This window comes from Paraburkholderia sp. GAS82, from assembly GCF_050436285.1.
In the GTDB taxonomy this organism is placed as follows: Bacteria; Pseudomonadota; Gammaproteobacteria; order Burkholderiales; family Burkholderiaceae; genus Paraburkholderia; species Paraburkholderia phenazinium_B.
Window position 1 is genome coordinate 286,294 of the sequence record NZ_JBNDLX010000005.1, and the last position, 230,686, is coordinate 516,979.

Annotated in this window: 209 protein-coding genes and 3 pseudogenes (2 of these 212 running past the window's edge); 74 read left to right on the forward strand and 138 right to left on the reverse strand. The window is 61.3% G+C overall.

The features are described 5' to 3' along the window. Positions 1-658 carry the 3' portion of a sialidase family protein gene (locus P3T17_RS17730; RefSeq protein WP_429408529.1) on the forward strand. 509 nt of this gene lie to the left of the window's left edge, so only the last 658 of its 1,167 coding nucleotides appear in the window; its start codon lies off the left edge, out of view; its stop codon occupies positions 656-658. 61 nt (positions 659-719) lie between these two features. Here the strand turns inward: P3T17_RS17730 and kdsA are convergent, their stop codons facing one another. The 9 genes and pseudogenes from kdsA to P3T17_RS17775 all read right to left on the reverse strand — a co-directional run. After that, a complete protein-coding gene (kdsA, locus tag P3T17_RS17735; RefSeq protein WP_429408223.1) occupies positions 720-1,565 on the reverse strand; it encodes a 3-deoxy-8-phosphooctulonate synthase in 846 nt (281 codons plus the stop codon). Positions 1,566-1,590: 25 nt separating this feature from the next. Further along, positions 1,591-2,766 (reverse strand): glycosyltransferase, encoded by a 1,176-nt coding sequence (locus tag P3T17_RS17740; RefSeq protein WP_429408225.1) that lies wholly within the window; start codon positions 2,764-2,766, stop codon positions 1,591-1,593. Positions 2,767-2,943: 177 nt separating this feature from the next. Further along, positions 2,944-3,774, reverse strand: coding sequence for a glycosyltransferase (locus tag P3T17_RS17745; protein WP_429408227.1), 831 nt, complete (start codon positions 3,772-3,774; stop codon positions 2,944-2,946). A gap of 2 nt (positions 3,775-3,776) precedes the next feature. After that, entirely contained in the window at positions 3,777-4,976 is a 1,200-nt protein-coding gene (locus P3T17_RS17750) for a capsular biosynthesis protein (RefSeq protein WP_429408530.1), read from the reverse strand. Positions 4,977-5,005: 29 nt separating this feature from the next. Beyond that, the gene (locus P3T17_RS17755; protein WP_429408229.1) at positions 5,006-6,238 is read right to left on the reverse strand and encodes a lipopolysaccharide biosynthesis protein; all 1,233 of its coding nucleotides are present in this window, start codon (positions 6,236-6,238) and stop codon (positions 5,006-5,008) included. Between the two features lie 15 nt (positions 6,239-6,253). Continuing rightward, on the reverse strand, positions 6,254-8,494 hold the full coding sequence (locus P3T17_RS17760; protein ID WP_429408231.1) for a polysaccharide biosynthesis tyrosine autokinase: 2,241 nt from the start codon (positions 8,492-8,494) through the stop codon (positions 6,254-6,256). Positions 8,495-8,503: 9 nt separating this feature from the next. Next, a complete protein-coding gene (locus P3T17_RS17765; RefSeq protein WP_429408233.1) occupies positions 8,504-8,980 on the reverse strand; it encodes a low molecular weight protein-tyrosine-phosphatase in 477 nt (158 codons plus the stop codon). Continuing rightward, entirely contained in the window at positions 8,977-10,158 is a 1,182-nt protein-coding gene (locus P3T17_RS17770) for a polysaccharide biosynthesis/export family protein (RefSeq protein WP_429408235.1), read from the reverse strand. Before P3T17_RS17770 ends, P3T17_RS17765 begins: the two co-directional genes overlap by 4 nt. 19 nt (positions 10,159-10,177) lie before the next feature. Next, a pseudogene (locus P3T17_RS17775) lies at positions 10,178-10,852 on the reverse strand (sugar transferase); the annotation flags it as partial. A 461-nt stretch (positions 10,853-11,313) separates the two neighbouring features. Between P3T17_RS17775 and P3T17_RS17780 the strand changes: the two are divergent. Next, positions 11,314-12,291 (forward strand): 2-dehydropantoate 2-reductase, encoded by a 978-nt coding sequence (locus tag P3T17_RS17780; RefSeq protein WP_429408236.1) that lies wholly within the window; start codon positions 11,314-11,316, stop codon positions 12,289-12,291. A gap of 96 nt (positions 12,292-12,387) precedes the next feature. On the opposite strand, the gene P3T17_RS17785 is transcribed toward P3T17_RS17780, so the two are convergent. Next, complete coding sequence (locus tag P3T17_RS17785) at positions 12,388-13,839, reverse strand: aldehyde dehydrogenase family protein (RefSeq protein ID WP_429408238.1); 1,452 nt, start codon at positions 13,837-13,839, stop codon at positions 12,388-12,390. Positions 13,840-13,887: 48 nt separating this feature from the next. Then, a complete protein-coding gene (gene oxlT / locus P3T17_RS17790) occupies positions 13,888-15,216 on the reverse strand; it encodes an oxalate/formate MFS antiporter (protein WP_429408240.1) in 1,329 nt (442 codons plus the stop codon). A 357-nt stretch (positions 15,217-15,573) separates the two neighbouring features. Here oxlT and P3T17_RS17795 point away from each other — a divergent pair, with 357 nt between their 5' ends. Together P3T17_RS17795 and P3T17_RS17800 are read left to right on the forward strand one after the other, a co-directional pair. Then, positions 15,574-16,515: a LysR family transcriptional regulator gene (locus P3T17_RS17795; RefSeq protein ID WP_074269121.1), complete on the forward strand. Its 942-nt coding sequence runs from the start codon at positions 15,574-15,576 to the stop codon at positions 16,513-16,515. Between the two features lie 96 nt (positions 16,516-16,611). Next, complete coding sequence (locus tag P3T17_RS17800; protein WP_074269122.1) at positions 16,612-16,926, forward strand: hypothetical protein; 315 nt, start codon at positions 16,612-16,614, stop codon at positions 16,924-16,926. A 67-nt stretch (positions 16,927-16,993) separates the two neighbouring features. Here the strand turns inward: P3T17_RS17800 and P3T17_RS17805 are convergent, their stop codons facing one another. From P3T17_RS17805 to P3T17_RS17830, 6 genes are all read right to left on the reverse strand, one after another. Continuing rightward, the gene (locus P3T17_RS17805) at positions 16,994-17,713 is read right to left on the reverse strand and encodes an NAD(P)(+) transhydrogenase (Re/Si-specific) subunit beta (RefSeq protein WP_429408242.1); all 720 of its coding nucleotides are present in this window, start codon (positions 17,711-17,713) and stop codon (positions 16,994-16,996) included. A 37-nt stretch (positions 17,714-17,750) separates the two neighbouring features. Next, entirely contained in the window at positions 17,751-18,566 is an 816-nt protein-coding gene (locus P3T17_RS17810; protein WP_074269124.1) for a fumarylacetoacetate hydrolase family protein, read from the reverse strand. 14 nt (positions 18,567-18,580) lie between these two features. Next, positions 18,581-19,828: a formyl-CoA transferase gene (frc, locus tag P3T17_RS17815; RefSeq protein ID WP_074269125.1), complete on the reverse strand. Its 1,248-nt coding sequence runs from the start codon at positions 19,826-19,828 to the stop codon at positions 18,581-18,583. Between the two features lie 27 nt (positions 19,829-19,855). Then, positions 19,856-21,619, reverse strand: coding sequence for a thiamine pyrophosphate-binding protein (locus P3T17_RS17820; RefSeq protein ID WP_429408244.1), 1,764 nt, complete (start codon positions 21,617-21,619; stop codon positions 19,856-19,858). A gap of 278 nt (positions 21,620-21,897) precedes the next feature. After that, positions 21,898-22,617: a GntR family transcriptional regulator gene (locus tag P3T17_RS17825; RefSeq protein WP_429408246.1), complete on the reverse strand. Its 720-nt coding sequence runs from the start codon at positions 22,615-22,617 to the stop codon at positions 21,898-21,900. Continuing rightward, positions 22,595-22,855 carry a hypothetical protein gene (locus P3T17_RS17830; RefSeq protein WP_074269128.1) on the reverse strand — a complete coding sequence of 87 codons (261 nt, stop codon included), beginning with the start codon at positions 22,853-22,855 and terminating at the stop codon, positions 22,595-22,597. The genes P3T17_RS17825 and P3T17_RS17830 overlap by 23 nt, the downstream gene beginning before the upstream one ends. 427 nt (positions 22,856-23,282) lie before the next feature. Here P3T17_RS17830 and shiA point away from each other — a divergent pair, with 427 nt between their 5' ends. The 3 genes from shiA to P3T17_RS17845 all read left to right on the forward strand — a co-directional run bounded on the left by shiA (position 23,283) and on the right by P3T17_RS17845 (position 26,523). Beyond that, entirely contained in the window at positions 23,283-24,599 is a 1,317-nt protein-coding gene (shiA, locus tag P3T17_RS17835) for a shikimate transporter (RefSeq protein WP_074269129.1), read from the forward strand. A 380-nt stretch (positions 24,600-24,979) separates the two neighbouring features. Further along, the gene (locus tag P3T17_RS17840; RefSeq protein ID WP_074269130.1) at positions 24,980-26,383 is read left to right on the forward strand and encodes an L-lactate MFS transporter; all 1,404 of its coding nucleotides are present in this window, start codon (positions 24,980-24,982) and stop codon (positions 26,381-26,383) included. An 11-nt stretch (positions 26,384-26,394) separates the two neighbouring features. Next, on the forward strand, positions 26,395-26,523 hold the full coding sequence (locus P3T17_RS17845; protein ID WP_074269131.1) for an MFS transporter small subunit: 129 nt from the start codon (positions 26,395-26,397) through the stop codon (positions 26,521-26,523). Positions 26,524-26,613: 90 nt separating this feature from the next. Here P3T17_RS17845 and P3T17_RS17850 read toward each other — a convergent pair whose 3' ends face one another. From P3T17_RS17850 to P3T17_RS17885, 8 genes are all read right to left on the reverse strand, one after another. Beyond that, on the reverse strand, positions 26,614-27,831 hold the full coding sequence (locus tag P3T17_RS17850; protein WP_429285986.1) for a sensor histidine kinase: 1,218 nt from the start codon (positions 27,829-27,831) through the stop codon (positions 26,614-26,616). A gap of 139 nt (positions 27,832-27,970) precedes the next feature. Further along, positions 27,971-28,396: a DUF3830 family protein gene (locus P3T17_RS17855; protein ID WP_429408247.1), complete on the reverse strand. Its 426-nt coding sequence runs from the start codon at positions 28,394-28,396 to the stop codon at positions 27,971-27,973. Positions 28,397-28,540: 144 nt separating this feature from the next. After that, positions 28,541-30,130 (reverse strand): aspartate:alanine exchanger family transporter, encoded by a 1,590-nt coding sequence (locus tag P3T17_RS17860; protein WP_074269134.1) that lies wholly within the window; start codon positions 30,128-30,130, stop codon positions 28,541-28,543. A gap of 51 nt (positions 30,131-30,181) precedes the next feature. Further along, positions 30,182-31,123, reverse strand: coding sequence for a bifunctional enoyl-CoA hydratase/phosphate acetyltransferase (locus tag P3T17_RS17865; protein WP_429408249.1), 942 nt, complete (start codon positions 31,121-31,123; stop codon positions 30,182-30,184). A gap of 108 nt (positions 31,124-31,231) precedes the next feature. Continuing rightward, positions 31,232-32,527, reverse strand: coding sequence for an NAD(P)/FAD-dependent oxidoreductase (locus tag P3T17_RS17870; protein WP_429408251.1), 1,296 nt, complete (start codon positions 32,525-32,527; stop codon positions 31,232-31,234). Further along, a complete protein-coding gene (locus P3T17_RS17875) occupies positions 32,524-33,294 on the reverse strand; it encodes an amino acid ABC transporter ATP-binding protein (RefSeq protein ID WP_429408253.1) in 771 nt (256 codons plus the stop codon). The genes P3T17_RS17870 and P3T17_RS17875 overlap by 4 nt, the downstream gene beginning before the upstream one ends. Then, complete coding sequence (locus tag P3T17_RS17880; protein WP_074269138.1) at positions 33,291-33,947, reverse strand: amino acid ABC transporter permease; 657 nt, start codon at positions 33,945-33,947, stop codon at positions 33,291-33,293. The genes P3T17_RS17875 and P3T17_RS17880 overlap by 4 nt, the downstream gene beginning before the upstream one ends. A gap of 72 nt (positions 33,948-34,019) precedes the next feature. Beyond that, complete coding sequence (locus P3T17_RS17885) at positions 34,020-34,817, reverse strand: ABC transporter substrate-binding protein (protein ID WP_429408255.1); 798 nt, start codon at positions 34,815-34,817, stop codon at positions 34,020-34,022. Between the two features lie 172 nt (positions 34,818-34,989). Between P3T17_RS17885 and P3T17_RS17890 the strand changes: the two genes are divergently transcribed. The 7 genes from P3T17_RS17890 to P3T17_RS17920 all read left to right on the forward strand — a co-directional run bounded on the left by P3T17_RS17890 (position 34,990) and on the right by P3T17_RS17920 (position 43,327). Next, on the forward strand, positions 34,990-35,793 hold the full coding sequence (locus tag P3T17_RS17890; protein WP_429408256.1) for an IclR family transcriptional regulator: 804 nt from the start codon (positions 34,990-34,992) through the stop codon (positions 35,791-35,793). A gap of 321 nt (positions 35,794-36,114) precedes the next feature. Continuing rightward, positions 36,115-36,987: an ABC transporter substrate-binding protein gene (locus P3T17_RS17895; RefSeq protein WP_074269141.1), complete on the forward strand. Its 873-nt coding sequence runs from the start codon at positions 36,115-36,117 to the stop codon at positions 36,985-36,987. 73 nt (positions 36,988-37,060) lie between these two features. Further along, entirely contained in the window at positions 37,061-38,596 is a 1,536-nt protein-coding gene (locus P3T17_RS17900; RefSeq protein WP_429285992.1) for an amino acid ABC transporter permease/ATP-binding protein, read from the forward strand. Between the two features lie 16 nt (positions 38,597-38,612). After that, positions 38,613-39,287, forward strand: coding sequence for a GntR family transcriptional regulator (locus P3T17_RS17905; RefSeq protein ID WP_429408258.1), 675 nt, complete (start codon positions 38,613-38,615; stop codon positions 39,285-39,287). Between the two features lie 105 nt (positions 39,288-39,392). Further along, positions 39,393-40,247: an urea carboxylase-associated family protein gene (locus P3T17_RS17910; protein WP_429408260.1), complete on the forward strand. Its 855-nt coding sequence runs from the start codon at positions 39,393-39,395 to the stop codon at positions 40,245-40,247. 252 nt (positions 40,248-40,499) lie between these two features. Next, positions 40,500-41,534, forward strand: coding sequence for an ABC transporter substrate-binding protein (locus P3T17_RS17915; RefSeq protein WP_143787778.1), 1,035 nt, complete (start codon positions 40,500-40,502; stop codon positions 41,532-41,534). A 14-nt stretch (positions 41,535-41,548) separates the two neighbouring features. After that, positions 41,549-43,327: a GMC family oxidoreductase gene (locus P3T17_RS17920; RefSeq protein WP_429408262.1), complete on the forward strand. Its 1,779-nt coding sequence runs from the start codon at positions 41,549-41,551 to the stop codon at positions 43,325-43,327. Here the strand turns inward: P3T17_RS17920 and P3T17_RS17925 are convergent. The 5 genes from P3T17_RS17925 to P3T17_RS17945 form a co-directional block, all read right to left on the reverse strand. Continuing rightward, entirely contained in the window at positions 43,248-44,039 is a 792-nt protein-coding gene (locus P3T17_RS17925; protein WP_429408264.1) for an ABC transporter permease, read from the reverse strand. The genes P3T17_RS17920 and P3T17_RS17925 overlap by 80 nt on opposite strands. Further along, entirely contained in the window at positions 44,036-44,941 is a 906-nt protein-coding gene (locus P3T17_RS17930) for an ABC transporter permease (RefSeq protein WP_074269148.1), read from the reverse strand. Before P3T17_RS17930 ends, P3T17_RS17925 begins: the two co-directional genes overlap by 4 nt. A gap of 53 nt (positions 44,942-44,994) precedes the next feature. Next, positions 44,995-46,308: an FAD-dependent oxidoreductase gene (locus P3T17_RS17935; protein WP_429408266.1), complete on the reverse strand. Its 1,314-nt coding sequence runs from the start codon at positions 46,306-46,308 to the stop codon at positions 44,995-44,997. After that, the gene (locus tag P3T17_RS17940) at positions 46,305-47,021 is read right to left on the reverse strand and encodes an HAD-IA family hydrolase (RefSeq protein ID WP_074269150.1); all 717 of its coding nucleotides are present in this window, start codon (positions 47,019-47,021) and stop codon (positions 46,305-46,307) included. Before P3T17_RS17940 ends, P3T17_RS17935 begins: the two co-directional genes overlap by 4 nt. A gap of 64 nt (positions 47,022-47,085) precedes the next feature. Beyond that, positions 47,086-48,168 (reverse strand): ABC transporter ATP-binding protein, encoded by a 1,083-nt coding sequence (locus P3T17_RS17945; protein ID WP_074269151.1) that lies wholly within the window; start codon positions 48,166-48,168, stop codon positions 47,086-47,088. A 99-nt stretch (positions 48,169-48,267) separates the two neighbouring features. Between P3T17_RS17945 and P3T17_RS17950 the strand changes: the two genes are divergently transcribed. Further along, positions 48,268-49,233, forward strand: a complete 966-nt coding sequence (locus tag P3T17_RS17950; protein ID WP_429408269.1) for a LysR family transcriptional regulator — start codon at positions 48,268-48,270, stop codon at positions 49,231-49,233. Between the two features lie 33 nt (positions 49,234-49,266). On the opposite strand, the gene P3T17_RS17955 is transcribed toward P3T17_RS17950, so the two are convergent. The 4 genes from P3T17_RS17955 to P3T17_RS17970 all read right to left on the reverse strand — a co-directional run bounded on the left by P3T17_RS17955 (position 49,267) and on the right by P3T17_RS17970 (position 54,320). After that, the gene (locus P3T17_RS17955; protein WP_074269153.1) at positions 49,267-49,476 is read right to left on the reverse strand and encodes a hypothetical protein; all 210 of its coding nucleotides are present in this window, start codon (positions 49,474-49,476) and stop codon (positions 49,267-49,269) included. 418 nt (positions 49,477-49,894) lie between these two features. After that, positions 49,895-50,527, reverse strand: a complete 633-nt coding sequence (locus P3T17_RS17960; RefSeq protein ID WP_429408270.1) for a response regulator — start codon at positions 50,525-50,527, stop codon at positions 49,895-49,897. Further along, positions 50,524-52,152 carry a hybrid sensor histidine kinase/response regulator gene (locus P3T17_RS17965; RefSeq protein ID WP_074269156.1) on the reverse strand — a complete coding sequence of 543 codons (1,629 nt, stop codon included), beginning with the start codon at positions 52,150-52,152 and terminating at the stop codon, positions 50,524-50,526. The genes P3T17_RS17960 and P3T17_RS17965 overlap by 4 nt, the downstream gene beginning before the upstream one ends. Continuing rightward, positions 52,149-54,320, reverse strand: a complete 2,172-nt coding sequence (locus tag P3T17_RS17970) for an ATP-binding protein (RefSeq protein WP_429408272.1) — start codon at positions 54,318-54,320, stop codon at positions 52,149-52,151. The genes P3T17_RS17965 and P3T17_RS17970 overlap by 4 nt, the downstream gene beginning before the upstream one ends. Between P3T17_RS17970 and P3T17_RS17975 the strand changes: the two genes are divergently transcribed. Next, on the forward strand, positions 54,280-55,311 hold the full coding sequence (locus P3T17_RS17975; RefSeq protein ID WP_143787715.1) for a substrate-binding periplasmic protein: 1,032 nt from the start codon (positions 54,280-54,282) through the stop codon (positions 55,309-55,311). The genes P3T17_RS17970 and P3T17_RS17975 overlap by 41 nt on opposite strands. Before the next feature lie 30 nt (positions 55,312-55,341). On the opposite strand, the gene P3T17_RS17980 is transcribed toward P3T17_RS17975, so the two are convergent. The 9 genes from P3T17_RS17980 to P3T17_RS18020 form a co-directional block, all read right to left on the reverse strand. Further along, a complete protein-coding gene (locus P3T17_RS17980) occupies positions 55,342-55,650 on the reverse strand; it encodes a hypothetical protein (RefSeq protein WP_429286003.1) in 309 nt (102 codons plus the stop codon). A gap of 177 nt (positions 55,651-55,827) precedes the next feature. Further along, a complete protein-coding gene (locus P3T17_RS17985) occupies positions 55,828-56,589 on the reverse strand; it encodes an ABC transporter permease (protein ID WP_429408274.1) in 762 nt (253 codons plus the stop codon). Beyond that, positions 56,586-57,512, reverse strand: coding sequence for an ABC transporter ATP-binding protein (locus P3T17_RS17990; protein WP_074269161.1), 927 nt, complete (start codon positions 57,510-57,512; stop codon positions 56,586-56,588). The genes P3T17_RS17985 and P3T17_RS17990 overlap by 4 nt, the downstream gene beginning before the upstream one ends. 105 nt (positions 57,513-57,617) lie before the next feature. Continuing rightward, complete coding sequence (locus P3T17_RS17995) at positions 57,618-58,160, reverse strand: PaaI family thioesterase (protein ID WP_429286004.1); 543 nt, start codon at positions 58,158-58,160, stop codon at positions 57,618-57,620. A 279-nt stretch (positions 58,161-58,439) separates the two neighbouring features. Further along, positions 58,440-58,805, reverse strand: coding sequence for a response regulator (locus P3T17_RS18000; protein ID WP_074269162.1), 366 nt, complete (start codon positions 58,803-58,805; stop codon positions 58,440-58,442). Positions 58,806-58,848: 43 nt separating this feature from the next. After that, complete coding sequence (locus P3T17_RS18005) at positions 58,849-59,388, reverse strand: hypothetical protein (protein ID WP_429408276.1); 540 nt, start codon at positions 59,386-59,388, stop codon at positions 58,849-58,851. A gap of 11 nt (positions 59,389-59,399) precedes the next feature. Then, positions 59,400-60,122 (reverse strand): methyl-accepting chemotaxis protein, encoded by a 723-nt coding sequence (locus P3T17_RS18010; RefSeq protein ID WP_429286005.1) that lies wholly within the window; start codon positions 60,120-60,122, stop codon positions 59,400-59,402. Between the two features lie 49 nt (positions 60,123-60,171). Then, complete coding sequence (locus tag P3T17_RS18015) at positions 60,172-62,556, reverse strand: ATP-binding protein (RefSeq protein WP_429408278.1); 2,385 nt, start codon at positions 62,554-62,556, stop codon at positions 60,172-60,174. A 295-nt stretch (positions 62,557-62,851) separates the two neighbouring features. After that, complete coding sequence (locus P3T17_RS18020; protein WP_254369064.1) at positions 62,852-63,052, reverse strand: hypothetical protein; 201 nt, start codon at positions 63,050-63,052, stop codon at positions 62,852-62,854. A 146-nt stretch (positions 63,053-63,198) separates the two neighbouring features. Between P3T17_RS18020 and P3T17_RS18025 the strand changes: the two genes are divergently transcribed. The 3 genes from P3T17_RS18025 (at position 63,199) to P3T17_RS18035 (ending at position 66,410) form a co-directional block, all read left to right on the forward strand. After that, positions 63,199-63,714: an arsenate reductase ArsC gene (locus P3T17_RS18025; RefSeq protein WP_429408279.1), complete on the forward strand. Its 516-nt coding sequence runs from the start codon at positions 63,199-63,201 to the stop codon at positions 63,712-63,714. A 193-nt stretch (positions 63,715-63,907) separates the two neighbouring features. Beyond that, the gene (locus P3T17_RS18030) at positions 63,908-65,332 is read left to right on the forward strand and encodes an inorganic phosphate transporter (RefSeq protein WP_429286008.1); all 1,425 of its coding nucleotides are present in this window, start codon (positions 63,908-63,910) and stop codon (positions 65,330-65,332) included. Positions 65,333-65,402: 70 nt separating this feature from the next. Next, positions 65,403-66,410, forward strand: a complete 1,008-nt coding sequence (locus tag P3T17_RS18035; protein ID WP_429408281.1) for a lysylphosphatidylglycerol synthase transmembrane domain-containing protein — start codon at positions 65,403-65,405, stop codon at positions 66,408-66,410. Positions 66,411-66,454: 44 nt separating this feature from the next. Here the strand turns inward: P3T17_RS18035 and P3T17_RS18040 are convergent, their stop codons facing one another. From P3T17_RS18040 to P3T17_RS18055, 4 genes are all read right to left on the reverse strand, one after another. Next, a complete protein-coding gene (locus P3T17_RS18040) occupies positions 66,455-67,204 on the reverse strand; it encodes a glycosyltransferase family 2 protein (RefSeq protein ID WP_429408283.1) in 750 nt (249 codons plus the stop codon). A gap of 227 nt (positions 67,205-67,431) precedes the next feature. After that, positions 67,432-68,892, reverse strand: coding sequence for an N-acyl-D-amino-acid deacylase family protein (locus tag P3T17_RS18045; RefSeq protein WP_429408284.1), 1,461 nt, complete (start codon positions 68,890-68,892; stop codon positions 67,432-67,434). Positions 68,893-68,902: 10 nt separating this feature from the next. Beyond that, positions 68,903-70,369 (reverse strand): M81 family metallopeptidase, encoded by a 1,467-nt coding sequence (locus P3T17_RS18050; protein ID WP_429408286.1) that lies wholly within the window; start codon positions 70,367-70,369, stop codon positions 68,903-68,905. Between the two features lie 11 nt (positions 70,370-70,380). Next, the gene (locus P3T17_RS18055) at positions 70,381-71,607 is read right to left on the reverse strand and encodes an MFS transporter (RefSeq protein ID WP_429408288.1); all 1,227 of its coding nucleotides are present in this window, start codon (positions 71,605-71,607) and stop codon (positions 70,381-70,383) included. Positions 71,608-71,823: 216 nt separating this feature from the next. On the opposite strand from P3T17_RS18055, the gene P3T17_RS18060 reads away from it, so the two are divergent. After that, positions 71,824-72,723: a LysR family transcriptional regulator gene (locus P3T17_RS18060; protein WP_429408290.1), complete on the forward strand. Its 900-nt coding sequence runs from the start codon at positions 71,824-71,826 to the stop codon at positions 72,721-72,723. A 128-nt stretch (positions 72,724-72,851) separates the two neighbouring features. Continuing rightward, positions 72,852-74,105 carry a D-amino acid dehydrogenase gene (locus P3T17_RS18065; protein WP_429408292.1) on the forward strand — a complete coding sequence of 418 codons (1,254 nt, stop codon included), beginning with the start codon at positions 72,852-72,854 and terminating at the stop codon, positions 74,103-74,105. A gap of 27 nt (positions 74,106-74,132) precedes the next feature. On the opposite strand, the gene P3T17_RS18070 is transcribed toward P3T17_RS18065, so the two are convergent. Further along, positions 74,133-74,639 (reverse strand): N-acetyltransferase family protein, encoded by a 507-nt coding sequence (locus tag P3T17_RS18070; protein WP_429408294.1) that lies wholly within the window; start codon positions 74,637-74,639, stop codon positions 74,133-74,135. A gap of 19 nt (positions 74,640-74,658) precedes the next feature. Further along, positions 74,659-75,978, reverse strand: coding sequence for an Nramp family divalent metal transporter (locus P3T17_RS18075; RefSeq protein ID WP_429408296.1), 1,320 nt, complete (start codon positions 75,976-75,978; stop codon positions 74,659-74,661). Between the two features lie 203 nt (positions 75,979-76,181). Here P3T17_RS18075 and P3T17_RS18080 point away from each other — a divergent pair, with 203 nt between their 5' ends. The 3 genes from P3T17_RS18080 (at position 76,182) to P3T17_RS18090 (ending at position 80,894) form a co-directional block, all read left to right on the forward strand. Continuing rightward, positions 76,182-77,195, forward strand: a complete 1,014-nt coding sequence (locus P3T17_RS18080; protein ID WP_083611761.1) for a cytochrome D1 domain-containing protein — start codon at positions 76,182-76,184, stop codon at positions 77,193-77,195. Between the two features lie 54 nt (positions 77,196-77,249). Then, complete coding sequence (locus P3T17_RS18085; protein WP_429408297.1) at positions 77,250-78,266, forward strand: sterol desaturase family protein; 1,017 nt, start codon at positions 77,250-77,252, stop codon at positions 78,264-78,266. 438 nt (positions 78,267-78,704) lie between these two features. Further along, positions 78,705-80,894: a DUF6600 domain-containing protein gene (locus P3T17_RS18090; RefSeq protein ID WP_429408299.1), complete on the forward strand. Its 2,190-nt coding sequence runs from the start codon at positions 78,705-78,707 to the stop codon at positions 80,892-80,894. A 47-nt stretch (positions 80,895-80,941) separates the two neighbouring features. Here the strand turns inward: P3T17_RS18090 and P3T17_RS18095 are convergent, their stop codons facing one another. From P3T17_RS18095 to ftrA, 3 genes are all read right to left on the reverse strand, one after another. After that, positions 80,942-81,709, reverse strand: coding sequence for a hypothetical protein (locus tag P3T17_RS18095; protein ID WP_429408301.1), 768 nt, complete (start codon positions 81,707-81,709; stop codon positions 80,942-80,944). Between the two features lie 33 nt (positions 81,710-81,742). Further along, positions 81,743-82,654: a hypothetical protein gene (locus tag P3T17_RS18100; protein WP_429408303.1), complete on the reverse strand. Its 912-nt coding sequence runs from the start codon at positions 82,652-82,654 to the stop codon at positions 81,743-81,745. A 311-nt stretch (positions 82,655-82,965) separates the two neighbouring features. Beyond that, entirely contained in the window at positions 82,966-83,934 is a 969-nt protein-coding gene (gene ftrA, locus P3T17_RS18105) for a transcriptional regulator FtrA (RefSeq protein ID WP_429408305.1), read from the reverse strand. Positions 83,935-84,031: 97 nt separating this feature from the next. Here ftrA and P3T17_RS18110 point away from each other — a divergent pair, with 97 nt between their 5' ends. From P3T17_RS18110 to P3T17_RS18120, 3 genes are all read left to right on the forward strand, one after another. Next, entirely contained in the window at positions 84,032-84,448 is a 417-nt protein-coding gene (locus tag P3T17_RS18110; RefSeq protein ID WP_429408307.1) for a rhodanese-like domain-containing protein, read from the forward strand. 128 nt (positions 84,449-84,576) lie between these two features. Next, positions 84,577-86,649: a putative bifunctional diguanylate cyclase/phosphodiesterase gene (locus tag P3T17_RS18115; protein WP_429408308.1), complete on the forward strand. Its 2,073-nt coding sequence runs from the start codon at positions 84,577-84,579 to the stop codon at positions 86,647-86,649. Then, a complete protein-coding gene (locus tag P3T17_RS18120; RefSeq protein WP_429408310.1) occupies positions 86,646-87,413 on the forward strand; it encodes a hypothetical protein in 768 nt (255 codons plus the stop codon). Before P3T17_RS18115 ends, P3T17_RS18120 begins: the two co-directional genes overlap by 4 nt. Before the next feature lie 80 nt (positions 87,414-87,493). Here the strand turns inward: P3T17_RS18120 and P3T17_RS18125 are convergent, their stop codons facing one another. The 4 genes from P3T17_RS18125 to dapA form a co-directional block, all read right to left on the reverse strand. Then, positions 87,494-87,922, reverse strand: coding sequence for a bactofilin family protein (locus tag P3T17_RS18125; RefSeq protein WP_074269185.1), 429 nt, complete (start codon positions 87,920-87,922; stop codon positions 87,494-87,496). 110 nt (positions 87,923-88,032) lie between these two features. Next, a complete protein-coding gene (locus P3T17_RS18130) occupies positions 88,033-88,401 on the reverse strand; it encodes a hypothetical protein (protein ID WP_429408312.1) in 369 nt (122 codons plus the stop codon). Continuing rightward, positions 88,394-89,350, reverse strand: coding sequence for a M23 family metallopeptidase (locus tag P3T17_RS18135; protein WP_429408314.1), 957 nt, complete (start codon positions 89,348-89,350; stop codon positions 88,394-88,396). Before P3T17_RS18135 ends, P3T17_RS18130 begins: the two co-directional genes overlap by 8 nt. 230 nt (positions 89,351-89,580) lie before the next feature. Continuing rightward, positions 89,581-90,438 (reverse strand): 4-hydroxy-tetrahydrodipicolinate synthase, encoded by an 858-nt coding sequence (gene dapA, locus P3T17_RS18140; RefSeq protein ID WP_429408316.1) that lies wholly within the window; start codon positions 90,436-90,438, stop codon positions 89,581-89,583. Positions 90,439-90,772: 334 nt separating this feature from the next. Here dapA and P3T17_RS18145 point away from each other — a divergent pair, with 334 nt between their 5' ends. Then, entirely contained in the window at positions 90,773-92,065 is a 1,293-nt protein-coding gene (locus P3T17_RS18145) for an aspartate carbamoyltransferase (protein WP_429408318.1), read from the forward strand. Positions 92,066-92,236: 171 nt separating this feature from the next. Beyond that, the gene (locus tag P3T17_RS18150; protein ID WP_429408322.1) at positions 92,237-93,997 is read left to right on the forward strand and encodes a diguanylate cyclase; all 1,761 of its coding nucleotides are present in this window, start codon (positions 92,237-92,239) and stop codon (positions 93,995-93,997) included. Here P3T17_RS18150 and P3T17_RS18155 read toward each other — a convergent pair. The 6 genes and pseudogenes from P3T17_RS18155 to P3T17_RS18180 form a co-directional block, all read right to left on the reverse strand. Further along, positions 93,994-95,799 carry a putative bifunctional diguanylate cyclase/phosphodiesterase gene (locus P3T17_RS18155; protein ID WP_429408324.1) on the reverse strand — a complete coding sequence of 602 codons (1,806 nt, stop codon included), beginning with the start codon at positions 95,797-95,799 and terminating at the stop codon, positions 93,994-93,996. The two genes, P3T17_RS18150 and P3T17_RS18155, sit on opposite strands and share 4 nt — an antisense overlap. 301 nt (positions 95,800-96,100) lie before the next feature. Next, positions 96,101-98,083, reverse strand: a complete 1,983-nt coding sequence (locus tag P3T17_RS18160) for a beta-galactosidase (protein ID WP_429408326.1) — start codon at positions 98,081-98,083, stop codon at positions 96,101-96,103. A gap of 65 nt (positions 98,084-98,148) precedes the next feature. Then, entirely contained in the window at positions 98,149-99,000 is an 852-nt protein-coding gene (locus tag P3T17_RS18165; protein WP_074269192.1) for a carbohydrate ABC transporter permease, read from the reverse strand. A gap of 14 nt (positions 99,001-99,014) precedes the next feature. Beyond that, the gene (locus P3T17_RS18170; RefSeq protein WP_429286027.1) at positions 99,015-99,890 is read right to left on the reverse strand and encodes a carbohydrate ABC transporter permease; all 876 of its coding nucleotides are present in this window, start codon (positions 99,888-99,890) and stop codon (positions 99,015-99,017) included. Between the two features lie 93 nt (positions 99,891-99,983). Next, complete coding sequence (locus P3T17_RS18175) at positions 99,984-101,216, reverse strand: ABC transporter substrate-binding protein (protein ID WP_429408328.1); 1,233 nt, start codon at positions 101,214-101,216, stop codon at positions 99,984-99,986. A gap of 29 nt (positions 101,217-101,245) precedes the next feature. Beyond that, positions 101,246-102,379 (reverse strand): annotated as a pseudogene (locus P3T17_RS18180) (ABC transporter ATP-binding protein). A 275-nt stretch (positions 102,380-102,654) separates the two neighbouring features. Between P3T17_RS18180 and P3T17_RS18185 the strand changes: the two are divergent. Then, entirely contained in the window at positions 102,655-103,683 is a 1,029-nt protein-coding gene (locus P3T17_RS18185; protein ID WP_429408330.1) for a LacI family DNA-binding transcriptional regulator, read from the forward strand. Positions 103,684-103,749: 66 nt separating this feature from the next. Here the strand turns inward: P3T17_RS18185 and P3T17_RS18190 are convergent, their stop codons facing one another. Beyond that, on the reverse strand, positions 103,750-104,556 hold the full coding sequence (locus P3T17_RS18190; RefSeq protein ID WP_429408331.1) for a winged helix-turn-helix domain-containing protein: 807 nt from the start codon (positions 104,554-104,556) through the stop codon (positions 103,750-103,752). A gap of 309 nt (positions 104,557-104,865) precedes the next feature. On the opposite strand from P3T17_RS18190, the gene P3T17_RS18195 reads away from it, so the two are divergent. Then, entirely contained in the window at positions 104,866-106,530 is a 1,665-nt protein-coding gene (locus tag P3T17_RS18195; protein WP_429408333.1) for an ATP-binding protein, read from the forward strand. Then, the gene (locus tag P3T17_RS18200) at positions 106,523-107,281 is read left to right on the forward strand and encodes a response regulator (protein ID WP_429408335.1); all 759 of its coding nucleotides are present in this window, start codon (positions 106,523-106,525) and stop codon (positions 107,279-107,281) included. The genes P3T17_RS18195 and P3T17_RS18200 overlap by 8 nt, the downstream gene beginning before the upstream one ends. A gap of 72 nt (positions 107,282-107,353) precedes the next feature. Here P3T17_RS18200 and P3T17_RS18205 read toward each other — a convergent pair whose 3' ends face one another. From P3T17_RS18205 to P3T17_RS18230, 6 genes are all read right to left on the reverse strand, one after another. Continuing rightward, complete coding sequence (locus P3T17_RS18205; protein WP_429408337.1) at positions 107,354-108,496, reverse strand: porin; 1,143 nt, start codon at positions 108,494-108,496, stop codon at positions 107,354-107,356. A gap of 455 nt (positions 108,497-108,951) precedes the next feature. After that, a complete protein-coding gene (locus P3T17_RS18210) occupies positions 108,952-110,508 on the reverse strand; it encodes a methyl-accepting chemotaxis protein (RefSeq protein WP_429408339.1) in 1,557 nt (518 codons plus the stop codon). Positions 110,509-110,586: 78 nt separating this feature from the next. After that, complete coding sequence (gene araH / locus P3T17_RS18215) at positions 110,587-111,597, reverse strand: L-arabinose ABC transporter permease AraH (RefSeq protein ID WP_074266214.1); 1,011 nt, start codon at positions 111,595-111,597, stop codon at positions 110,587-110,589. Between the two features lie 30 nt (positions 111,598-111,627). After that, positions 111,628-113,208, reverse strand: a complete 1,581-nt coding sequence (gene araG, locus P3T17_RS18220) for an L-arabinose ABC transporter ATP-binding protein AraG (RefSeq protein WP_429408341.1) — start codon at positions 113,206-113,208, stop codon at positions 111,628-111,630. 135 nt (positions 113,209-113,343) lie between these two features. Beyond that, positions 113,344-114,348 carry an arabinose ABC transporter substrate-binding protein gene (locus P3T17_RS18225; RefSeq protein ID WP_074266215.1) on the reverse strand — a complete coding sequence of 335 codons (1,005 nt, stop codon included), beginning with the start codon at positions 114,346-114,348 and terminating at the stop codon, positions 113,344-113,346. A 70-nt stretch (positions 114,349-114,418) separates the two neighbouring features. After that, complete coding sequence (locus P3T17_RS18230) at positions 114,419-115,348, reverse strand: Gfo/Idh/MocA family protein (protein ID WP_429408343.1); 930 nt, start codon at positions 115,346-115,348, stop codon at positions 114,419-114,421. A 177-nt stretch (positions 115,349-115,525) separates the two neighbouring features. Here P3T17_RS18230 and P3T17_RS18235 point away from each other — a divergent pair, with 177 nt between their 5' ends. Both P3T17_RS18235 and P3T17_RS18240 read left to right on the forward strand, forming a co-directional pair. Then, positions 115,526-117,268 (forward strand): IlvD/Edd family dehydratase, encoded by a 1,743-nt coding sequence (locus P3T17_RS18235; RefSeq protein WP_429286034.1) that lies wholly within the window; start codon positions 115,526-115,528, stop codon positions 117,266-117,268. Positions 117,269-117,973: 705 nt separating this feature from the next. Then, entirely contained in the window at positions 117,974-120,181 is a 2,208-nt protein-coding gene (locus tag P3T17_RS18240; protein ID WP_429408531.1) for a LamG-like jellyroll fold domain-containing protein, read from the forward strand. Between the two features lie 68 nt (positions 120,182-120,249). Here the strand turns inward: P3T17_RS18240 and P3T17_RS18245 are convergent, their stop codons facing one another. The 15 genes from P3T17_RS18245 to nac form a co-directional block, all read right to left on the reverse strand. Next, positions 120,250-121,320 carry a zinc-binding dehydrogenase gene (locus P3T17_RS18245; protein WP_429408345.1) on the reverse strand — a complete coding sequence of 357 codons (1,071 nt, stop codon included), beginning with the start codon at positions 121,318-121,320 and terminating at the stop codon, positions 120,250-120,252. A gap of 138 nt (positions 121,321-121,458) precedes the next feature. After that, positions 121,459-122,214, reverse strand: coding sequence for a glucose 1-dehydrogenase (locus P3T17_RS18250; protein WP_429286191.1), 756 nt, complete (start codon positions 122,212-122,214; stop codon positions 121,459-121,461). A gap of 106 nt (positions 122,215-122,320) precedes the next feature. Next, entirely contained in the window at positions 122,321-123,169 is an 849-nt protein-coding gene (locus P3T17_RS18255) for a transporter substrate-binding domain-containing protein (protein ID WP_174567538.1), read from the reverse strand. 71 nt (positions 123,170-123,240) lie between these two features. Next, positions 123,241-123,969 carry an amino acid ABC transporter ATP-binding protein gene (locus P3T17_RS18260; RefSeq protein WP_074266222.1) on the reverse strand — a complete coding sequence of 243 codons (729 nt, stop codon included), beginning with the start codon at positions 123,967-123,969 and terminating at the stop codon, positions 123,241-123,243. Positions 123,970-123,994: 25 nt separating this feature from the next. Beyond that, on the reverse strand, positions 123,995-124,744 hold the full coding sequence (locus P3T17_RS18265; RefSeq protein WP_429286036.1) for an amino acid ABC transporter permease: 750 nt from the start codon (positions 124,742-124,744) through the stop codon (positions 123,995-123,997). A gap of 2 nt (positions 124,745-124,746) precedes the next feature. After that, a complete protein-coding gene (locus P3T17_RS18270; protein WP_074266224.1) occupies positions 124,747-125,448 on the reverse strand; it encodes an amino acid ABC transporter permease in 702 nt (233 codons plus the stop codon). A 347-nt stretch (positions 125,449-125,795) separates the two neighbouring features. Then, positions 125,796-126,806 carry a 2-hydroxyacid dehydrogenase gene (locus P3T17_RS18275; protein WP_429286037.1) on the reverse strand — a complete coding sequence of 337 codons (1,011 nt, stop codon included), beginning with the start codon at positions 126,804-126,806 and terminating at the stop codon, positions 125,796-125,798. A 57-nt stretch (positions 126,807-126,863) separates the two neighbouring features. Beyond that, positions 126,864-127,622, reverse strand: coding sequence for an SDR family oxidoreductase (locus P3T17_RS18280; RefSeq protein ID WP_074266226.1), 759 nt, complete (start codon positions 127,620-127,622; stop codon positions 126,864-126,866). A 155-nt stretch (positions 127,623-127,777) separates the two neighbouring features. Next, positions 127,778-128,545: a LamB/YcsF family protein gene (locus P3T17_RS18285; RefSeq protein WP_429408347.1), complete on the reverse strand. Its 768-nt coding sequence runs from the start codon at positions 128,543-128,545 to the stop codon at positions 127,778-127,780. Positions 128,546-128,579: 34 nt separating this feature from the next. Beyond that, positions 128,580-129,044, reverse strand: coding sequence for an acetyl-CoA carboxylase biotin carboxyl carrier protein (locus tag P3T17_RS18290; protein WP_074266228.1), 465 nt, complete (start codon positions 129,042-129,044; stop codon positions 128,580-128,582). Positions 129,045-129,047: 3 nt separating this feature from the next. Beyond that, positions 129,048-130,055, reverse strand: coding sequence for a biotin-dependent carboxyltransferase family protein (locus P3T17_RS18295; RefSeq protein ID WP_074266229.1), 1,008 nt, complete (start codon positions 130,053-130,055; stop codon positions 129,048-129,050). After that, the gene (gene pxpB, locus P3T17_RS18300; RefSeq protein WP_074269200.1) at positions 130,052-130,723 is read right to left on the reverse strand and encodes a 5-oxoprolinase subunit PxpB; all 672 of its coding nucleotides are present in this window, start codon (positions 130,721-130,723) and stop codon (positions 130,052-130,054) included. Before pxpB ends, P3T17_RS18295 begins: the two co-directional genes overlap by 4 nt. 83 nt (positions 130,724-130,806) lie before the next feature. Beyond that, the gene (gene accC / locus P3T17_RS18305) at positions 130,807-132,159 is read right to left on the reverse strand and encodes an acetyl-CoA carboxylase biotin carboxylase subunit (RefSeq protein WP_074266230.1); all 1,353 of its coding nucleotides are present in this window, start codon (positions 132,157-132,159) and stop codon (positions 130,807-130,809) included. 75 nt (positions 132,160-132,234) lie between these two features. Continuing rightward, positions 132,235-132,702: an acetyl-CoA carboxylase biotin carboxyl carrier protein gene (gene accB, locus P3T17_RS18310; RefSeq protein WP_429408349.1), complete on the reverse strand. Its 468-nt coding sequence runs from the start codon at positions 132,700-132,702 to the stop codon at positions 132,235-132,237. Positions 132,703-132,834: 132 nt separating this feature from the next. After that, a complete protein-coding gene (gene nac / locus P3T17_RS18315) occupies positions 132,835-133,761 on the reverse strand; it encodes a nitrogen assimilation transcriptional regulator NAC (RefSeq protein WP_074266232.1) in 927 nt (308 codons plus the stop codon). Between the two features lie 283 nt (positions 133,762-134,044). Here nac and P3T17_RS18320 point away from each other — a divergent pair, with 283 nt between their 5' ends. The 3 genes from P3T17_RS18320 (at position 134,045) to P3T17_RS18330 (ending at position 137,711) form a co-directional block, all read left to right on the forward strand. Continuing rightward, a complete protein-coding gene (locus tag P3T17_RS18320) occupies positions 134,045-135,253 on the forward strand; it encodes an aspartate transaminase (protein ID WP_429286042.1) in 1,209 nt (402 codons plus the stop codon). 158 nt (positions 135,254-135,411) lie between these two features. Beyond that, entirely contained in the window at positions 135,412-136,485 is a 1,074-nt protein-coding gene (locus P3T17_RS18325; protein WP_083611537.1) for a porin, read from the forward strand. Positions 136,486-136,673: 188 nt separating this feature from the next. Then, positions 136,674-137,711, forward strand: a complete 1,038-nt coding sequence (locus P3T17_RS18330) for an L-idonate 5-dehydrogenase (protein ID WP_429408351.1) — start codon at positions 136,674-136,676, stop codon at positions 137,709-137,711. A gap of 88 nt (positions 137,712-137,799) precedes the next feature. Here the strand turns inward: P3T17_RS18330 and P3T17_RS18335 are convergent, their stop codons facing one another. Then, on the reverse strand, positions 137,800-138,468 hold the full coding sequence (locus P3T17_RS18335; protein WP_429408353.1) for an RraA family protein: 669 nt from the start codon (positions 138,466-138,468) through the stop codon (positions 137,800-137,802). A gap of 227 nt (positions 138,469-138,695) precedes the next feature. Here P3T17_RS18335 and P3T17_RS18340 point away from each other — a divergent pair, with 227 nt between their 5' ends. The 7 genes from P3T17_RS18340 (at position 138,696) to P3T17_RS18370 (ending at position 145,660) form a co-directional block, all read left to right on the forward strand. Next, on the forward strand, positions 138,696-139,607 hold the full coding sequence (locus P3T17_RS18340) for a LysR family transcriptional regulator (protein WP_429408355.1): 912 nt from the start codon (positions 138,696-138,698) through the stop codon (positions 139,605-139,607). A gap of 332 nt (positions 139,608-139,939) precedes the next feature. After that, positions 139,940-140,647 carry a 2Fe-2S iron-sulfur cluster-binding protein gene (locus P3T17_RS18345; RefSeq protein WP_429408356.1) on the forward strand — a complete coding sequence of 236 codons (708 nt, stop codon included), beginning with the start codon at positions 139,940-139,942 and terminating at the stop codon, positions 140,645-140,647. A 9-nt stretch (positions 140,648-140,656) separates the two neighbouring features. After that, a complete protein-coding gene (locus P3T17_RS18350) occupies positions 140,657-141,658 on the forward strand; it encodes an FAD binding domain-containing protein (protein WP_074266239.1) in 1,002 nt (333 codons plus the stop codon). Next, positions 141,655-143,901 carry a xanthine dehydrogenase family protein molybdopterin-binding subunit gene (locus P3T17_RS18355; protein ID WP_429408358.1) on the forward strand — a complete coding sequence of 749 codons (2,247 nt, stop codon included), beginning with the start codon at positions 141,655-141,657 and terminating at the stop codon, positions 143,899-143,901. Before P3T17_RS18350 ends, P3T17_RS18355 begins: the two co-directional genes overlap by 4 nt. Positions 143,902-143,989: 88 nt before the next feature. Beyond that, entirely contained in the window at positions 143,990-144,577 is a 588-nt protein-coding gene (locus P3T17_RS18360) for a nucleotidyltransferase family protein (protein WP_074266241.1), read from the forward strand. Between the two features lie 203 nt (positions 144,578-144,780). Further along, the gene (locus tag P3T17_RS18365; protein WP_429408360.1) at positions 144,781-145,503 is read left to right on the forward strand and encodes a PIG-L deacetylase family protein; all 723 of its coding nucleotides are present in this window, start codon (positions 144,781-144,783) and stop codon (positions 145,501-145,503) included. A 4-nt stretch (positions 145,504-145,507) separates the two neighbouring features. Next, positions 145,508-145,660: a hypothetical protein gene (locus P3T17_RS18370; RefSeq protein ID WP_167379410.1), complete on the forward strand. Its 153-nt coding sequence runs from the start codon at positions 145,508-145,510 to the stop codon at positions 145,658-145,660. Positions 145,661-145,681: 21 nt separating this feature from the next. Here the strand turns inward: P3T17_RS18370 and P3T17_RS18375 are convergent, their stop codons facing one another. The 6 genes from P3T17_RS18375 to P3T17_RS18400 all read right to left on the reverse strand — a co-directional run bounded on the left by P3T17_RS18375 (position 145,682) and on the right by P3T17_RS18400 (position 154,338). Then, positions 145,682-146,749: a 2-aminoethylphosphonate aminotransferase gene (locus P3T17_RS18375; protein ID WP_429408532.1), complete on the reverse strand. Its 1,068-nt coding sequence runs from the start codon at positions 146,747-146,749 to the stop codon at positions 145,682-145,684. After that, entirely contained in the window at positions 146,749-147,924 is a 1,176-nt protein-coding gene (gene aepY / locus P3T17_RS18380; RefSeq protein ID WP_429408362.1) for a phosphonopyruvate decarboxylase, read from the reverse strand. Before aepY ends, P3T17_RS18375 begins: the two co-directional genes overlap by 1 nt. Continuing rightward, entirely contained in the window at positions 147,921-149,627 is a 1,707-nt protein-coding gene (aepX, locus tag P3T17_RS18385; protein WP_429408364.1) for a phosphoenolpyruvate mutase, read from the reverse strand. Before aepX ends, aepY begins: the two co-directional genes overlap by 4 nt. A 646-nt stretch (positions 149,628-150,273) precedes the next feature. Continuing rightward, positions 150,274-150,906, reverse strand: a complete 633-nt coding sequence (locus tag P3T17_RS18390; protein WP_429408366.1) for a hypothetical protein — start codon at positions 150,904-150,906, stop codon at positions 150,274-150,276. A gap of 141 nt (positions 150,907-151,047) precedes the next feature. After that, entirely contained in the window at positions 151,048-152,328 is a 1,281-nt protein-coding gene (locus P3T17_RS18395; RefSeq protein ID WP_429408368.1) for an SEL1-like repeat protein, read from the reverse strand. Between the two features lie 3 nt (positions 152,329-152,331). Next, on the reverse strand, positions 152,332-154,338 hold the full coding sequence (locus P3T17_RS18400) for a phospholipase D-like domain-containing protein (protein ID WP_429408369.1): 2,007 nt from the start codon (positions 154,336-154,338) through the stop codon (positions 152,332-152,334). 495 nt (positions 154,339-154,833) lie between these two features. On the opposite strand from P3T17_RS18400, the gene P3T17_RS18405 reads away from it, so the two are divergent. Together P3T17_RS18405 and P3T17_RS18410 are read left to right on the forward strand one after the other, a co-directional pair. Beyond that, positions 154,834-156,378 (forward strand): methyl-accepting chemotaxis protein, encoded by a 1,545-nt coding sequence (locus tag P3T17_RS18405; RefSeq protein ID WP_074269201.1) that lies wholly within the window; start codon positions 154,834-154,836, stop codon positions 156,376-156,378. A gap of 432 nt (positions 156,379-156,810) precedes the next feature. Continuing rightward, complete coding sequence (locus P3T17_RS18410; RefSeq protein ID WP_429408371.1) at positions 156,811-158,607, forward strand: peptidoglycan D,D-transpeptidase FtsI family protein; 1,797 nt, start codon at positions 156,811-156,813, stop codon at positions 158,605-158,607. A 36-nt stretch (positions 158,608-158,643) separates the two neighbouring features. On the opposite strand, the gene P3T17_RS18415 is transcribed toward P3T17_RS18410, so the two are convergent. Further along, complete coding sequence (locus P3T17_RS18415; protein WP_074266250.1) at positions 158,644-159,480, reverse strand: AraC family transcriptional regulator; 837 nt, start codon at positions 159,478-159,480, stop codon at positions 158,644-158,646. A gap of 242 nt (positions 159,481-159,722) precedes the next feature. On the opposite strand from P3T17_RS18415, the gene P3T17_RS18420 reads away from it, so the two are divergent. The 5 genes from P3T17_RS18420 to P3T17_RS18440 all read left to right on the forward strand — a co-directional run bounded on the left by P3T17_RS18420 (position 159,723) and on the right by P3T17_RS18440 (position 166,347). Next, a complete protein-coding gene (locus P3T17_RS18420) occupies positions 159,723-160,967 on the forward strand; it encodes an ABC transporter substrate-binding protein (RefSeq protein ID WP_074266251.1) in 1,245 nt (414 codons plus the stop codon). A 12-nt stretch (positions 160,968-160,979) separates the two neighbouring features. Beyond that, a complete protein-coding gene (locus tag P3T17_RS18425; RefSeq protein ID WP_429408374.1) occupies positions 160,980-161,921 on the forward strand; it encodes a carbohydrate ABC transporter permease in 942 nt (313 codons plus the stop codon). Beyond that, the gene (locus tag P3T17_RS18430; protein WP_429408375.1) at positions 161,914-162,861 is read left to right on the forward strand and encodes a carbohydrate ABC transporter permease; all 948 of its coding nucleotides are present in this window, start codon (positions 161,914-161,916) and stop codon (positions 162,859-162,861) included. The genes P3T17_RS18425 and P3T17_RS18430 overlap by 8 nt, the downstream gene beginning before the upstream one ends. A 15-nt stretch (positions 162,862-162,876) precedes the next feature. Continuing rightward, a complete protein-coding gene (locus P3T17_RS18435; protein WP_429408377.1) occupies positions 162,877-164,859 on the forward strand; it encodes a glycoside hydrolase family 127 protein in 1,983 nt (660 codons plus the stop codon). Between the two features lie 225 nt (positions 164,860-165,084). Continuing rightward, entirely contained in the window at positions 165,085-166,347 is a 1,263-nt protein-coding gene (locus tag P3T17_RS18440; RefSeq protein WP_429286060.1) for a multidrug effflux MFS transporter, read from the forward strand. A 22-nt stretch (positions 166,348-166,369) separates the two neighbouring features. Here the strand turns inward: P3T17_RS18440 and P3T17_RS18445 are convergent, their stop codons facing one another. Further along, complete coding sequence (locus P3T17_RS18445) at positions 166,370-167,542, reverse strand: extracellular catalytic domain type 1 short-chain-length polyhydroxyalkanoate depolymerase (RefSeq protein ID WP_429408533.1); 1,173 nt, start codon at positions 167,540-167,542, stop codon at positions 166,370-166,372. A 38-nt stretch (positions 167,543-167,580) separates the two neighbouring features. Next, on the reverse strand, positions 167,581-168,018 hold the full coding sequence (locus P3T17_RS18450; RefSeq protein WP_429408379.1) for a CopG family transcriptional regulator: 438 nt from the start codon (positions 168,016-168,018) through the stop codon (positions 167,581-167,583). Positions 168,019-168,443: 425 nt separating this feature from the next. On the opposite strand from P3T17_RS18450, the gene P3T17_RS18455 reads away from it, so the two are divergent. Further along, a complete protein-coding gene (locus P3T17_RS18455; protein WP_074266256.1) occupies positions 168,444-169,316 on the forward strand; it encodes a manganese catalase family protein in 873 nt (290 codons plus the stop codon). A 103-nt stretch (positions 169,317-169,419) separates the two neighbouring features. On the opposite strand, the gene P3T17_RS18460 is transcribed toward P3T17_RS18455, so the two are convergent. Further along, positions 169,420-170,967 (reverse strand): hypothetical protein, encoded by a 1,548-nt coding sequence (locus P3T17_RS18460; protein ID WP_429408380.1) that lies wholly within the window; start codon positions 170,965-170,967, stop codon positions 169,420-169,422. Positions 170,968-171,287: 320 nt separating this feature from the next. Here P3T17_RS18460 and P3T17_RS18465 point away from each other — a divergent pair, with 320 nt between their 5' ends. The 3 genes from P3T17_RS18465 (at position 171,288) to P3T17_RS18475 (ending at position 173,726) form a co-directional block, all read left to right on the forward strand. Beyond that, positions 171,288-171,641 carry a hypothetical protein gene (locus P3T17_RS18465; protein WP_217272861.1) on the forward strand — a complete coding sequence of 118 codons (354 nt, stop codon included), beginning with the start codon at positions 171,288-171,290 and terminating at the stop codon, positions 171,639-171,641. Positions 171,642-171,745: 104 nt separating this feature from the next. Beyond that, positions 171,746-172,285: a Spy/CpxP family protein refolding chaperone gene (locus tag P3T17_RS18470; RefSeq protein ID WP_074266258.1), complete on the forward strand. Its 540-nt coding sequence runs from the start codon at positions 171,746-171,748 to the stop codon at positions 172,283-172,285. A 223-nt stretch (positions 172,286-172,508) separates the two neighbouring features. Continuing rightward, positions 172,509-173,726 (forward strand): diguanylate cyclase domain-containing protein, encoded by a 1,218-nt coding sequence (locus tag P3T17_RS18475; protein ID WP_429408382.1) that lies wholly within the window; start codon positions 172,509-172,511, stop codon positions 173,724-173,726. A 234-nt stretch (positions 173,727-173,960) separates the two neighbouring features. Here the strand turns inward: P3T17_RS18475 and P3T17_RS18480 are convergent, their stop codons facing one another. Next, positions 173,961-175,262 carry an aspartate aminotransferase family protein gene (locus tag P3T17_RS18480; RefSeq protein ID WP_429408384.1) on the reverse strand — a complete coding sequence of 434 codons (1,302 nt, stop codon included), beginning with the start codon at positions 175,260-175,262 and terminating at the stop codon, positions 173,961-173,963. 78 nt (positions 175,263-175,340) lie between these two features. Between P3T17_RS18480 and P3T17_RS18485 the strand changes: the two genes are divergently transcribed. Then, complete coding sequence (locus P3T17_RS18485) at positions 175,341-176,225, forward strand: LysR family transcriptional regulator (RefSeq protein WP_429408386.1); 885 nt, start codon at positions 175,341-175,343, stop codon at positions 176,223-176,225. 16 nt (positions 176,226-176,241) lie between these two features. On the opposite strand, the gene P3T17_RS18490 is transcribed toward P3T17_RS18485, so the two are convergent. Together P3T17_RS18490 and P3T17_RS18495 are read right to left on the reverse strand one after the other, a co-directional pair. Next, positions 176,242-176,964 (reverse strand): alpha/beta hydrolase, encoded by a 723-nt coding sequence (locus P3T17_RS18490; RefSeq protein WP_429408534.1) that lies wholly within the window; start codon positions 176,962-176,964, stop codon positions 176,242-176,244. A 241-nt stretch (positions 176,965-177,205) separates the two neighbouring features. Continuing rightward, entirely contained in the window at positions 177,206-177,550 is a 345-nt protein-coding gene (locus P3T17_RS18495) for a DUF4148 domain-containing protein (protein ID WP_074266262.1), read from the reverse strand. A 589-nt stretch (positions 177,551-178,139) separates the two neighbouring features. Between P3T17_RS18495 and P3T17_RS18500 the strand changes: the two genes are divergently transcribed. Beyond that, the gene (locus P3T17_RS18500) at positions 178,140-178,397 is read left to right on the forward strand and encodes a DUF2866 domain-containing protein (RefSeq protein ID WP_074269206.1); all 258 of its coding nucleotides are present in this window, start codon (positions 178,140-178,142) and stop codon (positions 178,395-178,397) included. Here the strand turns inward: P3T17_RS18500 and P3T17_RS18505 are convergent. Together P3T17_RS18505 and P3T17_RS18510 are read right to left on the reverse strand one after the other, a co-directional pair. Continuing rightward, the gene (locus P3T17_RS18505; RefSeq protein WP_429408388.1) at positions 178,394-178,768 is read right to left on the reverse strand and encodes a GFA family protein; all 375 of its coding nucleotides are present in this window, start codon (positions 178,766-178,768) and stop codon (positions 178,394-178,396) included. The two genes, P3T17_RS18500 and P3T17_RS18505, sit on opposite strands and share 4 nt — an antisense overlap. A gap of 119 nt (positions 178,769-178,887) precedes the next feature. After that, on the reverse strand, positions 178,888-179,511 hold the full coding sequence (locus tag P3T17_RS18510; protein WP_429408390.1) for a 2-hydroxychromene-2-carboxylate isomerase: 624 nt from the start codon (positions 179,509-179,511) through the stop codon (positions 178,888-178,890). A gap of 551 nt (positions 179,512-180,062) precedes the next feature. On the opposite strand from P3T17_RS18510, the gene P3T17_RS18515 reads away from it, so the two are divergent. Further along, positions 180,063-180,917 (forward strand): oxidoreductase, encoded by an 855-nt coding sequence (locus P3T17_RS18515; protein ID WP_429286066.1) that lies wholly within the window; start codon positions 180,063-180,065, stop codon positions 180,915-180,917. 48 nt (positions 180,918-180,965) lie between these two features. On the opposite strand, the gene P3T17_RS18520 is transcribed toward P3T17_RS18515, so the two are convergent. Continuing rightward, positions 180,966-182,447, reverse strand: a complete 1,482-nt coding sequence (locus P3T17_RS18520; protein ID WP_429408392.1) for an HD domain-containing phosphohydrolase — start codon at positions 182,445-182,447, stop codon at positions 180,966-180,968. Positions 182,448-182,517: 70 nt separating this feature from the next. Here P3T17_RS18520 and P3T17_RS18525 point away from each other — a divergent pair. Continuing rightward, positions 182,518-182,628: pseudogene (locus tag P3T17_RS18525) on the forward strand (alpha/beta hydrolase); the annotation flags it as partial. Positions 182,629-182,785: 157 nt separating this feature from the next. On the opposite strand, the gene P3T17_RS18530 reads toward P3T17_RS18525, so the two are convergent. The 7 genes from P3T17_RS18530 to P3T17_RS18560 all read right to left on the reverse strand — a co-directional run bounded on the left by P3T17_RS18530 (position 182,786) and on the right by P3T17_RS18560 (position 186,649). After that, a complete protein-coding gene (locus tag P3T17_RS18530) occupies positions 182,786-183,376 on the reverse strand; it encodes a BPSL1445 family SYLF domain-containing lipoprotein (RefSeq protein ID WP_122158080.1) in 591 nt (196 codons plus the stop codon). Between the two features lie 108 nt (positions 183,377-183,484). After that, positions 183,485-183,664, reverse strand: a complete 180-nt coding sequence (locus tag P3T17_RS18535; protein ID WP_074266268.1) for a CsbD family protein — start codon at positions 183,662-183,664, stop codon at positions 183,485-183,487. Positions 183,665-183,932: 268 nt separating this feature from the next. Then, positions 183,933-184,121 carry a hypothetical protein gene (locus P3T17_RS18540; protein WP_429286068.1) on the reverse strand — a complete coding sequence of 63 codons (189 nt, stop codon included), beginning with the start codon at positions 184,119-184,121 and terminating at the stop codon, positions 183,933-183,935. Positions 184,122-184,263: 142 nt separating this feature from the next. After that, positions 184,264-184,647, reverse strand: coding sequence for a DUF4148 domain-containing protein (locus P3T17_RS18545; RefSeq protein ID WP_429408535.1), 384 nt, complete (start codon positions 184,645-184,647; stop codon positions 184,264-184,266). A 59-nt stretch (positions 184,648-184,706) separates the two neighbouring features. Beyond that, complete coding sequence (locus tag P3T17_RS18550) at positions 184,707-185,048, reverse strand: DUF4148 domain-containing protein (RefSeq protein WP_429408394.1); 342 nt, start codon at positions 185,046-185,048, stop codon at positions 184,707-184,709. A 145-nt stretch (positions 185,049-185,193) separates the two neighbouring features. After that, positions 185,194-185,460 carry a DUF4148 domain-containing protein gene (locus tag P3T17_RS18555; RefSeq protein WP_429408396.1) on the reverse strand — a complete coding sequence of 89 codons (267 nt, stop codon included), beginning with the start codon at positions 185,458-185,460 and terminating at the stop codon, positions 185,194-185,196. A 250-nt stretch (positions 185,461-185,710) separates the two neighbouring features. Beyond that, positions 185,711-186,649 (reverse strand): hypothetical protein, encoded by a 939-nt coding sequence (locus tag P3T17_RS18560; RefSeq protein ID WP_429408398.1) that lies wholly within the window; start codon positions 186,647-186,649, stop codon positions 185,711-185,713. Between the two features lie 351 nt (positions 186,650-187,000). Here P3T17_RS18560 and P3T17_RS18565 point away from each other — a divergent pair, with 351 nt between their 5' ends. The 4 genes from P3T17_RS18565 to P3T17_RS18580 all read left to right on the forward strand — a co-directional run bounded on the left by P3T17_RS18565 (position 187,001) and on the right by P3T17_RS18580 (position 191,044). After that, complete coding sequence (locus P3T17_RS18565) at positions 187,001-187,690, forward strand: O-methyltransferase (RefSeq protein WP_429408400.1); 690 nt, start codon at positions 187,001-187,003, stop codon at positions 187,688-187,690. A 751-nt stretch (positions 187,691-188,441) separates the two neighbouring features. Then, positions 188,442-189,536, forward strand: a complete 1,095-nt coding sequence (locus P3T17_RS18570) for a porin (RefSeq protein WP_429286074.1) — start codon at positions 188,442-188,444, stop codon at positions 189,534-189,536. A 183-nt stretch (positions 189,537-189,719) separates the two neighbouring features. After that, on the forward strand, positions 189,720-190,319 hold the full coding sequence (locus P3T17_RS18575) for a glutathione S-transferase family protein (protein WP_429408402.1): 600 nt from the start codon (positions 189,720-189,722) through the stop codon (positions 190,317-190,319). 131 nt (positions 190,320-190,450) lie between these two features. Then, complete coding sequence (locus P3T17_RS18580) at positions 190,451-191,044, forward strand: LysE family translocator (protein ID WP_429408403.1); 594 nt, start codon at positions 190,451-190,453, stop codon at positions 191,042-191,044. A gap of 25 nt (positions 191,045-191,069) precedes the next feature. Here the strand turns inward: P3T17_RS18580 and P3T17_RS18585 are convergent, their stop codons facing one another. After that, complete coding sequence (locus P3T17_RS18585; RefSeq protein WP_429408536.1) at positions 191,070-191,909, reverse strand: AraC family transcriptional regulator; 840 nt, start codon at positions 191,907-191,909, stop codon at positions 191,070-191,072. 78 nt (positions 191,910-191,987) lie between these two features. Continuing rightward, positions 191,988-192,794, reverse strand: a complete 807-nt coding sequence (locus P3T17_RS18590) for an alpha/beta fold hydrolase (protein WP_429408405.1) — start codon at positions 192,792-192,794, stop codon at positions 191,988-191,990. Positions 192,795-193,279: 485 nt separating this feature from the next. On the opposite strand from P3T17_RS18590, the gene P3T17_RS18595 reads away from it, so the two are divergent. Both P3T17_RS18595 and P3T17_RS18600 read left to right on the forward strand, forming a co-directional pair. Further along, positions 193,280-193,519, forward strand: a complete 240-nt coding sequence (locus tag P3T17_RS18595; RefSeq protein WP_074266279.1) for a hypothetical protein — start codon at positions 193,280-193,282, stop codon at positions 193,517-193,519. Between the two features lie 41 nt (positions 193,520-193,560). Further along, entirely contained in the window at positions 193,561-193,815 is a 255-nt protein-coding gene (locus tag P3T17_RS18600) for an H-NS family nucleoid-associated regulatory protein (protein ID WP_122158068.1), read from the forward strand. 24 nt (positions 193,816-193,839) lie between these two features. Here P3T17_RS18600 and P3T17_RS18605 read toward each other — a convergent pair whose 3' ends face one another. From P3T17_RS18605 to P3T17_RS18620, 4 genes are all read right to left on the reverse strand, one after another. Then, complete coding sequence (locus P3T17_RS18605) at positions 193,840-194,388, reverse strand: glutathione peroxidase (protein WP_429408407.1); 549 nt, start codon at positions 194,386-194,388, stop codon at positions 193,840-193,842. Positions 194,389-194,472: 84 nt separating this feature from the next. Continuing rightward, the gene (locus tag P3T17_RS18610) at positions 194,473-195,930 is read right to left on the reverse strand and encodes an efflux transporter outer membrane subunit (protein WP_429408409.1); all 1,458 of its coding nucleotides are present in this window, start codon (positions 195,928-195,930) and stop codon (positions 194,473-194,475) included. A gap of 7 nt (positions 195,931-195,937) precedes the next feature. After that, entirely contained in the window at positions 195,938-197,527 is a 1,590-nt protein-coding gene (locus tag P3T17_RS18615) for an MDR family MFS transporter (protein WP_429408537.1), read from the reverse strand. A 19-nt stretch (positions 197,528-197,546) separates the two neighbouring features. Then, positions 197,547-198,668: an HlyD family secretion protein gene (locus tag P3T17_RS18620; RefSeq protein WP_429286078.1), complete on the reverse strand. Its 1,122-nt coding sequence runs from the start codon at positions 198,666-198,668 to the stop codon at positions 197,547-197,549. Positions 198,669-198,773: 105 nt separating this feature from the next. On the opposite strand from P3T17_RS18620, the gene P3T17_RS18625 reads away from it, so the two are divergent. Then, the gene (locus P3T17_RS18625; RefSeq protein ID WP_429408411.1) at positions 198,774-199,544 is read left to right on the forward strand and encodes a CerR family C-terminal domain-containing protein; all 771 of its coding nucleotides are present in this window, start codon (positions 198,774-198,776) and stop codon (positions 199,542-199,544) included. Here P3T17_RS18625 and P3T17_RS18630 read toward each other — a convergent pair. The 8 genes from P3T17_RS18630 to P3T17_RS18665 all read right to left on the reverse strand — a co-directional run bounded on the left by P3T17_RS18630 (position 199,485) and on the right by P3T17_RS18665 (position 207,420). Beyond that, entirely contained in the window at positions 199,485-200,627 is a 1,143-nt protein-coding gene (locus tag P3T17_RS18630) for an NAD(P)/FAD-dependent oxidoreductase (protein WP_429408412.1), read from the reverse strand. The two genes, P3T17_RS18625 and P3T17_RS18630, sit on opposite strands and share 60 nt — an antisense overlap. Then, positions 200,620-202,014: an NAD(P)/FAD-dependent oxidoreductase gene (locus P3T17_RS18635; protein ID WP_429408414.1), complete on the reverse strand. Its 1,395-nt coding sequence runs from the start codon at positions 202,012-202,014 to the stop codon at positions 200,620-200,622. The genes P3T17_RS18630 and P3T17_RS18635 overlap by 8 nt, the downstream gene beginning before the upstream one ends. After that, complete coding sequence (locus P3T17_RS18640; RefSeq protein WP_429408416.1) at positions 202,004-202,378, reverse strand: (2Fe-2S)-binding protein; 375 nt, start codon at positions 202,376-202,378, stop codon at positions 202,004-202,006. Before P3T17_RS18640 ends, P3T17_RS18635 begins: the two co-directional genes overlap by 11 nt. Positions 202,379-202,392: 14 nt before the next feature. After that, positions 202,393-203,532, reverse strand: coding sequence for an NAD(P)/FAD-dependent oxidoreductase (locus tag P3T17_RS18645; protein ID WP_429408418.1), 1,140 nt, complete (start codon positions 203,530-203,532; stop codon positions 202,393-202,395). Next, on the reverse strand, positions 203,529-204,326 hold the full coding sequence (locus P3T17_RS18650) for an ABC transporter permease (protein ID WP_429286083.1): 798 nt from the start codon (positions 204,324-204,326) through the stop codon (positions 203,529-203,531). Before P3T17_RS18650 ends, P3T17_RS18645 begins: the two co-directional genes overlap by 4 nt. A 13-nt stretch (positions 204,327-204,339) precedes the next feature. Beyond that, a complete protein-coding gene (locus P3T17_RS18655) occupies positions 204,340-205,212 on the reverse strand; it encodes an ABC transporter permease (protein ID WP_074266291.1) in 873 nt (290 codons plus the stop codon). Next, positions 205,199-206,275, reverse strand: a complete 1,077-nt coding sequence (locus tag P3T17_RS18660; protein ID WP_429408420.1) for an ABC transporter ATP-binding protein — start codon at positions 206,273-206,275, stop codon at positions 205,199-205,201. Before P3T17_RS18660 ends, P3T17_RS18655 begins: the two co-directional genes overlap by 14 nt. A 77-nt stretch (positions 206,276-206,352) precedes the next feature. After that, on the reverse strand, positions 206,353-207,420 hold the full coding sequence (locus P3T17_RS18665) for an ABC transporter substrate-binding protein (protein ID WP_429286085.1): 1,068 nt from the start codon (positions 207,418-207,420) through the stop codon (positions 206,353-206,355). Positions 207,421-207,557: 137 nt separating this feature from the next. On the opposite strand from P3T17_RS18665, the gene P3T17_RS18670 reads away from it, so the two are divergent. The 4 genes from P3T17_RS18670 to P3T17_RS18685 all read left to right on the forward strand — a co-directional run bounded on the left by P3T17_RS18670 (position 207,558) and on the right by P3T17_RS18685 (position 211,518). After that, positions 207,558-208,481, forward strand: coding sequence for a LysR substrate-binding domain-containing protein (locus P3T17_RS18670; RefSeq protein ID WP_429286086.1), 924 nt, complete (start codon positions 207,558-207,560; stop codon positions 208,479-208,481). Between the two features lie 93 nt (positions 208,482-208,574). Beyond that, on the forward strand, positions 208,575-209,300 hold the full coding sequence (locus tag P3T17_RS18675) for a GntR family transcriptional regulator (RefSeq protein ID WP_429286087.1): 726 nt from the start codon (positions 208,575-208,577) through the stop codon (positions 209,298-209,300). A gap of 75 nt (positions 209,301-209,375) precedes the next feature. Further along, complete coding sequence (locus P3T17_RS18680) at positions 209,376-210,629, forward strand: MFS transporter (protein ID WP_429408421.1); 1,254 nt, start codon at positions 209,376-209,378, stop codon at positions 210,627-210,629. Between the two features lie 22 nt (positions 210,630-210,651). Further along, on the forward strand, positions 210,652-211,518 hold the full coding sequence (locus tag P3T17_RS18685; RefSeq protein ID WP_429408423.1) for an amidohydrolase family protein: 867 nt from the start codon (positions 210,652-210,654) through the stop codon (positions 211,516-211,518). Here the strand turns inward: P3T17_RS18685 and P3T17_RS18690 are convergent. From P3T17_RS18690 to P3T17_RS18730, 9 genes are all read right to left on the reverse strand, one after another. Beyond that, a complete protein-coding gene (locus P3T17_RS18690; RefSeq protein ID WP_429408425.1) occupies positions 211,515-212,465 on the reverse strand; it encodes a dihydrodipicolinate synthase family protein in 951 nt (316 codons plus the stop codon). The genes P3T17_RS18685 and P3T17_RS18690 overlap by 4 nt on opposite strands. Positions 212,466-212,524: 59 nt before the next feature. Continuing rightward, positions 212,525-213,847: an MFS transporter gene (locus P3T17_RS18695; RefSeq protein ID WP_429408427.1), complete on the reverse strand. Its 1,323-nt coding sequence runs from the start codon at positions 213,845-213,847 to the stop codon at positions 212,525-212,527. A gap of 66 nt (positions 213,848-213,913) precedes the next feature. Continuing rightward, the gene (locus tag P3T17_RS18700; RefSeq protein WP_429408538.1) at positions 213,914-215,239 is read right to left on the reverse strand and encodes an MFS transporter; all 1,326 of its coding nucleotides are present in this window, start codon (positions 215,237-215,239) and stop codon (positions 213,914-213,916) included. A 90-nt stretch (positions 215,240-215,329) separates the two neighbouring features. Continuing rightward, positions 215,330-216,754: an FAD-binding oxidoreductase gene (locus tag P3T17_RS18705; RefSeq protein ID WP_429408429.1), complete on the reverse strand. Its 1,425-nt coding sequence runs from the start codon at positions 216,752-216,754 to the stop codon at positions 215,330-215,332. 86 nt (positions 216,755-216,840) lie between these two features. Beyond that, positions 216,841-217,725, reverse strand: a complete 885-nt coding sequence (locus tag P3T17_RS18710; RefSeq protein ID WP_429408430.1) for a dihydrodipicolinate synthase family protein — start codon at positions 217,723-217,725, stop codon at positions 216,841-216,843. 203 nt (positions 217,726-217,928) lie between these two features. Further along, complete coding sequence (locus P3T17_RS18715; protein ID WP_429408432.1) at positions 217,929-218,624, reverse strand: GntR family transcriptional regulator; 696 nt, start codon at positions 218,622-218,624, stop codon at positions 217,929-217,931. A gap of 112 nt (positions 218,625-218,736) precedes the next feature. Further along, entirely contained in the window at positions 218,737-218,976 is a 240-nt protein-coding gene (locus P3T17_RS18720; protein ID WP_429408434.1) for a hypothetical protein, read from the reverse strand. Positions 218,977-219,394: 418 nt separating this feature from the next. Next, complete coding sequence (locus tag P3T17_RS18725) at positions 219,395-219,685, reverse strand: DUF4148 domain-containing protein (RefSeq protein ID WP_429408436.1); 291 nt, start codon at positions 219,683-219,685, stop codon at positions 219,395-219,397. A 159-nt stretch (positions 219,686-219,844) separates the two neighbouring features. Continuing rightward, positions 219,845-220,294, reverse strand: a complete 450-nt coding sequence (locus P3T17_RS18730) for a hypothetical protein (RefSeq protein WP_429408438.1) — start codon at positions 220,292-220,294, stop codon at positions 219,845-219,847. 116 nt (positions 220,295-220,410) lie between these two features. Here P3T17_RS18730 and P3T17_RS18735 point away from each other — a divergent pair, with 116 nt between their 5' ends. Beyond that, positions 220,411-221,001, forward strand: coding sequence for an IMPACT family protein (locus tag P3T17_RS18735; RefSeq protein ID WP_429408439.1), 591 nt, complete (start codon positions 220,411-220,413; stop codon positions 220,999-221,001). 14 nt (positions 221,002-221,015) lie between these two features. On the opposite strand, the gene P3T17_RS18740 is transcribed toward P3T17_RS18735, so the two are convergent. The 4 genes from P3T17_RS18740 to aldA all read right to left on the reverse strand — a co-directional run bounded on the left by P3T17_RS18740 (position 221,016) and on the right by aldA (position 226,864). Then, positions 221,016-222,677 (reverse strand): GMC family oxidoreductase, encoded by a 1,662-nt coding sequence (locus P3T17_RS18740; RefSeq protein WP_429408441.1) that lies wholly within the window; start codon positions 222,675-222,677, stop codon positions 221,016-221,018. A 55-nt stretch (positions 222,678-222,732) separates the two neighbouring features. Then, positions 222,733-223,950: a mandelate racemase/muconate lactonizing enzyme family protein gene (locus tag P3T17_RS18745; protein WP_074266306.1), complete on the reverse strand. Its 1,218-nt coding sequence runs from the start codon at positions 223,948-223,950 to the stop codon at positions 222,733-222,735. Further along, on the reverse strand, positions 223,951-225,273 hold the full coding sequence (locus tag P3T17_RS18750; RefSeq protein WP_429408443.1) for an MFS transporter: 1,323 nt from the start codon (positions 225,271-225,273) through the stop codon (positions 223,951-223,953). A 166-nt stretch (positions 225,274-225,439) separates the two neighbouring features. Next, positions 225,440-226,864, reverse strand: coding sequence for an aldehyde dehydrogenase (gene aldA, locus P3T17_RS18755; protein ID WP_429408445.1), 1,425 nt, complete (start codon positions 226,862-226,864; stop codon positions 225,440-225,442). A gap of 254 nt (positions 226,865-227,118) precedes the next feature. On the opposite strand from aldA, the gene P3T17_RS18760 reads away from it, so the two are divergent. Together P3T17_RS18760 and P3T17_RS18765 are read left to right on the forward strand one after the other, a co-directional pair. Beyond that, positions 227,119-227,610 carry a GNAT family N-acetyltransferase gene (locus P3T17_RS18760; protein ID WP_429408447.1) on the forward strand — a complete coding sequence of 164 codons (492 nt, stop codon included), beginning with the start codon at positions 227,119-227,121 and terminating at the stop codon, positions 227,608-227,610. Positions 227,611-228,262: 652 nt separating this feature from the next. Further along, positions 228,263-228,520 (forward strand): hypothetical protein, encoded by a 258-nt coding sequence (locus P3T17_RS18765; RefSeq protein WP_429408448.1) that lies wholly within the window; start codon positions 228,263-228,265, stop codon positions 228,518-228,520. A 446-nt stretch (positions 228,521-228,966) separates the two neighbouring features. Here P3T17_RS18765 and P3T17_RS18770 read toward each other — a convergent pair whose 3' ends face one another. Both P3T17_RS18770 and P3T17_RS18775 read right to left on the reverse strand, forming a co-directional pair. Beyond that, positions 228,967-229,227, reverse strand: a complete 261-nt coding sequence (locus P3T17_RS18770) for a DUF6723 family protein (RefSeq protein ID WP_074266311.1) — start codon at positions 229,225-229,227, stop codon at positions 228,967-228,969. 129 nt (positions 229,228-229,356) lie between these two features. Next, positions 229,357-229,626, reverse strand: coding sequence for a hypothetical protein (locus tag P3T17_RS18775; RefSeq protein ID WP_074266312.1), 270 nt, complete (start codon positions 229,624-229,626; stop codon positions 229,357-229,359). A gap of 217 nt (positions 229,627-229,843) precedes the next feature. Here P3T17_RS18775 and P3T17_RS18780 point away from each other — a divergent pair, with 217 nt between their 5' ends. Then, positions 229,844-230,047 (forward strand): cold-shock protein, encoded by a 204-nt coding sequence (locus P3T17_RS18780; protein ID WP_074266313.1) that lies wholly within the window; start codon positions 229,844-229,846, stop codon positions 230,045-230,047. A gap of 170 nt (positions 230,048-230,217) precedes the next feature. On the opposite strand, the gene P3T17_RS18785 is transcribed toward P3T17_RS18780, so the two are convergent. After that, on the reverse strand, positions 230,218-230,686 hold the 3' portion of the coding sequence (locus tag P3T17_RS18785; protein WP_074266314.1) for a lysophospholipid acyltransferase family protein. Its footprint extends 242 nt past the window's final position; only the last 469 of its 711 coding nucleotides appear in the window; its start codon lies beyond the right edge, outside the window; its stop codon occupies positions 230,218-230,220.

A 230,686-nucleotide genomic window follows, 5' to 3' on the forward strand; every position in this document is an offset into this window, starting at 1 on the left:
CGACCTGCGGGAAGTCGTCCTGTCAGCCCCCGTCGACGCCGATCTGCTCGATACGACGGCCTGGAGCAGTACGACCCATCTCCGATCGGACAAGAGGTGGCTGAACGGCGACTTCCTTTCGTGGGAAGAGGGCAATATGGTGTCGACGGGGCAAGCTCTACCGTCCGTCGTGATGCGCGTGAACAGCAGGCAGGGACAAGAAAAAGCCGCGCTGGTTTCTCTGACCGCTGGCGCAGACGCGCTCTCCTTCGATCCAGCCCGTGATTTTGTCGACATGCCCGGCGGCGGCAAGAAATTCACGATCCGGTTCGATGCGCGAACGAAGCTCTATTGGTCGCTCACGAACGCCGTGCTGCAAAACAACGGACACGAAAACCTCGAACGGGTCCGCAACACGCTGGCGTTGATATCGTCACCCGACCTGCGCCACTGGACTATCCGGCGCGTGCTGATGGAACACCCGGATCGCCAAAAGCACGGCTTCCAGTACGTCGACTGGCAAATCGAAGGAAACGACATCATTGCCGTAATCCGTATGGCGTTTGACGACGCTCAAGGCGGCGCACAGAGCCAGCACAACTCGAATTACATTAGCTTTATGAGATTTCCGGATTTCAGACAAACGCTTATGCAACGCCCGGCACCAGCCCCCGGCTGAAAGCAAGGCACCCGAAATAAGTGCCCAGCCTTCGCGCTTGCCAATGACTACTCGCGTCCGCTCAGCGGATGTCCAACACGGGCATGCCCTTCACCAGATCGTCAATCGCCTTGATTTGCGTGAGGAACGCCTCAAGCAAATGGAGCGGCAGCGCGCTAGGCCCATCGCAACGCGCGTTGTCCGGATCAGGATGCGCCTCCAGGAACAGGCCACCCAGACCCACTGCCATACCGGCTCTCGCCAGATCCAGCACCTGACGCCGACGGCCTCCCGATGCCTCGCCTAGCGGATCGCGATTCTGCAGGCTGTGAGTGACGTCGAAGATCACAGGACATCCACCGGTCGCTTCCGCCATCTGGCGAAAACCCAGCATGTCCACCACGAGATTGTCGTAGCCAAACGAACTGCCACGCTCGCAAAGAATCACCTGATCGTTACCCACCTCGCGGCACTTCGTCACCACGTGTTTCAGCTGCGTGGGGCTCATGAACTGCGGCTTTTTGACGTTGATCGGCTTACCGGTCTTTGCGATCGCCACGACGAGATCCGTTTGGCGCGCCAGAAATGCCGGCACCTGTAGCACATCCGCAACCTGGCCGACCGCTGCCGCCTGCTCGACCTCATGAACGTCGGTGATCACAGGGACGCCGAAGCGCTCCTTCACGGCGCTGAGAATGGTGAGTCCCTCATCGAGGCCCACGCCGCGATAAGAATGGATCGACGACCGGTTCGCCTTGTCGAAAGACGCCTTGAAGACAAACGGGATATTCAGTTTCCGCGTGGTCTCTACAAACTGGCCGCAGACGTCAAGGGTAAGATCGAGGTTCTCGAGAACGTTCAGTCCGCCGAACAGCACGAACGGCAGATTGTTCCCAATTTCGATGCCTGAACCAATATGTACTTTCACTTTCTTCTCCAGATTGTTGGGTAAGTTACGGCAATGCCGATTCGAGCCACGCACGCAAACGCGTGGGACCGCCCCTCCGCAAACGCCCTTCTCGACCCGCAATATAAACCGGTATCAGTTCCTTGAAGAACCTGTCCTCGCAAAATCGTGCCTGCGCCTCCGCGTGAGCGCGTGCCGCGATAGCCTCCCGAAGCATCTCATCTTCGGCAAACTTGGTAAGGAATTCGACCGCCTCGTCCGCGGTTCTGAAAATCGCCCCGGTATCCAGGTGGCGCACGACGTCTACATTTCCCGCACAGGCAAAGACAACCGCCGGCCGCCTCAGTAGCATGGCTTCGATAACCGACACCGGCATGCCTTCCCACGACGCCGTAGACAGATACAGGCTGGCTCGCTGGAGACAATCCATGACTTCAGCTCGACCCAGCCAGCCACTCACCTCGACGCCTGCGGCCAGCAGCTCATCCTTGAGCGCCTGATCGCCATCGCCGATCCAGAGGAACCGCATGCCACGCCCCTTAAACCGGCGGGCGATCTCGGCAAACAGGCGCGGATTCTTTTGCGCCCGAATCCCACCAACAGTAACGATACACCCACGAGCCATCGTGTCGTACCTCGTTTTGTCGGGACTCGCAGCCGGTACGCTAGCAACCGCATTTTCGATCACCACGACCGGCCGTCTCAGATAGGCTCGTATTGCAAGGCGCTCGCTCTCGGAGCAGGCGATGTACAGGCACCTCCTGACACACGCAATCAATTCGAGGCCCGCGAACGACAGTCTCCTGAGCATGGAAACATCTCTGCGCATAAAGGAAATGCAGTGCGGGCTATAAAAGAATGCGGTTTTTCGGAATGAAAACATCGCCGCGATCCGACCCAGGAAGCCCGCGAAGGATGAGTGCAAGTGCACGATGTCGGGCTCAACCTCTTTCAATGCGGCGCGCACATCCGCGAGAACCGAAAGCACACGCGAGTTTTTCATCTGGATATGCCGCAACACGACGTCCTTGTGGAACAACGCCCTGAGATCGGCCGGCGTATCTTTCCGAACCGAGTAGATCACATGCACGTGGTGGCCTTCCTGCGCGAGCCGGTTTGCGATCATGCAAACCATCGACAACGTTCCGGTTGCGCTCGACTCCAGTAGCTGAACAATCTTTAGGGCTTTGCCTTGCGTGGGCTGAGACAACATTTCGAACATATTTCCAGTTTTAGACGGGCAGTCGTCAATGCCCCGTCGGCGCAAAGGCGTTGCACCGCCGCAGCCCCTAATTGCCGAGGACGCGTCAGTTATTGATGAATTAATGGATTAACCGAAGTTGCCGCGTTCAATGCGCGGAAATTGACTACTTTCGAGTTCTGACCGGATTTATCTGGGCTACCGCCGCTTCAGCCAGAGCACCATCGAATATGGAATAGCCATCAACGCCAGCGTTTTAATCACGCCATATACGGTCGCCGCATTGGCGCGGGCATACCGCAATTGCAAACGCAATCTCGACTGCAATTGCTGCTTGCGCCTGCTAATTGAGAGCCCATTCGGATTGATTTCGCAACTTACCAACGCGGCCTGCAGGTTGGCCGTCTCAAACCTGCTGACAAACTTCCAGAAGAAGGCGTAGTCCTCGGCCATCGGATAGTCGATCGGATAGCTACCCAGTCTGCTCATGACCGAGCATCGCCACATCACTGCGGGGTGTACGAAGGCACAATTCAGATGCATGGCACGTCGGATTTTTCGGGCCTTCACCGGCAGTGTCAGCGTGTATTGGGGTTCGCCTTCGGTGTCTACGAAGGTGACTGCACTCCCCAACAGCATGATTTTCCGATTATTATCAAGAAACTCCATTTGCAAGCGGAAGCGATTGGGAGCACACGTATCTCCGCAATCCAGTCTGGCGACATATTCATAGTGTTGTTCAATCTCGAGCAGTCCCGCATTCAGCGCGAATTGAATACCCTGATTTCGTGGCAAATAGCCAAACCTGATGCGTCCGTCAAATGCTTTCTTCGCAGCAGTCTCATCGGGTTTTCGCTGGCTGCCGTCGTCCACCACCCAGACATCCACCGCTTCGTCTTTCCCGATAGAGGACAACGATTTCAGCAGCCCCTCGGGGTTGTTGTAGTGAGGGATCAACACAGCACATCGGCCCGTGCTCAGTTCAGTGCGGCCGCGCAAGCCGCGATTCAACGCCGACAAATCGTTCATTTCTATACCGTCCGGGCAAAAACATTTCGCGCCGACAGCGTAGAAATCTCACCAGAACCAAAATAGTCGATGCCGTCAATCAAAAACGAATGAATGTATTTGCGGAGCCTTGCCTGATCGAAGTCCTTGTAGAAACATCTCCCCAGCGATACGACCTTCTTCCCGTACAGCAGCGCTTCGAGGCCCACCGTCGAGTTGATGGTCACGACCATTTGCGCATGCCTGATCAGTTCCGTCGTAGGCGACGCGACCAGATCGAATAAGTAAGCGTTCTTAAGACGCACAATTTCCGCGATCATCGCGGCATCGTTCTCCGCGGGGTGCAGCTTCACCAGCAGTCGAGCCCCGGCCTTCGCTGCCAACCCGGACGCAATCTCAATCGCGCCAACATTGTTCACATCGGAGTGCAGTTTGATCTGCGTATCGCCGGAAACCTGCAGCGGCAAGAACACGTAAGGCTGCGCGGACAGGTCCTTCGGCGAAACGTTCTGTGCCTGCCGATGCGCTGCCTTGCTGCTTCCGATCCGGATGGTACGCAACGAAGTCCTGGCGACACCTCGTGTGGCGAACTTCAACGCATAGTTGAGCACGGCCACAGCCTTGCGACTCATGAACGTTTGCGACTGAGGTAACGGCCTGGATTTGTATTGCTCGTAATCCACGAGCCAGCGACGATGTTCGTCTTCACTGGGCATCTGCAACGCATCGATCACCGCGGGATCTGCACTGATCGTCGAGAGAGCATTGACTCCCAGGCTATCGACGAACAGCTTGTTCGGGAGATTGGATATCTCGAGGAATCTGCGCTGCACGCCATGCTGTTCGCAAACCTTACCAATGGTTCGACCGAGTAGTTGCTGACCGTTCCATATGACGCATTGCGAAACCGCGAATCTACGAAACGCCCTGGAAACGCTGCTGCAGATCGCAGCAGCATCGCGTCGTGCGCGTTCCATGGAAACGTGCCCATTCAATACCTCAATGGCGGCGTCATACTGGGTCCCTGTCGGGCATTCATTGGGACTGGAGCGCAGCAAACCTGTCTTGCGCAGATAGATCGAGCGCAAACCCGACAACGAGAGCCGGACATGCGCAACCGGCTCACTCGTTAGAAACAGGAGATCCAGTTCTTTACCGACAGCCTTCACCAGTCTTCTCGCGAAGTAATAGCGCTCCATCGAATCAACAACAAAAGCAATCATGGTCCGTTTTTCTACTATGTTTGTGGAAATCAGGTCGAAGCGTGAACACGCGAGACGCTGCCGCTCATCACCTTGAATGTCAGCGTGATGCCGCAGATCATCAACATGGCGCCGGCCAGCGAAAAGCTCCGGATGCTCGCCTGTGCCGACAGATTCATGAGACGGGCCGCGAACAGCACACTCACGAGCGTTGCGCCGCACGACAACTGAAACAGGAAATCGGTTCGCTGCTGTCTGACGGCCAGAAATACCTGGGACAACGGCACATAAATCATCTGAAACGCAAAAAGAGGAATCAGGTCGTAATAGAAGCCGATCGCTCCGTCCCATCGATTGCCGAACACCATCTTTACAAGCGGCCCGAAGAGCAGAGCGCCGCCAACTGCGTACAGCAATGCAAGCACCACGAGCGATCGCGCGTAAGCCAGAAACACCTTCGACAAGGCATCTGGTAAGTCATCCTGAGCGATGGCCGCAACCGCATCGCGCCGGAACACGCCACCTAGGCTCTGACCGATCAACGAGACAGGGAAACACCCCAGCCGATAGGCCGCGGCGAAATACCCCGCGCTTTCGGCGCCAAACCAATGTGGGATGACGATCGCCAGTGCGTAAGTCAACACCGATCCGCAGACGGTAGAAGGCAGGATATATTTTGCGAATCGACTGTTCGCGACAAAGAACTCGCGCGACACCCGAAACTTGTATCCCAGTCGTTTTCCCAGCAGAAAAATCCAGACGAGCATCAGGACTGCGACGACTAGATTGACTACGGTATAGGCAACGAAAACGTCCGGTCCTCTAGTTGCGAGCACCCCCCATCTTTCAGCCAGGCACGTCAGAAATGCCAGGTTCACCGCCAAACGGCACGCCGCTATCCATCCATAGCGCCGCATGCTGTTGAGATAGGCGCCGGCGGCCTGCTGAATGAAGTAAGCAAACGCGAAGGCCTCAACGATGTACAGGTCGGAGCGCCCAGCAACGAAGCTGATCGCCACTGCAATGAGAATGACGCCTGCGCTGAGGCTAATCACATTGACAAGCGCGTTGAAGGATTGCTGCGGGCTATCGCTGACGCAAGCGAGCTCATAACGACACGCCAGCAGCGTCCCGGCAAACGTGCCGAGCGCGAGCGTGTAGTTAAAATGTCCCAGCACCTCCGGTCCGCTCGAACGCCCGATCAGCGAGATGCACAGAAAAAGCACGATCTGAGCACTTATCACACCAATCAGCGACACAACGGAGTCTTTCGCCTTGATCATGACAGAGCGCTCATCTCAAGCATCCTGGTCGGCTCCGTATTCGTACGCGACATAGCGATAGCCGCCATATTTCGAGCCGAATCGGGACTGTTCCAGGCGGGGATTCGCACCGTTAAACACGATGCCGTTCAGACGCACGCCGTTCTGAGCCAAACGCTTGGCAGACTCGGTCAGTTCGCCAAGTCTCGTTGCCTCTGCGCGCGCAACCAGGAAGGTCGTACCCGCCATCGAGGCCAACGTGCCCGTATCGGCCACCGCGAGAACGGGTGGCGAGTCGATAACGACAACGTCGTAGCTCTTCGAGAACGCTTCAATCAGTTTCGCCAGGCGACTATTCAGGAGCAGCTCCGCGGGATTCTTCGGCAGCGCGCCTGTGGAAAGAAAATCCAGTCCGTCGATCACGTTGGAATGCAGCACGTCGCCAAACGGCGCATTGCTCTCTATCAGTTCGGATAAGCCGCGTCCACGGACGAGTCCCAGGTATTCGTGCAGGCGGCCTTTGCGCATGTCGCCGTCCACCAGCAAGACGCGTTTTCCTGCCATTGCCAGTACGGCGGCGAGGTTTGACGAAATAAACGATTTGCCGGCCCCCGGCGCGGGTCCCGCGATCACCACGACATTGTTCTTTGCCTCGACAATCGCGAACTGGAGCGCGGTACGCAAGCTTCGCAGGCTTTCAACGGCGGGATCATTCGGAAACACATACGACAGGAGGAGCACATCGGGGCCACCCGTTTTTGTCTGTTCAGAAAGCGCCTTCTGACGATTGCTCAACGGGACTGTTGCATAGACGCTCAGCCCAAGACACTGCTCGATCTCGTTAGCGTCGGAAATACCGCGAAACAGCATTGTGCGTGCAAGCGCCGTACCGCAGCCGACGAGCAAGCCGAGCATGGCAGACGCCACCATGACCAGCAGCTTCTTCGGTTTAACTGGAGTTTCCGGAACCGCCGCCGTATCGACTAGCCGCACGTTCCCCACCTTGCCGGCGCGAATCAGTTGCAGTTGCTGCATGTTATTCACGAGCGCCGTGTAAAGATCGGTATTGACCTTGACGTCGAGCATGAGACGCAGCGAATCCTGCTGCAGATCGGGAAGCTGACGAATCTGCTTTTCTGCCTGGTCGCGGTAAGCGCCCAGCGCGGCAATCTGCTCGTCAATCGCGACGACATCTGGATGCCGGTCCATCAAGTGCGATAACAGCTCCTGCCGCTTCTGCTGCAGCTCCAGCAAACGGGTTTTGGCGTCCGCCGTCTGCGCCAATGAGAGCCTGGCCTCTTCGGTGAGATCAACCGTTCCATGCTGCGCACGGAATTTCGTCAGACGCGCCTCCGATTCGTTCAACTGGTCCTTGAGTTGCGGCAACTGGCCGCTAAGGAACTCGAGCGATTGCGCAGCCTCCGCCGACTTTCTTTCGACGTTCTGGCGGATGTACTGGCGGCCGATCTCGTTCATCGCGCGGCTGACCAGTTGTGGATCCGTGTCCTGCAGGCTCGCAACCATCACATCGGATTGCTTGATCTTTTCCTGGACGTTGAGCTTGTCCTGCAGATCGAGGATCGTTTGCAGCCTGGACTTGCGCACCAGCTTGAAATTGGCGCCCGGCATCGCCGAGATGGCATCGATGCGCAGTTCGATCATGCCGCGGCTCGTCGTAAAGCGCTCAAGCGTGCCGACTGCGCCGTCAATGCTTGCCTCGAGATCGCTTCCTGAGAGCCTGTAACGACCACCGCCAAGAGCGGTCACCGTGAACGCATCACCCTCTAACGCTTCCGGCACGTTAAAGATGGGCACGTCGATACTCTCACCGCCCCACGTGTAGCCACCCAAGCCCATGAAACCCGGCTTCGATAAACCACCGTTGCGATGCGCAATCCAGTTTCCTATCACGGGAAAGCGTAGCGCCCTGGCGACCACGAACAGATGCAGATTGTCGACTGCCCGCGACACGACGAGGCGCGACGCAAGAATCTGTGTCTCAGCCGAGGCAGACGACTTCACGTCGAACATCGACGAGACGTCGCCAAGCAGGCTCTTTGCAGCCGACGTGTCGGGACTGTCTTCGACCTGAACCAGAATGTCCGCCTGGTAGACGGGCTTTGCCAGCAGCGCGTATGCTGCGCCGAGGAAAATAAAGCTGGCCATCACCGAGGCGATCAACCAACGGCTTCCAATGAGAACGTCGAGCATGGCGACGAAGTCGGCATCGCCGTTTGTATCGATGGGAGGCTGAGGATCTTGACTGATTTGATTCATATTCGTTAATCATGTACGGGCGGGTTCGGCCGCACTCAGCGAGTCGCGCGCTCGAACAAGCTGGAGGCGCGTCAGCCAGCGAGCAATGCCCGCCTCGATCAGCCGCGCGCAACGCTCAAAAACAAAGCGTGGCTGGCGGTAGGGATCGTGAATGTCGAAATCGTCCTGCTCGCCAAGGCGAAAGACCTTGCCGCGTGCAAACGAGTAGCGCTCTTCCAGAAATCTGCGTTGATCCCGGTCCATAACCAGGATCAGATCGGCTTCCACACACAGGCTTCTACTGATCTGCCGAGCCCGATGTTCTCCAATGTCAACGCCACGCTCGCGCATGACGTCCTGGGCAATGGCCGTTGCAGGCTTGCCGGTTAACGCGTTGACTCCGCAGGACGCAACTTTCACGTCAGGCAGTGCCACGCGGAGCAATGCTTCGGCCATCGGGCTACGGCATACGTTGCCCTCGCAGACGACGAGAATCGTCCCGATCACTTCGCCACCACTGCGGCCGTCAAGCCGGCGTTGACGGCCGGCAGCAACAAACTGAGCACCCGGCTAAAGCGCACGAGGCCGTTACCGTCGGCATAGACGATGTCCTTAGGCTGCAATTCGAACTGGTTCGCCAGCACCATCGCTACCGGCGAGCTGGCGTCGAGATGAAACACCTGCGGCGTCGACTCGAGCGATCCGCGAATCACATAGAGTTGCGCGGCATCGGCAGTTGTCGCATTCAAACTACCCGCCTGCGACAGCGCATCACTAAGCGTTAGCTTGCCGTTTCTCTTCGGAAGCGCAGTAACGGGTTTGTTGACTTCGCCCATCACAAACGCCCCGCTGTCTTCGCGAGACAAAACATGAACGAGGTCACCGCCCCTCAGGATGATTTGAGCGGGATTCCCTACCTGCCCCGCACCATCAGCCAGGTTAATCTGCTTCGAGACGCCGTCGCGCACGAGAATGACGCGGCTCTGATCTGCACTATCGATAAAGCCGCCTGCGCGGCTGATCGCGTCATACAGCGTCATCGGAACGTCGTTGACTGGTTGAGACCCGGGAGTGTGAATCTCGCCCTCGATGTATACCTGCCCGGATCGAAACGAAGCGACGCGCACCGTAACCTGAGGATTGCGAAACGTACTGCCAAGCGCGTGCACCAGCTGTGTCTGGATCTCCTCGGGCCGTAAGCCGCCCACATGCAGCCGGCCTGCGTAGGGGAACTGCAGCGTCCCATCCTGATCGATAACGAATCCTGCGGGAGCATCGGATGGACGCGCTGCGGTGGCAGGTTGAGCCCCAAGTGCAGCCGCCAGCTCGGGATGATCCCAAACGATGATTTGCAGAACGTCACCGGGCCCGACGACGTACGCGGTGTGTGCCGCGACAGGAAGGTCCACGGCGACAGACGAATCCAGGCTGCGTGCTTCTTCCCGCAATTTCCTGACCAGTGCAATAGAGATATCCGTGACCGGAACGGGCAATTGGGATTCCGTGGTCTGAGCATCGCCACTCTCCGCCGGAATATGTGCCGGTTCCTGCATGCGCATGCCGGGTGCAACCGCGCACGCGCACAGGGTCGCGCACAAAGGTGCCAGCGCCACCAACTTCCGAATTCCGGAGACACGTCCACGCGATAGCGGACCGCCATTGCGGACTACCCTCAACACACCCATATCGACCTCAAATTTGCGCTTAATACGCACCGCTCCCGGTGACGACCACCTTGACCGTCCTGATCAGGATTCCCAGGTCGCGACGAAGCGACCAGCTCTTCACATACGACACGTCCAGCGACACGCGCGTGGCGTAGTCCGTGTCGTTCCTGCCGCTGACCTGCCAGAGACCGGTCATGCCGGGCTTGGCCATCAGGTAATAGCGCACGTCGTCGCCGTAGCGGACCAGTTCTTCTTCCACTATCGGGCGCGGGCCGACAAGGCTCATCTCGCCTCGCACCACGTTCAATAGTTGCGGCAGCTCGTCCAGACTCGTGCGACGCAGAAAGCGACCAATGCGCGTGATCCGGATATCGTCCCTAAGCTTGAATTCAAGGTCCCATTCCATGCGTGCCCGTGGATCCCGATCCAGAAGATCCTTCAGCACCGCATCGGCATTCATCACCATCGAGCGGAACTTCAGACATTTGAATGCCTGACCGTGCTGCCCTACGCGAGTGTGTCCGAACATGGCCTTTCCACCGTCAAGCCGCACCAGCCATGACACTACCAACAGCGCAGGAGACAACACGACGAGCAAGCACGACGCAGCCGCAATATCGAAGGTGCGCTTGATCAGCGTCCTTACCCGCCGCCTTGCCGCACCGCTGCCAGGCCGGGTCTGGCCGTACCGTCTGCCATGATTCGTGGTTGCTCGTCCTGCACTTTCCGGCACTTGACACTCCTGAGACACAATCGCTTAAAAAAACAGAGTTTCTATACGCTCGCAACAAAGCGTTACTCGTCACTAAATCAGGATGACTAATTTAATATGGCACTTATGGAGTCGAACTACGTCTCTCTATGCCACGCCAGTCAGCGAGAACTCGAGCGCCCAATCTTCGTTCGTCGAGAGGGCGCAATTGTGCCCCCCACAGACAGATGGGCATATAAGACATTTCTCAATGAGATTGAGATAAGTCCTCAACGAGTCTGGCTAATCGATGTACGGGGGGCGAGGTCGGAGTCAATTTGACGCATAACCCATAGCGAATGGATCAGCGCATAAACTTTAACTATCATTAATCGTAGCCACCCCCTATTCTTGAACCGTGACTCTCTGCGGGCGTGTCGTGCTGAGGGCAAGCGGCTTTTCACTACCACTGGGACGAAAACATGAAAATCTGCATCTTCGGAGCGGGAGCGATCGGCGGGCTGATGGGTGTTCAGTTGGCACGTGCTGGAGCGGACGTCAGCTTCATTGCGCGCGGCCCACATCTGGCCGCGATGCGCGAACACGGCGCGCGTTTGCTCATGGATGGCGAGGAGTTCAGCGCGCCCGTCAAGTGCACGTCCGATCCCCGTGAGCTCGGCGTACAAGACTTCGTGATCGTGACGCTCAAGGCGCACTCGCTACCGGGCGTGGTCGAATCGATGCAACCGCTGCTCGGCAAGCACACGGCCATCGTGACGGGCGTCAACGGCATCCCCTACTGGTACTTCTATCAGCACGGCGGCAAGTTCGCCGGCACACGCCTGTCCAGCATCGACCCGGACGGTACGCAATGGACGCGGCTCGGCCCCGAACGCGCCATTGGTTGCGTGCTATACCCCGCCGCTGAGATCGTCGAGCCGGGGCTGATCAAGCACGTGTATGGCAAGAAGTTTCCCATTGGCGAGCCGAGCGGCGATCGCACGCCGCGCATCCAGCAGCTTCACGAGATCATGCAGGCGGCGGGCTTCGACGCGCCGATCCGCGATAACATCCGCGATGAAATCTGGCTCAAGCTGTGGGGCAATCTTTGCTTCAACCCAATCAGCGCGCTCACTCACGCAACACTTGATGTGCTCACCAGCGACCCTGGTACGCGTGCCGTGTCACGCACCATGATGCTCGAGGCAAAGCGCATCGCCGATCAGTTCGGCGTGCACTTTCGCGTCGACGTCGAAAAGCGGATCGATGGTGCCGGCGCAGTGGGCGCACATAAAACCTCGACGCTGGTCGATCTGGAAAACCGCCGGCCAATGGAAATCGATCCGCTGCTCACCGTCGTGCAGGAAATGGGACGCCTCGTCGGCGAGGCCACTCCGACTATCGACGTGGTACTTGCGCTGGTGAAGTTGCGCGAGCGCATGGCGTTGCAGGGTGCATAAATCGTACCCCTCATCAGCGATGCTTAGAGAAGCAGTACCGTTCAAGAGTGTGGAATCGAGTCTGACAGGCTCGATTCCACAACCGGCCCTGAAACACTATTGATCGATCGCAAGCCAGACGGCTTTGGGTTCCGTAAAGTTTTCGATCGCCACGTCCCCATGTTCCCGGCCGAAACCCGAATCACCCGCCCCACCCCACGGCAAGCGCACATCGGTATACCCATAGGTGTTGATCCACACGGTCCCGGCCTTGAGCCCATGCGCGACCCGATGCACCCGGCCAATATCGGCACTCCACACGCCTGCAGCGAGACTGTATAGCGTACCGTTAGCAATCCGTAACGCGTCTTCTTCGTCGTCAAACCGGATCACGCTCGCCACCGGCCCAAAAATCTCCTCCTGCGAGATACGCATCTCGTGCTCGACGTTGGCAAACACAGTGGGTTCGACAAAGAAGCCCCGCTCGCCAACGCGCTTACCACCCGTCACGAGCTTTGCCCCCTCTTCCCGGCCTATCTCCACGTAACCGAGCACGGTCTTCATTTGCGCCACAGAGATAAGCGGCCCCATTGAAGTCTCGCGCGCCTTGGGGTCGCCGATCTTCATCGATTTCGCACGCGCCGCAAGCCGCTCGACCACTTCGTCATAAACATCGCGATGCGCCAGAATACGCGAGCCGGCCGAACATACCTGACCGGTGTTAAAGAAAATCCCGGATGCCGCCGCACGCACCGCGTTGTCGAGGTTCGCATCCGCGAAGATCACGTTGGCCGATTTGCCGCCCAGCTCGAGCGTCACCCGCTTGAAGTTGCTGGCGGCGCCCTGCAGGATGCCACGTCCCACAGAGGGTGAACCGGTGAACGTCACCTTGTCGACACCCGGATGGGCCACCAGTGCATTACCAACCACACTCCCCTTGCCCGTGACGATATTCAGCACGCCGGGCGGCACGCCGGCTTCGAGCGCGAGTTCGCCCACACGCAAGGCGGTGAGCGGCGTAATCTCGGCCGGCTTGACGATCAGCGTGCAGCCGCACGCTAGCGCAGGGGCGATTTTCCACATGCCGATCATCAGCGGGAAATTCCACGGCACAATGGCCGCGACCACGCCGACTGGCTCGCGGATCGTGTAGGTCAGTGCATCCGGCCGCACAGGTACCACCTGACCGGTGATCTTGTCGCACCAGCCGGCGTAGTAAGCCAGCGTATCGATGGCGGCCGGCAAATCCTGGCGTTGCACGGCCGAGATCGGCTTGCCTGCATCGAGACTTTCAAGCGCTGCGATTTCCTCCTGGTTAGCCCGCAATAAATCTGCAAAGCGGTTCAAGATCCGGCTACGTTCGGCCGACCGAAGCGCATTCCACACCTTCAGTGCGGCCCTCGCCGCACGCACCGCGGTATCGACATCGGCGACGCTGCCTTGCGCCACGTAAGCAATGGGCTCTTCCGTAGCAGGATTGATGTCGACCGAGTATTCACCGCTACTCGGCGGTACACGCTTACCGTCGATCAGGAGATCGTATCGCTTGAGATCGAGTTGGGTGTCCATCGTGGTACTCCTTGCTTTTGGGGTATTACATTAATTTGCGCGGTGCCGTTATTCACCTGTCTGCTCCGGCCAGTGCGTGAGCCGTGACGGACCATTGGCGGCAGCGGCAGGCGCGTTGTGCAAGCCGATCCAGCGCGAACGCATCGGCGCGAGAATGAACTTTGCGCAGACGGCTGCCGCGATCGTCACGACGGCCGACACGATGAACACCAGATTCCAGCCACCGGTTGTGGACAGGATCGAGGCGAGCGGCACGAGCAATGAAGCCGTACCCTTCGCTGTGTACAACGTGCCCGCGTTGGCCGCCGCATATTTACTGCCGAAGGTATCGGCACAGATTGCCGGGAAGATCGAAAATATTTCGCCCCAAAACAAAAAGATAAGGGCTGCGAAAGTGATGAACGCATACGGATTGCTGCCGTATTGCATGAGTCCGAGCAACGCCAGTCCTTCGCCGCTGAAGATCAGGAACATGGCGTTTTCGCGGCCAATCTTGTCGGAGATGAAGCCGCAGAGGGGCCGCGTAAAGCCGTTGCAAATATTGTCGATCGACAGCGTCACTGTCAGCAGCGGCAAGGTCATACCGAAGAAGCTCATCGGAATGCGCGCGAGCCCCCAGTCCTTCGCGATCGGACCAAGTTGCGCGGTGGCCATCAAGCCACCGGCCGCGACGGCGACAAACGAAATGTAGATCACCCAGAACAGGGGTGTCTTGATCATTTGTCCCGGTGTGTAGTCGACCTTGGTAACGAGGAATTTCTTGCTCGGTGCGCGTACCTGGCGCGTGTCGGGCTTCTTCAACAGCATCGCGAGACCGAGTATGCAGACACCTTGCAGAATGCCGAAAAAGAAGAAGGCCTGCTCGTAGCCCGAGCGCACAATCATGTTGGCAATGGGAATCACGGTCACGGCAGCACCTGCACCGAAGCCCGCTGCAGTGAGCCCGGCTGCGAGGCCGCGCCGATCCGGAAACCACTTCAGCGCATTGCCGACGCACGTACCGTACACACAGCCCGCGCCAATTCCGCCAATTACCGCGGCCACATAAAGATGCGGCAGCGTCGTCGCATACGAGTCGATCACCCATGCGAGCCCGGCGCACACCGCACCGCCTGCGACCACCGGTCGAGGGCCGAACCTGTCGACCAGCCAGCCCTCGATGGGCACGAGCCACGTTTCAGTCAGAATGAAGATCGAAAACGCGAGCTGGATGGAGGCGTCCCCCCAGTGGTGACGCACGCTCATTGGCGTCACGAAGAGCGTCCATGCGTATTGCAGGTTCGCAACCAGGGCCATGCACAGCATGCCAATCACGAGCTGGCACCACCGGTTCGCGCCAACGGCAGGGGCCGGCTTTTGCTGAGTAAGATCGTCCATGCGCCTTGTCTCCGCTATCTATTCAGGGCAGCCGGCCACTTCGCCGTGCTGTGTGCACCCCACCTTATAGTTGCGACCCGAAACGTTGCAATCGGGCATATTTTCTTATTTGCATCACCCATTTCCGTCATTTAAATCGCAATGCGCGGAAGTCCGGATTATTCCCTGGTTAAATCGGATCGATTACGCGCACACGGTGACGTGCCTCACCCTGCAGCGCCTTTCTGCAAGCGTTAACCCGATAGCCACTCTTCTCCACTCTGCTTTATAAATTCATGCTAGGGTCATTACTGAATTACGGATAATTAAAGTTTGTTAGTATGTCGATTCATATTCGCTTATACATCGGCCACGACGATGAGAAATGCGACACTCCGGCAATTGAAGGTCTTCGAAACGGTCGCACGTCATCTGAGCTTTTCGCGCGCGGCGGAAGAACTGCATCTGACTCAACCCGCGGTCTCCACTCAGGTACGTCAACTTGAAGAGCATGCGGGGCTGCCGCTCTTCGAGCAGCTCGGCAAGAAGATCTACCTGACGCCTGCTGGCACTGAGATGCTCCATTACAGCCGCGCGATCATCCAGCAGTTTCACGAAGTGGATGAAGCGATGAGCCAGTTGAAGGGCGTCTCGGGGGGCAAGCTGAATGTCGCGGTCATCAGCGCGGGCGACTACTTCTTCCCACGGTTGCTCGCCGAATTCACGCGCCGCTACGCCGGCGTCGTGCTCAATCTGGCAGTGCATAACCGCGAGGAATTGCTGCATCAACTGTCCACTAATCAGACCGACCTCGCGATCATGGTACGTCCGCCGCATGAGATGGACGCCACCAACGAGCCGTTTGCGCCGCACCCGTACGTGATCGTCGCTGCGCCGAACCATCCGCTCGCCCACAAGCGCAACATCAAGTTGAGTCAGTTGGCGAACGAAGCGTTTATCGTTCGTGAGCGCGGTTCGGATACGTGGAATTCCATGGAAGAAGGTTTTGCCGGCCGTCTCACCAACCTCAAGATCGCCATGGAAATCAAGAGCACCGAGACCATCAAGCAAGCCGTGATTGCCGGCATGGGCATTGCCTTCCTGTCCGCACACACGATCAGCCTCGAACTGCAGGTGGGTCACCTCGTGGTGCTCGACGTCGAGACCTTTCCGGTCATGCTCAACTGGTACGTCGTGCATCGGCGCAACAAGCGCTTGCCGCCCGTTGCCGTCGCTTTCAAACGCTTCCTGATGGAGGAAGGCGCCGCACTCATCGAGACGATCACGCGCGTGAAGGAATTGAGCGTGCATAAACAATAGGCTATGGACTTCCAATAAAACTTTAACTATTGCGAATCCACCGTCGCTCCTATGCTTGAGTCGAATCACCTCACTCATTTGTATAGGAGTCCGATCATGAGTCACGCTTCGTTCGTATCGCATGCCAGCACGCGTACCGCCCGCGTTGCCCCGGACAGTCCCGATGATGCCCATCTGAGCGCCTACAACGCTGCCTTCAGCGACCTTGGCCTGAGGTTCCGCTGGGACCGCGACACGCTCGATGCGCTTCATGAATTCGAAAGTGAAGTGGCACGTATCACCGCTTATATCAACCGGCACCACGCCCATCTTCACAAGGCTTACGACGCTGAGTTCCTTGCCCAACTGATTCTGCGCAAGAAGACCCAGTACTACTGCCAGTTCGCACCGTTCGGCGACAGCAGCTTCTAATGCTTCGACCACCTTCCCGCGGCGCATTCACACATCCTGGCGGCCGGCTTTGCGGCCGGCCATGCCACTACTCTCGAGATACCGCACGAATCGTGCGATCTCCTTCCTGGTAGCAACAACGCCGGCGACATCTGCCCCGAGCACTCCACGCGAGAACGTCACGGGCACCGCGTCCCGGCCGGCGGGCATCGAAACGCCTGGGGCCAGGCACATTGCGTATTCCATCCATCAGCGACCACTTCCGCGCGAAATCATCGTCCAGAAGAGCCGGCATCTGCTCGTCGGGCCATTCGAAACCGTCCGTTACTGCGAGCGCGACGCGACGCTGCACGACCCCACAACGCACCGGCGAGCGCTCATCGAAACGGCCGTCAAGCCCGTAACGGCCAGATCCGACGCCGCCGCTCACCATCAGATGCGCGCCCAAAGCGGCCGCGAGCAGGCTCTCTGCCAGCAACACGGCGACGCCGAAAGTCGGCGCGTGCTCGGTGACGAAGCCATACCCCATCCACACCGAGAGCAGGAGTGCCGTCAGATTGACCACGCCGCCGCCCGGATGCACCGCCATGCGTGCGGCGAACCTGCCGCGCAAGGCCAGCCACAAAACCGCCGATCCGGCAAAGATTAATGCTCCGGCAAACACGGCGATGTACAACACGATGCGCATGAGGTTTTCGCAGGACGTCGCGCAGAGATAGCGTGCGAATCCTCCTGCCATCGCCGCGAGCCCCGTTGCGGTGCCAAGCACTGCAGCGAAGTGCGGCCTGCGGGTAAGTAAATCCAGCATTCGCTTCCCCCTCATACGTGCTGTGCTGCGACCGCTTTCAGGCGGCGTTCGCTGCGCCCGCTACCATGGCGGCAGCGGCGTCCTGCGTCCCAACTAACGTATTGCTCAATGTGCCGATGCCCGCAATCGTCACCGCCACGGTTGCGCCGTCCTTGATCGAACCCACGCCAAGCGAGGTGCCGCAAGCAATCACGTCGCCTGGTTCCAGCGTGAGATCCTGCGAGATCAGACTCACCTGCTCAGCAGGAGAGAACACCATGTCGGCCAACGGATAGTTCTGCCGCTCCACACCATCGAGCGTCGTTACCACGCTGCCTGCCCGCCAATCGAAACCGGAGACGATGGCCGGTCCGATGCAGCAAAACGTATCGAAGCCCTTTGCGCGGCACCACTGCGGAAAATGCGGGTTCTCGCCGAGCAGGTCGGCTGCTGTCACGTCATTGACGATGGTGTAGCCCAGGATCGCCGCCTCGGCCTCCTCGAGACTCGAGTCACGGCAACGACGTCCGATCACGATGCCGAGTTCCCCCTCGTAGACGATCTTGCCCGCGTAGCTCACCGGCCGCCGTATTGCATGGCCGGCGCCGACCACCGAACTCGCAGACTTCAGCAAAAACAGCGGATGCGCGGGTACCGGTTTATCGAGTTTCGCCGCGAGCGCGTGATAGTTGTTCCATAGCGCGACAATCTTTCCTGGCGCGCACGGTGCAAGCGGCGTCAACGCCCGCGTCGACAACACCTCGCCGGTCGGCACACGCCGATCCAGACTTTGATACTCGTGCAGGTAACCACCTTCGACGCGGCCGAACACAATCTCGCCGTCGCCCGACATAAAGCGCATCCACGTATCCACAGCCTGCTCCTCGTTCAGATCGCACCAGCCGCGCGCAAAGCGCCGATCTGTTCAGGCGAATAGCCGAGTTCGGCCATCACCTCGTCGGTGTGTTCGCCCAGTAAAGGCGAACGCGTTACATCCGTCGGACTATCGGACAGTTTGATAGGATTGCCAACCGTCAGATACTTGCCACGCACTGGGTGATCCACTTCAACGATCGTGCCGGTCTTGCGCAACGAAGGTTCTTCCGCAAGCTCCTTCATGGAGAGGATCGGGCCGCACGGGATATCGTATTCGTTGAGAATCTGCATGGCCTCGAACTTGGTCCGGGTCATGGTCCAGCGCTCGATCTCCGCGAAGATTTCCTTCAGCCGCGGCAAGCGTGCGGCAGGCGTCGCGTAGTCGGGATCCGTGGTCCACTCTTCCTTGCCGATCACATTGCAGATCTTCGCCCACACGGGCGCCTGCGCGATGAAGTAGATATAGGCGTTCGGGTCCGACTCCCAGCCCTTGCACTTCAGGATCCAGCCAGGCTGGCCGCCACCCGAGGCATTACCGGCACGCGGCACCGCTTCGCCGAACGTGCCGTTCGGATACTGCGGGTATTCCTTCATCACACCGGTGCGATCGAGCCGCTGCTGGTCGCGCAACTTCACGCGGCACAGGTTCAGCACGCCGTCCTGCATGGCGGCAAGCACCTTCTGGCCACGTCCCGTCTGCGTGCGCTGGTATAGCGCAGTGACGATGCCAAGCGCGAGATGGAGACCCGTGCCGCTATCGCCGATCTGCGCACCGGTCACGACCGGCGGGCCGTCGTCGAACCCCGTGGTCGACGCCGCGCCGCCCGCGCACTGCGCGACGTTTTCGTAGACCTTGCAGTCCTCATAGGGTCCGGGGCCGAAGCCCTTCACGGACGCCACGATCATGCGCGGGTTGAGTTCCTGGACGCGCTCCCAGGTGAAGCCCATCCGGTCGAGCGCGCCCGGCGCGAAGTTCTCGACCAGCACGTCGCATTTCTGGATCAGCGCTTCAAGCACCAACTTGCCTTCCGGGTTCTTCGTATCGATCGTGACCGAGCGCTTGTTGTGATTGAGCATCGTGAAGTAGAGGCTGTCCGCCTCCGGAACATCGCGCAACTGCTCACGCGTGATATCGCCGGCACCGGCCCGCTCCACCTTGATCACATCCGCGCCGAACCAGGCGAGCAGTTGCGTGCAGGTCGGGCCCGATTGCACATGTGTGAAATCGAGGATGCGCACACCGTCGAGTGCTTTACCCATGTCGTATCTCCAATATTTCCGTCGTTTTTACTTGTACATGGTCTGGTTCTTCGTACCCGGCGCGTACTCGCGCGGATCGACCCAGATGTTCACCACCGCCGAGCGTCCGGTGCGATGAATCGCCTCACGCGCGCGTTGCAACGCCCCTGCGATAGCCGCCGGATCGCGCACTTCTTCGCCGTAGCCACCCAGCATTTCGGCAAACTTGCTGAACGGCACGTCCCCCAGCAGATTACCGACGTTGCCGCGCTCCTCGCCGTACTTCGCAAGCTGGCCGTAACGGATCTGGTTCATCGCAGAGTTATTGCCGATCACGGCGAGGTACGGCGCGCCAAAGCGATTGGCCGTTTCCATGTCGAAGGCGGTCATGCCAAACGAACCGTCGCCGTAGTAGCAGAGCACTTCCTTGTATGGATGAGCGAGCTTCGCGGCCAGTGCGAAGCCCGTGCCGACACCGAGCGAACCGAGTGCGCCAGGGTCCATCCATTGCCCCGGACGGCGCGGGCGCACTGCTTGCGCCGAGATGGTGACAACATCGCCGCCGTCGCCGATATAAACCGTGTCATCCGCGAGAAACTCGTTGAGCTCGTAAGCGACGCGATAGGGATGAATGGGCGTGTTGGCGGACCTGAAAAGCGGCATCAGCTTTTCCGTCGCGGTGACTTCGGCGTCCTGCAGTTGCGCCATCCATTTACGGCGCGCCTGGCGCTTGTCGTCTTTAAGACGACCGCTTGCCGCCTGCAACACTGCGGCGAGAATCGCGCCTGGGTCCCCGACGAGACCGAGATCGATATCGCGGTTCTTGCCCACTGTGCGGTAGTCCATATCGATCTGCACCAGCGTCAACTCTTTGCTGATGCGTTTGCCATAGCCCATGCGGAAATCAAAAGGAGTCCCAACGACGATCAGCACATCTGCGTTTGCAAAAGCCTGCGAGCGCGTTCGATCGAAGTGATGCGGATCGCCCGGCGGCAGCAGGCCACGACTGGCGCCGTTGAAGTAGCCCGGAATATCGAGTCCGCGCAACAGCGCCACCGCCTCTTCGTGGCCGCGCGCGGTCCACACCTGCTGACCGTAAAGGATCGCGGGACGCTCGGAACTGACGAGAATGTCAGCCAGTTTCTCGATGTCGCGCGGGTCGCCGATCGACTTCGTCGACGCCCGGTAATGGCCCGGCAGCGGCACCACGGCGCGCGTCAGCTCGACTTCGCGGTCCAGCACGTCGCGGGGAATTTCCAGGTACGCGGGACCCGGCGCGCCATTGAAGCATTCGCGCACAGCCATCGAAACCATGTCCGCGACCCGCTCCGTGCTCGGCACGCTGGCGGAAAATTTGGTAATCGGCGCCATGATGTCGACGTGGGGCAGATCCTGCAGCGAACCCATCTTGTGCTGCGAGAGCGCACCCTGGCCGCCGATATGGAGGACCGGGCTCTCCGAACGGAACGCCGTAGCGATGCCGGTCACCGCATTCATGCAGCCCGGCCCTGCTGTCGTCACCACGCATCCGAGCTTGCCGGTCTGCCGCGCATAACCATCGGCGGCGTGCGCCGCAACCTGTTCGTGACGCACGTCGATGATGCGAATTCCCTCGTCGACACAACCATCGTAGATATCGATGATGTGGCCACCGCACAGCGTGAAGATCGTGTCGACCCCTTCGTTCTTCAGCGCCTTGGCGACCAGATGGCCGCCCGAGACGACACCGGCATCGCGAGTCTTCTGCTTGAGCGTGTCATCGGCCGTCGTGCTGCCCTTAGCGGTACTGAGGGATGAAGCAACTGCAGACATGGTCGTCTCCTTGTCGGCACTTCGTAAGCGTCAGCGGCCTGTTCAATACGGTATGTGATATATCACATTCAGGCAAGACCAATTTCGACCTGATGATTGACGTGAGATTCGAGCGCGGGAGGCTTACCTGGAGCGGCTTTCGCCGTAAAAGGCGGGCTATTTCCGTTCCGGGGCAAGGGAAAATACTGAGGAAGGCTGAAGGTCAGACGGGAGAGATAGAGACGAGACGAAGCAAAACGCGGCGAAGCGAGCGCAGTCAAACACCAGCCATTAAACGCTCAATCCAGAAAGTCGCAATTCGCTTCGACAAATGCAGCGAGATCGAGCGAGTGCTGCCGCGCAAGTCGCTCAGCTAACTCGGTATCGCGCTTCTCGAGCGCCTCGATGATACGCAGATGATCGACGATAGAACGCGACGCGCGGTCGCTCTGCGAAATCGTCATGCGACGGATAGCCCGCACATGGATGAAGATGTTCTTGATCGTATCGAGGATGATTTGCGACTTCGACAACTCGACAATTGCCTGGTGGAAGGCAATGTTCGCGTCCGAGTATTCGGCAATGTGCTCCGCCGGCGTCGTGTCCTTGAAATTGTCGAACATGTGGCGCAGCGTGGCGATTTCCTCGTCTGTGGCATGCAGCGTGGCGAGCCGCGCTGCCATGCTTTCAAGGGCCGCCCACATCTGGATCATCTCGACGATTTCGCGCTTGCTCTTGCGCACAATATAGATGCCGCGCCGCGGCACCATACGCAGAAAGCCTTCCTGTTCGAGCAGCGTCATCGCTTCGCGCACCGGCGTGCGGCTGACGCCTAGCGATTCGCTCAGCACGCGTTCGTCAAGACGAATCTCATCGCGCGACTGGTAGATGTCAGCGTCGGCAATGGCCTGGCGCAGCATCGCATAGGCCTGATCGCGCAAGCTTGCGCTCGCGCCGATCGGCTGCAATGACAGTGTCAAAGGAGTGGCCACTGCTTCAGTTTGAAGTTCTGACGACATTCATCGCCTCTTGTTGAACATGAGCAGCCGCGTGGGCGCCCGCATTTGTCCTGGCACGAACACCCGAGGGCGGCGCGGGTGTGGCCGGGCTGTCCTGTTCGCCAAGTCCCGCAAAGCGGCCATGTTGCGACGCGAGGACGGCAACCGGTTGCGGAATCCAGCGAGTCAGCAGCACGGTGGCAGCCGAACCCAAACCAACCACAGCAACGGCCAGCAAGGCCAAAGACACCACATCCATTTGCAACTCCAGACGATTGAATGAGCAGATCACTCAATCATATGCTGCAATGCCGCAAATATCAATATTCCGTATGTAGTATATCAGTCAATTATGCGCTGCTACTGTAACATCAAGGTACCATGGCCGTCGCTGAATGGCGTATTCGCGCGCAAATAGCGCGCAGCTTGCGCGGTAAGCATGGACTCACTACACGGCTGGATGCGCCGGCCGCCCTCCTCGCCCTCTTGGTGTTAACGCGGAAAACGCGCGCTATGCGCGCATACTCGGCCGCCAATCGCGCAATATGCCTCAAACGCCGATTGTCGAAGAGGTGCTGTCTCTCTATCCTTCGGAAATCCTGCAGCGGATCAAACGGTACCTGGTCACAGAGCCTGGCCACCTCCCGATCACCCCTGCACTTCCGATATCAGGTAGGAGACACTTCATGACCACGGCAGTATCGACAGCGGCCCCACGCGACGCCGCCACTAACGTCAGCCGCGCCCGCCGGGCCGCGCTGGGCAGCTTTATCGGCGCGGTGGTCGATTGGTACGACTTCCTGCTGTACGGCATCGTCGCCGCGCTCGTCTTCAATACCGAGTTCTTTCCGCACGTCAGCCCGGCGATGGGCACACTCGCGGCCTTCGCCACCTTCGGTGTCGGCTTCCTGTTCCGGCCGCTCGGCGGCTTCATCTTCGGCCACTACGGCGACCGTCTCGGCCGCAAACGCATGCTGGTGCTGACCGTCATGATGATGGGCCTCTCCACTGCCGCAATCGGCCTGCTGCCGTCGTTTCTCAGCATAGGCTGGTGGGCGCCCGTTTTGTTGGTGACGCTGCGTGCCATCCAGGGTTTCGCGGTTGGCGGCGAATGGGGCGGCGCAGCGCTGATGGCCGTCGAAAGCGCGCCTGAGAAAAAGAAGGCGTTCTACAGCAGCGGCGTGCAGGTCGGCTATGGCGTCGGCCTCGTGCTCTCCACCGGCCTCGTGTCGATCATCAGCCATTCGATGGACAATGCCACCTTCCTCGCCTGGGGCTGGCGTCTGCCGTTCCTGTTCAGCGTGCTGCTGGTGTTGATCGCGCTGTGGATCCGCTCGAACATGGAAGAGTCGAAGGAGTTCGTCGAGAAGGTGGTTGAAAAAGGCGCGAAGCGTGCGCGTCTGCCGATCGTCCAAGCGTTGCTCACGCATCCGAAGGCGTTTCTGCTGATCATTGCGCTGCGTCTTGCCGAACTGTTCACGATGTACATCGTGACCGCCTTCGCGCTGAACTATTCGACCGCAAATCTCGGCATGCCGCGCACGTTCTTCCTGAATATCGGCCTGCTGGTGGGTGCGCTGAGCTGCTTTACGATTCCCTGCTTCGCCATCGCCGCCGACCGCTTCGGCCGCCGCCGCGTCTATATGGTCGGCGCGCTGGTCGGCATGCTGAGTGCCGTGCCGTTCTTCCTCGCACTCGATGCGCGCGCAACGATATGGATCGTGATCTTCGCGGTGATGCTCGCCAACGTTGCACACGACATGATCGTTAGCGTACAGCAGCCCATGTTCACCGAACTGTTCGGCACCGAGTACCGTTACAGCGGCGCTGGCGTCGGTTACCAGGTGGCGAGCGTCGTGGGCGGCGGGTTCACGCCGTTTATCGCCGTGGGCCTCGTGAGTCTCGCGGGCGGATCCTGGCATCCGGTGGCGGCGTATCTCGGCGTCGGTTGCCTGATCTCGCTGCTGGTCGCGGCGCGGATGAAAACCGGCCGTACTGTTTAAAACGACGATGCAGTAAAACCCCGCAGTGGCGCCCCGTCCTCGGGCGCGCCGTCAATGTCCTGCTATTTCGCGGTTCGATCGACCCGAAAAAATGCCGCCCTGGGCGGCATTTTGCTTTCTTTACCTTACAGCGAAGCGAGCGAGACGCGCCTGCGCCCGTATGCCAGGCGTATTCCTTATGCATTCTCATCTTATATTGCCAAGGCGATCCGCGAGACCTATCGTTGCTTGACGGCCCAGGCGTCGTGCAGAAGTTGAATCAATATGAAATTGAACAACATATGTGCACGGCGCATCTCCCGCGCGATGCCGCGCTTTAAAGCTCAAGCATTGCCCGCGAGCGCCGATAACAAGTAAGAATCGTAATCGGAGACCCAAATATGAGCAGTATTACCGAGCCGCGCAACAACCCAGGCTCTGCACCCTTCTTTTCCAAACAGGCGACCGTTGCTGGTCCAGGCTTCTCGCGCTGGATGGTGCCGCCCGCGGCGCTCGCCGTGCATCTGTGCATCGGCCAGGCGTACGCGTTCTCCGTGTTCAACGGACCGCTCACCAAGGTGATCGGCATCACGCAATCCGCGCCGGACGACTGGTCGTTGACCACGCTCGGCTGGATTTTCTCGCTGGCAATCGTGTGCCTTGGTTTGTCGGCAGCGTTTGGCGGCAAGTGGCTCGAGCGGGTCGGCCCGCGCCGTACGATGTTCACCGCGGCATGCTGCTTCGGCGGCGGCTTCCTGGTATCGGCGCTTGGCGTGTGGCTGCATCAGATTGTGTTGCTGTACCTCGGCTATGGGGTGATCGGCGGCATCGGCCTGGGACTCGGCTATGTATCGCCAGTCTCCACGTTGATCCGCTGGTTTCCCGACCGTCGCGGCATGGCGACCGGCATGGCCATCATGGGCTTCGGCGGCGGCGCGATGATTGCAGCACCGCTCTCCGTCGCGCTGATGAACCACTTCCACAGCGCGACCAGCAACGGTGTTTGGGAAACCTTCGTAGTGCTGGGCATCGCCTACTTCATTTCGATGTCGATCGGTGCGCTCGCGATTCGCGTACCTGCGCCCGACTGGAAGCCGGCAGGCTGGACACCGCCCGTCACTAACCAGAACAAGATGATCTCGCGCAATCACGTGCATATCGATCAGGCGTTGAAGACCCCGCAGTTCTATCTGATCTGGCTCGTGCTGTTTCTGAACGTGACGGCCGGCATCGGCATTCTCGGCCAGGCGTCGGTGATGATTCAGGAGAGCTTCAAGAGCACAGTCACGGCGGCGGCCGCAGCGGGCTTCGTCGGACTGCTGTCGCTCTTCAACATGGGCGGCCGCTTTGTGTGGGCCTCGGCATCCGACTGGATCGGCCGCAAGAATACGTACTTCATCTTTTTTGCGCTGGGTGCCGTGCTGTATTACCTCGTGCCGGGATTTGCCGCCTCGGGGCAGATCGCATTGTTCGTGCTGGCCTACTGCGTGATTCTCTCGATGTACGGCGGCGGCTTCGCAACCGTGCCGGCTTACCTCGCGGATATGTTCGGCACCGCTTTCGTCGGCGGTATTCACGGCCGCTTGCTGACCGCATGGGCAGCAGCAGGGGTGGCAGGCCCTGTGCTGGTGAATTACATCCGTGCCTATGAAGTAGCACATGGCGTGGCCAAGGCCGACGCCTATACGATGACGGTGCACATCATGGCGGTCCTGCTGGTGGTGGGCTTCGTGTGTAACCTGCTGGTCAAGCGTGTGGACGAGAAGCACCACATGAGCGACGCACAACTCAAGAGCGGACAATAAGGAGACCTGATATGAGCACCAATCAAGCTGCCCAACCTACTTCCGCACTCAAGCTCGGTGTGTTCTGGCTATATGTGTTGATTCCCCTTGCATGGGGCGTGGTGAATACGCTGCTGCAAGCGATGAAGCTCTTTAGCTGATCGCGATATCGACATTGACATTGGCGTTGCAACGCGGACGCCCTACGCAAAGACGCGTAGGGCGTCCGTCGTCAAATGCACACGTAGTACTCAGTCCGGCGATTCCAGCCGCAGCGGAAACGTAATTTCAAAGCTCGTCCCTTCACCCTCATAGGAGTCGAAGCGGATCTGCCCGCCAAGCACTCGCGACAACTCCCGCACAATCGCAAGCCCCAGGCCAGCACCGGGAATATCGTCCCCGGTCGCGCGCTCGAATTCCTTGAACACGCGCTCACGGTCCGACACGCCGATCCCGACTCCTGTGTCCGATACCCGCAAACGCCACCGGTCGTCACCATCAGTCGTCATCGCGAGTTCGACCTGACCCACCTTGGTGTATTTCGACGCGTTAGTCAGCAGATTGAGCGCCACCTGTTTCAGCTTGAGCCGGTTCGACACCACCGTGCTCAAGCCGGCATCGAAGATAGGGCTTAAACGCAAGCCCTTCGCTTCAATCGCCGGACCGCACGATGCCACCAGTTCGTCGAACAGTTCGCGCAGCGGGAACGCCTCGACGACAAGCGGATTGGTATCGCCAAGCACAACGGAATACTCGACCAGTTCGTCCACGAGGACCTTCATGTCGACCGCCTGGCGATTGGCGAGCGCCAACGCCGCTTCGACCTTGGTGGGTGCGCGCGACATCAATTGCAGCGCCATCGAAAAGACGTTCAGGAAGTTGCGCAGATCGTGCACGACGCTGCGCGTGATCTGCATGCGCGACTCGTACAGATCGCCGACCAGCTTCTGCTTCAGGGTGAGTTCGTGATTGGCGCGTTCGAGCCGGCCAGTGTAATCGTCGATCTTGCGGTCGCGCTCGGTTACCACCTCGCGAATCGACGTCAGCGTAACGAAACTGACAGCTTCATCGATAAAGTGCCGCGCGCGCTCTTCGTGACGCCGCGTGAAATACGGCCGGGATTCGCTGAACTGGACAATCTGGCCGGCCAGCATCTGCCGGAACAGGTCGAGTTCGCGCACCAGTTCGTCGATCCGGTAGCCCTGCTTCCAGCGCAGCTTGCCATGCTTGCGTGCGTTGCGCTCGATGGCCGGCTCGACCTGGTCGAGATCCTGATCTTCAAGCGCGCTGCAGATTTCCTCGAGAATGGCCGGGATATGATCGGAGAGCTGCTCATACGTCAGCCGGTCGGCATCGCTCAGCTCGGTGTCATGGAAGACAGCCCGCATCCAGCGTTCGGTCAGATTGACCTGATCCAGACGAAGGCTTTCGGCAAACGCACGGAGTGGACGTACTTGCGTATCGGACATGAATCAGGGCCTGCCGCCGCGTGGGAACGGGAAAAAATGAACGCTCGCCCCTGCCAGCGGGGCTCGCTCGATCACCTACCGTACCAGCGTATCACGCCCGGCTGACGCCAAGCCTCGCGGCCTTCCCTCAGACGATTGACTAGACCAGCTCGAACAGCACGTCCTGGGCGCCTTCCCACAGCACCTTGGTGCCGAGTTCACGCAGACGCTCCTTGCCTTCGACGATGGTCAGAAAATGGTTGCCGGCCAGTTGTCCCATCTTGCTGGCAAAACAGCACGAGCCATAGGCAAGGATGATCTCAGTTTCGCTGTAGCCGCCGGGATAAAACAAAATATCGCCAACCGACGGATGGCTCGTGTGATTTTCAAAGCCCACGGCCTTGCCGTCGTTTTCGAGCTTGAAATCGCCGAGCGGCACCCAGCAGCCCTCGCCGCTCCAGCGAACGTGGATGATTTTCTGGCGATACGGCAAGAGCTTCAGGAAGGCGGCGACCGTTTGCGGTGCATCCGGATTGGTTTCGGCAATAAATTCGTGGCCGCAGGAGGTGAGACGAAGTCGGGTCATTGCTGTTGGTCCGCTAGATCAGGTTGAACGGGATGGTCGGCCGGTCGTCATTCTGTGGGCTCCAAAAAGAGCACGACAGGTACAGTTCGGACACCTTCGGTCAGGCCAGTTACGCTGGGAGCGCAAGCCGGATCTTCATCACGGTCAACGCAGCAGTGCCGGCACGATATCCACGAACAGTATCTTGATGATGGTCATGCCGGGAAAAATCATCGCATAGCCGATGTCCGGCTCATCCGTCGGCGCCAGCTTGCTCGCGTAGGCAAGGATAGCCGGATTGCCGCAAGCCCCAGCGACGATGCCCGCCACCTGATCGAACGACATGTGGCAAACGAACAGCCCCAGCACGATGACGGGGATAGCGAGCGCCAGCAGTACTACCGCGCCGAGGCCGAGCATCAACAAGCCCGTCTGCGATACCGTCGAGGCAAAGCGCGGGCCCGATGCCATGCCGACCTGGGCGAGAAACAGCGTCAGCCCCAGGTTACGCAGCACAAGGTTAGCCGAGAGCGGAATCGTCCAGTTCAGCCCACCGGTGCGACGCAATTTTCCGAGGATCAGCGCTACGATCAGTACGCCTGATAATCCCAGGCCGATCTTGCCAATGCCAGGCAGAGGGATGCTGATCGCGCCAAGCAGGAAACCTAACGCCATCCCAAGGCCGATTGAGATGTAGCTGAATTCAGCGGTTCCCTTGATCGAATTGCCGAAGAACCTGCATAGCCCCGCGAAATCCGCGGGATTCGCGAGCAGACCCACGCGGTCGCCGAACTCGAGAACGAGATCCGGGCGCGCCAGCATATCGGCATCGCCGCGCCGCACATGAGCAATCACCGCGGCGTTTTCACCCGGCAAGCCGAGTTCAGCCAGGGCTCTGCCCACCACCGCCGGGCGCGATGCAAATACCCGCAGGTAATCGAGGTGCTGGCGGTCCTTGACCATCCTTCCTGGCTCCGCCTCGCCAAGGCTTTCTCCCGCGAGGTCGAGCGTGGCGCGGTTCGGACCGACCATCAGCAGCAAGTCATGTTCCGCCAGCACCAGGTCGGGCCTGGCCGGTTCGTTGTGATGCGCCCGACGACGCGCCACGATCTGCACATCCGCAGGCAGACCGCTCATCAACTCAGCCAGCGTTTTCCCCGCAAAATGAGGGTTATCCAGCGAGACCTCGAGTATTTCCATGCCGGCAGCCGAGGGCGCCGCAATCTTCGGCTTCACCAGCGCGAAGGTGATGTACAGCAACAAAATCGGCCCCGCCACGCCGAACGGATACGCGACCGAATAGCCCACCGCCGCATCGTCGTTACCGAGCTCCGCGAGCGCCGCCTGCAGCGTTGCCGTGCTGGTGCCTGAGCCGGCGAACAGGCCTAACGCGTGACCCGGATTGAGCTGATAGATTTTCATGCAGACCAGACTCACGACGCCGGATAGCAGCACGCCGACGAGCGCAATGAGATTCGCCCGGCGTCCATAGGCGCTGCTGAAGCCGAGGAAAAACTGCTTGCCGTACTGCGCTCCTACCGCATACAGAAACAGCGCGAGGCCGAGCGTACCGACCATTGCCGCAGGTGCCGATTTCGGCGCAAACCAGCCGACCGCCAACCCGACGAACAAAACCGCCCCTACGCCGAGAGAAAATCCCTTGATGCTGATTTCCCCCACCACGTAGCCAATCGCGATGGTGAGGAACAATGCGAACATCGGCTGCTGTTCGAGCAGCGCCTTGACGAACTGCATGGCGACCTCCGACTTCGGTTCAGCCGTGGTGCAACAGAGGTTCGGCGTACGTCATAAGATCGCCTTGGTGGGTTGCGCCCGCCTCCAGTTTGCAAACAATGCCGCCACCGCACAGGACGCAAGACGCGCCGTCAGCGAGTCGGCCCGGCTGGTGAGGACGATGGGCAGCCGCGCACCGAGCACGATTCCCGCGGCATCGGCGCCGGCCAGGAAGGTCAGGCTCTTGGCGAGCATGTTGCCCGCTTCGAGATCCGGCACGATCAGGATATCGGCCTGGCCCGCCACCGGCGAGTCGATGTGCTTGATCTTCGCCGCATTCAGATCGATGGCGTTATCGAGCGCAAGCGGCCCATCGAGCAGCGCGCCGGTGATCTGTCCGCGATCGGCCATCTTGCACAGTGCGCCAGCTTCAACCGTTGTGGGCATAGTCGGGTTGACCGTTTCGACGGCCGAAAGTATCGCCACTTTCGGCAACCCGACGCCGAGCGCATGGGCAAGATCGATCGCGTTCTGAATGATATGCACCTTGTCCTGCAAGGTCGGAACAATGTTCACAGCAGCGTCGCTCACAATCAGCGGCTGCTTAAGCGCAGGCACGTCCATGACGAAACAATGACTGATGCGCCGCTCGGTACGTAACCCGGTCTCGCGCTTGACCACCGCGCCCATCAGTTCATCCGTATGCAGGCTGCCTTTCATGAGCGCGTCGACCGCTCCTTCGCGTGCCAGGCGCACTGCCGTGTCGGCGGAGGCGTGGCTATGCTCGGCGTCGACAATCGAGTAGCCCGAAATGTCCAGTTCGCAAGCGGCAGCAACGGCACGGACTTTTTGCTCCGGCCCAATCAGGGTGGGGATTAACAGATGCTGCCGGGCGGCGTCCACGGCGCCGCGCAGCGCACTCTCGTCGCATGGATGAACCACGCCGCAGCGCATCGGTTCGAGCGCCTGGCAACTGGCGATGAGGCGCGCGTATTTCTCGTGCTGGTTTTCCATCGGCTACGGCTCCCAGGACTGCGTGCGGTCGGAGACTGCTGGATAACTGTAGTTGGTCTGATGAATGTTTTCAATGAGCGAACGCTCGACGCATCGTGCGGGCGGCAGTCAGGACAGCGCGTCGAGCATGCGGTACCAGGCGACTCCCGCAGCAATGTAGAAACGCTGCAAGCCATGCAACGGAACGGGCCGGATCGGAGTAGCCGGAAATGGAAACGCCGTAGTCGCGTCACCGCACAAGCGGGCGGCAAGGTGCTTGCCCAGTGTCGTCGCCATAGCGATGCCACGTCCGTTGTAGCCGAGTGCAATCGTGAGGCCCGGAGCCGGTTCGTGAACGTGCGGCAGAAAGTCCGCGGTAATGGCAATGCGTCCCGCCCAGCGGTATTCGTATTCGATCCCCTTGAGCTGAGGAAACAACAGTTGCACAGACCGTTCGAGGTGTGACCAGTCGCTGGCGCTGCGCGGTTCGGAAAACGGCCCGCGGCCCCCCATCAGTAAACGGCCTTGCGAATCGCGGCGAAAATAGAGCAGCAGACGGCGCGAATCGGATGCCACTTCGCCGCCGCTCAGAATGCTATCCGTCACCGCGGGCGCGAGCGGCCGAGTCGCCACAATGAAGCTGTTCGCAGCAATCACCGTTCGCTCCAGTTTCGGCCAGAGCGGGCCCGTATAACCGTTGGTCGCCAGCACGACCCGGCTCGCCGTCACAACCGGGCCGCGTGCGGTTGCGACGCGCCACATGTTCCCCTCGTGAACCAGCGAAGTCGCGAGCGTACCGCCATGCACGGTCACCCCCAGCCCGACCGCGGCCCGTGCAAGGCCGCGCGCGTAACTGAGCGGCTGGATGCTGCCGGCGCGGTGATCGACCCAGCCACCCACGAATGCGTCCGTTCCAATGCGTTGCGACACGGCTTTTGCATCGAGCACGCTCACGGACGCGCCGCGCGCCTCCCACTGGCGCGCGCGTCGCACCACCGTCTCGAGCATCGCAGCTGAATGCGCAGGCTGAATCCAGCCGTGGCGTAACGCAGCGCAGTCGATTCCATACCTGTGGATCAGATCGAAAACCGTATCGGCCGCGCCGCCCACGATCTCGACGAGCGCGTTGCCTGCCGTTTCGCCATAGCGCCGCACGAGTTCATCGGGGTCGTATTTAAGGCCGGGGATCACCTGGCCGCCGTTGCGGCCCGATGCGCCCCACCCTGGCTCCGCGGCATCGAGCACACACACGCGCACACCGCGCTCGGCAAGATGTAATGCAGTGGAAAGCCCCGTATAGCCGGCCCCGATGATCGCCACGTCGAAAGTTGCGGATTCAGTGAGCGGTGGAGTAGCAGTCGCGGGCGTCGCGGTGGCCGCCCAGAGCGAGTCGGGCAAAGGCATCTCAGCGTTGACTGCAATCATTTCGGAGTGCTGGAAGATGGAGAAGATGAAGCGGAGTCATGGGGCGACAACAGACGCCGCAGAAAATCCTGGGTGCGCGGATGCTGCGGACGTTCAAGCACCTCGCTCGCCGCGCCCTCCTCGCAGATCGTGCCGCCGTGCAGGAAGCAGACCCGGTCTGCCACTTCGCGGGCAAAGCCCATCTCGTGGGTCACGACGATCATCGTCATACCGTCGCGCGCGAGCGTACGCATCACATTGAGCACTTCGCCGACCAGTTCCGGATCGAGCGCCGAAGTCGGCTCGTCGAACAGGATGGCCCGCGGTTTCATCGCGAGCGCCCTCGCAATCGCCACGCGCTGCTGTTGACCGCCCGACAGTTCCCCCGGATAAGCGTTGATCCGATGCGACAGCCCAACTTTGTCGAGCAGTTGCCGCGCTTCCTCTCGCGCCACAGCAGGCGCGACCTTCTTGACGTACACCGGACCCTCCATCACGTTTTCGAGCGCGGTGCGATGCGGAAACAGGTTGAAGCGCTGAAACACCATCCCCACCTGGGTGCGCAGTTCGTGAATGTTCTTCGCGTGCGCATCGACGCGCGCGCCGGCAATTTCGATCAAGCCGTCGTCATACGTCTCGAGGCCGTTGATGCAGCGAAGCAGCGTCGATTTCCCGGATCCCGACGGTCCGATCAGACACACTACCTGCCCCTGTTTCACGCCGAGCGACACGCCCTTCAGCACATGCTGATCGTGAAACCGCTTGTGAACCGCCCTGACCTCGATCATGTGCTTTTCCTCAATCCAAGCCGCTTTTCAAGCCGGTGCAGGCCAAACACCAACGGCAAGCTGAGTGCGAGATAGAGCAGCGCGACCAGCGTAAACACGGTCATGTTCTGGAATGTCGACGAGGCGATCAACTGGCCCTGACGGGTCATTTCGGCGACGGTAATCGTCGAGGCAAGCGACGAGTCCTTGAGCATCATCACGAGCGTGTTGCAGTACGGCGGCAGCGCGATACGAAACGCCTGCGGCAACACCACGCGCCGCATGATCAGCGCACTGCGCATGCCGATCGACTGCGCGGCCTCGATCTGCCCATGGTCGATCGCTTCGATGCCTGCCCGGAAGTTCTCGGCCTGATAGGCCGAGTAGGCGAAACCGAGCCCTGCAACACCGGCCTGAAATGCCGAGAGCTGAATGCCGATATCCGGCAGCACGAAGTAGATGTAGAACAACTGGACGATAATCGGCAGCCCGCGGATCACGTTGATCACGGTGGTCGCGAACACCGATGCGGCCCGGTTGCGCGATACCTTCAGCAACGCCAGCACCAGACCGAGTACCGAGCTCAATACGAACGAGCAAACGGTAATCTCGATCGTGACGATGGCGCCTTTCAGCAGGATTGGCAGGAACTCGATCGCATTCTGCAGGAACATGGTTCTCCCCGAATTACACTGAAGATGCGCGCGGCACGGACACGGCCAGGCTGGATGAAGCGATGCGCGGCGTTACTCCATATGCCATTTCTGCAGGACCTGCTGCAGCGAACCGTCCGCCTTCATCTTCTTGATGGCCTGATTGAGCATTTCAAGCGTCGCTGAGTCACCCTTACGGACTACGAAACACACCTGGCCCTTCACATCCGGTTGATACTCCTTCACGAGTTTTACCTGCGGATTGGCACCGTGTTCGAGCTGATACGCAATGATGGGCTGATCGCCAAATCCCGCCTTGATACGGCCAAGCGCGACGTCGCGCATGATGTCGGCCACCGAGTCGTATGTGCGCACTTCCTTGAAGATGCCCCGCTTGTTCAAGGCATCGACGAATGCCGTGCCGACCTGAGCGCCCACTACTTCGCCCTTCAGGTCGTCCATCGACGTGTAATGCCCAGTATCGTCTGCCTTGACCATCAGCCCTTCGCCGTACGAGTAGACCGTGTCGGAGAAATCGACGACCTGCTGGCGCGCCGGCGTCTTCAGCATTGCCGCAGAGATGATGTCGATTTTTTTGGTGGTAAGCGACGGAATCAGCGCGGAGAACGTCGTTTGCTGGACACTGACCTGGAAACCCCCTTCCTTGCCCGCCGCCGTGATGGCGTCGACCATCATGCCCTGAATCGAACCGGTCCTCACGTCGAGGAAGGTGAACGGCACACCGGTTGCCGTGGCGCCTACCGTGTAAGCCGGCTGCTCGGCGGCCACCGCATTGGCGGCCACCGCAATGGCGGCCACCGCAATTACACAGGACAAAGCGATAGCAAGGCCGGTTGCAGCACCGGCGAGGCGTTTGACGAGCGGAATCATGCGGATCTCCAGATTGGGATGGTTTGAACCTACTGCGACTCTTCCACAGCGATACGCGGTGTTTGAAGCATGATAATCAAATCAAAAATATCGCAAAGAAATTTATGTGTATCGATATTCGATACGATAGACTGTGTCCAACCTGGCAAAACAAGACGGATCAAAGGCGCACATGAGCGAGCTGAACGAGGACAAAGAGGTCGACCTGCTGTTCAACCAGTCGCTGGAAAAGGGCTTGGCCGTGTTGCGCGCCTTCAGCGCGAAACGGCGCACCATGACGCTCGCAGAAGTAGCCGAAGCCACCGGCATAACAAAGAGTTCGGCCCAGCGCATGATCTATACGCTCGAGAAGCTCGGCTACGTGCGCAAACATCCGCTCACCCGCCGCTATCAGTTGACGCTGCGCGCGATGCAGATCGGCTTCAACTATCTGGCGGCCGACACGTTGATCGACGTGGCCAACCCGTTCCTCTCTGAACTGACGAACGTCACCGGCGAGACCACCAATCTGACCGAGCCCGACGACGACGAAATGGTCTACGTAGCCCGTTTTGTATGTACGAAGTTCGTACCAATCCACATGCCGATCGGCAGCCGGATTCCGATGTACTGCACCGGGTCGGGCCGTGCCTACCTCAGCGCGTTGCCGCGCGATGAGGCGCTCGAGCGGATTGCGAAAATGGATCTGATCGAATACACGTCACACACGCTGACGGATATCGGGGAGATCGGGCAGCGCCTTGCCGACGCACAGCGCAACGGCTATGCGACGAATCGCGAAGAGTTGTTCATCGGCGATATGACGATCGCAGCACCGGTAATCGATAGCCAGAGAAGGCCGGTAGCGGCGGTGCACGTCGTGGCGCCCACCAGCCGGTGGACGCTCGCCGAGGCGCAGGAGCGGCTCGCGCCAGCGGTGATCGACTGCGCCCGCGGCATCAGCAATTCGATCAGGACACTCGAGCTGATTTCATAAAAGGCGCGCGCCAACCTGCAGCGTCGCGCGAAACCGTCGCCGCACGCACGATTTCGATTCACAACCGCTTCGCCTGCCTCTTCGTGTCTCTCCCGAGGCACGGAAATGGTGCTTCGGCTTCCCCGTCCGCCGATACCGGCGCTTTCCGGCCGCCCTCCTCGCCATCGGCCAACCCACTGTCCGTCCGCCGTTTCACACCCGCTCGCCGCTTTCGCACACCTCATTGGCATACATTCTGCTTGGTGGCACTTTAATTGTTCAACAATTATTTTATTATTGTTGAACAATGTATATTGTCACCACACCGACGAGTGAGAGCCCATGAAAGCCCATCTTTGCCTCAATTCTTTGCTGAACGCCCTGTTGAAACTGGCGAAATTCGCTACCGCTACCGGGGCGGTCTGCGCAGCCACCCATGTCTTCGCGGCCACGGGCATCCCGACGGTCACCTCTGGCGCCTTAACCGTCGGCGCCGATTTGACCTATCCGCCGTACGACTACCTCGAAGGCGCCACCCCGAGCGGTTTCGACCCTGCGTTCATGAGCAGGCTCGCGGAGCATCTGAAACTCAAACCCGGATTCGTCGACACGCGCTTCGCCAACCTGATCCTCGGCGTCAACGCGAACCGCTTCGACGTGATTGCATCGGCGCTCTATGTGACGCCGGAACGCGCGAAGCAGATCGATTTCGTGCCTTACCTGAAAACCGGCGGCTCGCTGCTCGCGTTGAGCCATTCCGGCTTCGCCCCGAAGACGCCGGAAGATCTGTGCGGCAAGCGCGTGAGTTCGATCAAGGGCGCATCGTGGATTCCGAAACTCAACGACGTATCGAAACAGGTCTGTGCGCCTGCCGGTCGCGGCGCAATCGACGTGCGCGAGTTCGAGACTTCGCCGGAAGCGGCCCAGGCCGTGCTGGCGCACGCGGTCGACGCGCAGTTCGAAGACTCGGCCGTGGCGCAGATGACCGTCAACAAGCTTGGCGGACGCGTGGCGATTACCTCGACCACCCCGCTCTATCCGGTCGTCATCGGTCTCGGCGTCAAGAAAGGCAATGACGCGCTGCTCGCCGAGCTGAAGAGTGCGTTTGCGTCGATGAAGCAGGCGGGTGAATACCAGGCACTACTCAAGCAGTACAACGTCGCGGAGCCGACCGGCAATGACATTGCCCTGGCGCTCGGTACGGCACAGAACTAACGGCACACCACGCGCAGCCTGAGGCCGGGCACTCGCCCGTGTCCTCGTGGCTGCACGCCGTAGGGGGAAGCTCATGGTATTCGACTGGCACTACACGGCTTCATTGCTGTTTGACGCCGCTTTCTGGAAGGCCACCTGGCTCGTAGTCGAACTGAGTGCCGCGACCTGGCTGATCGGCATTGTGGCAGGCTTCGCGCTTGCACTCGGCAAACAGTCCGTCTTCACGCCGCTACGCGTGGCGTGCAGCACCTACATCTGGCTGTTTCGCAGCCTGCCGCTGCTGGTGCTGCTGATCTTCGTCTATAACCTGCCGCAGGTCCTGCCCTGGACCGGCGGCCTGTTGTCCGATCCGTTCTGGGCCGGCCTGCTTGCGCTGTCGATCAGCGAAGCGGCCTATATCGCCGAGATCCATCGCGGTGGCCTGCTGTCGCTTCACAAAGGCCAACTCGAAGCGGGTAAAGCGCTCGGCATCCGCTTCGTCGGACTGCAACGGCTGATCGTGCTGCCGCAGGCGTTTCGTGTCGCGCTGCCTGCGCTCATCAACGAGTACATTACGATCGTCAAGCTGACCTCGCTCGTGTCGGTCATTTCGCTGGCGGAAATCCTGCTGGTGGGTGAGCGTCTGTACACGCAAAACTTCAAGGTGCTCGAGACGATGCTGGCCGTATCGTTCTACTATGTGCTGATCGTCACCGTGTTCGGCCATGTGTTGAAGCTGCTGGAAAAACATCTGGACGTCACGCGCCGCAAGCAGGCCGGCATCGCCGCCGTTGCCATTGAGGTGCCGCGGCCCGCGTCAACGCCGGCGGCTGCGAAGGTCACGCGTGCAGCGCGAGCCGGCGGTACGGCGCGCGCGCTGGAGGCTATCGGCATCCGAAAACGTTACGGCAATCATGAGGTGCTTGGAGGGATCGACCTGACGGTGCACTCCGGCGAAGTGGTATCGATCATCGGCCCGTCGGGCTCCGGCAAGACCTCGCTGATACGCACGCTGAACGGCCTGGAGACGCTCGACGACGGTGAAGTCCGGCTGCACGGCGAGGCATTCCTGTGGCCGCCCCGCGGCAGGCATGGCAAGGTGCCGCACGCACAGTACGTGCGCGGCATCCTCGATATCGGCATGGTGTTTCAGAGCTTCAACCTGTTTCCACACCAGACAGCGCTGCAGAATGTAACGCTGGCGCCCCGCTATCACGGGCGCCGCAACGGGGCCGCGCTCGAAGAGGCCGGCATGCAGTTGCTGGCGAAGGTGGGCATGGCCGCGCATGCGCAGAAGTATCCGCATCAGCTTTCCGGCGGCCAGCAGCAACGTGTCGCGATTGCGCGAGCATTGGCGATGCAGCCGTCGATCGTATTGTTCGACGAACCGACCTCGGCGCTCGACCCCGAACTGGTCACCGAGGTGCTCAAGGTAATCGAGGAACTCGCCCGGGAAGGCATGACCATGATCATCGTCACACACGAAATCAACTTCGCGTTCCGCATTTCAGACCGTATCGTGTTCATGGAAGCGGGTACGATCGTCAGCGACGCGTCACCGCACGAACTGGCTGCGCTGGACAAGACTTCGCGGATCGCCAGCTTCCTTAAAGACGTCCACATTGCCTGAAAAACACAAACACCGTATGCCTACCTCGCATCCAGCTGTTACCACCCTCACCGGCCAGGAGCCCGAGCAATCGGTCACAGATCGGATCCTGTCGACGATCCGCGACGAAATCATCGAAGGTAAATTGCCGCCGGGCACGGCGCTCGTCGAGAACGACCTCACCCAGATTCACGACGTCTCGCGCAACACGCTGCGTGAAGCGCTGCGCCTCTTGTGCCGCGAAGGACTCGCGGTGCATTACCGGCATCGCGGCGTGATCGTGCGCACCTTGACGCGTCACGACGTGCGCGACATCTACCGGGTACGGCGTACGCTCGAACTGCAAGCCCTGTTGCGCGAAGACCCGATCGAAGAAAACGAAATCGCTTCCATGCGCGAAGCCGTCATGCACGCGCAAGCGGCGACGGACGAAGGTGACTGGCGCAGCGTCGGCACCTATAGCCTGCTGTTTCATCGGCGCATCGTGCAGTTGCTCGGCAGCCCGCTGTTCGACACGTTCTTCACGACGATTCTGGCGCAACTGCGTCTCGTGTTCGCTTCCGCTCCCGACGAGCGCCGCTTCCAGCGACCCTGGATCGCGAAGGATCAGCAGATTCTCGAGCTGATCGCCAACGGCCGCACCGCCGAAGCCAGCGCCGCGCTCGCCGACTACCTGAAGCAGTCGGAGCATGCGTTGCTCGATTACCTTTGAGTCACTTCCCTCTCATTCACACCTCAGTCAACGACCACTGCGCAAACCGGCTGCCGCGCGTAGCAAGCGCAGCCTGTCCGCCTGTCTCATGAAGGAGTCACCAGCATGTTGAATTACCCCGCCGCCTATCAGTCCACCAAGGGTTCCGCGCTCGACCCCGACAAGGCCTTCTATCAACGCATTGCCTCCGAACACGACTCGCGCACGCTGATCGAGTCGATCGTTGTGCCGATCCGTTCGGGTCAGGCCTGGAGCGTGCCGGCCGGTCACGTGTTCCGGATTGTCACGATCGAAGGTCCGCAAGTCGCCGACCTGAACATGTGGAACCTGCATAACCCGCGCGAGCGCATGTGGGCATCGCGTACGCGCCAGTTGCAGCAGGCGCACGTCAGCACCTTCGACCGCCTGTGGTCGACACTGCCGTTTCTGCGCCCCATGGTGACGATCACCGACGACAGCCTCGCCGACTACGGCGTCGACGAACATGGCGGGCGCGTTCACGACCTGCTCGGCACACGTTGCGATCCGTATGTGAACCGGATGCTGACCGGTGAGGACTTTCATTTCCACTGCCACTCGAACCTGACGCGCGCCATCGCTCCGTACGGCCTGACCGAATACGACGTGCACGATGTGCTCAACGTGTTTCAGTGCACCGGACTGAATCTCGAAGACAAATACTTCATGAAGGCGTGCCCGGCCAAAAAGGGAGATTACCTCGAGTTCTTTGCGGAAATCGACCTGCTATGCGCGCTGTCGACCTGCCCGGGCGGCGATCTGTCATTGCCCATGTGGGGACCGGACGCGCGCGATCCGCTGGAAGTGTGCCGCCCGCTTGGCATCGAAATCTACCGCCTCGCGCCGCAGCTGCTCGATGGCTGGACGCCGCCCGCCGTTGCTGCGTACAAGGGCCAGCATGGCATGGCGCTGCAGTCGCCGCAGTGGAAATGCGGTTGCTGACCAAGGCCCTCTGCGCATCGTTCTTCCAGCCATGACGTAGCGTTATGCCCGCTCTAACAATTCGGGAATTGCGAGCGGGAAAATGGTCCCCTACATTTTGACCACGACGTATCCGGCGCAATGTGCCTCGCGGGCTCCTCGCGCCGCCGATACGCTTCGCAGATAGCGGCCTGCACTCCTAAGTGGCATGACATCCGGACACGGGCCTCGCTAACGAACCATCCAACCTTGGGGATAGCCGCCGTGAAAATGATGAAGCCAGGTCGCGTCACTGTTCTGTCGCTCGCCATCACGCTGCTGAGCACACCTGTGCTGGCTGCGAGCGGCCAGATCACCTTCGTCTCGCAGGGCGGCGTCTACCAGGAAGCGCAGACCAAGGCCATCCTCGATCCGGCAGCCAAACTGCTCGACATCACCGTCAATCAGGACAGCGTGCCCGACGCGTACCCGGCCATCAAGGCGCAAGCTGCGGCGGGCAAGCCGATCTGGGACGTCGTGGACACTCCCGCGTCGAACTGCCTGCGCGGCGGAAAGGAAGGCCTGATCGAAAAGCTCGACTTCTCGAAGATCCCGAACGCCGCGTCGATACCGGAAAAATACCGCACGCCGTACTCGGCGGCCTACGAGTTTTACTCGACGGTGATTGCGTATAACAAGAAGTCGCTCAAGAAAGTCCCGCAAAGCTGGGCCGACTTCTGGAACGTCAAGGACTTCCCGGGCACGCGTGCCCTGCGCAACGATCCGCAAGGCACACTCGAGGCCGCGCTACTCGCAGACGGCGTGGCACGCGACAAGCTCTATCCGCTCGACGTGGATCGCGCCTTCAAGAAGCTGCAGCAAATCAAGCCGGACATCACGGTCTGGTGGACCTCGGGCGGCCAATCGGCGCAGTTGCTGCACGACGGCGAAGTCGACATGGAAATGATCTGGAATGGCCGCGCCAGCGCCGTGCGCAAAGACGACCCCGATGTCGACTTCACCTTCAACGATGGCCTGCTGCAGAACACGCAACTGTGCATCGTGAAGAACGCGCCGAACCAGGCGGCCGCAGTGAAATTCCTCAACGCGGCGTTCTCGCCCGATCTGCAGGCTAATCTGCCGCTTTATATCGACTACGGGCCGGGTAATCCGGCTGCCTTCAAGACCGGCAAGATCACCGCGCAACGTGCCAGCGAGCTGCCGAGTTCGCCCGCCAATGCCGCGAAACAGGCCCTGCTCTCCGAAGAATGGTGGGCCTCCGATGCCGGTATCGCCGCTCGTGCCCGCTGGCTCAAGTTCATGCAATAGACGCAACGCGCCACGTGATCGACTATCTGATTCTGGGTGGAGGCTCGGCGGGCTGCGTGCTCGCCGCGCGTCTTTCGGAAGATCCGCAGAAGACCGTGTGCCTCGTCGAGGCCGGCCGGGATATCTCGCAGGCGAGCATGCCGGATGCGATCCGCAGCCGCTATCCCGGTCGCGCGTATCTCGACGTCAGCAATATCTGGCGACGGCTTACTGCGGTGATGTCTACGCGGTTCGCCCCTGGCAGCACTGCGGCCGGCACGAGCACAGGCACATCCCGGCGCTACGAGCAGGCGCGCCTGTTAGGCGGCGGTTCGGCGATCAATGCGCTGATGGCCAATCGCGGCGCTCCCGCCGACTACGATGAATGGGAAGCACTCGGTGCGCACGGCTGGAACTGGCAAGCCTGCCTGCCGTATTTCCGCAAGCTCGAAACGGACTGCGACTTCGACGGCGAACTGCATGGCCAGCAAGGTCCGGTGCGCATCCGGCGTACCGAATGGACTCGCGTATCGCCGTTCGTGCGAGCCGTGCTGGGTGCGTTGGAACAGCTCGGCCATCCGCGGCGCGCAGATCAGAATGGCCCATGGCAGGACGGGACCTATGTCGGCTCGATAGCGGTAAGCGAGGACGGTGAGCGCATTCCGACCTCGGTCTGCTATCTGAGCGACGCAGTGCGGAAACGGCCGAATCTGACGATCCGCACTCACCTCCTCGCCGAGCGCATCCACTTCGAAGACGTGCGTGCGACGGGTGCGCGATTGCGGCACGAAGACGGTTCGACAGAAGATCTCTACGCGAAGGAAACCATCGTTTGCTCGGGCGCAATTCATAGTCCCGCGCTGCTGCTGCGCAGCGGCATCGGCCCAGCCGCCGACCTTGCCGCACTCGGCATTCCCCTCGTGGCCGATTTACCCGGGGTGGGCCGCAACCTGATGGAGCATCCTTCGATCGCCGTTTCCGCCTGGCTGCCGCGCGCCGGCCGCACGCCGTACCCGGAAGAGCATCACGAGCAGGCCATTGTGCGCTTCTCCTCCCGCTTGCCGGACACCGTAGCCGGCGACATGCACGGTGCGATCCTGTCGCGCTCCGGCTGGCATTCGATCGGATACCGGCTTGGCACGATATTCTTCTGGGTGAACAAATCGTACTCGCGCGGCCAGCTAAAACTCACCTCAGCGGATCCGCGCGACGAACCGTCGGTCGAATTCAACATGCTGTCCGACCCGCGCGACCGCGAGCGCCTGAAGCTCGCAATGCGCCTTGGCGCTACCACGCTTGCCGGGAGTTCAATGGCAGGGGTACGCGGCACGGTCTTTCCGTCGAGCTATTCGCCGCGTGTCGCGAAAGTCGCGGTGCCCGGCAGGTTCAACGCACTACAGCGTGGCGCGCTCAGCGCACTGCTCGATGTCGCGGGGCCGCTGCGTGGCTGGCTGATTCGCCGGCTGATTACCCAGGGCGTCACGATCGAAAACCTGCTCGCCGACGATGCAGCATTAACCCACTTCGTCACGCACTCAGTGGGCTGCACCTGGCATCCATCCGGTACTTGCCGGATGGGCTCGCCCGACGACCCTCAAGCGGTGACCGACGCGAGCGGCTCCGTGCGGGGCGTCGAAGGCTTGCGTGTGTGCGATGCATCGCTGATGCCGTCGATCCCCTGCGCCAACACGAATATCCCGACCATCATGATCGCCGAGCGCGTCGCCGATATGATCAGGCTCGTGCAGCCGGCCTGCGAGTCACCACAATCGTCACAACCAGACATAAGGTCAGCGCAGTCAGCAAGGTACTGATCGCCGCAATCGTCGGGTCGATTTCATCGCGCAGCGCGACGAACATCCGCCGCGTGAGCGTCTGATTGTCGCCACCGGAGACGAACAGTGCGACCACGGTTTCATCGAGCGCCTGAATGAACACGAACACCGCGGCGGAAATCACGCTCGATCGAATCTGCGGCAGCGTCACCGTCATAAAGCTGCGCAAGCGGTTCATGCCGAGACTGCGGGCGACCATCTCCTGGGTCTGATCGAAGGTCCGCAGATCCGCGCTCACGGAAATCAGCACGTACGGCAGACCGAGCATCGTGTCGGCGAGAATCAACCCGGTCATGCTGTTGACGAGCCCCGTATGCGCATATACGAAGAACACCCCGACCGCGACGATGATGATCGGCACCATCAATGGCAGCATCAGCACGAGACGCACATAGCGCATGCTCCAGTGGGTGCCGTTCTGGATCCCATACGCCGCCGCGACGCCAAGCGGCGTAGCGATCACGGCCGCGGACACGGAAGCCGTCAGCGTGGTGCGTGCGGCAGCCATCCATGTCGGACTGCCGACGAATGCTTCGTACCAGCGCAGCGAGTAGGCCGGCGGCGGGAAGGTCATAAAACGTGTGTCGGAAAACGACAGCGGCACGACGATCAGAACCGGCACGATCAGAAACAGCAGGATCAGCACGACCACCGCGCCTAAAACAAGCTTGCCGGATGCGGATTTTTTCATTTCGCCCCCAAGGTCTTCTCGAGCGGTATCACGCGGCTCACAGCGTAGAAGATCGCGAACACACAGACGAGCAGCACCACGCTGACGGCGCTCGCTGCCCCCCACCTATCGTAGAGCTCCACGTTACGGCTGACGAGCATCGACACCATCATCGATCTGCCGCCGCCCATCAGCTCCGGGGTGATGTAAAAGCCGAGGCAAAGAATGAACACAAGGGTGGCGCCCGCGAGCACGCCGCTTAACGACAGCGGCAAAAACACCCGCAAAAATACGTGCAACGGCGAGCCGCCGAGGCTCGCTCCCGCATGCACGAGATTCTCCGGAATCTTCTGCATTGCCGAGTACAGCGGCAAGACCATGAACGGCAGCAGGATATGCACCATGGCGATGATCGTGCCCAACTGGTTGTAGGCCAGTTGCAACGGATGATCGATCACACCCATCGACAGCAGCGTCTTGTTGACGAGCCCCGTACGCTGCAGCAGCACGAGCCACGCGTAGGTGCGCACCAGCACGCTGGTCCAGAACGGCAGAATCACGAGGCCCAGCACGAGCGCGCTCAGTTTCGGCGGCAACGCGGCGGCCGCATACGCCACCGGGTAGCCCAGCAGCAGCGTAACGAGCGTGACGATAAAACTAAGCTTGAAAGTAAGTGCGAACGTGGCTCCGTAGGCGCTGTCGGTGAAAATGCGCCGGTAATTCTCGAGCGTAAAGCCGTCGGCATAAATCGATTGCCAGGAAAGCCACGCGAGCGGCACCACCAGCAACACGACGATCACGATCAGCGCCGGCGCGATCAGCAGCAGCATCGTGCGGTCCTCGCGGCGCTGATACCGCACTGCCGCGTTGGCCCTGTCGACTGCATCGGCCGCATCGGCCTTGTCGGCCGCGAAAGAAGGCATCCACCCGTCTCCTGCAGAAGTTCGCCCCGCGGTAGCGTCGCGCTGAGCTGACATCACGCACCTATTGCATCGAGAAACTGATACCACGCCGCGACCATCCGCACACCCGGCGAGCGCAACGCATGAAAAGGCACCGGTTGCAAACCGTTCGTTGCGAGCAGCGACAATTCCGGCTTGTCGCCGAGCGCGAGCGCCGCCGCCTGCTGACCGAGCAGGCTGGCCATCGCCACACCTGCTCCGTTGTACCCCAGACAAAATGTCGTGACAGCATCGCTGCGCCCGATATGCGGCAATTGATCGAAGGTCATGCCGACGTAACCCGACCAGCGGTACTCCACCTTTACACCGGCGAGATCCGGAAACAGCGCGACCATCGCGCGCTGCAGCGCATCAAAACCGGCGAGTTGTCCTTCCTTGCCAAACGCATCGCGTCCACCGAACACCATCCGGCCATCTGCCTTACGAAACCACTTCATCATGCGCCGCGTTTCGGTATAGCTGCGCTGCTCCACCATCAGACGTGCATCGAGTTCGGCGGGTAGACGCTCAGTTGCAATGATCGCGCTGCGAAACGGCACGAGCGTACGCTGATAAGCACCGGTGGCCGGCGTCAGACTGGAATACGCGTTCGTCGCGACTATCACCTGTTTGGCCCGCACCGTGCCGCCCGGCGTGCGTATCAGCACGCCTTCGCCGTCGCGCTGCATGTCGATCGCCGGACTCGACTCGTAGATCGGCACCTTGCGGGTCGTCAAGCCGGCGGCGATACCCTGCACGTAGCGCAACGGCAGGATCGTGCCGGCGTCGGCGCTCAATACGCCGCCGACGAAAGCACTCGAACCGGTCTCGCGCGCCACCTCGGCCCGCGATTGCACGGACATCGACGTATCGCCGAGCGCCTGTCGCACCCAGTCCGCTTCGGCACGAATCGTTGCGAAAGCGCGCTCCGTATGCGCGCAGCGCAAGCTGCCAGTGTGCTGAAAATGCGCGTCGTGAAGCTTGAATTCATCGACCAGCGACTCAACCACTCGCACGCCTTCGTGCGCGAGGCGATGCATCGTGCGGGCCGTATCAATGCCATGCAGCCGTGCGATGGTCGGAAACGAGAGGCGGAATTTCGACGACACCACGCCACCGTTACGGCCACTCGCGCCCCAACCGACCGGGTTGGCGTCGAGCACCACCGTCTCCGCGCCGCGTTTTTGCAATGCGTACGCAGCACAAAGCCCCGAATAGCCGGCGCCGATCACCGCCACCTCGGTCACCAGATCGCGGGCCAACGGTGCACCGGTGCTAACGGGCGCCGTCGCGCCGCCCATCGCGGACCACAGCGACGCAGCGGACTGCCGGGCGGCAGGCGGCTTCATGCGGCGACCTGCTCCTCGGCCTCGACCGCGTCAGCGAGTGCCTTGAGCGTCGCAAACCTGAAGTCGGGTGTAGTCACGCGCTCGGGTATCGGTGTGGCGCCAAACCCTTGCAGCCCCTGACGGCGCTCGATCCAGCACACCGTATACCCAAGCTCGCGAGCCACGCCGATGTCGTGGTACTGGCTTTGCGCAACGTGAAGGATGTCGCCGAACTTGTAGCCGAAGGCGGACTGGCGTCCGCGGTTATAGGCGAAGAACTGCGGGTCCGGCTTCGCAACACCGGTTTCGTCGGCGGTAACGCTGTCGTCGAACGGATCGCCAAGCGTGTGCGCATACGCAGACAAGGCCACGCGATCGGCATTGGTCATTGCCACCAGCCGGAAGTGCCGGCGCAGGCGCTGCAACGCCGCCACCGAATCGTCAAACGCGGGCCAGTCGAGCACGTCGCGCTGAAAAGCAGCGGCCGTCTGCGGATCGGCGGGCAGGCCCAGTTCAGCCGCCAGCGACTGGTAGACGCTCGCCATCGCGTGGCTGGAGCGGCCCGGATACGTCGCGCGGCCACGGATGTACGGTTCGAAGATCTGGTCGTCGGTCAAGTTGCGGGCTGCTTCGCCGCCGAGCCGCCGGACCGATTCCAGCACGCCTTTTTCAAAGTTGATCAGCGTGCCGACGACATCGAACGTCAGCACCTTGAAATCGGTCAGCTTTTTCATTCGTATTCCTCTTCAGTTTGATGTGAACCCTGGATGAGAGAGCCCGGCAATCCGGGCACATGAATCAGGCCGGCACGACTATGGTGTCCTGCGGGTCGAGCACCACGGTCATCTCCATGCCGGGCGCGGGAATCTGCAGACGGGCGTGGTAACTGCCCGGCTGGCGCAAGCTGATTGCCGTACCATCCGGCAGCGTCGCGAAGACGCGCAGGCTTTCGCCCTGATACAGCACCTCGGTCACGCGGCAACGCAACTGGTTGAGCTGCGCGCCGTTGTCATCACGACTGTCGTGGATGCGCAGCTTCTCCGTCTGCACCGCCAGCAGCAAAGCCTCGGCACGCGGCAACGGATGCGCTGTGCGCAGCACGGTCGCCCCGAGCAGCACCGCATCGGCGCCGGCACGTGTCACGCTCAACAATGTCGCTTCACCGATAAAACTCGCCACAAAGGCATCGCGCGGCCGGTCGTACAGATGCTCAGGCGTATCGACCTGCACGAGGCGGCCGTTGCGCAACACGGCAACGCGGTCGCTCATCGTCAGCGCCTCGCGCTGATCGTGCGTCACATAGACGATCGTCGCGCCCAGCTTTCTGTGCAGGCGGCGCAATTCGATCTGCATGGTTTCGCGCAGTTGCTTGTCGAGCGCGGAGAGCGGCTCGTCCATCAGGATCAGTTGCGGCTCGAATACCATGGCGCGGGCGAGCGCCACGCGCTGACGCTGGCCACCGGATAGCTGCGCAATGCGCCGGCCTTCGTAGCCGCTCAACTCGACCATCGCGAGCGCATCCGATACTTTCTTCGCCCAGCCCGACTTCGGCTGGCGGCGCGCGCGCAGCGGATAGGCGACGTTCTCGCCGACCGTCATATGCGGAAACAGCGCGTAGTTCTGAAACACGATGCCGATGTCGCGTTTATGCGGCGGCGCAAATGTAATATCACGGCCACCCACCCATACCGAGCCCGAACTCGGCTGCACGAAGCCGCCCAGAATGCCGAGCAGCGTGGTCTTGCCCGACCCGGACGGCCCGAGCAGCGAAACGAATTCGCCCGGCGCGATGTCGATGGACACGTCGTCGAGCGCGACCACCGGACCGTAGCGCCGCGCTGCCGAACGGATCGACACGTCTGCTTTCGCTCTTGCGTCCATGCTTGTTTCCCGTCCACAGGACCATCGGTTAGAAAAATATACGTGGCTGTTATTTCGTCAGCAATTCCCAAATTGTTGGATCAGGCATAACATCACGTCATGCCCAATCTCCGCCGCAAACTCCCCAGCGCCAATGCCCTGTTCGTGTTCGAGGCCGCGGCGCGGTGCGGCAACTTCACGCGTGCCGCCGAAGAGCTATATGTCAGCCAGCCGGCCGTGAGCCGCATGCTGGCGCGCATGGAAGACCACCTTGGGGTGCAACTGTTCGAGCGCGTGCGCGGCGGCATCGAACTGACCGAGAACGGCAAGATCCTGTATCGGAAGATTTCGGAGGGGTTTGGCGGGATCGAATCCGCAATCCACGAAATCGAGGCCAGGGCAACCGGCATCGAAACGGTGACCCTCTCGGTTTCGACCGCTTTCACCACACATTGGCTGATGCCGCGCATGAACCGCCTGAACCAGGCGTTTCCGGGCGTCGATCTGCGTTTCCAGCTGATTTCAGGCCGCATTGGCGGGCCGCTCGTCGACGTCGACCTCGGTATGCGCTTCAGGACCGACGAAGAAATCGACGAGCACTCGGCGCTCGTGATGCCAGAAGTCCTGCTACCCGTATGCAATCGCCGCTATCACGAGCAACTGTTGCTGGACGCCGGCAGTCCGCACGACGACACCGTAATAAACATGGATGACGGCGAACGCGGCTGGCAGGAACGTTTCGCCGCGTTCGCCGAGCATCAGCGCAGGGCCGCGAACGTGCTGAGCTTTTCCGACTATGCGATCGTGGTGCAGGCCGCCTTGCTGGGCCAGGGAGTCGCGCTGGGCTGGTTGAACGTGCTGTCGCACTGGCTGGCCGACGGTGCGCTGATCCCAGCTGAGCACGAACTGATCGTGACGGACCGGCGCTGCTGTCTGGTGTGGCCGGCGAGCCGTCCGTTGCGCCCGGTAGTGGCTGCGCTGCGCGACTGGATCATCGAGGAAGTGCATGCCGACATGATTCGCGTCGACGCGGCCTACCCCGATCTGTGCCTCGCAGCCACGCTGCGCAATGGTAAAGCGCTTTAGCGGCAGCGCCGACGCGCGCCGCTAACCGTAAGCTCAATGCATCACGCCGAAGATCACATCCGCGCCTTCCACCGGTGTGAGGCCGACCTTGAAATACCCTTCGAGCCGGTCCGCAACCGCTTCGTCGAGCGTAAACGGCGGCCGGATAAAGCCGACCTTGACCGCATGTTCGTACCACGCAGTGATCCACGCGCGCAGGTCGACCACATACTGCGGCAGTCCGATATATTCGTCGTAAGCCATGATCTCTCCTTCCCCTTGGTCATGCCATCAGGCGGCTAACCGGCCAACGCTCATTGCAGGCTGGCGATTCGCTGGCGGGAAAACATGCCAGCTGCCGTCGTCATGGCGGAAGAAAAACAGGGTGACTGGACCACTCGGGCAGTTCGCTTCGATGCACACCCGGCAAATGCGGCCGGATTGCGAACGTTGTGTCATCAATACGCGGAGCGGTTGGGCGCTGGCCGCACCAAGCCACTTCTCGACCAGAAAACGCAACGACCTTTCCGCAGTACTCATAGCCCCTCCGAGGTGCCCATGAAAGCATCGTAGGGTCAACGGAAATGCACCTGTATCGGGAGTGGCGGATGTTGGACGCCGGATCGGCTGATTCTCCACTCAGGATTTCCCTAATAATCCTTAGACATTTAATGCGCGCTGGCTACTCGGCGGCCAGACCGTGCCTGATCGCATAGCGGATCAGCTCGGCGTTGTTCGCAAGACCCAGCTTTTGCATGAGACGCATCTTGTGAGTACTGATGGTTTTCGCGCTGAGCGCGAGGGCCTCGGCGATGTCGTTGATGCTTTTGCCCGACGCCAGCATCTGCAGCACCTGAAATTCGCGGTCGGACAGAATTTCGTGCGGCGGTGCATCGCCCGAGTGCGTCTCGAAGATGATCGCGTCAACCAGCTTCGGGTCGATAAAGCGGCCGCCGCTTGCCAGTTTGCGAATCGCGGTAAGCAGGACCTCGGGATCGCTATCCTTCGTCACATAGCCGGTCGCGCCCGCGCGCAAGGCCCGCGACACCACCTGAGCCTCGTTGTGGATGCTCAGCACCAGCACCGGCAACGAAGGCTGCTCGGCACGCACGCGCCGGATCAGGTCGACGCCGCTGATGCCCGGCATGGTCATGTCGAGCAGCAACAGGTCGATCTCGCACGTGCGCAGCTTGTCGACGACTTCGGAGCCTTGTGCCGCCTCTCCGTTCACGACGATGTCGGCGGTCGTCGCGATGATCTGCTTCAGTCCGCCGCGCACGATAGCGTGGTCGTCTGCAATAAGTATCTTGATCATGTGTGAGGTTCTTCGTCTAGCGGAATGTGAATCGAAACTGAGGTACCTGTACCGGGTGAACTGTCGATCAGCAGCGAGGCGCCAATCAGGCGGGCGCGTTCGCGCATGCCAAGCACACCGTAAGAATCGCCTTTGCGCGCTGCATCCTGATCGAAACCGCAGCCGTCGTCGCTCACGTGCAGATCGAGGCCGTTCGCGGAGCGCGTTAGCGTAACGTCTGCCCTGGTGGCGCGGGCATGGCGCGCAACATTCGTGAGCGAGGCCTGAACGATGCGAAATACCGCCGTTGCATGAGCATCCGGAAGCACAGGCTCGCTGCCGTTGATGCGAAACTGGCAGGGAATGTTGTTACGCCGGCTGAAATCTTCAACCAGCCACTCGAGCGCGGAAACGATGCCGAAATTGAGCGCAGCGGGCCGCAGATGGCTCGCCACGTTGCGCACCATCCAGATGGTCGTTTCAACCAGTTCGCGCATGTCGTCGGCCTTTTTCGCCGCATCCGAGTCGCCAGCGAGCCGCATCTTGAGCAGCGAGACATCCATTTTCAACGCCGTGAGGAGTTGCCCCAGTTCGTCGTGAATCTCCATCGCGATGCGCTTTCTTTCTTCTTCGCGAATCGCTTCCATGTAGGCCGACAGCTCGCGTAGCTGTTCCCGCGATTCGAGCAGCGCCTGTTCGATGCGCTTGCGCTCCGTGATGTCGTTCAGGCCGACGTAAATGGCGGGCGCCTCGTTGTAGGTCGCCACGCGGGCCGTCGCCATCGCCCAGAATACCGAGCCATCTGGCCGCGTGAACTGAATCTCGCTGTTGTGAAAACTCCCCTCGCGCTGCAAATGATCGACCAGGCTGTCGCGCTCCAGCGGATCGGCGTAAAAGTCCACGACATTCGCAGCGTCGTTGAGCAGGTCGAGTCCGAACAGTTCCTGGAACGGCCCGTTCGTATAGAGAAGCTGCCCGCCCGGCATCGAGGTAATGCACAACGGCACCGGGCTCGTCTCGACAATCGCACGAAAACGCGCCTCGCTCGACAGCAGTTTCGCCTCGGCGCGTCTGCGCTCCTCGACCTGCGCCAGCAGACTCTGGTTCGCCCGTGCCAGTTCGGCGGTGCGCAGCGCGACGCGCCCCTCCAGCTGGTCGCGCGCACGCGATAATGCTGCCTCGGCCTGCTGACGCACCGACACCTCCGCGAGCAGTTGCCGGTTCTGCACAACCAGTTGCTTGTGCATCGTTCGCAGTGCGAGATGTGTGCTGACGCGCGCGATCATTTCCTCTACGTGTACGGGCTTGGTCAGGTAATCGACGCCGCCCGCAGAAAATCCTTCGACCATGTCCTCGCTGCCGGTACGCGAGGTCATGAAGATCACCGCAATGTCGCGGGTGCGATCGTCCATCTTCAGGCGCCGGCAGGTTTCGAAGCCGTCGATGCCGGGCATCTTGACGTCGAGCAGAATCAGATCAGGTTGCGAGAACTGAGCGCGCTCGAGCGCTTCCGCGCCGTCGAGCGCGACAAGGACGCGAAAGCCGCGTTCAGTCAGACTGTCGACGACGACGCCCAGATTGGCGGGCGTATCGTCGGCGATGAGGATGGTGGGCTGCTCGCTGAGTTGGCCCGTTGTGTCGCTCATGGTGCCGGCCTTTGCACAAGATTTTGTTCGACCAACTCAAGAATCGCCTTCGACTGGTAGCCCTTCGCCAGTAGACGCACCTGCTCCGCGAACGGGACATAGCGTGCGTCGAGTGCCGCGACGCGCTCGCTCCAGAGCGAAATTTCCCTCATGTCGCCATGCCGGGCGAGGCGGTGCAACTCGTTCATTTCCTGCGGCGGCACGGCAAGACTCGCTTCGGACAACGACACGCCCTGTTGCGCCGTTGCGGGTGCCGTCGCCGGTGCTGTTGCATACGTCCACTCCAGGCCGAGCAACGCCGCGATCTTCTCAAGCAGCCGGTCGAAATCGACTGGCTTCGGGAGAAAGGCATTCACGCCGGCGTCGAGGCTCCGTTTCTCGTCAGTGCCGGACGGACTCGCGGACACCGCGATGATCGGCACATCCGCAATGCCCGGCGACTGGCGCAGCCGCTGCGTCACCTCGAGGCCATCCATGTCGGGCATCACGATGTCTGTAACAATCAGCGACGGCTGCTCGTGTTGGGCCTGTTCAAGCCCTTCACGGCCGGTCGCCGCTTCGACGGTGTCGAACCCGAGCCGCTCGAGCAACGTAATGACAACCGCACGATTGACCGGCACGTCGTCGATCACCAGCACCTTCCTGCGAGGACCGTCGTAGCCCGTCACATCCCGCGCGGGGAGCGCAGTCACCGGGGCGTCCGGCAGCGCGAGCGCCGCCGCAAGCTCGAACCAGAACAGGCTGCCTTCTCCAACCCGGCTTTCGACGTGAATCTCGCCACCCATTGCGCGGACGAACTGGCGGCTGATCGCAAGACCCAGCCCGGTGCCGCCAACCCGGCGCTCGGGCCGGCCGACCTGTTCAAAGGGCTCGAAAATCGTCTCCAACTGCTCAGCGAGCATGCCGACACCCGTGTCCCGTACCTCGAAGCGCACCGCCCCCGGCTCAGCCCTCATGATATGCAGACTCACGCTGCCATGGTCCGTGAATTTGACGGCATTCGCGAGCAGATTGAGCAGCACCTGGCGCAGGCGCTGTCCGTCTGCACGCACGCCGGCAGGCGCATCGCCGGCGATTTCGCAGATGAAATCCAGACCCTTCTGCTCCGCCTTCACGCCGATGATCTCGCGCAGCACGTCAACCAGCCCCACCAGCGGCACGTCGCCGATCTGGACGCGCAATTTGCCGGCTTCGATCTTTGCGAAGTCGAGCGTGTCGTCGATCAGCGTCAACAGGTGCTCGCCACTGCGCTGGATCACCGCAACACCTTCGAGCTGCCGCTCGCCGAGCGCAGGGTCACGCCGCAAGATCTGGGCGTAGCCGAGAATGCCGTTCAGCGGCGTGCGCAATTCGTGGCTCATATTGGCGAGGAATTCGCCCTTGGCGCGATTCGCCGCCTCGGCGGCCTGGCGTGCCTCGCGCTCCCTTGCGGCCGCGCGCTCCTCGAGATACGCACGATGCAGCCGCGCGCCCATCGCGTTGAACGCCGCCACCACGCGATCGAGTTCATCCGGCGCATTGGGTGCCCGCCGTTGCAGGCCAAGCGGCTGCGGCGTCTCGTGAAAGTCGTAGTCGCCGACACCGCTCGCGATCGCAGCAAGATGCCGCGTCACGAGCCGGGACAGGATGTAGATTGCAAACAGCGAAACGAGGAACGTATTGGCCGCCTGGCTCACCAGAATGAGCAGCGCCGTATGCGTCAGTTCGTGGTACAGATTAGCCAGGGTGGCCTGGACATAGAGCGTGCCGATCCGCTGATCCTTGCCCTGCACCCGGTAAAGCAGCGGAAATTCGCGGGCTATTGCCGGACCAGCCGTGCGCCGCCCCGCCGTCACGACCATCGGCGCGGCACCCGCACCGGCTTCGATAACCTCGGCAGCGCAGATATCTTCGAGACGCAGAATGCCGTCCAGCTCGATTTGCAGTTGCGGCTGATCGAGCCGCCAGAGCGCCTCGCCGACGCCGCCGCTGTAGCTTCTGTCGATGTCCGCGAGACGATTTTGGACCCGTTCGATTCCTCGGTCATAATCACGGTAGAGTTGCAACGCAGTCAGCAAAAGCGTGACTACGCAGCTGAAAAGGAATACCGTCGCGAGAAGCCGCAGAACCACGCTGTGGCGAAAGCGATTGAGCGAACTCCACCATGCGCCGAACGTGTTGAGAGCCATATTCCCCCGCGAGTGCCCTGGTTCTCGTTTTCCCTATTCTGCACTCGTTGCCGATCCGCGGTCTACCCATAGAGCGCCGGGTAGCAGCGCGCCACGGCGCCGAAGCGCCCTCTCGGTGGTGCGTGGCCTCGCCGCGGGGCTGCTTGTCTGCGCTGCGACCGTCCTGCCCGCGTTCGCCCTGGATACCGTCAAACCGCTAAAGTCTGATGAATTCCGGGTTCGCTACGCCTACCCATTCGAACTCCTTACGGAAGTACTCAAACGTACGACGCCAGCCTACGGCCCTTACGTCGAAGAGCCCTACACCGAAACCATTTCGGTCGCGCGTTCGCATGAAGAAGCCCTGAAGGGCGACCGTATCAACATCATGATCAGCGATGCAGGGCACAAGGAATTCGACGAGGACATGATTCCCGTTCCGTTCCCGATCGACAAGGGACTGCTCGGCTACCGCGTTGCGCTGATCGACTCGGATAACCAGTCGAAGATCGACGCCGTTCAGACGCTCGAGCAACTCCGCACGCTGTCGGTCGGCCAGGGAAGCAACTGGGGCGACGTCCGCGTCTATGAATACAACCATGTGCCCGTAAGAACTGCACAAACCTACGAATCGCTTTTTCTGATGCTTTTACATGGACGTTTCGACCTGTTTCCACGGGGCGTCACGGAAGCCCCGGGGGAAGTACTTGCCTATGGCCCTCAGTATCCGCGCCTCGTGATAGATCGGCACCTGCTGATCCGCTATCCGTTCGCGCAGTTCTTTTATGTCAGCAAGTCGGAGCCGCGGCTCGCCGCCCGTATCCGCGATGGGCTCGAGCAGATGAAAAAAGACGGCAGCTTCGACGCGTTCTTCAACCAGCACTTCGCCCGGCAACTCATCGATCTCAAACTGCCGGATCGCACCGTCATCGAGCTCAAGAATCCGTACTTGCCGGCATGGGTTCCGTTGTCACGCAAGGATCTCTGGTTCGATCCCAATTCGCTGCGCTAGCCGGCTTGCCAGCCTGTTAGATCATACAGATCAGCCTGCCATGGCGAGCGTATCCGGTATCGAGGCGTGTAACAGGACCTCGTCCACCAGATCTGCCACATTCAGCAAGGTCCGCTCGACCGCGCCACCTAGCATTTCACTGTGGGTTTTGCGCAGTTCCCATAAGGTCTCGCCGAGCCTGCGAATCGATGCTGGCTCGCTATCGGTCAATGGCCAGCAATGCAGCAGATACGCCAGAGAGGTAACGTTTCGCTGCTCACACCATGTGTCGAACAGATGCATGCAGATCGAGTTGATCTGCTCCACTGCATTTTCGCGCTCGGACAGATAGGGGAACATGGCGCACCAACCGGATAAACGATTTCGATATCCAATGCTAGGCGCGCGGTCAACGGGTTGCAGTCAGGAAGCGTGGAAAATGCCCGACATGGATGCTGAATCGCGGGTCAGGAAATCCTTAATGCAGCGCGACAGGGTCGATAAGGCTGAATCGACGGACCGGAGCATAGCAGACCGTCAACTCTTCAACCGGTACCCCGTCTTGAAGATCCATGCGACGATAACCAGAAAAATGGCCAGAAACAGCGCGGTCATGCCGAGACTCACCGCGACGTCCACATCTGCCAAGCCGTAAAAACTCCAGCGAAAACCACTCACCAGGTACACGATCGGATTGAACAGGGTCACGATCTTCCAGAACCGCGGCAACATATTGACCGCATAGAAGCTTCCGCCGAGAAACGTCAGCGGCGTGATGATCAGCAGCGGCACGAGCTGCAGCTTCTCGAAACTGTCCGCCCAAATGCCGATGATAAAACCAAACAGGCTGAACGTCACCGCGGTGAGCACCAGGAACAGCACCATCCAGAACGGATGCAGCACCTGCAACGGCACAAAGAGCCCGGCAGTAGCGAGAATGATCAGTCCCAGCAGAATCGATTTGGTTGCAGCCGCACCGACGTAGCTCACCACGATCTCGAGATACGAGACCGGCGCGGACAACAATTCGTAGATCGTTCCTGTGAACCGTGGAAAGTAGATCCCAAACGACGCGTTCGAAATGCTTTGCGACAACAGCGACAGCATGATCAGCCCCGGCACGATGAACGCGCCGTAAGTGATGCCGTCCACTTCCTTGATGCGCGAGCCGATTGCCGCGCCGAACACGACGAAATACAGCGAAGTGGAAATCACCGGCGCAATAATGCTCTGCATCAGCGTGCGCCAGGTGCGCGCCATTTCGAACTTGTAGATTGCGCGGATTGCGTAAATGTTCATTGATCACCTCTGAGCAGACTGACAAAGATGTCTTCGAGCGAACTCTGCGTCGTCTGCAGATCCTTGAAGCGAATGCCTGCGTCTTCCAGCGCTTTGAGCAAGGCAATGATGCTGTTTTGCTCGCGTTCCGTGTCGTAGGTGTAGATCAACTCGTTGCCATCCGCGGAGAGCGTGAGGCGATAGTCGGCGAGCGCAGGCGGCACCTGTTCCAGCGGACTTTCGAGTTGCAGTGTCAGTTGCTTCTTGCCGAGCTTGCGCATCAGTTCGGCCTTGTCTTCGACCAGCATGATCTCGCCCGCGTTGATCACGCCGATGCGGTCGGCCATTTCTTCGGCCTCGTCGATATAGTGCGTGGTGAGAATGATGGTCACACCGCTCGCGCTCAGCGAGCGCACCAGTTGCCACATGTCGCGCCGCAACTCGACGTCGACACCCGCCGTGGGCTCGTCGAGAAACAGCACGCGTGGTTCATGCGAGAGCGCCTTGGCGATCAGCACACGGCGTTTCATGCCGCCCGAAAGCTGGATGATCTTGTTGTTACGCTTTTCCCATAGCGACAGGTCCCTGAGCACCTTCTCGATGTACGCAGGGTTCGCCGGTTTGCCGAACAGTCCGCGGCTAAAAGAAACCGTGGCCCAGACCGTCTCGAACGCGTCGGTAGTGAGTTCTTGCGGCACCAGCCCGATCAGCGAACGCGCCGCCCGGTAAGCCGTGCCAATATCATGACCGTCCACCACCACGGAGCCTTCCGACGCCTTCACGATGCCGCAAATGATACTGATCAGCGTGGTTTTGCCGGCACCGTTCGGTCCTAGCAACGCGAAGATCTCGCCACGGCGAATCGACAGATTGATGTTTTTAAGCGCGTGGAAACCGGAAGCGTAGGTCTTGGAGAGATTCGTGACAGAGACGACAGGCTGCATGGAGGACAAGGGTACGGACGCAGCTGCCGGTTGGGTTTGCCGGGCCGCAGCCCGGAGAGATGTTTCGGAATCGATGATGATCCTCGCAATGTAAAGGGAAGCGCGTTATCGCTGGGGCATCTCGAACACGAGACAGGTCGTCGTAGCATGCGCATACAAGGTGCCGTCGGGCCCGACCAGGCGCGCTTCAGCGGTTGCCAGTTGGCGGCCGCAATGAATCACTTTGCCCTCAGCGCGCACACGTTTTACGCGGGGCGTCAGCCCCTTCACGTAGTTCACGCTGAGTTCGGCCGTGGTATAGCCTCGTCCAGGCGGCATCTTCGTGTGTACGGAACAGCCGAGTGCCGAATCGAGCAACGTGGCGACCCAGCCGCCGTGAATCGTGCCGAGCGGGTTCAGATGCTGTGCCCGCGGTTCACCCTGAAACACGCAGCCGCCGTCACTGACTTCCACAATCGTGAAGTCCAGGGTCTTCGCTATCGCTGCGTAGGGTACTTCGCCGCGCAGCATGGCCTGCAGGAATTCCAGCCCGGTCTTGCCGGCAACCTGTTCGGGGCTTGCCAGTCCGGGGCCCGGTCCCGCTTCCAGCCGGCTCACAATCTCCGCCTCCTCGGCGAGCCATGTCTCGATCACTTGTTCGGATGTCACTGCAAATCTCCGTGTTTTATTGATGTTTCGCGCGAGCTGGGGCCGCTCGGCCGCCCTCCGCGCGCGCCATCTTTCGCTCCTGACTGGCGCGCATCGCCGGCCATTCGGTGTCAATGATACTGAAGCGCACGGAATTTCGCTGACGGCATGGCGTAACCCCGCCATCGCGGCGAGGGTGTTAAAGCGCTCCCAGGAAATGAGAGACGCAAATCCGCGGCCATTGCAGCCGCGGCAATCCACGCGTGCGGAGGCTAAGTGCCCCTGCACACCCGGTGTCAATCAGCTTGCCAGCTTCCTGAACGTCTCCAGCACGGCATCGCCCTTGAACGGCTTGACGATCCAGCCCTTCACGCCCGCTGCCTTGCCGCGTTCCTTCATCGCCGGGCTGCTTTCGGTGGTCAGCATGATGACGTTGACCGTGCTGTTGCCGAGTTCACCACGAATCTTTTCGACCATCGTCAGGCCGTCCATGTTCGGCATGTTGACGTCGCTGATCACGAGTCTGATGCCCGGATTGCCCTTGAGCTTGGTGAGGCCGTCCTTACCGTCCACTGCCGTATCGACGTCGAGACCATTTTTCTTCAGGAAGCCGGCTACCTCGTCACGCACCGTGCTCGAGTCATCCACAACAAGAATTTTCGACATGTCTATTTCCTATGGCATCGATCAAAATAAGTCGAGGCCGGTTTCAAAACAGTTCAAGTTCACCGCTGGTATCTTCGAGCGCGCTCGCTTCGGCGACAAAATCGATCGGCGCATGCGCACACATGCAAATCGTCGCCCCCAACCTGACGGCGTCGTTGATCGACACGGAATACGACGCCAGAAACTCCGGCTTGAGCGCCTCCAGATAGGGCCTGCAACGTGCGCTCAGCACATAAGGCGTCGACATGCCCAGATCCGGAAAGTACTGGAGCAACTCCTGATTCACGGCTCCACAGCACAGATTGCAGATCTCAAGAAACACTTCCAGGAAGGGACGCTCCGACTCTTCTCTTAGGAAGTAGCTTTGCGTACGCTCGTCTTCATCGTACTGAAGAATCAGCAGCAGACGGAACGCAATGCCGGAGATCGTCAGGATAACCAGGTTGCCATCGGACAGGCTGTGTGCGCCATGCGCATCCGCCGGGACGATCTCGCAGACGTCGCTCGCCTCCATCGTCAGGCGCGATCTGATCGCCCTGAAGAAGATGTGTTCAACGCTTTCCTTTGCATGAGCACTGATCACGTCGATACCCGCTAGTGAAGCGTTGCGTGAAACTGGTTAGCCAGCGACTCGACGCTCGAAAGCGACGCGGCAATCATCTTGCCGCCTGCCTGGATGTCCTGGAAGGTCGCCGTGGTCGTCAGGTCGTTTCTATGCAGACTGTCGCGGTAACTCTTCGACAGCTCTTCCGAGCGCGCAGCGAGTGCCCGCACTTCGCTCGCCACCACCGCGAAGCCACGGCCGGCCGTGCCCGCACGGGCCGCCTCGATCGACGCATTCAACGAAACGATCACCACGTGACGAACAATCGAAGACAGCTCGTGGTTTTTCGTGTGCATGTCCTGGTTCTGCGTCATCAGCGAGATCATCTGTTCATGCCAGCGTTCGAACGTGCCCGCCAGACCTTTGAGGCGCGCGGCTTCCGCCGCAAGCTGAGCGGCCTTGTGCCCCAACTGGTCCTTGCTGTCGAGCGCGGCCTTCAGCTCCGTGCGCACTGCGTCCGCGCTGTCCGACTGCGTCTTCAGCTCGTCGCGCAACTGGGCGAGCGTGGCTTCGAGTTCCTGCATGTGTTGCTCGTGCACGCCGATCAACTCGCGTTGCGCGGCGCTCGCCTGCGATAGCGTTGCCGTCTGACGATCTGCTTCCGCGCGCAAGCGGTGCACCGCCCTGGCGCTCGCCAGGCGGTACGCGGCCAGTGCCACGAGAGCGGTGACGGCGCTGCCGGCCAGCGCTGCTACTAGAACCTGTTGAATCACAGCCAATCCTTCCGAATGTCAATTACAGTGAGCGGCAAGAGTCAGCCGCTCAATCGGCCAGCGTATCGAGTTCCAGCTGGTCCGCATCGCCGCGTGTCGGGATGCCCGCGGTATCGACCGCGAGGCTCGCCGGCAGGCTCACGATGGTCTGGAACTGCCGGAAACCGGCGCCCTTGTGGTCGTCGGTGAAGCGCAGGGCGATGCTGCCGTGCTCACGCCTGAGGAAGTCGCGCACAGCATCCATACCGACACCGCGGCCCGATACTTCGGTAACCTTATCGGCCGTCGAGAAGCCCGGACGGAAGATCATCTCGGCGATTTCCTCGTCGCTCAGCTCCTGATCGGCTGCAATCCAGCCCTTCTCGAGCGCCATGCCGCGAATCCGCTGCAGCGCGAGGCCGCGGCCGTCGTCGCTGAGCGTGATCTGCACCGTTTCCCCGTGCATGCCCACTTCGATATTGATCGCGCCCGCGGCGGGCTTGCCTTGCGCAGTGCGCACGTCGGCGGTTTCGAGACCATGGTCGACGGAATTGCGCAGCAGGTGCATAAACACGTTCTTCAGCGCACCACCCGCCTCACGCCGCAAGCGGTAGCCGTTGTCGTCAATCTGCACTTGCGGCGTTGCCTTGCCCAGTTCCTGCGCCAACGAAGGCAAAGATTCGAGCACACCAGACAGCGCCTCGCCCACGCTTTCCGTACCGAGAATGCGCAAAGCCTGACGCACGTTGTGGCGCATCGACTGGAGAGCGTGCAGATCGTCGGCCTTCGCGGCTTCGAGCAAACGCAGGCTCTCCTGAATATGCGCGATGTCGACCATCAGGAAACGCTCCGCGCTTTCGCGGCGGCTCGCACCCTTGCGGCCAAGGCTGACTTCGTTGATCGTCGCGTAGCTCTCGACAGCGGCGCGCACACGGGCCAGTTCCTGCATCAGACTGTCCTGATCCCACGCCGCGTGCACCTCTTCCGAATGACGCAATTCGTGATAACGCTGCTCAGTCTCGTGCACGATGTTGGTCAGATGCTGCAGGTTGTAGGTCCGCGCGTTGCCCTTGATGGTGTGCATGTTGCGGAACAGCTCCGAGATCGCTTCGCGGTCCGCCTGCGAATGCTGGCGAATGATGCGCTCGTTCTCGTTGATAAAGCCTGCGGAGCTCTCGATGAAGTGATGGAACTTCTCTTCGCTCACCGCCAGAATTTCGCCGATCATTTCCAGCTGGCGCCTCTGCTCGCCGGCCTCTGCCGCGAGCTTGCGCAACTCGGTGACGTCGCGAATGCACAGCATGAGACGCACGATCGTGTCGCTGTCGTCGGTGATGGCCGACCAGTTCAGATCGAGAATCTTCACGCGGCCATCGGGCATGCGCTTCGAGATTTCGGTGACCAGCAGGTGTTCGTTGAACGCAAAGTTGATTGCATCTTCGCCGAGACACGCGAAGCTCGCGGCATCGACTTGCGACAACACGTCCGCGCCGAGATCGGTGCCCGCGAACACCAGGTCCATCAGACTGCGGCCAGCAATGTCGTTCGTCTCGAAGATCGCTTCCAGATAGGCAGAATATTCGGAGTGGACCATCGCCCCTTCCACCACGGTCAGAATGCCCTGTTGCATGTTCTGCAACATCGCCTGAATGTCCGCGGTCTTCTGCTTGAGCTGTAGTGAGCTTTCCTGAATCTTCTCGATCATGCCGTTGAACGCCACGATCGAGTGACCGATTTCGTCCATGCGGCCCACCGGCACGCGGCGTGTGAAGTCCTGGCTCGATGCGATCTCGCTCATCATCTCCTGCATGCGGGTCAGCGGTCGCGTGATCTGGCGATACAGCAGCGAACCGATCGACGTCAGCAGGATGATCGCAATACCGGTGACGATTGCAATGGCGGTCGTGGTCGTCGCCAGCGTACCGTTTAGCGTGGTGATGGCCTCGTCTTTCTCGCGGTTCTTCTCGATGCGCAGCGTCTCGACGATGCCTTCGAGCTCGTCGCGATACTGGGCCACGTTCGCGAACAGATACGCCTGCGCCAGCTCGTTCTTGCCGGCGGCCTTCATCTTGGCGGTGTCGTCGATTGCCGAGAAATAGTTCTCGAGGCTGTCGGCGGCCTGAGATACGAGACCCTTCTGCGCCTGGCTGGCGGCGTCGTGAGCCTGCAAGGCAAGCGCCTGCTGCAACGTCGCTTTCTTCTTCGTGAGTTCGTCCTGAGCCTGCGCGACGACGTTGCCGTCCGGCGCATACACGAGCGTCATGATGGCGAGCTGCACGTCCTTAACCTGAGAGACCAGATCGGCCGAGGCGAGCGCGCTAGGCACTACCCCTTCTGTGACCTGCTTGACCTCGGCGGCGCTGTGCCGGGTCTGATAGACCGCATAGCCGCCGATGGCGGACAGTGCGACAAACATCAGAATTACCAATAGCGTGATGCGATGACGGATAGTCATTTATGCAAATCCCCGAGGTCTGGCGTGTGATTTTTGCTCTTCATGAGAGCTGCCCGGATAGGTTGTGTTGGTCGGATTTTGCCGGGCGCCCAGATTATCGTAGACCGCATGTGACAGATCGATGACTAAAGATAGCGCCCTGATTTAAACGCCTAAGAAATTAAAGCGGAATAAAACGTAATTATTGCGAATCTTGAATACGCGCAATTTCTTTAGGATTTCCCTAAAGTTTTTTCGCTTGATGCCGTTAATACTTCGCCCTTTGCTTTCCATGCGTCGCGTTCGACGTCACGATCTAGCTCAGCACCCTCAGGCGGCGCCACCGCGTATCCATGTCTTTCAGCAGAGCGATGTAACTCACGGCGCGCTCGGTACCGAGGCTCGCGCTTGCGGCTTCGTTGGTCTCATTCCACAATCGCTCGAAGCGATTCGCCGCCTCCAGTCTCGCAAGCGGCTGGTTCAACAGAACAACAAATGCAAAAGACAGTTCTTCCACGCTTCGATGCATCTGTGAATGCACCGACATCGATTTGGCAAAGTGATTCAAACGGCCCTCAAGCGTTAGTTGTCATAGGTACGCAAAACTCCATCAGCACAATTCTCAACAAAGATTGTCACCAGAATATTACGGGGGTAGTTCAGATGAGCCGGAAATGCAATGTGTTGTTCCTGTGCCGCGCGAATTCCGCGCGCAGCGTCATGGCCGAAGCGCTGCTTCGCGAGCTCGGCGGCGAGCGTTTTGAAGCGTTTAGCGCCGGCATTGAACCAGCCGACGACGTGCACCCCCTCACGCTTGCACAACTACGCCCCACGATAGGCGATCTCGGCAGAGTGCGGCCAAAAAGCTGGAACGTCTATACGAAAGCAGATGCACCCGTGATGGACGTGGTGATCGCAATGTGTGAAGAAGCCGGCGAAGCACATGCGCCCGCGTTTCCCGGCAAGCCGATCTTCTGCGAGTGGAATTTTGCCGACCCGCTCGCAGCAGGCAGCGACGACGCCGAGCAAAAGCGTGTCTTCGAACAGGTGTTCCGGCAGATCCTGCGTCGCATCAGCGTGTTTGTTGCGCTTCCGCTGCACTCGATGCAAGCCTCCGAACAGCGGCTCGCGGTCAATTCGATGGACGAACACGCGCCGCCCTCGATTGCAGCCGAGTAAGCACCGCACCACGAGCGGAAATGAACCCTTCGCAGGCATGCCCCGTGCTGCCGCAGTCGTCGCACGGTGCAAACGCAGCGCACCGTCGCTGACTTAAAAGGTTCATCGGGGCAACCTAGGATGAAACGTTCGCACTCACGGAGCAGCCAGCCGACATCCGCGACTTTGCCCCCCACCGCTTCCGGGAGTGCAAATGCTCGTTCACTTCATGCCGTCATCCGGCATCGTCGTCGCCATGCTGGTCGTCTGTCTCGTGATGGTGCTGGCATTCGAGGCGACCAACGGTTTCCATGATTCCTCCAACGCGGTCGCCACCGTCATCTACACGCAGTCGCTCAAACCTGGCCAGGCCGTGATCTGGTCCGGTCTGATGAATTTTATCGGGGTGATGGTGGGGGGAATTTCTGTCGCCTATGCGCTCGTCGAAATACTGCCGCCCGATGTGTTGACGCCACCGGACGGTTCGCCCGCCGTCCCGATGCTGGTGTCGATTTTCGCGGCGGCCCTGTTCTGGAACATCCTGACGTGGGCGTTTGCGATACCCAATAGCAGTTCACATTGCATCATCGGCGCGCTGATCGGCGTCGCGGCAGCCGACGCGCTGATCAAGGCGCGCAGCATGACGCAAGGAGTGGACTGGAAGCAGATCGTGATCGTACTAAAGGGGCTCGCCATCTCGCCGATACTGGGCCTGCTGCTGGCTGGCGGACTGTACGGCATCATGCGGCTCGTGGTGCGGCGCGGTCATCTGTTCGAAACACCGAAGGAAGGCCAGCCACCGGTCTGGTGGCTAAGAGGGTTGCTGGTTCTCACGTGTACCACGGTCAGCTTTTCGCACGGCACCAATGACGGTCAGAAAAGCATTGGCCTCATCATGTTGACGATCATCGGTCTGCTGCCGGCTGCATACGCGCTCAATCCACAGGCCACCGGTCAGATGACCGAACTCAGCCAGAACGCGGCAGCCGCAATTCCACTGATTCAGCGCTATGGCGACGACGTCAAGGATCAGGCGCTGAAGTCCGCGACCTTGCTGCAAAACGCCGGCCCGCAACTGGCCAGCGAGGCGCACGAACTCAAGACCCGCGACGATTCCGCGAATTCACCGCAAACGGTGGCGGTGCGGGCACAACTGCGCGGAGCCGTGTACGATGTGCTCTCTGAACTCAAGCACGTCGGCGAGCAGAACGGTGCCAGCAAGGACGAGAAGGCGCAGGCAACGGATCTGCTGAAGAAAATGGGCCCGCCGGTGCAATATGCGCCATGGTGGGTTCGTGTGCTAAGCGCGCTATGCCTGGGTATCGGCACGATGATTGGCTACAAACGCGTGGTACGTACGTTGGGCGAACGGCTCGGCAGGCAACATATGACGCCGGGCCAAGGGGCCAGCGCGGAACTGGTCGGCTCGGTGCTGATCGGCACGGCTGGCTTTACTGGACTACCGGTCAGTACAACTCACATCATTACGTCGGGAATTGCCGGCACGATGGTAGCGGGTGGCCAGGGTGTGCAAGGCGGTATGCTATGGCGTATCGCACTCACCTGGCTGGTTACCTTGCCTGTCACGATCCTGCTTTCCGCATGTTTATTCTACTTCCTTGCGAACCCCAACTTCTGACGACCAACACGCGCGCGGTGCCGGTTCCGCGCAACGCTCCGAGCCCCCGGCGGGGACCTGGGCGAAACTCATGACGCGACTGCACATACGTCATGCGGCAACCACATTGGCCGTACTCGGCGTCGGACTCGCAATGGGTGCGCCGTTTATCCTCGGCGCGCATGACGTGCTGACCGGCTTACGCAGCGTCTCCCTTCAGATCTTTGCGGTACTGGCGGCAAGCGCCGCGCTAAGCGCTGCTGCCAAGGCGGGAAAACTGCATCTGATGCAAGGCGCGCTTGGCCTGCGGCTACGCTTCCTGCGCACGCTAACGATTACCGTCGTAACCGATTTCGCATTTCTCGTCTCGCCGCTGGGCGCAGCGGGCTACGGCGTGAATATGGGCCTGCTGCAGCGTTCGGGAGCCTCGTGGGCACTCGCCACCACGGTGGTCGGCGCGGACCAGGCGTTAGACCTCACGTTCTTCGCGGCCGCCGTGCCGCTCTCGTTGCTGCTCGCGCTCGGACCGCTCAGTCAGGTGACGCCGAACTTCCCGTTATCTACCGTCCTCACCATACTGGCGGCGCTCGCGATCGTCGTGGCTGTGCTGTGGCTCTGCCGTCGCCCCGCCGTCGCCGCGCTCGACGCAGCGGGGCGACGCATCGTATGGCTGCGGGCGCGGCGCGCACGCTGGACCCGCTTTCGCCAGAGCGTAGGCCGGCAATGGGTGCTGCTGCTGACGGGGCCGCGCTGGCGTCTTGCAGCGCTGCTGGTGTTGACCACCTTGCAATGGCTGCTTCGCTACAGCGCGCTGTGGTTCATCCTGCATGAACTCGGCTATCGCTTGCCGCTTGGTTTCGTGCTGGCGGTGCAGGCCGTCGTATTGCACGCGGCGCTGTGGACAGGCGTGCCTGCCGGAGGCGGCAGCGGCGATCTGGCGCTGGCCGCCGCATTCGCGCCATGGGTGCCGCGCGCGGCCATGGCGACCGCGCTCGTGCTGTGGCGCTTTGCGACGCTCTATTGCCCGTTACTGCTAGGCGCTGCAGGCTTTATCGCGCTGGCGTGGCGCCGCCGCGGTGCCGTACCGCTCGCACAATAGAGTGCCGGGCACCACGTCAAAGCCAGGCGCTTTCTCAAAGACCCTTACGCGGCCGTATCGCGCGGCTTTCTGATTCTTACCGAAAGCCGAGCGCGGCCCGGATGATCGACCCGCAGGACAAATAGCTGCAGCGTCTGGGTAATCAACGCAAGTGGGTAGGTCACCTTCAGCAGATCGGAGATCATGCGCCACTCGGCGCGCACGCCCTTCCAGTAGCCGAGCTTTTCGGTCTTGCGCGCCTGCGTGACGTGCGGCCAATGCGTGACCGCAATCGAAAGCCGGCGCGAGATGATGCGCCGGTTCATGAACATTTCAATGCCGAAGCGCGGCAAGCCATGGATTTCCTTGAGCGCTTCGTCGAGCAACTGCTTTCTGACGACGCGCTCCCCGGAGACGAAATCAAGGCCGATAAAGCGAAACAGCAGCAGGCTGTTCTGCCGCAGGCTCATGCTGACGTCGGCGCATCCACTCAGGACGGGGGCGGCCAACGCGCTGATGTGGTCGAGTGCCAGGCCCTTCAGATCGGCATCGAGCAGCATAAGCCACTCGTGCTCCGCGGCTGCTATACCCGCAGCCATCGCCGCGCTCTTGCCGCGGTTCTGCGCGCATTGGATCAGTCTGACCGAAGGAAAGCGCCTGACGATGTCGGCCGTGCCGTCAGTCGAGCCATCGTCGACGACGATGACTTCGGCTAGCAGCGGATGGACCGACGCCACCGCCAGCACCGCAGCGATACGCGGTGCTTCGTTATAGGCGCAAATGATGCATGAAACCCGGTGACCTCTAGATGGCATAGAAAATAGTCGTCGTATTGCGGGAGGGGACAGCCCGGTCAAGCGGACCTGGCGAACGGCAGACGTCCGATTTTGACCGCGCTTTATGACCGTTTCATCTGCTTCACGATTGCCGAGCAGAGAACCACATGAAAAAGTTGTTAGCGTGACAGGCGAACGAAAAATGCGTGAATCCTGAAGAGCCCGTGCCTCCGTTACGCCGCATCGTGCACGCCCGCTCCCCCCCTTTACATTCGCGTAAGCACCCGACCGTTGCGTGCGCCGCGGTGCGCGCCATGCCGCCAGGTCAGCATGCCGTTGACGATCACGGCTTCGATGCCTTCGGCGGGCTGGATAGGGTCGTCATAGGTGGCGCGATCGCGTACCGTGGCCGCATCGAACACGACGACATCCGCATGCTTGCCCACTTCGATAGTCCCGCGATCCTTGAGGCCGAAGTTTTTGGCGGTCAGTCCGCTCATCTTCCAGACCGCCGTTTCAAGCGGAAATAGACGCACGTCACGACTATAGTGGCCTAGCACTCGCGGGAACGTTCCCCACAAACGCGGGTGAGGCTTGCTGCCGCCAGCGAGGCCGTCGGAGCCGATCATCGTGTCCTCGAAGGCCATGATGTTCCTGACGTCGCCCTCGTCCATGCTGAAATAGACCGCGCTTGCCGGCTGCAGACGCTGTGCGGCTTCCACACGGCTTACTTTCCATTCGTCGGCAATCTCGGCAAGCTCGCGTCCCGAGTATTCCGGGTAAGGCTCGCTGGTCGCGATCACGACACGCCTCTGTAGTTTTTCCTCGACCGTATGCAGCATCGTCGAACTGGCGGTGTACGGATAGCAATCGAGCGCGACGCATTGGCACTGCATTGCGGCACGGATCAGCGGCAAGGTTACAACCGACTTGCCGAAGTTCGCTTCCCGCATCAGTTTGTGGTGTGAAATGACGACACGTACATCCAGCGCCCGGCCAATGGCAAAGGTTTCATGCAGAGAATCCACACAGCCTTCCGCCTCGTTTCGCATGTGCGTCGCGTACACGGCGCCGGTGCCCGTCAGCGGACGGCACACCTCGATGACTTCCGAAGCAGGTGCTAGCGCTGCGGGCGGATAGTAGGTACCCGTCGATACACCGATTGCTCCCGCGTCTAACGCTTCGCTCAGCAGGTCGCGCATCGCCGCGATCTCTTCATCAGTGGCCGCGCGATCGAGCGAGTCCATTGTCATCACGCGCAACGTGGTGTGTCCCACCATGGCGGCGACGTTCACCGAAGCAGGGGCCGCGCGTAGCGCATCGAGGTAATCGGCAAACCGCCCAAAAGCGGATGCCGTCGACGGGTCGCGTTGCTGCAGCAGACTAAGCGGTAAAGGCAGCGCCATGTTCGCTTTGAGTGGCGCGAGGCTAACGCCGCAATTGCCGGTGACCACGGTGGTCACACCCTGCGAGATCTTGCAGATCATCTCGGGGTCGGACAGCACGGACTCGTCATCGTGAGTGTGCGAGTCGATAAAACCCGGCGCGACAATCTTGCCACCGGCATCCAGGTCAGCACGCGCTGCTTGCCCGGACAGATCGCCGATGGCAACGATCATGCCGTCGCGAATGCCTACATCCGCATCGAAGCGCGGACGGCGCGTGCCATCGACGACCGTGCCGCCGCGAATCACCAGGTCGAAAGGAGGCGCAGTGTGCTCGCTCATAGTAGGGGTCTCAGTTCAATGAACCTGATTCAGATTGCTCAATTGGCCACTTCGGATACCTGATCTTTCTATAAGTCAGCGCATTCCAGTCCGGACTCGCAGAACCCGGGGCGCCGACGTACAGGATATCCTCAGCGATCGTCGCAAACGACGCATGAAAATGCTGGGCCGACTTGACCACCACAATCCGCTTGATGGACAGGTCACACTGAAGTTGCGTGAACAGATCCACATTCATGGCCTGGCCGCGCAACGTGTTGAGGACGATCTCGATGCCCTCCATCTCGATCAACGCGCAATCGCCCATTTGCGTCGGCGTTCCGCCATTGCCGGTCATTTTCAGGTCGCGCATGAGCGCCTTGACGACACAGCGGCCGTCCACCGGGTCGCCCGACAACGGTCCGATCTTGCCGCCTATGCGCATATCGAGCCGCGAGCCGACGCCCGCGTCGAACGCAATACTGACCGCAACAGGATCCCATAGCGGACCGAGCGCCGCATTGCGGATACCGCGTTCGAGCATGCGCCGCAGGATAAACGTGGAATCGCCTGCTGCGCCGCTGCCGGGGTTATCGGAGCGGTCTGCCAACACCACGGGCCCGCGCGGCGCAACCATGGCCCGGTCGAGCGCGGTGTCGATGTCGAGATAGCGCACCAGCAGCGTGTCGCGCATCGCCACCAGATCGTCGGCCAGTTCACGCGCAAGTTGCTGCGCCGCCTGCGCGTCGCCGTCGGCATAGACGAGCACTTTCGTGCCCATGTCGGGTACGTCGCCGGTCGCAAAACCCTGCACGATCGAAACAGTCAGAATGCCGTTGTGGCCTTCGAGCGACTGGATGCGCTCGACCAGCGAACGCCCAGGTTCGCGCGTCGTGTGAATCGGCACGACCATATCGCAATCGATCACCGCTGAAACCGGCGCGATCTCACGCTGTGCGAGACGCCTGCATAGATCGGCCAGTTCGTAAGCGCGCTCGAGGATGTCGGTATGCGGATACTCCTTGTACGCCACGAGCACGTCGCTATGCGCGATCATCGCTTCGCTCAGGTGAGCATGCGGATCGAGTTCCGCGCCGATCACCACGCCGGGCCCGACGATTTCACGCACCCGCGCGAGCAGATCGCCTTCGCAATCGTCATAGCCGTCGGCGACCATTGCCCCGTGCAGGCCAAGCAGCACGATATCGACGGGCAACGCGGCGCGCAGGTCGGCCAGCAATTCGTCACGCAGCGACTCATAAGCCTCGCGCGTGACGGTGCCGCCAGGCTGCGCCGAGGCAACCATGCCTTCGATCAGCGTCCAGTCATAGGCCTGCGCGCGCTGCCGTGCAGCCCACAGCGGTCCACCAAACGACGACATCTCGGCAGGATGGCAACCCGCTGGAAAATAGCGACGCTCCTTGAATGCGGCGAGGCCAGTCGGCATCGGCGCGAAGGTGTTGGTCTCGGTCGCAAGACTGCCGGTAAACACACGCATCGGATCTCCTTTCACGGATTACCCGCCAACGGACGAACCGCAACGGCGCGGGCCGGGTTCCACGTCGCCGACACAAGCGTCGCCAGCACCCCGGAAACCAGCAACAGCCAGAATGCCGCAAGATACGAACCACCGCTCGCGGCAATCAGTGCGCCCATCGCGACCGGGGCAATCGAATTGCCCAGTTGCCCGCCGAAGTTCATCAACCCCGTCGCACTGCCGATCAGATGCTCCGGGAAGTGGCGCAACGGCGCGGAAAACACCGTGGCATAGACAAAGTTGAAGGCCAGCAGAAACAGCGTCCAGTACATGACGAGCAGCGCGATCGAGGTAGTCGTGATCATCAGCGCAAAGAATACCGCGCTAAACAGCGCGCCAAGCAGCATGAAGACGCGCTCGCGCCCGTTGCCGTACTTGTCGAGCAGCACGCCAACCGCATTGGTCCCGGCGAACGCAATGAGGTTGGGAACGGTCGCGGCGAGACCGATGTGCAGCAGATCGATCCGGTACGCTTTCATCAGATAGGAGGGCATCCACGACTGCACCCCGACATACAGCATGCTGGTGAAGAACCAGATTGCCGTCAGTTTCCATGCCATCGGCGTGCGCAGCAACGCGCTCCACGAAACGCGTGAACGGTCTGCGGCGCGCTCGCGCTGGCTCGCCATGCCGCTGCGCAGCGCGAACCACAGAATCAGCGCTACACCCATGCCGACCACTGCGAGGATATGAAACGAACCACGCCAGCCGAGCCGTGCAACCGTCAACCCGATCAGGCCCGAACCCGCTGCATTGCCGAGAAACACGGTGGAAATCAGAAACGACTTGGCGCGCGCTCTTTCCGGCTTGGGAAACACTTCGGCCACCGTCACCGAACTCGCAGGCGAGAAACTGCCCTCGCCGACGCCGAACAGAAAGCGAATGACGAGCAACGAGCCGAACGACCATGCCATGCTGGTAGCGCCCGTAAACACCGACCACATGACAATGCACAGCACCACGACAATACGTGAGCCGAAACGGTCCGACAGCCAGCCGCCGGCCAGTTGCATCAACGCGTAACTGATGTAGAACGCGCTGAGCAGCATGCCGGCTTCACGCGCATCGAGCGCAAGTTCGTGGCCGATCGGAATGATCGCCGTGCTCATGAGGATGCGGTCCGCGTACCCCACCGCCCAGGCAAGGAACAACCCCGACAGGCACGCCGCCTTCTGTGAGCTGGAGAAACTGGCTTCCACGCAACCTCCTTATGTACTACGGATTGATCCGGTGTGGCCCGGACTGCGGTGTTGTTCTGTTCATTGCAAGCTTCATTGCGAGCCGTATTGCGAACCTCACTGCAAACTATATGAACCGCGCCATGCTGCGCCCAATGAAAATAAAACGCTGTAATATAACCTCGGGCTATAGGCGCGTCATCATGCGGGCCTCACGTCACTCCACAGGAGCCTCGGGTGCGTTTGCGACATATCGAAGTGTTCAGTGCCATCATGCTGACCGGTTCCACCAATGCGGCGGCGCGACTCCTGCACATCTCGCAACCGGCTGTCAGCAAGATGCTTCAGCACGCGGAACGCACGGTGGGCTTTCCGCTCTTCCTGCGCAGCAAGGGCAAGCTCGTGCCGACCCAGGAGGCGTTGCGCCTGCAGCAGGAGTTGACGCCGTTCGACGAGCAATTGAAGCGCATCCGCCGGCTCGTCACGAGTCTTTCGCAAGGCGCAGCGCGTCCGTTGCGCGTCGCGGCAACACCCGCGCTGGCGCATCATCTGTTGCCCCAGGCCGTTGCACGCTGGGCACAAGCGTTTCCGCAATTGCGTTGTGAACTCGCTGTTTCCCATACGCGTGAGATCGAGCAGGCCCTGCTACTCGACGAAATCGAACTTGGCCTGACCATGAGTCCGGTCTCACATCCGAACCTGTTGCTCACGCCGCTGCGCCGCTGCAACCTGTGCGCGATCGCGCCGCCCGGCTGGTGGTCCGCGAAACTGCTCACACGACCGCTGCAGGCGAAAGAACTCGCCAATCAGCCGTTCATTACGATCGACGCCAACGACTACCTTGGCGCCATTCTGTCCAACTGGCTCGCCGACGCCGGACAAAGCCCGGCAAGCGCCATCTCGGTTCAGACCTACCCGCTCGCGAAGTCGCTGGTGCAGGCGCGTGTGGGCGTGGCCCTCGTCGATTCGTTCACCGCGAACTATCCGCCCGCTGGCGCGGAGATCCAGGTGCGGCCCCTCGATATCGACGCCAGCCTGAACGTCTATGCCTTGACCCAGCATGAGCATCCGCCGCCGCGCAGCGCGGAGCGTCTGATCGAATTCCTGCGCGAAGGCGGCGAAGCGACCGACACCTGAAGCCCGCTGACAGGCTGTCTATAACCCGGAGCTATAACCCGCCTGCAGATCGGTATTGGACGGCCCCAACGGCACTACGGAACAATGGTTGCTCATTCACCTGGGTCTCCCAATTACCCCCTACTGCCATGCATGTACTTGTCATCGGAGCCGGCGTAATCGGACTCGCCACGGCATGGTATCTGCGCGCCGACGGACATCGGGTCACCGTCGTCGAACGCAACCAGGACGTCGGACTCGAAACCAGCTTCGCCAACGGCGGTCAGCTCTCCTATAGCTATGTCGCCCCGCTCGCGGGCCCGGGCGTCCTCTCCAAACTGCCTGGCTGGCTGCTGCGCCACGATTCGCCCGTCCGCTTCCGGCCAAGCGCCGACCCGGAGCAGTGGCGCTGGCTGCTGCAGTTCGCGCGTGCCTGTACGCTCGAGCAGAGCGAGGCGTGTACCCGCAAGCTGCTGTCTTTGTCGTTTTTCAGCCGCGATCTGATGCATGAACTGCTCGTGCATGAACCCGACATACGCTTCGAACACGCGAACGCGGGCAAGCTAGTGGTGTATCGCACGGACGCTGCTTTCGATGCAGCGTGCCGTCTGCTGGACTACCAGCGCTCGCTCGGCTGCGAACAGGACGCGCTCGATGCGAAGGCGTGCATCGCGAGAGAACCCGCCCTCGCCCATCTAGGCAGCCAGTTGCGCGGCGGCATTTTTACCGCCAGTGAAGACAGTGGCGACTGCTACCAGTTTTGCGTGAGCATGATGCAGCTATTGCGCGAGCGCGGGGTTGGATTTCGTTTCGGCACCGCGGTCACGCAACTGCGCGAGGTCTCGGCACAAAGCGTTGCTGCGTATGCGGGTGAGGAACGGCTCGACGCGGATCACATCGTGCTCGCCAACGCTGCGCCAAGCGTACCGCTACTTCGCGCCTTAGGGATTCGTGTGCCGCTTTATCCGCTCAAGGGCTACAGCCTGACCGCGCCCGTTGTGGCAGATGCGGCCGCGCCGCGCATCAGCATCACTGACTTCGAGCGCAAGATCGTCTATGCACGATTGGGAAACCGGCTGCGGATCGCGGGCATGGCCGATATCACCGGCCGGCTCGCCGACATCGATCTCAAACGGGTAGCGACGCTGCGTGCGCAATCGGCCGCCACCTTTCCCGGTGCTGTCGATTTCGACACCGCCGCCGTGTGGTGCGGACTCCGCCCCGCCACGCCGAAGAGCATGCCGGTCATCGACGGCACGCGCTTTGCCAACCTCTGGCTGAACCTGGGACAGGGTGCGCTCGGCTTCACGCTGGCGCTTGCGTCGGGACGTCTGATTGGAGATCTGGTCGCACGCCGCGAACCGGCCATCGCACTCGATGGTTTCGGACTCCGCAGCATGTAAAGCCGCATTGCGGCTCTCAGTTGCATCTCAACCAGACGGTCCCATGTCATTGGCCAACTGGGTCCCGTCCGGCTGCAACGCATACACCACATCGGGACATCCTTCTTCGTTGTCGCTGCCGTCACCAAAAGCGATCGCGACAAATCCATGTCGCTCGTAAAACGCGCGCGCCCGTTTGTTTTCGGCAAAGCAATGCAGATGAATGGGCAAGCGCGCGTTCGCCCTCACCTCAGCCAGAAGGCTCGTGCCGACACCCTGGCCGACTCGCGACGGCATGACGTAGAGTTGATCGAGCCACAGCACGCCGTCGACTGTGGAGACCGCGGCGATGCCAACGATCAGCCCTCGCGTGTCGGTCGCCACCGTGACGCCACCCGTCGGGATCAACCAGTCTGCGATCCACCGGCAGACGGCGAGATCGGAATGCGCGAGCGGCGCAAACGGCATCAATTCCTTGCGCGCCCGGAGAAAAACATCGGCGACGCCACCTATATCAGCAACCGTGGCTGGGCGGATGATGAGTTCCAGCTTCAACTCCATTTCGATGCGGTTTTCAACTCGATAATCCCGGCACATTGACGCCGAAAGTTTGCAACAGAAGGACCGCGTTCAGCACTAGCACCGCGACCGCCGAGAACCCGGCCGCGAGCATCATCGGCACACCGTTCCGATACTGGCCCATCACCCGCTCGCGGCAGGTGAACCAGATCAGTGCCGCCATCGGCACAGGCAGCGCAAAGCTCAGCACCACCTGGCTGATGACGAGCGCATGCGTCGCATTCACGCCCAACGCGACGACGATAAACGAAGGCACCATCGTAATCGCTCTTCGCAACCACAGCGGAATCTGAAAGCCGACGAAGCCCTGCATGATCATCTGCCCTGCCATGGTCCCGACCACCGAACTCGAGATTCCCGACGCAATCAACGACAGCAGGAAGATCCCTGCCGCGCCAATGCCGAGCAACGGTGCAAGCGTGTGATACGCCGTTTCGATTTCGGCGACTTCCGGATGGCCCGCATGGAAAGCCGCGGACGCCATGATAACCATGGCGATATTGATCAGTCCCGCAATCGTGAGGGCGATTACCACTTCGATATTGGAGAATCGCAGCAGCATGACCCGTTCGCCCTCGTTGCGCGCGGGAGCGCGGTTTTGCGTGAGGCCCGAATGCAGAAACAGCGCATGCGGCATCACGGTGGCGCCGATAATGCCCACGGCAATCGTCACCGCACCGGCATCCGGCAATTGCGGCGTAAAAAGATGCCCGAATACGCTTGGCCACGCCACCCGCGTGATGAAGAGTTCGGCCAGATAGGAGAGCCCGATGATGCCGACCAGCGCGCCGATCGCCAGTTCCAGAGGCCGGAAACCGGCCTTCTCGAACAACAGCAGGAAGTACGTGACGAGCGCCGTGACGATCATGCCGGCCAGCAAAGGCATATGAAACAGCAACGCGAGACCGATCGCACCGCCCAGAAACTCGGCCAGATCGGTCGCCATTGCGGCAATTTCACTCACCATCCACATCGCGAATACGAGCGGCGCAGGAAAATTTTCCCGGCATAATTCGGCGAGATTGCGCCCCGTGACGATGCCAAGTCTGGCCGAGAGCGCCTGAAACAGCATGGCCACGATGTTGGCGAGCAGAACCACCCACAGCAAGGCGTAGCCGTAGCGAGCGCCGGCCTGGATGTTGGTCGCGAAGTTGCCGGGGTCCATATAGGCCACCGAGACGACCACCGCCGGTCCTGCAAACGGCAACACCATGGCCGCGCCGCGGCGGCGCCCTTCGAGCACCTCGCGGATCGCCAGGGTGGTGCGCCCGGTGACCGTGCCGTAGGCCGTTTTGTCGCGCACACGTTCGTCCATCTGTGCCTCGTCGGATTGCCCCGAATCGCAAAAGATGCGATCCGCAGGCATTTGATCGGCCCACACGTGCTAATTTCTCACATTTGCCGCGAGCGTGCGTCATCGAAAACCGCGCTCAGGACGTTAATGAAGTGCGGCTTTACCGCACTTCCATGAAGGCACAGCTTTTCGGTGTCGCTTTACACCTTCGGATACTTTACAGAATGCCTTACTCGCCGGTTACATTTCTTTCGAGAGCCACCCTGGCCGCCGCGGCCGCCTTCTCCCTGATCGGCCACCTGAATACCGCTTACGCCGCCGACCGGGTCATCGTGCTCGACTCGGGCGAGTCCGAACTCTCGCTGATCGACGAAGCTACCCACAAAGTGGTCGGCACCGAGCCGACCGGCAAAGAACCGCATCACCTGATGATCACGCCGGACGGCAAGTCGCTGATCGTCGCCGATTCGATTTCGAACAACCTGATGTTCGTCGACCCGCACACCGGCGCGGTGCAGCGCACCGTCGACGGTATCGAGGACCCGTATCAACTCGGTTTCTCGCCGGATCACAAGTGGTTTGTCACGGCTGCGCTGCGCATGGACCGCGCCGACATCTACCACTATGACGGCACCAACATGACGCTCGTCAAGCACATCCCGCTTGCGAAGACGCCGAGCCACATGACGTTCGCTTCCGACAGCCGCACCGTGTTCATGACGCTGCAGGACTCGGGCGAACTCGCCGCCATCGACCTGCCCACGCAAACGGTGCTGTGGAAAATGCACGTGGGCAACGAGCCGGCCGGCCTGTGGATGACGCCCGGCGACAAGTACCTGCTGGTCGGCATGACCGGCGAAGACGACGTGGCCGTGGTCGACTGGCGCAAGCAGCAGATCGTCAAAAAGATCCACACGGGACGCGGCGCGCACAACTTCCGCAACCTCGATGACGGCAAGCACGTGGTGGTCTCGAATCGCGTCGAAAGCACGATCAGCATTATCGACTACACCACGCTCACCAACGTCGGCGACATCACCGGACTGATGCCCGGACCGGACGACATGGAACTAACTCCGGACAAGCGCTATCTATGGGTCGGGTTCCGCTTCGCCAAGCACGTCGGCGTCATCGACCTGACTACGCGCAAACTGATCGATACCATCGCAGTGGGCCGCTCGCCGCACGGTATCTATTTCGACAATCGCGCACCGGTAATTGCACCGAACCCGGACTAAACGAACGGCCTGCTTAAAGATGCATTGCATGACCAGTTATTCACGAGGATTCTGATGTTCCATGAAATCGTCACGCAGCTCGACAACATGGTGTCCGCCCTGCAGACGCTGCTATATGTCGACGTGGTGCAGCCATTTTTCTACCGCTTCGGCCTGATGGGTTACGACGAAGACACCTATGACGCCCTGTACTGGGTCATCATCGGCGCGCTGGAAATCGTCATCACATACCTCACACTGCGTCCGCTCGAAACGCTGCGCCCCATCGAAGAGTGGAAGGACCGCAAGGCCCTGCGCGCCGATGTGCTGTACACGTGGATCGCCAAGCTGGGCATCATCAATATCGCGTTCTTTTTCATGCTGCAGCCGCTGTTCGATCACTGGCAGAGCCTGATCTCGATCTACAACGTTCCAAACATCGATATCGACAGCCTCTGGCCAGGGGTGACGGATCAGCCGATCGTCTCGTTCCTGATCTATCTGGTCGTGCTTGACTTTGCCGGTTACTGGTATCACCGCTGGCAACACCGCTTCGGCGTCTGGTGGGAACTGCACGCGGTGCATCACAGCCAGCAGCAGATGTCGTTGTGGAACGACGACCGCAATCACTTCCTCGACGACATCATCCAGGCCGCGTTCTTTGCAGCGATCTCGCTGTTTATCGGCGTGCAACCGAACCAGTTTGTCGTGCTGATTGCCGTCAGTAACTTCATGCAGAGCATTCAGCACGTCAATGCGCGCTTGCCGTATGGGTGGCTGCTCGAGCGCATCATCGTCAGCCCGATCTTTCATCGCCGTCATCACGCGGTCGGTTATGGTCATGAAGGCACGGCTTATGGCTGCAATTTCGGTGTGCTGTTTCCGTGGTGGGACATGATGTTCCGCACGGCATCGTGGAATCGCACGGTCGAGCCGACCGGTATTCGCGATCAGTTGCCGGCACCGCTCGGCGATAACCGCCCCTACGGCCAGGGCCTGCTCGCCCAGCAATGGCTGGCGTTCGGCCGCATCGCCGCACGTCTGACCGGCCGGCGCGCGTACGCGCCGGGCACAACCGACGCAGCAAACTGACCCGTCGACGCAGGGCGGCCTGCCGCCCTGCGCTATCACGCCCGCTGTAAATTAATCTATTCACGGTCACGCCAGACGCGCCGCTGTCGTACCCCGCCACGCAGTACGTCCTCCACTGTTCGAACCTTCGCGTATCCTTGCGTCGCACTGCATCGCAAGCTCTCACCAGCAAGCCGATTACGCAATGGTTGCATGTCCTTACAAATCGGCCTGCTTTTCGATAGGTCTCCAAGGGATCGAATCTGCCGCCGCAAAGCGCGCTCTTACGATCGTCCAACGGGCTCTATGCAGCGCTCACATTTCGTTGCAAACTCGCGTCCCGGTTACAACGCGAATGTCATCCGCTCCCCCGTTCGCGACGTTAGCCAGTTGGACGTACACATAAGGGCCGCTTTCGACTTCGGGCCTGACAAAATGAAACCTTCGGAGCAGCCGATAATGACAACAACCTTCCACCGCCTGCGCGCGACCGCGCTCACGGTCTCCGCCGTTCTTGCCATGATTCCGTTCGCGGGCCACGCTCAGGTGCCCTCGCCCACAGCGCCCGCTGCTTCGGCTGCCGGTGACCCGCCTGACCGCGTCGCACGTTTGAATTACTTCGCCGGCACCGTGACGCTGGAACCTGCCGGCCTGACCGACTGGTCCTATGCCGTACTGAACCGGCCGCTGACGACCGGCGACCAGTTGTGGGCCGACGCCAACGCGCGCGCGGAACTGCATGCCGGTTCGACGGCGCTGCGGCTCGACCAGCAGACCGCGCTCGACATCGTCAACCTGAATGACACGATCACGCAGTTGAAGGTCACGCAAGGCACGCTGTCCGCTCACGTGCGCGCATTGCCGGGCGGTCAGAACTTCGAGATCGACACGCCGAACGTGGCGCTTGTCGCCACCGCGCCAGGCCTGTTCCGCGTCGACGTTGCAGCCGACGGCAGTTCGACCACCGTCACGGTGCGTGCAGGCACCGCCACGGTGTACGGTGACGGAGGCTCGTTCCAGGTGAACGCGGGCCAGCAGATCCAGTTTGTCGGCACCAACCTGCAACAGCAGGCAGGCGGCGGTGCACCGGCACCCGATGCGTTCGACCAGTGGGTCGCCAGCCGCGATCGCGCGGAAGACAACTCGGTCTCCGCACGCTACGTCTCACGCGAAATCCCCGGTTATGAAGACCTCGACGCCAACGGTACGTGGCGTAGCGACCCGACCTACGGCGAAGTGTGGGTGCCGACCGTAGCTGTCTCGGCTGGCTGGGCGCCGTATCACGAAGGCCACTGGGCGTGGATCGCGCCGTGGGGCTGGACGTGGGTGGACGACGCGCCGTGGGGCTTCGCACCTTTCCACTATGGACGCTGGGCCTATGTCGGCCGCGCGTGGGCATGGGTGCCGGGTCCGGTGGTCGTGAGCCAGCCGCCGGTGTATGCACCGGCGCTGGTGGCCTTCGTCGGCGGCGGTGGTGGTGGCGGCGGCGCGCATTGGGGTGTCGACCTGGCGATTGGCGGAGCAGTAGGCGCCGGCGTGGCGTGGTTTGCACTCGGACCGGGAGAGCCGTGGCATCCGGCGTATCACTACAGCCCGACGTATTACAACCGCATCAACAACGTGAACATCACCAATGTTCACAACACGACGATCATCAACAACATCCACAACACGTACATCAACCAGAACGCACCGGGCGCCATTACGGCGGTTCCGGCAAATGCGTTCGTACGCGGCGAGGCGGTTGCGCAGGCAGCGCGTCCGTTCAATGCGCAGAATCTGGCCCATGCGCAGATCGGTGCCGGCGCGCCCGCTATCGCGCCGGTTCAGCAGAGCTTTGCCGGCGCGCTGCGTCCGGCTCATGTAGGTGCACCGGCAGCGCTCGCGCAGCGGCAGGTGGTAGCGACTCGCGCACCGGTCGTGCCGGCCGCTTACCACGACACGTTAGCCCAACGCTTTGCAGCGGGCGGCGGCAAGGTGGCGGGAGCCGGCGCACCGGTGGTACGCACTGCGGCGCCTAGTGCCTTCACTGCCGCGGCACATCCGGGCGCGCCGGGTACAGCAGCGCCTCGTGGAGGCTTCCAGGTGATCAACCGGGCACAAGTGCATCCAGTCGGTCCGCAAGGCGCTCCTGGGCACGGCAATGAGGCGCAAGCGGGTCATGCGCCGAATGCAGCGGCTCCGGGTGCAGCAGCACCGAATGCCGCCGCTCCGAAGCCGCAAGCCGGGGAGCAGTTGCATCCGAACGAAGCTCATGAGAACGGCGTACCGCGTCCGCAAGGCGAAGCTCCGCACGCACAGCCGGAAGAACGTAACGCGCGCCCTGCCGAAGCCACTGCTCCGGCGCCGCATGCACCGGAAGCCGGGCATGCCCAGCCGGAAGCCCAGCATGCGCAGCCCGAGCCACAGCGTCCTGCCGAAGCCGCCGCCGGCCAGCAGCCACAGCATGCTCAGGAAGCCGCACCCAGGCCGCATGAAGCGCAACCGGCCCAGGCGCCACACGCGAACCCGCATCCGGCCGAGCCTCATGCCAATCCGCACCCGGCAGCGCCGCATCCGGAACCGCACCCGGAGCAACATGCACAGCCGCATCCGGCTCCAGAGCAGCACAAGCCGGAAGGTGAGCATAAAGACGAGCATCCGCACTAAGCTCGTTGCGGCTGCCCGTTGTGCGGGCAGCCGCCGTCAAGGCGTCATCACCCCGGACGCAGCGATCGCGCCGTGGCCACCAGATTGATCGGACTCACACGAATGATCCCGCCACGCGGGCTATCGATGTCCGCGATCAGCGCGAACGATGTCGCGACCACCAGCGGCAATACCAGCAGCAGCGTCAGGCCCACTTTGGCCGAGCGTGCGCCATAACCGACCAGCAGGTTGCAACACACCGCGATCGCCACCATGAGCCCCCACGCGGCGATCGGAATGCGATTCCACCACGCGGCCTGCGTGTACCCCTGCGAGTTCAATACATCGTTCATGCCGGCAACAGCCAGCGCAGTGACGGGCGTCGGCTGCGCCGCAGCAGCGTCGCGCACTGCGGCCCACAAACCCGACTGCAGTTGCGCAGTGGCCGTGTTGATCTGTTCGAGCTCCTGCACATCGCGTGTCGTGTAAAACAGCACGCGTTGTTCGAGGTAATGACCCAATAGCGTTCTCACCTGCCGCGCATTCGCTGCGGGCAGCAAATCCGCACGCACGAACTCCGTGCCGATTGCGTTGGCTTCTTCTTCCTCATAGTTCTTGCGCTGATCGTATCGCCCCACTGCCATGGAAAAACTGAAGCCGATCATGAGCGCAAGCAGCGTGAGCGTCGCGGCCTGAACGACGTTGAAGTCTTCGCGCGACTCTGCAGTGAAGGCCTTCACACGCCTGAGCAGACTCGCCCCAATCCACGCCGACAAGGACATCGCCACCAGCGTCGACACAAATACCACCGCCGGATAGTCCATTGCATTACGCATACGCTCCCCCGGATTGCGAATCTCGAACGAGGCTTAAGAGCCTGTCTTCAGATAATATCGGCCATCGGCTGCAACATTCGGACCGAAGCGGCATGCGGCCACTGCGCCGTGCGTCGCGATGTCTAGCGTCTCAGGCGCGGTCAGCCTGAACTCGAGCAGGCATTTATCCCCGTGGCCGTCGTACGCGCCAAGATTGCCCGCTTTCGCAGTGGCCTCGATCGTGGCGCCGACCGGCTCTTCCGAGACGACCACTCGCGCAATGGCGCCGAAAAACCGCACGTTTGCCACGACGGTTCCAGTGTTGACCACCGGCTGACCTTCGTTGCTGACGCCTGGATAGACGAACCGTGCCTCGAGCCGATACACGCCGTGACGCCCTTTCACCGGGGCGAGTGTGACGGTGCTCCATGCGCCCAGGCTCAGATAACGTGCGAAGCTCACCCCGGACGCGGGCAGACCCTGCACCACCTGCTTGTCTGCGATACCGGACAGACGTTGCTGCGCCACCTCGACGACGCGGCTTAGCATCGGATCGTCGGGCGCGTCCTTGCCGCGGCTTGCGGCAGTGCGATAGTACGCACGGGCATTCGAAAACGCGCCCAGCCCCGCCTGCACATCGCCCTCGTGGATCAGGGCCATCGTGGCGCGTGCATGCGCCGAATTGAGGGCCTTCGGCGAGTTCTCTTCTTCGGCCTGCAAGGTGGCCGCATCGGCCAGCATCGATTCCATGTCGACCAGCGTCTGCGCATCCTTGATGCGTCCCGCATCTAGCGCTGCAACACCGAGCGCCGCGCATGAGGCGTTGGTGCGGCACTGCACGTCCTTGCCGGCGAGCACGTAGCGACGGTACGCCTCGGCACGCGAGCCGGTATCGAACGCCTGGGCGGCAGCGAACGACGGCACTAGCACAGCGATAGCAGCAAAGACGAGAGGTTTTCCGAGCATGAGTGGAAGTGAGGGCAATTACGTACTCGATAAGGAGCGTCCTGCATGAACTTTTGCATGAACGCGCCCGCTACGCGAATGTGCTTTCACAGGTTCAGGTGCTACCAGTGATGCTGACAGAAAATCGACGAATGTGCGAACTCGCGCCGAAAGTTGTTGACGGGGTGAACAGGCCGCATCGGTATCGGCACCCGGCTCGTTAGCTTCCATACGCCATAGCCATCATCGGCCTGGCGGATACCGATGCAATTGTGCTGGACGAGATGCGCGCTGATCGCCGCGCTAGACAGGCCCTGTTCGCGCGCCCACTCTCACCCATCACCCGCATCCGCGCCAAACTTCTTCCGATACGCTCCAGGACTCGTCAAAGCGATGCGCCGGAAATGCCGGCGCAGCGATTCCTCCGAGCCAAAACCGGCCATCTGTGCAACGCGCGCCATCGGCAATGGGGTCTGCGCCTCCAGCAGTTCGCGCGCGATCGCCACACGTTCACGCACCAGCCACTCGTAGGGGGCCATCCCGGTGGCATCATGAAACTGACGCTGCAACGTTCGCGGACTCATCGCCGCTTGCCCGGCAAGCGAGCTCAATGTATGCGGCAATGCCGGGTTCGCCCTGATCCAGTCCATCAATCTGGCGGCACGACCGCCCTCGTCCTGAGGCATCGGTCGCGGGACGAACTGCGCCTGGCCGCCCTCACGATGCGGCGGCACGACGAGTCGCTGCGCCACCCGGTTCGCGATCGCGCTACCGTGGTCGCGCCGCACCAGATGCAGCAGCATGTCGAGCCCCGCGGCCGATCCGGCCGAAGTCATCACCTGCCCTTCGTCGACGTACAGCGCGTCGGTCTGTACACGCAGTTGCGGATAGCGTTGCTGCAGCTTGTCCGCGTAGCGCCAGTGAGTGGTGACGGTTTTGCCGTCGAGCACCCCCGCCGCCGCAAGAACGAAGACCCCGGAGCAGATCGAGCAGAGCCGCGCGCCTCGCCGGTAGGCTGCACGAATTTTGGCCAGCAGGGGCGCGGGCGGCAATTCGTCGGCATCGCGCCAGCCCGGCACAACAATCGTCGCGGCGCGATCGAGCAGCCGCAGCGAGTACGGCGCCGTAACAGTAATACCGCCTGCCGCGCGCAGCGGTCCTGGCTCGACTGCGCATACTGCGAAGCGATACCACTCCCGCTCGAGCTCCGGACGCTCGAGTGCGAACAGTTCGGTAACGCAGCCGAATTCGAAGGTACAGAGCCGGTCGTAAACCAGCGCGGCGACGAGATGATCTTGCATGGCGTGATGTTACCGTAGATTGACGATCACGCCACTTCTCCGCTGACTCGCCATCCGCAACAATGAAGGCGCATCCACCGCTAACAGGAGTTCCTTCATGTCGCCCGCTGACAGCCTCGACCCAGTAACCGCCATCGCCGCAGCCGACAGCGCTGCCGCCCTCGCCCATTTCCAGGCATCGCTTCGCTTCGAAACCGACTGCTCGGATGTGTTTGCCGCGTGCGCCACAAGGAAACCCGCTTTCGTGCTGCTCGACGTGCGCAGTCCAGCGTTATATTTACAGGCACATATCGCCGGTGCGATCAATCTTCCGCACGGAAAAATCGTCGCCTCGAAGCTCGTGGATTACCCTGACGACACGCTGTTCGTCACCTATTGTGCCGGGCCCCACTGCAACGGCGCCACGCGCGGCGCCATCCGTCTCGCCCAGCTGGGGCGGCCGGTCAAAGTGATGATCGGTGGTGTGACCGGTTGGCTCGACGAAGGCTTCGAACTGATGTCAGGGAATGCTTAGGAAATACCTCTTCAAAACTCTCCCAAACCCTGAAAATCTATTAAAAAAATCCTCACAATAAATTAAACAAATCCTGCCAGCGGTCGATAACCAGTTGAGCTGTTCCCCCCTATTCGGCTGGACTAAACATGCCTGGCACATACAACTTCTGGCTGGTAGGCGCCTCGTTCGTCGTAGCGACCCTCGCGTCCTACACCGCACTCGACCTCACCGGCCGCATATCTCTGCTCGCCTCGTCACGCCTGCGGCATGCATGGCTCGCCGGCGGCGCGGGAGCAATGGGCGTCGGCATCTGGTCGATGCACTTCATCGCCATGCTGGCGCTGTCGCTGCCCATTCCGCTCGGCTACGATTTCCCGCTGACCGCACTCTCGCTCGCCATCGCCGTGGGCGTGTCGTATCTGGCGCTGCTCTCCACGACGCGTGCGCAGCTGACGCTCACGCACCTCGCGACCGGCAGCGTGCTGCTGGGTCTCGGCATTGCGGGCATGCACTACACCGGCATGGCGGCAATGCGCATGCAACCCGGCATCGACTATCAGCCGGTCTGGTTCTGCGCATCGATTGCGATCGGGATCGGCGCCTCGATGGCCGCACTGCTGATCGCGCGCCGGCTGCGCAACGACGGCGAGCGCAACGTCACGCGCTGGCGTGTCGGCGCGGCGCTGGTCATGGCCGTCGCCATCAGCGGTATGCACTATGCCGGCATGGAAGCGGCGCACTTTCCTGTAGGCGCCATCTGCGGTGCCGCCAAAGGCGTGAATACCGAATGGCTCGCGACAGCCGTGATCCTGTTCACCTTCGCAATCCTGATCGTTACGCTGATGCTGTCCCGTTTCGACGCCCGCACCACCTTCCTCGCCAGCGCCGTAACCAACCTGAACGGACAGATCGTGCGCCTCGCCACGCTCGATACGCTGACCGGACTGCCGAACCGCACCACGCTCACAGAACGGATCCAGTCGGCCATCGAACTGGCAGGGCGCCGCCACAATGTCTTCGCAGTCCTGTTCATGGATCTGGACGGCTTCAAGACCATCAACGACTCGCTCGGCCATTCCGTTGGCGACCAGGTGCTGGCCGCCTTTGCGCAGCGCCTGCAAGCCTGCGTGCGCGCCACCGACACCGTGGCGCGGCTGGGTGGCGACGAATTCGTGGTGCTCGCGGAAAATCTGGTGGCGCGCCAGGACGCCCGTCTGATCGCAGAGAGCGTCCTCGAACGCATGCGCGAAGGCGTGTGGAACGACAACGAGCCGTTGCAGGTCATGCCGAGTATCGGGATCGCGCTGTTCCCGCAGGACGGCGACACCGTCGAGACCCTGCTCAAGCACGCGGACGCGGCCATGTACGAGGCCAAGCGCGCGGGCCGCAGCACGTGGCGCTTCTTCGAAACGAGCATGAACGAAGCGGTGACGCGTACGCTGCAAATCCAGAACGCATTGCACGAAGCACTCAGCACCGGCCTTTTCACGCTGAATTTCCAGCCTAAATTCCGTGGCGACAGCAACGAGCTGGCAGGCGCCGAAGCGCTGATCCGCCTCAACCATCCGGTGCTTGGCACGCTGCCGCCGCTGGAATTCATTCCGATTGCCGAACGCTCCGGCCAGATCGTGCAGATCGGCTACTGGGTGGTGCGTGAAACCTGCCGGCAAATCCGCCGCTGGATCGACGAAGGCCTGCCGTCGATGAAGGTGGCGATCAACCTGTCGCCGCGTCAGCTCTCGCAGCCGAATCTGGTCAGCACCGTGCTGGACATCGTCAAGAGCGAGCACGTGGCCTGCGACCAGATCATGTTCGAGATCACCGAAACCGTGGCCATGCAGGACGCCCCCAAAACAATCGAGATGATCCGCGAGTTTCAGGAATGCGGCTTCGAAATCGCCATCGACGATTTTGGCACCGGCTACTCGAGCCTCGCCTATCTGCAGCGCTTTCGCGTCAAGCAACTGAAAATCGATCGCTTCTTCACCAACGGTCTCGACGATCAAGGTCCGGAAGGCGCGGCGATCGTCTCCGCGATCATCGCGCTCGCCCACTCGCTCGATATGGATGTGGTCGCCGAAGGCGTCGAAACGTCGTCGCAACTCGGCAAGCTCAAAGCCATGATGTGTGACGAAATGCAGGGCTTTCTGCTCGGCAGGCCGCTGGCGGCGGACGCCTTCAGCGACCTGCTCAAGGAGCGGATGGTGGAGCTTTCATGAAATTCGACGTAGCAACGTTCAATTCGATTTGCCTGATGACGTTCTTGTGCAGCGGCATCGTTTCAATTGCGCTCTCGCGCATCTTCGAACGTGTTGCGGCATTCCGCTTCTGGTCGGCCGCATTTTTCCTGATGAGTGCGGCGGCTGCATGTTTCGGACTGCATCTGATCTGGAATACCAGTGCGCTGCTGGTCGCAACGGCCACCTTTAGCCTGCAGTCGCGGATCCTCATATGGGTGGGCACACGCGCACTGTTCGGCGCTACCACGTCGCTTCGCGTTGCTTTAGCGGTGACTGCGGTGTTCTGCGTGCTGTTTTCTCTCGCCCATCTGCTGCACGCGCCGATCGTCGTTCGCGCTTCGCTGCTGACGTTGTTCTTCTTGCCGTGCCGCGCGCTGACACTCTATGAGGTCTGCCGCAGACGCCGTCCGGACCTCGGACCGGCACGCATGATGGTGGCGATCGCGAGCGTGATCGCGTGCCTCAACGCGGTCGTGCCGCTCACCCTGGTACTGCTGAACCGGGCCAATGCGTCGCTGATACTGGGCAATCCGCAATCTACGTCGGCGGTGTACGCGGTCGTGTTCGCCGGCGATCTGCTGCTGGTCATCGGCCTGATCATGCTGGCCTTGCAGCAGGTGCTTGCCGAACAGCGCATGCTCGCCAATCTCGACAAGGGTGCCGCACAGCGGCCCGGTCTGCTTAATCCGGCGCTGCGCCCCGAGGCGCCGAATTTGTCCGGGTCGGCTGCGCTGCCGGATTAGGCCTGGCCCTTGCTTCAGGTCCTGAGGCCTGATTTGATCTGAGCTGATTTCCCATAGGCCGATGCACTGCGCCCCGCGGCTCAGATGAGATGAGGCTCCGTTTCGTTCGTCTCGCGGCCGAGCACCGTAGGAGGCACCAGCGCCGGGTCGCGCCGCGTCAGCTTGCCATCGACGGAAGCGCCGCAATCCATGCGCAACTGCTGGTAATGAATGTTGCCCGTGACGTGCGCATTCGGTTGCAGCTCGACAAAGTGATCGGCGATTACATCGCCGACAATCTTGCCGTTCACCACCACGTCGTAACCATGCACGTTGCCCTCGATCGAACCGCGATCGCTCAGCACAAGCAACGTCTGCGTGCCCGCCTTGCCGTTGACATTGCCGCGCACGTGGCCATCCATACGCAGTCCTTCACTAAATTCGAGGTCGCCGGTAATGCACACGTCGTGAGCGATCAGGGTGGCGAGCTTGGTGTGCTGAATGCTCGTGGGTTTCTTCTTGCTGAACATAGGTCATCTCTAACGGGGAATGGAAACGTTCGTCGCGCGCTGCGTGGCCGGGCGACGGGCCGGCTTGATTGGCCAATGGCCTGATTGGTGGGCACGTCGCCGCCGGCCGCTCAGCGGCGCTTCTGCCCCTGGCCGCGCAGAAACAGCAATTCGGTATTCAGGCGGCTGGCTTCGGCAGCTGACGCGTCAGCGGTCTTTTGCACGTTGGCGCGAGCCGTGGACTCCTGTGCGAGCGCGAGGCGCGTGCGCTCCAGTTCTGCCTGCACTGCGTCCGGCGAAACCGGCACGCTTGCACACCCTGCCGGCACCGCGGCGTGCTGCGAGTCACGCCACCGCATTGCCGTAGCGCCCACAGCAACACCGCACGCAAGCACGCCGGCCCAGATCGCCACGCGAGCGACGCGCGAGCGCACCGGCTGCAGCGTATAGGCACGCTGCGCGAGACTGCCCGCGTCGCGAGCCGGACGAAGATCAACCATGGGATGTGGCGCCGAACAGCGCAAGGTAGGCGGTCGGATCAACCGGGGCGCCGTTCACCAGTACTTCGAAGTGCAGATGCGGTCCGGTAGAGCGGCCAGTGGTGCCGATGTCCGCGACGTGCTGGCGCGGCAGCACCAGATCGCCTTCGTGGACGAGGATGCGCGACGCGTGACCGTAGCGCGTGATGAGACCGTTGCCGTGATCGATCTCCACGGCATTGCCGTAGCCGCCCTTCGGACCGGCATAGACCACGCGACCGCCGGCCGCGGCAAGAATCGGCGTACCGCTCGGTGCGACCAGATCGACGCCAGGATGAAAACTAAGCTTATGCGTAAACGGATCGATGCGGTTGCCGAAAGGCGAACCGAAGCGCGCGCCATCGGCCGGCATGCGGCCAGGAAACGCGCTGAAGGCGACCTCGTGCACGTCCGTCTCGTGTTCGAGCGCGGAAAGCGTCGCACGCATGCAATCGAGCTGATGCTGGGTCGAAGCCGCATCGCCGTGCGAAGGCCGCGTAGCGATTTCGACGCAGCGCCGCGGCGGCAGCGACGGGCCGCCTTCGCCGTCCGCATCCGAGGTGTCCTGATCCGCTGGATTAGCCGGCGCGCGCGGCGGCGCTTTCGGTGTGTTCAGGCGGGACTCGAAATCGCGCAGCGCGCCGACCTGCGTCGTCAGGCGCTCGATCCGCGGCTCGAGCTGAGCCATCGAGGCATTGAGCTTGCCGAGCTGATCGATTGCATAGTCGTGTTCGACGCGGCTTGTCGCCGGCGCGCCCTGGCCCGTTGCATCGTGAGAGGGTAAATGGATGCCAATCGCCACCCCTGCGGCGAGCGACAGAACCGCAGCGCCTGCGACCGCCGCAATCGCAATGCCAAGCGCCGCGCGCCGCGTGACGAAGCGGACCTCGCCACTACTCAGCCGGCTACCGGCACCGAGAATGGAGGACATCAACGGCTCTCCGCCGGCGGCGCGCATTGCCACGCGGACTCGCAAGAGCGCTGACAGGCGCGGCGCGCAGACAGGACGGAGACAACAACGACAGCGAAGAGGCTAACCGGCATGCAGCATGAGTCGGACGACGACCGACGTGGGATGAAAGACAAGGGCGCAAATTATCCCCTCTCATCGTCGAGCATCATCTCAAATTCGGATGCCTCAGCAATCACGCAAGCTTGCGCTCACGCATCGACCAGTTGCCGCAATCGCTCGCGCAGTGCTTCCGTGGCCCGTGTCATCGGCGCGCGCAGTTCGTCGCGGATCAGTCCCTGGGCCGCCAGCGCCGCCTTCACCGGACCAGGATTGGGCTCCGAACACAGTGCCCCGATCAGCGGTGCGAGCGTGTGGAAAATCGCCCGGCCATCTTCGAGACGGCCCTCCGTTAGCGCACGGTACAACGCCACAAAACGCTCGGGATGCACATGCGCCGAAGCGGCAATCGCGCCGCTGCCACCAAGGCAAAGCGTATTGAACAGATTCATGTCGTCACCGGCGAGCACCTGCAGGCGGCCGTCGAGAATCAGCGCGAGCGTCGTGTCGAGCGAACCGGCGCAGTCCTTCACCGCCCGAATCCGCGGATGCGCGGCCAGCGTCAACAGCGTCGCAAGTTCGAGACGCACGCCGGTGCGATACGGAATGTCATAGAGGACCACCGGCTTGCCGCTGAGATCGGCCAGACCGGTGAAATGTTCGATCAGCCCGGCCTGCGAAGGCCGGATGTAGTACGGCGCCGAGATCAGCACGCCCGCGACCGGCAGATCGTTCAACTGTGCGATGCGCGCGCGCAGACTCGCGGTGTGATTGCCGGCCACGCCGGCCAGCACCGGCAGCGCGCGGGCTTCCGCAAGGATGGTCGCCAGCACCGCATCCTGCTCGGCGGTTTCGAGCGCTGCCGGCTCGCCGGTGGTACCGAGCGCAACCAGCCCTGCTACGCCTGCCTCTGCATAGAAACGCACCAGGCGCCGCAGCGCGCCGTGATCGACAGCGCCGTCGGCGAACGGCGTAATGACAGGAACCCAGATACCCGAAAAGATAGACATGACTTAACCTCGAACGCGACCGTATCGATTCCGTTCAGCGTGGCGAGGGGGTCAAAAGCGGGGAAATAAAACGCAAGCCCTGGTGACTGTTCCGTCGCACATCTGACGGAACAGCAGGCTCCGGTCAGATGAGCAGCTGTTTTTTGGCTTTGGCGCTAGCGGCCGCGCAGGCAGACGCCACGCTTGCGAGCGCGAGGCGGGTTGCGGTTGAGCGGAGCATGTGGCCGGTTTCCATGCCCCGCAGTGTAACACTGGAACCAAAATTCCTTGACTTCTCATGCCGTCGTTCTAATATACGCACCGCGTACATCAACCCAACCCAAAGGTGACCGGCATGAGCGTCCCGCAACAAGCCTTCCTCCGCGACGCCATGCGCCGCATGAACATGACCCGCGACACCTTCGCGAGCCGCATCGGCGTGTCTCGCCGGGCTTTGGACACGTGGCTGCTGCCGGACGATTCGCAGGAATCGCGGGCCATGCCCGAGATCGTCGAGCGTTTCGTGTCGGAAATCGTCGTGCATGGCGAACCGGGTGAAAGCTATACGCAAAGCGTAGACTCACAATCGCTCGCCGGCCAGATGCTGTTCGAAGGCAAGCCGCAGCTGCTATCGGTCGATCAGTTCTCGCGTGACTCGGTCGAGGCCCTCTTCCGGGTCGCGGACATCATGCAGCCCATCGCCCGGCGCCGCAAAATCTCCCGCGTGCTGGAAGGCGCGGTACTAGGCAATCTGTTCTTCGAAGCCAGCACCCGCACGCGCGTGAGTTTCGGCGCGGCGTTCTGCCGGCTCGGCGGTTCCGTCTGTGACACCACGGGTTTTACGTTCTCGTCGATGGCCAAGGGCGAGTCGATCTACGACACGAGCCGCGTGATGAGCGGCTACGTCGACGCGTTGGTGATCCGCCATCCGGAGCAAGGCTCCGTGGCCGAATTCGCGCGCGCCACCAATGTGCCGGTGATCAACGGCGGCGACGGCCCCGGCGAGCATCCGAGCCAGGCGCTGCTCGACCTGTACACGATCCAGCGCGAGTTCTCGCGCCTGGGCAAGATTGTCGACGGCTCGCACATCGCGCTGGTCGGCGACCTCAAATACGGGCGCACGGTGCATTCGCTCGTCAAGCTGCTGGCGCTGTACCGCGGTATCAAGTTCACGCTGATCTCGCCGCCGTCGCTGGAAATGCCGAGCTATATCGTCGAACAGATCTCGCGCAACGATCACGTGATCGAGCAGACCCACGACCTGAACGCGGGCCTGCGCGGCGCCGACGTCGTGTACGCCACGCGCATCCAGAAAGAGCGTTTCGCCGACGAATCGTTCGAAGGCTACACGCCGGACTTCCAGATCAATCAGGCGCTGGTGGACAGCGTGTGCGGGCTCGATACGCTGATCATGCACCCGCTGCCGCGCGACAGCCGCCCTGGCGCGAACGACCTGAGCACCGATCTGAACCACGATTCGCGTCTGGCGATTTTCCGCCAGACCGACAACGGCATTCCGGTCCGGATGGCGATTTTCGCGGTGCTGCTGGGCGTTGAAAAGCTCGTTCAGCACTCGATGCGCGACGCCGCATGGCGTCCGCCGGTGTATCTCGGCCCGGACGATGCGGTGTTTCACGGCATCGATTGATGCTGCCCTGGCACAATCATCGGTAAAGTGAAGGGCCCCGGTTGCCGTTAACTACGCAGGAGGGGCCCCGCGTAACCGGCATTACCTGCGTAAGCGGTACGCGCAAGCTAGTGGGTCACGGCCCCGGCTCAATTCGCCGAACCTACGATGATACGGACCGCTCTCCCTTCGATGTCGATCGACCGACGCTTCGGCATCCAGATGGCTGTCGTCTTCGTTCCGGTGCTGGCGTTGTCCTGCTGGCTGCTCGCCTATGAGTGGTCCACCTACGCGGCGGCCGACGAGGCGCTGCATAGCTTCCAGTCGTACCGCCTCGCCCTGCTCGCGATGGAGAAGGTCTCCGCAGAGCGGGGACCGAGCAATGGCGTGCTAGGCGAGGACCTGCCTATTCCAGCGGAACGCATGGCCGTGCTACAGAAGGCACGCCGCGCCAGCGACATTCAGGTCACCTTGCTGGCCGATTCGCTGCGCCGCAAACATTGCTTGCGCTGCGCCGCCGAGCTTACGATCGTGAGCGACCTGCAGACCGACCTGGCCGCCGCGCGATCGAACGTCGACCGGCTCGCCCGCCTCGCCCGGCCGCAGCGCGACGACCACGCGTTGCAAGGCGCCGTCAACAGCATGATCGCGATCATCCCCGAGTTCATGCCCATCGTGACGATCAATACGGCAACGGCGATCAAGGGCGACCCGAATGCACTCAACTGCATGCTCGTCGGGCGCCTGACCGCGGATCTGCGCGAGCAGGCCGGACAACTGGGCTCGCACTTCACGAGTGCCCTCACCCTGCGCAGACCTCTTACCGGGGACGAACAACTCGGCATCGAACGCACGCGGGGACGCATCGAGCAATTGCGGGCGCTGCTCGACGCGCGAACACCCAGTCTGGCTGCCGCAGATCCGCAAGGGCTCGCCCGCATGACCGACCAGTACTTCGGAACGGGTCTGAGCTACGTCGCCAGTGTGCGCGCGCTCGCCGCCCGGCCGGGTGGCGCGGGCATTTCCACCGCACAGTTTGCGCAGCAGTACGTCCCCACCATGCAAGCGATTACCGGCTTTCGCGACAATGTGATCGCGCTGGCCCACGACGAACTGAGCCACAACCGCAGCGATGCATTGCTGGTACTCATCGGCACCGGTTTCGCCGAGGTCCTGCTGCTCGCGTTGCTGATTACGATTGCCGTGGGTTTCAGGCGTCACGTCATCGGCCCGTTCGTCAAGGCGACCCGCATCATCGATGCGTTGGCGCGCGACGATCTGACCGCGGACATCCCGCGGGTGTCCGGCCGCCGGGAAATCCGCGGCATGTTCGATGCCATGCGCGTTCTCAAGAAAAGCAGCGCCGAGCGCATCCGCCTCGAGCAGGAACGCATGTATCTGATTGCGGAACTGGCCAACCTCGCGCAAACCGATCCGTTGACACATCTCCTCAACCGCCGTGCTTTCGAAAACCATGCTCGCGCATTGTTCGAGGAAGTCAGGAGTTCCAGGCAGCAGGTCGCACTCGTCATGTTCGACGTCGATCATTTCAAGCGAATCAACGACACGTATGGCCATACCGTCGGAGATGACGCGTTGCGGATAATCGCTAGCCTCTGCCGCGAGCATTGGCAGGACTCCGATATTGTCGCGCGCATCGGCGGCGAGGAATTCGCCGTGCTGGTGCGCGTCGACAATGCCGCGCATGTACTCGATCTCGCACAACGTCTGCGCAAGCGGATCGCAGAGACGCGGGTGCCCACTGGGACAGATACCAGCTGCTCGATTACCGCCAGCTTCGGCATTGCCGTTTCTGCGGACCCGGACGAATCCGGTGTGACGGTACTGCTCAAGCGCGCGGACCAGATGCTGTATGCGGCGAAGCTGTCGGGCCGCAACTGCGTGATGATCGACACCGGCGACGCCATGGACGAAGCGCCCAGCGCGTCCTAAACCACCTTCCCGGACTGCGCGTAGGCGACGAATTGCACTTCGGGCATCGGTCTGCCGAACAGATAACCCTGCGCCCTGTGGCACTCCAGCGAGGCAAGCACATCGGCCTGCTGCTGAGTTTCCACGCCTTCAGCGACGACATCCAGCCCAAGCGACTCCGCCATCGAAATCATCGCTTTGACTAACGCGAGATTCTTGCCGCGAGCGTCGATGTCGCGCACAAACGAGCGGTCGATCTTGAGCGTGCTGATCGGGAAGTGTCCGAGATAGCTGATGGCCGAGTAGCCGGTGCCGAAATCGTCGATCGCGATCGCCACGCCCATTTCGTTCAGCTCGTCGAGCGTGCGACCTACGTTCTGATCGTTTTCCAGCAACAGGCTTTCGGTGATTTCCAGCGTCAGCCACTGCGGCGCGCAGCCGCTCGCCGCCAGCGCCGCCTGCACACTGCGAGCAAGGTCGTTCATGACGAACTGCCGCCCCGACACGTTGACGGAGATGCGCATCGGCACGGCACGTCCGGCGTTCCAGCGGACCACGGCTTCACAGGCCGCGGCGAGCACCCAGTCGCCGATCTCGACAATCGTGCCGTTATCTTCCGCTACCTTGATAAAGATGTCCGGGGTCAACAGGCCTCGCCCGGGATGATTCCAGCGCAGCAGCGCTTCGGCGCCGACGAGGCCCGCGTCGCCCAGACCGACGATAGGCTGGTACAGCAGCACCAGCTCGCCCGCGTGGGCCGCGCCGTGCAGCGCCATGCCCAGTTCCATACGCTCGACGGCCGCTCGCGTCGTGGCAGGATCGTGAAAACAGAACTGGTTGCCGCCAATCCGCTTGGCGGCATACATGGCGGAATCGGCGTAGCGAAGCAGCGTCGCGGCATCGCTGCCGTCACGCGGATAGCGGCTGATGCCGATGCTGCCCGTCATGAAGACCTCGTTGCCGTCGATCACCACCGGCTCCGCCAGGGCCATCAAGATCCGGCTCGCGATGATGGCCAGATCCAGATCGTCATCGTGCACCGGCGCTAGGATCGCGAACTCGTCGCCGCCCAGCCGCACGACCGCGTCGTCGCCACGCTTGCCTTGCAGAAGACGCATCGACACCGCGCGCAGCAACTGGTCGCCGCATGCGTGTCCGAGTACGTCGTTAACCTCCTTGAAGCTGTCGAGGTCCAGCACCAGCAGACCGATCTGACGTCTGCCGGCGTCGGCGTACGCCAGTGCCGCCGGCAGACGATCTTTCAACCAGGCGCGATTAGGCAGATCCGTCAGCGGATCGAAGAATGCCAGTTGCCGCACCTTTTCCCGGTAGTGGACGATATCGGTGATATCGCGTCCCACTGCCAGCACGGTTTCCGGCTGTCCTCGCTCTCCGGGTTCGGGGACGAACCTGACTGCCACCCATCTGACATCACCGTTGGGCCCGTCATACTGGAACTCCGCTTCGCGGGCAGACGCGGCCCGAAGCGTCACGCGAATGCAATCTTCGTAGTCGAGTTGTCCGGCCGGCGTGCCGACATCCGCTGCCGGCGCCAGGCGAAAGCCACCGCCACCAGGAATCTGCTGCATCGCTGGGTTCGCGTAGACGACCTCACGCCGCCGGTTGTAGCGGGCGATGAAATCGGGCGAGTGTTCGATCAGCGTTCTGAAGAGTTGTTCGTGCTCATGCCCGGTCCGCCAGCGCGCGCCTGAAGGTCTGCGCGGCCGTCCGAGCCACTTCTGCACACGGGCGTCGCAGCGAGTCCTGAAGTCGGCAAGCTGGACGAGAAGCGCGCCCATCCGTGAGCCTGCGTTCGTCGCCATGGTGTGTGTGGTCCCTTAAGGGCACGGGCGTGCTGCCCGTGCAGCGTGTGTGGCCTGCCATGACTATGTATACGGTGGAACGCGGGCGCGCCTGAATAGGTAGGGGAGACGATCTGACGTCAAGTTTTGCTGATTATTATGTCAGGCAATCCTTAGCAAACCTGGACAGGAAATAATGCTCAGGTGGTGGGCAAAAAATCGCGTGTCGAAACGCCTGGGATCCCTGCGCTGGCGTCGTCAGGGACCACCGGCAGACATGAACGTGGGCGTGGGTGTGCTCCGCCCACGCCCATCGGAGGCCTTACTTAAGAAGCAGGACTTCTACACCCATCGGCTCCAGAACAAGTGGCTGGGACACAGGCTGATCCGTCAACGCGCTTCGAACAACCGGCACGGCAAGCTCGACCTGCGCCGCCTCCTTCGACAGGTTGAGCACGAACAACAGCCGCCGACCGTCGCCCGAGCGAATCGACAACTCCACCCCCGAGGGCAGATCGTCGACAGCGTTAAGTCCCAGTTCCGCCACAATATCGCCGATCAGGATCCGGTACCCGTGGTCGTCGGGAATGCAGCCGACGTAATACGCCACGCCTTGCCCGAAGTGATTTCGTGTAATGGCCGCGCGCTGCGCGAAGAACTCCGTCGTATAGGTTGCGATCGTCTCGGCGGTGGTCGGCGAGAGTATGTCGCACCACTGCGAACACGATGCCTGCGACGTGCCACGCAACAGGATGCCTTGCTGATCGTTTCCTACCGGGTCGTACTCATCGACGATGGTGCCGGCAATCTCGCTCAATCCCCCGGGCAGGCGCGCCGCGAGGCATACATTGTTCATGTTCTTCACGCCGCTACGCGTGGTGAGCAGCACGGTTCCACCCTGCGCGACGTAAGCGCGCAACTTCTCCACCACGGCGTCATTTTCAAGGAACAGAAACGGCGCCACGACCAGACGATACGGGCTGATCGCAGCAGTCCAGTTGATGACATCCGTGCCGATTCCCAACCGCACGAAGGCCTGGTGAATCTGCTTGAAATTGTCCAGATAATCGAATCCGTCCGCCTGCGGCTGGATCTTCAACGCATTCAGTTGCTCGTGCGAAAACAGCATGGCGACATCGTTGACGACGTTCGTACCTTCCAGCAACGGCGCGACATGCCGGACTTCCTCGCTGAAGCGGACGAACTCTTCAAACCGCCGCCCCGGCTCGCCGTGGTGGTCATGCAATCCATGCCAGAACTGTTCGGCGCCGACGCGCGCGGTGCGCCAGCGAAACTGGACCACGGCGTCCGCGCCGCGCGAAACGCTTTGCCAGGCGTGCGCGCGGATCATGCCGGGATGCGGTGTGCGCGACATCGGATGCCAGCAGCCTGGCGTCCCGCTCAACTGCTCCATCACCCAGAAGTTCTTCTGCTTGATGCCGCGCGTGAGGTCGTGTGTCAGCGCGCCGTGATAGACGCGCGATTTGCTGTCATTGGCGAGGTCGGTGCTCGGATAGTAGTCCACCGACGCGAAATCCATGCTGTCGAACAGATCGTAGTAGTCGTTGATGACCGGATAACCCCACAGATTGTGCGTAACGAACTGCCCGCTGCAGTGGGCGCGTATCACGCCTGCCTGGAAGCGGTTGAAGTCGGCAACGGAATCCGAGCAGAAGCGTCGATAGTCGAGCAGGTACGACGGGTTCAGGTACGGCGAGCCGCCCAGAGGGGTCGTAATCTGCGACCACTCGCTATATTCGCCGCTCCAGACCACCGTTCCCCACTCACGGTTAAGCGTGTCGAGATCGCCGTATTTGCGCTGCACCCAGAGCCGGAAGTCGCTGTTCGCCGCGTCGCTGTGACTGTCGTTGCCGATCATCTCGTTGTCGGTCTGCCAGCCGATCACGTGCGGGTTCTTGCCGTAGTGCCGTGCCAGCTTTTCGACGATGATCTCGGTGTACCGGCGCAGCGACGGGCTGTTGTAGCAGCGATGCAGGCGCACGCCCGGGTGGATGGGCTGCCGCTGGCTGTTCAACGGCAAGATGTCGGGGCACTTTGCGACGAGCCAGTTTGGCGGCGTTGCCGTCGGCGTACCAATCACCACTTCAATCCCGTGACGCGCCAGCGTCCCGATTGCTTCATCGAGCCAGCCGAAGTTGAACTGGCCTTCCTGCGGTTCGAGACGCGACCATGCGAATTCCGCGAGCCGCACCAACGTGATCCCCGCGGCTTGCATACGCTGAGCATCGTCCTCCCAAACGCCCGAATCCCAATGCTCGGGATAATAGTCGACACCGACCTTCATAAAATTTTCCTGAATGTAGAGAATGGACACCGGGTGTCGCAGCCCCGGCACGAAACCGGCAAGACTCAGCCCTTCGTTGCGCCGAATGTCAGGCCTGCTACAAAATGTCTTTGCATTGCGAAGAAGATCAGCACCGAGGGCAACGCGGCCAGTAGTGAACCTGCAGAGACCAGGTTCCATGCGGTGGTCCACTGCCCCTGCAAGGCGGCAACACCGACCGTCAACGGTGCCGCGTGATCGCCCTCGGTAAGACAGAGCGCCCAGAAATAGTCATTCCAGACAAAGGTAAACACGAGCACGGCAAGCGCGGCCAGCGCGGGACGAATCAGCGGCAGCACAATGCGGTAGAACAGCTGCCATTCGTTCGCCCCCTCCACGCGCGCAGCCTCCACGAGCTCGTAGGGCAATTCCTTGATGAAGTTGCGCAGGAAGAGCGTACAGAAACCGGTCTGGAACGAGAGATGGAACAGGATCAGGCCGCCAACCGAATTGAACAGACCGAGCTTCAAGGTCAGATCGCGAACTGGAATCATCAACACCTGGATCGGTACGAAGTTGCCGGCCACGAAGGTGGCAAGCACAGCCGCATTGCCCTTGAACGGATAGGTCGCCAGCGCGAAACCCGCCATGGCGGACAGCACGATCGCGCCGATGACCGACGGGAACGTGATGAGACAGCTGTTCCACGCATAGTGCAGCATCGGCGAGTCGACCAGTACCGTTCGATAGTTCGTCAGTGCTGCGAATTGATGCGGCCAGCCCCAATAATTTCCTTGCATCAGTTCGTCCGAAGAGCGAATGGACGTGACCAGTACGGCGAGCAGAGGCAACAGCCACACAGCCAGAGCAACGGGCAGCGAAAACCTGTAAAACGCGCGACTGGCGGGCTTCCAGTGAGAAATCGGCAAGGGATACATAGACGCTCCGTGAATCAGTGATCCGTACGCAACAGGCGGCGCAATTGATAGGCGATGAAAACCAGCATGATCAGGAACAGCACGACTGCGATCGCCGCCGAATAGCCGTAGCGGAAATACTTGATGGCCTGGTCATACATGAAATACGCGAGCACAGTTGAGCTATCGAACGGTCCGCCACCCGTCATCACGGAGATCAGGTCGAAGCTGCGCAACGCGCCGATGACGGTCAGCGTGACCGCCATGAAGGTAGCGGGCCGCAATTGCGGCAGCACCACGTGCCAGAGCAGGCTCAGGCCGCGCGCGCCCTCGAGGCGCCCTGCTTCGATCACTTCCGGGTTGATGCCCGTGAGGCCAGTGAGGAAGAGAATCATGCAAAAGGGAATCTGCACCCACAGCGCCGCGACGATGATGCCGAAGGTCGCCATATGTTCGTTGCCCAGCACGGGAATGCCGTGCCCCACGATCAGCTTCAGCAAACCGAAGGCAGGATCGTAGAACCAGCTGAACACCAGCCCCACCACCACGCCGGGGATCACAAAGGGCGCGAAAAACAGCGACTTTGCAAGCCGGATGCCGCGCACCGTCTGATTCAGATACAGCGCGAAGGCGAGCCCGGCCGGCGGTGCGAGCAACGTCAGCACCAGCCACAGCACGTTATTTTTGAGTGCGGTGTAGAAGGTATCCGAGTGGAACAGCTCGAGGTAGTTGGCGAATCCGGCGAACGTGGCTGGGCTCACCCCGTCCCAGTTATAAAAGCTCAGCATGATGCTGCGCAGGATCGGATAGATAACGTACGCCGTGAACATCAGGCACGCAGGCGTCAGAAACAACAGCGCAGCACGGCGACGTCGCCGCGCGAGCGGCGACGCAACGTTGGATACAGACATGATTCGGCTCGCTAAAGCGCGCTCAGGCGCGCATTGCATTCGTTGAAAGCGTTTCGCCGCAGCGCAGGTGCAGGCCGCCTGCGCTGCGCAAACTCATTGCTTGTAGATGCGCTGACGCGTTTCCTCGAGATGTGCGAGCACCTGATCGAGCGTCGACGGATCGCTGACGAAGCGCTGCATGCCCTTCATCCCCTCGTCGGCCATTTCCTTGGTCATGTCCCGATCGTAGAACTGCGCAATGCCGCCCTTGGTGTTGGACAGAATGGCAAAGCCCGTCTTCGTGAACGGATCGTCGGCAACGCTCGCCTGGTTGTTCGCCGGCAGCGACCCGAACGCCTTGGCCCAGCGGGTGTCCATGGCGGGTGTCGACATAAAGGCAAGGAAGCGGCGCGCATCGACCTTGTTCTTCGCCTTGGACGGAATGTTCAGGCAATCTGCCGAACCGTCTTCCGCCACCGTGATCCTGGGATCCATCACGGGGAACTGGAAGTAGCCGACCTTGGGTTTGATGGCATCGGGCAACCCGCCGGCAATGAAGCTGCCCATCAGCATCATCGCAGCCTGGCCCTGTATCAGCAGCGGCTGGGACGAGTCGAGCGTGTAGGAGAGCGGATTGTCGACGAAGTACTTGTTGTCGATCAGCATCTTCCACGTTTCATAGACTTTCTTGACGCGCGCATCGGTGTAGGGAATCTTGCCGTCCATTAGCTGCATGTGAAAGGCGTAGCCGTTCAGACGCAGATCGATGTAATCGAACCACGCGGCGAGCGGCCACGCATCGCGGCCGCCCACTACGATCGGCGCAATCCCCGCTGCCTTGAGCTTCTTGCAGTCGTCGAGGAATTCGTCCCACGTCTTGGGCTCGCCTTTGATGCCCACCTTGTTGAACAGATCCTTGCGGTAGAACACGCCCCACGAGAAGTAGTCGGTCGGCAACGCGTACTGCTTGCCTTCGTACGACGAAGGTTCCTTCAGCGAAGCCAGGGTCGTGTTCCAGCCATTTTTCTGCCAGTCGCCCGACATGTCGTCCAGCAGGCCACGTTTGGCGTAGTAACGCATCCGTTCACCCTCATGCCACTTGACGATATCGGGTGCCTCCGAAATCAGCCAGCCGGGAAGCTGGACCTTGTAGGCCTCCTCCTCGATATACGCGGCCTTCACGGTGACGTCGGGGTTGGCCTTCTGGAACTCGGCGATCGCCGTGTCCCAGAAGGCGCGTTGATTCGCGCCCTTGAACGCAATATTGACCGTCAGTGTGCCCGCGTGGACCTGTGCGGCAAAAACCAGCGCCGCGCCGAGTAGCGACAGGCGGAAGCCATGTTTCATTTTCGTCTCCTGGGTATTTGTTATGCAGCTCAAACGGCCACGCCGTGCTCGTCGAACAGATGGCACGACATGGGGTCGATGGCGAGGCGAACCGTCTCGCCCGGGCGGACCGGTGTATTGCCCTAGACCTTGACGAGAAGCGTCGAGCCGTCAGGGTCGTTGCAATGCAGATAGCTCTGCTCGCCAAGCCGCTCGATCAGCGATACCGCGCGCGTAAGCGTCGCCGCACGGCCGCTATCGATGCCGGCCGGGCCGGTCTGGGAAGCCGAAACGTGTTCGGGCCGCACACCGAGCGTCACGGCCTGCCCCGGTTCCAGCCGGCGCGTGACATTGCCCACGCGGACGGTTTCCCCGGTACTGTTGAGAGCGACGATGGCGTTCGCGCCATCCAGCTGGCTAACGCGGGCCGGGAGAAAATTCATCTGCGGCGAGCCGATGAAACCGGCCACGAAACGGCTATTGGGCCGCAAATACAGGTCCATCGGTGTGCCGATCTGCGCGATGCTGCCCGTACCGGCTGAGTCGCGGCTGACGTTGAGGAGCACGATCTTGTCGGCCAACGTCATCGCCTCAACCTGGTCGTGCGTGACGTAGACCGTGCTTGCCGCGCTGAAGCGGCGATGAATGCGCGCAATTTCCACTCTCGTCTGCCCGCGCAGCGTGGCATCGAGGTTCGACAGCGGTTCGTCGAACAGGAACACACCCGGCTCGCGGACAATCGCGCGTCCAATCGCGACACGCTGACGTTGTCCGCCAGACAGCGCGGCCGGCTTGCGATCGAGCAACGACTCGAGCTGCAGGATCCTCGCGGCCTCCTTGACCTTGCTGTCTACCTGTGCGGCCGGCAGCCTTGCGAGCTTGAGGCCAAAGCTCATGTTCTCCGCCACCGTCATGTGCGGGAACAGCGCATAGCTCTGAAACACCATGGCGACGCCGCGCTTCGCGGGCGGCACCGTATTGACCACCCGCCCGCCGATCGAAATCTCGCCGCCGCTTGGGTCTTCAAGACCCGCGATGATGCGCAGAAGGGTCGACTTGCCGCAGCCTGAGGGACCCAGAAACACGCAAAACTCGTCTTGTGCGATGTCGAGATCGACGTCCCGAAGCACCGGCGCGTTGCCGTCGAATTGCTTCGAAACGCCCCGCAGGGAAATGGCTGCCATGGTGTCTCCAACCCATTTGGTTTAACGTTAAACCAAACCAACCGAAAAATACGGCCAGCGGCCGTTCAGGAGGTCGAGCAACGTCTATGTGAGGATGAAAGTTAGCAGCGCGGGATACGCTTGGCAAGTTTTTTTTCTGTGCTTTTTCGGCGCACGAAAAATTAACGGCTTCCTGTGCGGGTTGGTAAGATCGGCGTCTGCGATGATATTTACGCCTGTACAGGCGCGTGGATGGCAAGGCTTAAGGGGGGAAAATGTCGAGGCGGGAAGGCTTGATGGCGACGATCAAGGAGGTAGCCGAACTGGCGGGTGTCACGCCAACCACGGTCTCGAATGTGCTTCGTGGCCGCGGACGCGTCGGAACCGAAACGCGGCAACGCGTGCTGGACGCGGTGGAAGCCAAAGGCTACCGGCCCAATCTGAACGCGCGAGCGCTGGTCGAACGTCGCGCGCCGACGCTTGCTCTCATGCTCGGTTGCATCACCAATCCGTTTTATCCGGAATTCACCTTGCAGGCCAACAATGCAGCACGCCGGCACGGGCGCTTTCTACTGGTTTGCAATACTGACTATGAGCCGGACGGCGGCACGGGATTTCTAGCCGACGTGGCGGGCTCGTTGTCGGACGGTATCCTCGTGGCGAACAACGGCGATCTGCGCATCGAAGAACTGCAGGCCATCCAGGCAACCGGCACGCCGGTGGTGATATCGATCTGGGAGTTTGCCGATGAGCCGCCCGGTGTTCCTTGTGTCGCTTTCGATTCGCACAAGGCCGGATCGATCGCCACCGAACACCTGCTGGAACTCGGGCATCGCCGTATCGGCGCGCTGATCGGCAGCGCAAAAAACGGCATCCACGGCGGTCGGTATGAGGGTTTCCGCGACGCGCTGCGCTTGCAGAAAGTCAAACACGTGCAGGCTGACGCGCGCTTCGTGACGGATACGTACCAGGGCGGCTTCGACTCCGCCACCGACCTGCTTAGCGCCCGCCCGGACCTGACGGCGCTTTTCATCTCGAACGACCTGATGGCGCTCGGCGCGCTCAACGCGGTGGCGGCGCTCGGCCTGCGCGTGCCTGAGGATGTGTCGATCGTCAGCATCACCAACATCGAAATGGCCAGTCAGTCCCGGCCGGCGCTCACGACTGTTGCCATTCCGACGGCCGAGATGGCCGAGCAAGGCGTCGAGCTGCTGATCAGGCTCGGCTCGGGCGTACGCGGCGTGCCAAACATGATTCGCACGTCCGATCCTGTGCTGATCAGGCGTGCGTCGACGGCTCCGGCGAAGCAGAGCACACAGCCGTGATCACGCCACAGAACCCGCGGGGCGCGTGAGATGCGCAGACTGCGCGCAGCCCCGCCCCAAGCCGTTTTATGCCCACGCTTCATGCATTTGCGCATGCTCCGTGCTGGCCGGTATGCGCGGAGTCTTCATGCGGCTCGAACGCGCGTCACGGGCCTCGCTGCCCTTACCCGTATCGCCGCAGGGCACAAAAATATAGCCGCGGCCGCGCACGGTCTGAATGTATTGCGGACTCCCAACGTCAGGCTCGATGACCGAACGTAGGCGGAATACCAGTACATCCAGGCCACGCTCCGTCTGCCCGGTGTCGCGCATGCCAAGCAGGGCAATCAGGCTCGGGCGCGACATGATCTTCAGCGGATTCACGGCGAAGACCTTGAGCAAGGCGAATTCGCTCGAGCGCAGGTCGACCTCTTCGTCGTCCTTGATCAGGCGCCGCGTTGCGAAGTCGATCTGCCAGTCGCCGAACGAGTAGCGCTCGCGGATCTCAGGCGCGGCATACACCACCGATGCCCGGCGACGCACGACCGTACGCAGACGCACCGTCAGCTCACGAACATCGAACGGCTCCACCAGGTAATCGTCAGCACCCAGTTCGAATGCGATGATCTTGTCGATCACGTCCGCCGACTTGCTGATCATGACGACCGGCATGTCGTAACCCGCGGCGCGCAAACGCCGCAGCGCCGCATGGGCCTCGGAGACAGGCAGTTCGGCGCGCATCACGATGGCGGTCGGCAATTCCTGCTCGACGCGGCGAACCAGGAAGGTCGCGTTGTATAGCACCGACATTTCGATCTGTTCACGGTGAAAATGGGCACGCAGTTCATCGCGTACCGCCTGGTCTGGCTCAACAACAAGAAGCCGCATGTTCATGACGTTCGAACACCTCTAGACTGCTGTGAAGAATAATCCGGTGACCTCCGCTTCGGCCTCGCAGCTGGGCCTGGCGGTCAGAACGGCTACCGGAGCAACCATGACGCCATAGTAGGGACCAAATGCGCACCCAAAATGGGGAAACCAAGGAGAAACTGTGAAGAACACCCGACATGAGCTTTGACGGGTGCCCGCGGATGCGAAAATCGGGCAACATACGCCGCTTCCAATGGGTATACGCGCTGCGGCAAAACCCGGCGCTCACCCGGGACAGGCGGCCACGCAAAGGCGTGGCGGCAGGAAATCCAAATGAAAATAGGCATCACGTCCAAGCTGTTTCTGGCTATCGCCACCTCATGCATTGCGATTGCAGTCGCGATGGGCGCGGCCATGCGCGTGAGCTTTGAAAACGGCTTTTTCGATTACGTCGGCCAGCGCAACACCAGCAGCGCCAACCAGCTGGAGAAGGCTCTCGAAGACGCCTATGCACAGCACGGCAGCTGGGACTTTCTGGTAAACGACCGCTCGGCGTGGATGAAGTTTGTCGAGAATTCGAGCGCCGGCACGTCAAGGTCGATGCCGTGGGGGTCGGGAAATCCCGACGGCCCGGGTGGGCCTGGAGGTCCAGGCGGTCCCGGTGGCCCAGGCGGCCCGGGTGGTCCGGGCGACGACATGGGCCCGCCAGGTGAGCCTCCCGGCCCGCCACCGGATATGCCCGACCAGCCAGGCCGCAGCAACGGCCCGGACGCGCCGGGGGGACCTCAGTTCGCCAGCCCTGCACCGAACGCCGCTGTGGCGAACCGGCCCGAAGGGCCCGCCGCGGCCTCGCAAGCCACGGCAGCGGCCGGCTCGACGCAGCCCGCCTCCCGCAGACCCGGACCGCTTCCTCCCCGCGCGCTGTACGACGTGAACAAGCGTCGCATTGTCAGCAACGGGCCGTTGCCGCCTCCCGGCTCGCCGCTGGAACCGTTGAAGGTGTCGGGTCAGGTGGTCGGCTGGCTTTCGATCGAGTCGCCCGAAAACATCTTCTATGCAGCGGACCGCCAGTTCCAGGTCCGGCAGCTACGGGCAACGTGGATCATCGTGGCGTTGGCAGCGGTACTGGCCGCAGGCGTGGCGATGGTGCTGGCGAGGATTTTCCTCGCCCCGATCCGGCGTCTCGTCGAGGCGACCCACCGGCTCGCCAGCGGCGACTACGCGACCCGCGTTCCAGAAGGCAGCGGCGACGAATTCAACCAGCTGGCCAAGGACTTCAACCAGCTCGCCGTATCGCTGCAAACGGCGGAGACCTCGCGCCGCAATTTCATCGCCGATATCTCGCACGAATTGCGCACGCCGCTTGCCGTGCTGCGGGGTGAACTCGAAGCGCTCGAGGACGGCGTGCGCCATCCCGACCGCGCGTCGTTGTCGTCGCTGCAGACCGAGGTGGCCATGCTGAGCCAGTTGATCGACGACCTGTATGAATTGTCGCTCGCCGACATCGGCGCGTTGTCGTTCGAAAAGGTGCCGGTGGATGCGGCGGGCATCGTCGAGGCCGCTACCGACGCGTTCGAAGAGCGGCTCAGCACGCGCAATCTTGCGCTCGAAACAGATATCGTCGATCAACCTGCTGTGATCGTGGGCGACCCGTATCGCCTCACGCAATTGCTGAAGAACCTGCTGGAAAACGCCCTGCGCTATACCGATCCTGGCGGCAAGGTATGCGTCAGCGTTTCGATGCACGGGCAGCAATTGCATATCGATGTTCAGGACTCTTACCCAGGCGTACCCGAGCCTCTATTGCCTCACCTGTTCGAGCGCATGTTCCGCGTGGACATCTCACGCAGCAGACAAAGCGGTGGCGCGGGTCTGGGACTCGCATTGTGCCGCCATATCGCCGAGGCGCACGAAGGCACCATCGAGGCTGCACGCTCGCCAATCGGCGGTCTCTGGATCAAACTGCGCTTTCCGCTTCAGCCCTCTCACCATGACTGATACGCCCACTACCATTCCAATCCTGATCGTCGAGGACGAGCCGAAGCTTGCCGCGCTGCTTTCAGATTATCTGCAAGCGGAGGGTTACAGTACGACGATCATCGCCGACGGCCTGCAGGTGATTCCATTCGTGCGTGCGCAACCGCAGGCACTGGTTCTTCTCGACCTGATGCTGCCCGGACGCGGCGGACTCGAAATATGCCGCGAATTACGCAGCTTCTCGGCGGTGCCGGTGATCATCCTGACCGCGCGGGTGGATGAAATCGATCGTCTGCTCGGTCTCGAGCTCGGCGCGGACGACTACGTCTGCAAGCCGTTCAGTCCACGCGAAGTGGTCGCGCGCGTGAAGGCTATCTTGCGGCGCGCAGGCAAACTGGCGACGACGACGGCAACGACGACGCAGCCCGAAGCTGTACCGAAGCCGCCGTTGCTGGTGGATGTCGACCGGCACGTCGCGCTTCTCGACGACAAGGATCTGCAGCTCACACCGATCGAGCTTCGGCTGCTGGCGTTGCTGCAGTCGACGCCCGGCCGGATCTACCGGCGCGATCATCTGCTGCGGCAGCTCTACGACGATCACCGCGTCGTCACCGACCGCACCGTCGATACACACGTCAAGAATCTGCGCCGCAAGCTGCAGGCCATCCGTCCGGGGCAAGACATGATCCGCTCGATCTATGGGGTGGGCTATCGACTCGACCCAGATCTCGAGACTGACTCCAGCGAAGGGCCATCTACCGGTTTGCAGTAACGCGCCGCTGCAAGCAAAAGACCCGGCATTTGCCGGGTCTTTTGCATCACGCGGGGCGAGACGAAGCAGACCTTAGAACCGGTGACGAATACCGATCGTGGCCGCCACCTGGCTGTCCGTCGACGACGTGCTCAGGCCATTGATATCGGCCGTGATACCCGAATCGCCGGTGTCGCTGACATGCTGATACACGCCCATCAGGTAGACATCCGTGCGTTTGGACAGCGCATACGCCGTCTGCAGGCTGAACTGGTTGTACTTCGGGCTCACGCCGTCGAGATGCGCATCGGTGAACGTGTACGCAGCCGAGAGCGACCATGCCGGCGTGATGTTGTAACGGCCGTTCACCTCATAGTTCGTGAAGCTTGCGCCGCCGCCCGTCAACGTCAGGCCGGACGACGTGCCCGAAGCCGACGCGCCGATGCTGCTCGCGTTGTAGAGATGGGTCTGCGTGAACACAAAACCGACCTTCGCCGGACCGAAGGCATAGTTCAGGCCTGCACCGTAAGTGCGTTGCGTGCCGGCCGTGAAAGTCGCATCGCTGGTCACCGCGCCGCTCGAGTTGTACGATGTGCCCGCCTTGTTCAACTCCAGGTAGCCCGCTGCCACATTCAACGGACCGTAGTTGTACGAAGCGCCTGCGCTGTAGGCGCGGTTCGTGGCGAAGCCCCCCGCGTCATTCGAGAAGCCATACAGGGTGCCGAACTTGAAACCGCCATAGTTCACGCTCGAGTACTTGATCGAGTTGTTGATGCGGAACGAGTTGTCGAGGTTGTCGTTGTCGAACGGGTGGGCAGCCTGGGTGCCTCCCGATCCTGTACCGGTAAGGGCCAACGGCGCCAGGTAGTCCACGACTGAGTCATATTGACGACCCAGTGTGACCGCGCCGTACTGGTCGCTCGAGAGGCCCACAAAAGCCTGGCGGCCGAACTCGAGACCGTTCTGGCCGAGCTTGCCGGTCGCTACGCTGAAGCCGTTTTCCAACGTGAAGATTGCCTTCAGGCCGCCACCCAGGTCTTCCGAGCCGCGCAGGCCCCAGCGGCTGCCGTTCACTGCGCCGCTGGTTTCCTGGACGTTATGTGCGCCACCCTGATTGCTCGTGTAAGTGATACCGGCGTCGATCAGGCCGTAGAGCGTGACGGTGCTCTGCGCGTGAGCTGCGCCCGCACCGCCTAGAACCGCCAGCGAGAGGCCGGACAGGACGAATTTCTTCATTGCTTCTCCGTTAACCTTGAATCGGTTGTTATTGAGTGGCGGAGATTATCGTAATCCTGTCAATTCTGTATTTCGTAATTCCTTACGCTTCACTTTTTCTGCCGTTTATTCGTTTTTTCCTGTAACGCTACAACTAGAAAATACAAAAGCGGCGCGCCAATACGAACGGAGCATGCCGCTCTCGCGAACACGCTTCGAACCCATACTGAATGGACCTTCAGGAGAAATCCGGAGGTGCGTTGGCAGCATCAATCCCGGGCAATGCCAAGCCGCGCAACTTCAGATAATATTTCCTCAACTTTCTTTTAGTCAGTCACATCGAATGGCAATTTCAATAGCGACAATTTTAATTCTTCAAAGTTCCGAAAAATTAGATGCGCAATTTATTACCAGTTTCGCAGTTTCGCTTAATCCGGCTTACCCAGCATTACGTCGATGACTCAAGCAGATGCCGGTCAGGCACCCGCGACCTTGAACACCGAAACGGCCTCCATCAGCCTGGCTGCCTGCTCCTCCAGCGACTGGGACGCGGCCGCGGCCTGCTCGACCAGCGCCGAGTTCTGCTGGGTCGTCTGGTCCATTTCCGTCACAGCGAGATTCACCTGCTCGATACCTTTGCTTTGCTCGCTTGCAGCGAACGAGATTTCGGCGATGATCTTCGTGACCTTCTGCACCGAGCTAACCACATCGTTCATCGTCGAGCCCGCGCGTTCGGCGAGCGCCGAGCCCTGCGCGATCTGCCCGACCGAGTCGTTGATCAGCTGCTTGATCTCGCGCGCGGCAGAGGCACTGCGTTGCGCGAGATTGCGAACCTCGCTTGCGACGACCGCAAAGCCACGCCCATGCGCGCCTGCACGCGCGGCTTCGACCGCTGCGTTCAACGCGAGGATATTGGTCTGAAATGCGATGCCGTCGATCACACCAATGATCTCGGAGATTTTGCGCGAATGCACGGAAATCCCCTGCATGGTCTCGACGACGTTGCCGACCACCTGGCCACCAAGCACCGCCGTGTCCGATGCGCTCAACGCAAGGGTATTGGCCTCATTAGCGTTGTCCGCATTCTGTTTCACCGTCGACGTGAGCTGCTCCATGCTGGACGCGGTGCGTTCGAGCGACGCCGCCTGTTGCTCCGTACGATGGGACAGGTCGCTATTGCCCGAGGCGATCTCCTGCGCACCGACGTTGATCGATTCCGTGCTGCTGCGCACAGTCGCCACCGTCGTCACCAGGGCGTGCTGCATTTTCTTGAGGCCGGCGAACACCGCGCCCATTTCATTCTGACGTTCGATCGTGATCTCGCCGCGCAGATCGCCAGAGGCGATGCGCTCAAAATGCGCGATGACATGTACCAGCGGTCGCACGACGGCGCCGATCAGGATGTGTCGTGCAAGAAAGCCCAGCAGCAACGCGACGACCGCGACGCCACCGAGCACACCGACCATCGACTTGAAACGTGTCTGCGCTTCGGTATAGCGGGCCCTTTCGCGCTCGGTAAGCGCGTTTTCGAGGCTGGACATTGCGCTTTGATAGGCGTCTGACAAGGCTTTGGTTTCCTTGCCTTGCAGCGTCTTGAAGGCGCTAAAGTCCATCTGTTCGAGGGCATCGAAAGCGGGCAGCAACGCCTGTTTGACAAACGCACTGCGCTTGCCCTGCAACTGCGTCGCCAGATCCCGTACCGCCGGATCCATTGGCTGGTGCGCGAAATAGTCGGCAAATTGCCGGTCGGACTCCTTGATATCCTGACGGGCATTCACGAGCAACTGCGGTTCAGGATCTCCGACTCCGTACAGCGCGTGATAGCTGTCAAGCGACACGCGCACCCGTTGCAGTAATTCGCTGCTGGTCTTCAGATCGACCAGTATCCGGGTATCCTCCTCGACCATCTTGCTCATGCCTTCATTGGTGAGCTCGAGCATGCCGACGCTGATACCGATCACGCTCAGCAGGATCACGACAAAGGCCGTGATGACGAACGTGATGCTCCCGCGGATACTGGTGTCCTTGAACATCGTGTCCTTCCCCGTATTTTTTGATGTCCCCGCCGGCGTGTAATTGATTTTTGCCGTGCGGGGTGGCCCAAAAGCCGCTTAGCCCACTCGTTTGCTACGCCGGTAGCGGTCGAACAGCACGGCGAGCAACAGGATGCCGCCGCGAATCAGGTATTGATAGAACGTTGGCACGTTCAGCAGGCTCATTGCGTCCTGCACCGAACCCATGATCAGCACGCCCACGAGCACGCCGGAGATTGTTGCAACGCCGCCCGTCAAGGAGACGCCGCCGAGCACGCACGCCGAGATCACACCGAGTTCAAGGCCGACCGAAGTCTTGGGGTCACCGAGGCTCATCCGCGATGCGAGCATCACGCCGGCAAAACCGGTGACGAGGCCCTGCAGTACAAACACCACGATCTTGATGCGCGTAACAGGCAGGCCCGCCAGCAACGCGGCTTCGCTATTACCGCCCACAGCCAGCACATTCTTGCCGAACACCGTCTTTTTGAGCAGGAATCCGAACAGGACGAAGCCGACGATGTTGCTCCAGATCGGGAACGAAATACCGAGGAACGAACCGCCGCCCAGATCGAAGAAGCTTTCTTCGGAAATCATCACCGCGTCGCCGTTCGACGTGATGTACGCGAGACCGCGCACCACTTCCATCATGGCAAGGGTCACGATCAGCGAGTTGATCTTGTAGCGTGCGACGAGCACGCCATTCACGAGGCCGACGGCGCCTCCCGCCAGCACGCCGCCGGCGATGCCGAACATCACGCTATGCGTCGCGGTGATCAGCGTCGAAGCCACGACGCCCGAGAACGCGACGATCGATGCCACCGACAGGTCAACTTCACCGAGCGCCAGCACGAACATCATCGTGACCGAGATCGAACCGATCAGCGTAACCGAGAGCAAAAGCCCCTGAATATTGCGTGCGCTGATGAAATCCGGCACGGTCAGCGACAACGCGCCAAACAGTATGATGAAGACCATCACAATGCCTGACTTGTTGATGAAGTCCCATGCCTGCATGGCGCGCGGACGCGTGGCGACGCCGGACGCCGGATTCGTGGCTGCGGTGTTGGTAGGTTCTTGTGTTTGCATTGTGTCTGTTTCCATTCGGTCAGTCTGGCCTTAGCGCGGCAGGGCGAGCTTGATCAGCGCGTCTGGGCTCGCCTGGGCCTTCGGCAAATCGCCGACGATGCGGCCTTCCTTCATCACCAGCACCCGGTCCGCGATGCCAATGACTTCTGCGAGGTCGCTCGATACGACGATCACCGTGCGACCCGCTTCGGCCAGCCCATAGAGCAGGCCGTAAATTTCGCTGCGCGCGCCGACGTCGATGCCGCGGGTCGGTTCGTCCATCAGGAACACGTCGATCTCTTCGGCAAGCCAGCGCGACAGGATCACCTTCTGCTGATTGCCGCCCGAAAGCGTGCCGATAGGTGTCTCGCCGTTGCGCGTCTTGATTGCCAGCTTCGCGATGAATTCCTTCGCGGTCTGCGCTTCCTTGCGGCTGTTGAGCACGTTGAAGCGGCTAAAGTGGCGGCGGCAACTGATGTTCAGATTGTCTGAGACCGACGCGATCGAGACGATGCCTTCCTGCTTGCGATCTTCTGGACACAGCGCCACGCCGGCTCGCACCGCATCGCGCGGCGTCGTAAAGCGCACCGGCTTGCCTCTCAGCACAATCTCACCAGCAGCCGGTTTCACCGCGCCGTAGATCAGCTTCATCAATTCGGACCGGCCCGCGCCCACAAGGCCAAAGAAGCCGACGATCTCACCCTTGCGCGCGGAAAACGAGGCGGGCTCCTTGAGCCCCTTTCCCATCAGACCCTTCACTTCCAGTTGCACATCGCCCGTGGGACGCGTGCGGTAACCATACACATCCGCAATCGAGCGCCCCACCATGCAACTGATCAGGCGGTCCCGATCAAGCCCCGTACCTGCTTCGAAGGTGTCGATATGGTGTCCATCGCGAAACACCGTGACGCGATCGCACAGCTCATAGACTTCCTCCATGCGGTGCGTGACGTAGATAATCGCGCGACCTTCGGCCCTGAGCGCGCGGATGATGCGGAACAGCTGCGTCGTCTCGCGCGACGAGAGCGAACTGGTCGGCTCATCGAAGGCGATCACGCGGGCATCGCGCATCAGCGCCTTGCCGATCTCGATCATCTGACGCTGACCGATAGACAGATATTTGACCTGCTGAGCCGGATCGATCTTTTCGCCGAGGCGCTCAAGTTCGCGCATGGCACGTGCCAGCAGCGCCTTCTCGTCAAGCACACCGAAACGGTTGGGGAGCGCACCGAGCATCAGGTTCTCTGCCACCGTCAGTTCCGGCACCAGATGCAGTTCCTGATAGATGATCGCAACGCCGGCCTCGATGGCAGCCTTGGTGGTGGTGAACTGTTGCACCACGCCGTTCAGCGCGAGCGTGCCCGCGGCCGGCTGGTTCACGCCCGAGAGCACTTTCAGCAGCGTGGATTTGCCCGCGCCGTTTTCACCCATCAAACCATGAACTTCGCCGCGACGCACGTCGAGCGAAACCTGATCGAGCGCTAGTACGCCCGGAAACTGCACGGTGATGCCGGCAAGCTGGAGATACGCCTCGGTATCTGCGGAACTCCCGCCAGGAGCCGCGCTGGACACAGCAGCAGACGCCGCACCGCTGGAACTCAGATGCGCCGCGTCGGGTTGGGAAACCGTCATCAAATGCCTCTTGCTGGTGAATACGACGCGCGGGCGGACACCTTGAACACCTCAGGTGTGCCGCCCGCGCCGCGAGTGTTGCCCGTCATGCGGGCAGGCTCACGTGCACGCTCTTTCGAGCGCTCATTCGAACGCTTAAATACCGAGTTCCTTGCGCACGCTTTCCCAGTTGCTGCGCACCATCAACTCACCGGTCGTCTGCGTATCGGCGGGCGGCTGCTTGCCCGTCTTGATCCACTCGACGAGGTTCTCTGTGCTCTGCTTGCCGTGGTTCGTCGAGCTGACGGCGATCGTGCCGTAGAAGCCGGTCGGTTCCTTCTTCTGGAACTCGGCGAACGCTTCGCCAGCGCCGTTGATGCCGACGCCAATCACATCGGACGCGGGAATGTGCAACTGCTCGGTCGCGCGCACGCCGCCCAGCACCGTTTCTTCGTTGAGCGCGAAGATCACCCACTTCTTGATGTTCGGATGCTGTGCAAGCACCGGCGAGACTGCGTTGAAGCCGCCTTCGTCATCCGTCGTCTTTTGCGGTGCATCGAAGATGTTTTCTTTCTTGAAGCCGTTGGCGAGCAGCGACTGCGTGGCACCGTCGGTGCGTTGCTTGGCGGTCGGCAGTTCGTAGTCGGTGATGCGCAGCGCGCCGACTTCTTCCGGCTTCCAGCCGCGACGTTTCATTTCATCGGAGATTGCCTGGCCCACCTGATTACCGATCTTGATGGCCGACATGCCGAGGTGCGGCACATCGCCGAGCGGCTTGCCCGTCGAGTCCACCAGTTGATCGTCGACGGTGACGAACTTCATGTTGTAACGCTTGGCGCGTGCTTCGATTGCCGGTCCGAGACGCACGTCAGGCGCGCAGATCACAAAGCCCTTGGCGCCTTGCGCACCGAGGTTATCGATTGCAGCCAGCACCTTTTCGCCGTCCGGCGTGCCGATGTTCACTACCGAGAAGCCATCCTTCTGACCGACAGCGGTCGCGGCCTTCTGTTCATTGATGAACCACGCCTGTTCCGGCATCTTCACAAGGAAGCCGATCTTGAGGGGTTCATCTGCGCGCACCGAAACCTGGGCCGCGAACGGTACCGCGAGGACAGCCGCGGCAACTGCGGACAGGGTCAATCGGCGAAGCTTCTGGTTCATCTGGGTCTCCTGGAATACAACTTGGGTTTGACTACGTGTGGTCTAAGACTTGTGACTCGGCGCACGGCGTTCACTCGACGAAGGCTTCAACCGCGTGCCGGTGACCTAGCAGCAATGCATCGGCTACATGCTCGAGCGGTCGCAGATCGACGTCACTGCGGCCCGCGGTGATCAGTTCATGAAAGCGCTCGTACAGGCCGGGATATTCGCGTTCCGGGCCGACGTCGACGGCCACGCCGTCGATATGCAACTGCTTGCCGCCCTGCGAGAGACGCAGCACACCGCTGCTGGTCGTCACCTCGATCTGCCACAGTTCTTCAGAACCATGGCGCCAGTCGAACTCTGCGCGAACCGGCGTATCGTGGTCGTCGATGAAATTGAGGTTGGCGGCAATCGGGGTCTGCCGGTTGGACGGCACCCATAGCTCGGCCGACTTCAGGAAAAACGCGCGCGGCAAGATGCGCGTGATGATCGACAGCGCGTTGATGCCCGGATCGAACACGCCCAGGCCACCCGCTTCCCAGATCCAGTCCTGATTCGGATGCCACTTGCGGACGTCTTCTTTCCAGAGGACGGTCACCGACTTGATCTCGCGCTGTGCGAGCCAGGCCCGCGCGGTCTCGACCCCAGGCGCGTAGCGTGAATGCCACGAAGCGAACAGGCTGCAGCCTTTTTCCTGGGCCAGCGCGGCGAGAACGGTCACCTCGACGACACTCGCGCCGGGCGGCTTTTCCAGCATCACATGTTTACCGGCCAGCAGGGCAGCACGTGCCTGCTCGAAACGCACTTGCGGCGTGGCGCAAAGCGAGACCGCATCGAGATCAGGCTCTGCCGCGAGCAGTTCCTGCACTGTCTTGTAGTTGCGCACGCCGTCGACCTGCGCGTTGCGGCTGGCACAGGCGACGAGCTCGAACCCGTCGTTTCCCGCGAGAGCCGGCAAATGCTGATCGCGCGCGATCTTGCCCACGCCAACCAGGCCCACCGAAATTTGCTTTGGCATGTTTTGGCCTCAATGATTTTTACGCTGCTTCCGGCCACGCCTCGCCAGCGAGGTCGCGCCGTCCATCACAATTTTTAATAGTCACACTATATTGCGGGTGTTTTGGCACAAATATTCGTGAATACCCTAGTGAACACTCCAAATAGTCTTACTATAATGTGGGATCAGGAGGGCATCATGCCAGACAAAAAACGAGCGTTGCGCTCGACGCAGTGGTTCGGCACAGCCGACAAGAATGGTTTCATGTACCGCAGCTGGATGAAGAATCAGGGCATCCCCGATCACGAGTTCCAGGGCAAACCGATCATCGGCATCTGCAATACGTGGTCGGAGCTGACCCCGTGTAATGCGCACTTCCGCAAGATCGCGGAGCACGTCAAACGCGGGGTGTTCGAAGCAGGTGGCTTCCCGGTCGAGTTTCCGGTCTTCTCGAACGGCGAGTCGAACCTGCGCCCCACGGCCATGTTTACGCGCAACCTCGCGAGCATGGACGTGGAAGAGTCGATCCGCGGCAATCCGATCGACGCGGTTGTTCTGCTTGCGGGCTGCGATAAGACCACTCCTGCGCTCCTGATGGGTGCAGCGAGTTGCGACGTGCCCGCCATTATGGTCAGCGGCGGCCCGATGCTCAACGGCAAGCATCAAGGCCGTGACATCGGCTCCGGCACCGTTGTGTGGCAACTGAGCGAGCAGGTCAAGGCAGGCAAGATCTCTCTGCATGAATTCATGTCCGCTGAAGCCGGCATGTCGCGCTCGGCGGGTACCTGCAATACGATGGGCACCGCTTCGACCATGGCCTGCATGGCCGAGGCGCTTGGCGTGACGTTGCCGCATAACGCCGCGATTCCTGCTGTGGATGCACGCCGCTACGTGCTCGCCCATATGTCCGGCATGCGTATCGTCGAAATGGCGCTTGACGATCTGCGCCTGTCGAAGCTGCTGACGCGCGAAGCATTCGAGAACGCGATTCGCGTGAATGCCGCGATTGGCGGCTCCACCAATGCAGCGATCCATCTGAAGGCGATTGCCGGGCGGATTGGCGTGGACCTCGAACTCGACGACTGGACCCGCGTGGGCCGCGGCACGCCGACGCTCGTCGACCTGCAGCCGTCGGGCCGCTTCCTGATGGAAGAGTTTTACTATGCGGGCGGCTTGCCTGCGGTGCTTCGACGTCTCGGCGAAGCGGGCCTGCTGCCTCATCCGGATGCGTTGACCGCGAATGGTCAGTCGCTGTGGGACAACAACAAGGAAGCCCCGCTCTATAACGACGAAGTGATTCGTCCTCTGGACAAACCTCTCGTCGCCGACGGTGGGCTCTGCGTATTGCGCGGCAACCTCGCACCGAATGGCGCGGTGCTCAAGCCTTCCGCCGCCACGGCGTCGCTGCTCAAGCACCGCGGCCGCGCTGTCGTGTTCGAAAACTTCGACGACTACAAGGCACGCATCGGCGACCCCGACCTCGACGTGACCGCAGACTCCGTGCTCGTGATGAAGAATTGCGGGCCGAAGGGTTATCCGGGCATGGCCGAAGTGGGCAACATGGGCTTGCCGCCGAAGCTGCTCGCGCAAGGTGTGACGGACATGGTGCGCGTCTCGGATGCGCGCATGAGCGGCACCGCTTACGGCACCGTCGTGCTGCACGTGTCGCCGGAAGCGCGGGCGGGCGGCCCGCTCGCCGTGGTCCGCGAAGGCGACTGGATCGAACTGGACGCCCTCGCCGGACGGCTCCACCTGGACGTCAGCGCGGAAGAACTGACCGCGCGTCTGGCCGACTGGGCAGAATCGCAGCAGAAGTCGCCGGCTGATACGAGCGGATACCGACAGCTTTATGTCGATCACGTTCTGCAAGCCGATCAGGGTTGCGACTTCGACTTCCTGGTGGGATGCCGCGGCGCCGAGGTGCCTCGCCACTCGCATTGAAAATACGACGGCAACGGTAGCGGCCATGCCCTGCTAACCCGCGGCGTCGAATCCACTCACCGGCAGGCTCGCAACGCGATGCCTGCCGGGTCGCAACGCCCACCTTCCGCCAATGCATCGACCGAGCTCGACGCATATCTTCAGTCACTCCTCCCACCGAATTTCGGTCGTCAAAAGCCAAATAAATCCTGAGACTTTTATAAGGATTTTCTGAATCTCCAATTGAATTTCTTTACCAAATCCAACAATCGCGAAATTTATTTCTTACCAGATAAAATAACTCTAACATTTACCCTTCAGGCCGCGTGATATCCGCCGTTTACAAAAAGAGGTGGCGATCGTAGGCAGACTTCGCCACCGCGGCAAATCCAATCCGCCGTATCTGGCGTATTGAATAGCCGGAATAAATCGATCTGCATCGGCATTAAGATTTGATGTCGTAAATCGAATGCATACCCGTACCAGGCGTTTCTATAAAAAATAGGAATGCAAAGTACTGGGTGCCGCATGGAAAGCACCCGCAATGAAGTGGTCCGCCGTTCAGTCCGGAGGAGGAACGTCGCGGGCCCGAGCGCAAACGTTTGCCAACTATTCAGGAGTGTGAAGGGTATGAAGAGGTCGAAACCGAGGCTGGTCGATACACAAAGAATCGTTGCGAATCCGGGCACATCGGAGACGCAGTCCGGACAGTCAGACAGTCTCGCCATGCAGGCACAAATTGCTGCAAGCATTTCGCGCCGCACGTTTCTTTACAGCCTGGGCGCCCTGGCGCTGTCGGCATGTGGTGGCGAGGGAGTGGGAACGTCGTCCGATCAGGCGGCGCAGACATCCGAAGCGCCCAGATCCGCGACGACGACATCGGATCTGGCGCAAAGCAGTTCCTCCACCGGCACGTTCGTGCATCCGGGCTTGCTGCACACCCAGAGCGATTTTGACCGGATGAGCCAGAAGGTCGCGGCGCAAGCTTCTCCGTGGATAGATAGCTGGAACATCCTGATCGCGAACAGTCACGCGAGCCTGTCCTATTCGCCCCGCCCGCAGGCGGTCGTCTACCGGGGCAGCGACGGCGTGCATTCGCAGAACTACACTTTGCTGTACAACGACATCGCAGCCGCGTACGCCTGCGCGTTGCGCTGGAAAGTGACGGGCGCAACGGCGTATGCCGACAAGGCGGTGCAGATCATGAACGCCTGGTCGTCCGCATTGACCGCACTGGGCGGCGATACGAATGTCGATCTTGCCGCCGGCATTTACGGCTACGAATTTGCCAATGCTGGCGAAATCATGCGCACGTATTCGGGTTGGGCAGCCGCCGACTTCGCACGCTTCCAGAACATGATGTCCAGCATCTTTTATCCGATCAACCACGACTTCATCAACCGGCACAACAACACCCAGGAGACGCACTATTGGGCCAACTGGGATCTGTGCAACCTGGCATCGATCATGGCCATCGGCGTGCTGTGCGATAACCAGTCGCTCTTCGACGAAGCCGTTACGTTCTTCCAGAGCGGCCCCGGCAACGGCTGCATCCTGCAGGCGGTCTACTACGTGCATCCGGGCTATCTCGGCCAATGGCAGGAATCGGGACGTGACCAGGGGCACGCCACACTCGGCATCGCGCTGGCAGGCGCGATCTGCGAAATGGCCTGGAATCAGGGTGTCGATCTCTACGGCTACGACAACAACCGCTTCCTCATGGGGGCTGAATACGTTGCGAAAAGCAATCTGATCGAATCGGGCACGACCTATTACACGGTGCCCTTCGTGCGCTACAACAACGTCGACAATGTCAATCAGACCGGGTTTTCAACCTCTGCTCAGGGTACCGCGCGGCCTTGTTGGGCCCTCGTCTACAACCATTACGTCAACCGCAAGGGCATGGCCGCACCTTATACGCAGAAGTTCGCCGTGCTGGTCCAGCCGGAAGGCGGCGGAGGCAACTATGGATCAACCAGCGGCGGTTACGACCAGTTGGGCTATGGAACGCTGACCTGCACGCTGGACGCCATCGCCAACGGCGTGCCGCCGAGCGGGCTCGCCGCGACCTCAAGCGCGGGACAGGTCACCCTGTCGTGGTGGGGTACGGCCTATGCAACGAGCTATAACGTGCAGCGCGGCACTGCATCCGGCGGCCCCTACACGACCATTGCCAGCGGCGTCACCGATCTGCTCAGCTATACGGACAGTGGCCTCGCAGCAGGAACCTATTACTACGTCGTGACTGCGCAGACGCCGTCCGGTGAAACAGCCGCGTCGAACGAGGCGGTCGCCATCACCGCCGTACAACTGCAGACCTACCTGACTTTCGACGAAGGCAGCGGCACGAATGCGGCCGATTCAAGCGGCAAAGGGCACACGGGTACACTAACCGGCGGTGCGACCTGGGCGGCCGGCAAGCAAGGCCATGCTGTATCGCTCGACGGCAACACAGGCTATGTCAGCCTGCCCGCCAACATCGTTGCGGACGTCTCCGACTTCACGATCGCGGCCTGGGTGTACTGGAACGCGTCGAAGAACTGGGAACGCATATTCGACTTCGGCAGCGGCACGGGCCGCTACATGATGCTGACACCCCGCGCCAACACGGGCATCGCGCGCTTTGCGATCACACTCAACGGCAGCGCGGGCGAGCAGGACATCAACGGCAATGTCGCGCTGCCCACCGGACAGTGGGCGCATGTCGCGGTAACGCTGTCGGGCAGTGTCGGTACGCTGTACCTGAATGGCAACGCCATCGGCTCCAATACGGCAATGTCGTTCGCGCCGTACCTCGTGGAAAGTACCAACCAGAACTGGATCGGCCGTTCGCAGTTTGCAGCAGACCCCTACTTCAACGGCTTGATCGATGAGTTCCGCATCTATCGCAACGCGCTCACTGCCGAACAGATCACTGCATTGATCTCGGCATAGCGACGGTCTGCCGGATGCCGACGCCTTCTACAGGCATCGGCATCCACGCACGCGCAGCCTTGCTACTCTCACGCGAAATCCACCACCGTGCATTGCAGCCCTGCCATCTGTCCTGCGGCGTCTATCGCCGCCTCAAGAGCGGCGAATGAATACGACTGCAGCTCGACCGCGTCGAGCGGTATCTGGCCCGACGCTACCAGTGCAACCAGCGCAAGATAATCGGCACGCGTGTACATGAAATTGCCGATCAACTCCCAGTTGTTTAGCATCATCTCCTGGTACGCGATCGGCAAGTCCACCTGCATGCTGCCCATCAGCACGAGCCGGCCGCCGCGGCGCAAGCTGCGCAGCGCGGCGAGCGTCGCCTGAGGATCGGTTGCCTGGCCAACCATGTCGAACGCGAGATCCGCACCGCCGCCCGACGCGGTGCGAATCTCGGCAGCGTCCTGGGTGGCATCCCCCGTCAATACGACCGGTATGACCCGCCCTCGCCCCAGTTCGACGAGCGCCTGCAGCGGTTGAGGCCGCCGGCCCAGCGCGATCACACGGGTCGCGCCCATCGCGAGCGCAGCGAGTACCGCGGACGATCCGAAATAACCGGTGGCGCCGTTTATCACGACGGTTTCACCCGCCGTCAGCCGGCCGCGCCGCAGCCCGCCGAACGGCACCGCGAACTTGCCGAGCACCGCAAGCCGCGTGGCTGAAACGTCTTCGAGGCCATCGAGCGCGATCAGCGTCGCAGCAGGAAACTCGGCCAGCTCGCGCAACGTGCCGTGCGGGAAATCAGCCAGCAACACACCGCTGTCCGCGCTGATCGCTGTCAGGCCGAGCAGCGCCTGAGCAGGTTCGCGCACGGTTTCATCCGCCACCCAGTAGGGATTCACCGCAACGCGTTGACCGGCGTGGAATGCCACTACGCCCTCACCGACCGCCTCTACCCGGCCCACACCGTTCGTGCCGGGTGAAAACGGCCCCGGCGGGTATGCATAGGGCAGCTTTCCTTCGACGTAGCTGCGCGTGTAACTCAAAAGCGGCGCCGCTTCCATCCGCACCAGCACTGCGCCGCGACGCGGCTGCGGTTGTGCGACCTCGCGCAGGGCGAGCGGTTGGCCGGGTTCATCGAGCATCCAGGCTTTCATGTCTGACTCCAGAGAGAAGGTTGACTGCATGCCTTGACTCTAGAGCCTGGCCACGTATTCCTGAAATCAATTACTCAAATGCGACCCATCAGCGCGATTGATACAGATGGTATGAGGTCCGGCGTCGCACGCTGCCGATCACAGCGTCGCCGTGACTCCGCCGTCCACGTAAAGAATGTGACCGTTCACGAAGTTCGACCCGTCGCTTGCGAGGAATACCGCCGCCCCGACGAGGTCTTCGACTTCACCCCAGCGCCGCGAAGGCGTGCGTCCGATCAACCACGCGCTGAACTTCTCGTCGTTGACTAGCGCTTCAGTCAGTTCGGTTTTGAAATACCCCGGTCCCAGACCATTGACCTGAATGCCATGCTGGCCCCAGTCGATGGCCATGCCCTTGGTCAACATTTTCACCGCGCCTTTGCTCGCCGTGTAAGCGGCGATATTCGGCCGACCCAACTCGCTCTGCACCGAGCAAATGTTGATGATCTTGCCGCGCTTACGTTCGATCATATGACGCGCCACCGCTTGCCCCACCAGGAAGACGCTTTCGACGTTCGTCTTCATGAGCTCTTCCCACTGTGCATGGGAAAACTGCTCGAGGGGTGCGCGCCGTTGCATGCCCGCGTTATTGACCAGAATATCGATCGGGCCGATCTCCCGTTCGATACGCCCGATCGCCGCCTCCACTTCGCCCGGCGACGTCACATCGAAGCTGGCGGCGTGCGCGGTTGCACCGTCGGCATTCAGCCGGCCGACAGCGTCGTTCAGGCGCGCCTCGCTGCGAGCGTTCAGAACGACCTCAGCCCCCGCTGCGGCAAGTCCTGTTGCCAATGCATAACCGATCCCGGTACTCGAACCCGTAATCAAGGCACGGCGGCCCGACAGATCGAACATCCCCAAGATATTCTTCAACTCAGATCCTTTGCGTCCTTGCTAAAGACACCGTTTTACCGCACCGGCGCACAAGGCGCCAGGGTGCGGCACATTTCAATGCGTCTCTTCACGACACCGGCGTGAACTTGAGCTGACTGATCGGCGTGACCTTGTCGGTCCGCACGAGGCCGTACGGAGTCTTCGGACCCAGCCATTTATTGAACACACCGCTCATCTCGCCGCTCTGCTCCATCGCCGCCAGCGCCTTGTTGACCGCATCGAGCATCGCCGGTTCGTTCTGACGCAGGCCCACCGCGATCGGCTCGATCAACATCGGCTCGGAAGCGATCGCGACCGCGCCATCCGTGCCGTCAACCTGTTTCGTGATCTTGATGGCAGTCATCTGGTTCGTGACGAAGCCCTTCACCTTGTCCTGCTCAAGCGCGAGGAACGCCGAACTCGTATCATGGAAGGTCACCGCCTGGCCATCCTTGATGGACAAAGGAATCGACTGCGCGGAAGTCGAACCGTCCGCGGCACTGATCTTCTGTCCAGCGAAGTCAGTCAATTTCTTCGTCGCATCGGCTTTCTTGACGACCAGCACTTCCTTGGTCGAATAGTAAGCATCGCTGAATGCAATCTGCGTTGCGCGCGTCTTCGTATAGGCCAGGTTAGCCACGACCACATCGACGCGTCCAAGCTTCAGTTGCGGAATACGCGCCTCCACAGCCAGCGGTTCGAGCTTCGCCTTGACGCCCAGTTGTTTGGCGATCCCATTGCAGAGGTCGACATCCATGCCTTCGAGCTGGCGTGTCTGCGCATCCGGATACGAAAACGGTTCGACGTTCGAATAGACACCGCAGGTCAACTCGCCGTGGCTCTTGATATCAGCCAGTTGATCCGCGTAAGCAGGAGTCAAACATGCAGCCGTACCACCAAGGACTAACAGCCCCGCAACAAACTTCTTCCCTTGCATCGTCATGCTCCTGAGTTATATGAGTAAGGCTATCGATCAGCCAGGTGGTACAAGATGTCTACATCGAATCGTCAATGCGTACGCAGATCGGACAGGAATCGCTGCGCACGCGCATGCTGCGGGCGTGAAAAGAACTCTTCGGGCGGCGCCGTCTCCAGAATCTTGCCGGCATCCATGAACCAGACCCGGTCGGCCACTTCGCGCGCGAAACCCATCTCGTGGGTGACGCACATCATCGTCATGCCTTCCTGGGCCAGGCTCTTCATTACGTTCAGGACTTCACCCACCATCTCCGGGTCGAGCGCGCTGGTCGGTTCGTCGAACAGCATCGCGGGAGGGTCCATAGCCAGCGCACGGGCAATCGCCACGCGCTGCTGCTGGCCCCCCGAGAGTTGCGGCGGATAGGCGCTCGCCTTGTTGGACAGTCCCACGCGTGCCAGAAGATCGGCCGCCTTACGCTCGGCGTTCGCGCGCTTCAGACCGTTTACACGCATCGGCGAGAGCGTGATGTTCTCCAGCACCGACAGATGCGGAAACAGGTTGAACTGCTGAAACACGAAGCCGATGCGGCTTCGATAAGCATTCAGACTGAGCTTCCGGTCGTGAATATTCTGGCCATCGAACGAAATCTGTCCGCGATCGATTTCCTCGAGCCGGTTGACCGTGCGAATCAGCGTCGATTTGCCGGAGCCGGACGGTCCGCACACGACGACCACTTCGCCCTTGCGAACCTCGGCGTTCACATCCACGAGTGCGTGATATTCGCCGTACCATTTGTTGACGCTGGAAAACTTGATCATGCGAATTCCTTGGATAGTGGGACGCCTAGTTCTCGCTAGGCAGCGGATCAGGCAGAGAGGCCGAGGCCACCTTGCTGTTCCTCGCAGTCGAACCCGCCCGCTTCTTCGTCACGCGGCGCTCCAGATGGCGCGCGAAGCGCGTCAGCGCATAACACAGCACGAAGTAGCTCAGCGCGAGAATCAGATACACGGAGAACGGTTTCGTCAGCAGCCGGTTGTTGATCTGGTCGGCCGCGAACGAGATTTCCTGGACGTTGATGATGTAGCCGAGCGAAGTTTCCTTCACCGTCGAAACGAACTGCGTGACCATGCTTGGCAGTACGTTATAAAGCGCCTGCGGCAGGATGATCGCGCGCATCGTCCCCAGGTAGCTCATGCCGAGCGCGCGCGATGCTTCGACCTGGCCTTTCGGAAGCGCCTCGATACCGGCACGGATGATTTCGCCCAGATACGCCGAGTCGTAGACCACCAGGGCGCACAGCATCGTCACGAAGCCCGTGACCGGATAGCCGGTAAGCACGGGCACGAGAAAGTACACCCAGAAAATCACCATCAACAACGGGATGCCGCGCACCATATAGACCAGGCCCGTAGCCGGCGCACGCAGAAGCGGGAACGGACTGATCCGCGCAAGCGCCACGAGGATGCCCAGCGGAAAGGCAATGACGAGTGCCGACAGCGACAGCAGTATCGTCAGGACGATGCCGCCCAGCGGGCCATGCGGATACTGCCCGATCAGCAGCAGCGTCCAGTTGTCGCGCAGGATCTGCAACATGATCACTTCACTCCCGGAATGCGGTAGTGCGTCGCGAGCTTCGCTCCCGCCAGCATGATGACGAGCGAGATCGTGAGGTAGACCACCGTCGCGACAAAATACGACTCGAAGGAGAGGAACGTTTCGTTTTCAATCTGCCGCGTGACGTAGGTCAGCTCGGCTGCTCCGATTGCCATCGCAAGACTCGTGTTCTTGAACAGCAGGACGGCGTGGTTGACCATCGGCGGAATGGCATTGCGCAGGGCCTGGGGCAGAACGACGTAGCGCAGGCCGCTGACAAAATTCAGGCCCAACGCGCGCGAGGCTTCGTACTGGCCATAAGGAATGGCACGCAGGCCGCTGCGAATATCTTCGGAGAGGTAAGCCGCGCTGCACAGGCCGATCGCAATCACGGCAAACACGAACTGGCCGTTGTACTGGTTCAGCAGATCCTGCAAACCTTGCGGCAAGACATTCGAAATGCCGAAGTACCAGAACAGGATCTGGACCAGCATCGGCACATTGCGGTGGTAGGCCACGAACGCTGACACGAAGGCAGTCGCGGCACGATTGTTGGTCAGGCGGATCAACGTCAGCAGAATCCCCACCACCAGCGAGAGAAGCCACGCCAATACGGCCATCGCGAGTGTGAGTTCGACACCGTGCAGGAAGAGCGCGCCGTAGTCGCCTTGCAGCACCGTCGCCAGGTCAAAATGAAGTTTCATATTGCACGCCCCAATGATTCGGATCGGACCGATGTTCGCTGCATTGCATGATCAGCAGTCACATCGTCTTTGAAAGCGGAAATGCCGTCTGCTCCCACGTTGAATTCATACTAGCTCGCGAAAATAGACCCTTGCAGAGGCCTTTCTTCTGGCGCAATAAGTTTCGCGAATGATGCGGGTGACGACCGGCGGACAACCTGATGGACCGGGCTTTGCATGACTTTTGTCTCCATGACAGGGGGCGTTTCCAGCCACCCTGCTTTTTTAAGCGCGCTTTTGCGTCGAGGCAAAAGCGCGTAACACTCAAACGCGCAGGCCAGTGCCGCCTGTGTCGCGTTACGGCACGCTCAGACGGTGGCCGCCGCGTGCGTCAGCACTTGCGGATTGATCGGGGTGGGCGGCTTGCCCGGCGTATTACCCAGTCCGAGTGCGGCGATCAGATTGTCTACACAAAGCGCCGCCATGGCCCGCCGGGTGGCGACCGAGGCACTGCCGATATGCGGCGTCAGAACCACATTGCTCAACTCGAGCAGTGCGGGATTCAGCGCCGGCTCGCCCTCGAAGACATCAAGGCCTGCCGCTGCGATGCTGCCCTCGGCCAACGCAACCGCCAGCGCGGCATCGTCGACCACGCCGCCGCGTGCGATATTGGTCAGCGTCGCCGACGACTTCATCTGCTTGAGCTGCGCCGCGCCGATAGCGTGATGCGAACTCGCCGAATACGGCACGACGATGATCAGGTGATCGGATTCGCGCAGCAGCGTGTCCTTGTCGACGTAACGCGCCTGGCAACTTGCCTCGACTTCAGGCGCGAGCGGCGAGCGGTTGTGATAGATCACCTGCATGCCGAAGCCCAGGGCGCCACGTCGCGCGATGGCCTGGCCGATACGGCCCATGCCGAGAATCCCCAGGGTCGCGCCATGCACATCGCCGCCGACGAACATGTCGTAACGCCCCGTCTTGATCCATTCGCCGCGGCGCAGAAAGCGCTCCGACTCCGTGATGCGCCGCGCGGCTGCCATCATCAGCGCGAAGCCGAAGTCGGCGGTCGTGCCGGTGAGGACGTCCGGCGTGTTCGTGACCAGTACGCCACGTGCCGTACAAGCGTCGACGTCGACGTTGTTGTAACCCACGCCGATATTGCAGACGGCCCGCAACTGCGGACAGGCGTCGAGCAGGGTAGCGTCGATCCGGTCGCTGCCCGCCGTCACCGCGGCCGTTTTGCCTTGCAGGTGCGCGATGAGTTCGGGTTGGGTCCAGACGGTGTCATCAGGGTTATCGGTCACATCAAAATGCACCCGCAGACGATCAACGATGTCGGGAAACGACGCACGGGTAACGAGGACCGATGCTCGCATGGGACAGCTCCTTGGTTGGATTCAGATGATGTTCTTGCGCATGCCGGACGCGTTCGATCAATCTGCGTGATCAACAGGCTCACGCTTGATCGTCGTCAGGCCGCCGGGCACCTGCAGCGTCGGCAAAATTTCCATGTTGCTGATGTTGACGGCCAGTGGCGCGGCGATCGCGAACGCAATCGCGTCGGCGATATCGGACGGGAGCGGCAATTCGAAGCCGTCGATGAACTTCTTGCGTGCTTCTTCGATATCGCCATGCACGTGGCCAAAGATATCGGTCGCAACGCGGCCTGGACAGATCTCGGTGATACGCACCCGCTTGCCAGTGGCATCCACCCGCAACTGACGCGACAGCGCATGAATACCCGCCTTGGTCGCGTGATAGATCGAGTTGCCGTTGAAGTTGTAGATGGCCGCAATCGAGCTGATGTTGACGATATGACCGCGATCGCGCGCCACCATGCCCGGCATGGTGAGACGCACAATGTGCAGCACTGCTTGCAGGTTCACTTCCACCTGCACGTCGATGTCTTCGACATTCGCATCCAGAATCGAGCCTTTGCGCGACACGCCGGCATTGTTCACGACGATATCGAACGGCACTTCTTGCGTCAGCTTCGTCACGGCAGGCAGATCGGAGACGTCGATCGCATGCGGAATGCACCCGGTGCGCTCGGCCAGTTCATTCAGACGATCCGCGTTGCGTGCAAGCGCATGAACCTCGAGTCCTTCCCGGCAAAAGCGCTCGACGATTGCCGCACCCATTCCGGTAGAAGCACCAGTCACCAGCGCGGTTTTATAGTCTGAAAACGGCATGAATTACCTCTATTTTGTGGTTCTGAATCTATCGCGGTTCGAATGACGGCAACCTTGAGATTCAATGTATACGGCGTGAAAACCGCACGCCAAGACGAAATGGATTTGTAGGGATAAGTCGACCTTATGACGCGCCAGATCGGCTTGCGCACTGTTCAGCGCACCAGCTTCGATACCGGCACGACCCGTCCACCCGCCGCTTCGATTCCCGCGCGCACCGTGCGTGCGAGTTCGACGGCGCCTGGCGTATCGCCGTGCAACAGAATCGACTGCACTGCGACCTTGAGCTTGCCGCCCGTGACCGTCGTAATCGTCCCGTCTTCAAGCAGTTCCTTGACGCGCGCAAGCACCGCGGCGCGATCCTTGATCACGGCGCCTTCCAGCTTGCGCGAGACGAGCGCGCCCTGATCGTCGTAAGCGCGATCGGCGAGGAAAGTGTTGGCCGTGCGGATGCCTACCTTGTCGGCGGCACGCTCGATTTCCGTGTTGGTCGAGACGCTGATGATGAGGTCACGATCGAACTCGGCCACCGCCCACACCAGCGGCTCGGCCAGTTCGTACGACGCAGCGGCCATGTTGCCGAGCGCACCGTGAAAGCTCATGTGCGTGACGCGGTGCCCCGCTGCCTTCGCGATCCCGGCCAATGCCCCCATCTGATAGAGCACGTACTTGGCCAGTTCCAGCGGATCGGCCTGAATCTGCCGCCGGCCGAAGCCCAGCAGATCGGGAAAGCCGACATGCGCGCCAATCTCGATCTGCCGCGCGAGTGCCATGCGGACCGTCTTGTCCATGATGACCGGATCGCCTGCATGGTAGCCGCAGGCCACGTTGGCGGACGAGACGATATCGAGCATCGCTTCATCCTCGCCCATGGTGTACGGGCCGAAGCCTTCGCCGAGGTCGGCGTTCAGGTCGATTTCCACTCTTCACTCTCCATTGTCTGATCCCGATTTACCCCTATGCCGAAGCTGCCAGCACGAACAACGGCGTTCCGTAACCCACCTTATCGCCGTGCGTCGCAAGTACCCGCAGGACACGACCGTCGATCGGCGCGAGAACTGGCACGCACAACTGAGCAATCTGCAGCAGGCCGACAATATCGCCCCGCAAGACGTGATCATCGACGCTCACGAACGGCGTGGTGCGCGCCGGATGCGCGACCAGAAAAATCCCCACCGAACTGGCCGTCACCGTAGTCACCTGCTTCTGCGCACCTTCCAGCACATGGGCCGCTGCAGCGGTACCTCCGCCCGGCACCGCCGGCAGCGGCGATTCGTGCGAGGCACCGCGCTGCTGCGCCTCTGCGGTTAGCCGAATAGTCGTTCCAGGCCTGCTGATCTCGACGAATTCGATATCGACCTCAGTCAGCCACGAGGTGATCTGCCGAAGTTCGCTGACCTGTACTTCGATTTTCTGTGTCATGTTTCAGTGTCTGGACCCGCGAAAAAGGTCGACCAGGTTGCGAACCTTGGCGAGATAGCGCTCCACGTCTTCGAGTGCGGCCACCGCTTCAGGATAGGTGGTCTGCACAAAACGGAGCTTCGTTCCGATGCGAGCCTGCGCGAGCCGCCACAGGTCTGCTTCGATAACGGTGCCGATCTTCGGGTAACCGCCCGACGGCTGCGCGTCGCGCAACTGGATGATCGGCTGGCCGTTGTGGGGCACCTGAATCACGCCGGGCACGATGCCGTGCGAGCGCTTTTCGATTACACGCACCGCGCTCAACGTCGGACCTGCAAGGCGGTAGCCGTAGCGGTCGCTCTGCGGCGTCACCTTCCATCCTTCGCTCCAGAACGCAGCGAGCGATTCCGGCTGGTAGCAGTCGTATTCGGCGGCGGGCAGCACACGCACCACCGTTTCGGTCGCCTCGGCCTCAGGGACGGCCAGCGGACGGGGTATCGAAAACTCAGGCGGCACGGTGCCGAACCCGGCTTCGCGGGCCAGCTCATATAGCGGCGCAGCCTGCTCGAGGCCGACAGCCTGCACCACATCGCCTTTCTGCAACTGGCGCCCGTTGTAGCCGCCGAACTGCCCGCGCAACTGCGTGCTGCGCGAACCGAGCACGACAGGCACGTCGACACCCCCTGCGAGCGACAGATAGCAGCGCGTGCCGCTTGCCGGTACGCCGATCGTCAGGACGTCGCCTTTGCTTGCCTGCGCGGTCCACCAGGGGAGCACCGAACGCTCGCCCAGACGCGCGGCGCAATCGGCGCCGGTGATCGCGAAAGCGGTGTCTTCAAGGAAGCGAATGCGGAACGGAAACATCGGAATTTCGATGCCCGCCGCGTCCTCGGGATTGCCGAGCAGGAGGTTGCCGACCGAGAGTGCCAACCGGTCCATCGCGCCGGCCGTGCCGACACCGTAGCGCAGATAACCCTCACGCCCCTGGTCCTGCACCGTGGCAAGTGCTGAGGAAGACAGGATCTCGATCATGAGACGATCCTCTCGACGCGAAAACGAATCATGTCACCGGGTGCCAGGGTAGCCGGATTGTCGCGCATCGGATCGAAGAAGGACATCGAGGTATGGCCGATGGTGTTCCAACCGCTGGGCCCTGTGGAGGCCGAAACGCCCGTCTGCACGCCGCCGATCGACACAGCGCCCCCTGGCAGGCCAAGCACGGGCACCTTGCGGCGCGGAGTGGCAATACGCGGATCCATGCCGCCGAGGTAGCAGTAGCCTGGGTGGCTGCCGAGTGCGAAGACGGTATAGAGCGGCGCGCAATGCAACTGCACGACCTCATCCACGGACAAGCCGGTGTGGGCCACCACGTCGTGCAGATGCGGCCCGAACTCGCCACCGTATTCCACCGGCAGCTCCACCACTTTGCCTTCAATCTGCAGTTCGCCCGCCGCGGCCCACGCGTCGCGCAAAGCGGCGTCGAGCGAGCCCGGATCGGCAGGCGGCGTGGAGAACGTCAGCATCAGATTGGTCACGCCCGGCACCGCCTCACGCACACCCGGCCACGATTCGACCTCGCGCGCCAGCGTCCAGATGCGGCGTTGCGCACGCAGATCGAGCGCGCCGGGCGCTTCGAAGAGCATCGCCGTCGTGCCCAGCATGCTGATGCAAAGCGGAGGGTCCGAATCGTCCTGTTTCATCGCGTGGGCGGTCCTTTCTGAATCCAGTCGCATCTGTCCGGCCGTGCCGGCGTACGCGATCGATGCATGTTCGATGATGCACGTCATGTCGGTTTCCTGTTTGCAAGCCAGCGTTCCAGATGGTGAATATCGACGCCGCCCGCACAAAAACCCTCGTCTTCAAGTATGGCCTGATGCAACTGCACATTAGTACGAATGCCTTCGATGCGCATCTCCGAGAGTGCGAGACGCATGCGCACCAGGGCTTCCTCGCGGCTCGCGCCGTAGGTGATGAGCTTGCCGATCAGCGAGTCGTAATACGGCGGCACCACGACGCCGCTGCTCATGTGCGAATCGATCCGCACGCCGTTTCCTCCCGGCAATTCCCACGCTGTGATCTTGCCGGGACACGGCAAGAAAGTGAAAGGGTCCTCGGCGTTGATACGGCATTCGAGCGAATGGCCATTGGTGCGGATGTCCGATTGCCGGATCGTCAGCGCATGGCCTTGCGCAATGCGAATCTGTTCCTTGACGATGTCGATGCTGGAGGTCATCTCTGTCACCGGATGTTCGACCTGCAGGCGCGTGTTCATTTCGATGAAGTAAAACTCGCCGTTCTCGAACAGGAATTCGAACGTGCCCGCGCCGCGGTAGCGGGTCTGCCGGCATGCCTCCACGCAGCGCTCGCCGACCTGCCTGATCAGCCCCGGATCGATGCCTGGCGCCGGTGCTTCTTCCAGTACCTTCTGATGACGCCGCTGCAGCGAACAGTCACGCGAACCGAGCCACAGCGCATTGCCATGGGTGTCGCACAGGACCTGAATCTCGACGTGGCGCGGATGCTCGAGAAACTTCTCGACGTACAGTTCGGGCTTGCCGAAAGCGCGGCGCGCTTCCTCGCGCGTCACCGAGACCGCTTCCAGCAACTGCCCGGCACTCTGCACCACCCGCATCCCGCGCCCGCCGCCGCCCCCGGCCGCCTTGACGATAACGGGAAAGCCGATCGCTTCGGCGACCTTAAGGATCGCTGCGGGATCATCGGGCAAGCCGCCGTCCGGGCCCGGAACGCAGGGCACACCGGCTGCGCGCATGGCGCGCTTGGCCGCGACCTTGTCGCCCATCGTCCGGATGGAGCGCGGTTCCGGACCGATGAAACTCAGCCCTGCCGCTTCGACTTCTTCGGCGAAGTCGGCGTTTTCCGAAAGAAAGCCGTAGCCGGGATGAACGGCCTGCGCACCGCTGACATGCGCGGCAAACAGGATCGCGCCACGGTTCAGATAGCTTTGCCCGGGCGCGGCGGGACCGATGCACAACGCCTCGTCGGCCAGCCGCACGTAGCGTGCGTCCGCATCGGCTTCCGAATAGATCGCGACCGTCTTGAGCCCCAGCTCACGGCACGCCCGTTGGATTCGGAGTGCGATCTCGCCGCGGTTGGCAATCAATACCTTGTTAAACATCGTCGCCCGACCGGAAGAAATGGCACGTCGCCACAACGGAGCGGCAATTCATCGATGGATTCGTACGCATGGCCATCATCTGATTCGAAACAGCGGCTGGCCGGCTTCCACCTCGTCACCCGGCCTGGCGAGAATCTCGACGACGTTGCCCTTGAACTCGGATTCGATCGCGTTGAACATCTTCATCGCTTCGATCGTGCAGAGCGCCTGCCCTTCTTCAACGGCATCGCCTACGCCTACGAAGGGTGGCTCCCCGGGAGCCGGCGTCAGATGAACAATGCCGAACATCGGGGCGCAGACCAGCTGGGGCTCGCTCGCCGTGGCATCCACTGTGGTCGAAGCGGCGACGGGTGGGACGGCCTGCCCCGCTTCCTCGGCGGGGGTCGAACGCGCGGAGCGAGGGATGTCCTCGCTCGCATCGGACGTCGCGCGCCGATGTGTTTTGACAAGCCGAATCTTCTCGTCGCCCTCGATCAGTTCGAGTTCGGCAAGCCGCGATTCGGCCAGCAGGTCAATGAGACCCTTAATCTTCTGAAGATCCATTTCTGAGTCCGTGGCCTGGTTAAGGCTAGTCGGTCCGGCTCCACTCAAGCTGGACGATCTACGCTGGACTCAATGTATCTGGCGCATAAAAAATGCGCCAAGACGGTTTGGGTTTGTAGCGATAAGGCGCGCTTATGTATCGGCGCCGGCCTCCGAACGCACGTCGAGCGCAAGGTCACCCGCCAGTTCCAGCAGGATGTCCTTGACGGCCGCGGCGGGCTCGGAAAGGGGAAGATGGTCCGACAGGCAGACCGAGAGGGGGATCTTGATGACCGGCGAAACGATGCGGCACTGGACGATATCGCCCGCCGCCGCGACGACCCGCGCGGTGGAGTCCGGCAGGATCGTGGCGCCGATGCCGGCGCCCACGGCGGCCGAAAGCGTCGACGCCGATTCGATCTCGGCCACCACCTTGGGGATCATCTGGACACGCGCGAAGCCTTCGTCCACGTACTTGCGCAGATAGTTATAGGGCCGCGGCAGCAGCAAGGGCACATCGCGCAGGGCCGTCACGTTGATCTGCTCCTGCGTGATGCCCATGCTGCGTGGCGCGACGAGGAACAGCTCCTCGTTCATCAGAAGCTGGAACGACAGGCCGTGGACCGGCTTGTCGCCATAGAGGACGGCCATGTCCATCCGCCCGTTCATGATCAGCTCGCTAAGCGTGGTACCGAAGTTTTCGTTGATATACAGAAGGATGTCCGGATGGCGGGCGCGCACCGTGCGCAACAACGGCAAGGACAGGGCCGACGCCCCCGTGCCCGGCGCGAGACCCACGGACACCTGGCCTGACAAGGTTTGCCCGGCGCTCTTCACGTCCGCCTGCGCCTGCTCATACTGCCGCAGGATCAGCTGCGCGTGACGGTAAAGGGTGGCGCCCGCTTCGGTCGGCGTCACGCCGCGCTTCGTGCGCACCAGCAGTTGCTGCTGAAACTCGTCTTCGAGCGTGATCAGTTGCTGGCTCAGCGCGGGCTGGGCGATATGCAGCACTTCGGACGCCTGGGTCAGGCTGCCGATATCGACAATCTTCACGAAGTACTTCAAACGCCGCAGGTTCACGCTGATTGCATCCGTGGTCGGTTAAGGGATTGCAGCAATCATAGGGCAAGCGCTGTTCGACGCACAGCCCTCAAAAAACCCGTGTGCCGACGACGCGACAGATGTGGCGCATTGCCCCCGGCAGCAGCGATTGCGGGAAGTACTAATTGCTGCGATGCGTGTGCAGTGCGCAGCTCGTCCCGTCATAAGTGGATGTTATTACGCCAGCGGAAAGACATCTTAGCGACATCTTTTCTGCGCGCTTACTGTTAGGCCTCATTAAACCCCCATCCAGGAGTCCAGTGTGAGTGCATCGCGCATCGCCGCCCGTGTCCAGCGCATCAAGCCGTCGCCTAGCAGTGCCGCGGCGGATCGTGCCGCCGAACTGCGGCGTCAGGGCAAAACGATCGTCAATCTGGTCGTTGGCGAACCCGACTTCGATACGCCCGAACATATCCGTCGTGCCGCATTCGAAGCGATGGAGCGCGGTGAAACACGCTATACGCAAACCGCGGGCACACCTGCACTGCGCGCCGCTATCGCCGACAAGCTCAAGCGCGAGAACGGGCTTTCGTATGATCCGAAGCACGTCATCGTCACGTGCGGCGCCAAGCACGCAATCTTCAACGCCCTCGCCATCACCGTCGAAGAAGGCGATGAAGTGCTGATTCCCGCGCCTTACTGGGTGTCTTATCCGGACATGGCGCTGGCCTGTGACGGCGTACCCGTCGTAGTGCCATGCACCGAGGACGATGGTTTCAAGCTGACGCCTGCGACCCTCGAAGCCGCGATCACCCCACGTACACGCTGGCTGATCATCAATTCGCCGACCAATCCGACCGGCGCGACCTATACGGCCGGCGAGCTGCGCGCACTGGCCGACGTGCTGCTGCGTCATCCACGTGTGCTCGTCATGCTGGACGATATCTACGAGCACATTCGCTTCGACGGCGAGGCGCTTCAGCATCTGCTCTCAGTCGAGCCTCTGTTGATGGATCGGACCCTGGTGGTCAACGGCGTGTCCAAAACCTACGCGATGACCGGCTGGCGTATCGGTTATGCAGCCGGTCCGGCCGACCTGATCGGCGCTATGGACACGCTCCAGTCCCAGTCGACCAGCAACGCGAGCTCGATCAGCCAGGCTGCCGCGCTTGCCGCGCTGACCGGCGACCAAAGCTTCGTCACCCGTTCGGTGCGTGTCTATCGCGAACGGCGCGACCACGCGCTGGCAGCACTCAACGCAATTCCGGGCATCAGTTGCCGCACGCCGGGTGGCGCTTTCTATCTGTATGTGAATTGCGGCGGCATGATCGGCCGCACCACCCCGCAGGGAAAACGCCTCGAAGGCGACGCCGATGCCGTGCTCTACCTGCTCGAACACGCAGGGGTTGCGCTGGTAGCGGGCTCGGCCTATGGGGTCTCCCCCTTCTTCCGGATGTCGATCGCCACCAGCGTCGAAACCATCGACGAAGGCTGCAAAAAGATCGCGGCGGCCGTAGCTGCCTTGGATTGAGGGCAAAGATGCGGCGCGAAATATCGCGCCGCATTCTCAGATAAAGACATGCCGCACTGTCTGGATGCGGCAGTTGAACTGTAATTTCCGTTTTCTTCAAACTGCAAGGGGATCTTCTCGTGAAAAAGAATACATTAGGTGTACTGATTGGAGTTGGATTGGCAGTATCTGGAACCGCGTATGCGCAGTCGAGCGTCACGCTGTACGGCATCATTGATGAAGCGGTGCGTTACGACAATCATCAGACGAAGACCGGCAGCGGCAGTCTTTTCACGATGGGCAGCGGCGGCGAAATTCAAGGTAGCCGCTGGGGCTTGCAGGGAACGGAAGATCTCGGTGGCGGCATGGCCGCAATCTTCCAGTTGGAAGGCGGCTTTACGCCGAACACCGGTGCGACGCAGCAATCGGAGCCGAACGGCACGGCGCGTCTGTTCGGCCGCACGGCTCTCGTCGGGCTCACCACCAACTACGGCACGATCACAGCGGGCCGCCAATACACGCTGGTCCACGAAATGGGCTGGACGCACGACATCTATGCGTTCGCCAATTACACCGGCACGGTCGGCTTCCAGGGAGCGGGCGAAACCGGCGGCGGACGTCTGGACAACTCGGTGCGATACACGTCGCCGACTATTGCCGGCATTACCGCTAAGGGTTCCTATACATTCGGCCAGACCGCCGGCAATTTCCATCAGTATTCGTCGCCCGCATTCGCTCTTTCGTACGACAACGGTCCGTTGAGCGTCGGGGCGGCCTATCAGGTGATCAACGACATTGGCGGCCTGACGCCCGCCACGACCGAGTACGGCAGCACCTACTTTGGCCTCACGATTCCGGACAGCTCGCAAAAGGTCTTCACGGCCGGCGCAACGTACAAGTTCGGTTCGGCCAAAGTCTTTGCCTCATACATCTTCAGCCACGTCTATCCGGCGGACTACCGTAACGACTCGTTCTCCACAGCTCTTCAGTACTACATCACACCGGCCTTCGTTCTCGACCTGCCGCTCTATGTCGACTTCGTTCACCACGCCGGCGAGAGCGGTACGCGCATTACCGGTGGCCCGACGTTCGATTACTTCCTGAGCAAGAGCACGGACATCTATATCGGCGCCGACTACAACCATCTGACCGGCGCATGGGTCACGCTGGCTGCGGCTTCGGGTTCCAACCAACCGTTCTACGGCCATAACTCGCTGTTCGAGGCGGATATCGGCCTGCGTCACAAGTTCTAAAACCTACTGAACCAGAGGTCTGCTTCGCGCCTCGTCAGCCGAAGCAGACCCGGCATCGCAAATCAACAACCATAAGCTGTGCCGATTGGCCCAGACAAAATCGCTCTTGGTCGCTTGCATCGCACAGGCCTAAGGTATAGGTTGATCATTCACCCGAATCTCCCGATTCGCTGACCGAGACCTTTTCCATGCACGCACTCGTCATTCACGCCCCGCTGGATTTACGCATCGAGGACGTTCCGACTCCCGAACCCGACGCTGACCAGCTGCTCATACGCGTTCGAGCTGGCGGCATCTGCGGTTCCGATCTGCATTACTTCAATCACGGCGGCTTCGGGACCGTGCGCATCAAGGAGCCGATGGTGCTCGGCCACGAGGTGTCGGGCGTCGTAGCCCGCACGGGTTCGGCCGTCACCGATATGCCGGTTGGCACACGCATCTCGATCAGCCCGAGCCGGCCGTGTGGACTCTGCCAATACTGTCAGCAAGGCCTGCAGAACCATTGCCTGGATATGCGCTACTACGGCAGCGCAATGCGCACGCCGCATGTGCAAGGCGCGTTCCGCCAGGAAATCGTCATCGATCGCTCACAGGCTCATGTCGTTGCAGACACCCTGACTGACGAAGAAGCCGCGATGGCAGAACCGCTGTCCGTCGCACTGCACGCGGTGCGCCGCGCAGGACCGTTGCTCGGCAAGCGCGTGCTCGTTACGGGATGTGGACCGATTGGCGCGTTGATCGTAGCGGCTGCCCGCCGCGCGGGCGCAGCGCACATTGTTGCGACCGATGTGAGCCCGCTGCCGCTGCAAAGCGCACTCCAGGTGGGCGCAGATGTCGCGCTTAACGTCGCCGAGCAAGCCGACGCTCTCGTGCCCTTCTCGGCCAACAAGGGAAGCTTCGATGTCCTGTTCGAGGCAAGCGGAAACGCCGCTGCATTGCGCAGCGCGTTCGACGTGCTGCGTCCGCGCGGCATCGTTGTTCAGGTTGGTCTTGGCGGCGGTGAAGTCAGCTTGCCGATGAACGTGGTTGTCGCCAAGGAATTCGAATTGCGCGGGGCATTTCGCTTTCACGAAGAGTTCGCGGTAGCAGTGGAGCTGCTGAACAAAGGCCTGATCGACGTCAAGCCGCTGATCTCCGGCGTGTTTTCGTATCGGGATTCGATCGCGGCATTTAAAGCCGCTGGCGACCGGTCGAAATCGATGAAGGTGCTGGTCAATTTCCAATGATGTTTTGTTGCCAGTAGTTGGATCGCGACGGTTAGCGTGTGAGGCATAACCGTCGCAAACAACTCAAAGCCTGCCCAAACTTCGGGCCTTAGTTATTGCAGCGCGCTTCCAGCGCGTCAATGAACGCCCGGTCCCAACGCCCTTCTCTCATCGCACGCATCGTTTCGGCCTCCGCTTCCAGCACGGCGAGCGCCTTCTCGATGACAAACCTTGCGTCTTCCTGAGGAATGGCCAGCAAGCCGTCCTGATCGCCGACGACAATGTCGCCCGGGTTAACGACCATGCCGCCCACACATACCGGCACATTGATCTCGCCCGGACCGTCCTTATACGGTCCGCGGTGTGTGACACCGCGCGCATAGACCGGAAAATCCCGCTCACGAATCTCCGCGACATCGCGGATCGCGCCGTCGATCACCACGCCCGAGAGACCGATCGTGGCAGCGTAAAACGTCAAAATACCACCGACAACCGCGTTGCTGAGGTCGCCGCCGGCATCGACCACCAGCACGTCGCCTGGGCGGCAAAACTCGAGCGCACGCAGATAGGTCAGGTTATCGCCGCCGCGCGAACGCACCGTGACCGCTGTGCCCGCCATCGTCTTCTTCCCGGGGCGCTGGTAAGGATGCAGTCCCGCGCTGCCGGTGTTGCGATGCATGTTGTCGCTAAGCGCGGAGACCGGAATGTCGCGCAACGCGTTCAGAGTGCTGACTTCGGCCTGAGCAGCCGAGGGGTTCTTGCGGATGGCTTTGTACATAGTCGATGTTCGTGTCGGGAATAGAGGGAACAGCTTGACGCTGTCACGTACTCGTAACGGTATGCTCGCCACCGCAGGCACGCCAAGATGAAATCGGTCTGCCGCAATACCGAACACTTATGAAGCGAAGCGCGATCCGTCACCGCCCTGATTTGCAAACGCGCCCTTGAACTCCAGCGCCCAGCTACGTATTCTTGTGATCAATCCCTTGGAGGCGACCCATCAACATGATTGATCTACGCGGTATCGACCTGAACCTGCTGGTGTCGCTCGATGCACTGCTCGCAGAATCCAACGTCACGCGCGCAGCCGAGCGCCTGCATCTGACGCAGCCCGCCGTCTCGACGCAACTCGCGCGGCTGCGGCAGATCTTCGGCGATCCGCTCCTGATCCCCGCCGAAACCGGCCGCGGCATGACGCGTAGCGCGCGGGCGCTAGCCTTGATGGAGCCGTTGCACGCAGCCTTGAAAAACCTGGAAGTGGTGGTGCGCCATCAACCGGCCTTCGATCCGCATAGCGACGTGCGGCGCTTCGTCATCGCGGCTAACGACAACGCCACCTCCGTGCTCGGTTTGCCGCTGATGGAGCGGCTGCCCGAACTGGCCGGCCAGGGCGTGCGCATTGCGTTCGTCGTGGCCGATCAACCGTCGACGGCAGAGCGCCTCGAGCGTGGCGAGATCGATCTGCTGCTCGGTTCCGAACGGATGATTCCGGCGTCGATGAAAGCCCGCAAACTGTTCGACGAGCGTTTCGTCTTCGTGCAGCGCAAGGGGCATCCACGAGGCACGGCGCCGCTCGATCTGGATACGTATTGCGCGCTAAACCATGTACTCGTCTCGACGAGTGGCGGCAGCTTTTACGGCTTCATGGACGAACATCTCGATGCGCTCGGCCGTGCGCGGCGCGTCGCACTCTCGGTCCAGCATTTCACGCTAGTGCCCGAATTGCTGGTGAATTCGGACTACGTTTCGACGTTGCCGTCGCGCTTTGCGGAGCGTCATAACAAGCGGCTCGATCTGTTCGAACTGCCGTTCGAGGCGCGCGGCTTCACGCTATTCGCGGCGTGGCATCCGCGTAACCATGTCGACCCGGCACTCGTGTGGCTACGCGAAACACTAACGGATCTGGCAGCAGCATAAGGCTTCAATTCCTCTGTATGCCTTACCAATAGCACGTTTGACCGGCGATTTGCCGCTCCGTGTCGGCACCAATAGCTCCTGCTGTATTGCGCAAAACAGTGTTTCTTTTCTAGCCCGATAACGGACGCTTGATCCTCTGCGGCATTGCATATAGTTAATCGCAACGTGCAGCGATGCCGCGTCGCATCCGCATGTCCGGACGTCTTCCCGCAGTTCCCGCTCACCACCGCGGCATCGAAATTGCTGACTTCCTATACGCCGCCAGTGCATCGCATAGAACTCCCGACGTGTCGCGGGTTTGCATCGACCTTTCATGGAGCAAACAGAACGTTATGTCCAGAAATCGAGTCCCCCCGGGTTCAGACGACGAACCTGACGCCACCCCCAATAAACCTTCGCGCCGCCGCTTCCTGCAATCCGCTGCGGCTGCCGCGACGGTAGGCGTTGCGCCGCATGTCCATGCCCAGAACCAACCTGCCGCCGTGCCGTCGCCCGAAGCGCCGCGCGCGCCCGAGCCGCCGCAGCCGGTCACGCTCAATGTCAACGGCCGCGCCTATACGCTGCAACTCGAGCCGCGCGTGACGCTGCTCGATGCACTACGCGAATACGCCGGGTTGATGGGCACGAAGAAAGGCTGCGACCGCGGCCAGTGCGGTGCGTGCACCGTCATGGTGGAAGGCCGTCGCATCAACTCTTGCCTGACACTTGCCGTGATGCACGATGGCGAAACCATCACTACAGTGGAAGGCCTGGCGAGCAATGGCGTGTTGAGTCCGATCCAGCGCGCCTTCATCGAACACGACGCCTTCCAGTGCGGCTACTGTACGCCCGGGCAATTGTGCTCGGCCACTGCCATGCTCAACGAGTTCGGCAACGGTACCGCCAGCACCGTCACGGCCGATGTCCGCACGCGCCCCTCCCAACTCAGCGACGATGAAATCCGCGAGCGCATGAGCGGCAACATCTGCCGCTGCGGTGCGTATGCGAACATCGTCGCCGCTGTGCGCGCCGTGCATGACGGCAGCACGGGCAACGCCTAGGAGGCCGGCATGGACGCGATCTCCTACGAACGTGCTGTGGACGTGAGCGGCGCGCTGCGCGCCGCGCAGCAACCCGGCACGATGTTTATCGGCGGCGGCACCAACCTGCTGGATCTGATGAAAGGGGGTGTGGAGCAACCCGTACATCTCGTCGATATCACGCACCTGCGCGGCCTCGACACTATCGGCACGCTGCCCGACGGCGGCCTGCGCATCGGCGCACTCGTGCGTAACAGCGATGCCGCCAATCACGCCCTGGTACGCGAGCAGTACCCGTTGCTGTCACAAGCGTTTCTGGCCGGCGCCTCGCCGCAGTTGCGCAATATGGCCACCGTTGGCGGCAATCTGATGCAGCGCACGCGCTGCGGCTACTTCTACGATACGGCATTCAGCCAATGCAACAAGCGCCAGCCCGGCAGCGGCTGCGCTTCGATAGAAGGGCAAAACCGCACGCATGCGATCCTCGGCGCCAGTTCGCAGTGTGTCGCCGTGAACCCGTCGGATATGAGCGTGGCACTCGCAGCGCTCGATGCCGTGGTGCGCGTGAGCAGTCTGCGCGGCGAGCGCACGATTCCGATCTCGGAGTTTCACCGCCTGCCTGCCGATCGTCCGGAAGTGGATACGACACTGCAACCCGGCGAGCTGATCACGGCGGTCGACTTGCCGCCCCCGCTCTTTAGCGACCACTCCCATTACCTGAAGGTGCGCGACCGCGCGAGTTACGCGTTTGCGCTCGTTTCGGTCGCCGCGGCTTTGCAAATGGATGGCAATACGGTTAGGACTGCGCATATCGCCTTAGGCGGGGTCGCGCATAAGCCGTGGCGCGCGAGTGTCGCGGAGCAGATGCTGAGTGGGAAACCGATCTCGGATGCGAATCTGCGCGCGGCCGCCGCTGCCACGATGGGCGAGGCGCAGCCGCTCAGCGGCAACCGCTTCAAGGTGCAACTCGCGCAACGCTCGATCGTGCGTGCCGTGAATCAGGCCGCGGGCCGGACGGGAGGTGTCGCATGACTACGAACCTGAACACGAAGGCGCCACTGGTCGGTCAGCCGATGGACCGCACCGACGGCGTGCGGAAAGTCACGGGCGAGGCCCGCTATGCAGCGGAATTTGGCGGAGCGCGCCTCGCGCACGCAGTGCTGGTGACGAGCACAATCTCGAGCGGCAGCATTGCCTCGATCGACGCGAGCCGCGCGCAATCGCTACCGGGCGTACTGCTGGTGATGACGTATCAGAACGCGCCGCGCCTGCCCAATGGCGGGCGTCCGCCGCTGGCGCCGCCTGCCGGCCGTCATCTGTCGCTGTTGCAGGACAACCAGGTTCACTACAGCAATGAGCCAGTCGCCGTGGTGGTCGCCGACACGCTGGAGCGCGCCACCGACGCCGCACAGCAACTGCGCATCACGTATCAGGCGACGCCTGGCGCGCATAACTTCACGCGCGCCAAAGCGACCATGCACGCGCCGATCAGCCCGCAGGGCCGCCAGACCGACACGCAACGCGGCAACTTCGATGAGGGCGTGGCCGCCGGCAGCGTGCGCATCGATCAGGTCTACACGACACCGGTCGAACATCACAACCCCATGGAGCCGCACGCCACCATGGCGCATTGGGATGGCCCGCAACTGACGCTGTACGACTCCACCCAGGGCGTGAGCGGCACGCGCACCGCCGTGGCGAAAACGCTCGGCGTATCGCCGGATGACGTGCACGTGATCTCGCCGTTCCTCGGCGGCGGTTTCGGCGGCAAGGGCTCGTCCTGGTCGCATGTGGTGCTCTGCGCGATGGCCGCGAAGCAGACGGGACGTCCGGTGCGCCTCGCGTTGACGCGCCCGCAGATGTTCGGCTCGGTCGGCGCGCGGCCGCGTACCGAGCAGCATTTCCTGCTCGCCGCGCGGCCCGACGGCACGCTCACCGCGATGCTCCACGACAGCATCTCGAACACGTCGACGATCGAAGACTGGACCGAGACCTGCTGCATGGTCACGCGCATGCTCTATGCCGTGCCGAATCAGCTGACGACGCATCGCCTCGTCCAGTTGAACCTTGGTACGCCTACATTTATGCGCGCGCCAGGCGAAACCACGGGCTCGTTCGCGCTCGAATCCGCGATGGACGAACTCGCGTGGAAACTCAAGATGGACCCCGTCGCATTGCGGCTGAAAAACTACGCGGAAGTCGATCCGCAGGAGAACAAGCCTTTTTCGAGCAAGGCACTGCGCCAATGCTATGAGATTGGCGCGGAGAAATTCGGCTGGTCGCGGCGTACTTCGACACCCCGCTCGATGCGCTCCGGCCATACGTTGATCGGCCTCGGCATGGCGACTGCCACGTATCCCGCCAACCGCAGCCCGGCCGCGGCGATTGCGCGCATCCTGCCCGACGGAACGGCGATGGTCGGCTCGGGTACGCAGGATCTCGGCACCGGCACCTACACGGTGATGACCCAGGTGTCAGCCGACGCGCTCGGCTTCCCGCCCGAAAAAATCCGCTTCGAGCTCGGCGATTCGAGCTTGCCTCAAGCGCCCGGTTCGGGCGGCTCGCAATCGGCCGCGAGCGTCTCGCCGGCGGTGCACGATGCCTGCACGCAGGTACGCAACCAGTTGATCTCGCTCGCGCTGGCCGACAATGCATCGCCGGTACACGGCATGGATGCGTCCGATGTGACCGTGCAGGACGGCTGGGTGGTCAGCCGCGCGAATCCGTCACTGCGCGACCCCGCGGCCGCAATTCTCGCGCGCGCCGGCGGCAAGCCGATCGAGGCCGTGGTAAGCGTGAAGCCCGGCCAGGAGCGCGGCGAATATTCGCTGCATTCGTTCGGGGCGGTGTTCACGGAGGTCCATGTGGATGCGGATCTCGGCACGATCCGGGTGCCGCGCATCGTCGGCGTGTACGACGTCGGCCGGGTCCTCAATGAGAAAACCGCGCGCAGCCAGATGATGGGCGGCATGGTGTGGGGCATCAGCGCCGCATTCGAAGAAGACACGCTGCTCGACGAGCGCTATGGACGCTTCGTCAATATGAATCTCGCCGAGTATCACGTGCCGGTGAATGCGGACATCGGCGCGCTGGATGTCACCTTCGTGAACGAACCGGATCCTCATATCAATTCGCTGGGCGTGCGGGGGATTGGCGAGATTGGCCTGACCGGCGTGGTGGCAGCGCTCGCGAATGCGGTTTATCACGCCACTGGCGTGCGGGTGCGGGATTTGCCGATCACGCTCGATAAGGTGTTATCGCCGGTGGAGGTTTGAAGGGGCCGGCGCGCCCGCCACATTCGCGCTTGCCTGCTCGCCGGTTGCGCCGCACAATCGACCTCATCCTCCTCTCCAGGTGCCGCCCATGGCCTATGCCTCGCTCGCAACCGGCGTGCTGCTCGCCGCCGGCTATGGGTCGCGCTTCGATCCGGACGGTCTGCACAATAAACTGCTCGCCCGCATGCCGGACGGCGGCATTGTCGCGCATGAAGCCGCGCATCGCCTGCTGCTGGTGGTCAGCCGCGTGCTCGCCGTGGTGCGGCCCGGATCCGAAGCGCTGGCCCGCATGCTCAATGAGGCCGGTTGCGACGTGGTGTTCTCGGCCGACGCCGAACGCGGCATGGGCGCGAGCCTTGCCGCCGGCATCGAAGCGAGCGCCGACTCGGAAGGCTGGATCGTCGCGCTGGCCGATATGCCGCGCATCGCTGTCGCCACGGTAGAAGCCGTAGCGCGCACGCTCGACGGCGGAGCATCGATTGTCGTGCCGTTTTATCAAGGCCAACGCGGGCATCCGGTCGGTTTCGGCGCGGAGCACGGCGAAGCCTTGCGCGGACTCGACGGCGACACCGGCGCCCGTGCCCTGCTGGCCGCAAACCGGGTCGCACGTCTGGATCTCGACGATCCGGGCATCCTGCGCGACGTGGATACGCCTGACGATCTCGCTGGCGTGTGACCGGACAACCCTGCGTGCAACCTCCCAGACGATCTCGCGCGGCGCCTCCCGGGCGCCGCCGCGATCGGGCACACGCCTTGCGAATGCACAGACGTTGTGCGCAGCGCGCGCCAATACCGACTAAGCTGATGTGACGCGTTCCCGTCGTCGCGTCAGACGCGGTATCCCGCGTGCCTCGCCTCCGACAATCCAGTGCGACTCCCATGAGCGAAACCAGCCCGCGTCTTTTTGTTGTCTCGCCCCATTTCGACGATGCCGTCTTTAGTTGCGGCGCGTTGCTCGCCACCCATCCCGACGCCGTCGTCTGCACCGTCTTCGCCGCGGCGCCCGAGCCGGATATGCAGACTGAATGGGACCAGCAGGCCGGCTTTACGAGCGCGCAGGAATCGGTGAATGCGCGCACACTGGAAGACAATCGTGCGCTCGAACTGCTCGACGCGGTCCCGGTCAGGATGCCGTTTCGCGACGGCCAGTATCTGGACTCGCCGTCGATCAGCAGATTGTCGGCTGCGCTTGAAGAAACCATTTACCGCTCGACCGCGAACACGCTGGTGATGCCGCTCGGTCTGCATCACGCCGATCACGCGCTGGTCTACGACGCCTGCATCGAAATCCTGCCGCGGCTGTCGCACCTGACGTGGTTTGCCTACGAGGATGCGATCCACCGCCGCCAGCCGGGCGTGGTCGAGGCGCGCCTCGACGATCTGGCGCTACGGGGGATTACGGCGACGCCGGCGCACCCGTCGATCGCACACACGATCGATGCCGAACGTCAGGCGTACCTGAAGCGCGAGGCCGTCTATGCTTATGAGAGCCAGCTACGCGCATTTGGGCCGAAAGGTTACGAAGATGTATTTCGCGCCGAACACTACTGGCAGTTGAGCGTGTCCCGTGCTCCCGCACGCCGCTCCTCTTCCGCGAGGTGACGTCATGTTTTTCCGCATGCATACCAACCCGATTCCCGACCCGCTTGCGGACCCGACACGCGATCCGGAGGGCGACCCGTTGGCGCCGCCCTCGCCCGGCCATCACAACGACGAGCCGCAGCGGCCCGAAGGGCCGCCGGATAAAGATCCGGTTTGACGCTGCAGAGTCGGGCTGGCTTTAACGCGTGATTTCGGTAAAGCCTTGCAGCAGACGGTCGACGTCCGCGGGATGGATGTTGCCCATCGTCGAGATGCGGAACAGTTCCGCCGAGAGGCCGCCCTGGCCTGCGTAGATCACAAAACCGCGGGCCTTCAGCGCGTCGTGCAGTTGCGGATAGCTGATGCCGGCCGGCAGCCGGTAAGCGCGCAACACCACCGACGATTGTTCCGGCGGCAGCACGCTCTCCATCCCGCGCGCAGCCAGACCTGCACGCGCCTGCTCGGCAAGCGCCGCATAGCGCGCGTGACGTGCCTTCCAGCCGCCTTCGTCCTCAAGTTCACGCAATGCTTCGACGAGTGCGTAGTAGGCGTGCACCGACGGCGTGAACGGCGTATTGCGTTGATCCTGCAGTTTGGCGAGACGCGCCAGGTCCAGGTAGTAGGTACGGCTTGCCGCGTGAACCAGGGCCTCGCGCCGCACCACGACAAACGACGCGCCCGGCACGCCATGCAGACACTTGTTGGCCGTCGCCGCGACGGCTGCGATGGTGCTGTCGGCGAAATCGATTGCCTCGGCGGCGAAACTGCTGACGCCATCCACCAGCAGACGCACGCCGTGCTTGCGGCACACCGCGGCCAGCGCCTGCAGATCGTTCAGACGGCCGGTGGTGGTCTCGTGATGAATCACCGCCACGTGCGTAAAGCCCTCGCCCGCAGCGAGGCGTGCCGCGATACGGGCGAGATCGGGCGTCTGCATCCAGTCGTGCTTGAGCGCTTCGTGCGCGATACGGTACTGGCTCGCGATCTGCGTAATGCGTTCGCCGTACACGCCGTTCTCGATCACCAGCAGTTTGCCGTTCTCCGGCACCAGGCCCGCAATCATGCTCTCGACAGCAGCGGTACCCGAACCGGTCATCAGCACGGCTTGCCACTCGGCGGGGTCGAGCTGATAGATCTGCAGCAGACGCTCGCGCGCCTCTTCCTGCAGATCGAAGAACTCGCTCTCGCGATGACAGAGATCGGGCTGCAGCAGACTCTGACGGACACGCTCGGTCAGCGTCACGGGGCCGGGATTGAGCAACAACATCATTGGGCTCCTTGAGCGGTGGCGATATGGCGCATGAGACGCGTCTTCACATCCGGCGGAGTGATGGTGGGACGCGGCAGGCCGTCCGGTGTGCCGCGACGGATCGCAAGGCGCACGAAACGCGGACCCTGCAGCGGCGGCGCGGCGAGTACTTCGTCGAGCACGGCCAGATCGTCGCTTTCGACCGCCGAGGCATAACCGCACGCAGCCGCGACGCCCGCAAACGACACCTGCGCAGACACCGTTGCCTGACCGCCGGTCGAATCGTGCGCGCCGTTGTCGAGCAGCACGTGTGTCAGATTGGACGGACCGTATGCACCCAAAGTGGCGAACACGCCCATACGCATCAGCGCGGCGCCGTCGCCGTCGACTGCGACCACGTGCAGGTCGGGACGCGTCAGCGCCAGACCGAGCGCGAACGGCGTCAGGCAGCCCATCGAGCCGACCATGTACAGCTGGTTCGGCCGGTCGTCGAGCGCATACAGTTCGCGCCCGCAAAAACCCGTGGATGCCAGCACCACCGTCGATTCAGCCGGCGTGTGCGCGATCACGCGCTGCAACGCGGCCTGGCGCGTCGGCAGCGCATCCGCCGCCACGCCGCGCCACTGCGCTTGTGCCGCGGACGGCGTGCGGCGCGCCGCGCCGTCACCCTGCTTCAGCTCATACGGCGCTACGCTGCCCTTCTGCATGACGAGCGCATACGGACGACCGGTCTCGTCCATGTGAGCAATCGCGCGATCGAGCGCCGGGCCGATGGCGTCGGCTTCGGTCGGGAACGTCTCCCACGGAATTTCCATGGTATCGAGCATGGCCGGCGTGACCGGTCCCATCAGCGCATGCTGCGGCTCGTCGGACACGCCGGGCTGGCCGCGCCACGTGACGATCAGCAGTTGCGGCAGACGGAACGTCCAGGTCAGCGACGTCAGCGGGCTCACCGCATTGCCGAGCCCGGAGTTCTGCATCATCGTGACGCCGCGCCGGCCGTTCTGCGCGCCGAGCGTGACGCCGGCGATCAGCGCGACCGCGTCGCCTTCATTGGCCGCCGAGACGTAATGCAGCGACGGGTCCTGCAGCACATAGTTGATAAACGGCGTCAGATACGAACACGGCACACCGGCATACCAGTCGAAGCCACGCTCGCGCGCCGCCTCGACAAACTGTGCAGCCTCGATCATTGCGCCTCTCCGCTGGCGGCGCCAGAGGCAAGCGGCGTTTGCGAGTGTGCGAAATCGCCGGCACGACGGAAGTCTTCCAGATCGTTGACGCCGCGCCAGTGACCGTGCACGTACTGCACTTCGATCGCTTCACCGGCTTCGATCAGCGCGTTGAGCAGCGCGGGCATATCGAGCTTGTCGAAATCCGGACGAGCACGCAACGTGGTCAGCACGGCGTGCAGACGCTCGCGTCCTTCGCCACGCACGTTCAAGAGACCAACCCAGCGGCCGTCCGGCTGCTTGACGTCACCCGAAGTCGCGTTGCCCTGCAGTTCGCTCGAGACGCGCTTGAGCAGCACCTTGTTGCCGAACAGACCGCGATCGTCCGACGACGAGCACCATGCGAAGTCGCGCACGCTGCTGTTGACCGGCTCAGTCAGTGATGAATCCACCACGACGCTAAACGGCGCTTCGCTTTCGACCAGGTCGCGCACGATATAGCTGCGGAATAACAGATCGCCGTACGAGATGACCGTATCCGACTTGAGCGCATCGACGGCGCAGGCGAGCGAGGCCAGTTCGCCGGTCTCCGCATGGCGTTCGTTGACGACCAGCTTGATGCCGGCGGTTTCGATGGCATCGGCGCGATAGCCGCCGACCACGGTGATATCGTTGACACCCTGCTTCTTGAACGCATCGACGAGCCAGCGCAACAGCGGCTTGCCGGCGATCGGCAACATGACCTTGGGACGATCCGCGGTCACGGCTTCAAGACCGGCGCCACGGCTGGCGGCCAGCACGACGGCCGAAGCCGACGCGCGCGAAGCCGACAAGTAGCGGTTTTCGGCTTCCGAGTATTCATCGGCGTCCTGCAGACGGAAGATTTCGTTGACGGAGGCGATGCGGTCTTCGACATCGACGAGCGTTTCGCTGGCGTGAATCTCCTTGGCGACGGCCTGCATAGCCGAGGTCGACGCGCGAATCAGATGGTTCGCCCAGATGACGGTGCTGATGCCCGCTTCGCGGAACACTTCGGTGGGGGTGCTGTAGTACTTGGTCGGCACGATGACGAGCGGACCACGGCCGGCCCATTCGCGGGCGAACTCGAGGATTTCGTCGGGACGCGACAGCTTGCTGTGAATCAGGATCGCGTCGGCGCCGGCCAGACGATAGGCTTCGGCGCGGCGCAGCGCTTCATCCATGCCCCAACCGGCGATCAGTGCTTCGACGCGCGCGACGATCGAGAAGTCCTCATCGGTCTGCGAGTCTTTACCGGCCTTGATCTTGCCGCAGAACTCGTCCATTTCGGCGAGCGGCTGACGTTCGCCGTTGATGAAGCTGTTGGTCTTGGGGAACTGCTTGTCTTCGATACAGACGCCGGCGATGCCACGTTGTTCGAGTTTGCGCACGAGGCGGCGGACGTTATTGAAGTTACCGTAGCCGGTATCGCCATCGAGGAGGATGGGGAGATCGCTGGCATCGGCCATGAATTCGAGGTTATCGACGACCTGGGTCCAGCTGGCTTCGTTGTTGTCGCGCACGCCGAACTGGGCGGAGATGGCGAGACCGGAGGCCCAGATGGCCTTGAAGCCGGCTTCCCGGACGATACGGGCGGAGAGGCCGTTGTGGGCCTCCATCATGAATTCGAGCTGGGTGCTGGTGAGCATCTGGCGCAGGCGGGAGCTGCGCGAGGCGGCGACGAAAGCGGGTTCGCGGGCGTTCATGGTTTGGGTGTGCTCCTGCGGTGTCTGTTTGCTGTTTTTTGCCTGCCGCGGGGTGGGATGTGCTTTGCTCGCGGCGCGGGTTTGGGTTTCATTGCCGATGGCTGAGGGTGATGTTCGCGGGTTTCATTGCGGTGTCACCGTGATCTGGGCCAGTCTCGCGTCTGAAAAAAAGTGACTATAACGGATAAGGATTGTTTTCGCTTTTGCGGATGCCATTGTGGTTGCCATATATGGCGATTTTTGTGGAAATGTGGCTTTTTTTGCTGTTTTCATTATTTAGGGTTCTTTTTCTCATACTGAAGGTTTTGATTTTTTTGTTTATCTGGAATTGCGGTTTTTTATTTTCGCTTTCGCGGGTCGCTTGTTATTAGGGTGTTGGCCTTTCCTTGCATTCTTATCGGTCTATTAGCGATGCCCCTGCCCGGGGCGGCACTTACTTTCGCGCGTCCGACGTCGTTGTGTGGACAGATTCATTTTCAATCCGGAAGAGACAGCAAACGCTAGCCATCCTGCCCTGAAATGGCGGGCGGCATGTGACAAGACGTCAGTCTGCAAGGATGCGATGTACGTGCAAGCGGTGCTGCGCGTCGAGCCCGCGAAATGCGGCACTGACCTACGGATAATTCGGCTTCGTTGCCAATCTACCCTAGTGCGTGAGATCCGGATTCTGTTCAGTCGCACACGCGCGCAATGACGCCGCGATGGCAGGCTTTTTTATTTTGTCAAAGACATCCGCCATCTGCGCCTGTGCAACCGGATCGCCTTCGCGTGCAGCGCGCCAGCGCAACGATTCGATCGTATCGAGCGTGCCGTCGCTGGGCGTGTCGCCATCGTAGCCCGAACGCGCCTCGAGTACGTCTGCGAGCTTGTTGTATCTGGCCGGGACATGATGCACAAGCAGCCAGGCGACAATCGGTACCGCGCCTTCCCAGTACTCGTCCTCAAGACTGCTGTTGACGAGCCGAGCTGCAGCGCGCCAATAACCAAGAGATGCCGCTTTCGCATATCCCCTGTCCGCTTCGGGCCCGCGCGTCGTAGAAGCCTGGTTGAATGCGGAAAGCGCAGCGGGAGACGGAGGGGGAAGTTCCAGCTTTGTACAACTGAATTCGGTCGGTGCATTTTCCGGCAGATTCGCCCAGCGCTCCTGCTCCTTTAACACGCGGTCGAGCGTGGATGCGACATCGCTATCCTTTAATGTTTTAAAGACCCAGTCGGTTCGGGCATGCTGGTTCTGCCACCAGTCGTCGTCCGCGCTGGCGTTCTGGGCAAAGACAACCATTGGAATCACTGCGATACAGCAGATCAGGCGATTAAATCGTGATCTGCCAATAGGTATATATCTGAACATAACGTGGTCTAAGTATTGATTGCGTCAGGAATCAAGGGCGGAAGTGGGCTTATATTCGTGTCGATTTATCTCCTATGCGTGATCGAGATAAGCCTTGAGGCTCCATTCCTCATTGGTGCGGTATACGCGCATACCGAGCAGCCAGTCCAGGCCAGGAATGGGACGGGGATCCTTCAGGGCGAGTGGCGGCATCGTCTCGCCTTTCCTGAAACGGCGCGTCGCGTCGTAGCTGACCGAAGCGAATCCCCGGACGCACCACACGCCGTCCTGCGGGCAGACTTCGCCGGGGCGAACAAGCGTGCCCAGCGGCACGCGGCTCTCCAGGTCCTTTTCATGCGCGGTCCTGACCCGAAGCCCTGTCGCCGGGTCGAGGCTCTTCTCGCGGGCCAGCCTTTCAACCAGCGCATCGGAGGGTTTCTGCGGCGGCACGGCTGCGGCCTGTTCCTTCTCCCACTGGAACGTGCCGTCCCACGGCGGTAGTTTCGCCGGCGGCAGTGGCACGATCTGGTCGACATCGGGGACCTTCGGGTTCAGGCCTTCGTTGCCGTCGAGGAATTTGCCGATCATTTTGTAGCGGCGCGAGCGTTCGGGATCATTCGGGACATCGAGATAAAACATATCTCTATTTTCCGGCGTTACCGCAAAGCCATTTTCCAGAGAAAACGCGGCCTGACTGTTTCCCGCCATGACGCCCTGCTGGAAAGACCTGAGTGCTTCGGCGTAGAACTTGTCTACCGCACGACCAATAGCCAGGGAGGTTGCGGCCTTGCCATGTCCCTGATCCGCTGAACACCGGTACATCTGCAGCGCAACCTCAGGTGCGGCGTCGATCGGGTCCAGTTTCTCCGCGAGGTAATACTGCGCGTCCGGACTGCCCAGGTCGGCCGCCTTGCGGAAATAGCGCAACGCGGTCTCGCTGTTCTGCTTCAGCCCGTAGCCGAGTTCGAGGTAATGCGCGATGTCGTAGTAGCCAGCCGGCACGCCCTGTTTGACCAGTTGCACTGCCAGGTCGATCGTCTCTTTCGGTGCATCCGGAGAATCAGCCAGCCCCGTCGATACCAGCGCCTGAAGGTTGGTGTTGGCCTTGTAATGATCGTGGGCCGCCGCGATCCGGTAATACCGTGCGATATCGTCGAAGTCCTTCGGGCCGTCCTGCTTCTGCAGCCAGCGGCCATATCTGAACAGCTGGTCCGCATCAGGATCGAGCGGCGGCAGGTGGTCGTCCTCACGCACGCAGGTAAAGGCGAGATTCGCGCGCACGGCGCTGATGCTGGGTAGTGAAGCCAACGGGTTCTCCTTGGTACAGGCGCAGGCAAGACTCGCCACCAGGGCGATGAGAATGCCTCGTCTCATGGGTCAATCCTCGTAAGTGCGTGTGGGCGAGGTCCGCAGGAAACCTACGAGGGACGCGATCGGAGCCTGCTTTCTGCTTTGATTTTTTGTGTTCCAGGAAATGATGGAACTCCACATCTTGTACGCCTCCGACACATCATCCTGAGCCCCCCTATTTTTCGTATGCAGCGCCCACATCTGTTTGCGCAGCGCGGACGTCAGGCCGCCATGCTCATGGCAGATATTCAGTTCGCTATCCACCTCCATGCTGCGCCGGTTGACATTGGCCGAGCCGTGCGTCGTAAACACGTCGTCGACGATCATCAGCTTCTGGTGGACATAGACGTAGTCCCACGCCTGACCTGCAGGGGTGTCCGGTGCGACCAGGGTGCAGACCAGCACCTTCATCCCCGGCATATCCTGCGGCGGCACCAGTTCTCCCTCCTTCGTCATGCCGTCCGGGCTCACGCTCGCCACCCGCCGTTTCTCCTGCCTCATCTGCTCCAGCTGCTGCCCGATTTCAGCCTGCCGGGTCTGTGCGCCCTGAAGGTAATTCGCAAGCCCCTGCATCTGCGAGAAACCCGCGCCCTGCATCATCGCGCGCTGGCTGGCCGCCTGTTCGTCAGCAAGCTGCTTCTCCAGCGTCTGCTCCTGCTGCGTAAGCTGGTCGTTCTTCTCCAGTGTCTCGACCCCGGGCATCCGGTCGCCATATCCGAGCGCCGCGAGCATCTGGTAGCTGCTCACTGTCCCGCGGCCGATGCCGTCGTCGTTCGAGTTCGTGACCACGAACAGATAGACCTCACCATGCTTCGCCGGGTTGCGCCCCCCCTTGATCTGCGCGTTGACGTTCTCCCGCAGCCTGTCGGCCACCGGCATATACCGGAAATACTGGTTTTCGATGTACACGAATCTCGTCGTGTTGTTCACCGCCTGCAGGTACAGCGAAGCGATGTCCTTCGTGCCGTCCTTGCCGTGCTGCGACTGCGTGCGAAGGATCTGCGCCATCACCGGCGTACCGTGATCCGCGCGCAGCTTCAGCCGGCAAGCCAGCGCCGCCCGCGCCTGGGTCAGGTTCTGCCCGGTCGCGTCGTCCCAGGCCTGGCAGAAATTCTCGTTCAGGTACTCGAGGACCGGACCCGTCACCTTCGCGGACATGTCCTGCCGCGGATGCAGGCCGTTGCGTCCCATTCGCGGCGCCTGCCGCAGCCAGGTGTGATCGTCCCGGTCCCAGTATTCATCCAGCGTGTTGTGCCCCATCACGAACCCGATGGCCCGCTCGGGAAGCTCGTAGTCGACAAGCACCATCTTCTGGTGATGCGAGGGTTCCGCCGTCATCGCCGCGGTGTTCCGCTCTCTCAGCGTGGGGTCGCCCGCCGGGCCGCTCATCCACGTGCGCCAGGCGATTTCGGCACGCTCCCTCAGATCGAAATCGCGCGTGGCGAATTCAATGTTTGCCAGCGGCCTGGGCGCGCCCGGCAATGCGTTCAATGCCGCGGTCACCACCGATTTCGCTGCCGGGAACGGATTGGCCCTCGTCCCGGCCGACATCCGCGTGACATTGTTCCGGTTGGCCCGCCAGTACCAGAGCTGGTCGAATTCACGCTGGGCGTGGGTGCGCCCGTCCTGTGCAGCCCCCGCCAGCCCGACTGGTCCGTGGTTGCCTGGCATCATGTCTTCCGAGAAGGACGCCACGTGCAGTGAGTCGCTCCAGACCAGCAGCCGGATCCTGATGTGAGGTTTTTCGAGGCCCTTGTATTCGAGCAGTTCACCGATCGACGGCGAACCCGCCGCGTCGCTGCCCCGTCTGAAATACATCGACGGCTGGAAACCCCAGCACAGGATATCGATGCTGTGCTCCGCGTTTCGTATGGCGTCGAACACCGCCGCAAAGGCCGTCTCGCCATTCACCAGCGGCAGGTACGTGGCCAGCGCGGGGTTGTATTCGGTGCGCTGCACGAACCATGGGGACGTGAGCGTTGCGCTTCGCGTGCAGGAAAGCGCGAGCGGCGTGGTAGCGCTCTGCTGTTTCATGGTCAGGCGTCCGTATCAGGGTTGAGCAGCGTGTTGTGCCTGATTCAGCAGGACTGCAAAGATCAGGCGGCCGCGACGCGGAGCTTGTTTAGCTCCTGAAGGTTTTTACCCCGCATGCCATCCCAATTCGTGCGGAAAAATCTGCAAATCAGTCGTTGAAAGTCGAGGCGCCATTCGGCAGGCTTCGCTCTTGTCCAGCGACACCCGGAAAAGCCGTGCCCATTTCCATCTCGCGTACAAACTCTCCTGATGCAATGGGGCTTAAGTTGAGAGCATTGCCCACACAGGGGCATCGCTAATAGACCGATAAGAACGCAAGGAAAGGCCAAAACCCCAATAAAACAAATAAACGCATTAATCAGACAAAAACAAAAAACAAAAACCCAGGGTTCCCCCCTACTTCACCAAAAACCCGGCGAAGCCGTTAAACACCATAACCCCAAGCCCGCCGCGGGCGAAAAAACACCCTCACCTGGAACTCGCAAAATGCCCTCCATGACCTTGAACAAAAAACTCGGGTCGATGATCCTCATCTTATGGATCGGCCTGATTCTGATCGGCGGCTTTGGCGCGTACCAAAACCGCGCCTCCATGATCTCCGAGCGCCGCGATCAACTCATGGCCGTCGCCCAGCAATCCGTCAGCATCATTAACCACTACTACACACTGTCCCAGCAACACGCCCTCAGCGAGCCCGACGCCCAGAAACAGGCCCTCGCCGTCCTCGCCTCCGTGCGCTACGGCAAAGACGGCTATGTCTCCGTCAACAACTCGCAGCCGGTCGTGCTGATGCACCCCATCAAGCCCGAACTCAACGGCAAGGACATGTCCCAGTTCACCGACCCAGCCGGCAATCATCTGTACGTCAACATCGTCAACGCGGGTAACAGCGACGTCAACGGCGGCTTCGTCTCGTATCTGTGGAGCAAACCCGGCCATGATCAGCCCGTCCCCAAAACCAGCGTCTCACTGCGCTTCGCCCCCTGGGACTGGTACGTCGTAACCGGTATGTACATGGACGACGTTCAGCAAGCCTTCTACGCCAGTCTCATCGTCTGGCTCGCCATCACCACGGTCCTCGGCGGCATCGCCACGTTCGTCATGATGCTGGTGCTGCGCAGCGTACGTCACGCCCTCGGTGGCGAACTCGAAATCGCCGTCGTCGCCGCACAGCGTATGGCAAGCGGCAATCTCGCCGTCAACGTGCCGGTCCAGTATCGTGATACCGGTAGCCTGTTGCACGCCCTGCACACCATGCAGGCCGGCCTCGTCGAAACCGTGTCGCGCGTGCGCACCGGGACGGAAAACATCAACGTCGGCGCCTCTGAAATCGCCGCCGGCAATACCGATCTCTCGCAACGCACCGAGCAACAGGCCGCTGCGCTCGTCCAGACCGCCTCCAGCATGGATCAGATGACGGTCAACGTGAAGCAGAACGCCGAGAGCGCCACCCAGGCCGCGCAACTCGCCGGCCAGGCAGCGGACGTCGCCACGCGCGGCAGCCGCGTCGTCGACGACGTGGTCCGCACCATGGGCGAAATCACTCATAGCTCGCGTCAGATCGGTGACATCATCGGCGTGATCGATGGGATCGCTTTCCAGACCAACATCCTCGCCCTCAATGCAGCCGTCGAAGCGGCTCGCGCTGGCGAACAGGGCCGCGGCTTCGCCGTCGTCGCCTCGGAAGTGCGCAGCCTCGCACAACGCTCGGCCACCGCTGCCAAGGAAATCAAGGCGCTGATCGAAACCTCCACGAATACTGTCGAGGCCGGTGCATCGCTAGTCGCCAACGCCGGTTCGACGATGGGCGAGATCGTGCAGTCAGTACGCCGCGTCAACGAAATTCTCGAGGAAATCAGCCACGCCTCGCGTGAGCAAAGCGCCGGCATCGAACAGGTCAACCGCGCGGTCGGTGAGATGGATCAGGTCACGCAGCAGAACGCGGCATTGGTCGAGCAGGCTGCCGCCGCTGCGCACTCGCTCAAGGATCAGGTCGGCTCGCTGCGCGAAGCAATCTCGAGTTTTGCGCTGCCGGCCTGAGGGCGAGCGGCTATAGCTATACGTTAACTGTTTCTGCCGGGCGCCTTTAACACGCGCTCGATGCCTGAAAAGAAGGCGCCCGCAAAACGCCTATTGGGATGCGTTTGGTGGCCGGGCGCCTCTCAACACGCCGCGTCGGAGAGACGCATTGTTTGAACGAACCAGTCGCGCGGATTTTTCAGGCTGCGTGGCTGGTTTTTGACCCGCCGCCTTCCTTATCTTCGTGTTTCCCTACGCGCACCGATCTACGGAAGCGCAACTTCTCTCCCCTTTGCAACCCGCTTAAGCAAAGCCCGACGTCCTTGACGCGACGTGCTTCCTCGCCGTCGCTATGCGCTCGCATAGGCCTCGCATAGGCCTCGCATTAATATTACGTTTTAATTACAATCACGGCGTTGCCGCCACCTGCGTTCGCTGCCCGCATCCGCACTCATGTTCCAGAAGCCCAGATCGCAGCCACCTCGGACTCACGCATCAGCCGCGAGACACTCCATACTCGCGTCGCGCCTGCCGACATGGCGTTCGAAATTCATCATCGTGCTGATGTTCGCGGCATTCGGCGGCCTCGCCGCACGCGCTTTCTGGGTCCAGGTGGTCAATCAGAACTTTTATGCCGGCCAGGGACAAAAGCGCTATCAACGCGTCATCGAACTGGACGCCACACGCGGACGGATTGTCGATCGCAACGGTTCAATGCTCGCGGTCAGTCTCGCGACCTATGAGGTCTGGGCAACGCCCAGGCTGCTCGATGAGACATGTTTTTTGCCGCTCGCCAGGCTGCTCAAGGTGCCGCTCGTGGAACTACGCAGCCGTGTAGCCGGCGACAAAACATTCGTGCTGCTCAAGCGCCAGGTGGACGCGGACACGGCCAGCCGCATCGACAAGCTGCAACTCGCCGGCATCACGCAGATCGCCGATTCGAAGCGTTTCTATCCGGAAGGTGAATCGGCGGCGCATGTGGTCGGCTTCACGGATATCGAGGACAAAGGCCAGGAAGGTGTCGAACTCGCCGCCAACCTGCAGTTAAGCGGCGCGGCGGGTCAGCGCGAGGTGATCCGCGACCGGCTCGGCCGGGTGGTGTCGGACACGCGTCCACTCGTACCGGCGCACAACGGCGCGACGATCCGCCTGACCATCGACCGCCGCATCCAGCAACTCGCCTATGCGCAACTGAAGGCGGCGATTGCGAAGCGCAATGCGGAAGCTGGCAGCGTCGTGGTGCTCGACGCGCGCAACGGCGAGATCCTCGCACTCGCGAACTATCCGAGCTTCGATCCGAACGACCGCACGCGCCTGAGCGGCCGCCAACTGCGCAATCGGGCCGTCGTCGATACGTTCGAGCCGGGGTCGACGATCAAGCCGCTGGTCGTCGCGCTATCTATAGACAAGGGTATGGTCGGGCCGCAAAGCCTGATCGATACAACGCCGGGGTGGTACCGGATTGGACCAGCCGTGATTCACGACACCTCGAATCACGGCGTGATGACCGTGGCCGAAGCGGTGCAGAAGTCGAGCAACATCGCACTCGCCAAACTCGCGCTCAATCTGCCGGCCGAGACGATCTGGAACAAGTACCAGGAGTATGGCCTCGGGCGCCGGCCGGAGCTGACCTTCCCCGGCGCTGCCGCGGGCAAGGTGCGGCCGCACAGACGCTGGCGGCCCATCGAGCAGGCCACGATGGCTTATGGCTACGGGCTGTCGGCGTCGCTGCTGCAACTCGCGCAGATGTACACCGCCTACGCGGGCGACGGCACGCTGCATCCGGTGCGTTTGCTGCTGGCGGATACGGTCGACCGGCAACCCGGTGGGCAAATGAATGAACAACAGGATGGTGACGCCCTCGCCCCTGCTGCAGACACCGGCGACTCGCCGCTCACCGCCGGCTTTAGCCACGCAGTGACGACGCCCGCCACCGCACATGCCATCCGCGAGATGCTCGAAATGGCGACCGGACCGGGTGGCACCGGACGCGCCGCGGCAGTCGACGGCTACCGGGTCGGTGGCAAGACCGGGACGGCGCGCAAGCAGATCGGCGCGTCGTACGCGAAGAATCGCTATCGTGCGTTGTTCGTCGGCATGGCGCCGATGAGCGACCCGCGCCTGATCGTCGCCGTCATGATCGACGATCCGGCTGGCAAGGCATTCTACGGCGGCACGGTTGCCGGTCCTGTGTTCGGCGCGGTGACCGGTGGGGCGTTGCAGTTGTTAGGTGTGCCGCCGGATGCGTGAGGCGGAGACGGTAACAGCGCCGCCGCATGCGCGCCCTCAGGCCGTATTCACATGCACCCGCACATGCAGGCGCCGGAACGCATTCGGCGTCATCCCTCTGCTTCTCTTGAACAGCCGCCTGAAATATCCGCTGTCCTCGAACCCACACGCATAAGCGACCTGCGCGATCGTCAAGCGGTCTTCCGCAAGCAGGATGGCCGCGTGCAGCATGCGCTGTTCGTGTACCGCGTCCGTCAACGTGCGCCCATAGGTGGCGCGATACACGCGCCCCAGGTAGTCCGCATTGCAGTCAAGATGCGCGGCAATCGCCGAGGCGTTGATCGCTTCATGAAAATGCGTGCGAATCCATTGATCGGCGCTTGCCGCGAGTTGCTGGGGCGCCCCGTCGGCCGCCGTCGCCGCGACCCGCGAGCGCTTGAGTTCCCATAGCATCAGCAGGATCGTCAGACTGTCCGGCAACGGTTGCACGCCGTAGATCTGCTGATCGTTCAACAGGCGCTGGAACATGCCAGATAAATGATCGGGCCGCTCGACCCTGGCGTGTTGAGGAATCTCCAGCAACACTTCCAACGCCGACCCGCTGTGCGGCGCGTCTGGCAACGTGAAATGCACCCAATAGAACCTGAGATCCGGTGCAAACGGCGACGTCCCGCCATGCAGCCGCCCAGGCCAAAGCAGCAGTGTCTCCCCTGCGTTCACCTCGAATAGCTGTCCGCCTTCGTGAAGATTCAGGCAACCCTGCCGCACGTAGATCAGCTCGTACGACTGGATCGTTCGCGATGGATGCACGCCCACTCCGCGCGACACAAACAGCCCGCCATTGCTTGCTTCGAGACCCAGTGGAAATGCCAGATGGAGCGCGGGATCGGTCATTACGCAAAAAGTCGGAATTAGCGCGTTTTACTGCGGTTTCTTCATCTTGCGAGGGCAGGTCGGGCGTGTCAAGCTTTCCAGACTTGGCGTTCGTGGGAAGTCGGAAAGATTCGGTACGACCCGCCAAGGTCGAAAAAATCACATTTCTCAGAAGCAACCGATGCGTGTACCCGGCTGGCGCAGCGAGCCCGACGGTCCGGAAAGCGTCGTGGGACGTGCATCGGCAATAGGAGGAGACACCTATGATTCGTTGCAACCGATGGCTTCGTCTATGGGCATGCGCGACTGTGCTCGCCGCCACTCACGCCCAGGCTGACGATGGTCTTTCTTTCTGGGTGCGCGCGTCGGACTCGGGTTTTGTGACTCCGGTCGTTACCGCATGGAACGCGAGCCATCCCACCAAGGTCAACCTGACCATCATTCCGAATGACGACTTCGTGACAAAGTTCGGCACGGCGTCAGCTGGCGGCGCTGCGCCCGACGTGATTGCAATCGATCTGATCTACACGCCCGAGTTCGCGCACGACGGACAATTGACCGACATCACGGATGAAGCCAAAAAACTGCCCTTCTATCAGAGCCTGAGTCCATCGCATATGCGGCTCGGGACCTATCAGGGCAAGCAATACGCGCTGCCCTTTAGCGCTGAAAGTTCGATGCTGCTGTACAACAAGACATTGTTCAAACGCGCCGGATTGAATCCCGACCAGCCGCCCAAAACCTGGGCCGAACTCGAAGCCGATGCGAAAAAGATCACCGCGCTCGGTGGCGGGGTTAAAGGTTTCTATTTCTCGGGCGCCTGCGGCAGCTGCAACATCTTTACGTTGACGCCTTATGTGTGGGCCTCGGGCGGTGACGTGCTGTCGGCCGACGGCAAGACCGCGACGCTGAAGAATCCAGCGCTGGAAGGCACGCTCGCCATGTACCGTCGTATGTGGGAAGCGGGTGAGATGCCCGCAAGTGCCAAGACCGACAGCGGCGTCAACTTCATCAACGCGTTCGAGACCGGAAAAATCGGCATGGTCGGGTCCGGCGCGTTTTCAATCGGCGTCCTGAAGAAAAGCCATCCAGAGATAGATTTCGGACTCTCGTATCTGCCGGGTCAGAACAGTGGCTGGGCGAGCTTCGCCGGCGGCGATGTGATCGCGATCCCAGCCGGTTCACAGCACAAGAAAGACGCGATGGAGTTCATCAAGTGGTGTCTTGGCGAACAGGTCCAGGTCGATCAGTTTGCGAAAAACGGCAGCATCCCCGTGCGGGTCGACCTCGCGAGCAACGCGTATAGCAAGCTCGACGGCCGTTATTTGACCGCCGCAACGGCTATGAGTCAGGGCAAAACGCCCTATAGCATCAAGTTCAACCAGTTGATCAACGATCCAAACGGACCCTGGGCCGCCATGATCCAGGAAGCTGTCTTCGGCAAAGGCGTGGATGTTGCCGTTTCAAATGCGCAAGACCGCTTCACCCAGATCCTGAACACACCATAGGATTTAACGACCATGGATGTCCTTGGCGATCCGGCAACAGGCGGTGCGGGCCTCGCACCGCAGATGGGTCGAAAGAAGCCGCGTAAAGGGTTAGGCCGGCAGGGCGCAGGATACTGGTTTGTGCTGCCCTGCCTCGCTTTCACGGCGGCATTTTTTCTGCTGCCGCTGGCGATGACGATCGGCATGTCGTTCTATCAGTGGCCGCTGATGGGCGTGCCGTCGTTCAACGGGTTGAGAAATTACCTCGACCTGATGCACGACGAATCGTTCTGGGGCGCGCTCTGGTTTACGACCAAATACACCTTGTTCGTCACGCCGGCGATCTTTGTCGTCGCTTTCGCGCTTGCGTTGCTAGTGAAGCGCGCGATCCGGTTCGTGGGTATCTTCAGGACTGCCTTCTTCCTGCCGGTCGTGATCGGGCTGACCACAGCCAGTCTGCTCTGGGTCTGGCTGTTCAACGACCAGGTGGGCATCTTCAGCGCGATCCTGATGCAACTGGGTATCGTCAGCGAGCCGGTTCAGTGGCTAGGCGATACCAACTCCGCGCTGGCGTCGTTGATCGTGATGGTGGTGTGGAAGGCGTGTGGATTCACGATGGTGATCATGCTCGTCGGCATGCAGGCGATTCCATACGATCTGTATGAAGCAGCCCGCATCGACGGCGCGGGATGGTGGGCGCAGCAGCGCTTTATCACCGTGCCCATGATGCGGCGCACCTTCGCGCTTGCACTGATCATGGCGGTGATCGGCTCGTACCTGGCATTCGAGCAGTTCTATGTGATGACCAAGGGTGGGCCGATGAACACCACCATCACGGTGGTCCACTGGATCTATCGTGCGTCGTTCACCTACTTCAAGCTCGGCTACGGCGCGGCGATGTCCGTGGTGCTGCTGATCGTGCTGCTCATGCTAAGCGTGATCCAGATGATTCTTCTGCGAGACGACGATGAGTAACCGATTGCGTTCCGCCGACACCGGTTTCGCGCATGCGACGCCAAAGCCGAGTCCCGTCACGTCCAATGTGGATGCGCTCCATTATTCAAGTCGCGTGACAAAGCTGAAGGCGAGGCTGTCGGTCGCGCTTTACTACCTGATCTGCAGCGTGCTCACGCTGGCGTTTCTGTTTCCGATCGGCTGGTCCGCATTTACCTCGTTCTATTCGCCGGCCGACGCGAGCGCTTCGCCACCCAGATGGATTCCATCCCATCTATCGTTCGAGAACTATCAGAACCTCGCGAGCTATGGCGCAGGCATCTGGCGATATCTCGGCAACAGTACGTCGGTTGCGATGCTGACGGTCGTGATGACGCTCGTGTTGTCCACCCTCGGCGGCTACGGATTCTCGCGATTCCGTTTTCCGGGGCGCAACCTGATCTTCGTCGTGATCCTCGCGACGCTGATGATTCCGTTCCAGTCGATCCTCAATCCGCTATTCGTCCTGCTGCGCTGGATGCATCTGCAGGGCACGCTGTTCGGTCTCGCGCTCGTCTACACGACGTTCCAGTTGCCGTTTGCAGTGTTCATGATGCGCAACTCGTTCGACGCCGTGCCCCGCGAGATCGAGGATGCCTCGCTGATCGACGGCTGCAGTTCGTTGCAGTCGCTGCGCATGATCATGGTGCCGCTGGTGTTGCCAGGGATCGTCACAGCGGGTCTGTTCGCGTTCTTCGGTTCGTGGAATGAACTGCTAGCCGCGCTGATCCTGATCGGCGACGCAAAAAACTACACGTTGCCGGTCATGCTCCTGAATGCGCAAAGCGGTCAGCTTGGCGCCGTCGACTGGGGGCTGATGCAAGCCGGCATCACGATTTCCATCCTGCCTTGCGCGATCCTCTTCCTGCTCCTGCAGCGCTTTTATATCAACGGTCTGATCGCTGGTGCGGTCAAGGCATAACGCTCCATGCACACCATGAACGATACGAGAACCTTGCGCCCACCTGTCGTTGTCGATGCAGCATCTACCCGCTATGCGCACATCAAACCCGTGGCGGTCAACGCAGTCGACCTGAAAGGCGATTTCTGGGGGCCACGGTTTGCGACCAATCTCGAGCGGACCCTGCCAAGCCAGTGGGAGCTCCTCGAAAGCACTGGGCGGCTCAACAACTTCCGGCGGGTGTTCGGTGAGTACGACGGCCCGCACGTGGGGCTGTTCTTCAACGACAGCGACCTGTACAAATGGCTCGAAGCAGCGTCGTGGGTCGTCGCGCGTGGGCCCGATGCGCTGCTCGAGAAACGTATCGATGAGGGCATCACCCTGATCGAGCGTGCGCAGGGTGAAGACGGTTATATCGACAGCTATTTCTGCCTGGAACGCGAAGGCGAACGCTGGACCAACCTGCGTGATCTTCATGAGATGTACTGTGCGGGCCATCTGATCCAGGCTGCGGTGGCCCACCATCGTGCGACTGGTCAGCGCCGCCTGCTCAATGTTGCCGTCCGTGTCGCCGACCTGTTGTGCGAGCGCTTCGGTCCGAAATCGGAAGGCAAGATCGAGGACATCGACGGACACGAAGAAATCGAAATGGCGCTCATCGAACTGGCGCGGGAAACGGGACACGAGCGGTATCTCAAGCTTGCACGCTTCTTTATCGAAGCACGCGGTCATGGCCTTCTCACAGGCGGCCGCTTCGGTGACGCGTACTTCCAGGACGACGTGCCGTTCGAGAAAATGGAAGCGCTTGCCGGGCATGCTGTCCGCGCCTTGTACATGGCATGCGGCGTGACGGATCTCTATCTGGAGACCGGCGAAGCAGCCCTGCTGCCGCGGCTTGAAACGCTCTGGAGCCGGCTGACGGCACAGCGCATGTACATCACCGGCGGCGTCGGCTCACGGCATGATGGAGAGGCGATTGGCGCGAACTACGAGCTGCCGAATGCGCAGGCCTATACGGAGACTTGCGCGGCGATAGGCAGCATGATGTGGTGCCATCGTCTGCTGGCCGCAACGGGCAATGCACGTTACGCAGACCTGTTCGAATGGACGCTGTACAACGGCATGCTGCCGGGCTGGTCGCTCGACGGCCAGGCGTACTACTACGTGAACCCTCTGGAGGACGACGGCGGCCATCGCCGGCAACCCTGGTACTACTGTGCATGTTGTCCGCCGAACGTCGCACGGACCGTCGCTTCGCTTCCCGGATATGTCTACGGCACCGATGCCGATTCGATTTACGTGCAGCTGTATATGGAGAGCGATGCGCGTATCGACTTTAGTGGGCACACGGTGAAACTGCGCCAGCAGACGCGTTATCCGTGGGACGGTGTGGTTGAGATCGGCATCGACGCGCAAGCGGAGTTCGCGCTGAAGCTGCGGGTTCCGGGGTGGGTGGACGGCGCGGGTGGATTGATCGCGGCGCAAGGGCAATCGGCAGCAACCGCTCACCCGAATCTGCCGGTCACGGTAGCGGTCAATGGCAACGCGGTCGACGCCACGCCGGACGCGAACGGCTACATTGCGATTCGACGCCTGTGGGAACAAGGCGATTCGGTTCGGCTTGAGCTGCCCATGACGGCCCGTATATGGCAAAGCCATCCGAAGGTGGCCGAGAATCGTGGCCGGATCGCGCTGAGCCGCGGGCCGGTGCTGTACTGCGTCGAGCATGCCGACATGCCCGGTCTCGATCTCGACGAGCTATATGTCGATCCTCAACGCATCGAAACGGAATGGCGTGAGCAACAGCTTGGCGGCGTTGTCGTGCTCAAAGGCACTGCGCGACGGCAGGAAATAGAGTCAGACTGGTCGAGCTCGCTCTACAGGCCGTTGAATCCGGCAACGCGCGCAACCGAAGGAGCGCGGCCTGGAGAAACAACGTTCGTGGCTATCCCCTACTTCACCTGGCACAACCGCGAGAGCGGACCCATGAAGGTGTGGCTGAATTATCGGGGCGAATAAGGGCTTCAGATACCCGATGTACCCGTGGTGATGACTGACGGCATGCGACGGGGTTCGACCATCTGCGAACATTGATTTTCGCGGCCAACCCTCTCGCTCGCAAGGGGAATCGCGTCGGTTTGCGCGATAACGGGCACAATACGTGGCGATGGCGCCATCCATACGCTGCGCTCCACACTCGCATCGACTCATATCGCGCCCCGAATCCGTCTCTTCGATGCTGTCATGAACCACACTTTCTCAGGCCGCGCCGGCATGCCCGCGCGCGAACCTAACTCGCCGCGCTTTCTGTTGCTCCTGATCTGCCTGTTCGCCTCAGCCGGACAGCTCGCGATCGACATTTACGTGCCCGCGTTACCCGCAATGGCACGTTTCTTCGCGACTTCGCCTCAAGCGATCCAGTCGAGCGTGTCCGGCTACATGGCCGCTTATGCGATCGGTCAGCTCGTCTTCGGGCCCGTAGCCGATGCATACGGACGCAAGCCCGTACTTGCATTCGGCCTCGTAATTTTTACAATCGGCTGTCTGTTGTCGCTCGCTGCGCCGAATCTGGAGACCTTCCTCCTCGCCCGTTGTCTGCAGGGCTTCGGTATCGCCGCGACCAACCTGCTCGCGAAAGCGATCATCACCGATTCGTTCTCCGGGCAGACACTGGTACATGCATTCACCTACATGGCGATCGCGTGGGGACTCGCGCCGATCGTGGCGCCCGTGATCGGCGCGCATCTGCAAACGTGGTTTGGCTGGCGCGCCTGTCTTGTCTTCCTGCTCGTCTATTCGCTAGTGATGTGGGCATTGGTGTGGCGCTATCGCGAGACGTTGCGGCGGCCGGTACATCTGGAACCGCGCACGCTATTGACGAACGCGGGCAAGGTGCTCTCGAGTCCGGTGTTCCAGAGCTGCTTTCTCGCGCAGGGGCTGTGCTACAGCATCCTGCTCGTGTTCAACATCGTCGGGCCGTTCATGGTGCAGAACACCTTGCACAAACCGCCGACCTTTTTCGCTTACCTCGCGCTCGGCATCGGCTTGATGTACTTCCTGGGCGGTCTGTCGAACCGCCTGCACAGCCCGCGTCTGCCGACCGCCGAGCAGCGGTTGCAGATCGGTGCGCGCATGATGGCCGCTGCCGCGATCGCCATGCTGCTGCTTGCGCTGACGGTCGGCCTGCGCATCTGGACACTCGCTACGCCCGTGCTCGTAATGGGATTCTGCGCCGGCGCGATGTATCCCACGTTTATGGCCAAGGGCAATTCGCTGTTCCCGCATATTGCCGGCCTGACGAGCGCGATCCTTGGGTGTGCGCTGCTGCTGGTGTCGTCGGCGATGATGGGGCTCGCCGGCTTCGTGTCGGTGCAGGTCCTGACGCCGCTCGCAGCGTTCTTCGTGATCCTCTCGCTCACCGTCGTCTGGATGGTGATGAAGCTGCTGCGACATCTGGCGCAACTACCGCCGGAGCCTGTGGTGTGCCCGGGCGGCGAAGCGGTGTGAGGGCGTTCAGTCTCGCCCGGCGTTATGGCCGTTGCTGTGGATGCGCGAGAAAGAATCGCATCATCTCGGCGCTGGCATCCGGGCCGCTAGCGTCCGTGTACGTTCCGCGAGCGCTGCCACCGGCCCATGCGTGCGGTGCGCCATGAATGGTCCAATACTCCGCGTCCACGCCGTTGGCCGCTGTCAGCAGCCGCCGTGTGCATGCACGCATGCCTGCGCGGCGTTCCGGCACCTCATCGACGGGTGAAATACCGGCGCTGAATTCCCGCACGAGCTCGCCACCATTGGACGGGTGAACCGTTGCGTCCGCGTCGCCATGAAAGACGATCAACGGCCGCTTCGGCATGCCCGGCCCATCGCCACGGTCTGCAAGCGGCCCGCGTCGTATCGGTTTGCCCCCCTTCATCGCGGCAAGTGCCGAAGGCAAGTCGTGCGCGCAGCGATAGGGCAGCCCCGAGTGAATTCCCGCTGCGGCATACAGTTCCGGATAGCTGTGAATCATCACGGCGGCCATCGCTCCACCTGCCGACAAGCCGGCGACGTACACGCGGGCCGGATCGATGCTATAGCTGGCCATCACGTCACGGGTGATTCCCGCAATCAACGACGGCTCGCCGCGCTCGCGCTGCTGGTCGCCCGGCTTGAACCAGTTCCAGCATTTCGACGCATTCGCCCTCTGCGGCTGGATGGGGTACGCGACGAGACAGTCGTGGCGCTCGGCGAGCGCGTTCATGCGGGTGCCCAGTGCGAAATCGTCCGCGTCCTGGGTACAGCCATGCAACATCACGATCAGCGGCAATGGTGTATCCCTGTAGCCGCTGGGCACGTAGAGCTTGTACTTGCGCTGTCCCGCTTCATTGGTGTAAGCGCGCTCAATGAAATATCCGCAGTCTTCGACATCTGTCTGCCTGGCAACATGCGGGTGTGAGGACGCATCCGTTGCATGCGTTCGGGCAAATCGACTCCCGGCGGCCGTGCCGTCGCGAGGAGGTGGCGCATCGCGTGTAGCAGCAGGCGGCTGAGCCGTCGTGGAGCCTTGCCTGCCGGCTCCGTCGCCATCGCCATCGCCATCGCCATCGCTATCGCTATCGCGCAGCGCTCGTTGAATCGCTGCGGTAGCTTCGAGCGGCCCAGCCGTACGCAGCAGACGCATCGCTTCCTGCATCGAGGACAGGAAATCTTCGTTCATCTTCATCATCGTGTTCCTTATGTCGGCTGAAGCAGCCGGCCGGGCTAGCTGATTCTTCCGGCTAACGCTGCCTTGACCGCGGGTGATGCGTGGAATGAGCCGAGCACCACGACCGACTCGATCGTGGCAAGCGCGAGTTCAGGGGTGACGTCGGATGCAATGCTGGCAAGTCCCAGCACATGAATATTCAGACGCTGTCTGGCTGCTTGTGCCGATTCCAGGTCTTGCCTGGAGAAGTGCTGCAGACCCAGCACCAACGCCCGGCGTGTGACCGTCTCACTGACAGTCTGGGCGTGGGTCGCCAACTGGTTTCTGATCGCCGTGCGAATCAGATCGGTGCGGTTCGAATAAAAGCCTTCTTCGACCAGCAGATCGATCTGGCCGAGGTCGACCGGGCCGAGATTAATGGTGATCTTCTCGGTCTCCCCGCCCTTTGGACGAGGTGCGACGACAAGCGAATCCTGCGGTTTGCGTTTGTTCATTTTCCATCCCTATACCATCCATCCAGATGGTCATGAGATGGTTATAGAGTGAACAGCGTGCCGCGTCAACTCCTACATATGGGGCCACCACACACACGGCGCTCGCCGGTGAACAACCCCTAAAAGGCAAACGACCGACTCGTCGCGATTCATTGCCGTTGCCCAAACGGAATTGCAGGATGGGCACAGCGCATGCTGGACTACTAGCGGCAACACGTTGCCATGCACGGCATCTTCGCCGTACATCCGCCAGAGCGTCCGTTGCTCTGAGAGCCGGGCGCCCATCGTTGGGTGCGGACAACCATTCCGGTTGTACCGCCGTCCGGGTTGATTCAAGGTCGCACGCGATTCTGCACAGGTACGACGTAACTACTTCACGTCCGCACCCTCATGGAGTTGCTTCGGCCAATCACCGGAGAAGTCTCATGTTCATTCACAACAAACGTCTTCAGTACACCGTACGTGTCGCCGCGCCGAACCCCGGTCTTGCGAATCTGCTGCTCGAGCAGTTCGGCGGACCTCAGGGAGAGCTCGGTGCTGCGTGCCGGTATTTCACCCAGGCGGTCGGCGAAGATGATCCGGGCCGCAAGGATCTGCTGTTCGATATCGCAACCGAAGAGTTGAGTCACCTGGAAATTGTTGGCTCGATTGTCGCGATGCTGAACAAGAGCGCAAAAGGCCAACTGGCCGAAGCCGTGGAGGCCGAGGCGGAGCTGTATCGATCCATGACAGGTGGAGGAAACGACTCCCATACGACAGCATTGCTGTACGGTGGCGGTCCGGCCCTGACCAACTCGGCTGGCGTGCCGTGGTGCGCTTCGTATGTCGACACGATCGGTGAGCCGACGGCCGATCTGCGCTCGAACATTGCTGCCGAAGCTCGCGCGAAGATCGTCTATGAACGTCTCATCAACGTCACGGACGATCCGGGTATCAAGGAGACACTTGGATTTCTGATGACACGCGAAATCGCCCATCAGAAATCCTTTGAGAAAGCGCTGCACTCGATCCAGCCGAACTTTCCTCAGGGCAAGCTGCCTGGCGTGCCGCAATACACCAGCGTGTACTACAACATGTCGCGAGGCGACGATGCGCCGCGCGGTCCATGGAACGACGGTCCGGATTGGGAGTTCGTCGAATCTCCCGAGCCGGCGGTAGATGGCGGCGACGGAATGGCCACGGTCAATGTATCGCGCGGCGATGTCAAGGTGCTGCAGGCGATGGCGGCGAGAACGGCATCGGATGCGACCTCGGACCCGACCACGGGTGCTGATCTCGGCGCAGGTCAGACCGTCTGAAGCGGCTAACGGAAGCGCGGTTGTCCTAACGGCCGCGCTTCCAGTGCCTCACGTCTGTCGCGAGATTTGCGACGAAATCGTCACGCCCGCAGCCGCGGGCTTTTCAGTCTGGATTGGCGTTCAGCAAAACCATCCCGTGTAGGGTCGAAAGTTCCTGTTGCCAGGAGGCGCTGTCCTGTTCGGCATCGCCGTCGCCAAGGAAGGGCTTCAGCAACGCCAGCAGATCTTTCGAGTTGGACGAGTTCGTCGGCGTGGTGACGTCCGATACCAGCAGCCCTCTCACATATTCGGACTTCTCTGTGGATTGACTGGACGACTGATTCAGCGTCGCCTGCACTATCTGGCCGCGTTGCGTCGCGATGTTGACCGCGCTGTTGGCGTCGTCGTCGACCTGTATATAGTTGTAGCTCTGGGTCGATGGCGACATGCCCAGTTGAACCGGGCCACCCGATAGCGACTCGTGATAACTCGCTTGCAAACTCGAGTGCTGGGTTTGCGAAATCGCGCCGCTCTGCTGATTGCCGGTGGTTTGAGTACTTTGGGAGACCTGATAGGAAAACGTATCCGTTTGATCCGGCAGCCACGGATTGGACGACACCGCGTTATCGGTCATCGAGCCTGTGAAATCGGCCAGCCCGGTGAACAAGGCGTGATCCGACTGCGCGACCCACGATACGCCGTCCGTACCCGGAAGCTGTTGCGACGGCGTGCCATAGTCGCCGTTCATCTGGCTGAACGCGTCCTTGAACATCGACATCAGCGTGGCGTCGCCGTGGCCTTCCGTGTTGGCGTTGTCGAACTGTGTCAGATAGCTTGCAATGGCCTGGTCACGTTGCGCGCCCGAACCCCAGATCGCGGAATCGCTCGTATCGACACTGAGGTTGATCGAACCGGTCGAGTCCGTGACTTTCACGCTGCGCGTTGAACTGTTCAGCGCAATATTGGCCGATATGTTGTTTGATCCCTCGCCTGTCACATTGAATTGCAGATTCACCGACGACAGTACCGACGGGTCGTACTGCATCAAACCGCTCAGATTGAGTTGCGGCGGAACACCGCTCAGGCCGTCGATTGCCTGCTGAAATCCATCGGCCAGTCCTGTCAGCGCGGTGCGCTCGCTGCTGCTCAAGGTCCCGCTGCTGTTCATGCTGACCGAAAGCGTGCCGTCGTCGCTGTCCATTTCGATATCGACCGTGACGCCGCTCGCGGTCTTGACGGTCAGCTTCACATCGCCTTGCGCACCCTGTTCCGCTAGTGCGGTTGCACCCACTCCATCCGCCCCGGCAATCGTGACCGACTGCGAGAAATTGCTACCGTTAGTCTTGAAGCGATCGAGCAGCGCGCTTCCCAGATTGTAGAACTGACCGGACATCGTATTCGACATGGCATCGCCCGCCATCGTCAGAGAAACGGCATCGGTGTTGCTCTGAGCCCAGGTAACGCTTGGCTCCCCACCTATCAGCGACCCTTGTGACGTGTACAGGAGCGGCGATTCGAGGCTCGCGGATGGGATGGTGACAATCGTCGATTCGCTCCCGCCGACAGCGGTATCCGACGCGACGCTAGCGGTCGAAGCGATGCTATTCGTCTTGCTCGATGATGGCGTCACCGTTGGGAGAACGCCTGCGTTTAATGGCAGTAGTGTGGTCATATGCGGTGCTTTGTTATTTTCGATGGATGATCGCGGTCATCTGCGGGCCTGCGCTTTCAGTCGATATATCGACAAAGAACTGCAAATCTTTAAACGTAATATTTGGTTTTATTAAAACCCGTGGAAATCCATTGAGAAAGGAGACATAAGCTGCTATTTCATTGCGTTTTCGAGCCCATTCTTCTCCGCTTTGAATCAATTGCATTATCTGGACACAATGCGCGGAACTGACGGGCGTCCAAAGGGTCACACTAGTTCGATCGCTGGCAGATGAAATGGTGGTCCTACGCATGTGAAACTGAATGGAAGGAGCACGACTCATGATTCAGATGTCTCACACTCCGTCACGCCGACGCGTCGCAATGGCGGTCGTGGCGGTTCTGATGGCGATGTCCGCGCTGCCTGCACAGGCGCAACACTACTCACGTGGAGGCGGTGGTCACCATGGAGGCGGCGGCTATCACGGCGGCGGAGGCTATCGCGGTGGTTACCATGGTGGCGGTGGCGGCGGCGGTGGTGGCGGGCTGATCGTCGGAGCGTTGCTGGGCGCGGTCGCGGGCGCAGCGATCACCAGTGCTTTGCAACCGCCGCCCGCAGTGGTGTATTCGTCTCCCCCACCGCCGCCCCCGCCGGGCGTCGCTTACTATCCGAACAACTATCCTCCTGGTTATTGATCGTCCCATAACCTGATCCGATCCGGCGGTCCGTTAGCTCATCGCACCATATTGCATAGGTTGCGGCCGTCGCCAGACCCATCATTCAAAACGAGCATCCATACATGAAAACCTCCGTCCGTAAAGTATTTATGCCTGCGTTGTTGACGTTTGTCTTCGCGAGCGCTTCGGCATGGGCGCAGACGCCCGCGAGCAGTGCGGCCCCTACGACGCCAGGCGGGCGGGCTGCCGCTCATGCGCAGAAGCACCAGGATATCGTGGCGCAGCGGATCGACGAACTGCATGCTGAACTGAAGATCACCGACCAGCAGTCGCAGCAATGGGACGCCTTCGCGCAAACCATGCGTGACAACGCTGCGAGCGCCGATCAGGCTTTTCATGAGCGGGCAAAAAAGCTTCCGTCCATGAACGCGGATGACGCCATGAAATCGTATGCATCATTAGCCCAGGTGCATGCCGAGAATATGCAGAAGTTGTCCACTGCGTTCAGCGCGCTGTACGCGACGCTGTCGGACGATCAGAAAGCAACTGCGGATGTGCTGTTCAGGAATGAGCATGCGCACGGAAAGCATCACCCCGCCCAGCACAAGCACGCGCCTGCTGCAATGGGTGCTGCTTCAGCACCGGCGCCTGCTTCCAACTAACACCATTCGCAAACGACGCGAAGCAACACGGTTGACCCATCTGCAAGACTGCATGACGTGATCGGCGGTCGTGCGTGACGGGTCAGTCCTCGCCGTTTCAGACCGGCGCAGAGCTCACGATTGCCTTGCCATGTGAGCGCTTGACGTTACGATGTCATCAAATTTTTCGGCGTAAAATGCGACTCCAGCCGCCGCGTACCGGCGGAGCGCTCTAACGTCAGCGATGCACGTCGATCTTCTCACCCTTTACCTTCTTGCGATCGGAACGCTACTCGCCAGCTCTGGGATGACGCTCTGGGAGCATCGAACGCATCCCCGGCGCAGCAAGGAATTGAGGCTACTGGCAGCGGGATACGCCACGCTTGCCGTCGGATGTGCAGCGGTGATCATCCGTCAAGCACTGCCCGGTATTTCCGGCTCTGCCTTAAGCAATCTCGTCATTCTCAGCGGCTATCTTTTGATCCTGCACGGTGTCGCATCCCTGAGCGGTCGACATTACCGTGCGGTTTCTATCGCTATCCTCGTTCTGCAGGCGCTGGTGTGGGCAATCGCCGGTGCGCGATGGCCGAACGCCGTGTGGAGCTATGTCTGTGCATTTCCAATTGCGGTAGTTTCCGTTATGACGTCTCGCGAGTTGCTGCGAAACGATGAGATGAAATCGTTGCAATCGCGGCACATCGCCGCGATGGTGACCACTATCCATGCTGTCCTTTATGCCGCCAGGGCATTCGCGTTGCCGTGGCTAGCGGCCGTATATGGACAGAACATAGTGGCTATTGCCGGTGAAATCACAATCTACGAAGGCGTTTTATATTCGGTAGTTCTACCGATGACCTTGCTCAGGTTAATTCGCGAGGAAACTCATGGCCGGCTTTTGCAGGAATCCCAAACCGATTATCTGACCCGCCTTGGCAATCGCAGATGGTTCTTCGAAGAAGGCGGCCGGGTCATCCGCGAAGGGGACACGTGGCGGCCAGTTTCGCTGCTTGCCTTCGACCTCGATCGCTTCAAGGCGATCAACGATCAATACGGTCATAAAACGGGAGACGAGGTCCTGAAGTCGTTTGCGGACATTGCCCGCAGCGTAATGGGACCCGAGGCAATTCTCGCCCGCATCGGCGGAGAAGAATTTGCTGCCCTGCTGTTTCGTCATGACACCCTCCGCGCCAAAGAGGTGGGCGAAACCGTTGCCAGACTTTTTGCCGAAACGGCCCCGCTCAGAGTGAGCGGCCTCGGGATCCGGGCTACGGTCAGCATTGGACTCGCGCAGTTTGAGGACGAGGCATCCACGCTCGTCGACCTGCTGGCAGCCGCCGATCAGGCGTTGTACAGAGCGAAGTCGCTGGGTGGGAATCGGCTTGAACTCGCGCAGAGCGGCGCGCACCCGATGGTCGAGCCGGCCGGTGGACGGCAAAAAACTGGCGCTCGGGAACGCTCGTAACTCCCGATGCGGCACACCGTGATCGAAAAAAAGCCGACCTGTTAGGGTCGGCTAAAAAGATTCTGGCTATTCCGAGGGCCATTGCCAGAACCTGAGAGAGCCACATTATGCCGCATTTTGCCGCAAGGCGTCGTCGCACCTGCTGCGAGCAGCCAGCAGCAGCGGCATTCGTGGCCCTCATTGCGGATCATCGGATGACCGCTCATCGCCTCATCAACGATAATGTTGGGGTGCTTACAGCGAGTGTTCAATCGCCTTCCCGAGCAGTTCAAGACCCAAGTCGATCTCATCCTCGCTGACAGTCAACGGCGGGGCAATCCGGAACACACCGCCCATACCCGGCAGTTGCACGATGTTCATGCTGAGGCCCAGGTTCATGCACTCGCGGGTGATCTTTGCGCCGAGTCCATCCGCCGGCTCCTTCGTGCGGCGATCCTTGACGATCTCCATACCCAGAAGCAGCCCGCGTCCACGGATGTCGCCGATGCAGTCGAAGCGCTCCATCAGATCCACAAGGCCGCGTTTGAGACGCTCGCCCATCACGTTCGCCCGCGCAACCAGCCCCTCGCGTTCGACCACATCCAGCACCCGCAGACCGACGGCGGCGGGCAGCGGGTCGGACACGTGCGTCGTATAAAACAGATAACCCAATTCATGGGCCCGCTCCTCGATCTGCGCGGAGGTCACGATGGCCGCAAGCGGCAAACCGGCGCCCAGCGTCTTCGACAGGGTGAGAATGTCGGGCGTGACACCATCGCGCTGGCAGGCGAACATCGTGCCGGTGCGCCCGACGCCGGTCTGCGCTTCATCGAGGATCAATAGCATGCCGCGCTCCTCGCACTTGCGCTTCAGCGCGGCCATGTAGCCTTGCGGCAGTTCGATGATCCCGCCGGAGCTGAGAATCGGTTCTGCAATAAAGGCGGCGAGATTGCCGCTGGACTGGCGGTCGATGAGATCGAACGCGTAGTCCAGTTCTGCAAGGTAATCGTATTCGCCGTTGCGCTCGAAACGCGGCCGGTAGAGGAACGGGGCCGGAATCGCGAACGAGCCCACCGCCGCCGGGCCGACGCCCTTACGACCGGCACTGTACGTCGCGGATGCCGCGGCCCCTGTCATACCGTGCCACGACTGCGCAAAACCAACGATTTCGTATTTACCGGTGACAAGCTTCGCCATGCGAATCGCAGCCTCATTCGATTCCGCGCCGGTGCTGAGCAGCAGCGCGCGGTCGAGTCCGTCAGGCGTGATGTCGGCGAGGCGGGTCGCCAGATCGACCACCGGTCGCGAAAGCATCCCGCTGAAGAGATGGTCGAGTTTGCCGGCGTATTCGTTGATGACCGAGACGATCTCCGGATGGCTGTGTCCGAGCACCGCGCTCATCTGTCCCGAGGTGAAATCGAGGATCGCGCGGCCGTCTGCGTCATAGACGAAACTACCCTGGGCGCGCTCGATGATCATCGGCTCGAAGGTGCCGCCATAGCGGATGAGGTGCTGCCTGGCGTTGCGCCAAAAAACTTCGTCGTTGTTCCGGGACACCGTGGTTCTCCTGGGCTATTGGCGAGAATAGCTTGCAGTCTAGATGGCTCTCTGCTTTCATAGAATCGAATAGTTTTAATGGAAGCTAGAAGCGAGCCTAATACCTTGAGCCTTTCACTCGAAATCGACCTGCTGCGCTCGTTCGCCGTCATCGCCGAAGTGCGGGCGTTCAGCCGCGCGGCTATCCGGATAGGCCGGACCCAGTCTGCGCTGAGCCAGCAGATGAAGCGCCTCGAAGAAATCGTCGATCAGCCGCTATTCCAGCGCACGGGGCGCGGGGTCGTGCTGACGAACCCCGGTGAACGCCTGCTGGTGCATGCCCTGCGCATTCTGCGACTCCACGACGAAGCGATGGCCGATCTCTCCGGCAAAGGGCTTTCGGGCACGATCCGCTTCGGTTGCCCGGACGACTACGCTGCCGTGTTCCTGCCGCCCCTGCTCCGGCAGTTTTCAGCCCACCACCCGCATGCCCAGGTGGACGTCATGTGCGCGCCCACCCCACGCTTGATCGAACAACTGGAGATGCATGCGCTGGACCTCGCCCTGATTTCGTTGCCGGAGGATGCGCCGGATGACGGCATCATTCGCCGCGAGCCGCTGGTCTGGGTGGGCTATCCGGGACTGGATCCCGCGCACTTCGACCCCTTGCCGCTGGCGCTTTCCGATCCGGACACGCTCGATCACGTAGCGGCCTGCGAAGCGCTGCAACGCGCGGGCAGGGCTTACCGCGTTGCCTGTGCGAGCAGCAGCCTTGCGGGGCTCACAGCGCTGGTGCGCTCGGGGCAAGCCTTTGCTGTAATTACGCAGACAGCCGTCCCGCCGGACCTCGCCATAATCAACGGCGATCCAGCGCTTCCGCCGTTGCCCACCATCGCCATTACACTCAGGTTCGAGCGTAAGCGCCCCGCGCCGCTGACCGCGGTATTCGCGGAGCACATCAGGCTTACGCTGCCGTTGCTTTGATTGCGCTTCGGGCGCATTACTGCTGGGCGTGCTTCGCTGCGTCTTCAATTACAGCCGCCACTTCCTTCGGACGCGATTCGTACACCGAATGACTTGCGCCAGCCAGCACCGTGGTATGGCTATGGGCACGCTGGTAGTAGAAGCGTTCGAGATCCGGATTGATGATCTTGTCGTCAGCGGCCACGATACCCCAGCTTGGCTTGGTGGTCCATGCAGCGACCGTCATCGGCGCCGAGAAGACCTTCGCTGCCGTCAGGATCTGCGATTGCGCTTCGAATTGCGCCTGCTTCAGCGGCAGGTCCGCGGCGAAATCCTTGGGGAAATCCGCCGGATTCAGGTACGTATAGCCATCGTCGGTCTTCTTGATGGCGCCCGGCTGCTTCGAGGTATAGCTCGGGTATTGCTTGCCCAGGTCCGACTCGTCTTCGCCGACAGCCGGCGCATGTGCGGCCACATACACGAGCCCAGCCACTTTCGGATCGACGCCAGCCTCAGTGATGATCGAGCCGCCGTAGCTATGTGCGACGAGAATCGTAGGACCATCCTGCAGGTCGATCACGCGCTTCGTGGCCGCGACATCGTCGTCCAGCGAAGTCAGCGGTTCCTGCACCATGGTGACGTGGTAGCCATCTTTGGTGAGGATGTCGTACACCGGCTTCCAGCCCGAGCCATCCACCCACGCGCCGTGTACCAGAACAATGTTCTTGATCGGGGTGGCGGGTTGTGTCTGTTGCGCCATGGCACCGGTCGATGCAAACAGGCATGCGGACAAGGAAAGAATCGATGCAGCGAGAGGTAAGACTTTCACGATCAAACTCCATTAATAAGGAAAACGAAATTTTTAAAAAATAGCTGGCTTGACTGGCAAGTCATGCTCGACTGTGCGACGCACTCGTCTATCAAGCCACCTACTTCTACGACTGGAACAACTGGCGATCCTGCACAAGACAACCCATCGCGCAGGATCCTGGATGCAGCATTTAGCTACCGAAGTACACGTTGCAGAAGCTGACCGGGCCGACACAAGAGCGCATCGCCGTACGGGATGCCGAACCCGATGCCGAGCTACCGTTCTGCGTGACACCGCCGACGGCCTGGTTGGTCAGTTGCTGATCGTTCTGCGAAGCGATCTTTGCTTCGGCAGCCTGAATGTCAGCCGGGTAGTTGATGTCGTTTTGACCCGGGGTATATCCGGCCTGCTCGACACGCACGAGATCGGCACGAACTTCCGCACGGGTCACGGGTGCATTCGACTGAGCAAAGCTGAGAACAGGGGCGCCGAGCGTGGCAGCGGCGAGAGCAAAACCTGCGAGCATCTTGTACATGATTAAGATTCCTAAGTAACGTTAAATTTAGTTGGCAGTTAAAACCGCCTTCGGGGTTGAGATAAACAGTCCGGTTCTGGCCTACGGCCTATGACCCATGGCCTTGTGCTACGCGCCTCGTACTGCGTCTACATAAGGGCGAACACAGGGTGCCAGGGTTTATTCCAGGATTTTTCGAAGCAACCTCTCGGCGGCTCGTGTTCATCCCTCGCAAGCCCTTGCTGGCTGGAGCCGGAGACCAATTTCCTGCGACAGACAAATATTCGCGCAGGCGCATCGCGGCCTCCAGCCATTTGCGACCAGTCGGCAATACGCAGCGTGAAATGCTTCTGAGGGTCGCGAAACACGCGTTACCGATGCGCCGTTGCGTTTCTGCAAACGCTTAACGCCGGTTACCACGTCAATCGTTAAGTTCTGTCCCGATCAGGGCTTTCTGACGTGGTCTTAAGTCTGGCTTAATTTTCCCCTGCAACTATGACGCTCAACATCCCCTGTTGAGCCGCCTGAACATCGGCGGCGTTTTTTTATCTGAGGGATGCTGTCGGCGCATCGCAAGATGTTGCGCACTCCTGCGAGGGAAGAACAGACCATGGTTGAAGATACGGTATTCGAACATCTGCGGGCCATGCCCGACCACGACTGGGTGCGCCAGATTCAATCCTGCACGGTCTCGGACCCATTGCAGCACCCATGGGGACGCTCCTACCGTCTGGTCGAATGGACGCTGAAGCACACTCCCGATTCCTGCCGTCGCGTGGTTCCCGCGGAAAGCACACCGCTTGAAATCGCTCAAGCTGTCGTGTCGCACGTTCCGGGCCGACGCTTCTGCCAGCACGGCGATAATTAACGGTAGCACGCGCTCACAGCACGCTTCGGCGTCAGGGCTGGATTGGCGTTGTCGAGGCAGGCGGCGGCAATCGACACGTACTCGCTGCCCGTCGCATCCACCGCGCCCCGCCCGAAGGTGGCCGCTCCACAGGTCCGGCAGAACAGATGGTGTCCGCCGCCCGTGCCGAACTGATAGTCACCGAGTTCCGCTTCGCCCGCTAACAGGCGAAAATCCTCCGGCTTGACCAGCGTCTCAGAGACGCGCTGCCTCGCACAGATCCAGCAATTGCAGCGGCGACGCCCGTTGTTCAGTTGACTGGTGTTCAGTTCAATATCCGCCTCGAATCGCACTGCGCCGCAATGGCAACTGCCGTGGTAGGTCTTTTTCATGGCTCAATCTCCGCAACCGCTGATGGGAAAGGCTTCTACGCGATGTTGAAGCCCATTCTAGGCAGGGGCTCCTGCCAGCGTGCTGTCAGGAGGGAAGCGGATCGTGCCGTTTTTACGTCTTAAGGCGCGCCTGCGGCAAACGCCAGTGCATCGTCCAGCCGGTCGTTGCCCCAGAACATCTCCGTGCCAACGAAGAACGTCGGCGCGCCGAAAATGCGCTGTGCTCGAGCCCGTTCGGTCTGCTCGCGCAATTTCAGCTTGTTGGCATCGGTAAGCGCGTCAGCGATGATCTGTTGCGCCGGCAAACCCAGATGCTCCAGCACCTCGCCCACCGTCGCCGGTGAATCGATCTCGCGGTCTTGCGCGAAATTGAGCTGCATGACTTCGCGGCAAAACGCACCGATCCACGGCTCATTGGCCCCGAGCGTCGCCACACGCAATGGCAGCAACGCACGGCGTGGAAAGTCCGACGGTTTGCGCCACGGGACGGCGTATTTTCTGCCCTGCCGCTCCATGTCCTTCCAAACGTACTCGCCTTTCTCCTTCTGCGCGACGAACGGCGACGTGTCATAGCCCAAGGACTGCAACACAGGGCCCAGCAGAAACGGCTGCCAGCGAACCCGCACATGATGCATGGCCGCCTGCGATTCAATGCGCATCACGCTGAGGTAGCTGTAGTTGCTGGCGAAGTCGAACCAGAAATCGATCTCCGGCGTGCTTTGGACGGCCACAGCAGTATTCATCCAGAAAACTCCCCTCGTTATAGGCAACAAGTCAGTGCAGGCAACCTGAACGCGATATTTCGAAAGCCTACAAATGCCACACAACGCCTCGAATTTGCAATCGTTGACAGTCGTCTCATGCGCTTCGTCCTATGATCTCGCCATCAACTCATCACGTATATGGATATCGCAATGGCTTACCCATATGACCTTTTGACCGCAGCCTGCCTCTTCATCATCGTCATATCTTCGTCGATCCTGCTGGCGCTGTCCTGACTGCCCCTCGCTGGCACCGTTCTCACGCGGAATCGCCAGATCAGCGACAATGGGCGGGCTAACCTGCCGTCCATATCTACATTCGAGCCGCGCACGCCCCCTTCTCGCTCCTGCAGCGACTCGACGCGCCTTGTGTCCTCAGGCGCCGCTTCCGGCCCCTCGCCGTACCCGGCGAAGATGAGCCGAACGGTCAGGCACGCTAATAGCAACCATCACCCTTATGCTGCCCGCGGCGCACCACGCCGCCAGGCAGCTTCACTCTTTTTGCCTTTGCAAAACGAACAGGAGTTTCCCAAATGATGAATCGAGACAACCCCGTCTGGCTGATCACTGGCTGTTCCACAGGCTTTGGCCGCGAACTGGCGAAACTCGTGCTGGAGCGCGGCTGGCGTGCGGTGGTCACGGCGCGTGACGCCTCGAAAGTCGCGGACATTGTCGAAGGTCACGGCGATCGCGCCCTCGTGCTGCCGCTGGATGTCACCAAACGTGCCCAGATCGACCACGCCGTCGCCCAGGCCAAAGAGCATTTCGGCCGCATCGACGTGCTCGTCAATAACGCCGGTTACGGTTACCTGGCCGCCATTGAGGAAGGCGAGGACGCGGCCGTGCGCGAGATGTTCGAGGCGAACGTGTTCGGCCTCGTCGACACGACCAAGGCCGTGTTGCCGGTGATGCGCAAGCAGCGCAGCGGTCTGATCGTCAACGTGTCGTCGATTGGCGGCCTCACCAGCTTCGCCGCGACCGGCTATTACCACGGCACCAAATACGCGGTGGAAGGCATCTCCGAGTCGCTGGCGACCGAGGTCAAGCCGCTCGGTATCGACGTGCTGATAGTCGAGCCCGGCCCGTTCCGCACCAACTGGGCGGGGCCGTCGATCAAACAATCGGCGACGCAAATCGAGGATTACGCGGCCACCGCCGGCGAGCGCCGCAAGCAGACCGCCGCCCGCAGCGGCAATCAGGCGGGTGACCCGGTACGGGCCGCGCAGGCCATCATCGATGCTGCGCTCTCCGACACGCCGCCGTTGCGTCTGCTGCTCGGCAAGGCCGCGCTGGAACTGGCCCGCAAGAAGCTCGATTTCCTGCGCAGCGATTTCGACGCGTGGGAAGCGACCACCGTCGGCGCGGACTTCCCGGAAGGGACGAAGTAAGGGGCTTTATCCGTGCACGGTGAGCACGTGGTGCGCACCGCCCCGTGCTCAGATCAACCCGAGCGTCGACGCCTTCAACGTAGCGGCGGCCCGGGTTGAGCATTCGAGCTTGCGAAACACGCTTTCCACATGCGTGCGCACCGTGCTTGGACTCATCTGCAGGGCGCGGGCAACTTCCTTGTTGCTTGCGCCCAGACTGATCTGCCGCAATACCTCGGATTCGCGCGGAGAAAGCAGCGACACCCGCGCCGGCCGGGCCCGTGCTCCGGCACTGCCCGGCTCCTGAGCGTTCTGCTCGCAGGACAACAACGCGTTGACCGCATCGGCATCGAAGCGCCCCTGACTCACCTCTTCGTTGATCAAGGCAGCCGCATCGCCGACGGATAAAGCGGCGCGCCACGGACGCGGCGAGCGCAACGCCACCCAGCATGCCGCAGCAGCCAGCACGCGGGCTTCCAGCCCGATCGTCGCGCCAGCCGCGCTGCGGAAATAACCCGAGCCGTCGAGCCGCTCGTACGCGTGCGAGGCAAGCTCCGTTTCCCGCGCGAGCGCGCCGATCTGCCTGCCGGCGCGTGCGGTCCAGTAGGGCACGAGGCGTACCTTCTCCCAGGCGGCGGGCGAGAGCCGCCCGGGCGTGTTCCAGATCGCGTTCGACACCGCCATGCGCCCCATGCCGTGAATCAGACCGGCCAGATAGATGCGTTGACCGACCTCGCCGTCGAAGCCGAGTTGCGCACAGCATCCCGCCGCGGCCCCGGCAACGCGCCGCGAGTAACCGGCCATCCACGGCAGTTTCAGGTCGATTACGTCGGCGACGATCTCCGGCGCAGTGGACTGCTGCATCGGCAGCGCATCCAGCGGTTCGTCGCGGCCCACCGCGGTTTGCCGGTCGAGTTCGGCGAGCCATCCAGCTGCGTGCGCACAGGCGACGCGCGCCAGTTCCTCAGGGTACTGATGCCCCGCCTTCTGCGCGATCAGCTTTTGCGCGCCGTCCAGTCCGTACACACGGCTGAGAATCTCCAGATCGCTCGCGAGCGCGACCAGAAATACCGCCTCCGGCACCTGCTTACGGTCGAGCCGTTCGGGCAACCCTGCACCGTCCCATGCTTCGAAGATGTGCCGCAAGGAGGCTTGCGTCATATCGTCGAGACCGAGCATGCGGGCGATTTCCCCCGACACCTCGCAATGGATCTGCGCGAGCGGCTGGATGGTCGACTCGAAGCTCCCGTGTGCTTCAGCCTCGCCGGCCCATCCTGGCCGCATGGCAAGCATCGCCTCGCGGCCGCCGATATCGTCGCCGAGCCACTCGGAGAAACCCGCCGCATTGGCCGTGCAACCCGACCAGCGCAACAGCGATACCTCCTGCACCACGCAGCATTGGACCTGGTCATAGCCGGCTTGCGCCGCGAGGCGCGCGGCCAACCAACTGGTGCGCAGCGAATGATCCGTCGGCTGCCCCATGCTGAGATCGCCGATGAACGCCAGTGCCTTGACGGCGTCGAGCGAACGGATTGTTGAAACATCTGCCATAGGTGTATCGACCTGTTCAAAAACGCAAAGGCGCCTTCGGCGCCGCGGCCAGCCTCAGCTGTCCCCCGGTAAGGATCGCATGATCTCGCCGCAACTGCAGGAAGCGATGGCCCAGCGGATCGGCGCGACGGTGGTCAAGGTGGACGCGAGCCACGCGGCGATGCTGTCGAAGCCGGCTTAAGCAGCAGTGGCGATTGTCGAAGCGGCGCGTTCGGTCAAGCAACTGGCGAGGCAGGCGGCCAGGCAGCCGCAGTATGAAAAAACGGCGGGACGATCGTGATCGCCCCGCCGTCTTTGCTGACACCTTCCCTCGAAGCCGAGGTCAGATGGTCAGATGGTCAGATCACCAGCCGTGAAATCTTCGAGCCTTCCAGCGAGACACCTGCCATCAGCCCTTCGTTCGTCAGCACAAAAGCCTGCACCGGGCTCGTCGCAGTCGAGGTATCGACATCGCCATTGGCGCCCACCTTCAGCACGGCCACCGTTGCATCGGCGCCTGCGGCCCAGCCTTGGCTTTCGCGGAATTTGTTCAGCGCGTCCTGCGTCATGAACATCATCACGATCGCCTTGGATTGCGCACCAATCTGCAGACCGAACGAACCGGCAGCGATACTGTAATAGCCTGAGGGTCGTCCGGCGACGCGCAGCGCGCCCTGGCCATATTGGCCGCCGACCCAGAAGCCGGCCGCGATAACCGATGGGAATACCAGTACGCCCTGTGATTTGGCGACGAGCTCATGCGAGCCGTGCACCGTGTCATAGAGACGGGCCAGCGTGGAATCGACACCCGCATTGATGGTTTGACGCTTGCCTGCATCGGAAGATGCGCCGGTGTCTGATGACGGCGGAGTCGTCGTGCAGCCAGCTAACGCGAGACCCGTTGAGGCGAGCGCTACACTGGACGAGAGGATGAATTGTCGGCGACGCATGGTTGATTCCTTTGTTATGTGATGTGGTTGTGAAGCCGCGGTCGGTCGCACCGCGAACGGCAGCAACAGCAGTTGCCGATAAGCGGCGCCCGAGCTTCAGGCAATGAGTCAGCGGACCGTCTTTCTGATGCGCGCCTTCGCATTACCGAAGGACTGACGGATCCCTCCGGCCACCTGCTGCAAATCGCCCTTGATCTCCTGCGATCTGTTGCCGGTCGCTTTTCCAACTGCTTCATTCAGCTTGCCCTTGACCTTTTGGGCCGTGCCTTTGACCTGGTCCTTGTTCATGCAACCTCCTTGAATGATGAGCTAATTCTCGCGGCTGCCTCTTTACTGCAAAATGCGGGCCAAGTCGCAAAACGTACCGTTTCAAAACCGCTTCAAGGCACAACGCCCGCATAAGCGGGCATGAAATCAAGGGGATAAAGACGGGAGGGAGAGATACGCGGCGAAATGCCGATTCATAGGGCAGACAGGGAAAAACGACATCCGCCCGGTACGTCTTACGTGTGTGCTTGCAGGCACACGCGAACCAGCCGGTCAAACGGCCCATCATCTAACGGGGTGGGCGCGTACCTGGCCGACGGTTCTTCCAGTTTTGCACTAGCAACGCGACCACGCCGCCTAGCGCGAGCGTCGCCACATAACCGGCCATCCGCACCACGCCCTCGCCATAGGAACCGGCAAATACGATGACAAGCGTCGCCGCCACGAAGAGTATGAGCAATCCGACCATCGGCTTCATCTAAAGGCGCCTCCGCAGTGGGCTTCAGAACCGGCATCACAACTGAAATGAGAATCGCGATGGGTGAAACGCGCAAGTGCGGCAAACCCGGCAAAGTCGAACTGCGCTGCTAGCGCGATTGGGTCGCGATAGCTTACTCAACTTAGCCACCGGAATACAGCGAACAAAAACTGACCGGACCGACGCACGCAGCATTGCTCCCCGTACCATTCAACGGCGCGCGAGTGCCGCTTTCACTGGATCCCGACGACGGGACGCCCATGCTGGTCGTTTCGGCCGCATCACCCGCAGTACTGTTTGCGACAGCTGCGCCGTTTTGCGCCGCGATTTTCGCTTCGGCGGCCTGAATGTCGGCCGGATAGTTTGGGTCGCCGGCGGCCGGACTATAGCCAGCCTGTTCGACGCGTACGAGGTCGGCGTATACCTGTGCCCGGGTGACCGGAGCGTTGGCGGATTGCGCAAAGCTAAGCGCGGGGCTCGCGAATGCGCAGGCAGCGAGAGTGAGACTGATGAACGTTTTCATGATGTAAATCTCCTTGCTTCAATGGGAGAGACCAGACAGGGACGGCAACCGGACGACGACCTTTAGCTGCCGAAAAACGGTGTGCAGAAATCGACCGGACCCACACACGCTTCACCGGTTGTATTGCTGTTCATTCCCTTGTGTTGACCACCGGCGCTGGTACCCGACGTATCCGAACCGACGCCGCTGGTGTCCTGCTGCTTCAGGTGAGCGACCTGCTGCGCAAAGACCGGACTCACGTCGGGATATGACGCATCGGTCACGAAACGCGAGCCGTTGTTCTCCGCCTGAATCAGTTCCTGACGAACCTCGGCACGGGTCTTTTCCTGCGCAAAGGCATTCGAGAACACGCCGCTCGATGCGAGGACGGCAACTGACATGGTGATCATGGCAAGCTTTTTCATTTCTAACTCCTAACTAATATGGGTTTGAACTGGTTGAGAAATATGGCGATGCATTCATCAACTACTCATCAACGTTAACATCGAGACTGCGTCGGTTATTCCAGGATTTCAAAAACTATCTGTTGCACCCACTGGTTCCAGCCATTTAGTTCGCAGTGCTACTATATGTAGAACCGTCAACGATCTTGCTGGTGTTTGCAGACGAATCCATCGCCTGTTGCCTCAACCGGGAGACCTCCTGCGCGTACACCGGGCTCACATCGGGATATGAGGAGTCGGTCACGTAGTTGAGGCCGTTCTGTTGCGCCTCGATCAGTTCCTGATACACCTGCGCACGTGTCTTCCCTTCAGCGAAAGCGCTAGACGAGGCAAGCACAGCAACAGACAACACCGCAAAAGCGATCTTCTTCATGATGAACTCCGGTGAATTTGGGTTGGCCTACACGAAGGAGAACCCGAGTTGCGCGGCGTTTATTCCCGGCGAACGGAGAAATGCACGAACGAGTGCGCCCGAACGCTACCCGCGGGCAAAAAAATCGGGAGAGGGGAATAGAGCGGGTTGCGGACGTGTTAACGGATACGAACGGGCGTGCGCCCACCTTCATATGCCGCAATGCGAGCGCCGTTCAGCACAGGCTGCGCTGGCGATGCGTGCCGTCGTACTACCAGTTGAGCACCACCGGATGGCTGATCATGCTCGGCGCACCGCCGGGCCCGGCAGGGTCGGGATTGCCGAAACGCGGCAAAGCGCCGTCTGTGCGGGCGCGTTCAATTTCCATCTCAACCTCGGCACGCGTCTTTGGGGCCTGAGTGGCCACCGCCGGTAGCGAGGCCGGCTTTGCGTCGGATTGCGTCGTCTGCACGGCCTGCGTGACAGGTGGAGAGAGCACAACAGATTGCGTGACGGGCGGTGCATCGACCACAGGCTGCGCGGGCCTGGGCGGCGAGGCAGTCACTGGCTGATTGACGGAAACGGAGCTTGAGACGTCGCTAGAGGCATCGTTCCTTGCGCTTACGCTCGGGTTCGGCGCGATTTCAACGCCAGTTGCATGCCTGCCCTGTTCATATTGCGGCCCGCTATCTGCATCTGCCTGAATCGGTTGCGAGACGGTGCGGCCATGCCCGGTTCGCGACGCGGATCGCCATGCAGGGCGGCCCGAATGCGGCGCCGCGGGCGACCTGAGCGGATTTTCGACCACGGCAGGCGCATGATTCGTGGCACCTTCGCGCGCCTGCAATTCTGTTTGAAGCGCTGCGATTCGCGGATCATCCTTGTAAAGCGACTGCTCGGCGCCCAGCAATACCCTGGCGGAACCAAGATCGTTGCGTTGCAGGCTCGCGCGAATCGCATCGAGAACCTGGGTCAGACTGGCATCTGCAGTCGTGCCCGGCGCAAGCGACACCTTTCCGCTGGCTAGCGTGGCCGGCCGTGAGCCCACTGGCGAGTCGGCGGCGGGCACGTCGCGACGTTCAAAAACGGCAGAATCGCCGAAAAGGTCCCCTTTCCGTTGACCCAGCGTAAAAGCTGCCACCGCAAGAGCGCCCAACAACAGGCTGGTGAGAATCGTTACTTTTGGGTTGCCAATCGGGTTCGTGATCATGACGTCAGTTCCGTAAAGCCCTCGATAGGTTATGCCTCTACCTGGGTTACGTACGGTGTCACGCATCAATTGGATGCGACAAGTTTTAGTCGGTATCCGCCACGATGAAGGTTGCGGGCGCATCTATTCGATGCGATGGGGAACGTCGAACGCCGCTATTCTTCAGTCTATTCGGATGCGTCAAAGTTCGACCGCGGTGGGTCAAAAGTAAAGCATGCCGCGTCTGCCAAACTCCGTCCCAGTTGCAAACCAGCATCCACGAATGCCTCCCAACCTCGCCTGTCATACCCCGATAAACTACCCTGCACACGGCAAAACGTTAAGTTCAGGATCTCACGAACGGAGAATTCGATGATTACCGACACATGGAACGCTGTAGACGACTACCTTTCTCGAGGACTCGTCAAGTCCGACACGGCGCTCGACGCCGCGCTGGAAGCCAGCACCAAAGCAGGCCTGCGAGCCATCAACGTAGCACCCAATCAGGGCAAGTTTCTCAACCTGCTCGCAAAGATACACGGCGCGCGACGGATTCTCGAACTCGGCACGCTAGGAGGGTATAGCGCCATCTGGCTTGCACGAGCGCTGCCCGAAGATGGCAGCATGATTTCTCTGGAAGCCAACCCGGACAATGCCGATGTCGCGAGAAAGAATATCGCGGCTGCCGGACTGGCAAACAAGGTCTCCGTGATTACCGGTCTTGCGGCCGAAAGTCTCGAGCAGATGATCCAGAGCAAGACGCCGCCGTTCGACTTTATCTTTCTCGATGCCGACAAAAGCAGCTACCCCGAATACTTGCGGCTCACGCTGCAGTTATCGCGGCCGGGAACGGTCATCGTCGCGGACAACGTCGTGCGCGACGGCAAGCTCGTCGACCCGCAGAACAACGAACCGGATGTGCTCGGCGTGCGGGAGTTTTTCCACATGCTCGCCGCAATGCCGGGAACTGAAAGTACGGCGGTTCAAACGGTGGGCTCGAAAGGTTACGACGGTTTTTCCATAACGATCGTCTCCGCGCCACCAACGGACGTCGGCAGCTAACGAGCATTGCGCGCCAGGAGAGTGGTCGCTCCCAGATGAGTCCAGCAACTATCGAACGGGCGACCGCTTGCGTCAGGCTTTATGTTGCGAACCGGCACGCCAAAACCATTGTGGATCCCTAAGGTAATTGTGGAAAAATCCTTACCAAAAATTGCATTCATTCCGCCGGGGTAGACAAGATTGCGATCTCTTTTCTTTAATATCTTTTCTGCTTATTGCCATGTCATCACTCATCCTCAGCGTCCCTGTTCCATCCAGGCCCCTGACGCCGTGTTAAGCCCTTATCCCAACGGCGCTTTGCCCTCTCTTTGTTTCATCAATCCATAGCACAAAAGCTATCGTGAACCTCTATTCGCCTTTCGAATGTGGTTAACCCGCACTTCCCGATCGCGGTCAGTTTTCGATATCTTCGCTTCCTAACAAAATCATGATTCGTATTCGATGGAATCGGATACGGAAAAGTATTTCGGGGATGCGTATGTTAGCTGCAGGACTTATCGACATCACAGCGCTCATCGACGCTCGCAGGATGTCGGCACATCAATGGCGAGTCATCGAGACCGTCGCCGCCTGCCTGCCTGGTAGCCTTTTGTCTTCACGCTAAGAGCTCTTCGCCGGGCTCGCCTCTTGAGGCGAGCCGCGATCCGCTTCGTCACCCAGAAAGTGACCTTTCACCGGCTTTCCCCAAGAAAGATAAAGAAATAATTTATTCGATCTGTAGTACTAAGAGCACGCAAGGAGATCTTCAAGCATGAAAAAGAAACAGATTACGTTAGCTATCCTCGCCGCTGCCTGCGCGACGACGGCAGCACACGCGCAGAGCAGCGTCACGCTCTTCGGCATGGTCGATACCGGTGTCACCTACGTCAGCAACGAGTCCGGCAAACGAAACGTCAAGATGGACGACGGCGTCAATGGACCGAATCTTTGGGGTTTCCGCGGCGTTGAGGACCTCGGCGGCGGCACCAAGGCTATCTTCGAACTGGTCGATCAGTTCGAGCTCGACAACGGTGCATTCATGCCGAATTCGAGCCTGTTTAGCCGGACTTCGTTTGTCGGACTGGTGAACGACAAATTCGGTAAAGTCACCGCCGGCAACCAGTACGACTTCATGACCGACTCGCTGTATTTTGCGGGCGATGATCCGGCGGAGCTCTCGGGGCATTTTTACGACTTCCGCGCAGGCCCGTTCACGAAGCTCGACTTACCGAGCAATGCCACCGGAGCTTTCGACTGGGACCGCATGGCCGGCGAACGCGTAACGAATTCGGTCAAGTACGTCTCACCGGTTTTTGCCGGCTTGAGCGCCGGTGCGATGTATGGTTTTGGTGGTGTGGCAGGGTCGATCGGCGCGGGCAACTCCACGAGCTTCGCGCTTAACTATGCTGCCGGATCGTTCGGTGCCAACGCGGCTTATACCAACATCAAGTACTACACGGCGGGATCGCCGCAGGTCAGCGTGCGTAACTGGGGATTGGGCACGCACTACCGTTTCGGTGGCTGGGTCACGAACGCATTGTTCACCACGGTCCACAACTCCGCCAACGGTGGCGCGGTGTATGAAGGCTCATTCGGCGCGCACTATAACTTCACGCCGGCTTTGAGCGCAGGGGCATCGTACATGTACATGAAAGGCAATGAAACCGTCGACAATAACCACGCTCACCAGATCGCGGGCATCGTCGACTATGCGCTCTCCAAGCGCACCGACGTGTACCTGCTTGGCGTCTATCAACGGGCTAATTCGGGAGCGGATGCGCAAATCAACGGCATGAACGATTCGGGCGATGAATCGGACAGCCCGAGTCAGGCTGTTGTCCGCATCGGCCTGCACACGCACTTCTAAGCGCTGGACTTAGCGGGAATGACGGCCGCGACCGCGCGATGCGATCGCGGCCTTTATCACTAGAGGTTGGTCGTCCGCGGCCTTTGACGAGACCTCCTCGTACAAGTTTTTATTGGGTATCAGCTGTGCGATGCGATACTGACATTAACCGATCAAATCGATTCATGTCGCATACAAAGACACATGTCACTTACCATTTTCGGCACCAGCCGCTCGCGCGCACTCCGCGTTCTCTGGATGGCAAGCGAGCTTGGTCTCGCGTTTGAACACCATCCGCTCGACTGGCGAGACTGCCGGCAGAACGCGCAATATCGCCTGATCAACCCAGCCGGTACGATCCCTTCGATCTCCGACGATGGGTTCGTCCTCGCGGAGTCGCTGGCAATCAATCTGTATCTCGCGCAGAAGGCAGGCATGCTTTGGCCCGAAGGCATCAAAGACCAGGCGTTAGCCTACCAATGGACGCTTTGGGTCGCGACTGCGATCGAGTCCGCTTATACCCAGTGGGCGTCCCACACCTACTGGCTGCCTGAGGCGGCACGCGATGCCTCGCTGGCTGCATCGGCCGCCGCCGAAATGCGGGATCCGCTGGACCATCTGGAATCGGCGCTGGCGAGGTCCGAGTGGCTCGTCGGAGCCGCGTTCTCTGTGGCCGATCTGAACGTCGCCAGCGTCATCAGCACGGTGCGGCGTTTCGAACGGGAGAAGCGGCCTCACCTGATGAACTGGCTAGACCGCTGTTGCGCCCGTCCGGCATTTCAACACGCTGTCAAACTGCCTTAGGCTTAAGCTCGCTCACCTGACTCATCCCGCCCATCCGCCCAACAAAATCACCAAAGGGTAGTTTTCTTCAATACGCATCCCCCCTCCCCCGATACCTTCGAGCCTTCAGATCGAACGTATCAAGGGGACCCATGAGCATCTTTCTTTCCATGGCAGCGTTTGCACTCGCTGCATCAATTTCACCCGGGCCGGTCAATATCGTCGCGCTCAGCACCAGCGCCCACTATGGACTGGCGGCAAGCATGCGGCATGTGACCGGCGCGACGGTCGGCTTTACGCTGCTGCTCCTGCTGATAGGCCTGGGACTGCGTGACGTGCTTGACCAGTGGCCGTGGTTGACACGATTCATCCAATGGGCGGGCGTAGCGTTTCTATTCTTCATGGCTTATAAGCTGGCCATCGACGATGGAAAGATGGGTGCAGACCAGCCCAAGGCAGCGCGAGGGCCGTCCGCGATGTCTGGAGCCGCAATGCAGTGGCTCAATCCGAAAGCATGGCTAGCCTCCATTGCAAGCATGGGTGCTTATGCAGCTAACGGAGACCGGACTTTGATCTGGCAGTTCACCGCGCTTTACTTCGTGATCTGCTATGCGTCCATCGCTTGCTGGGCCTACGCAGGGTCGTTTCTGCGGCAGCATCTGCGCAATCCCGCCCGGGTGCGGATATTCAATCGCATCATGGCGCTACTGCTGGTTGCAAGCGCTATCTATCTGCTCATAGCCTGAAAAGCGTTGGCGACGCGCGTCGCAATCACCCCTTGTACTGCCCCGGGGTGGCTGCGACGAATTTCCTGAACGCCCGCTGTAGATGAGCCTGATCGGCAAAGCCAGCTTCAACGGCTACCTCAGCGATCGCTCGCCCGCGTTTGAGTTGCGAGCGGCTATATTCGATGCGGCAATTAACCAGGTATGCGTGCGGCGTCATGCCGTAACGTTGCTTGAACGCACGAATCAGATAGGAGGCAGAGAGATCCGCCGCAGCGCAAATCTCATCCAGGCGCAGCGATTGAACGCAATTCTCCCTGATGTATTGGGCCGCGCGCGCGAGCTTGAGGTTAACGCTGCCGGTCGGCACCGGCGCAGGGGTCAGCGCGCGATACAGATCCGAAAAGAAATCGACGGCAACGCTGTGCTTTTGCAAAGTGTCCGAATCTTCATCGGTTAGCGCTGCATACAAACCGTTCAATCCGCCATAGAGACCCGCCTGCGTGGTCAGCGTAGATGAGAATGGGCGGAAATCGGCGCTCTGACTAACACCGAGGTCGCGCTGAAGCTTGCCCAGCCATGCGGCATCGACATAAAGCATCCGGTACGACCAAGGTTGATCGCCGTCCGGATTACAGGCGTGGACTACTTCCGGATTGATGACCACCACTGACCCCGGCCCCGCACGTTCCACCACCTTGCCGTTCAGATAGGTGCTACGACCGCCTGTCACTGCCCCAATCGAAAACGTTTCGTGAGAATGCTTGCCATAGCACACCTTACGACCGTCCTCGACCGAACGCGCTTCGATAAATGGCAGCGCTTCATCGCGCCAGAAGGTCTGGACCGTAGGCTCCTTCATCGGTGAGTTCGGACTGCTTTTCATGATCAGCGTTTTTTTAAACCCGGTATGCGGCACGGCAAAGCTCGATACGTCCAGCATGCCACAGAGCGCCACTTTGCGTCAGGCCGGAACCTTGCGAAGAAAATCGAGCATCACATCGTTGAACTGTGCGGGCCTTTGCAGCGGCGCAAAATGGCTTACACCCGGCATCAGGATCAACTCGGCCCGCGGAATACTGCGGGCCAGATACTCCGCATGTTCCGCCTTGATGAATTCATCATGCTCGCTTTGCACGATCACGACTGGCACTTGAATCTTCGCCAGGTCGCTAGCGGAGTAATTCGGCTGGGTCTTCATCATTTCGCCGACGGCGCCGACAAAGGCCTCGAACTGATCCGGCGTGGCTGACAATTGAGCATAGTCCGCAGCATGGCGTCCGAGGCACCGCTCGATGACCGGCGTCATAACGAATTTCTTCGTGCCGGTAGCGTCCATGTTGCAGCCAAAGAAGAAGACGCCGGCAACACGTTCAGGGGCTTTGGCGCCGAGGATCAACGCGGTGCACGCGCCGTCGCTCCAGCCCACTATGGCAGCTTTTTTCAGTTGCAGGACGTCCATGACGGCAAGCACATCGGACGCCATCAACTCGTAAGAATAGGGACGCGCATCACGCGTACTGCGGCCATGACCACGACTGTCGATCAACACGGCGCGATATCCCGAGCCGACCAGCGCAGGCACCTGCCAGCCCCAATTTCCGCTGTGGCCCAGGCCTCCATGCAGCAGAATCACCGGCGTGCCGGTTCCGTAGGTCGAGTACGCGATTCGCGCACCGTCGTGCTCCACAATTCCTTGATCGCTTGCCGCAGGCAACGGAGGTGCGCCATGCGCAGCAAAATTTTCGAGCTCGTCGTCGTACGGTTCCATGGCGGTTTTACCTGTATAGGCGTATACGGATGGAAGAATAACCGACTAACAGCAACATGGCACCCGGCCAATCGCGCGAAAATAGGACTCGCTGAATCCTGCGGATGGAACTGAACAAGTTAACACCGATCCAAAGAAGTTAACACCCCGGCGTGATATTTAACAACATTCCCCTGGCGCGCGGACGCGGTTCCTGGCAAGCTATGCAAACCGGTCGCTGTTCTCAGGCTTTTCTCCTGGCGTATCGCCAATTAAAGTGGTGTAATTAACATCATCTGCAGGTTGCCTGGGACTGCCATACTATTTGCTTCCAGTTGCAATGCAAGACCAGCGCGCTAACCATCGCATCATCACGCATCGCCTGATTTCGAAACGCAGAGAACCTGACCAGAATACGTCACCCCTGAGTAACGTCCCTGCGCCTTGCCCCTGCGGACAATCATCCTGTTTGATTTGAAGTTCGATTTAAAGAGTGGAGGTTTATTATGTCGACCCATGCGCACTCACGTGAAGCAAATGCTGCCGAACGATTCGTTCGTGCAACCAGGCAAGTAGATATTGCCTTTCGCGTAGTCAGAGGCGAGGACGTGCCGCAAAACCGGCACATCGAGCACTCCCTTGCGCTTCGCCAGCTCGAACAGGCGTTGGACGAACTCGCAGAGGCTCAGGATTTCTTCGACTCGGCGGTGGTCAAGATCGCCACGCAACCGAAGCGGACCAATTGATACCGTCCCGCTCGCTTTCGTTTCCTGGCCTATCAGAAACCATGTCCACGACGATTGAACGACTTGATGGCGAAGCGCGCGAACGTCTGATCCGCTGGATTCGCCACCGCATGGAAGAATTCGGCATTACGCTGCCGGCGCTCGCGGAGTCTCTCGAGTCCGACCAGAAAAGCGAACAGGCGGTGGCGTACCGGGACGCCTGGGGAAATACCTGGAACGGTAGCGGCGATCTGCCGGAGTGGCTGCAGCGGGCCGTAGCGGCCGGCCAAAGTATCGAACACTTCCGCTGCAGCTAACAGCTCTGGGTCACACCGCCGAGTTTAGTGCTTTGCCAGTTCGGCGTCGATGGCCGCCAGCAGACGCGGGTCGTCAGCCGTGACGTCAGGGGCAAAGCGCCCCACTACGTCGCCGTTGCGGTTGATCAGAAACTTTTCGAAATTCCACAGCACGTCCGCCGGGTTCTCAGGGTTCACGCCGTAGCCCTTCAGCTTTTCGCGGAACGGGCCATCACCGGTTGCAACCGGCTGCTTTTCGGTCAGCACCGCGTACAGCGGATGCTGGTCTTCGCCAAGCACGGAGATCTTCGAGAAGAGCGGGAAGTGCACGTCATACTGCGTGGAGCAGAACGAGGCGATCTCGTCATTGCTGCCGGGCTCCTGGCCTTTGAAGTTGTTAGCCGGGAAGCCCAGCACTTCGAGACCGTCGGCGTGCTTTGCCTGGTAGAGACTTTCCAGGCCGCTGTATTGCGGCGTGAGACCGCATTTGGAAGCAACATTGACCACCAGCAAGACTTTGCCGCGGTAGTCGGCAAGGCTGCTGTCCTGACCGTCGATCGCTTTCAGGGGAATGTCGTGTAACGCTAATGCCATAAATCCTCCGTTGTCGCCTGGTGAGAAAAATAACGTGGGCGAGACAGAAGACTAACGGAGTTCTGCGTTTGCTGCCGGCGGTGCCTAGCCGGGGGTTTGCCACCCCAGCCCTAGACTCTTTTGCAGGGCCACGTAATCCTTGATTAACTGCGCTTCGCTCTGAATGCGGTTCTGCTCCGCCGAATAGCGGGTTCGCTCGGTATCGAGCCAATCGAGCGCCGTGGTCGTACCCGCGCGGTAGCGCTGCTCGGTCAGCACCGCGGCGTGCGTAGCGGAGTCTTCCACCTCGCGAAGGCTCACGGCGTTGTCGCGTTCGTGGCCGTAGCGCGAGAGCGCCACATCTGCGTCCTTCAGCGCGCCCAGCACCGTGCTCTCGTATTTCGCCTCGGCCTCGTCGCGGCCGGCCTTTGCCTGATCGACGCTCGCCTTCACACGGCCAAAATCGAATGCATTCCATTGCAGATAAGGCGCGGCAACCCACGTGTAACTGCTTTTGCGAAACAGATGACCGGGTTCGGACGCGCTAAAGCTCAGGTCGCCAAATAGCGTGACTTTCGGAAACCAATCCGCTTCGTGCTCGCCGATCTGCGCATTCTGCGAGGCAAGCCGCCGCTCGGCCGCGCGGATGTCGGGACGCTGACGCAACAGACGCCCTGGGTCGCCCACCGCCACCGTCGCCGGCAACGTGGGAAGCGGCTTCTGTGCCGACAGTTCGGCATCCAGCGCACCGGGCTCGCGGCCCGTGAGCACGGCGAGTTCGTCGAGCGATTCGGCCACCTGGGCGTCGAGCGGAATGATGCTCGCCTGGGTATTTTCGACCTGCGAGCGGATCCGTTCCACATCGAGATCCGAAGCCACGCCGCGCGCACGGCGCTGTTCGGTCAGCGTCAGAATGCGCGTTTCAAGCTCGGCGGATTCGTGGGCGATACTCACGCGCTGCTGCTCATCGCGCAAGCCGACATACGCCTGCGCCACCTCGGCGGCGAGCTGCACATGCGCATCGGCGAGATCGGCCTGCGAGGCGTCCGCCTCTGCCGACGCCGCTTCGATCGCCCGCCGCGTGCCGCCGAAAAGATCGATTTCCCAACTGGCATCGAAGCCCGCGAGATAAAAACTGATCGGCCCGCTACCGCTCGAGGACGAACTCTGTCCGCCTTCGAGCGATGACAGATCCGGGGTAGGCGTGCGCAAATACGCGGCGCTACCCTGAACCTTGGGCAATTCGTTGCGCTGCTTCGCTGTGAGACCGGCGCGCGCCTCGCGGACGCGGGCCTCGGCGGCATGCAGATCGGGACTGTTCTTGAGCGCCGTATCGATCAATGCGTTCAGTTGCGCGTCATCGAGCGCGAGCCACCATTGCGCAGCCACAGGCGCCGTCGATACCGTGCCCTGCGGAGCCCGATTGAACGAGGTCGCCTGCGCGGCGATCGGTGCGGCCTGCGGCGCGCCGTGGTAGTCGGGCCCCACCGTGCAGCCAGCCAGCGCCAGCGCGGCCGCCACGGGAAGCAGGCCGAAACAGAGAGCAGAGTTGAGTGACTTCATATTGTTTTCAGTGTCCTGCCGACGGTGTGCCGGCAGCCGGCTTCTTCAGAAAGAATGCGAGCGGAATGCACAGCAGCAGAGCCACGCCAAGCACATAGAAGGTTTCGGAATAGGTAATGACCACCGCTTGCACCTGCATCTGCGCGGTAAGCTGGCCGATTGCCTGAAGCTTCGCGTAGGCCATGTCGCCGGTCTGCGCGAAGAAACTCGCTGCGCTAGCCGTTAGGTGCTCCTGCCCGATCAGCGAGTTGGCGCTTAAAGAATCGCGGATCACATCTTCGTGGAACGTGTTGCGGCGGTCGATGAACGTGCCCAGCAACGCGAGTCCGACCGAACCGCCCAGGTTACGCGCCATGTTGTAGAGACCCGCAGCGTCACCGGCTTCCTCGCGCGGTACGGCCGCCATCGACGCCTGGTTGAGCGGCATCATCGCCAGCACCTGGCCCACGCCGCGCAGCAGTTGCGACCACGTGAAGTCATGGCCGACGCTTTGTGCGGTGAGCGAGATGTCGAGCATGCAGCTCGCGGCAAAGCAGCACAGCCCGGCGATCACCATCAGGCGCGTATCCACACGGCCCATGAGACGGGGCAGCACCGGCATCAGCAGAAACGCGGGCACGCCGGAGATGAGCATCACGCCGCCCGACTGCTCTGCGTTGTAGCCCGATACGTTGCTCAGGAACTGTGGCAGCAGATACGACACGCAGTAAAGACCCGCGCCCACCGTAAACACAATGAAGATGACGCTCGCGTAGCGCGTATTCTTCAGCAACGTCAGACGCACGATGGGCTTCTTCGCCACGACCTGCGCAATCACCAGCAACAGGATGCCCACCACCGATACGACGCTCAGCCACACGATCATCGACGATTCGAACCAGCGCTCGCGCTGCCCTTCCTCGAGCACGACGGTCAGCGAACTAAGCCCCGCCGCGAGCCCGACAATGCCGAGCCAGTCCGCCTTGATGAACTGCGACCAGTCGGTGCGAGCGGTTTTAAGTCCCAGAAACAGCAGCACCACCAGTGCGCCGCCCACCGGGACGTTGACGAAGAAGCACCAGCTCCAGTCGATATTCTCCGCGAGCCAGCCGCCCACCACCGGACCGAGCAGCGGCCCGAGCAGCACGATCAGGCCGAACATGGTCATGCCGATCGGCATCTGATGACGCGGCAGGCGCGTCGCCACAATCGTCTGCGCGGTCGGAATCATCGCGCCGCCCACGAAGCCCTGGCCGATCCGTCCCGCGATCATCTGCGGCAGGCTGTGCGAAACGCCGCACATGACCGAGAACAGCGTGAAGAGCGTCGCGTTGCCAAGCAGAAAATTTCGCAGTCCGAACACGCGCGTGAGCCACGCAGCAAGCGGGATCATCACGATTTCCGACATCAGGTAGCCGGTTGAAATCCACGTGCCTTCCGTGCCGGTCGCGCCGATTTGCCCTTGAATCTGCGGCAGCGCCGAATTCGTGATCGAGATGTCGAGCGTCGCCATCAAGGCGCCGAGCGCGCCGGCGGCCACGGCGATCCAGTCAGAGGCGGTGGCATTCGGCGGATGCGCCGGCTGCGCAGCGGATGCGTCTGCTCCGCTGCCCGGCATGCTTGCCGGCGTGCTGGAGTTAGCCACGTCCGTTTTCCCGTTCCATGCGCTCGGCGGTATCGCGGGCGCCGCGTGTGTCCACCTCCACGTTCACCGAGAGGCCCGGCAGCAACACCTTGCGCGTTTCAGGACCGGCCGCGATGTGGATTTTCACCGGCACGCGCTGCACGATCTTCGTGAAGTTGCCGGTCGCGTTCTGCGCGGGCAACAACGCGAACTGCGAACCCGTGCCGGGCGAGAAGCTGTCCACGGTGCCGTGCAGATCTTCGCCCGGTAACGCGTCGACCCGGATCGTCGCTGGCTGGCCGACCCGCATCAGGCCAATCTGCGTTTCCTTGAAATTGGCCGTCAGATACACGTCCTGCACCGGCACGATGGTCATCAGACGCGTGCCCGGCTGCACATACTGGCCGATGCGCACTGTGCGGTCGCCGACGCGACCCGCGATCGTGCTGCGTATCACGGTGTCCTGCTCGTCAAGCTGCGACTGTTGCGTGGAGGCGACGGCTGCGTCGAGTTGCGCATGAGCCTGCTGGATCTGCGCCTGCAGATTCGCGACCTGACGCTCGGCGACCTGCAGCGCTGCGGCGTCAGCGGCGCGCGTGGCGGTAGCCTGGCGAGCCGAGTTGCGCAGGTCGGCCACGCGTTCTTCGGTCTCTGCTCCCGTTGCGGCAAGCGGTTCGTAGCGCTTGACCTGGGCGAGCGCATGCGCCTCGTTCGACACCGCGCCGTCGAGTTGCGCCCGCGCCTCGCCGATGCTCGCCTGCTGCTGCGCCAGTTCGGCCTCGCCGCGCAGAATGTCGGCCCGGCGCGCGGCCACGGTGGCGTTGGACTGTTCCAACGCCGCTTCGTACTGGCGGCTGTCGAGCCGCACCAGCGGCTGTCCGACCGCAACCGTCTGGTTGTCGCCAACCAACACTTCAGCCACGTACCCTGACACCTTGGGTGCAACAGTCATACTATCGGCTTGCAGGTAGGCGTCGTCAGTGCCCTGGATAAAGCGTCCCACCGTCCACCAGCGCACGCCCCACGCGGCCGCGGCGATCAGAGCGATCAGCCCGGCCGCCATGAGTAGCCGGCGTGTGGGGGAGCGGCGCGCGGGCGCAGCTCCAGCTTCGTTGACGGGAAGGGTGGCCGACATGACGACTCCAGATTTTTTCCAATTGATATAATTATTCCAGTTGGCACATTTCTGTCAATTGATATATTTTTGCTTCACTTACAAAAGCTTCTGAGGATCCAACGGATGTCCCCTGCCCCGAGACATCGCCACGCAATCGATGGCGGCTACCAGCGCGGCGAAGAAACCCGCGCACGCATCGTCGACGCGGCGCTCGCGCTGTTCGGCGAATATGGCTTCGACGGCGCCTCGACGCGCGACATCGCCGAGCGCGCGGGCGTCAACGCACCGGCCATCGGCTATTACTTCGACAATAAGGAAGGGGTTTACCTGGCGTGCATCGAGCACATCGTCTCGCGGGTCTGGGCACAGATCCTCGAACCCGTCGAGGCAGCCGAGAAAGCGCTGGCGAACAATGTCGACGACGACGGGCTGATCGAAGCGTTCTGCGCGATCCAGGCAAGCATTGCCCAGTTCATGTTCACCTCGACCGAATCGGACGACTGGCGCCTGTTCATGGCGCGTGAGCAAGCCGGCCACGGTCCGTCATCGGGATTCGAGCTGATCGACAAGAAGATCAGTTGCCGCCTGACCAATATCAGCGCGACGATCGTCGGACGCCTGCTTGGACGTCCTGCAGATGATGAAGAGACGCTGATTCGCACGCTAACGCTCAACGGACCGGTCGTCGCGTTTCACATCCACGGGCGCAAATCGCTGAGAGTGCTGGGATGGGACGCTGTCGACGCAACCAGGCTCGCGACGCTGATGCGCATCATCAAGGAGCAAACGGTCACGCTCATGCGAAGCATGACCGCGTTGAGAGACAGGCAACCTTCAGGTGCAGCCAAGGCGGCCGGCGTCAAAGCGATCAATAGCAAACGCGTCCAGCGGTAACGACGGAACGCCGTCCAGCACCAGTTCCGACACCAGCTTGCCGCAACCGGGGCCAAGCTGAAAACCGCTGCCGCAGTATCCGAACGAGTAAGTTAGATTCGACGCCTTGCGGCTCGGTGAAATCACCGGCAGCGAATCCTCGGTAAATGCTTCCACCCCGGCCCACGCGCGATTGACGCCGAGGTGGCGCAGATGCGGAAACAGGTCTACCACGGTATGCGCGCTTCTTACGAGACGCGCGAAGTCCACTTCGCCATGACGTCCCGGCAAATCAGCGATCCCGATCAGCTTGCCGCCGATCACGACCGTGCCATTATCGAACTGCTTGAACGACAAGGGCCTTCCCGTCGCGCCAAGCGTCGCCCGGCAGAATGGCGCAACGCGGTGCGTAACCATCAGCATCAGCCCTTCCGGATGCACCGGCACGGGCTCGCCAACTTGCCTCGCAAGCTCACCTGACCAGGCCCCTGCCGTGATCACCAGATGCTCCGCTGAAAAGAGGCCAGCGGGTGTCTGTGCGTACCAGCGCGTGCCACGCTGTTCGATCCGCTTGACGGGCGTGCCTTCATGAAAGACCGCAGCGCGTGCCTGCGCTGCGTGACGAAACGCCATGGTGGCGCGGTACGGCAACGCATAGCCATCGCGTTCGACCCAGATCGCACCGGTCACATGCGGCGCGAGCGCCGGCTCCAGTTCGCGGACAGTCGCGCGGTCGATGATCTTTTCGTGAGTAAAGCCCTGTGCCTCGAGCGACGCCACGCGAGCGCGACACTCGTCGAGCTCGGCCTCGCTTTCGGCGATTTTCATCTGGCCCGAGGGCACGAAACCGGCATCATCGCCGATGGTCGCGACGATGTTGTGCCAGATCTCGCGTGACATCAGCGCCAGCGGGATTTCCGGCAACGGCCGGCCGAGGGTGCGCACACCGCCCGCATTGACACCCGACGCATGGCGGCCAACGTAGTCCGCTTCGAGCACCGTGACGCGCACGCCACGGCTCGCCAGATGAAATGCACTGCTCGAACCGTGCAGCCCGCCTCCAACCACCAGCACATCGGCTTCGCTGACCACGGCGCTATTCACCGGCGAGTTCTCCGAGCGTGAGGGGTTTGATCGGTGGACGGATACGGTAATAGCCGACCGTGGCCGGCGACACCTTGCGTGCCTCGGCGATCACTTCGGTCACGGTAAGCCCGCACAGACGCCCCTGGCACGGGCCCATCCCACAGCGGCCAAACGACTTGGCCTGATTCGGGCCCTGACAGCCGAGTTCCACGAAGCGACGCACGTCGCCAGCCGTCACCTCTTCACAGCGGCATACCTGCACGTCGTCCTGCGGCACGCGGTTCTCATCGCGCGGCCGGTACAAGGTATCGAGGAACGGACGGATACGCTTCACTTCCGCGAGGCGCCGCAACAATGGCGCCGCGCTATGGTTACGCGTCGTCTGATCGAGCGCGCCCAATTGCGCGGCAATCGCCAGCGCGCTCAGTTCGCCTTGCGCCTCGGCCGCTTGCGCTCCCGCTATCCCGCCGCCGTCTCCCACAACGAAGATACCGGCGACATCGAGCTCGCCCCATGCATCGGTCTGCGGCGTGAAGCACAATTGCGCGTCATCCCAATGATGCGTTGCGCGCAGAGACCAGCTGAACTGCGTGTTCGGCACGACGCCCTGATGCAACAGGAAAACGCTGGCCTCGATCCGTTGTGGCACGCCGCGCACTGAGAAGCTCAACGCGTGCGCCCGGTCGGTGCCATCATCACCCAGCGCGCCTTCGATGCGAAGATCGTCGGCACCCTCGTGAATCGGCACGCCCGCTTCGCGCAGCGCGCGGAGCAATTGCAAGCCCTTGGCCAGATACGGCCACGCCCGCAACGCCGAGATCATGTGACGCTTGGCACGCCAGCGGTCCTCATGACGCGTGGTGTCGACCAGCGCGCGAATCGGCACGCCCGCTCGCACGTATTGCCAACCAAGCAGATAGAGCAACGGCCCACAGCCAACCAGCACCGGCGGGTCAGCCGGCACCTCGCCGGCGCTCTTCAGCAGGATCTGCGCGGCGCCGGCGGTCAGCACACCCGGCAGCGTCCAACCCGGTATCGGGAAGGGCCGCTCCAGCGCGCCAGTTGCAAGCACGACACGCTTCGCCTCGAAGCTCCCGGTTTTTCCATCCTTCAGATAATGCACGGAGCGCTCGCGCGTGACTTGCCAGACCGAGGCGTTCGGCTCATAACGCGCCCCACTGCGCGCGAATGCCTCCGCCAGCGCCGCGCCTGCGACGTAGTCCGGCCCAAGGATCTCGCGACGCTGCGCATCGCTGCGCTCGATCGCCCGATAGATCTGTCCTCCGACCGTCTCCTGCTCGTCGAGCAGCACCACCGACAGGCCCGCTCCCGCAGCCCGCGTCGCCGCAGCGAGCCCCGCAGGCCCCGCGCCGATCACCGCGACATCGACCGGTTCAACGAGCATCGGAATTCTCCTTGATGGATTGCGATGACGCCGGATCGGCGCTAAACGGCAAGTCGCGCGCGCCCTCCTGCGAGTGGATCCGCATGCCGTCCTGTACCGTCACCAGGCAGCTTTGCCGGCTCGGCACGCCATCGATTTCGACGAGACATTCGAAGCACGCGCCCATCATGCAATACGGCGCTCGCGGCGCACCGGTAACCGGCGTAGCGCGAAAGCGCTGCACGCCGGCAGCGAGCAGCGCGGCCGCCACTGAGCGACCGCCTGGCACCTCAAGCGGTTCATCGTTGAACCAGATATGGACGGTGACATCTGCGACGGCAGGCGCAAGCGGTGCAAGCACCCTGAAAAGCGGTTTGGAAGTCATATCAGAGTCGTGTATCAAGCATGACTAAGGATTTTCGCAGGCGAAAGGAACCGGCCACCGGGAAATGCGCTGAGCTCATCAGGTATCGCGCCGCCCACGACCCAAGGGGCAATGCGTAGCGCGTGGGCGGCAGCCAGCGTCACGCCGCTGTGACAGGTGACAACAAACGCTCCCGGATACTGCGCCGACTGCTCGTAGATCGGGAAGCTATCAGGGCTATACACGCGCAGCGCCGCCCACATGCGCACCAAACGGACATCTTTCAGAAACGGAAAAGCTCTCACGCCGCGACGCGCGATTTTCGACAGCACATCGGTCGTCGTGAAGTCGTTGAAGCCGACCTCCTCCATCGAATCGCCCAGCTGCACGGAGCCCTCGTCGGTCTGCCGTACGTTGATCGTCGGATGATGCAGAAAAGGCGCGACGCGCTCGCTGACCAGTATCTGCCCGCGATTCGGTTTCACCGGCGCATGCAGCCCGACCTGCGGCGCCAACGAGCTGTTGCCGAGGCCCGCAGCCAGCACGATCCGCGGCGCACGCCACACACCGTTGCGTCCATGCGCGGCGAAGCCGCCCTCCTCCGGCGCAATGCGGCCGATCTGGCTGTTCCCGACCAGCGTCACGCCGCGCCGTTGCATCGCATCGTGCAACGCGCGCAACAGCTTGAGCGGATTCACGTGGCCGTCCATCGGCGTGTAGCTCGCGCCGATCACCTCGGGTCCGATTGCAGGCAAACGCTCACGCAGTTCTTTGGCATCGAGCAGTTGATAGGGGTAATCGCCGCCTAACTCCGCCTTCAATATGCCGAGGCGCTTGTTGCGTTCGGCCAGTTCCTCGTCCGAGAAGCAGAGGTGAAAGCCGCCCGGCTGCCGCAACGCCACGTCGATGCCGGTGTCCTCCAGCAACGCTGCCGCAAGCGCCGGCCAGCGGTCAGCCGAGCTGCGTGTCCAGCGCGCGTAAGGCGACAGGCCATAGCCTTTGCCTTGCACCCACACCAGACCGAAGTTGCCGCGCGAAGCGCGAAAGCCACCATCGCCTTCATCGAGCACGGTTACCTTTGCACCTTCTCTGGCGAGTCCATACGCCACCGCCGTACCGACCAGCCCGCCGCCTACCACCAGCACGTCGGGACTTTCGGCTACATCAACTGTCATCGTGTTTCTCCGATCAGGACGCGGTCCAGACCGACCATCCGGTCCAGCACCAGCATCAGGACAACCGTGCCGGCGATCAACACCGTCGACACGGACGCCACCAAAGGATCGATCGTTTGCGCGATCTGGTTATACATCGCGACGGGCAACGTGGTCGTGCCCGGCGTCGCGACAAAAATGGTCATGGTCAATTCGTCGAAGCTTTGAATAAAGGACAACACCCAGCCGCCGACCACGCCCGTACGGATCATCGGCAGCACGACGCGGCGGAACGCGGTGAAGCGGCTCGCGCCGCATGAAAGCGCGGCACGCTCAGCGTCGCGATCGAGACCGACGGCCGACGACAACGCGAGCCGCAGTGCGTACGGCACTACGATGATCACGTGAGTCGCACACAGCGCCCAGAACGATCCGCCGAGTCCGAGCAGGCTCAGAAAGCGCAGGAACGCGATACCGAGCACGACGGCGGGAATCATCATCGGCGAAAGGAAAAAGCCGGTGAGTGCGCCGCGCCCCGGAAAGCGATAACGTGCAATCGCGAGAGCCGCGGGCACCGCGAGCGCGACGCCGAGCGTCGCCGCCACCAGCGCAAGCCGTACGGACAGCCAGAATGCGTCGACGATGTCCTCGTTCTCGAGGATCGCTCTGAACCAGCGCAGCGATGCGCCATCGAACGGCATCGAGATATAACCCTTGTCGGTGAACGACACCGCGACCACCACGACGAGCGGCGCAAGGATAAACGCGAGAAACAGCGCGTTGAACAGGAGACCCCAGAATCCGTTTTGTTTCATGGCGTCCTCCCCATCAATCGAAGATGTGCTTGAAACGACGTTCGGCGAGCCGGCTGCAGCCCATCACGATCGCCACGTTGGCGATCAGCAGCAACACCGCAATCGTCGCGCCGAGCGGCCAGTTGAGCGTGCCGAGGAATTCGTCGTAGGCCGCCGTTGCAACCACCTTTAGTCGCCGGCCGCCAATCAGCGCAGGCGTGGCGAACGCCGAGGCAGATAACGCAAATACGATGATCGAACCCGATAGCACGCCTGGCAGGATCTGCGGCAGCACGACTCGCCGGAATACTCGCAGCGGCGACCCGCCAAGCGACAGGCCTGCCCATTCGACCTGCGGATCGAGCTTTTGCAGCGTTGCCCACACCGACATCACCATAAAGGGCACCAGTACGTGGGTGAGTGCAATCACTACGCCGGTCATGGTGAAGACAAGACGGATCGGCTCGGAGGTGAAATGCAGCGCCTGCAGTGCGTTGTTAAGCACTCCGTTGTTGCCGAGCAGGATCTGCCAGCCCAGCGTGCGTACCACCACCGAGATCAGCAACGGGCCGAGCACGATCAGCAGGCACACCGACTGCCACGGCCGCTTCATGCGCGCGAGCACGATCGTCTCGGGCACGCCGAGCACAATGCACAGCGCAGTCACCGCGAAGGCGAGTCCGGCTGTGCGGGCGAAGATTGCGCCGTAGTAGGGATCGGTGACTACCTTTAAGTAATTCGACAACGTATAAGCCGCAAGCGTGCCTTGGCTGTCACTAAAGGCATGGAACGAAAGCACCAGGGTCAGCACGAGCGGTACCAGCAGCAGGCCGCCGAACAGCAGCAGCGCCGGCCCGGACAAAAGCCACGGCGCCGCGCCCGCGCGATCGTGGTCAAGAGTGGCCATCGGGCTTCTCCTTCTCGAGCATGCGCAGGTCATCATCGGACCACGCAAGACCGACGTGCTGGCCTTCTTCTGGCGGTGGCGCACCGAAGTTAGGCTGCGCCACGCTCAGGCGTCCGATGCCGGTATCGACCTGCAGCAGCCACTGGTTGCCGACGAACACCCGCGTGGTGATGCGGCCGCTCGCGCGCGCATCCGCATCCGCATCCGCCAGACGAACCTTTTCCGGGCGGATATACACGTTGACATCGCCTTGTGCAGGCCGCCCTTCATGCGGCACCCTGAGCGTAGTACCCGCCACATCCACTTCGGCGCAGCGTCCATTGCGGCGTACAACGGCTCCCGACAACAGGTTGGTCTTGCCGAGGAAGGTCGATGCAAAAGCCGTCTTCGGCCGTTCGTACGCTTCGAATGGCGTGCTCAGTTGCGCGATCGTGCCACGATGCATGACCGCGATGCGATCGCTCATCGTCATCGCCTCGACCTGGTCATGCGTCACAAGGATCGTCGTGATGCCGAGGCGCTTCTGGATGGCGCGCAGTTCGATATGCATCTCCTCGCGCAGCTTGGCGTCGAGGTTCGACATCGGTTCGTCGAGCAACAGCAGTTCGGGACGCATCGCCAGCGCGCGCGCAATGGCCACACGTTGCCGTTGACCGCCCGACAGTTCCTTCGGATAGCGACTGCCCAGGCCGTTCAGACGCACGAGTTCGAGCACTTCGGCCACGCGTTCGGCACGCGCCGCGCGCTTCATATTGCGCATTTCCAGGCCGAAGCCGACATTGCCCTCAACCGTCATGTGTGGAAACAGCGCATAGCTTTGAAATACGACACCCATGCCGCGCTTTTCGGGCCGCTCGTGTGTGATGTCACGTCCATCGAGCCTGATCGTGCCGGTGCTCGGCGTGATGAACCCGGCTACCATCTGCAGGGTCGTGGTCTTGCCGCAACCGGACGGTCCAAGCAGCGACAGGAACTCACCTCGCTCCACTTCAAGGTCGATCTGCTCGATCGCAGTGAAGTCGCCGTAGCGCTTCGATATGCCTTTGAGTGTCAGGAAACTCATGTGCGTCCCTGTGAGGGTAGCGATGGGCCGAACAAGCGGCGCGGCAGCCGCAGGCCCACTCGGCGGCGCTTAAGAACTCAACGCTCGACGCTGCGATTCCAGCGCTCGGTCCATTCCGCGCGATGCTGATTGATGGTCGTCCAGTCGACGGCGATCAGCTTCGCCACCTGGTCTGGACCATACGGTACGCGTGCCGCGACTTCCGGTGCCAGCTTGACGGTCTTGTTGACTGGACCGAGCCCTATCGCCTTGGCCTGGATAGCCTGCACTTCCGGACTCAACAGATACTGGATGAATTGCTGCGACAATTCGGGCTGCGCGTTTTCGGCCACCACGCAAGCCGCGACCTGCAGCGCGATACCGCCTTCCTTCGGATAGAAGAACTTTAGCGGAAAGCCCGTGTTCTGCAACGCAACCGCGCGGCCGCTACCGTAGGGTGCGAGAATCACGTCGCCGTTCTGCATCAGGCCGTCCATTTCGCCTGGCGTCGGTGCCCACGACAGCACATCCGGCGCGACCTGGTTTGTCATCGCGGCGAAGCCTGGATCGATGTTCTTTTCGCCGCCGCCATTTAGCCGCGCGAGCATCACGAGCGCGTGCAGGCCGTACGTGTTGGTGATCGGCGGCATGCCAAGCTTGCCCTTCAGACGCTTGTCGGTCAGCACGGTCCAGGAATCCGGCGCGGGCAGGCCCATCTTCTTGAAGGCTTCCTCGTTATAGCCGATCCCCGTCGCCACCATGCCGACGCCCACCGCAGTCGGGCCGAGGTGCGCGAGCGGATACAGGTCGTTCATGACGGGTGCGTCCGCGATTTTCGAACACAGGCCCATCTGCATGGCCTGGTACATCGGACCGTCGTCCATGACAGCGACGTTGATCTGCTCATGGCCCTTCTGCGCCTGCAGCTTCGCCAGCGTGTCGCTTGAATTGCCCGCCACATAGACGATCTTGACGTTGTGCGCCTTCTCGAACGCCGGGATGATCGTCTGCCGGTACATCTGCTCGTTCGAACCGCCGACGTTGGCCACGTAAAGCGTGGTGTCGGCCTGCGCCACCAGCGGCCCGCACAACACACCGGCAATGCCGAGTGCGGCCAGCAGCAAACGGACAGATAGCGGACGAGGGTTTCGCTGCGGGTATCGCATGGGCTGGTCTCCAGTCAATGTGCTGCCGGGCACTTGCGGGAATACATGTGAGTTGAAAAGATTCTGTCGGGCAAAATGCATAACGTCCAATACGAATAAAATAACAATCCATACCAATCTGATATGGGTTGCGCACGATGAATCTGAAGCACATTGAAGCGTTTCGGGCGGTCATGCTGGCTGGATCCATGACCGCAGCGGCGAAGGAGTTGTTCACTTCGCAACCGAACATCAGCCGGCTCATCACGCAGCTGGAACGCGAAACCGGGCTGCTGTTGTTCCAGCGCAGCGGCGTCAGACTGATCCCCACCAGCGAAGGCAACGCCTTCTTTCGCGAGGTGGAGCGCGCTTATGTCGGGCTTCAGGGACTGACCAACGCGGCCGCGCAGATCAAGAACCTGGGCAGCGGGCGCCTGCGCATCGCAGCCATGCCTTCCGCGGGTCTGACGCTGGTGCCGCATGTCATCAAACGCTTTCAGGAATTGCGGCCGGAAGTCACCGTGTCGCTTCACGTGAATACCTCGGGGACGGTCAATCACTGGACCTCCTCGCAGTTCTGCGATCTGGGCGTAGCGGTCTACAAGAGCGAAGCGTCCACCTGCGAAGTGGAACTGTTGTCGGAAGCCGCAGCGGTTTGCGTGCTGCCGGCCGGCCATCGTCTGACGAAGAAGTCCGTGCTGAAGGCCGAGGACTTTCAGGGCGAAGCGTTCATCTCCCTCTGTCATGGCGACGGCACCCGGACGCAAATGGACGAAGCCTTCGAACGCGCCGGAGTCCAACGGGTACTCGCCATCGAAGCGCAGTATTCGGCGATCTGCTGCGAGATGGTGCGTTGCGGGATGGGCGTAACGCTGGCGCACCCCATCGTCGCGCGCGACTTTGCGGGGCCCGGCATCGAGATCCGGCCGTTCAAGCCCGCGGTGCTGTTTCCCACGTATCTGCTGTATCCGCCGCATCAGCCGCGCGATCGCCTGACGCTCGAGTTCGTCCAGTTACTGCGCAAGGAGCACCAGGACCTGCTGGACAGTTTTGAAAAGCCGCGCCGTCCGAGCCGGCGTTAGAGCTTGATGTAGCGGTCGTTCAGGGAAAACCCCGATCCTCATCCGAGGCGATTCATATAAACATATATATGAATTTTCACCAGCCATCGGACCTTGACGATCTTGGACGACCGCATTCCCCGCTATCACCGCCTGCGCGACCAGTTGGCCGCCCGCATTGCCGCGCTTGAATGGCAGCCTCAAGACCCGTTGCCGACCGAACAGGAACTGGCGCTCGCCTATGGCCTCGCAGTCGGCACGGTACGCAAGGCGGTCGACCTGCTTGAGCGTGAAGGACTGGTCGAACGCTTCCAGGGACGCGGCACCTTCGTGCGCCGCGCCGCCTTCGACCGTTCGTTGTTCCGCTTCTTCCGTTTTCACTCGCCCTCGGGTGAGCGACGCGTCCCTGAGAGCCGCATTCTCGAGCGCGCCGTGATGCGCGCGCCCAAAGCGGTCGTGGCGAGATTCAGCCTCAAAACGGGCGCCAAAGCGATCCGGCTCGCGCGCTTGCGGCTGATCGACGACCAGCCGATCGTGGCCGAGCAGATCTGGTTGCCGTATGAACCGTTCGTTGCGCTGGCCGACTGCCCGATCGAAGAGTTCGGTCCGCTGCTCTATCCATTCTATGAACAGCGCTGCGCCCGCGTGGTGGCGCGCGCCGACGAACGACTGACGGTAGAGACCGCCAATGAAGAGGATGTCGCCACGCTGCGAGTGGCGGCACACAGTCCGATCGTCGTGATCGAACGAGTCGCCTTCGGTTACGACGGCGCACCGCTCGAATGGCGTCTTTCGCGAGGCGCCGCGCAACACTTTGCGTACGACATAGAGATTCGCTGAGCGGCGCGTCGTCACGCACTTTTGGGGTTTAACAAGCAGCATCGTCGACGCCGGCATACGGCGCGTGGAGTTCAGATGTTTTCCTGGTATGGCGAAGTATCGAAGAACGAGCGGCGCACGTTCTGGGCCTGTTTCGGCGGCTGGGCGCTCGATGCGCTCGACGTGCAGATGTTCAGCCTCGTGATTCCTGCGATCATCGCCGAATGGGGCATCAGCAAGACCCAGGCGGGGCTTGTTAGCGGCGTGACGCTGGTTGCGTCGGCGCTGGGCGGCTGGATTTGCGGCGCGGCAGCGGATCGCTACGGTCGCGTGCGCACCTTGCAGGTCACCGTGGCCTGGTTTTCGGTTTTCACGCTGCTATCCGCGTTTGCACAAAACTTTCCGCAGTTCATCGTGCTGAAGGCTCTGCAAGGTTTTGGCTTTGGCGGCGAGTGGGCAGCCGGCGCAGTGCTGATGGCCGAGACCATCAGCAACCGGCATCGCGGCAAGGCAATGGGCGCTGTGCAAAGCGCATGGGCCGTGGGCTGGGCCGCAGCGGTGCTGCTCTATGCAGGGGTGTTCTCGTTCCTGTCGCCCGCGCTCGGCTGGCGTGTGATGTTCGGTATCGGTATCCTGCCGGCGCTGTTGATCATCTACGTGCGGCGCAACCTCAAGGAGCCCGTTGCCGCCGCGAAGAAGGGTGCGCAGGAAGGTAAGCCTGGCTCCGCCGAACGCGTCCCGTTGCTCTCGATCTTCGCGCCGGATGTGCTGCGCATGACGCTGATCGGCGGCCTGCTCGGCGTCGGCGCACATGGCGGCTATTCCGCATTGACCACCTGGTTGCCCACCTTTCTGAAGACCGAGCGGCATCTCTCCGTGCTCGGCACCGGCGGCTATCTCGCGGTCATCATCCTCGCGTTCTTTTTCGGCTGTCTGGCAGCGTCGGTGTTGCTCGATGCCATCGGCCGCCGCCAGACCATCCTTCTATTTTCGGTCTGCTGCGTGGCGACGGTGATCCTGTACGTCTTCCTGCCGATGTCGAATCAGGCCATGCTCGCCTTAGGCTTTCCACTCGGTTTCTTCGCTGCCGGAATTCCCGCGAGCATGGGCGCGCTCTTCAACGAGCTCTATCCGCGTGGCACGCGCGGTACAGGTGTCGGCTTCTGCTATAACTTCGGACGAGTGGTCTCGGCCGGCTTCCCGGTCATGGTCGGACATCTTGCCGGTCAGTTTTCTCTGGGCTTCGCCATCGGTATCGATGCTGCGGTCGCTTACGCAATCGTCGCGGTTTCGATCCTCATGCTGCCGGAAACGCGCGGTCGTACACTAGACGAAGAGCCTGCAGCCTGATTTGAGTGTCACGAATTCACGAATGACTGCTTCCAACGGTACATCCGTCCTCCACGCTACTACGTTGCCCATCACGGGCATCGACGGTCACGCGCACGTGTTCGTGCACGGCTTGCCGCTCGTATCAGGCCGACGCTATGCGCCAGCCTACGAGGCCACGCTCGAAGACTATCGCGCGATGCTCGCGAGCCTGGGCTTATCGCACGGTGTTCTGGTTCAACCAAGTTTTCTCGGCACCGACAACAGCTTTCTACTTGCGTGCCTCGACGCGCATCCCGAACAGTTACGCGGCATCGTCGTAGTGGATCCAGCGCGCGATATCGCGCAGATCGAGGCGTGGCACGCGCGCGGCGTGGTCGGCGTGCGTGCCAATCTGATCGGCACCGCATTGCCCGACTTTGGCGATACGGTATGGGCGCCGTTTCTCGAGCGCATGGCGGACCTGGACTGGCATTTCGAGGTGCAGATCGAAGCAGCACGTCTTTCCGCGATTGCGGCGGCCGTGCTTGCCAGCGGCGTGCATATGGTGGTCGATCATTTTGGCCGCTTCGATCCGGCGCTCGGCACCGGTGACCCCGGCTTCGCCACCCTGCTCTCGCTCGGCCCGACGCGACAGGTGTGGGTGAAAGTGTCGGGTGCGTATCGCGTGAGCCCCGAGCGCGCTGATCCGGCTGCGGCATTGGCGGCAGCAGTCAGCGCATGGCCCGCGCTGGTTCGTGAATTCGGCGTCGACCGTCTGGTGTGGGGCACCGACTGGCCGCATACGCAATTCGAAGACGTGCAGAACGCCCGGCTGACTCGCGATCAACTCGAATCCTTCGTGAATCAGCCGGATCAGTTACGCGCCGTGCTGGTCGACACGCCCGCGTCGCTGTTCCAGTTCCGCTAACGCACCGCAGCGATCCGCGCGCGGAAGTGCTCTGTGCCGGCAACGATCTTGTCGAGCACCGCGTCGAGTGCCCAGAAGCGTTCGCGCACGTCGTAGTCGATCACGCGGCAGCGAATCGAGTTGAATGTGCCGATACGCTGATGGTAGATCTTCGCGAGCGCCGGGTAGCCGAGCGCCTCCGAGACTGCCGCAATCACCAGAAACGTCGACAATTCTTCGGCTAGCACCGGATTGCGAGCACTCTCGCTACGCAACCATTGGTAAAGATCCGGATGAAAGTTGGTGAATACGCCGTTGAAGCCTGCCGAGCCGGCCTTCATCGCATCCCACGCGATCGCGGCATTCGCATTCAGTATCTTCAGCGGTGAACCCTCTGCCAACGCGACACGCCGTTTCACGGTGGACAGATCGCAACTGACATCCTTAAGCATGACGAAGCGACCGGTGTCGATACACGCTTTTAGTTCCTCGTCGGAAAGCAGCCGCCGATACGGCGCAGGGCACTCGTATAACCCAAGCGGCAGATCGGATGGCAAACGCCGCAGCAGGCGCCGCAGATTCGTCAGAAAGGTGGCCGTGCCCTCACGCTTCGGATCCAGCCGATTCGTGACCAGCACCACCCCTTGCGCCCCCGATGCTGCCGCAGCCAGCAGTTCTTCAGCCTGCGCATCCGGATCGTCGCTGATATGGCCGGACGCGACCACGGGCACCCGCCCCGCCACCTTATCCACCACAAAGCGCGCGAGCGCGGCACGCTCCGCAAGACTCAGAAACTGCATCTCGCTCGACTGCGCGACTGCGAATAACGCATCCGAGCCATGCTCGAGATACCACTCGATCAGGCGCTCGAGTCCGCCGTAGTCGATCGCACCGCTCTCGTCGAACGGCGTCAGCATCACGGGAACAATGCCCTCGATAACACCAGCGGGCTTCGATGTATGACCCATCAACCTCTCCTCAAAAGATACTGTTTCGATCGCGACGTGCAACGCGTGTCACGCTCCCATCAGGCGGGTACGTGAGCCACGCCCGCCGCGCCTTCCTGTTCGGGAATCGGTTTGCGCACCAGCAGCAGATAGGCCATCGCCCCGGCGCCCGCGATGCCCGCGGCCGTCAATAGCGCCGGCACGAACGACGACGCCTGGGCGATAAAGCCGGTCGCGATCGGCGCCAGCGCGCCGCCGAGAAAACCGCCGAAGTTCTGGATGGCTGCCAGCGACGCGATCCGGCTGGGCGGCGCTGCCGCTGTCGCCAAAGCCCATGACGAAGCCGCCGCCGCGTTGCCTAAAAAGACCACCACCGAAATGCAGGCGACCGCGATCGTATTGCTCTCGACGAGAGCAGCCGGAATCGTGAAGACCATCATGCCGAGCATCGAGACCACCACCGCGTTGCGGCGGCTCGCCACCGGCGAACGGCTGCCCCGGGTAATCAGATCGGAGAACCAGCCCGCCACCAGCGAGCCGACGATGCCGCACAGGAACGGCACAGATGCCGCGAAGCCGGTATGGATCAGGCTCATGTGCCGCTCGATCGTCAGATAGCCCGGCAACCAGGTCAGATAAACCCAGTTGAGATACACCGAGCCGAAGAAGCCGATCAGCATCCCCCAGGTCGTCGCATACGAAAACAGACCTCGCCATTCGGCGAACGTGAGCTTGGAAGGTACTTCGCCTGCAGACTGGCTGCCCTCGTCGAGATAGCGGCGCTCCGCCTCGGTCATCTGCGACTTGTCCGGATCGCGGTACAACGCAAACCAGATGACTGCGACCACAAGACCCAGCATACCCGTTGCAATGAAGGCCCAACGCCAGTTGAAGGACACCACGACAAACGACAGGCACAGCGGTGCAAGCGCGCTCCCCAACGGCGAGGCCGCGTTGTAGATGCCGGTGGGCGTGCCGCGCGAGCGCAACGGAAACCAGTTGCTCACGACCCGGGCGGCCGAAGGAAACTGCGGCGCTTCGCCAATGCCGAGCACGGCGCGTGCAACGATAAAGAAGCCGAAGCTGGACGCGAGGCCACCCGCCATCTGCGCCAGCGACCACACAACAAGCCCAATGCCCAGCAGCCGGCGTGGGCCAATGCGATCGACCAGTCCGCCAATCGGTAACTGACACACTGCGTAGACCCACAGGAACGCCGACAGCAGCAGACCCATCTGACCGAGCGAAAGTCCGAGCTCGGCACGGATCATCGGGTTGGCGACAGCCAGCGTGCCGCGATCCATATAGTTGACGACACCGCTCACCATCAGCAGCACGAGCGCGACATGCTGGGCTCGGCGCATTCCTGGCGGGGTGGGCTGACTTTGCGCGGTATCGCTCATGCTCGCTGTCTCCGTCTCATAGCAGGTATGACTGCGTCATCGTAGTTGTTTGCCACCTCGTGTATGTCAAACTTCCGCGCGCAAAGGCTCGGCCGGATCGGACACGCGGCGATCGGCCTGCGCGGGACGCAGCATGGCAAGCAGAAGCGCCGCCACGAGGCCGCTCGCCGCAAGCACATAAAGTCCCGCAGGCACCGAGTGAAACGACGCCTCGACGGCATTGCGCACGGTCGGCGCAAAGAAACCGCCAAGATTGCCGATCGCGTTGATCACCGCGAAACCGCCCGCCGCTGCGGTGCCGCCCAGATAGGCTGCTGGAAACGTCCAGAAGATCGGCTGTACCGTCATGATGCCCATCGTGACGAAACAGAGGGCCATGATCGCCCCAACGGGACCCATATTGGCCGATACCGCAAGACCACACGCGATAGAGAGAGCCGAGAGCACCGCGAAACCACGCCGGTGTCCGGTACGCACCGCGAAGCCCGGATAAAACGCACCCGCCACGATGGCGCAGGCCCACGGAATGGCCGAAATCAGCCCGACGTGCAGGCCCACTTTGACATGCAGCAGCGCGCTTACCTGGGTCGGCAAATAAAACGCCACCCCGTAGCCTGCAATCTGGATCGAGAAATAGAGGAGCGCGAAATGCAGCAGCTTCGGATCGACCAGTGCGGCACGGAAAGTCATCTTGCCGATTTTTAGTTTCTGCCGATCTTCAGCAGCAAGTGCGCGCGCGAGCGCTTGTGCTTCATCGCGCGGCATCCACTTCGCGTCTTCGGGACGATTACACAGATAGAAATAGCCCCACACGCCTACCACCGACGCCAGCAGGCCTTCGACCAGGAACATCAATTGCCAGCCGTGCAGGCCGAACAGGCCATCGAACTCAAGCAGCATGCCCGATAGCGGACCGCCCAGCATCAACGCGAGCGGCGAGCCGAAGTAGAAGATCCCCATGATCTGTCCGCGTGCGCGAGCGGGAAACCAGTGCGTCATGTAGAGAACCGCACCTGGGAACAGTCCCGCCTCGGCGGCGCCCAGAAAGAAACGGATGAACGAGAAAAGCGAATCGCTCGACGCGTATGCCATGGCCGCCGAAATCAGCCCCCATGTGACCATGATGCGCGAAAGCCAGACACGCGCGCCGACACGATGCATCATCAGATTGCTTGGCACTTCGAACAACGCGTAGGCGATGAAGAAAATACCTGCGCCGAAGGCGAACGCAGCGTTGCTCACGCCCGTCGACGCCTGATAGGACTGCTGCGCAAAACCGATGTTCGCCCGATCGAGGTACGACAGCATGTACATCAGGATCAGAAACGGCACGATCCGCCACTTGGCGCGCCTGATTGCGCGCTCCACCAAAACCTCTTCATCGCCGTGCATGGGGTGCAGGTTCGTCTCCATCTCGTCTCCTTGTTGTTCCCTTGACGGGATACCGCATCCGGTCTCGCGCCGGTGATCGTGGACGGCGGTTTAAACCACCTTGCCGGGATTGAGCAGATTCAGCGGATCGAGCGCGGCTTTCAGGCGGCGCATCAGGGCAAGCTCAGGTTCGCTGCGCGTGTACGGCAGCCACGGCTTCTTGGTGATGCCGATGCCATGTTCAGCTGAGATCGTCCCACCGAACTGTTGTACGAGACCGTAAACAATCGCGGTGATCTCTTCTTTCGGTTGCGGCGAAGCACCCGGCACGCAGGCGACGATATGCAGGTTGCCGTCGCCGATGTGCCCATAGAAGAGTGCAACCGCGTCGGCAAAGCGGGCGCGCAAGGCTGCGAGACATGCGCTCACGTATTCGTCCATCACCGCGACCGGCAAGCCGATGTCGAATGGTTCGTGAGGCCCGAGGACCTGCGGAAATTCCGCGCAGGCATCGCGCACGCCCCAGAATGCCTGCACGTCCGCGAGCGATTGAGCCAGCGCTCCGTCGGCGAGTACGCCTTCTTCGATCTGATGCATCAACCAGGACTCGAAACGCGGGGCGTCGTACGCCGCATCCATTCCCTGGGCTTCGATCAGCACGTAGCAGGCATGCTCGCCCGGCAGCGGATTGCTCACGCCGGGTACACGCTGCGTGACCGTCTGCCAGTAATCCGGCCACATCACCTCGAAGGCGGACAGGAGCGGCCCCAAGCCGCGGCGCGCCGCGTTCAGAAACACGACCAGCTTGTCGTAGCTTTCGAGTGCGCACAACGCTGCCATCGTGCAACCCGGTTTGGCAGACAGGCGCAGGACGATGCGAGTGATGATGCCGAGTGTCCCTTCGCTGCCGATGAACAGATGCTTGAGGTCATAGCCCGCATTGTTCTTCAGCATCTTGTTGAGATTCGTCACCACGCTGCCATCCGGCAGCACGACTTCGAGCCCCAGCACCATTTCACGCGCCATGCCGTAGCGGATCACACGGTTGCCGCCCGCGTTAGTCGACAGATTGCCGCCGATCGCGCACGACCCGCGGGCACCGAGGTCCAGGGGAATGAAGAAACCGGCCTCATCCGCGGCCTCCTGCACGCTCTGCAGCGGCGTGCCCGCCTTGACCGTCATGCTTGCCGATGCAGGGTCGATCTCTTCGATCCCCACCATGCGCTCGAGCGACAACGCCACCGCCCCCTCGATGGGCCTGGCGCCGCCGCACAGTCCCGTCAATCCGCCCTGCGGTACCACCGGGACGCGATACTGCGCACAGATGCGCATCGCCGCAGCCACGCCGGGCGTGTCCGTAGGACGCAGCACCGCGAGGGGCCGCTGGGGCCCGAGCGTGCTCCAGTCCTGTTCGTTACGCGTGGGGATGTCGTTGCCGGTCAGCACAGCGGCAGCCCCGAGGGCATCGCGCAATGCGGCGAACAACGCCTCGGATGTATCGCCGGCCCTCTCGGGCAAGCAGATTTCGTGGTCCATCGTGTCTCCTTCCCTGTTTTCGCAGCATGCGCGGGTTCGCATCGGCCCGGTGCGTGATTACCGGGCGGTGGGTTGCGCTGACACCGTCACACCGTCGTCCTGGCTAGCAGCGCGCGCGGCAATGCGGCTTTTACATCCGCGTCAATCGCCATGAGCGGCGCGCGTACGCGGCGCCATCCGTCGTTGCCCTGGCAAGCGGCGACCCATGCCTTGAGAAGCGGCACAAAGGGCTGACCTGCCACGGCCCGCAGCAGATCCTTTAGCACGCCGAAGTCTCGGTCCTGTTCGCTGTCGTAAGACGCGCGAACCTGCTCTGGCGCGATGTTGGCAAGCCCGCAGATCGATCCGGCACCGCCCGCTGCCCGCGCGCGTCCAATCGTGTCCTCCGCGCCCACATAGACCTTCAGGCCAGGATGATTGCGGATCAGGGCGAGCGAATGATCGAGGTTCCCGCTGCTGTCCTTGATGCCGTCTATCACGTTCCCGTAGCGCTGACGCAGTGTCGCGATCGCCTCGTCGTCGAAACTCACTCCGGACACCTGAGGAATGTGATAGAGGATGACGCGCAAGCCCGGATCGTCGGCCGCGTCGATCACCTGACCGATCGATTCGACCACGCCGGCGCTGCTGACATCCTTGAAATAGAACGGAGGTAAAAGCAAGACACGGCGGCAGCCCTGCGCCAGCGCATGCCGCGTCAAGAAGATCGCGTCGCCCAGTGCCGCAGCGCCCGCGCCGACCACCAGATCACCACTGCCGATTCCGCGCCCGAGCAGCCCTTCGAGCGCTGCGCTCCGTTCGGCGACCGTGAACGACTGACCCTCGCCGGTCGTGCCGAACAGAGTAATGCCGTGTAAGCCGCGCCGCAGCAGATCTGCCGAATGCTGCGCCAGCAGCGCCACATCCACGCGGTTCGCAGCGTCGAGCGGCGTCGTCACTGCTGCCAGCACGCCCTGTCCTTCGAAAGACATAACCCGTCTCCTTCAGTCATACGTCCCGGCGGCTCCACCTCCGCACTGGGCGTTCGAAATCGATCCGGCGCGACCCAGCCATCATCCAATGACGGACCGAACTGTAGCTGACATGTTAGTTAGAAATCGGCGAAGCGTCAAAGAAGAATTTTTACGGAGCGTAAGCGATATGCCTCGGACCGACCCGGCGGCCCGTAGCCCTGCTAGCCGAAGTTGCCCATCGAGCGCTGGCGCGCGTTCTCGATATGCGTGCCGAGCAGACCGACCGCTTTTTCCACGTTGCGCTCACGAATAGCCGCGATCAGTTCGAGGTGTTCATCCATCGTCGGAACCACCACCTCGGGCTTCAGGACCACATGTTCGAGGCGGATCAGGCGGATGCGCAGACTGTTGACGCGATAGATATTGGAGACGATATCGTTGCCCATCGCATCGATCATCATGTCGTGCAGACCCCAGTCGACTGTCTGGGCGTCGTTGAGAAGACGATCGTCGATTTTCTTGGCAACCGCTCGGCGCACGATATCCCTGTGCGCCCGCTCGATTTTTTCGAGGTCGGTGTCGGATGCGGTACGGGTGAAATTTGCAACCGCCTCCCGCTCGAGCATGAGGCGCAGTTGAAAGGCGTTGCGGATCAACCGCAGATCGACATGACAGACCTGCAGACCGCGGTTCGGCACGGTCTTGATGAGACCCTCGGCTTCGAGGCGCGGCACCATTTCACGAATCGCGCCAAGCGGCATATCGGTCAGGACCATCAGTTCGCGTTGCGAGACGAATTGCCCAGGCCGGATATTGGCGTTCAGGATTTGCTGTGTGAAATTTTCATAAGCGACGAGGCGGAGAGACTTTCCCTGGCTCTCGTCCAGGTCCGTCTTTGCCGGTGTCATTGTATTCATAGCCGGTCTCGCGTACGTGTTGGTTGCACGGCAACATGTTAGCACGTACTTGTACGCTGCCAGCCGTCGCGAGACGGGGGTGGGGAGTTACGCGGCGATGCGCGTTGGCCCCTTACTCATATACATTGATGTGCCGATCAAGGTAGACAATTGCGGCATCAGGAGATTCGGCCTCATAGATCGGCTTGCCCGCGTAGAGAACTGTGCAGCCGCGTACCGAGAGTGCGGGAAGCGGATCCCTGGCGGTGAAGCCTGCTGTAGCGGTAGCGTCAATCTCGCAGGCGAACAGGAGATCGCCTGCGCTGGCCAACTCGAATTCGAATGAAGGCGATAAGCAAAGATCCCTTCGCATAGGTAATTCCGTTCACATGATCCGTCTGGGAGCACACATACTCTCACCACAATTTGAATATCCCTATGCGCAGACTCTTACACTTCATTTCCCGCGAATCGCAACAGACGAGTGCCCCCGTTTGCTCACCGGCGCAAGCGGGCGTAGCTCGAGGAAGATTTAGTAATGGTCGCAAAGGAAAAAGCGCCCAGACCGCGAAAGTCTGAGCGAAGCCATCGGGAGCCCGACGGCGGAGGTATTCAAGGCGACAAGGTGAAAGCGGCTCGCTACTGCGGTCGAAACCGGTAGCGAGCCCGCTCTCTGCACGGCGCCGCTCAGCGACCGTGCGCACTCATAGAGTGGTGTTCAAAAGGCCACGTGCGCCCGCTATTCTTCCGCAGCGCGGAATCAGGGCATCAATGCATCAATGGCAGTGCCTTTAGTTCTGGTTGGACTTCGACACGGCCGGCTGTGCCATATCCGACGAACCGTTTGCGACGCCGCCCACATCTGTCGCACCGTTTTGTGCTGCTATTTTGGCCTCAGCAGCCTGAATCTGCGCAGGATAAGCGTTTTGGTCACCGTCGCCCGGGTAATAACCAGCCTGTTCGACCTGGACCAATTGGGCGTGCACTTCCGCACGGGTGAGAGGCTGGTTCGATTGAGCGAACACAGCAACCGGTGCAGCAAACGCAGCGGCAACGACAACGGTTTGAATAAGGGATTTCATGGCTAATACCTCCAGACTTTTGTTTGTCCTGCAACGAACAGCCCTGTTCGTCAGTCAGTGTCTACAGTCTAGGTAAGTACGCGTTTAAGATTAACCCCCGCGTCCGAAAGGGATTATTGTCAAATAGCCGTTAACCCTAATGAAAGGTTGACCGTGAGCTCAGTGTCTGCTGGCTCTGCGAAGGCCCAAGGCGCCCATGATGGCCCCGCCGATGCCCGTAATCGCGCCCACAATGCCCGCGATCAGGGCCGCGTAGCTGATCCAGTTGGTGGTGGGCTCGGGGACCTTCGCGGGAAGTGCCGATGCGATCACGACAGGCGGCGGCACGGAGACTTTGTTCGGCGGAGCTTCCGCGGGAAGCGCGGTCGCGGTCACGCTCGGGGTCGCCACGACCGATACCGACGTGGACGTCCCAGGCGTTGCATAAAGCCCTGCAGCGAGCACCATGGATGCGGCCGGGGTATCCCGTGCGATATCGCCAGCCAGAGCGACCGTCCCATGCGCGGAGAAAAGCAGCGTTGCCACGAGCGGCAGCAGACGGCCCCTCGCACGTCGTGATTGGCAAGCGGATGCGTCGATGCGCGCCGCTGTGAAGCGTTCTTGTTTCATCCCCCGTCCATCCAGGCACCGTGTAGGCATATCATGTCGTAGCCGGTCCATCGGGGTCAATATAGGTGCGGCAGAAAACGGCGTTCGGGCAAATGATTTAATCGAGTTCCATCAACGTGAGTCACACTCTTTCAACATCCGTCTCTGCAGAACTCGAAATCCGCAAGAGCCGCTTTATCGCCTATGCCATTCCCGTTGCGGACCGCGATGCTGCGATGGTCGAACTGCGCCGCCTGCGTGAAGCGCATCCCGCTGCTACACACGTGTGCTGGGCGTTGCTCGCCGGGGGACATTCCGGCATGTCCGACGACGGCGAGCCTTCCGGCACCGCCGGCAGGCCGATCCTCGAAGTACTGCGCCATCACGATCTCGACGGCGTGCTGGCCGCCGTCGTGCGCTATTACGGCGGCGTGAAGCTGGGTGCGGGCGGCCTCGTGCGCGCGTACGCCGATTCGATTGCTCGTGTGCTGCAGGACGCGCCGCGCATCGAACGGATTGCGCAAACCTTGTTGACAGTGGAGATCGGCTATCCCGACGAAGCGCGCGTACGCCGCTGGATCGAACAGGAAGGTTATGCGCTTGCCGATAGCGGGTATGAAATGGAAGTGCGGCTGACGATCGGCATGCCTGTTACCGCACTGGACGCGGCGCGCGAAGCCTTGCGGGATATGACGCAAGGGCGCGCCGTGTTGCACGACGCGCCGTGACGCCCGGCTGATACTCAATGCGTCGCAGCTAACTCCGGTTGGGTGCGCTTGAGCGCGACTTCCATCAGCGCATCTTCGAGAATCATCTGAGCCCCTTTCTCCGCCACCATCATCGTCGGCGCATTGATATTGCCGGACGTGATGTTCGGGAAGATCGACGCATCCACCACGCGCAAGCCCGCGATGCCGTGTACGCGCAGGCGTTCGTCGACCACAGAAGTCTGCGCATCGGAACCCATCGCGCATGATCCACACAGGTGATAGATCGAACCCGACTGCTCGCGGAAATACTGCAGAAAGCCCTCTCGCGTATTGACCTGCGGCCCTGGTGAAATCTCTTCGACCGTGATGCCCTGCAACGCCGGCGTGGCCATCACCTTGCGCACCAGTTCACAACCCTGAATCACTTCGTCGATGTCTTTGTCCGTGGTCAACGCGTTGATACGGATCTTCGCCGCGTCTTCCACGCGGTTCGAGGCGATTTCGATCGTGCCGCGGCTCGTCGGCCGACATGGATTGAACGCCAGCAGAAAGCCAGAATATGGTTCCGGCTCGAGGCTCGCCTTGCTGCTCTTAGGAATGCGATACGACAACGGGTTGAAATAGAGCTGCAAGTTAGGCTGCGCCTCCTGGTCGTTGCCCTTGAAAAAGCCACCCGACTGATTCACGCTCATCGCGAGCGGCCCCTTGCGGGTCAACAGATACTGCAGACCCAGCTTGAGCTTGCCGAGCAACGGCCGCATTTCGTCGTTTAACGTCTTCACGTTGGCGCGATAATAGAAGCTTACGCACAGATGATCCTGCAGGTTTTGCCCGACTGCCGGCAATTCATGCACGAGCGGAATGCGATGCTGCGCGAGCAACGCCTTGGCGCCGACGCCGGACAGTTGCAACAGCTTCGGCGTATCCACTGCGCCAGCCGACAAAATCACCTCGCGATTCGCTACGAACCGACGCTCGCTGCCGCCCTGCTTGACCACCACGCCCGTCGCACGCTTGTTGGTGTCGAACAGCACCTGGCTCACCAGCATGTCACGTTCGACGCTCAGATTCTTGCGCTCCAGTACCGGATGAAGATATTCGAAGCTGCTCGACGAACGCTGCCCGTTGCGCGTGTTCACATCGTAAATGCCCGCACCTTCGAACTGCGCACCATTGAAGTCTTGAGTCCGCTGATAACCCGCCTGCTCGCAGCCCTTCAAAAACACGTGGCAAATCGGATGTACGGCATCCTTCATCGGTGAAATGCGAATTGGGCCATCGTGGCCGTGATATTCAGTATCGCCAAGAGGATGCGACTCGAGCTTGCGGAAATACGGCAGCACGTCGTTAAACGACCAGCCTTTGTTGCCCACGGCCGCCCAGTCGTCGAAATCGTGCGGTTGACCGCGCACGAAGATCATTGCGTTGATCGATCCCGAGCCGCCCTGCACCTTGCCGCGCGGACAGTAGATGGGCCGGTTGTCGAGTTCCTTTTCGGGCTCGCTGTAGTACATCCAGTTATAGGTTTCGTTGTAGTACGTTTTAGTGAAACCCACGGGGACCTTGAACCAGAACGAGCTGTCCTTGCCGCCCGCTTCGAGCAGCAGCACCGAGTATTCACCCGAGGCCGTCAGGCGATTCGCGAGGATGCAGCCCGCAGAGCCGGCGCCGACGATAATGTAGTCGTAGTTCATGGTGTAGTTCGCCCGATGGCGCCCGCTTCAGTGAATGCGAAAGTGACTCTCAAGTTCAACCCTTGGCCGGCGCAAGATCCTTGACGTCGGCGGGCTTCGCGGCCATCTGCAGATGCAGGCGTTCGCCGCTGTACGGCGAGTGTTGCCGCACCACATCCATGTCCAGTTCAACGCCAAGACCCGGCTCGCGTGACGGAATGATGTAGCCGTCTTCCCAGCGAATCGGTGTCTTCAATACTTCCGCATGGAATCCGCCCCACGTCCCAATGCTTTCCTGAATCAGGAAGTTCGGCGTGCAAGCCGCCAGTTGAATGCTCGCTGCGGCGCCCACCGGACCGTTGTAGAGATGCGGCGCGATCTGCGCGTAGTACACCTCAGCAATGCTCGCCACTTTCTTCGCTTCGAGCAAACCGCCTACGCGCGCCACGTTCAATTGCAGAATCGATGCCGCGCCCGCCTCGAGCAGCTTGAAGAACTCGTACTTTGTGGTCAGACGCTCGCCGGCCGCGATAGGAATGCTGGTGTGTTTGGCCACTTGCGCCATCGCGCCTTCTTGTCCCGGCGGCACCGGCTCTTCGAACCAGAGCGGATCGTATTTCTCGAGACGTTTGGCAAGACGGATAGCCGACGACGGCACCATTTGCCCATGTGTGCCGAACAGCAGATCGGCCTTGCTGCCCACCGCTTCGCGCACTCTGCGGCAAAACAGTTCGCAACGGTCCAGTACTTCTATCGACAACTGGTGACCGGAATACGCGGTGTACGGACCTGCCGGGTCGAACTTGACCGCCGTGAAGCCGCGTTTCACGTTCTGGACCGCGCATTCGGCCGCGAGATCGGGATCGTCGTAATCGTATTCGCCGTCGCGATTCTTCGGATACAGATAGGTGTACGAGCGAAGCCGTTCGTTGACCATGCCGCCCATCAGTTCGTAGACAGGCTTGCCGGCAGCCTTGCCGATGATGTCCCAGCAGGCCATCTCCAGGCCGCTGACGATGCCCATCATGGTCAGGTCGGGACGCTGCGTAAAGCCGCTCGAATAGGCTTCACGCCACAGCCGCTCGACGTGATGCGGATCTTTGTCGAGCAGATAGCGGCCGAACACATCGTCGATGAGATGGGTCATCGCATTCGGATGAAACGTCGCCGAATAGATTTCGCCGACGCCTTCAATCCCGCACGCCGTCTTCAGCTTGACGAAGATCCAGTACATGCCACCCAGATGCGGCGGCGGCACGGCGACGATATGCGTTTCGAGCGAGACAACTTTCATTTACAGACCTTCTTTCCTGTTAAGCATGTTTCTAAGTGCAAGAGCAGCGAAGCCGCCGAGCGCAGCGACTGCGGCTACATAACCAAAGTAGAGCTGGTACCCGAATACACCGGGATAGGTCTGCGTCAGATAGCCGTTGATAAGCGGCAGAAAGACGTCCGGCGAATAGCCGAGCACCGAGATCAAACCGATTGCCAGACCCATCGTTTCGACGGGCACATTGCAGCGATCGAGCAACGACCAGTACAAGCCGCGAATTGCGTAAGTCAGAATGCCGATGAACAACACGAGGAACACCAGCGCCACGTGACTGCCGATTCCGGGCGCAGCAACCAGTCCGAGCAGCGAGAGTGCGGCGAGGAACAGCGCGATCACCAGCACGGAGACCTTGGAAAAGCGGTCGCCGAGGAAACCGCCGCCAATGCCGCCGATAGGCCGCATCCACAGCTTGAGCGTGGTGATCGTGCCGGCCATCACCACGGAGAGGCCAATCGCGCCTTCATGCAAATAGGCCGAAAAGCTGTAGGTCGCCCAGAAGACCTGATAACCGCAGAACACAATGGCGGCCACCAGCCACAGTTCCGGAATCGAGGCGAGCGTTTTCAGGTCGACAAACACGTTACTGCGCCTGCGTGCGGCGGCGTGGTCCGCCGCGGCTTTGCTACCCTGCGGATCCTTCACGAGACCAAGCACAGCGCCGAGCACAATGCACAGAAACGCGTACATGTAGACCACCAGCTTGAAACCTGCCGCGACCGGTTCGCCACGCGTCTGCGTCATCCAGGCGAACAAGGTGATCGCAACGGTCGCCAGCAGCGCTTCGATCAGGCCACGGCCACCGTCGAGAAAACCGAAGAAGCGGCCTTGTTCATCTGCTCCGGCGATCATCGACACTCGCTTGATGACGGCAGCCCAGAACGTCAGACCGGTCGACAGACCCCAGCCGCCGAAGATGACCATCAGCAGATGAAACGACGGCGCGGTCGAATACCACAGACCCAGCGCGCCGGTTGCGACCAGTGAGAAACTGATGAGCATGCGCGGCGCGATACGGTCGGCGAGCCAGCCGCTCGGCAGATAGCTGAGCAGGAAGATCGTCCCAAGCGACGAGTAGAGATAGCCGAGCTGGCTGTCGGTGATATGGAACACCTCCAGCATGGTCGGCTGATACACCTGCCGCAAATAAAGAATGGGATAAATCGCGCCGGCGGCGATCACCAGCAGCAACAGTTGCACATAGCGCTGTGCAGCGTTTTTCCGCACGGCGGCTGCGTCGTGAGCAACCGACAGCGCGGCGTTGGATTGAACCGGTTGAGATGACACTGGGGTGCTCCTAAGAGACACACAAGGCCTGCAGCGCATTGCTGCCCCGGCTTTGTCGCATCTCCAATATCTTTGTTATGGTTGCAGCGTGCTTGCGCGAGACTGCAGGTTCAGAAAGGGCGCGCCGCTCTGTGCAGCGTGCCGGGTTTGAGTGTGTATCGAGCCTTTAGTACTTCATGACCACAAGGCGCGTTTGCGTAAATTCGAGCATGCCGTGCTTGCCATCGTCGCCGCCGAGGCCAGAGCGCTTCCAGCCCGCGTGGAAGCCCTGATACGGGTCGGCCGGCGTGCGGTTCACGTACAGCTCCCCCGCTTCGATGCCGTTGGCGATCTTCATCGCGGAACGATAGTTCTCGGTGTAAAGCACTGACGACAGACCGAACTGGTGATCGTTAGCCATCCCAAGCGCTTCGTCGAGCGTGCTGTATTTGACGACCGGCATGATCGGACCAAAGGTCTCTTCCTGGATGATCTCCATGTCCTGGCTGCAGTTCGAGAGCAACGTTGCCGGGTAAAAGAACCCGTTGCCGCCGGGCAACTCGCCACCCGTCTCGAGCCTGGCGCCCGCTTCCACGGCGCGCATGACCATTGCATGGATCGACTGACGCGACGCCTCGTTCACAAGCGGCCCCATGAGGGCGGCGTTTTCAGCGCGGTCGCCGATTTTCACCGCACTCATGTGCTGCCTGAGCAGCGCGACAAAGCGATCGTGCACGCTCTCGTGCACATAGACGCGTTCGATCGCCGTGCACAACTGGCCACAGTGTGTGGTCTTGGACGCCACCAGTTCGCGCGCGGCCTTTTCGAGGTCGGCGTCCGGTTCGACGATGGCGGGCGTTTTGCCGCCCAGTTCGAGCGACGGCTTGGCGATGTTCGCCTTGCAATATTCGAGCACCTTGCGCCCGGCACCGATGCTCCCCGTCAGCGTAATCATGCCGACCGCCGGATGCGTGCAGACGCCTTCCGCGGTGGCGTGACTCATGGCCAGAATGTTCACGACACCTGCCGGCAAACCAGCGCGTTCGACTGCCCTGGCAATTTCGAATGCCGAGATCGGCGTGTTGTTGCTTGGGCGCACCACGACCGTGTTGCCGGAGATCAGAGCAGGCGCGATCTTGCGCAGCAATGTGTAGACCGGATAGTTGAACGGAATCAGGCAGGCGACCACACCGATCGGCTCGCGATGCAGGACCAGATTCTCGTCGGGGGTATCGCTCGGAATGACTTCGCCTTCGATGCGGCGCGCCCATTCCGCGTGATAGTGGGTGATCTGAGCGGCGTAGATAGCTTCGTTGGTGGCATCCTCGACGCTCTTGCCGGACTCCAGCGCGAGCGCGGCGCCGATCGCCGGTGCACATTCCGTCAAGGCATCTGCAAGCTTGTGCAGATGGACCGCCCGCTCGGCGGCGGGCAGCTTACGCCAGCCTTTCTGCGCAATGGCGGCGGCGCCGACCGCGGCGATTGCTTCGTCTCTCGACGCAGCGGAGACCTGGGCAACCAGGGCGCCGGTAGCGGGGTTGTAGACGGAGATGAGGTCGCCGGTTGCGGGTTCGATGAACTGGCCGTTAGCAAAATTCCGCTCGAGTCGCATAGTCTTTACCAGGTGGCGTGGTGCGAAAAACACATTGCCGGCCGCGATGAATGGCACGCCGCCGGTGCATGGGCAGAATTCTTCTCCGCGTCGCGAGGACCGACAAGCGACTAATTCGAGCCACAAACATTCTAAAAACTCATGTTATGGTTCGAGGCCTGGTGTGAAACACGAGCAATTAAAATTCGAGGCCGGACCCGTCTGGAAACGCGGTCCAGGCCGATCACATCTGCCGTCAGAGGGAAACACAACTCATGTCCTCCCGCCGCAAATGGGAATTCGAGCTTTTCACGCACGCCGCCCCGGACGTATGCGCAGCGGTCACGCGGGCTATCGCAAGGGAGGACGTCCCCGCGATCGCCTCGATCATGTACCGCGCTTTTCAAGGCACCGTGGATGATGAAGGCATGCCGGAGGAGCGGGCCGCGCGGAAGGTCAACGCGATCATCGACGGCAAATATGGGCCGTTCATCGCAGCGGCGTCGCGTGTCGCCATCGTCGACGGCGAGTGTGCGGCGTTTTTGCTCGCGACCGATTACGAGCCGTACGGGATGCCGGTGATTGCAGCGATCGCTGTCGCACCGGAGTACCGCCGACGGCGATATGGCCGGCTTCTTCTGCAAGCGGCGACCCAGGCGCTTGCGACCCTGGGCTACTGCCGCTGTTGCGCCATGATCAGCCCCGGCAATGCCGCCTCCGAAGCCTTGTTCGTATCGATTGGGTTCAAAGAGGCGCAGCTGTCGTAAAGCGCCGATGACACCGGTTTATAGGCGGGTCGAGAACATGCGCCACCAGGCGCACCCAGAGCCGCTAGCCGAGGCGCAACAAGGATGCCTGACTAGCGAGCAAAGTTTGAAGTTCATTCGAATCGGGCCGAGTCCCCCAGTTTCGGGCGCCGGCCACTGACGCAATGGCGATCCACGAATTGGGTGGAAACCATTCCTGCACGACGGTTGTGCCCTGCAGAACACGAAGACGCCCCGTTTGCTCGCAATAGTCGGCGCACAGCTCCGTGCCGTCCAGTTGGGCAGTGACGAGGGGGTTACGCGTTCGCTGCATTGAGATCTCCCGCATAAAAGAACCTGGCGCGCGAGGGCGACGTACGACCCGTGCGCGATGCCGGTCGCGACGTACACGCGAGCGCGCACGACCTCGGTGATCGACCCATGACCGGGTGCTACCGGCGACACGGGCAGTGACGGGAGTCTATGAAGAGTTCGGATTTACAGGTGAAACGTGCATGCGAGATTGGTAACGTGAGGTTACCGATCGCGTCTCCAGGAGCGCGGGACTTGTCGGGGGCTCTCGACTTTTTTGCACCGTGCATCCAGTGATGAGGAGACCTCGTATATGAAGTGACGCGGCGCAATTTCTGCATCGCATTCTGGGAGAAATGAAATGAACAAGGCAATGCTGACTGTCGTTTTGACGGGAGTGGCTGCGGTTTCGTTTGGGGTGTCGGGTGTGGCGTTTGCCGGCAATGCGCATGGTGCCGCGACGGCGGGGATGACTTACCAGGGGGATCCGGTTTCCAGTCCCTGGACGACCAAGCCTGCGGGGTGGACTATGGGGCAGCGTGCAGACGCGGAGCCCGCAGTGGCCGGGGATACTTCTGAAAATGTAGTGGTGAGTCGCGCGCAGGTGGAGGCGCAATAAGAACTGAGGTTTGCTTTTGCCTGCGGCGCTTGACCGCGTTCCTGCGGAGCTGGCCTCTCCTTGCACTGCTATCGGTCTATCAGCTTCGCCCAGTGCGGAGCGGCAATTCAAAATAGTTAGAATACCTACACAGTTCGCAGGGGACGTTATGCCCGACGGCGTGGCGCGAAGCGCGACGCTGGAACGGATGAGCGCTGTGTCACTGACGGGTGTGATGCGAGGGCACAATGCGTGCGCGGACCACTCCGTGTTCACACAAGTGGTGGACACCTACAGGCTAGCGGTTGGAAGCCCGCTTTCTTTGCTTACTTTCTTTGCGGCGGCAAAGAAAGTAAGTGCCGCCCCGCACAGGGGCAAAGCTAATAGACCGATACCAATGCAAGGAAAGGCCAACACCGCGAGAAAACACCCAACCCAAGGCGCCGCAGGCAAAAACCCCCAACCCCCTACAACTCCGGCCTAACCAAATCCCCAGCAACAATCCCCTCACCCCGCACCTGCGCAGCAGCCAACGCCTCAACCTTGGTAACAAAAGGCCCAATCTCCCCCGCCCCGTCGAATGGAAACAACACCTTCCCATCGGTCTTGCGAACCACCTTCAAGACACCAAAAAACCGCCGATACCCGGCGAGTCGGGTCGAAGCCGAGACTTCGAAATCACTCTCGGACTTCGCTGGAACACTGGGAATGAATGCAGACTTGCTCATACGTCGAAACGAGGTGAATTAGGAAGCGCAAGCGCCCACGACCACGTACGGATCGCCGCAGGCACCCAAAGCAAACCAGCATTGTCGCAAATCTTCACGCACCGCGAGTGACACGAGCGCAATACCAGATCAATACGCTTCCCTGAACCACGGCCCCCACACCGCTCCATCGCCCTTCAACCGCGTATAGGTAGCGCTTTGCCCCGTCGGAAGCTCTGACGTGTCGCCCTGCGGCTTGGCGTCAGTGGTATGTAGCGCAAATGCCTGCCGCTCGTCCGTGTCCACAGTGACACGCCCAATCGGCTCCAGAACGTCGCTTTGCGCGGATTCCAGCAGCGCGAAGTAGGGGGTCAGACGGCCCCAAAACGATGTCAACTCTTCCTGCAAGTAATGTTTCATGTATTTCCTCGGGAGAGTGTGCACGCAGTTTACCCTACCCTGACATTACAGTTTCCCAACACTGGCTGGCTGGCATTTGTCCGATTTAAGCGACCTACAGAAACATCATGATTGGCAGGTTTGATATCAGCGTGGTACAAAGTCATTCTTCGCGTTCGGTCGCGGGGCGAAGACGCGGCACACGCGAACGCGACATTTAAATTGAATGGATTAAAAAATGGCAACCGGTATTGTGAAGTGGTTCAATGATGCAAAGGGTTTTGGTTTCATTACGCCTGACGGCGGCGGCGAAGATCTGTTCGCGCACTTCTCGGAAGTTCAGGGAAGCGGCTTCAAATCGCTGCAGGAAAACCAGAAGGTCAGCTTCGAAGTGAAGCAAGGCCCGAAGGGTAAGCAAGCGGCAAACATCACGCCGCTGTAACAGGCCGGGACGTTCGTCCCCCCCTGCTGCAAATGGCCCGCCTCGGCGGGCCATTTGCTTTTTTGGCAGCCCAGGCCGCCATAAGCGCCTTTATTGTGAGTTCACAGGCAATAAATACTTGATCGGATACCAAAGTCCGGTAAAACGTACCCGCGCATTTTCGCAAGCGATCAGAGCTTTAGCAGAGCCGTTTTCATCCAGTCGTGAACCGCCCGGCTCAACTCCTGTTGCGAAGTCTCGACAGAGGAAAACTCGGGACCCACGACGACCCGAATATGCCCTTTCCTGTCTGGCCAACCTTTTGCCGGCCAAACTTTTCCCGCGTTATGCACCACCGGTACCACCGGGGCACCGGTCGCACATGCCAGACGGATACCGCCCGAGGTCAGCCGAGGCGGCGCGTCGTGCGGCACACGGGTGCCCTCCGGAAAGATCACCACGACATCCCCCTTGGCGAGACGCTCGGCGCACTCTTGCGTGACCGCCTGATGAGCCTGACGTGGCGACCCGCGGTTCAGGCTCACCATATCGAGGCCACGCAGCACCCAGCCAAAGAACGGAATGCGCAACAGATCTTCCTTGAAGACGAAACTGATGCGCCGTGGAAACAGCGCGAGAAATGCCAGCGTCTCCCAAGTC

What these genes read in the sequence shown, in the direction of transcription:
- P3T17_RS17740 (WP_429408225.1), bottom strand. Translation starts at nt 2,766, where the DNA reads ATGTTCGAAATGTTGTCTCAGCCCACGCAAGGCAAAGCCCTAAAGATT.
- P3T17_RS17745 (WP_429408227.1), bottom strand. Translation starts at nt 3,774, where the DNA reads ATGAACGATTTGTCGGCGTTGAATCGCGGCTTGCGCGGCCGCACTGAA.
- P3T17_RS17750 (WP_429408530.1), bottom strand. Translation starts at nt 4,976, where the DNA reads ATGATTGCTTTTGTTGTTGATTCGATGGAGCGCTATTACTTCGCGAGA.
- P3T17_RS17755 (WP_429408229.1), bottom strand. Translation starts at nt 6,238, where the DNA reads ATGATCAAGGCGAAAGACTCCGTTGTGTCGCTGATTGGTGTGATAAGT.
- P3T17_RS17760 (WP_429408231.1), bottom strand. Translation starts at nt 8,494, where the DNA reads ATGAATCAAATCAGTCAAGATCCTCAGCCTCCCATCGATACAAACGGC.
- P3T17_RS17770 (WP_429408235.1), bottom strand. Translation starts at nt 10,158, where the DNA reads ATGGGTGTGTTGAGGGTAGTCCGCAATGGCGGTCCGCTATCGCGTGGA.
- P3T17_RS17780 (WP_429408236.1), top strand. Translation starts at nt 11,314, where the DNA reads ATGAAAATCTGCATCTTCGGAGCGGGAGCGATCGGCGGGCTGATGGGT.
- P3T17_RS17785 (WP_429408238.1), bottom strand. Translation starts at nt 13,839, where the DNA reads ATGGACACCCAACTCGATCTCAAGCGATACGATCTCCTGATCGACGGT.
- oxlT (WP_429408240.1), bottom strand. Translation starts at nt 15,216, where the DNA reads ATGGACGATCTTACTCAGCAAAAGCCGGCCCCTGCCGTTGGCGCGAAC.
- P3T17_RS17795 (WP_074269121.1), top strand. Translation starts at nt 15,574, where the DNA reads ATGAGAAATGCGACACTCCGGCAATTGAAGGTCTTCGAAACGGTCGCA.
- P3T17_RS17800 (WP_074269122.1), top strand. Translation starts at nt 16,612, where the DNA reads ATGAGTCACGCTTCGTTCGTATCGCATGCCAGCACGCGTACCGCCCGC.
- P3T17_RS17805 (WP_429408242.1), bottom strand. Translation starts at nt 17,713, where the DNA reads ATGCTGGATTTACTTACCCGCAGGCCGCACTTCGCTGCAGTGCTTGGC.
- frc (WP_074269125.1), bottom strand. Translation starts at nt 19,828, where the DNA reads ATGGGTAAAGCACTCGACGGTGTGCGCATCCTCGATTTCACACATGTG.
- P3T17_RS17820 (WP_429408244.1), bottom strand. Translation starts at nt 21,619, where the DNA reads ATGTCTGCAGTTGCTTCATCCCTCAGTACCGCTAAGGGCAGCACGACG.
- P3T17_RS17825 (WP_429408246.1), bottom strand. Translation starts at nt 22,617, where the DNA reads ATGTCGTCAGAACTTCAAACTGAAGCAGTGGCCACTCCTTTGACACTG.
- P3T17_RS17830 (WP_074269128.1), bottom strand. Translation starts at nt 22,855, where the DNA reads ATGGATGTGGTGTCTTTGGCCTTGCTGGCCGTTGCTGTGGTTGGTTTG.
- shiA (WP_074269129.1), top strand. Translation starts at nt 23,283, where the DNA reads ATGACCACGGCAGTATCGACAGCGGCCCCACGCGACGCCGCCACTAAC.
- P3T17_RS17840 (WP_074269130.1), top strand. Translation starts at nt 24,980, where the DNA reads ATGAGCAGTATTACCGAGCCGCGCAACAACCCAGGCTCTGCACCCTTC.
- P3T17_RS17845 (WP_074269131.1), top strand. Translation starts at nt 26,395, where the DNA reads ATGAGCACCAATCAAGCTGCCCAACCTACTTCCGCACTCAAGCTCGGT.
- P3T17_RS17850 (WP_429285986.1), bottom strand. Translation starts at nt 27,831, where the DNA reads ATGTCCGATACGCAAGTACGTCCACTCCGTGCGTTTGCCGAAAGCCTT.
- P3T17_RS17855 (WP_429408247.1), bottom strand. Translation starts at nt 28,396, where the DNA reads ATGACCCGACTTCGTCTCACCTCCTGCGGCCACGAATTTATTGCCGAA.
- P3T17_RS17860 (WP_074269134.1), bottom strand. Translation starts at nt 30,130, where the DNA reads ATGCAGTTCGTCAAGGCGCTGCTCGAACAGCAGCCGATGTTCGCATTG.
- P3T17_RS17865 (WP_429408249.1), bottom strand. Translation starts at nt 31,123, where the DNA reads ATGGAAAACCAGCACGAGAAATACGCGCGCCTCATCGCCAGTTGCCAG.
- P3T17_RS17870 (WP_429408251.1), bottom strand. Translation starts at nt 32,527, where the DNA reads ATGATTGCAGTCAACGCTGAGATGCCTTTGCCCGACTCGCTCTGGGCG.
- P3T17_RS17875 (WP_429408253.1), bottom strand. Translation starts at nt 33,294, where the DNA reads ATGATCGAGGTCAGGGCGGTTCACAAGCGGTTTCACGATCAGCATGTG.
- P3T17_RS17880 (WP_074269138.1), bottom strand. Translation starts at nt 33,947, where the DNA reads ATGTTCCTGCAGAATGCGATCGAGTTCCTGCCAATCCTGCTGAAAGGC.
- P3T17_RS17885 (WP_429408255.1), bottom strand. Translation starts at nt 34,817, where the DNA reads ATGATTCCGCTCGTCAAACGCCTCGCCGGTGCTGCAACCGGCCTTGCT.
- P3T17_RS17890 (WP_429408256.1), top strand. Translation starts at nt 34,990, where the DNA reads ATGAGCGAGCTGAACGAGGACAAAGAGGTCGACCTGCTGTTCAACCAG.
- P3T17_RS17895 (WP_074269141.1), top strand. Translation starts at nt 36,115, where the DNA reads ATGAAAGCCCATCTTTGCCTCAATTCTTTGCTGAACGCCCTGTTGAAA.
- P3T17_RS17900 (WP_429285992.1), top strand. Translation starts at nt 37,061, where the DNA reads ATGGTATTCGACTGGCACTACACGGCTTCATTGCTGTTTGACGCCGCT.
- P3T17_RS17905 (WP_429408258.1), top strand. Translation starts at nt 38,613, where the DNA reads ATGCCTACCTCGCATCCAGCTGTTACCACCCTCACCGGCCAGGAGCCC.
- P3T17_RS17910 (WP_429408260.1), top strand. Translation starts at nt 39,393, where the DNA reads ATGTTGAATTACCCCGCCGCCTATCAGTCCACCAAGGGTTCCGCGCTC.
- P3T17_RS17915 (WP_143787778.1), top strand. Translation starts at nt 40,500, where the DNA reads ATGAAGCCAGGTCGCGTCACTGTTCTGTCGCTCGCCATCACGCTGCTG.
- P3T17_RS17925 (WP_429408264.1), bottom strand. Translation starts at nt 44,039, where the DNA reads ATGAAAAAATCCGCATCCGGCAAGCTTGTTTTAGGCGCGGTGGTCGTG.
- P3T17_RS17930 (WP_074269148.1), bottom strand. Translation starts at nt 44,941, where the DNA reads ATGCCTTCTTTCGCGGCCGACAAGGCCGATGCGGCCGATGCAGTCGAC.
- P3T17_RS17935 (WP_429408266.1), bottom strand. Translation starts at nt 46,308, where the DNA reads ATGAAGCCGCCTGCCGCCCGGCAGTCCGCTGCGTCGCTGTGGTCCGCG.
- P3T17_RS17940 (WP_074269150.1), bottom strand. Translation starts at nt 47,021, where the DNA reads ATGAAAAAGCTGACCGATTTCAAGGTGCTGACGTTCGATGTCGTCGGC.
- P3T17_RS17945 (WP_074269151.1), bottom strand. Translation starts at nt 48,168, where the DNA reads ATGGACGCAAGAGCGAAAGCAGACGTGTCGATCCGTTCGGCAGCGCGG.
- P3T17_RS17950 (WP_429408269.1), top strand. Translation starts at nt 48,268, where the DNA reads ATGCCCAATCTCCGCCGCAAACTCCCCAGCGCCAATGCCCTGTTCGTG.
- P3T17_RS17955 (WP_074269153.1), bottom strand. Translation starts at nt 49,476, where the DNA reads ATGGCTTACGACGAATATATCGGACTGCCGCAGTATGTGGTCGACCTG.
- P3T17_RS17960 (WP_429408270.1), bottom strand. Translation starts at nt 50,527, where the DNA reads ATGATCAAGATACTTATTGCAGACGACCACGCTATCGTGCGCGGCGGA.
- P3T17_RS17965 (WP_074269156.1), bottom strand. Translation starts at nt 52,152, where the DNA reads ATGAGCGACACAACGGGCCAACTCAGCGAGCAGCCCACCATCCTCATC.
- P3T17_RS17970 (WP_429408272.1), bottom strand. Translation starts at nt 54,320, where the DNA reads ATGGCTCTCAACACGTTCGGCGCATGGTGGAGTTCGCTCAATCGCTTT.
- P3T17_RS17980 (WP_429286003.1), bottom strand. Translation starts at nt 55,650, where the DNA reads ATGTTCCCCTATCTGTCCGAGCGCGAAAATGCAGTGGAGCAGATCAAC.
- P3T17_RS17985 (WP_429408274.1), bottom strand. Translation starts at nt 56,589, where the DNA reads ATGAACATTTACGCAATCCGCGCAATCTACAAGTTCGAAATGGCGCGC.
- P3T17_RS17990 (WP_074269161.1), bottom strand. Translation starts at nt 57,512, where the DNA reads ATGCAGCCTGTCGTCTCTGTCACGAATCTCTCCAAGACCTACGCTTCC.
- P3T17_RS18000 (WP_074269162.1), bottom strand. Translation starts at nt 58,805, where the DNA reads ATGTCGAAAATTCTTGTTGTGGATGACTCGAGCACGGTGCGTGACGAG.
- P3T17_RS18015 (WP_429408278.1), bottom strand. Translation starts at nt 62,556, where the DNA reads ATGACTATCCGTCATCGCATCACGCTATTGGTAATTCTGATGTTTGTC.
- P3T17_RS18025 (WP_429408279.1), top strand. Translation starts at nt 63,199, where the DNA reads ATGAGCCGGAAATGCAATGTGTTGTTCCTGTGCCGCGCGAATTCCGCG.
- P3T17_RS18030 (WP_429286008.1), top strand. Translation starts at nt 63,908, where the DNA reads ATGCTCGTTCACTTCATGCCGTCATCCGGCATCGTCGTCGCCATGCTG.
- P3T17_RS18035 (WP_429408281.1), top strand. Translation starts at nt 65,403, where the DNA reads ATGACGCGACTGCACATACGTCATGCGGCAACCACATTGGCCGTACTC.
- P3T17_RS18040 (WP_429408283.1), bottom strand. Translation starts at nt 67,204, where the DNA reads ATGCCATCTAGAGGTCACCGGGTTTCATGCATCATTTGCGCCTATAAC.
- P3T17_RS18045 (WP_429408284.1), bottom strand. Translation starts at nt 68,892, where the DNA reads ATGAGCGAGCACACTGCGCCTCCTTTCGACCTGGTGATTCGCGGCGGC.
- P3T17_RS18050 (WP_429408286.1), bottom strand. Translation starts at nt 70,369, where the DNA reads ATGCGTGTGTTTACCGGCAGTCTTGCGACCGAGACCAACACCTTCGCG.
- P3T17_RS18065 (WP_429408292.1), top strand. Translation starts at nt 72,852, where the DNA reads ATGCATGTACTTGTCATCGGAGCCGGCGTAATCGGACTCGCCACGGCA.
- P3T17_RS18075 (WP_429408296.1), bottom strand. Translation starts at nt 75,978, where the DNA reads ATGGACGAACGTGTGCGCGACAAAACGGCCTACGGCACGGTCACCGGG.
- P3T17_RS18080 (WP_083611761.1), top strand. Translation starts at nt 76,182, where the DNA reads ATGCCTTACTCGCCGGTTACATTTCTTTCGAGAGCCACCCTGGCCGCC.
- P3T17_RS18085 (WP_429408297.1), top strand. Translation starts at nt 77,250, where the DNA reads ATGTTCCATGAAATCGTCACGCAGCTCGACAACATGGTGTCCGCCCTG.
- P3T17_RS18090 (WP_429408299.1), top strand. Translation starts at nt 78,705, where the DNA reads ATGACAACAACCTTCCACCGCCTGCGCGCGACCGCGCTCACGGTCTCC.
- P3T17_RS18095 (WP_429408301.1), bottom strand. Translation starts at nt 81,709, where the DNA reads ATGCGTAATGCAATGGACTATCCGGCGGTGGTATTTGTGTCGACGCTG.
- P3T17_RS18100 (WP_429408303.1), bottom strand. Translation starts at nt 82,654, where the DNA reads ATGCTCGGAAAACCTCTCGTCTTTGCTGCTATCGCTGTGCTAGTGCCG.
- ftrA (WP_429408305.1), bottom strand. Translation starts at nt 83,934, where the DNA reads ATGCAAGATCATCTCGTCGCCGCGCTGGTTTACGACCGGCTCTGTACC.
- P3T17_RS18110 (WP_429408307.1), top strand. Translation starts at nt 84,032, where the DNA reads ATGTCGCCCGCTGACAGCCTCGACCCAGTAACCGCCATCGCCGCAGCC.
- P3T17_RS18115 (WP_429408308.1), top strand. Translation starts at nt 84,577, where the DNA reads ATGCCTGGCACATACAACTTCTGGCTGGTAGGCGCCTCGTTCGTCGTA.
- P3T17_RS18120 (WP_429408310.1), top strand. Translation starts at nt 86,646, where the DNA reads ATGAAATTCGACGTAGCAACGTTCAATTCGATTTGCCTGATGACGTTC.
- P3T17_RS18125 (WP_074269185.1), bottom strand. Translation starts at nt 87,922, where the DNA reads ATGTTCAGCAAGAAGAAACCCACGAGCATTCAGCACACCAAGCTCGCC.
- P3T17_RS18130 (WP_429408312.1), bottom strand. Translation starts at nt 88,401, where the DNA reads ATGGTTGATCTTCGTCCGGCTCGCGACGCGGGCAGTCTCGCGCAGCGT.
- P3T17_RS18135 (WP_429408314.1), bottom strand. Translation starts at nt 89,350, where the DNA reads ATGTCCTCCATTCTCGGTGCCGGTAGCCGGCTGAGTAGTGGCGAGGTC.
- dapA (WP_429408316.1), bottom strand. Translation starts at nt 90,438, where the DNA reads ATGTCTATCTTTTCGGGTATCTGGGTTCCTGTCATTACGCCGTTCGCC.
- P3T17_RS18145 (WP_429408318.1), top strand. Translation starts at nt 90,773, where the DNA reads ATGAGCGTCCCGCAACAAGCCTTCCTCCGCGACGCCATGCGCCGCATG.
- P3T17_RS18150 (WP_429408322.1), top strand. Translation starts at nt 92,237, where the DNA reads ATGTCGATCGACCGACGCTTCGGCATCCAGATGGCTGTCGTCTTCGTT.
- P3T17_RS18155 (WP_429408324.1), bottom strand. Translation starts at nt 95,799, where the DNA reads ATGGCGACGAACGCAGGCTCACGGATGGGCGCGCTTCTCGTCCAGCTT.
- P3T17_RS18160 (WP_429408326.1), bottom strand. Translation starts at nt 98,083, where the DNA reads ATGAAGGTCGGTGTCGACTATTATCCCGAGCATTGGGATTCGGGCGTT.
- P3T17_RS18165 (WP_074269192.1), bottom strand. Translation starts at nt 99,000, where the DNA reads ATGTATCCCTTGCCGATTTCTCACTGGAAGCCCGCCAGTCGCGCGTTT.
- P3T17_RS18170 (WP_429286027.1), bottom strand. Translation starts at nt 99,890, where the DNA reads ATGTCTGTATCCAACGTTGCGTCGCCGCTCGCGCGGCGACGTCGCCGT.
- P3T17_RS18175 (WP_429408328.1), bottom strand. Translation starts at nt 101,216, where the DNA reads ATGAAACATGGCTTCCGCCTGTCGCTACTCGGCGCGGCGCTGGTTTTT.
- P3T17_RS18185 (WP_429408330.1), top strand. Translation starts at nt 102,655, where the DNA reads ATGGCGACGATCAAGGAGGTAGCCGAACTGGCGGGTGTCACGCCAACC.
- P3T17_RS18190 (WP_429408331.1), bottom strand. Translation starts at nt 104,556, where the DNA reads ATGAACATGCGGCTTCTTGTTGTTGAGCCAGACCAGGCGGTACGCGAT.
- P3T17_RS18195 (WP_429408333.1), top strand. Translation starts at nt 104,866, where the DNA reads ATGAAAATAGGCATCACGTCCAAGCTGTTTCTGGCTATCGCCACCTCA.
- P3T17_RS18200 (WP_429408335.1), top strand. Translation starts at nt 106,523, where the DNA reads ATGACTGATACGCCCACTACCATTCCAATCCTGATCGTCGAGGACGAG.
- P3T17_RS18205 (WP_429408337.1), bottom strand. Translation starts at nt 108,496, where the DNA reads ATGAAGAAATTCGTCCTGTCCGGCCTCTCGCTGGCGGTTCTAGGCGGT.
- P3T17_RS18210 (WP_429408339.1), bottom strand. Translation starts at nt 110,508, where the DNA reads ATGTTCAAGGACACCAGTATCCGCGGGAGCATCACGTTCGTCATCACG.
- araH (WP_074266214.1), bottom strand. Translation starts at nt 111,597, where the DNA reads ATGCAAACACAAGAACCTACCAACACCGCAGCCACGAATCCGGCGTCC.
- araG (WP_429408341.1), bottom strand. Translation starts at nt 113,208, where the DNA reads ATGACGGTTTCCCAACCCGACGCGGCGCATCTGAGTTCCAGCGGTGCG.
- P3T17_RS18225 (WP_074266215.1), bottom strand. Translation starts at nt 114,348, where the DNA reads ATGAACCAGAAGCTTCGCCGATTGACCCTGTCCGCAGTTGCCGCGGCT.
- P3T17_RS18230 (WP_429408343.1), bottom strand. Translation starts at nt 115,348, where the DNA reads ATGCCAAAGCAAATTTCGGTGGGCCTGGTTGGCGTGGGCAAGATCGCG.
- P3T17_RS18235 (WP_429286034.1), top strand. Translation starts at nt 115,526, where the DNA reads ATGCCAGACAAAAAACGAGCGTTGCGCTCGACGCAGTGGTTCGGCACA.
- P3T17_RS18240 (WP_429408531.1), top strand. Translation starts at nt 117,974, where the DNA reads ATGCAGGCACAAATTGCTGCAAGCATTTCGCGCCGCACGTTTCTTTAC.
- P3T17_RS18245 (WP_429408345.1), bottom strand. Translation starts at nt 121,320, where the DNA reads ATGAAAGCCTGGATGCTCGATGAACCCGGCCAACCGCTCGCCCTGCGC.
- P3T17_RS18250 (WP_429286191.1), bottom strand. Translation starts at nt 122,214, where the DNA reads ATGTTCGATCTGTCGGGCCGCCGTGCCTTGATTACGGGTTCGAGTACC.
- P3T17_RS18255 (WP_174567538.1), bottom strand. Translation starts at nt 123,169, where the DNA reads ATGCAAGGGAAGAAGTTTGTTGCGGGGCTGTTAGTCCTTGGTGGTACG.
- P3T17_RS18260 (WP_074266222.1), bottom strand. Translation starts at nt 123,969, where the DNA reads ATGATCAAGTTTTCCAGCGTCAACAAATGGTACGGCGAATATCACGCA.
- P3T17_RS18265 (WP_429286036.1), bottom strand. Translation starts at nt 124,744, where the DNA reads ATGTTGCAGATCCTGCGCGACAACTGGACGCTGCTGCTGATCGGGCAG.
- P3T17_RS18270 (WP_074266224.1), bottom strand. Translation starts at nt 125,448, where the DNA reads ATGAAACTTCATTTTGACCTGGCGACGGTGCTGCAAGGCGACTACGGC.
- P3T17_RS18275 (WP_429286037.1), bottom strand. Translation starts at nt 126,806, where the DNA reads ATGCGAGCATCGGTCCTCGTTACCCGTGCGTCGTTTCCCGACATCGTT.
- P3T17_RS18280 (WP_074266226.1), bottom strand. Translation starts at nt 127,622, where the DNA reads ATGCCGTTTTCAGACTATAAAACCGCGCTGGTGACTGGTGCTTCTACC.
- P3T17_RS18290 (WP_074266228.1), bottom strand. Translation starts at nt 129,044, where the DNA reads ATGACACAGAAAATCGAAGTACAGGTCAGCGAACTTCGGCAGATCACC.
- P3T17_RS18295 (WP_074266229.1), bottom strand. Translation starts at nt 130,055, where the DNA reads ATGATCGAGATCCTGTCTTCCTCAGCACTTGCCACGGTGCAGGACCAG.
- pxpB (WP_074269200.1), bottom strand. Translation starts at nt 130,723, where the DNA reads ATGAAACAGGACGATTCGGACCCTCCGCTTTGCATCAGCATGCTGGGC.
- accC (WP_074266230.1), bottom strand. Translation starts at nt 132,159, where the DNA reads ATGTTTAACAAGGTATTGATTGCCAACCGCGGCGAGATCGCACTCCGA.
- accB (WP_429408349.1), bottom strand. Translation starts at nt 132,702, where the DNA reads ATGGATCTTCAGAAGATTAAGGGTCTCATTGACCTGCTGGCCGAATCG.
- P3T17_RS18330 (WP_429408351.1), top strand. Translation starts at nt 136,674, where the DNA reads ATGCACGCACTCGTCATTCACGCCCCGCTGGATTTACGCATCGAGGAC.
- P3T17_RS18335 (WP_429408353.1), bottom strand. Translation starts at nt 138,468, where the DNA reads ATGTACAAAGCCATCCGCAAGAACCCCTCGGCTGCTCAGGCCGAAGTC.
- P3T17_RS18340 (WP_429408355.1), top strand. Translation starts at nt 138,696, where the DNA reads ATGATTGATCTACGCGGTATCGACCTGAACCTGCTGGTGTCGCTCGAT.
- P3T17_RS18345 (WP_429408356.1), top strand. Translation starts at nt 139,940, where the DNA reads ATGTCCAGAAATCGAGTCCCCCCGGGTTCAGACGACGAACCTGACGCC.
- P3T17_RS18350 (WP_074266239.1), top strand. Translation starts at nt 140,657, where the DNA reads ATGGACGCGATCTCCTACGAACGTGCTGTGGACGTGAGCGGCGCGCTG.
- P3T17_RS18355 (WP_429408358.1), top strand. Translation starts at nt 141,655, where the DNA reads ATGACTACGAACCTGAACACGAAGGCGCCACTGGTCGGTCAGCCGATG.
- P3T17_RS18360 (WP_074266241.1), top strand. Translation starts at nt 143,990, where the DNA reads ATGGCCTATGCCTCGCTCGCAACCGGCGTGCTGCTCGCCGCCGGCTAT.
- P3T17_RS18365 (WP_429408360.1), top strand. Translation starts at nt 144,781, where the DNA reads ATGAGCGAAACCAGCCCGCGTCTTTTTGTTGTCTCGCCCCATTTCGAC.
- P3T17_RS18370 (WP_167379410.1), top strand. Translation starts at nt 145,508, where the DNA reads ATGTTTTTCCGCATGCATACCAACCCGATTCCCGACCCGCTTGCGGAC.
- P3T17_RS18375 (WP_429408532.1), bottom strand. Translation starts at nt 146,749, where the DNA reads ATGTTGTTGCTCAATCCCGGCCCCGTGACGCTGACCGAGCGTGTCCGT.
- aepY (WP_429408362.1), bottom strand. Translation starts at nt 147,924, where the DNA reads ATGATCGAGGCTGCACAGTTTGTCGAGGCGGCGCGCGAGCGTGGCTTC.
- aepX (WP_429408364.1), bottom strand. Translation starts at nt 149,627, where the DNA reads ATGAACGCCCGCGAACCCGCTTTCGTCGCCGCCTCGCGCAGCTCCCGC.
- P3T17_RS18390 (WP_429408366.1), bottom strand. Translation starts at nt 150,906, where the DNA reads ATGGTTGTCTTTGCCCAGAACGCCAGCGCGGACGACGACTGGTGGCAG.
- P3T17_RS18395 (WP_429408368.1), bottom strand. Translation starts at nt 152,328, where the DNA reads ATGAGACGAGGCATTCTCATCGCCCTGGTGGCGAGTCTTGCCTGCGCC.
- P3T17_RS18400 (WP_429408369.1), bottom strand. Translation starts at nt 154,338, where the DNA reads ATGAAACAGCAGAGCGCTACCACGCCGCTCGCGCTTTCCTGCACGCGA.
- P3T17_RS18405 (WP_074269201.1), top strand. Translation starts at nt 154,834, where the DNA reads ATGACCTTGAACAAAAAACTCGGGTCGATGATCCTCATCTTATGGATC.
- P3T17_RS18410 (WP_429408371.1), top strand. Translation starts at nt 156,811, where the DNA reads ATGTTCCAGAAGCCCAGATCGCAGCCACCTCGGACTCACGCATCAGCC.
- P3T17_RS18415 (WP_074266250.1), bottom strand. Translation starts at nt 159,480, where the DNA reads ATGACCGATCCCGCGCTCCATCTGGCATTTCCACTGGGTCTCGAAGCA.
- P3T17_RS18420 (WP_074266251.1), top strand. Translation starts at nt 159,723, where the DNA reads ATGATTCGTTGCAACCGATGGCTTCGTCTATGGGCATGCGCGACTGTG.
- P3T17_RS18425 (WP_429408374.1), top strand. Translation starts at nt 160,980, where the DNA reads ATGGATGTCCTTGGCGATCCGGCAACAGGCGGTGCGGGCCTCGCACCG.
- P3T17_RS18430 (WP_429408375.1), top strand. Translation starts at nt 161,914, where the DNA reads ATGAGTAACCGATTGCGTTCCGCCGACACCGGTTTCGCGCATGCGACG.
- P3T17_RS18435 (WP_429408377.1), top strand. Translation starts at nt 162,877, where the DNA reads ATGAACGATACGAGAACCTTGCGCCCACCTGTCGTTGTCGATGCAGCA.
- P3T17_RS18440 (WP_429286060.1), top strand. Translation starts at nt 165,085, where the DNA reads ATGAACCACACTTTCTCAGGCCGCGCCGGCATGCCCGCGCGCGAACCT.
- P3T17_RS18445 (WP_429408533.1), bottom strand. Translation starts at nt 167,542, where the DNA reads ATGAAGATGAACGAAGATTTCCTGTCCTCGATGCAGGAAGCGATGCGT.
- P3T17_RS18450 (WP_429408379.1), bottom strand. Translation starts at nt 168,018, where the DNA reads ATGAACAAACGCAAACCGCAGGATTCGCTTGTCGTCGCACCTCGTCCA.
- P3T17_RS18455 (WP_074266256.1), top strand. Translation starts at nt 168,444, where the DNA reads ATGTTCATTCACAACAAACGTCTTCAGTACACCGTACGTGTCGCCGCG.
- P3T17_RS18460 (WP_429408380.1), bottom strand. Translation starts at nt 170,967, where the DNA reads ATGACCACACTACTGCCATTAAACGCAGGCGTTCTCCCAACGGTGACG.
- P3T17_RS18465 (WP_217272861.1), top strand. Translation starts at nt 171,288, where the DNA reads ATGATTCAGATGTCTCACACTCCGTCACGCCGACGCGTCGCAATGGCG.
- P3T17_RS18470 (WP_074266258.1), top strand. Translation starts at nt 171,746, where the DNA reads ATGAAAACCTCCGTCCGTAAAGTATTTATGCCTGCGTTGTTGACGTTT.
- P3T17_RS18475 (WP_429408382.1), top strand. Translation starts at nt 172,509, where the DNA reads ATGCACGTCGATCTTCTCACCCTTTACCTTCTTGCGATCGGAACGCTA.
- P3T17_RS18485 (WP_429408386.1), top strand. Translation starts at nt 175,341, where the DNA reads ATGGAAGCTAGAAGCGAGCCTAATACCTTGAGCCTTTCACTCGAAATC.
- P3T17_RS18490 (WP_429408534.1), bottom strand. Translation starts at nt 176,964, where the DNA reads ATGGCGCAACAGACACAACCCGCCACCCCGATCAAGAACATTGTTCTG.
- P3T17_RS18495 (WP_074266262.1), bottom strand. Translation starts at nt 177,550, where the DNA reads ATGTACAAGATGCTCGCAGGTTTTGCTCTCGCCGCTGCCACGCTCGGC.
- P3T17_RS18500 (WP_074269206.1), top strand. Translation starts at nt 178,140, where the DNA reads ATGGTTGAAGATACGGTATTCGAACATCTGCGGGCCATGCCCGACCAC.
- P3T17_RS18505 (WP_429408388.1), bottom strand. Translation starts at nt 178,768, where the DNA reads ATGAAAAAGACCTACCACGGCAGTTGCCATTGCGGCGCAGTGCGATTC.
- P3T17_RS18510 (WP_429408390.1), bottom strand. Translation starts at nt 179,511, where the DNA reads ATGAATACTGCTGTGGCCGTCCAAAGCACGCCGGAGATCGATTTCTGG.
- P3T17_RS18515 (WP_429286066.1), top strand. Translation starts at nt 180,063, where the DNA reads ATGATGAATCGAGACAACCCCGTCTGGCTGATCACTGGCTGTTCCACA.
- P3T17_RS18520 (WP_429408392.1), bottom strand. Translation starts at nt 182,447, where the DNA reads ATGGCAGATGTTTCAACAATCCGTTCGCTCGACGCCGTCAAGGCACTG.
- P3T17_RS18530 (WP_122158080.1), bottom strand. Translation starts at nt 183,376, where the DNA reads ATGCGTCGCCGACAATTCATCCTCTCGTCCAGTGTAGCGCTCGCCTCA.
- P3T17_RS18535 (WP_074266268.1), bottom strand. Translation starts at nt 183,664, where the DNA reads ATGAACAAGGACCAGGTCAAAGGCACGGCCCAAAAGGTCAAGGGCAAG.
- P3T17_RS18540 (WP_429286068.1), bottom strand. Translation starts at nt 184,121, where the DNA reads ATGAAGCCGATGGTCGGATTGCTCATACTCTTCGTGGCGGCGACGCTT.
- P3T17_RS18550 (WP_429408394.1), bottom strand. Translation starts at nt 185,048, where the DNA reads ATGAAAAAGCTTGCCATGATCACCATGTCAGTTGCCGTCCTCGCATCG.
- P3T17_RS18555 (WP_429408396.1), bottom strand. Translation starts at nt 185,460, where the DNA reads ATGAAGAAGATCGCTTTTGCGGTGTTGTCTGTTGCTGTGCTTGCCTCG.
- P3T17_RS18560 (WP_429408398.1), bottom strand. Translation starts at nt 186,649, where the DNA reads ATGATCACGAACCCGATTGGCAACCCAAAAGTAACGATTCTCACCAGC.
- P3T17_RS18565 (WP_429408400.1), top strand. Translation starts at nt 187,001, where the DNA reads ATGATTACCGACACATGGAACGCTGTAGACGACTACCTTTCTCGAGGA.
- P3T17_RS18570 (WP_429286074.1), top strand. Translation starts at nt 188,442, where the DNA reads ATGAAAAAGAAACAGATTACGTTAGCTATCCTCGCCGCTGCCTGCGCG.
- P3T17_RS18575 (WP_429408402.1), top strand. Translation starts at nt 189,720, where the DNA reads ATGTCACTTACCATTTTCGGCACCAGCCGCTCGCGCGCACTCCGCGTT.
- P3T17_RS18580 (WP_429408403.1), top strand. Translation starts at nt 190,451, where the DNA reads ATGAGCATCTTTCTTTCCATGGCAGCGTTTGCACTCGCTGCATCAATT.
- P3T17_RS18585 (WP_429408536.1), bottom strand. Translation starts at nt 191,909, where the DNA reads ATGAAAAGCAGTCCGAACTCACCGATGAAGGAGCCTACGGTCCAGACC.
- P3T17_RS18590 (WP_429408405.1), bottom strand. Translation starts at nt 192,794, where the DNA reads ATGGAACCGTACGACGACGAGCTCGAAAATTTTGCTGCGCATGGCGCA.
- P3T17_RS18595 (WP_074266279.1), top strand. Translation starts at nt 193,280, where the DNA reads ATGTCGACCCATGCGCACTCACGTGAAGCAAATGCTGCCGAACGATTC.
- P3T17_RS18600 (WP_122158068.1), top strand. Translation starts at nt 193,561, where the DNA reads ATGTCCACGACGATTGAACGACTTGATGGCGAAGCGCGCGAACGTCTG.
- P3T17_RS18605 (WP_429408407.1), bottom strand. Translation starts at nt 194,388, where the DNA reads ATGGCATTAGCGTTACACGACATTCCCCTGAAAGCGATCGACGGTCAG.
- P3T17_RS18610 (WP_429408409.1), bottom strand. Translation starts at nt 195,930, where the DNA reads ATGAAGTCACTCAACTCTGCTCTCTGTTTCGGCCTGCTTCCCGTGGCG.
- P3T17_RS18615 (WP_429408537.1), bottom strand. Translation starts at nt 197,527, where the DNA reads ATGCCGGGCAGCGGAGCAGACGCATCCGCTGCGCAGCCGGCGCATCCG.
- P3T17_RS18620 (WP_429286078.1), bottom strand. Translation starts at nt 198,668, where the DNA reads ATGTCGGCCACCCTTCCCGTCAACGAAGCTGGAGCTGCGCCCGCGCGC.
- P3T17_RS18625 (WP_429408411.1), top strand. Translation starts at nt 198,774, where the DNA reads ATGTCCCCTGCCCCGAGACATCGCCACGCAATCGATGGCGGCTACCAG.
- P3T17_RS18635 (WP_429408414.1), bottom strand. Translation starts at nt 202,014, where the DNA reads ATGCTCGTTGAACCGGTCGATGTCGCGGTGATCGGCGCGGGGCCTGCG.
- P3T17_RS18640 (WP_429408416.1), bottom strand. Translation starts at nt 202,378, where the DNA reads ATGACTTCCAAACCGCTTTTCAGGGTGCTTGCACCGCTTGCGCCTGCC.
- P3T17_RS18645 (WP_429408418.1), bottom strand. Translation starts at nt 203,532, where the DNA reads ATGACAGTTGATGTAGCCGAAAGTCCCGACGTGCTGGTGGTAGGCGGC.
- P3T17_RS18650 (WP_429286083.1), bottom strand. Translation starts at nt 204,326, where the DNA reads ATGAAACAAAACGGATTCTGGGGTCTCCTGTTCAACGCGCTGTTTCTC.
- P3T17_RS18655 (WP_074266291.1), bottom strand. Translation starts at nt 205,212, where the DNA reads ATGGCCACTCTTGACCACGATCGCGCGGGCGCGGCGCCGTGGCTTTTG.
- P3T17_RS18660 (WP_429408420.1), bottom strand. Translation starts at nt 206,275, where the DNA reads ATGAGTTTCCTGACACTCAAAGGCATATCGAAGCGCTACGGCGACTTC.
- P3T17_RS18665 (WP_429286085.1), bottom strand. Translation starts at nt 207,420, where the DNA reads ATGCGATACCCGCAGCGAAACCCTCGTCCGCTATCTGTCCGTTTGCTG.
- P3T17_RS18670 (WP_429286086.1), top strand. Translation starts at nt 207,558, where the DNA reads ATGAATCTGAAGCACATTGAAGCGTTTCGGGCGGTCATGCTGGCTGGA.
- P3T17_RS18680 (WP_429408421.1), top strand. Translation starts at nt 209,376, where the DNA reads ATGTTTTCCTGGTATGGCGAAGTATCGAAGAACGAGCGGCGCACGTTC.
- P3T17_RS18685 (WP_429408423.1), top strand. Translation starts at nt 210,652, where the DNA reads ATGACTGCTTCCAACGGTACATCCGTCCTCCACGCTACTACGTTGCCC.
- P3T17_RS18690 (WP_429408425.1), bottom strand. Translation starts at nt 212,465, where the DNA reads ATGGGTCATACATCGAAGCCCGCTGGTGTTATCGAGGGCATTGTTCCC.
- P3T17_RS18695 (WP_429408427.1), bottom strand. Translation starts at nt 213,847, where the DNA reads ATGAGCGATACCGCGCAAAGTCAGCCCACCCCGCCAGGAATGCGCCGA.
- P3T17_RS18700 (WP_429408538.1), bottom strand. Translation starts at nt 215,239, where the DNA reads ATGCACGGCGATGAAGAGGTTTTGGTGGAGCGCGCAATCAGGCGCGCC.
- P3T17_RS18705 (WP_429408429.1), bottom strand. Translation starts at nt 216,754, where the DNA reads ATGGACCACGAAATCTGCTTGCCCGAGAGGGCCGGCGATACATCCGAG.
- P3T17_RS18710 (WP_429408430.1), bottom strand. Translation starts at nt 217,725, where the DNA reads ATGTCTTTCGAAGGACAGGGCGTGCTGGCAGCAGTGACGACGCCGCTC.
- P3T17_RS18715 (WP_429408432.1), bottom strand. Translation starts at nt 218,624, where the DNA reads ATGAATACAATGACACCGGCAAAGACGGACCTGGACGAGAGCCAGGGA.
- P3T17_RS18720 (WP_429408434.1), bottom strand. Translation starts at nt 218,976, where the DNA reads ATGCGAAGGGATCTTTGCTTATCGCCTTCATTCGAATTCGAGTTGGCC.
- P3T17_RS18725 (WP_429408436.1), bottom strand. Translation starts at nt 219,685, where the DNA reads ATGAAATCCCTTATTCAAACCGTTGTCGTTGCCGCTGCGTTTGCTGCA.
- P3T17_RS18730 (WP_429408438.1), bottom strand. Translation starts at nt 220,294, where the DNA reads ATGAAACAAGAACGCTTCACAGCGGCGCGCATCGACGCATCCGCTTGC.
- P3T17_RS18740 (WP_429408441.1), bottom strand. Translation starts at nt 222,677, where the DNA reads ATGAACTACGACTACATTATCGTCGGCGCCGGCTCTGCGGGCTGCATC.
- P3T17_RS18745 (WP_074266306.1), bottom strand. Translation starts at nt 223,950, where the DNA reads ATGAAAGTTGTCTCGCTCGAAACGCATATCGTCGCCGTGCCGCCGCCG.
- aldA (WP_429408445.1), bottom strand. Translation starts at nt 226,864, where the DNA reads ATGCGACTCGAGCGGAATTTTGCTAACGGCCAGTTCATCGAACCCGCA.
- P3T17_RS18760 (WP_429408447.1), top strand. Translation starts at nt 227,119, where the DNA reads ATGTCCTCCCGCCGCAAATGGGAATTCGAGCTTTTCACGCACGCCGCC.
- P3T17_RS18765 (WP_429408448.1), top strand. Translation starts at nt 228,263, where the DNA reads ATGAACAAGGCAATGCTGACTGTCGTTTTGACGGGAGTGGCTGCGGTT.
- P3T17_RS18770 (WP_074266311.1), bottom strand. Translation starts at nt 229,227, where the DNA reads ATGAGCAAGTCTGCATTCATTCCCAGTGTTCCAGCGAAGTCCGAGAGT.
- P3T17_RS18775 (WP_074266312.1), bottom strand. Translation starts at nt 229,626, where the DNA reads ATGAAACATTACTTGCAGGAAGAGTTGACATCGTTTTGGGGCCGTCTG.
- P3T17_RS18780 (WP_074266313.1), top strand. Translation starts at nt 229,844, where the DNA reads ATGGCAACCGGTATTGTGAAGTGGTTCAATGATGCAAAGGGTTTTGGT.